199 protein-coding genes, 2 tRNA genes, 8 pseudogenes and 1 riboswitch are annotated in these 230193 nt (G+C 70.6%); of the genes and pseudogenes, 103 read left to right on the top strand and 106 right to left on the bottom strand.

The features are described 5' to 3' along the window. The first annotated feature begins 71 nt into the window (after positions 1-71). The 3 genes from OG878_RS18095 to OG878_RS18105 are packed head-to-tail and all read left to right on the top strand — an operon-like array spanning position 72 to position 3012. The gene (locus OG878_RS18095) at positions 72-1082 is read left to right on the top strand and encodes a FecCD family ABC transporter permease (RefSeq protein ID WP_328887747.1); all 1011 of its coding nucleotides are present in this window, start codon (positions 72-74) and stop codon (positions 1080-1082) included. Further along, complete coding sequence (locus tag OG878_RS18100) at positions 1079-2155, top strand: FecCD family ABC transporter permease (RefSeq protein ID WP_328887748.1); 1077 nt, start codon at positions 1079-1081, stop codon at positions 2153-2155. The genes OG878_RS18095 and OG878_RS18100 overlap by 4 nt, the downstream gene beginning before the upstream one ends. After that, complete coding sequence (locus OG878_RS18105) at positions 2152-3012, top strand: ABC transporter ATP-binding protein (RefSeq protein WP_328887749.1); 861 nt, start codon at positions 2152-2154, stop codon at positions 3010-3012. The genes OG878_RS18100 and OG878_RS18105 overlap by 4 nt, the downstream gene beginning before the upstream one ends. A 653-nt stretch (positions 3013-3665) precedes the next feature. Here OG878_RS18105 and OG878_RS18110 read toward each other — a convergent pair. Further along, complete coding sequence (locus OG878_RS18110) at positions 3666-4748, bottom strand: hypothetical protein (protein WP_328887750.1); 1083 nt, start codon at positions 4746-4748, stop codon at positions 3666-3668. Between the two features lie 76 nt (positions 4749-4824). On the opposite strand from OG878_RS18110, the gene OG878_RS18115 reads away from it, so the two are divergent. Further along, positions 4825-7284: a helicase C-terminal domain-containing protein gene (locus OG878_RS18115; RefSeq protein WP_328887751.1), complete on the top strand. Its 2460-nt coding sequence runs from the start codon at positions 4825-4827 to the stop codon at positions 7282-7284. Positions 7285-7419: 135 nt separating this feature from the next. Further along, positions 7420-9063, top strand: coding sequence for a DNA repair helicase XPB (locus OG878_RS18120; protein WP_328887752.1), 1644 nt, complete (start codon positions 7420-7422; stop codon positions 9061-9063). A 203-nt stretch (positions 9064-9266) separates the two neighbouring features. Here the strand turns inward: OG878_RS18120 and OG878_RS18125 are convergent, their stop codons facing one another. Next, positions 9267-9464, bottom strand: coding sequence for a hypothetical protein (locus tag OG878_RS18125; protein WP_328887753.1), 198 nt, complete (start codon positions 9462-9464; stop codon positions 9267-9269). A 352-nt stretch (positions 9465-9816) separates the two neighbouring features. Here OG878_RS18125 and OG878_RS18130 point away from each other — a divergent pair, with 352 nt between their 5' ends. Then, entirely contained in the window at positions 9817-11889 is a 2073-nt protein-coding gene (locus OG878_RS18130; RefSeq protein ID WP_328887754.1) for a HelD family protein, read from the top strand. Positions 11890-12121: 232 nt separating this feature from the next. Here the strand turns inward: OG878_RS18130 and OG878_RS18135 are convergent, their stop codons facing one another. After that, positions 12122-12886, bottom strand: a complete 765-nt coding sequence (locus tag OG878_RS18135; protein WP_328887755.1) for an SIS domain-containing protein — start codon at positions 12884-12886, stop codon at positions 12122-12124. Between the two features lie 71 nt (positions 12887-12957). Then, the gene (locus tag OG878_RS18140) at positions 12958-13920 is read right to left on the bottom strand and encodes an N-acetylglucosamine kinase (RefSeq protein WP_328887756.1); all 963 of its coding nucleotides are present in this window, start codon (positions 13918-13920) and stop codon (positions 12958-12960) included. A gap of 95 nt (positions 13921-14015) precedes the next feature. Between OG878_RS18140 and OG878_RS18145 the strand changes: the two genes are divergently transcribed. Continuing rightward, on the top strand, positions 14016-14876 hold the full coding sequence (locus tag OG878_RS18145; RefSeq protein WP_328887757.1) for a MurR/RpiR family transcriptional regulator: 861 nt from the start codon (positions 14016-14018) through the stop codon (positions 14874-14876). Between the two features lie 294 nt (positions 14877-15170). Here OG878_RS18145 and OG878_RS18150 read toward each other — a convergent pair whose 3' ends face one another. Continuing rightward, positions 15171-15860 (bottom strand): copper homeostasis protein CutC, encoded by a 690-nt coding sequence (locus tag OG878_RS18150; protein ID WP_328887758.1) that lies wholly within the window; start codon positions 15858-15860, stop codon positions 15171-15173. A gap of 331 nt (positions 15861-16191) precedes the next feature. Between OG878_RS18150 and OG878_RS18155 the strand changes: the two genes are divergently transcribed. Beyond that, positions 16192-18405 carry a heavy metal translocating P-type ATPase gene (locus tag OG878_RS18155; protein WP_443049258.1) on the top strand — a complete coding sequence of 738 codons (2214 nt, stop codon included), beginning with the start codon at positions 16192-16194 and terminating at the stop codon, positions 18403-18405. 30 nt (positions 18406-18435) lie between these two features. Here OG878_RS18155 and OG878_RS18160 read toward each other — a convergent pair whose 3' ends face one another. From OG878_RS18160 to OG878_RS18170, 3 genes are read right to left on the bottom strand one after another with little or no spacing between them, the layout of a single operon-like run. Then, a complete protein-coding gene (locus OG878_RS18160) occupies positions 18436-19296 on the bottom strand; it encodes a biotin-dependent carboxyltransferase family protein (protein WP_328887760.1) in 861 nt (286 codons plus the stop codon). Further along, a complete protein-coding gene (locus OG878_RS18165) occupies positions 19293-20069 on the bottom strand; it encodes a 5-oxoprolinase subunit B family protein (RefSeq protein ID WP_328887761.1) in 777 nt (258 codons plus the stop codon). The genes OG878_RS18160 and OG878_RS18165 overlap by 4 nt, the downstream gene beginning before the upstream one ends. Then, positions 20066-20815 carry a LamB/YcsF family protein gene (locus OG878_RS18170; RefSeq protein ID WP_328891287.1) on the bottom strand — a complete coding sequence of 250 codons (750 nt, stop codon included), beginning with the start codon at positions 20813-20815 and terminating at the stop codon, positions 20066-20068. Before OG878_RS18170 ends, OG878_RS18165 begins: the two co-directional genes overlap by 4 nt. A 174-nt stretch (positions 20816-20989) precedes the next feature. Here OG878_RS18170 and OG878_RS18175 point away from each other — a divergent pair, with 174 nt between their 5' ends. The 6 genes from OG878_RS18175 (at position 20990) to OG878_RS18200 (ending at position 27007) form a co-directional block, all read left to right on the top strand. Continuing rightward, a complete protein-coding gene (locus OG878_RS18175) occupies positions 20990-21706 on the top strand; it encodes a GntR family transcriptional regulator (protein WP_328887762.1) in 717 nt (238 codons plus the stop codon). Positions 21707-22065: 359 nt separating this feature from the next. Beyond that, positions 22066-22797, top strand: coding sequence for a DUF969 domain-containing protein (locus tag OG878_RS18180; protein ID WP_328887763.1), 732 nt, complete (start codon positions 22066-22068; stop codon positions 22795-22797). Then, on the top strand, positions 22794-23762 hold the full coding sequence (locus tag OG878_RS18185; RefSeq protein WP_328887764.1) for a DUF979 domain-containing protein: 969 nt from the start codon (positions 22794-22796) through the stop codon (positions 23760-23762). The genes OG878_RS18180 and OG878_RS18185 overlap by 4 nt, the downstream gene beginning before the upstream one ends. Before the next feature lie 85 nt (positions 23763-23847). Continuing rightward, a complete protein-coding gene (locus OG878_RS18190; RefSeq protein ID WP_328887765.1) occupies positions 23848-24876 on the top strand; it encodes a DUF2891 domain-containing protein in 1029 nt (342 codons plus the stop codon). A gap of 92 nt (positions 24877-24968) precedes the next feature. After that, positions 24969-25682 carry an HD domain-containing protein gene (locus OG878_RS18195; RefSeq protein WP_328887766.1) on the top strand — a complete coding sequence of 238 codons (714 nt, stop codon included), beginning with the start codon at positions 24969-24971 and terminating at the stop codon, positions 25680-25682. A 95-nt stretch (positions 25683-25777) separates the two neighbouring features. Then, positions 25778-27007, top strand: a complete 1230-nt coding sequence (locus OG878_RS18200; protein WP_328891288.1) for a Cmx/CmrA family chloramphenicol efflux MFS transporter — start codon at positions 25778-25780, stop codon at positions 27005-27007. Positions 27008-27055: 48 nt separating this feature from the next. On the opposite strand, the gene OG878_RS18205 is transcribed toward OG878_RS18200, so the two are convergent. Both OG878_RS18205 and OG878_RS18210 read right to left on the bottom strand, forming a co-directional pair. Continuing rightward, positions 27056-27337, bottom strand: coding sequence for a DUF4031 domain-containing protein (locus OG878_RS18205; protein WP_328887767.1), 282 nt, complete (start codon positions 27335-27337; stop codon positions 27056-27058). Next, positions 27334-27702 (bottom strand): hypothetical protein, encoded by a 369-nt coding sequence (locus OG878_RS18210; RefSeq protein ID WP_328887768.1) that lies wholly within the window; start codon positions 27700-27702, stop codon positions 27334-27336. The genes OG878_RS18205 and OG878_RS18210 overlap by 4 nt, the downstream gene beginning before the upstream one ends. 156 nt (positions 27703-27858) lie before the next feature. Here OG878_RS18210 and OG878_RS18215 point away from each other — a divergent pair, with 156 nt between their 5' ends. The 5 genes from OG878_RS18215 (at position 27859) to OG878_RS18235 (ending at position 34076) form a co-directional block, all read left to right on the top strand. Further along, complete coding sequence (locus OG878_RS18215) at positions 27859-28779, top strand: MurR/RpiR family transcriptional regulator (protein ID WP_328887769.1); 921 nt, start codon at positions 27859-27861, stop codon at positions 28777-28779. A 66-nt stretch (positions 28780-28845) separates the two neighbouring features. Continuing rightward, positions 28846-29823, top strand: a complete 978-nt coding sequence (murQ, locus tag OG878_RS18220; RefSeq protein ID WP_328887770.1) for an N-acetylmuramic acid 6-phosphate etherase — start codon at positions 28846-28848, stop codon at positions 29821-29823. A 55-nt stretch (positions 29824-29878) separates the two neighbouring features. Further along, the gene (locus tag OG878_RS18225) at positions 29879-31417 is read left to right on the top strand and encodes a PTS transporter subunit EIIC (RefSeq protein WP_328887771.1); all 1539 of its coding nucleotides are present in this window, start codon (positions 29879-29881) and stop codon (positions 31415-31417) included. Between the two features lie 194 nt (positions 31418-31611). Continuing rightward, positions 31612-32397, top strand: a complete 786-nt coding sequence (locus OG878_RS18230) for a gamma-glutamylcyclotransferase family protein (RefSeq protein WP_328887772.1) — start codon at positions 31612-31614, stop codon at positions 32395-32397. A 668-nt stretch (positions 32398-33065) separates the two neighbouring features. Then, positions 33066-34076, top strand: a complete 1011-nt coding sequence (locus OG878_RS18235) for a glycoside hydrolase family 11 protein (RefSeq protein WP_328887773.1) — start codon at positions 33066-33068, stop codon at positions 34074-34076. Positions 34077-34335: 259 nt separating this feature from the next. On the opposite strand, the pseudogene OG878_RS18240 reads toward OG878_RS18235, so the two are convergent. Further along, positions 34336-35395, bottom strand: a pseudogene (locus tag OG878_RS18240) (IS200/IS605 family accessory protein TnpB-related protein); the annotation flags it as partial. A 271-nt stretch (positions 35396-35666) separates the two neighbouring features. On the opposite strand from OG878_RS18240, the gene OG878_RS18245 reads away from it, so the two are divergent. Continuing rightward, positions 35667-36335, top strand: a complete 669-nt coding sequence (locus tag OG878_RS18245) for an HAD family acid phosphatase (RefSeq protein ID WP_328887774.1) — start codon at positions 35667-35669, stop codon at positions 36333-36335. 108 nt (positions 36336-36443) lie between these two features. Here the strand turns inward: OG878_RS18245 and groL are convergent, their stop codons facing one another. From groL to thrC, 4 genes are all read right to left on the bottom strand, one after another. Beyond that, positions 36444-38066 (bottom strand): chaperonin GroEL, encoded by a 1623-nt coding sequence (groL, locus tag OG878_RS18250; RefSeq protein ID WP_037692815.1) that lies wholly within the window; start codon positions 38064-38066, stop codon positions 36444-36446. Between the two features lie 366 nt (positions 38067-38432). Then, complete coding sequence (locus OG878_RS18255) at positions 38433-38639, bottom strand: cold-shock protein (RefSeq protein ID WP_003967346.1); 207 nt, start codon at positions 38637-38639, stop codon at positions 38433-38435. Between the two features lie 476 nt (positions 38640-39115). After that, the gene (locus OG878_RS18260) at positions 39116-39394 is read right to left on the bottom strand and encodes a ubiquitin-like small modifier protein 1 (RefSeq protein WP_277327627.1); all 279 of its coding nucleotides are present in this window, start codon (positions 39392-39394) and stop codon (positions 39116-39118) included. A 33-nt stretch (positions 39395-39427) separates the two neighbouring features. Next, positions 39428-40729, bottom strand: coding sequence for a threonine synthase (gene thrC, locus OG878_RS18265; protein ID WP_328887775.1), 1302 nt, complete (start codon positions 40727-40729; stop codon positions 39428-39430). Between the two features lie 17 nt (positions 40730-40746). Next, positions 40747-40873: riboswitch (SAM riboswitch) on the bottom strand. Positions 40874-41026: 153 nt separating this feature from the next. On the opposite strand from thrC, the gene OG878_RS18270 reads away from it, so the two are divergent. Both OG878_RS18270 and OG878_RS18275 read left to right on the top strand, forming a co-directional pair. Beyond that, positions 41027-41989: a glucosyl-3-phosphoglycerate synthase gene (locus tag OG878_RS18270; protein ID WP_328887776.1), complete on the top strand. Its 963-nt coding sequence runs from the start codon at positions 41027-41029 to the stop codon at positions 41987-41989. A 54-nt stretch (positions 41990-42043) separates the two neighbouring features. Continuing rightward, entirely contained in the window at positions 42044-43438 is a 1395-nt protein-coding gene (locus OG878_RS18275) for an alpha,alpha-trehalose-phosphate synthase (UDP-forming) (protein ID WP_328887777.1), read from the top strand. 40 nt (positions 43439-43478) lie between these two features. On the opposite strand, the gene otsB is transcribed toward OG878_RS18275, so the two are convergent. The 3 genes from otsB to OG878_RS18290 all read right to left on the bottom strand — a co-directional run bounded on the left by otsB (position 43479) and on the right by OG878_RS18290 (position 46095). Beyond that, positions 43479-44333: a trehalose-phosphatase gene (gene otsB, locus OG878_RS18280; RefSeq protein WP_328887778.1), complete on the bottom strand. Its 855-nt coding sequence runs from the start codon at positions 44331-44333 to the stop codon at positions 43479-43481. A 185-nt stretch (positions 44334-44518) separates the two neighbouring features. Further along, positions 44519-44797, bottom strand: a complete 279-nt coding sequence (locus OG878_RS18285; protein WP_328887779.1) for a DUF3263 domain-containing protein — start codon at positions 44795-44797, stop codon at positions 44519-44521. 32 nt (positions 44798-44829) lie between these two features. Continuing rightward, positions 44830-46095 carry an ABC transporter substrate-binding protein gene (locus tag OG878_RS18290; RefSeq protein WP_443049127.1) on the bottom strand — a complete coding sequence of 422 codons (1266 nt, stop codon included), beginning with the start codon at positions 46093-46095 and terminating at the stop codon, positions 44830-44832. 277 nt (positions 46096-46372) lie between these two features. Between OG878_RS18290 and OG878_RS18295 the strand changes: the two genes are divergently transcribed. The 5 genes from OG878_RS18295 to OG878_RS18315 all read left to right on the top strand — a co-directional run bounded on the left by OG878_RS18295 (position 46373) and on the right by OG878_RS18315 (position 51539). Continuing rightward, entirely contained in the window at positions 46373-47281 is a 909-nt protein-coding gene (locus tag OG878_RS18295) for an SIS domain-containing protein (RefSeq protein ID WP_328887780.1), read from the top strand. A gap of 102 nt (positions 47282-47383) precedes the next feature. After that, entirely contained in the window at positions 47384-48316 is a 933-nt protein-coding gene (locus tag OG878_RS18300) for an ROK family protein (RefSeq protein ID WP_328887781.1), read from the top strand. After that, on the top strand, positions 48316-49470 hold the full coding sequence (gene nagA / locus OG878_RS18305) for an N-acetylglucosamine-6-phosphate deacetylase (protein WP_328887782.1): 1155 nt from the start codon (positions 48316-48318) through the stop codon (positions 49468-49470). The genes OG878_RS18300 and nagA overlap by 1 nt, the downstream gene beginning before the upstream one ends. Positions 49471-49638: 168 nt before the next feature. Then, entirely contained in the window at positions 49639-50568 is a 930-nt protein-coding gene (locus tag OG878_RS18310; RefSeq protein WP_328891290.1) for a 1-phosphofructokinase family hexose kinase, read from the top strand. A gap of 122 nt (positions 50569-50690) precedes the next feature. Next, on the top strand, positions 50691-51539 hold the full coding sequence (locus tag OG878_RS18315) for a class II fructose-bisphosphate aldolase (RefSeq protein WP_328887783.1): 849 nt from the start codon (positions 50691-50693) through the stop codon (positions 51537-51539). 98 nt (positions 51540-51637) lie between these two features. Here OG878_RS18315 and OG878_RS18320 read toward each other — a convergent pair whose 3' ends face one another. Further along, entirely contained in the window at positions 51638-52636 is a 999-nt protein-coding gene (locus OG878_RS18320) for a CBM35 domain-containing protein (RefSeq protein ID WP_328887784.1), read from the bottom strand. 164 nt (positions 52637-52800) lie between these two features. Beyond that, positions 52801-54456 carry a diguanylate cyclase CdgB gene (cdgB, locus tag OG878_RS18325; RefSeq protein WP_328887785.1) on the bottom strand — a complete coding sequence of 552 codons (1656 nt, stop codon included), beginning with the start codon at positions 54454-54456 and terminating at the stop codon, positions 52801-52803. Between the two features lie 370 nt (positions 54457-54826). Between cdgB and OG878_RS18330 the strand changes: the two genes are divergently transcribed. Then, entirely contained in the window at positions 54827-55333 is a 507-nt protein-coding gene (locus tag OG878_RS18330) for a flavin reductase family protein (RefSeq protein WP_328887786.1), read from the top strand. Positions 55334-55401: 68 nt separating this feature from the next. Here OG878_RS18330 and arfB read toward each other — a convergent pair whose 3' ends face one another. Then, on the bottom strand, positions 55402-55827 hold the full coding sequence (gene arfB, locus OG878_RS18335; protein WP_328887787.1) for an alternative ribosome rescue aminoacyl-tRNA hydrolase ArfB: 426 nt from the start codon (positions 55825-55827) through the stop codon (positions 55402-55404). A 178-nt stretch (positions 55828-56005) separates the two neighbouring features. Here arfB and OG878_RS18340 point away from each other — a divergent pair, with 178 nt between their 5' ends. Both OG878_RS18340 and OG878_RS18345 read left to right on the top strand, forming a co-directional pair. Beyond that, positions 56006-56581 carry a TerD family protein gene (locus OG878_RS18340; RefSeq protein WP_277327613.1) on the top strand — a complete coding sequence of 192 codons (576 nt, stop codon included), beginning with the start codon at positions 56006-56008 and terminating at the stop codon, positions 56579-56581. 140 nt (positions 56582-56721) lie between these two features. Further along, positions 56722-57249, top strand: a complete 528-nt coding sequence (locus OG878_RS18345) for a GNAT family N-acetyltransferase (RefSeq protein ID WP_328887788.1) — start codon at positions 56722-56724, stop codon at positions 57247-57249. A 24-nt stretch (positions 57250-57273) separates the two neighbouring features. Here the strand turns inward: OG878_RS18345 and OG878_RS18350 are convergent, their stop codons facing one another. Further along, the gene (locus OG878_RS18350; protein ID WP_328891291.1) at positions 57274-58656 is read right to left on the bottom strand and encodes a M1 family metallopeptidase; all 1383 of its coding nucleotides are present in this window, start codon (positions 58654-58656) and stop codon (positions 57274-57276) included. A 168-nt stretch (positions 58657-58824) separates the two neighbouring features. Next, the gene (locus tag OG878_RS18355) at positions 58825-59337 is read right to left on the bottom strand and encodes a GlcG/HbpS family heme-binding protein (RefSeq protein WP_328891292.1); all 513 of its coding nucleotides are present in this window, start codon (positions 59335-59337) and stop codon (positions 58825-58827) included. On the opposite strand from OG878_RS18355, the gene OG878_RS18360 reads away from it, so the two are divergent. Continuing rightward, complete coding sequence (locus OG878_RS18360) at positions 59224-59784, top strand: LuxR C-terminal-related transcriptional regulator (protein ID WP_443049259.1); 561 nt, start codon at positions 59224-59226, stop codon at positions 59782-59784. The genes OG878_RS18355 and OG878_RS18360 overlap by 114 nt on opposite strands. A 102-nt stretch (positions 59785-59886) precedes the next feature. Continuing rightward, the gene (locus OG878_RS18365) at positions 59887-60384 is read left to right on the top strand and encodes a hypothetical protein (RefSeq protein WP_328887789.1); all 498 of its coding nucleotides are present in this window, start codon (positions 59887-59889) and stop codon (positions 60382-60384) included. A gap of 21 nt (positions 60385-60405) precedes the next feature. On the opposite strand, the gene OG878_RS18370 is transcribed toward OG878_RS18365, so the two are convergent. Continuing rightward, positions 60406-61092, bottom strand: coding sequence for a pentapeptide repeat-containing protein (locus tag OG878_RS18370; RefSeq protein ID WP_328887790.1), 687 nt, complete (start codon positions 61090-61092; stop codon positions 60406-60408). 126 nt (positions 61093-61218) lie between these two features. Here OG878_RS18370 and OG878_RS18375 point away from each other — a divergent pair, with 126 nt between their 5' ends. Beyond that, complete coding sequence (locus OG878_RS18375) at positions 61219-62418, top strand: NAD(P)-binding protein (RefSeq protein ID WP_328887791.1); 1200 nt, start codon at positions 61219-61221, stop codon at positions 62416-62418. A 32-nt stretch (positions 62419-62450) separates the two neighbouring features. Here the strand turns inward: OG878_RS18375 and OG878_RS18380 are convergent, their stop codons facing one another. Continuing rightward, positions 62451-62924 (bottom strand): GNAT family N-acetyltransferase, encoded by a 474-nt coding sequence (locus OG878_RS18380; RefSeq protein ID WP_328887792.1) that lies wholly within the window; start codon positions 62922-62924, stop codon positions 62451-62453. A 55-nt stretch (positions 62925-62979) separates the two neighbouring features. Further along, positions 62980-63915: an aminoglycoside phosphotransferase family protein gene (locus OG878_RS18385; RefSeq protein WP_443049128.1), complete on the bottom strand. Its 936-nt coding sequence runs from the start codon at positions 63913-63915 to the stop codon at positions 62980-62982. A 9-nt stretch (positions 63916-63924) separates the two neighbouring features. On the opposite strand from OG878_RS18385, the gene OG878_RS18390 reads away from it, so the two are divergent. The 13 genes from OG878_RS18390 (at position 63925) to OG878_RS18450 (ending at position 80737) form a co-directional block, all read left to right on the top strand. Beyond that, complete coding sequence (locus OG878_RS18390) at positions 63925-64587, top strand: rhomboid-like protein (RefSeq protein WP_328891293.1); 663 nt, start codon at positions 63925-63927, stop codon at positions 64585-64587. A gap of 50 nt (positions 64588-64637) precedes the next feature. Continuing rightward, complete coding sequence (locus tag OG878_RS18395; RefSeq protein ID WP_328887794.1) at positions 64638-66038, top strand: NAD(P)/FAD-dependent oxidoreductase; 1401 nt, start codon at positions 64638-64640, stop codon at positions 66036-66038. A gap of 270 nt (positions 66039-66308) precedes the next feature. Beyond that, positions 66309-66641, top strand: a complete 333-nt coding sequence (locus tag OG878_RS18400) for a hypothetical protein (RefSeq protein ID WP_277327600.1) — start codon at positions 66309-66311, stop codon at positions 66639-66641. A 28-nt stretch (positions 66642-66669) separates the two neighbouring features. Beyond that, a complete protein-coding gene (locus tag OG878_RS18405) occupies positions 66670-66981 on the top strand; it encodes a pore-forming ESAT-6 family protein (RefSeq protein ID WP_328887345.1) in 312 nt (103 codons plus the stop codon). Between the two features lie 86 nt (positions 66982-67067). Next, positions 67068-67460: a DUF6507 family protein gene (locus tag OG878_RS18410; RefSeq protein WP_277327598.1), complete on the top strand. Its 393-nt coding sequence runs from the start codon at positions 67068-67070 to the stop codon at positions 67458-67460. Then, positions 67457-70240, top strand: coding sequence for an ADP-ribosyltransferase (locus OG878_RS18415; RefSeq protein ID WP_328887795.1), 2784 nt, complete (start codon positions 67457-67459; stop codon positions 70238-70240). Before OG878_RS18410 ends, OG878_RS18415 begins: the two co-directional genes overlap by 4 nt. 15 nt (positions 70241-70255) lie before the next feature. Beyond that, on the top strand, positions 70256-70657 hold the full coding sequence (locus tag OG878_RS18420) for a hypothetical protein (protein ID WP_328887796.1): 402 nt from the start codon (positions 70256-70258) through the stop codon (positions 70655-70657). A 44-nt stretch (positions 70658-70701) separates the two neighbouring features. After that, positions 70702-71058 (top strand): hypothetical protein, encoded by a 357-nt coding sequence (locus tag OG878_RS18425; RefSeq protein ID WP_328887797.1) that lies wholly within the window; start codon positions 70702-70704, stop codon positions 71056-71058. An 842-nt stretch (positions 71059-71900) separates the two neighbouring features. Further along, a complete protein-coding gene (locus OG878_RS18430; protein ID WP_328887798.1) occupies positions 71901-72212 on the top strand; it encodes a hypothetical protein in 312 nt (103 codons plus the stop codon). Between the two features lie 108 nt (positions 72213-72320). After that, complete coding sequence (gene eccD, locus OG878_RS18435; protein WP_328887799.1) at positions 72321-73661, top strand: type VII secretion integral membrane protein EccD; 1341 nt, start codon at positions 72321-72323, stop codon at positions 73659-73661. 54 nt (positions 73662-73715) lie between these two features. Continuing rightward, a complete protein-coding gene (locus OG878_RS18440) occupies positions 73716-75224 on the top strand; it encodes a nucleotide-binding protein (protein ID WP_328887800.1) in 1509 nt (502 codons plus the stop codon). Positions 75225-75261: 37 nt separating this feature from the next. After that, on the top strand, positions 75262-79236 hold the full coding sequence (gene eccCa / locus OG878_RS18445; protein ID WP_328887801.1) for a type VII secretion protein EccCa: 3975 nt from the start codon (positions 75262-75264) through the stop codon (positions 79234-79236). An 82-nt stretch (positions 79237-79318) separates the two neighbouring features. Further along, positions 79319-80737: a DUF6177 family protein gene (locus OG878_RS18450; protein WP_328887802.1), complete on the top strand. Its 1419-nt coding sequence runs from the start codon at positions 79319-79321 to the stop codon at positions 80735-80737. Between the two features lie 117 nt (positions 80738-80854). On the opposite strand, the gene OG878_RS18455 is transcribed toward OG878_RS18450, so the two are convergent. The 3 genes from OG878_RS18455 to OG878_RS18465 form a co-directional block, all read right to left on the bottom strand. Beyond that, positions 80855-82438, bottom strand: a complete 1584-nt coding sequence (locus OG878_RS18455) for an ABC transporter substrate-binding protein (protein ID WP_328887803.1) — start codon at positions 82436-82438, stop codon at positions 80855-80857. A gap of 580 nt (positions 82439-83018) precedes the next feature. Beyond that, positions 83019-84527, bottom strand: coding sequence for a sensor histidine kinase (locus tag OG878_RS18460; RefSeq protein WP_328887804.1), 1509 nt, complete (start codon positions 84525-84527; stop codon positions 83019-83021). Positions 84528-84541: 14 nt separating this feature from the next. Then, entirely contained in the window at positions 84542-85294 is a 753-nt protein-coding gene (locus tag OG878_RS18465) for a response regulator transcription factor (RefSeq protein WP_328887805.1), read from the bottom strand. A 282-nt stretch (positions 85295-85576) separates the two neighbouring features. Here OG878_RS18465 and OG878_RS18470 point away from each other — a divergent pair, with 282 nt between their 5' ends. The 4 genes from OG878_RS18470 (at position 85577) to OG878_RS18485 (ending at position 90185) form a co-directional block, all read left to right on the top strand. Beyond that, the gene (locus OG878_RS18470; RefSeq protein WP_328887806.1) at positions 85577-86929 is read left to right on the top strand and encodes a ferredoxin reductase family protein; all 1353 of its coding nucleotides are present in this window, start codon (positions 85577-85579) and stop codon (positions 86927-86929) included. A 10-nt stretch (positions 86930-86939) separates the two neighbouring features. Beyond that, the gene (locus tag OG878_RS18475) at positions 86940-87419 is read left to right on the top strand and encodes an FMN-binding protein (RefSeq protein WP_328887807.1); all 480 of its coding nucleotides are present in this window, start codon (positions 86940-86942) and stop codon (positions 87417-87419) included. Beyond that, positions 87412-88176 (top strand): FAD:protein FMN transferase, encoded by a 765-nt coding sequence (locus OG878_RS18480; RefSeq protein WP_328887808.1) that lies wholly within the window; start codon positions 87412-87414, stop codon positions 88174-88176. The genes OG878_RS18475 and OG878_RS18480 overlap by 8 nt, the downstream gene beginning before the upstream one ends. A gap of 671 nt (positions 88177-88847) precedes the next feature. Further along, positions 88848-90185 (top strand): YncE family protein, encoded by a 1338-nt coding sequence (locus OG878_RS18485; protein WP_328887809.1) that lies wholly within the window; start codon positions 88848-88850, stop codon positions 90183-90185. Positions 90186-90289: 104 nt separating this feature from the next. Here the strand turns inward: OG878_RS18485 and OG878_RS18490 are convergent, their stop codons facing one another. Continuing rightward, positions 90290-90670, bottom strand: a complete 381-nt coding sequence (locus OG878_RS18490; RefSeq protein ID WP_328887810.1) for a hypothetical protein — start codon at positions 90668-90670, stop codon at positions 90290-90292. Between the two features lie 342 nt (positions 90671-91012). On the opposite strand from OG878_RS18490, the gene OG878_RS18495 reads away from it, so the two are divergent. Continuing rightward, positions 91013-91939, top strand: a complete 927-nt coding sequence (locus tag OG878_RS18495) for a YcxB family protein (RefSeq protein ID WP_328887811.1) — start codon at positions 91013-91015, stop codon at positions 91937-91939. A 145-nt stretch (positions 91940-92084) separates the two neighbouring features. Next, positions 92085-92363: pseudogene (locus tag OG878_RS18500) on the top strand (tyrosine-type recombinase/integrase); the annotation flags it as partial. Between the two features lie 45 nt (positions 92364-92408). Here the strand turns inward: OG878_RS18500 and OG878_RS18505 are convergent. After that, a tRNA-Thr gene (locus tag OG878_RS18505) sits at positions 92409-92482 on the bottom strand. A gap of 422 nt (positions 92483-92904) precedes the next feature. Here OG878_RS18505 and OG878_RS18510 point away from each other — a divergent pair. From OG878_RS18510 to OG878_RS18520, 3 genes are all read left to right on the top strand, one after another. Continuing rightward, positions 92905-94041: an ABC transporter ATP-binding protein gene (locus OG878_RS18510; RefSeq protein ID WP_328887812.1), complete on the top strand. Its 1137-nt coding sequence runs from the start codon at positions 92905-92907 to the stop codon at positions 94039-94041. A 236-nt stretch (positions 94042-94277) separates the two neighbouring features. After that, a complete protein-coding gene (locus tag OG878_RS18515) occupies positions 94278-94691 on the top strand; it encodes a hypothetical protein (RefSeq protein ID WP_328887813.1) in 414 nt (137 codons plus the stop codon). 35 nt (positions 94692-94726) lie between these two features. Then, positions 94727-95446 carry a nucleotidyltransferase family protein gene (locus OG878_RS18520; RefSeq protein ID WP_277327576.1) on the top strand — a complete coding sequence of 240 codons (720 nt, stop codon included), beginning with the start codon at positions 94727-94729 and terminating at the stop codon, positions 95444-95446. An 86-nt stretch (positions 95447-95532) separates the two neighbouring features. Here the strand turns inward: OG878_RS18520 and OG878_RS18525 are convergent, their stop codons facing one another. From OG878_RS18525 to OG878_RS18550, 6 genes are all read right to left on the bottom strand, one after another. Then, positions 95533-97158: a DoxX family membrane protein gene (locus OG878_RS18525; RefSeq protein ID WP_328887814.1), complete on the bottom strand. Its 1626-nt coding sequence runs from the start codon at positions 97156-97158 to the stop codon at positions 95533-95535. A 231-nt stretch (positions 97159-97389) separates the two neighbouring features. After that, positions 97390-98346, bottom strand: a complete 957-nt coding sequence (gene rlmB / locus OG878_RS18530) for a 23S rRNA (guanosine(2251)-2'-O)-methyltransferase RlmB (RefSeq protein ID WP_328887815.1) — start codon at positions 98344-98346, stop codon at positions 97390-97392. Positions 98347-98427: 81 nt separating this feature from the next. Next, positions 98428-99831, bottom strand: coding sequence for a cysteine--tRNA ligase (cysS, locus tag OG878_RS18535; RefSeq protein WP_328887816.1), 1404 nt, complete (start codon positions 99829-99831; stop codon positions 98428-98430). Positions 99832-100644: 813 nt separating this feature from the next. Continuing rightward, the gene (gene ispF / locus OG878_RS18540; protein ID WP_328887817.1) at positions 100645-101142 is read right to left on the bottom strand and encodes a 2-C-methyl-D-erythritol 2,4-cyclodiphosphate synthase; all 498 of its coding nucleotides are present in this window, start codon (positions 101140-101142) and stop codon (positions 100645-100647) included. Then, complete coding sequence (gene ispD, locus OG878_RS18545; protein WP_328887818.1) at positions 101132-101878, bottom strand: 2-C-methyl-D-erythritol 4-phosphate cytidylyltransferase; 747 nt, start codon at positions 101876-101878, stop codon at positions 101132-101134. The genes ispF and ispD overlap by 11 nt, the downstream gene beginning before the upstream one ends. A gap of 299 nt (positions 101879-102177) precedes the next feature. Continuing rightward, positions 102178-102660, bottom strand: coding sequence for a CarD family transcriptional regulator (locus OG878_RS18550; RefSeq protein WP_006380568.1), 483 nt, complete (start codon positions 102658-102660; stop codon positions 102178-102180). Between the two features lie 634 nt (positions 102661-103294). On the opposite strand from OG878_RS18550, the gene OG878_RS18555 reads away from it, so the two are divergent. Then, positions 103295-103975: a DUF461 domain-containing protein gene (locus OG878_RS18555; protein ID WP_328887819.1), complete on the top strand. Its 681-nt coding sequence runs from the start codon at positions 103295-103297 to the stop codon at positions 103973-103975. Between the two features lie 70 nt (positions 103976-104045). On the opposite strand, the gene OG878_RS18560 is transcribed toward OG878_RS18555, so the two are convergent. Further along, the gene (locus tag OG878_RS18560) at positions 104046-104726 is read right to left on the bottom strand and encodes a response regulator transcription factor (RefSeq protein WP_030929487.1); all 681 of its coding nucleotides are present in this window, start codon (positions 104724-104726) and stop codon (positions 104046-104048) included. Then, entirely contained in the window at positions 104723-105997 is a 1275-nt protein-coding gene (locus OG878_RS18565) for a sensor histidine kinase (RefSeq protein ID WP_328887820.1), read from the bottom strand. Before OG878_RS18565 ends, OG878_RS18560 begins: the two co-directional genes overlap by 4 nt. A gap of 196 nt (positions 105998-106193) precedes the next feature. Between OG878_RS18565 and phoU the strand changes: the two genes are divergently transcribed. Further along, on the top strand, positions 106194-106871 hold the full coding sequence (gene phoU, locus OG878_RS18570) for a phosphate signaling complex protein PhoU (protein ID WP_328887821.1): 678 nt from the start codon (positions 106194-106196) through the stop codon (positions 106869-106871). Between the two features lie 203 nt (positions 106872-107074). After that, a complete protein-coding gene (locus OG878_RS18575) occupies positions 107075-107215 on the top strand; it encodes a hypothetical protein (RefSeq protein ID WP_277327567.1) in 141 nt (46 codons plus the stop codon). Positions 107216-107331: 116 nt separating this feature from the next. On the opposite strand, the gene OG878_RS18580 is transcribed toward OG878_RS18575, so the two are convergent. Then, a complete protein-coding gene (locus OG878_RS18580; RefSeq protein WP_328887822.1) occupies positions 107332-108612 on the bottom strand; it encodes an MDR family MFS transporter in 1281 nt (426 codons plus the stop codon). 196 nt (positions 108613-108808) lie between these two features. Between OG878_RS18580 and OG878_RS18585 the strand changes: the two genes are divergently transcribed. Then, positions 108809-109570: a phosphoglyceromutase gene (locus OG878_RS18585; RefSeq protein ID WP_328887823.1), complete on the top strand. Its 762-nt coding sequence runs from the start codon at positions 108809-108811 to the stop codon at positions 109568-109570. Positions 109571-109772: 202 nt separating this feature from the next. On the opposite strand, the gene OG878_RS18590 is transcribed toward OG878_RS18585, so the two are convergent. Together OG878_RS18590 and OG878_RS18595 are read right to left on the bottom strand one after the other, a co-directional pair. Beyond that, positions 109773-110303, bottom strand: coding sequence for a malonic semialdehyde reductase (locus tag OG878_RS18590; RefSeq protein WP_328891294.1), 531 nt, complete (start codon positions 110301-110303; stop codon positions 109773-109775). Positions 110304-111077: 774 nt separating this feature from the next. Beyond that, a complete protein-coding gene (locus OG878_RS18595) occupies positions 111078-113930 on the bottom strand; it encodes a helix-turn-helix transcriptional regulator (RefSeq protein WP_328887824.1) in 2853 nt (950 codons plus the stop codon). Positions 113931-114085: 155 nt separating this feature from the next. Here OG878_RS18595 and OG878_RS18600 point away from each other — a divergent pair, with 155 nt between their 5' ends. Continuing rightward, positions 114086-115600 (top strand): 4-hydroxyphenylacetate 3-hydroxylase family protein, encoded by a 1515-nt coding sequence (locus OG878_RS18600; protein ID WP_328887825.1) that lies wholly within the window; start codon positions 114086-114088, stop codon positions 115598-115600. A 20-nt stretch (positions 115601-115620) separates the two neighbouring features. On the opposite strand, the gene OG878_RS18605 is transcribed toward OG878_RS18600, so the two are convergent. The 4 genes from OG878_RS18605 to OG878_RS18620 all read right to left on the bottom strand — a co-directional run bounded on the left by OG878_RS18605 (position 115621) and on the right by OG878_RS18620 (position 120835). Continuing rightward, a complete protein-coding gene (locus OG878_RS18605) occupies positions 115621-117837 on the bottom strand; it encodes a LuxR C-terminal-related transcriptional regulator (RefSeq protein WP_328887826.1) in 2217 nt (738 codons plus the stop codon). Positions 117838-117972: 135 nt separating this feature from the next. Next, positions 117973-118461 (bottom strand): flavin reductase family protein, encoded by a 489-nt coding sequence (locus OG878_RS18610; protein ID WP_328887827.1) that lies wholly within the window; start codon positions 118459-118461, stop codon positions 117973-117975. A 378-nt stretch (positions 118462-118839) separates the two neighbouring features. Continuing rightward, the gene (locus OG878_RS18615; protein WP_328887828.1) at positions 118840-119709 is read right to left on the bottom strand and encodes a dioxygenase family protein; all 870 of its coding nucleotides are present in this window, start codon (positions 119707-119709) and stop codon (positions 118840-118842) included. Next, positions 119702-120835 carry a maleylacetate reductase gene (locus OG878_RS18620; RefSeq protein ID WP_328887829.1) on the bottom strand — a complete coding sequence of 378 codons (1134 nt, stop codon included), beginning with the start codon at positions 120833-120835 and terminating at the stop codon, positions 119702-119704. The genes OG878_RS18615 and OG878_RS18620 overlap by 8 nt, the downstream gene beginning before the upstream one ends. A gap of 383 nt (positions 120836-121218) precedes the next feature. Between OG878_RS18620 and OG878_RS18625 the strand changes: the two genes are divergently transcribed. From OG878_RS18625 to OG878_RS18650, 5 genes are all read left to right on the top strand, one after another. Further along, complete coding sequence (locus tag OG878_RS18625; RefSeq protein WP_328887830.1) at positions 121219-121974, top strand: CoA transferase subunit A; 756 nt, start codon at positions 121219-121221, stop codon at positions 121972-121974. Next, the gene (locus OG878_RS18630; RefSeq protein WP_328887831.1) at positions 121974-122621 is read left to right on the top strand and encodes a CoA transferase subunit B; all 648 of its coding nucleotides are present in this window, start codon (positions 121974-121976) and stop codon (positions 122619-122621) included. Before OG878_RS18625 ends, OG878_RS18630 begins: the two co-directional genes overlap by 1 nt. A 419-nt stretch (positions 122622-123040) precedes the next feature. After that, positions 123041-123634: a malonic semialdehyde reductase gene (locus tag OG878_RS18640; protein ID WP_328887832.1), complete on the top strand. Its 594-nt coding sequence runs from the start codon at positions 123041-123043 to the stop codon at positions 123632-123634. Positions 123635-123784: 150 nt separating this feature from the next. Further along, a protein-coding gene (locus OG878_RS18645; RefSeq protein WP_443049260.1) for an IS5 family transposase occupies positions 123785-124560 on the top strand; the annotation gives its coding sequence in 2 pieces (ribosomal slippage) (positions 123785-124100 and positions 124100-124560; 777 coding nt in all). 215 nt (positions 124561-124775) lie between these two features. Next, positions 124776-124991, top strand: a complete 216-nt coding sequence (locus tag OG878_RS18650) for a hypothetical protein (RefSeq protein WP_267008500.1) — start codon at positions 124776-124778, stop codon at positions 124989-124991. 380 nt (positions 124992-125371) lie between these two features. Here the strand turns inward: OG878_RS18650 and OG878_RS18655 are convergent. Next, positions 125372-125521: pseudogene (locus tag OG878_RS18655) on the bottom strand (site-specific integrase); the annotation flags it as partial. An 85-nt stretch (positions 125522-125606) separates the two neighbouring features. On the opposite strand from OG878_RS18655, the gene OG878_RS18660 reads away from it, so the two are divergent. Together OG878_RS18660 and OG878_RS18665 are read left to right on the top strand one after the other, a co-directional pair. Then, the gene (locus OG878_RS18660) at positions 125607-126257 is read left to right on the top strand and encodes an HAD family hydrolase (protein ID WP_328887834.1); all 651 of its coding nucleotides are present in this window, start codon (positions 125607-125609) and stop codon (positions 126255-126257) included. Between the two features lie 199 nt (positions 126258-126456). Then, a pseudogene (locus OG878_RS18665) lies at positions 126457-126876 on the top strand (AraC family ligand binding domain-containing protein); the annotation flags it as partial. A 196-nt stretch (positions 126877-127072) separates the two neighbouring features. Here OG878_RS18665 and OG878_RS18670 read toward each other — a convergent pair. Next, positions 127073-127684 (bottom strand): annotated as a pseudogene (locus OG878_RS18670) (SUMF1/EgtB/PvdO family nonheme iron enzyme); the annotation flags it as partial. A 47-nt stretch (positions 127685-127731) separates the two neighbouring features. Beyond that, positions 127732-129177: an arylsulfatase gene (locus OG878_RS18675; RefSeq protein ID WP_328887836.1), complete on the bottom strand. Its 1446-nt coding sequence runs from the start codon at positions 129175-129177 to the stop codon at positions 127732-127734. A 321-nt stretch (positions 129178-129498) separates the two neighbouring features. Here OG878_RS18675 and OG878_RS18680 point away from each other — a divergent pair, with 321 nt between their 5' ends. Beyond that, a complete protein-coding gene (locus OG878_RS18680; protein ID WP_328887837.1) occupies positions 129499-129747 on the top strand; it encodes a hypothetical protein in 249 nt (82 codons plus the stop codon). After that, positions 129744-129986 carry a hypothetical protein gene (locus OG878_RS18685; RefSeq protein WP_328887838.1) on the top strand — a complete coding sequence of 81 codons (243 nt, stop codon included), beginning with the start codon at positions 129744-129746 and terminating at the stop codon, positions 129984-129986. The genes OG878_RS18680 and OG878_RS18685 overlap by 4 nt, the downstream gene beginning before the upstream one ends. Before the next feature lie 34 nt (positions 129987-130020). Here the strand turns inward: OG878_RS18685 and OG878_RS18690 are convergent, their stop codons facing one another. Then, positions 130021-130800 carry a hypothetical protein gene (locus OG878_RS18690; RefSeq protein ID WP_328887839.1) on the bottom strand — a complete coding sequence of 260 codons (780 nt, stop codon included), beginning with the start codon at positions 130798-130800 and terminating at the stop codon, positions 130021-130023. Between the two features lie 139 nt (positions 130801-130939). Here OG878_RS18690 and OG878_RS18695 point away from each other — a divergent pair, with 139 nt between their 5' ends. After that, positions 130940-131953: a phosphotransferase family protein gene (locus OG878_RS18695; protein WP_328887840.1), complete on the top strand. Its 1014-nt coding sequence runs from the start codon at positions 130940-130942 to the stop codon at positions 131951-131953. A gap of 63 nt (positions 131954-132016) precedes the next feature. Here the strand turns inward: OG878_RS18695 and OG878_RS18700 are convergent, their stop codons facing one another. The 3 genes from OG878_RS18700 to mshA all read right to left on the bottom strand — a co-directional run bounded on the left by OG878_RS18700 (position 132017) and on the right by mshA (position 135743). Then, complete coding sequence (locus tag OG878_RS18700) at positions 132017-133762, bottom strand: glycosyl hydrolase family 28-related protein (protein WP_328887841.1); 1746 nt, start codon at positions 133760-133762, stop codon at positions 132017-132019. A gap of 120 nt (positions 133763-133882) precedes the next feature. Beyond that, a complete protein-coding gene (locus OG878_RS18705; RefSeq protein ID WP_328887842.1) occupies positions 133883-134398 on the bottom strand; it encodes a YbjN domain-containing protein in 516 nt (171 codons plus the stop codon). Continuing rightward, on the bottom strand, positions 134391-135743 hold the full coding sequence (mshA, locus tag OG878_RS18710) for a D-inositol-3-phosphate glycosyltransferase (RefSeq protein ID WP_328887843.1): 1353 nt from the start codon (positions 135741-135743) through the stop codon (positions 134391-134393). Before mshA ends, OG878_RS18705 begins: the two co-directional genes overlap by 8 nt. 242 nt (positions 135744-135985) lie before the next feature. On the opposite strand from mshA, the gene OG878_RS18715 reads away from it, so the two are divergent. The 3 genes from OG878_RS18715 to OG878_RS18725 all read left to right on the top strand — a co-directional run bounded on the left by OG878_RS18715 (position 135986) and on the right by OG878_RS18725 (position 139830). After that, the gene (locus OG878_RS18715; RefSeq protein WP_328887844.1) at positions 135986-136762 is read left to right on the top strand and encodes a class I SAM-dependent methyltransferase; all 777 of its coding nucleotides are present in this window, start codon (positions 135986-135988) and stop codon (positions 136760-136762) included. Positions 136763-137006: 244 nt separating this feature from the next. Next, complete coding sequence (locus OG878_RS18720) at positions 137007-138074, top strand: C40 family peptidase (RefSeq protein WP_328887845.1); 1068 nt, start codon at positions 137007-137009, stop codon at positions 138072-138074. 436 nt (positions 138075-138510) lie between these two features. Further along, on the top strand, positions 138511-139830 hold the full coding sequence (locus tag OG878_RS18725; protein ID WP_328887846.1) for a PP2C family protein-serine/threonine phosphatase: 1320 nt from the start codon (positions 138511-138513) through the stop codon (positions 139828-139830). On the opposite strand, the gene OG878_RS18730 is transcribed toward OG878_RS18725, so the two are convergent. The 3 genes from OG878_RS18730 to OG878_RS18740 all read right to left on the bottom strand — a co-directional run bounded on the left by OG878_RS18730 (position 139812) and on the right by OG878_RS18740 (position 141357). Further along, complete coding sequence (locus tag OG878_RS18730) at positions 139812-140150, bottom strand: DUF2516 family protein (protein WP_277327549.1); 339 nt, start codon at positions 140148-140150, stop codon at positions 139812-139814. The two genes, OG878_RS18725 and OG878_RS18730, sit on opposite strands and share 19 nt — an antisense overlap. Positions 140151-140263: 113 nt before the next feature. Then, complete coding sequence (locus tag OG878_RS18735; protein WP_328887847.1) at positions 140264-140890, bottom strand: hypothetical protein; 627 nt, start codon at positions 140888-140890, stop codon at positions 140264-140266. A gap of 26 nt (positions 140891-140916) precedes the next feature. Next, positions 140917-141357 carry a helix-turn-helix domain-containing protein gene (locus tag OG878_RS18740; protein WP_328887848.1) on the bottom strand — a complete coding sequence of 147 codons (441 nt, stop codon included), beginning with the start codon at positions 141355-141357 and terminating at the stop codon, positions 140917-140919. A 412-nt stretch (positions 141358-141769) separates the two neighbouring features. On the opposite strand from OG878_RS18740, the gene OG878_RS18745 reads away from it, so the two are divergent. Both OG878_RS18745 and OG878_RS18750 read left to right on the top strand, forming a co-directional pair. Next, entirely contained in the window at positions 141770-142423 is a 654-nt protein-coding gene (locus tag OG878_RS18745; protein ID WP_328887849.1) for a class I SAM-dependent methyltransferase, read from the top strand. A gap of 455 nt (positions 142424-142878) precedes the next feature. Then, positions 142879-143760, top strand: coding sequence for a GNAT family N-acetyltransferase (locus OG878_RS18750; RefSeq protein WP_328887850.1), 882 nt, complete (start codon positions 142879-142881; stop codon positions 143758-143760). Between the two features lie 92 nt (positions 143761-143852). On the opposite strand, the gene OG878_RS18755 is transcribed toward OG878_RS18750, so the two are convergent. Continuing rightward, on the bottom strand, positions 143853-144845 hold the full coding sequence (locus OG878_RS18755; protein ID WP_328887851.1) for an NAD(P)/FAD-dependent oxidoreductase: 993 nt from the start codon (positions 144843-144845) through the stop codon (positions 143853-143855). 92 nt (positions 144846-144937) lie between these two features. Here OG878_RS18755 and OG878_RS18760 point away from each other — a divergent pair, with 92 nt between their 5' ends. Then, positions 144938-145534, top strand: coding sequence for a helix-turn-helix domain-containing protein (locus tag OG878_RS18760; protein ID WP_328887852.1), 597 nt, complete (start codon positions 144938-144940; stop codon positions 145532-145534). Between the two features lie 135 nt (positions 145535-145669). Next, complete coding sequence (locus OG878_RS18765; protein ID WP_328887853.1) at positions 145670-146542, top strand: class I SAM-dependent methyltransferase; 873 nt, start codon at positions 145670-145672, stop codon at positions 146540-146542. Between the two features lie 512 nt (positions 146543-147054). Here the strand turns inward: OG878_RS18765 and OG878_RS18770 are convergent. Continuing rightward, positions 147055-147999, bottom strand: coding sequence for an FG-GAP repeat domain-containing protein (locus OG878_RS18770; RefSeq protein ID WP_328887854.1), 945 nt, complete (start codon positions 147997-147999; stop codon positions 147055-147057). 409 nt (positions 148000-148408) lie between these two features. Here OG878_RS18770 and OG878_RS18775 point away from each other — a divergent pair, with 409 nt between their 5' ends. The 3 genes from OG878_RS18775 (at position 148409) to OG878_RS18785 (ending at position 149967) form a co-directional block, all read left to right on the top strand. After that, on the top strand, positions 148409-149002 hold the full coding sequence (locus OG878_RS18775; RefSeq protein ID WP_328887855.1) for a DinB family protein: 594 nt from the start codon (positions 148409-148411) through the stop codon (positions 149000-149002). 243 nt (positions 149003-149245) lie between these two features. Next, complete coding sequence (locus OG878_RS18780; RefSeq protein ID WP_328887856.1) at positions 149246-149671, top strand: hypothetical protein; 426 nt, start codon at positions 149246-149248, stop codon at positions 149669-149671. Further along, positions 149668-149967, top strand: coding sequence for a transcriptional regulator (locus OG878_RS18785; RefSeq protein ID WP_328887857.1), 300 nt, complete (start codon positions 149668-149670; stop codon positions 149965-149967). Before OG878_RS18780 ends, OG878_RS18785 begins: the two co-directional genes overlap by 4 nt. 487 nt (positions 149968-150454) lie before the next feature. Here OG878_RS18785 and OG878_RS18790 read toward each other — a convergent pair whose 3' ends face one another. From OG878_RS18790 to OG878_RS18800, 3 genes and pseudogenes are all read right to left on the bottom strand, one after another. Then, on the bottom strand, positions 150455-151195 hold the full coding sequence (locus OG878_RS18790) for a class I SAM-dependent methyltransferase (RefSeq protein WP_328887858.1): 741 nt from the start codon (positions 151193-151195) through the stop codon (positions 150455-150457). A 67-nt stretch (positions 151196-151262) separates the two neighbouring features. Then, positions 151263-152122, bottom strand: a pseudogene (locus OG878_RS18795) (class I SAM-dependent methyltransferase). 173 nt (positions 152123-152295) lie between these two features. Further along, a complete protein-coding gene (locus tag OG878_RS18800; protein ID WP_328887859.1) occupies positions 152296-153132 on the bottom strand; it encodes a carbon-nitrogen hydrolase family protein in 837 nt (278 codons plus the stop codon). Positions 153133-153829: 697 nt separating this feature from the next. On the opposite strand from OG878_RS18800, the gene OG878_RS18805 reads away from it, so the two are divergent. Both OG878_RS18805 and OG878_RS18810 read left to right on the top strand, forming a co-directional pair. Further along, positions 153830-155032, top strand: coding sequence for an IS110 family transposase (locus OG878_RS18805; RefSeq protein ID WP_328887860.1), 1203 nt, complete (start codon positions 153830-153832; stop codon positions 155030-155032). 45 nt (positions 155033-155077) lie between these two features. Continuing rightward, on the top strand, positions 155078-155884 hold the full coding sequence (locus OG878_RS18810; protein ID WP_328887861.1) for an SGNH/GDSL hydrolase family protein: 807 nt from the start codon (positions 155078-155080) through the stop codon (positions 155882-155884). A gap of 275 nt (positions 155885-156159) precedes the next feature. Here the strand turns inward: OG878_RS18810 and OG878_RS18815 are convergent, their stop codons facing one another. After that, positions 156160-156543: a nuclear transport factor 2 family protein gene (locus tag OG878_RS18815; protein ID WP_328887862.1), complete on the bottom strand. Its 384-nt coding sequence runs from the start codon at positions 156541-156543 to the stop codon at positions 156160-156162. A 74-nt stretch (positions 156544-156617) separates the two neighbouring features. Beyond that, positions 156618-157454: a class I SAM-dependent methyltransferase gene (locus OG878_RS18820; RefSeq protein ID WP_328887863.1), complete on the bottom strand. Its 837-nt coding sequence runs from the start codon at positions 157452-157454 to the stop codon at positions 156618-156620. A 70-nt stretch (positions 157455-157524) separates the two neighbouring features. Between OG878_RS18820 and OG878_RS18825 the strand changes: the two genes are divergently transcribed. Continuing rightward, entirely contained in the window at positions 157525-159381 is a 1857-nt protein-coding gene (locus OG878_RS18825; protein WP_328887864.1) for a S9 family peptidase, read from the top strand. 158 nt (positions 159382-159539) lie between these two features. Continuing rightward, positions 159540-160406 (top strand): SURF1 family protein, encoded by an 867-nt coding sequence (locus OG878_RS18830; protein WP_328887865.1) that lies wholly within the window; start codon positions 159540-159542, stop codon positions 160404-160406. Positions 160407-160467: 61 nt separating this feature from the next. Here OG878_RS18830 and OG878_RS18835 read toward each other — a convergent pair whose 3' ends face one another. The 7 genes from OG878_RS18835 to OG878_RS18865 form a co-directional block, all read right to left on the bottom strand. Further along, positions 160468-161847 (bottom strand): hypothetical protein, encoded by a 1380-nt coding sequence (locus tag OG878_RS18835; protein ID WP_328887866.1) that lies wholly within the window; start codon positions 161845-161847, stop codon positions 160468-160470. After that, on the bottom strand, positions 161844-162419 hold the full coding sequence (locus OG878_RS18840) for a SigE family RNA polymerase sigma factor (protein WP_328891295.1): 576 nt from the start codon (positions 162417-162419) through the stop codon (positions 161844-161846). Before OG878_RS18840 ends, OG878_RS18835 begins: the two co-directional genes overlap by 4 nt. A gap of 359 nt (positions 162420-162778) precedes the next feature. Continuing rightward, positions 162779-163837: an aspartate-semialdehyde dehydrogenase gene (locus OG878_RS18845; protein ID WP_328887867.1), complete on the bottom strand. Its 1059-nt coding sequence runs from the start codon at positions 163835-163837 to the stop codon at positions 162779-162781. Then, a complete protein-coding gene (locus tag OG878_RS18850) occupies positions 163834-165105 on the bottom strand; it encodes an aspartate kinase (RefSeq protein ID WP_277327527.1) in 1272 nt (423 codons plus the stop codon). Before OG878_RS18850 ends, OG878_RS18845 begins: the two co-directional genes overlap by 4 nt. Positions 165106-165230: 125 nt before the next feature. After that, positions 165231-165890 carry a DUF5063 domain-containing protein gene (locus OG878_RS18855; protein ID WP_328887868.1) on the bottom strand — a complete coding sequence of 220 codons (660 nt, stop codon included), beginning with the start codon at positions 165888-165890 and terminating at the stop codon, positions 165231-165233. A 92-nt stretch (positions 165891-165982) separates the two neighbouring features. Then, a complete protein-coding gene (gene recR / locus OG878_RS18860; protein WP_277327525.1) occupies positions 165983-166582 on the bottom strand; it encodes a recombination mediator RecR in 600 nt (199 codons plus the stop codon). Between the two features lie 82 nt (positions 166583-166664). Next, entirely contained in the window at positions 166665-167000 is a 336-nt protein-coding gene (locus OG878_RS18865) for a YbaB/EbfC family nucleoid-associated protein (RefSeq protein ID WP_328887869.1), read from the bottom strand. Positions 167001-167371: 371 nt separating this feature from the next. On the opposite strand from OG878_RS18865, the gene OG878_RS18870 reads away from it, so the two are divergent. Further along, positions 167372-168244, top strand: coding sequence for an SLATT domain-containing protein (locus OG878_RS18870; RefSeq protein WP_443049261.1), 873 nt, complete (start codon positions 167372-167374; stop codon positions 168242-168244). Positions 168245-168320: 76 nt separating this feature from the next. On the opposite strand, the gene OG878_RS18875 is transcribed toward OG878_RS18870, so the two are convergent. From OG878_RS18875 to OG878_RS18885, 3 genes are all read right to left on the bottom strand, one after another. Next, a complete protein-coding gene (locus tag OG878_RS18875; RefSeq protein ID WP_328887871.1) occupies positions 168321-168971 on the bottom strand; it encodes a hypothetical protein in 651 nt (216 codons plus the stop codon). A 155-nt stretch (positions 168972-169126) separates the two neighbouring features. Further along, positions 169127-169849, bottom strand: coding sequence for a GntR family transcriptional regulator (locus OG878_RS18880; protein ID WP_328887872.1), 723 nt, complete (start codon positions 169847-169849; stop codon positions 169127-169129). A 114-nt stretch (positions 169850-169963) separates the two neighbouring features. Continuing rightward, positions 169964-171346 (bottom strand): aspartate aminotransferase family protein, encoded by a 1383-nt coding sequence (locus tag OG878_RS18885; protein ID WP_328887873.1) that lies wholly within the window; start codon positions 171344-171346, stop codon positions 169964-169966. A gap of 281 nt (positions 171347-171627) precedes the next feature. On the opposite strand from OG878_RS18885, the gene OG878_RS18890 reads away from it, so the two are divergent. Continuing rightward, on the top strand, positions 171628-173718 hold the full coding sequence (locus OG878_RS18890; protein WP_328887874.1) for a serine/threonine-protein kinase: 2091 nt from the start codon (positions 171628-171630) through the stop codon (positions 173716-173718). Positions 173719-173750: 32 nt separating this feature from the next. Here OG878_RS18890 and OG878_RS18895 read toward each other — a convergent pair whose 3' ends face one another. Continuing rightward, a complete protein-coding gene (locus OG878_RS18895; protein ID WP_328891296.1) occupies positions 173751-175226 on the bottom strand; it encodes a helix-turn-helix domain-containing protein in 1476 nt (491 codons plus the stop codon). 374 nt (positions 175227-175600) lie between these two features. On the opposite strand from OG878_RS18895, the gene dnaN reads away from it, so the two are divergent. Beyond that, a complete protein-coding gene (gene dnaN, locus OG878_RS18900; protein WP_328887875.1) occupies positions 175601-176758 on the top strand; it encodes a DNA polymerase III subunit beta in 1158 nt (385 codons plus the stop codon). 82 nt (positions 176759-176840) lie between these two features. Here dnaN and OG878_RS18905 read toward each other — a convergent pair whose 3' ends face one another. Beyond that, positions 176841-177728, bottom strand: a complete 888-nt coding sequence (locus OG878_RS18905; protein WP_328887876.1) for a glycoside hydrolase family 19 protein — start codon at positions 177726-177728, stop codon at positions 176841-176843. A 407-nt stretch (positions 177729-178135) separates the two neighbouring features. On the opposite strand from OG878_RS18905, the gene OG878_RS18910 reads away from it, so the two are divergent. Continuing rightward, a complete protein-coding gene (locus tag OG878_RS18910; RefSeq protein WP_328887877.1) occupies positions 178136-179665 on the top strand; it encodes a substrate-binding domain-containing protein in 1530 nt (509 codons plus the stop codon). Between the two features lie 54 nt (positions 179666-179719). Here the strand turns inward: OG878_RS18910 and OG878_RS18915 are convergent, their stop codons facing one another. Then, positions 179720-181003, bottom strand: coding sequence for an adenylosuccinate synthase (locus OG878_RS18915; protein WP_328887878.1), 1284 nt, complete (start codon positions 181001-181003; stop codon positions 179720-179722). 186 nt (positions 181004-181189) lie between these two features. Between OG878_RS18915 and OG878_RS18920 the strand changes: the two genes are divergently transcribed. Beyond that, the gene (locus OG878_RS18920) at positions 181190-182047 is read left to right on the top strand and encodes a diacylglycerol kinase (protein ID WP_328887879.1); all 858 of its coding nucleotides are present in this window, start codon (positions 181190-181192) and stop codon (positions 182045-182047) included. 78 nt (positions 182048-182125) lie between these two features. Then, positions 182126-182398, top strand: coding sequence for a DUF1876 domain-containing protein (locus tag OG878_RS18925; RefSeq protein WP_277327513.1), 273 nt, complete (start codon positions 182126-182128; stop codon positions 182396-182398). A gap of 34 nt (positions 182399-182432) precedes the next feature. Here the strand turns inward: OG878_RS18925 and OG878_RS18930 are convergent, their stop codons facing one another. Then, a complete protein-coding gene (locus OG878_RS18930; protein WP_328887880.1) occupies positions 182433-182975 on the bottom strand; it encodes a GbsR/MarR family transcriptional regulator in 543 nt (180 codons plus the stop codon). A gap of 111 nt (positions 182976-183086) precedes the next feature. Between OG878_RS18930 and OG878_RS18935 the strand changes: the two genes are divergently transcribed. Together OG878_RS18935 and OG878_RS18940 are read left to right on the top strand one after the other, a co-directional pair. Continuing rightward, positions 183087-184007 carry an ABC transporter ATP-binding protein gene (locus OG878_RS18935; protein WP_328887881.1) on the top strand — a complete coding sequence of 307 codons (921 nt, stop codon included), beginning with the start codon at positions 183087-183089 and terminating at the stop codon, positions 184005-184007. Beyond that, a complete protein-coding gene (locus OG878_RS18940) occupies positions 184004-185608 on the top strand; it encodes an ABC transporter permease (RefSeq protein WP_328887882.1) in 1605 nt (534 codons plus the stop codon). Before OG878_RS18935 ends, OG878_RS18940 begins: the two co-directional genes overlap by 4 nt. A 249-nt stretch (positions 185609-185857) precedes the next feature. Here OG878_RS18940 and OG878_RS18945 read toward each other — a convergent pair whose 3' ends face one another. The 17 genes from OG878_RS18945 to OG878_RS19025 all read right to left on the bottom strand — a co-directional run bounded on the left by OG878_RS18945 (position 185858) and on the right by OG878_RS19025 (position 203140). Next, positions 185858-187084: a cytochrome P450 gene (locus tag OG878_RS18945; protein WP_328887883.1), complete on the bottom strand. Its 1227-nt coding sequence runs from the start codon at positions 187082-187084 to the stop codon at positions 185858-185860. Between the two features lie 45 nt (positions 187085-187129). Beyond that, positions 187130-187792, bottom strand: a complete 663-nt coding sequence (locus tag OG878_RS18950; RefSeq protein WP_328887884.1) for a response regulator transcription factor — start codon at positions 187790-187792, stop codon at positions 187130-187132. Continuing rightward, entirely contained in the window at positions 187789-189120 is a 1332-nt protein-coding gene (locus tag OG878_RS18955; protein ID WP_328887885.1) for a sensor histidine kinase, read from the bottom strand. The genes OG878_RS18950 and OG878_RS18955 overlap by 4 nt, the downstream gene beginning before the upstream one ends. Positions 189121-189252: 132 nt before the next feature. Beyond that, the gene (locus OG878_RS18960) at positions 189253-190128 is read right to left on the bottom strand and encodes an alpha/beta hydrolase family protein (RefSeq protein ID WP_328887886.1); all 876 of its coding nucleotides are present in this window, start codon (positions 190126-190128) and stop codon (positions 189253-189255) included. A gap of 289 nt (positions 190129-190417) precedes the next feature. After that, positions 190418-191617, bottom strand: a complete 1200-nt coding sequence (kynU, locus tag OG878_RS18965) for a kynureninase (RefSeq protein ID WP_328887887.1) — start codon at positions 191615-191617, stop codon at positions 190418-190420. Beyond that, positions 191610-192458 (bottom strand): tryptophan 2,3-dioxygenase family protein, encoded by an 849-nt coding sequence (locus OG878_RS18970; RefSeq protein ID WP_328887888.1) that lies wholly within the window; start codon positions 192456-192458, stop codon positions 191610-191612. The genes kynU and OG878_RS18970 overlap by 8 nt, the downstream gene beginning before the upstream one ends. Before the next feature lie 159 nt (positions 192459-192617). Next, positions 192618-193031: a DUF3151 domain-containing protein gene (locus OG878_RS18975; RefSeq protein WP_030977723.1), complete on the bottom strand. Its 414-nt coding sequence runs from the start codon at positions 193029-193031 to the stop codon at positions 192618-192620. 77 nt (positions 193032-193108) lie between these two features. Continuing rightward, positions 193109-194629 carry an MFS transporter gene (locus OG878_RS18980; RefSeq protein WP_328887889.1) on the bottom strand — a complete coding sequence of 507 codons (1521 nt, stop codon included), beginning with the start codon at positions 194627-194629 and terminating at the stop codon, positions 193109-193111. Between the two features lie 99 nt (positions 194630-194728). Continuing rightward, complete coding sequence (locus OG878_RS18985) at positions 194729-195337, bottom strand: hypothetical protein (protein WP_328887890.1); 609 nt, start codon at positions 195335-195337, stop codon at positions 194729-194731. Between the two features lie 118 nt (positions 195338-195455). Continuing rightward, on the bottom strand, positions 195456-196646 hold the full coding sequence (locus OG878_RS18990; protein ID WP_328887891.1) for a MalY/PatB family protein: 1191 nt from the start codon (positions 196644-196646) through the stop codon (positions 195456-195458). Positions 196647-196710: 64 nt separating this feature from the next. Further along, positions 196711-197733 (bottom strand): class II fructose-bisphosphate aldolase, encoded by a 1023-nt coding sequence (gene fbaA / locus OG878_RS18995; RefSeq protein WP_277327500.1) that lies wholly within the window; start codon positions 197731-197733, stop codon positions 196711-196713. A 224-nt stretch (positions 197734-197957) separates the two neighbouring features. After that, positions 197958-198497 (bottom strand): orotate phosphoribosyltransferase, encoded by a 540-nt coding sequence (pyrE, locus tag OG878_RS19000; protein ID WP_328887892.1) that lies wholly within the window; start codon positions 198495-198497, stop codon positions 197958-197960. 36 nt (positions 198498-198533) lie between these two features. Continuing rightward, positions 198534-199334, bottom strand: coding sequence for an aldose epimerase family protein (locus OG878_RS19005; RefSeq protein WP_328887893.1), 801 nt, complete (start codon positions 199332-199334; stop codon positions 198534-198536). 22 nt (positions 199335-199356) lie between these two features. Further along, positions 199357-200229 carry an SRPBCC domain-containing protein gene (locus tag OG878_RS19010; protein ID WP_328887894.1) on the bottom strand — a complete coding sequence of 291 codons (873 nt, stop codon included), beginning with the start codon at positions 200227-200229 and terminating at the stop codon, positions 199357-199359. A 97-nt stretch (positions 200230-200326) separates the two neighbouring features. Continuing rightward, positions 200327-201940 carry a polyamine aminopropyltransferase gene (locus OG878_RS19015; RefSeq protein WP_328887895.1) on the bottom strand — a complete coding sequence of 538 codons (1614 nt, stop codon included), beginning with the start codon at positions 201938-201940 and terminating at the stop codon, positions 200327-200329. An 84-nt stretch (positions 201941-202024) separates the two neighbouring features. Next, a complete protein-coding gene (locus OG878_RS19020; RefSeq protein WP_328887896.1) occupies positions 202025-202546 on the bottom strand; it encodes a DUF2617 family protein in 522 nt (173 codons plus the stop codon). Positions 202547-202840: 294 nt separating this feature from the next. Beyond that, positions 202841-203140: a hypothetical protein gene (locus OG878_RS19025; protein WP_328887897.1), complete on the bottom strand. Its 300-nt coding sequence runs from the start codon at positions 203138-203140 to the stop codon at positions 202841-202843. Between the two features lie 713 nt (positions 203141-203853). Here OG878_RS19025 and OG878_RS19030 point away from each other — a divergent pair. The 4 genes and pseudogenes from OG878_RS19030 to OG878_RS19045 form a co-directional block, all read left to right on the top strand. Beyond that, positions 203854-205401, top strand: coding sequence for an FG-GAP repeat domain-containing protein (locus tag OG878_RS19030; protein ID WP_328887898.1), 1548 nt, complete (start codon positions 203854-203856; stop codon positions 205399-205401). Between the two features lie 374 nt (positions 205402-205775). After that, positions 205776-206147 carry a VOC family protein gene (locus OG878_RS19035; RefSeq protein ID WP_328887899.1) on the top strand — a complete coding sequence of 124 codons (372 nt, stop codon included), beginning with the start codon at positions 205776-205778 and terminating at the stop codon, positions 206145-206147. A 219-nt stretch (positions 206148-206366) separates the two neighbouring features. After that, complete coding sequence (locus OG878_RS19040) at positions 206367-207557, top strand: pyridoxal phosphate-dependent aminotransferase (RefSeq protein ID WP_328887900.1); 1191 nt, start codon at positions 206367-206369, stop codon at positions 207555-207557. A 56-nt stretch (positions 207558-207613) separates the two neighbouring features. After that, positions 207614-207811, top strand: a pseudogene (locus OG878_RS19045) (3-oxoacyl-[acyl-carrier-protein] synthase III C-terminal domain-containing protein); the annotation flags it as partial. Positions 207812-208032: 221 nt separating this feature from the next. Here OG878_RS19045 and OG878_RS19050 read toward each other — a convergent pair. Together OG878_RS19050 and clpB are read right to left on the bottom strand one after the other, a co-directional pair. Then, on the bottom strand, positions 208033-208593 hold the full coding sequence (locus tag OG878_RS19050) for a YbjN domain-containing protein (protein ID WP_277327461.1): 561 nt from the start codon (positions 208591-208593) through the stop codon (positions 208033-208035). Positions 208594-208919: 326 nt separating this feature from the next. Further along, positions 208920-211517: an ATP-dependent chaperone ClpB gene (gene clpB / locus OG878_RS19055; protein WP_328887901.1), complete on the bottom strand. Its 2598-nt coding sequence runs from the start codon at positions 211515-211517 to the stop codon at positions 208920-208922. A 233-nt stretch (positions 211518-211750) separates the two neighbouring features. On the opposite strand from clpB, the gene OG878_RS19060 reads away from it, so the two are divergent. After that, the gene (locus OG878_RS19060; RefSeq protein WP_328887902.1) at positions 211751-212173 is read left to right on the top strand and encodes a pyridoxamine 5'-phosphate oxidase family protein; all 423 of its coding nucleotides are present in this window, start codon (positions 211751-211753) and stop codon (positions 212171-212173) included. A gap of 92 nt (positions 212174-212265) precedes the next feature. On the opposite strand, the gene OG878_RS19065 is transcribed toward OG878_RS19060, so the two are convergent. Together OG878_RS19065 and OG878_RS19070 are read right to left on the bottom strand one after the other, a co-directional pair. Next, complete coding sequence (locus OG878_RS19065; protein WP_277327458.1) at positions 212266-212586, bottom strand: (2Fe-2S)-binding protein; 321 nt, start codon at positions 212584-212586, stop codon at positions 212266-212268. Next, on the bottom strand, positions 212583-212849 hold the full coding sequence (locus OG878_RS19070) for a hypothetical protein (RefSeq protein WP_328887903.1): 267 nt from the start codon (positions 212847-212849) through the stop codon (positions 212583-212585). Before OG878_RS19070 ends, OG878_RS19065 begins: the two co-directional genes overlap by 4 nt. Before the next feature lie 101 nt (positions 212850-212950). Here OG878_RS19070 and OG878_RS19075 point away from each other — a divergent pair, with 101 nt between their 5' ends. Both OG878_RS19075 and OG878_RS19080 read left to right on the top strand, forming a co-directional pair. Beyond that, positions 212951-213961: a helix-turn-helix transcriptional regulator gene (locus tag OG878_RS19075; RefSeq protein WP_328887904.1), complete on the top strand. Its 1011-nt coding sequence runs from the start codon at positions 212951-212953 to the stop codon at positions 213959-213961. Between the two features lie 173 nt (positions 213962-214134). Next, entirely contained in the window at positions 214135-215145 is a 1011-nt protein-coding gene (locus OG878_RS19080) for a helix-turn-helix transcriptional regulator (protein ID WP_328887905.1), read from the top strand. Positions 215146-215373: 228 nt separating this feature from the next. Here the strand turns inward: OG878_RS19080 and OG878_RS19085 are convergent, their stop codons facing one another. The 4 genes from OG878_RS19085 to dnaK form a co-directional block, all read right to left on the bottom strand. Then, positions 215374-215820 (bottom strand): heat shock protein transcriptional repressor HspR, encoded by a 447-nt coding sequence (locus tag OG878_RS19085; RefSeq protein WP_328887906.1) that lies wholly within the window; start codon positions 215818-215820, stop codon positions 215374-215376. Position 215821: 1 nt separating this feature from the next. Continuing rightward, on the bottom strand, positions 215822-217006 hold the full coding sequence (gene dnaJ, locus OG878_RS19090; RefSeq protein ID WP_328887907.1) for a molecular chaperone DnaJ: 1185 nt from the start codon (positions 217004-217006) through the stop codon (positions 215822-215824). Positions 217007-217099: 93 nt separating this feature from the next. Next, on the bottom strand, positions 217100-217750 hold the full coding sequence (gene grpE / locus OG878_RS19095; protein WP_328887908.1) for a nucleotide exchange factor GrpE: 651 nt from the start codon (positions 217748-217750) through the stop codon (positions 217100-217102). Beyond that, positions 217747-219600: a molecular chaperone DnaK gene (gene dnaK, locus OG878_RS19100; RefSeq protein WP_328887909.1), complete on the bottom strand. Its 1854-nt coding sequence runs from the start codon at positions 219598-219600 to the stop codon at positions 217747-217749. Before dnaK ends, grpE begins: the two co-directional genes overlap by 4 nt. A 318-nt stretch (positions 219601-219918) precedes the next feature. On the opposite strand from dnaK, the gene OG878_RS19105 reads away from it, so the two are divergent. The 3 genes from OG878_RS19105 to OG878_RS19115 all read left to right on the top strand — a co-directional run bounded on the left by OG878_RS19105 (position 219919) and on the right by OG878_RS19115 (position 224119). After that, complete coding sequence (locus tag OG878_RS19105; protein ID WP_328887910.1) at positions 219919-220512, top strand: sugar transferase; 594 nt, start codon at positions 219919-219921, stop codon at positions 220510-220512. 125 nt (positions 220513-220637) lie between these two features. After that, the gene (locus OG878_RS19110) at positions 220638-222905 is read left to right on the top strand and encodes a (Fe-S)-binding protein (protein WP_328887911.1); all 2268 of its coding nucleotides are present in this window, start codon (positions 220638-220640) and stop codon (positions 222903-222905) included. Between the two features lie 284 nt (positions 222906-223189). Then, positions 223190-224119, top strand: coding sequence for a Yip1 family protein (locus OG878_RS19115; RefSeq protein ID WP_328887912.1), 930 nt, complete (start codon positions 223190-223192; stop codon positions 224117-224119). A 69-nt stretch (positions 224120-224188) separates the two neighbouring features. Here OG878_RS19115 and OG878_RS19120 read toward each other — a convergent pair whose 3' ends face one another. Both OG878_RS19120 and dcd read right to left on the bottom strand, forming a co-directional pair. Beyond that, positions 224189-224686: a phosphoribosyltransferase gene (locus tag OG878_RS19120; RefSeq protein WP_277327447.1), complete on the bottom strand. Its 498-nt coding sequence runs from the start codon at positions 224684-224686 to the stop codon at positions 224189-224191. Positions 224687-224695: 9 nt separating this feature from the next. Beyond that, positions 224696-225271, bottom strand: a complete 576-nt coding sequence (gene dcd / locus OG878_RS19125; protein ID WP_277327446.1) for a dCTP deaminase — start codon at positions 225269-225271, stop codon at positions 224696-224698. Positions 225272-225751: 480 nt separating this feature from the next. On the opposite strand from dcd, the gene OG878_RS19130 reads away from it, so the two are divergent. Beyond that, a tRNA-Gly gene (locus OG878_RS19130) sits at positions 225752-225825 on the top strand. Positions 225826-225876: 51 nt separating this feature from the next. Here the strand turns inward: OG878_RS19130 and OG878_RS19135 are convergent. Then, positions 225877-226248 (bottom strand): annotated as a pseudogene (locus OG878_RS19135) (tyrosine-type recombinase/integrase); the annotation flags it as partial. Positions 226249-226616: 368 nt separating this feature from the next. Further along, positions 226617-229694: an FG-GAP-like repeat-containing protein gene (locus tag OG878_RS19140; protein WP_328887913.1), complete on the bottom strand. Its 3078-nt coding sequence runs from the start codon at positions 229692-229694 to the stop codon at positions 226617-226619. Between the last annotated feature and the right edge of the window lie 499 nt (positions 229695-230193).

The raw sequence follows: 230193 nt of genomic DNA on the forward strand, positions 1-230193 counted from the left end.
AAGCCTTACCTGGCTGCGCCCGACCATGGGGGGCTGCACCGCCAGGCCGTCCAGCTCGCCGATTGGGTCCGATGCCAGCCGCCGCACCTCGCCGCCACAGACGCGCTCTCGCGACGGCGACGGCCGTCCTCGCGCTGCTGGTGGCCGTCCTGCTCAGCCTTGCCGTGGGCGCGCGCACCATCCCGCCGTCCGCGGTGCTCGACGCCCTGCTGCACGGCGGGCACTCCGACGCCGCCGAAGTGATCCGCCAACTGCGGGTGCCGCGCACCCTGATCGGGCTGATGGTCGGTGCGGCGCTCGCCCTCGCGGGCACGGTGCTCCAGGGCATCACCCGCAACCCCATCGCCGACCCCGGCATCCTCGGCATCAGCCAGGGCGCCTCGGTCGGCGTGGTGCTGGCCATCGCCTTCGCCGGTGTCCACACGCTCACCGGGTACGTCTGGTTCGCGTTCGTGGGCGCCGCCCTCGCGTCCGTCGCGGTGTACGCGATCGCCTCGCGCGGGCGCGGCGGTGCCACGCCGGTGAAGCTCGCGCTGGGCGGCGCCGCGATCAATGCGCTGCTGGTGTCGGTGACGATGGCGGTGCTGACGACGAAGGCGTCCGCGCTCGACGAGTTCCGCTTCTGGCAGGTCGGTTCGATCGGCGGGCGCGAGGCCGAGGTGGCACAGCAGATCTGGCCGTTCCTGCTGGTGGGCACGGTGCTCGTGCTGTCCGTGGCACGCGGTCTCGATGCGCTGGCACTGGGCGAGGACGTCGCGAAGGGCCTGGGGCAGAAGGTCGCGACGGTACGGATCGTCGGCGGCATCGGTGCCACCGTGCTGACCGGCGTCGGGGTGGCCGCGGCCGGACCGATCGCGTTCATCGGGCTGGCCGTCCCGCACATCGCCCGCGCGATCGTCGGCAGCGACCACCGGTGGCTGCTGCCGATGGCGGCGCTGATCGGCCCCGTGATGCTCCTCGTCTCGGATGTCATCGGCCGCATCGTCTTCCCGCCGAGCGAGGTCCCGGCGGGCGTGATGACGGCGCTGATCGGGGTGCCGTTCCTGGTCACGCTGGTACGTCGGAAGGCGGTCCCGGCATGAGCGGCACCCTCACCCGGACCCGGGTCCGGCCCGCCGGGTACAGCGTCGTACGGATCGGGACGCGCGGGCGGTTCCTGCTGCACAGGCGGGCGGCCGTCGCCGCGGCGGTCCTCGTCGTCCTGCTGGCGGCCGTCTGTGTCGCGTACCTCTGTGTCGGCGAGAGCTTCGTCGCGCCGTCCGAGGTCGTGAAGGTGATCCTCGGGCAGCCGTCGCAGAACGAACTGGTCGTCGGAACGCTGCGGCTGCCGCGCATGGTCGTCGGGCTGCTCGTCGGCACGGCGTTCGGCATCGCCGGTGCGCTGATCCAGACGGTGGCCCGCAATCCGCTGGCCAGCCCCGACATCATCGGCATCAGCCAGGGCGCGGGCGCGCTCACGGTCGGCGCGATGACGTTCGGCGTCACCTCGTACACCGTGCTGCCGTACCTGTCGGTCATCGGCGGGATCGCGGCGGCGGCGCTCGTGTACGTCTTCGCATGGCGCGGCGGACTGCACGCCACCCGGTTCGTCCTCATCGGCATCGGCTTCGCCATCGCGCTGCGGTCCGTCACCACCCTGTTCCTGACGAAGGGCGACTACCTGGTCGCCCAGCAGGCGCAGATCTGGATGACGGGCTCGCTGAACGGCCGCGGCTGGAGCGAGGTGGCCCCGATCGGCTGGACGCTGCTGGTGCTCGCACCGGCAGTCCTGTGGGCAGCGCGTGCGCAGCGGACCGTGACCATGGACGACGACACCGCGACCGCGCTCGGCGTCCGGCTGGGCCGGGTACGCCTGGGCCTCGTCGCGCTCGGCGTGATCCTGGCGTCCGTGGCGACGGGGACGGCCGGGCCGGTCGACTTCGTGGCCCTGCTCGCCCCGCAGATCGCCCGCCGTATGACGCGCACCTCGCAGATCCCGCTGCTGTGCTCGGCGCTGCTCGGCGCGGTGATCGTCGTCTTCGCCGATCTGCTGGCCCGCAAACTCTTCTCGCCCACCGAGCTGCCGGTGGGCGTCCTGACGGCGGCGGTCGGCGCCCCGTATCTGATCTGGCTGATCATCCGCGGTCACGGTGGCCGCAAGGGAGGCAAGGCATGAGCCCGACCCGTACGTCCGATGCCGTCGCCGTCACCGAGGAGACGGCCGGCCGGCTCACCGCACGCGGCCTGACTCTTGCCTACGAGGACCGCACGGTCGTGCACGAGCTGGACCTCACCGTTCCCGACGGCCGGGTGACGGTCATCGTCGGCCCGAACGCGTGCGGCAAGTCGACCACCCTGCGGGCGCTCGGCCGGTTGCTCAAGCCGCGCGGCGGAGCCGTGCTCCTCGACGGCACGGAGCTGTCCCGGATCCCCACCAGGAAGATCGCCCAGTCGATAGGGCTGCTGCCGCAGACCCCGGTCGCGCCCGAGGCGATCACCGTCTCCGACCTCGTCGCACGCGGCCGCCAGCCGCATCAGCACTGGTGGCAGCAGTGGTCGGAGGAGGACGAGCGGGCCGTCACCGACGCGATGGACCGTACGGACATCACGACGCTCGGCGACCGGTCCGTCGACGAACTGTCGGGCGGGCAGCGGCAGCGGGTCTGGATCGCGATGGCGCTGGCTCAGGAGACGGACCTGCTGCTCCTCGACGAGCCGACCACGTACCTCGACATCGCGCACCAGGTGGAGGTCCTCGACCTGGTGCGTCAGCTGGCTGCACCGGCGGCGGACGGCACCCGCGGCCGGACCGTCGTCACGGTGCTCCACGACCTGAACCAGGCCGCGCGGTACGCGGACCATCTGGTCGCGATGAGGGCGGGCCGGATCGTCGCGGAGGGCCGGCCGGGGGACGTCGTCACGGCCGAGCTCGTACGCGAGGTGTTCGGCCTGGACGCAGTGATCGTCCCGGACCCGGTGACGGGTTCCCCCCTGGTGGTACCGGGCGCCCCTTGGTCCCCCGGTCCGGGGTGACCGGCTCCTTCCTCGATCTCCCCCGTGGGCTCAAGGGCACAGGTCCCCCCTCGACGGGCTTGATGTGTGCGTCTGGTCCCTGAGGGTGCGGTCGCCTTGTCGGGTGGGTGGTGTCCGGGGCCCCTCCGGGGTGGGGGTTCCGTCCTCAATCGCCGGACGGGCTTGAGGTGTCCGCCCCCGGGTCGGGAGCTTGCCGTCGCCTTGGTCCGGTGGGTGGTGGTCCGGGGCCCCTCCGGGGTGTCTCCTCAAACGACGAACGTTCGGGTTCGTCGTCGGGGGAGCCCGGGTCCTTGTTCGTCGTCCTGCGGGGGACCCCCCTGCACGTCCCCGGACCGGCCGTCGCGCGCCTGCGGGCGGGTGGGCCTTCCAGTCACGACCACCGGGGTGCAGACGCGGGTGATGCGCGGGTGGGGCCGTGCAGGGGAGTCCCCGCAGGGGCCGGCGCACCTGCCGGGCTCGTCCGCGTTGCCGGCTTCCGCGCCAGTCCCGAGGAGACGCCCCGGAGGGGCACCACCCACCCCACCACCGGGCAGGGGCGGGCCCACCCCGTTGCCGGGCATCGCACCCAGCCCGTCGAGGTGCCCCAGGCCCTTGGGCCCATGGAATTGAGGACGGAACCCACCCCGGACGGGGACACGGCACCTCATCCGCGCCTACCCCACCCGCCTCCGCGCCCGCCACACCAGGAACACCGCCGACGCCACCGCCGCCCCGCGCACCACCACAGGCCACACGCCGCTCAGCGCCTCCGTCATCCCGTCCTCCGGGATCGGCTCGCCCCAGCGCCCGTCCATCCGCCCCCACAGCCAGACCAGTCCGCCCGCCGCGACCATGCCCGGCAGCCACATCGCGGCCAGTTTCGCCTCCGTGCGCGAGAGCGTGCGTGAGCCGTACGCCAGCAGCCAGCCGCCCGCCAGGGCCACCCAGGACCCGGTCAGCGCCCCCGTGACCAGCAGTGCGGCAGCGAGCAGCAGCAACGGGTGGGAGAAGCCGAGCCCCCTGCCCTCACGCGGCGTACGCCGACGCAGCCGCGGCCGCCACCGGCCGCGCTCCGCCTCGTCCGCCTCCTCGTCACCGCCCTCGTCACCGCCCTCGTCGGAGCCGTCGTCCTCCTCATCCGCATCCGCACTCTCATCCGCCTCGGTCTCATCCGCAGGCGGCCGCGGCTGCTTCAGCAGCTCGGCGATCTCCACCCCGCCCACGAACCCGGGCACCTCCACGCCCTCCCCGAACGGCCCCGGCTCGATACGCCACCAGTCGGGCTCGCTCCCGGAGGTGCCCAACTCGTCCGTCCCCGCCATGTGCGGCGGCGACGGCGCCCGCTGCGCCGGCACATTGCCCGCCGCCGCACCCGGGCCCCCGGAGTCCCCCGGCTCCTCCTCCGACGCGCCCTTGCGCGAACTCTCTTTCCGGAGCGTCCCCCTGCGCGGCCGCGGGATCCCCCGCGCCTCCGGACCGCCCTCCGCCGAGCCCCCGGACGCCCCCGGCAACGTCACCGTTCCGTCCGCCGACCCGGCCGCCGCGGCGACCAGTTCGTCGGGCGTGCCGAGCCGCCCGATGATGCGCCGCACCGCCGCCGGCGAGTCCGTGGCCTGGCTTCCGCGCTGCCGGTCGATCTCGGTGCGCAGGGCCGCCACGAGCCGCATCCGGGCGCCCGAGGACAGCTGGTGCTGCTGGGCCAGGTCCCCGACCCGGCTCAGATAGTCGTAGACGAGCTGGTCGCTCTCGATCCCCACGCGATGGTTCCCCTCTGACCGGCCTGCACCGACGGTAGCGCCCTCGGGCCTGTCCGGAGCGACTACCGTGGGACGGATGGGGATGACCACACCACCGCGGACGCTCGCCGAAGCTCTGCGCGCCCGGGACGACGAGTCGTTGGCCGGGCTGCTCCGTGCCCGCCCCGATCTGCTGTCCCCCGTGCCGAACGACATCACCCAGCTCGCGACACGGGCCGGTACCCGGGCCTCCGTCGTCCGCGCGCTGGAGCACCTCGACCGGTTCGCCCTGCAGACCGCGGAGGCGCTGGCCGTGGCGCCGGACCCGGCACCGTACGACACGCTGCTCGCCCTGCTCACCGGCGACGGCCAGGACGACGGCGCGGACCGCGACGACGCGGGTGCGGCGATCCGGGACGCGGCTCCCGGCGCCCTTGCGACGCTGCGCGAACAGGCCCTCGTCTGGGGCGAGGACGACCGGCTGCGCCTGGTGCGCACCGCGCGCGAGCTCCTCGCCCCGTCCCCGCAGCACCCTTCCCCCACCGGGCTCGGGCCGACGGTCGCCGAGGCCACGTCGGGCATGTCGCCGGGCCGGCTCCAGGAGATCCTGGTGGCGGCCGGACTGCCCGCCACGCACGACCCGGTCTCGGCAGTGGCCTCCCTGTCCGCGCTGTTCACCGACCGCACCAGGATGGGCGAGCTGCTCGACACCGCCCCCGTGGACGCCCTGTCCGTACTGGACCGGCTGGTGTGGGGCCCGCCCTACGGGGAAGTGACCCCGAACCCGACCCCGCCCGTGAAGTGGCTGCGCGACCGCGGCCTGCTGCTGCCGGTGTCGACGCGCACGGTCGTGCTGCCGCGCGAGGCGGCCCTGCATCTGCGGGCCGGGCGTGCCCACCGCGTACCGGAGCCGCTGCCGCCCGCCGTCGTGGCGCTCGCGACGCGTGATCCCCAGGCTGTGGACAGTGCGGCGGCAGGCCAGGCGTTCCTGGCGGTGTCCACCGTCGAGGAACTCCTGACGAGCTGGAACGGCGGCGGCCCCCCGATACTGCGGGCCGGCGGCCTCAGCGTCCGCGAGCTGAAGCGGATCGCGGCTGTCCTCGACGTGTCCGAGCCGATCGCCGTGTTCTGGCTCGAACTCGCCTACGCGGCCGGGCTGCTGGCCTCCGACGGCGAGGCCGACGAGCGGTACGCACCGACGCCCGCGTACGACGACTGGACCGAACTCCCCGTCCAGGACCGCTGGGTGGACCTCGCCACCGCCTGGCTCGCCGCGACCCGCACCGCCGGTCTGGTCGGCGGTCAGGACGCCAAGGGCCGGGCCCTGTCCGCGCTCGGCCCCGAACTCGACCGCTCCGCCGCCCCCGAGGTACGCCGCCGGGTCCTGGCCCTGCTCGCCTCGCTCGACCCCGGCACCGCACCGGACCCGGAGACACTGCTGGCCCGGCTCCGCTGGGAACGGCCGCTGCGCGGCGCCTCCGCGTCCGCCGGGGACACCACCGACCTGCGCTCCCGGATCGCCCTGTGGACGCTGAACGAGTCCGAACTCCTCGGCATCACCGGCCGTGGCGCGCTCTCCTCCCAGTCCCGCGCCCTGCTCGACTCCGGGCCCGCGAAGGCCGCCGCGCTGCTCGCCCCGCTCATCCCGGAACCCCTCGGCCACGTCCTGCTCCAGGCCGACCTGACGGCCGTCGCCCCCGGCCCGCTGGAACGCCCCCTCGCCGACACGCTGTCCGTCCTCGCGGAAATCGAGTCGAAGGGTGGCGCGACGGTCTACCGGTTCACGCCCGGGTCCGTGCGCCGCGCGCTGGACGCCGGACAGTCCGCGGCCGATCTGCACGCGTTCCTCGCCGCCCACAGCCGGACGCCCGTCCCGCAGCCCCTCAGCTACCTCATCGACGACGTCGCCCGCCGCCACGGCCATCTGCGGATCGGCGCCGCGTCCGCGTACGTGCGCTGCGACGACGAGGCCGTGCTCAACGAGATCCTCGCCGACCGGCGCTCGGCCACCCTGCGCCTGCGCCGCCTCGCGCCGACGGCACTGGCCGCCCAGATCGACCCGGCGTCCCTGCTCGAAGGACTGCGCGAGATGGGCTACGCCCCGGCCGCCGAATCCGCCGAGGGCGACGTCCTGATCACCCGCGCCGGCACCCGCCGCACCCCGCCCCGTACACCCCCCGTCCCCGTGCCCGAGGGCCCGCCGGTCCCGGACGGAACGCTGCTGGGCGCGGCGGTACGGGCGATCCGCGCCGGCGACACGGCCGCGACGGTCGTCCGCAAGGACGCGGACAGCACCCCCGCCGCCCCGGCCGGCTCCCTGCCCCGTACGACCTCCGCGGAGACCCTGGCCACGGTCCAGGCGGCGGCGATGACGGGCTCGGCCGTATGGATCGGCTACGTCAACGCGGACGGCGCGGCCAGCCAGCGGGTCATCGCCCCGGTCCGGGTGGAGGGCGGCTTCGTGACGGCGTACGACCACACGGCCGACGAGGTCCGCACGTACCCGCTGCACCGCATCACCGGTGTCGCCGAACTGGCCGACGCCGAAGACGCCTGACGTCCCGGGTGACCGGCCGACGGACCATGGCCGCAGCGGCTGCTCGCCGACATCTACGCGCCACCGACCCCACATGCGGCACACTGGACGTTTGGCCGCACAGGTGGCCGCACCCCGTAGAAAGGGCCGAGACGCGTGACCGGACCCCTCATCGTCCAAAGTGACAAGACGCTGCTCCTGGAGGTCGACCACGACCAGGCCGATGCCTGCCGTCGTGCGATCGCGCCCTTCGCGGAACTGGAGCGGGCGCCGGAGCACATCCACACCTACCGGCTGACCCCGCTCGGCCTGTGGAACGCACGCGCCGCCGGGCACGACGCCGAGCAGGTCGTCGACGCGCTCGTGCAGTACTCGCGCTATCCGGTGCCGCACGCGCTGCTCGTCGACATCGCCGAGACGATGGCCCGGTACGGCCGCCTCACGCTCTCCAAGCATCCGGTCCACGGGCTGGTGCTGACCTCCACCGACCGGCCCGTGCTGGAGGAGATCCTCCGGTCGAAGAAGGTCCAGCCGCTGGTCGGGGCACGGATCGACCCGGACACCGTGGCGGTGCACCCGTCCGAGCGCGGGCAGATCAAGCAGACGCTGCTGAAGCTGGGCTGGCCGGCGGAGGACCTTGCCGGGTACGTCGACGGCGAGGCGCACCCGATCGAGCTCGCCGAGGACGGCTGGGCGCTGCGGCCGTACCAGAGGCAGGCCGTCGAGGGGTTCTGGCACGGTGGCTCCGGCGTCGTCGTACTGCCCTGTGGTGCGGGCAAGACGCTGGTCGGGGCCGGTGCGATGGCGGAGGCCAAGGCGACCACGCTGATCCTGGTGACGAACACCGTCTCGGCCCGTCAGTGGAAGCACGAGCTGGTGAAGCGGACGTCGCTGACCGAGGACGAGATCGGTGAGTACAGCGGTACGCGCAAGGAGATCCGGCCGGTCACGATCGCCACGTACCAGGTGCTGACGACCCGCCGGAAGGGCATCTACCCGCACCTGGAGCTGTTCGACTCCCGCGACTGGGGGCTGGTGATCTACGACGAGGTGCATCTGCTGCCCGCCCCCGTCTTCAAGTTCACCGCCGATCTGCAGGCGCGGCGGCGGCTCGGTCTGACGGCGACGCTCGTCCGGGAGGACGGCCGCGAGTCGGACGTCTTCTCGCTGATCGGCCCCAAGCGGTTCGACGCACCGTGGAAGGAGATCGAGGCACAGGGCTACATCGCGCCTGCCGACTGTGTCGAGGTCCGGGTCAATCTGACGGACTCGGAGCGGCTGGCGTACGCGACCGCCGAGGCCGAGGAGAAGTACCGGTTCTGCGCGACGACCGCGACGAAGCGGAAGGTCACGGAGGCGCTGGTCCGCAAGCACCGGGGCGAGCAGACCCTCGTCATCGGGCAGTACATCGACCAGCTCGACGAGCTGGGCGAGCATCTCGACGCCCCGGTGATCAAGGGCGAGACGAGCAATGCGCAGCGGGAGAAGCTCTTCGACGCGTTCCGCGAGGGCGAGCTCAGTGTCCTCGTCGTGTCGAAGGTCGCGAACTTCTCGATCGACCTGCCGGAGGCGACCGTCGCCATTCAGGTGTCGGGGACGTTCGGCTCGCGGCAGGAGGAGGCGCAGCGGCTCGGCCGGGTGCTGCGGCCGAAGGCGGACGGGCACGAGGCCCGGTTCTACTCGGTGGTCGCCCGCGACACGATCGACCAGGACTTCGCGGCCCACCGCCAGCGGTTCCTGGCCGAGCAGGGGTACGCGTACCGGATCGTCGACGCGGACGAGCTGCTGACGGAGAACTAGGGTCTTTCGTTCGGATCAGGCTGGATCAGGGAGCGGGGTCGGGTGCGTGCAGCTGCAGGGCGGAGGAAGGAGCCGACGCGGAGCGTCGGGGACTGACGACAACGCGGCAGATGTGCGTGCCCGGCCCCGCGAGCCCAGCATGATCCAAACGAGAGGCCCTAAGCCGGTCCCTCGCAGGGCGACGCCCGGACCGGGGTCGCGGTTCAGTGGTCGCGGTGGTGGATGTTCGCCTCCGTCTCCTCCGCGTACTCGCCGAGGACGGCCACACCGACCGCGGTCCGTGCGAAGACCTTGACGGCGCGGACGGCGTCGCCGACGCGATGGGTGGGCGGGTGACCGGTGACCGCGGTCGCGCCGTGCGCGGGGCCGGCCGTTCGGGGGTTCGGACTGGGGGTGCTCATGTACTCCATGGTCCTGCGCCCGGCCGGGTGGAGGCACCGGTCCACGGCGGCGCAATCACCGGTGGCCGGCGTGTGTGCAGGTGGACCGGGGTGGACGCGGCCGCAGAATTCGTTCGCCCCCGGCGGGCGCGGTCGATACAATCGCCGGTCTGCCCGCCTCCCGCACCGTGGTACCGGCCCTTCGCCGGCAGCCGGGGGAGCGCCGCCGACCGGACGGAAACCGGCCGACAGCTGTACGCACACCTGCGTGCGTAACCGTGATCGATCCCCGAGCGGACCGCATCGCCTCCGGACAGTGAACGGGAGCGAGCTGCGGTCCGCCGTCCTGCGTTGAAAAGCCGGAGGCAACACCGTGCCCGCGCACGAACACGAAAGCGATACCACCACCGATCCGCTGGCTCGCGAGCGCGCCCATCTCGCCGCGTCCCGCGCCGCGCTGCGCGCCATGCGCGAGGACGCCCAGGCCCTCGACATCCGCGATGTCACCGCGAACTGGGTCAACGCCGCCGTCCTGCAGGCCCAGATCGACGAGCGCATCAAGTCCCTCGCCGATCTCTCCCACACCCCGCTCTTCTTCGGCCGGCTGGACTATCTCCACCCGGTCGGTGCCGAGCAGGCCGAGGGGGCGGAGGGGGAGCAGTTCTACATCGGGCGCCGCCACGTGCATGACGCCGACGGCGACCCGATGGTCATCGACTGGCGCGCACCCGTCTCGCAGCCGTTCTACCGGGCTTCGAAGAAGGACCCTCAGGACGTCGGACAGCGCCGTCGCTTCGGGTACACCGGCGGCGACCTGACCGCGTACGAGGACGAGCACCTCACCGACCCGACCGAGGCCACGCAGACCAGCAAGCTGCTCCAGGCGGAGATCGAGCGGCCTCGCGTCGGTCCGATGCGCGACATCGTGGCGACGATCCAGCCCGAGCAGGACGAGATCGTCCGCAGCGGGCTCGGCGGAACGGTCTGTGTGCAGGGAGGGCCGGGTACCGGCAAGACCGCCGTCGGCCTGCACCGGGTGGCGTATCTGCTGTACGCGCACCGCGAGCGGCTCGCCCGCACCGGCACGCTGGTCATCGGGCCGAACCGGTCGTTCCTCCACTACATCGAGCAGGTGCTGCCGGCCCTCGGTGAGCTGGAGGTGAAGCAGGCGACCGTCGACGATCTGGTGGCCGCGCAGGTCGAGGTGCGGGGCACGGACGCGGCGGAGGCGGCCGTCGTCAAGGGCGATGCCCGCATGGCCGAGGTGCTGCGGCGGGCGATCCGTTCGCATGTGACCCTGCCGACGGAGCCGGTGATGGTGGTGCGCGGTTCGCGCCGCTGGCGGGTGCCCGCGTACGAACTGGAGGAGATCGTCACCGAGCTGCTGGCCCGCGACATGCGGTACGGCGCGGCCCACGACGCGCTCCCGCAGCGCATCGCGCACGCCGTCCTGGTCCGGATGGAGGAGGCCGGCGAAGCCCCCGACGACCGGGTGCAGAACGCGGTGGCCCGCACTCCGGCGGTCAAGGCGGCCGTGAAGGCCATCTGGCCCGCCGTCGACCCGGCCAAGCTGGTGCTGCGACTGCTCTCCGACCCGGAGTTCCTGGCCGCGCACGCGGACGGGCTGCTCACCGAGGACGAGCAGAAGGCGATCCTGTGGACGAAGCCGGCCCGGAGCGTGAAGTCGGCGAAGTGGTCGGCGGCGGACGCGGTGCTGATCGACGAGGCGAGCGATCTGGTGGCACGCACGCACTCGCTCGGCCATGTCGTCCTCGACGAGGCGCAGGACCTCTCCCCCATGCAGTACCGGGCGGTGGGCCGTCGCTGCACGACCGGTTCGGCGACCGTGCTGGGCGACCTGGCGCAGGGGACGACGCCGTGGTCGACGGAGAGCTGGGCGCAGGCGCTGCACCACCTGGGCAAGGGGGACGCCGTGGTGGAGGAGCTGACGGCGGGCTTCCGTGTGCCTCGGGAGGTCATCGCGTACGCGTCGCGGCTGCTGCCGGTGATCTCGCCGGGCCTGGCGGAGGTGGAGTCGGTGCGTGAGTCACCGGGTTCGCTGGCGGTACGGGAGGTGGCCGGCCCGGCGGAGCTGGACGCGGCGGTGGTCGCGGCGTGCGAGGAGTCGCTGGCGCAGGAGGGTTCCATCGGCCTGATCGCGGCGGACGCGCGGATCCCGCTGCTTGCGCAGGCGCTGACGGCGGCGGGCCACGCCTATCTGTCCCCGGGCGAGGAGACGACGGCCGAGTCCCGGCTGACGCTGGTACCGGCGTCGCTGGCGAAGGGCCTGGAGTACGACTACGTGGTGCTGGACGAACCGGCGGCGGTGGTCGACGGCGAACCCGACGAACGGACCGGGCTGCGGCGGCTGTACGTGGCGCTGACCCGTGCGGTGTCGGGGCTGATGGTGCTTCATGCGGCGCCGCTGCCGGACGAGTTGACCTGAGCGGGGCCAGGGGCCGGCGCGGTGGCGGACGCTCCGTTTCCGGTCCCCGGCCCCACTGAGCGCGTGGCCCACACCCAGTGGACCGCGTCCGGGCGGGGTTGACGCGATGGGCGGCGCATACCGCTGTCTCGCGCACCACGACGAGGGCCCCACGACACCTCTGCGGGCCGGCCGCCGATCGGTGGCCGGCCTCCCGCCCGGTCCGGCGGCCGCTGTCGTGCGCGGGGACGTTTCAGTGGCCGCCGCGGTGCAGGCGCCCCTCGTACTCGGCTTCGAGCACAGCGTTCCGTTCGAAGCCGCCCGGCAGGTTGGCGGAGATGTACACGGGCGCTTCGTGCCCCTCGGCGAGCAGAAGGGCGACGCTCTCGGCCACCGCCATCTGAACGAGGAAAGTGGAGACGATCGTGGACACACCACACACGTTGCCGCCCCCGGGCATGGGCAGCAGTGCGTCGCCGGCGGGCGCGTGGTTGTCGAGCACGGTGTCGGCGAGGTCGGCGAGCCGCTGTCCACTGGGGTGCAGAGCAGGGACCGAACGGGTGTGCTCCATGGAAGTGATTGCCACCAGTGGATGACCCTTGCTCTTCACCAGATGAGCAAAGTCGACGATCGAGTTGTTGACACCCGAGTTGGAGATGATCACGAACATGTCCTGCGGCTGCGGGGTGCTCAATTCGTAGAGCCGTGCGGCAAGCCCCGGCCGTCGCTCCAGCAGCGGGTCGTCGAGTACGGCGCGGTCCTCGCCACCGCGCAGCACGAGGTCGGGGAGGCCGATCCGGTGGGTGGGGATGAAGCCGCCGGCGCGGCCGGCGATCTCCATCGCGGTGGCCTGGGAGTGACCGGTGCCGAAGGCGTGGATCACGCCGTTCGCGCTGACGCAGTCCGCGAACAGGCGGGCCGCGGCGGCCACCGCGTCCTTGTTGGCGTCGATGGCTCCGTCCAGGGACTCGCGCGCCCGGTCGGCGAACACGCTCGCACTGATGCGCGGCTGAGGCATGGGACCACCATTCTCACTCGGTTGACTGATTCAAAATTCTCCGAATGAACCGAAACACTGAACCAATTCGGTCACGTCGTCAAGAGACGGGCCAGCGCCACCGCGCCGATGGCGCCGTCCTGAACGGCCGCGATGCGCAGCCCCATCGACTCCACGCGATCGGCCAACCGCCCCGCCAGTGGCCCCTCGGGGCAGATCAGTCCTCCGGTGGTCACCAGGACCTCGCCGCCCCGCGGCGCCAACGCTCCGACCTTGCCGGCGAGTTCGTCGGCGGCGCGGTCGAGCAGGGAGAGCGCCGCCTGATCGCCCTCGGCCCCGGCCGCCACCACGAGAGGACTCAGCCGGGCCAGGGCCACGGGCGGTCCCGAGTAGGCCCAGTCGGCAACAGCGGCCCGCAGGCGATCGCACTCCGCCGGAGAGGGCGTGGAACCCGGCCGGCCAGGGGTGATCTCGTGCACCACCAGCCTGGCCAGCGGCCCCCACGGACCGCGCCCGTCCAGCGCCTGCACGACGATCCGCACCGCTTGGCGCCCGAGCCAGAACCCGCTGCCCTCGTCGCCGAGCAGCCAGCCGTGCCCGTCCACGGTCCGCACACAGCGCCGTTCCCTCACCCGCCCGGCGACCGCGCCGGTTCCGGCGATCAGGATCAGTCCGTCGGCAGGCATGCCCGGCCCCGAGGCGAAGGCGACTTCCGCGTCCCCGTACACCCCTGTCGCCACGTCGTCGATGCCCAGGGCCGCGAGGGCCTCGGCCAGGCAGGACACCGCGGCGTTCCGCCCGCGTCCCGGGCCCGCGCCCGCGAAGCCACCCGCCACCGCCACCACCGAGCCACGCAGCCCGGCGGGCACGGCGGACTCCATCGCCCGGGTCAGGTGCCGTACGAGATCGGCCCGCCGTACGCCCAGCGGGTTGCCCGGACCGTCGGCCCCCGTGCCGATCACGTTGCCGTTCGCATCGGCACAGTAGGCCCTCGTGCGAGAGCCACCCGCGTCGATTCCGATCACCAGGCGCTGTTCGATGGATTCAGAGATCACGCTTCATGGTGGTTGATAGAGTCATCGCAGGACAAGAGATCGTCCGAACCCGAAGGGCACCGAATCCCGACGCCTCGAATCGAGCCGAGCCCCCCGTGATCACAGATCTGATCCACTCCGAACTGCCCCGGCTGACCGTCTCGCTGCGCAAGGTCGGCGAACTGGTCCTGGCCGACCCGGGGGCACTGGCCCAGATGTCCGCTGCGGATCTCGGGCGGCGCACCGGCACCTCGCAGGCAACCGTGACCCGCTTCTGCCAGGCCGTCGGGCTCGACTCGTATCAGGGTCTGCTCCTCGAACTCGCCAAGGAGCAGGGGCAGGTCCCGCAGGAGCGGCCGCTGGGACCCGACATCGGCCCCGGCGACGACCTGGAGCACGTCATCGCCGTCATTGCACACGCCGACCTCCAGGCGCTGCGCGGCACCAGGGACCGGCTGGACCGCGCCGCACTCGAAAGAGCCGCGCAGTCCCTCGCCAAGGCACGCCGCATCGACGTCTACGGCGTGGGGACGTCCGGGGTTCTGGCCCGCGAGGCGGAGTCCCGCCTCTTCAACATCGGCTGCCCCGCCCGCGGCTGGACGGAGGTGCACGCGGCGGAGACCTCGGCATCGCTCCTCACGCCCGCCGACACGGTCATCGCGCTCTCCCACTCGGGCAGCACCCGCGAAGTGCTGAGCCCCCTCCAACTCGCGGCCGAACGTGGGGCCACGACCATCGCCATCACCGGGGACCCGCGCTCACCCGTCGCCCGTGCCGCGGAGATCCACCTCGCCTCGACCTCGGCGGAGACGAGCTTCCGGCACGGCGGCTTCGGGGCACGTCACTCCGTCGTGTTCATCATCGACTGCCTCTACGCGCGCGTGGCCCAGCTCTCCTACGAACGGGCCACCGCGTCGATCACCCTGACCGCGCACATCCGCGAGGAACACTCGGCCAGGGCGCGCCGACGGGCGTGACTCCGAGCGCCCCCGGCCAGGCGGCGAGGAGCAGCCCGCCGTCGCGCTCCCGCCGGAAGCCCATCCTCCATACGGGGAACCGGCCGGGCGGCGCCGGACCGACCCGGAACCCGGTCGTGAACCTCCACACGCCCGTTCGGCGTGCACCGGTCCCGACCGCCGGCTCGCGCGCGAGGCCGCGGGCGCGAGCCAGGCTCCGATCCGCAGCGCAAACGGCTGAGCGCGCCCGCGGGTACGGCTGTCGCCGACGCCCCGAACCCGCGGCGCCCCTGCCGGGCGCACAGCATTCCCCGCCTACGCGTCGAGGACCGTGCGCCACTCCCGCACCGCGGCCACATCCACCGGCCCCGACCACCCGGCCGGACGGGCCGCGCCGCCGATGTGCACCGCGTCGATGCCGGCGGCCAGCAGCTGCGGCAGATGCTCCAGCCGCAACCCGCCGCCCACCAGGATCTGCGGCTCGTACCCCGGCTCCCCCTTGCGTGCCGCCTCGGTCAGCAGTGTCGGGATGCCGCCGTCCACCCCCTGCGCGGAACCCGCGGTGAGATAGGTGTCCAGTCCCGGCAGACCTGCGAGCGCCTTGCGCAGGCCGTCCCGGTCCGCTGCGCGGTCGATGGCCCGGTGGAACGTCCAGCGGCAGCCGTCCAGCTCCGCGACGAGCCGTTCGACGGCGACCAGATCGGGGCGGCCGTCCGTGTCGAGGAAACCGAGGACGAATTCGTCCGCGCCCTCCGCCCGCAGCTCACGCGCCCTGCCCACGAGTACGTCGATGTCACCGGCCGCGAACCCGTCTGCCACCCTGAGCATCACCCGCAACGGGATGTCCACCGCAGCCCGGATCTTCGCGAAGGTCGCACAGGACGGGGTCAGGCCGTCCGCCGCCATGTCGGTGACCAGCTCGAGCCGGTCCGCACCACCCGACTGGGCAGCGACCGCGTCCTCCGCGTCGAGAGCGATCACCTCCAGGACTGCACGGTTGCTCATGGGACCCCAATCCTCCAGGAGACAGCTATAGGTCTAGTCCAATGCCAGCCTACGGCGCGAACGGCCGAGGGCGCAGCCTCGCCGTGACGTGAAAATACGCGAGGTCAGACGCCCTCCCGGCGACCGGACCCGCGCACCCCGCACCTCGCCCACGGATTCCACCCTTGCGCAATATAGGGGGAGGGGGTATATCCTGACCCTAGAAGGAGATACCCCCTGGGGGTATAAATCCCGGCAACAGCAGGAGGACCCCGTGTCCGCGCAGACCGCCGCCCCCGGAAAGCACACCGGCACCGGCACCGCCACAGAGGTCGAGCTCGCCATCGGCGGCATGACCTGTGCCTCGTGCGCGGCCCGCATCGAGAAGAAGCTCAACCGGATGGACGGCGTCGAGGCCACCGTCAACTACGCCACCGAGAAGGCCAGGGTCAGGTACCGGGGCGAGGACGTCTCCGTACAGGACCTGATCGCCACGGTCGAGAAGACCGGCTACACGGCGCAGCAGCCCCCTCCCCCCGTACGCGGCGACGCCGCGCCCACCGAGGAGGCGCCGGGCCCCGACGAGCTGACCCGGCTGCGGCAGCGGCTGGTCACCGCCGTGGTGCTGGCCGTGCCGGTGATCGCGATGTCGATGATCCCTGTGCTCCAGTTCGACAACTGGCAGTGGCTCTCCCTCACCCTCGCCGCCCCGGTCGTCACCTACGCCGGCTGGCCCTTCCACCGTGCCGCGTGGACGAACGCGCGGCACGGCGCGGCGACGATGGACACCCTGATCTCGGTCGGCACCTCGGCGGCGTTCCTGTGGTCGGTGTGGGCGCTGTTCTTCGGCACCGCCGGGATGACCGGGATGACGCACCCGTTCGAGCTGACGATCGGCCGCAGTGACGGCGCCGGGAACATCTATCTGGAGGCCGCCGCCGGAGTCACTGCGTTCATCCTGGCCGGCCGCTGGTTCGAGGCCCGCTCCAAGCGGAAGGCGGGCGCGGCACTGACCGCGCTCCTGGAGCTCGGCGCGAAGGAGGTCACCGTCCTGCGCGGGGGCCTGGAGCTCACCGTGCCGACGGCCGACCTGCGGGTCGGTGACCGGTTCCTGGTCCGCCCCGGCGAGAAGATCGCCACCGACGGCACGGTCGTCGAGGGCAGCTCCGCCGTGGACGCGTCGATGCTCACCGGCGAGTCGGTACCCCTGGAGGTCGCCGTCGGCGACGCGGTCACCGGTGCCACGCTCAACGCGGGCGGCCGCCTCGTCGTCGAAGCCACCCGGGTCGGCGCCGACACCCAGCTCGCCCGGATGGCGAAGCTCGTCGAGGACGCGCAGAACGGCAAGGCGGCGGCCCAGCGCCTCGCGGACCGGATCTCCGCGGTCTTCGTCCCGGTCGTCATCGCTCTGGCCCTCGGCACACTCGGCGTCTGGCTGGCCACCGGATCGGGTCTCACGGCCGCGTTCACCGCCGCCGTCTCCGTACTGATCATCGCCTGCCCGTGCGCCCTGGGCCTCGCCACACCCACGGCCCTCATGGTCGGTACGGGACGCGGCGCCCAGCTCGGCATCCTGATCAAGGGCCCCGAGGTGCTGGAAACCACGCGCCGGATCGACACGATCGTCCTGGACAAGACCGGCACCGTCACCACCGGCCGTATGACGCTCCAGGCCGTCCACACCACCCCCGGCACCGATGCGACAACCGCCCTCCGCCTGGCCGGCGCCCTGGAGCACGCCTCCGAACACCCCATCGCCCGCGCCATCGCCACCGGGGCCGCCGAACGCACCACCACCCCCCTCCCCACCGCCGAGGACTTCAGCGCACTCGCGGGCCTCGGCGTCCAGGGCGTCGTCGAGGGCCATGCGGTCCTGGTCGGCCGCGAGCAGCTGCTCGCCGAGTGGGAGATCCACCTGCCCGCCGAACTGGCCCGCCACAAGGCCGAGTCGGAGGCCGCGGGCCGCACGGCGATCGCGGTCGCCTGGGACGGCGAGGCCCGCGCGGTCCTCGAAGTCGCCGACGCGGTGAAGGACACCAGCGCGGAGGCGATCGCACGGCTGCGGGCCCTGGGCCTGACGCCCATCCTCCTCACCGGGGACAACCGGGCGGTGGCGGAGTCGGTCGCGGCAGAGGTCGGGATCGGCCGGGACGACGTGTACGCGGAGGTCATGCCCGAGGGCAAGGTCGAGGTCGTCGAGCGGCTGCAGGCACAGGGCCGTTCGGTCGCGATGGTCGGCGACGGGATCAACGACGCGGCCGCGCTGGCCCGGGCCGACCTGGGTCTGGCGATGGGCACGGGCACGGACGCGGCGATCGAGGCCGGTGACCTGACGCTGGTCCGCGGGGACCTGCGGGTGGCGGCGGACGCCATCAGGCTGGCGCGGAGGACGCTGGGGACGATCCGTACGAACCTGTTCTGGGCGTTCGCCTACAACGTGGCGGCGCTGCCGCTGGCGGCGGCGGGGCTGCTGAACCCGATGATCGCGGGGGCGGCGATGGCGTTGTCGTCGGTGTTCGTGGTAGGGAACTCACTGCGGCTGCGGGGGTTCGGAGCGGCCGCGTAGGACCACGCACCGGCCCGACGGGGCCGGTGCTCAGCCCGCGCCTACGAACCGCACCCGGGTCCCTGGCACCGCCTGTGCCGCCCCCGCGAGTGCGGTCTCGTGCACGACACCGACGACCGGGTAGCCCCCGGTCGTCGGATGGTCGTTGAGGAACACCACCGGGCGGCCGTCCGGCGGCACCTGAATGGCGCCGAGCACCATCCCCTCACTGGGCAGTTCGCCCTCGCGGGCGCGCGCGAGGGCCGGGCCCTCCGTGCGCAGGCCGATCCGGTTGCTGTGCGGCGAGACCCGGTACGTGGCCGTGGTGAGCGTGCGCAGCGCCTCATCCGTGAACCAGGTGTGGCGGGGGCCGAGGCGTACGGGAAGAACGAGTTCGCTTGGCGCGGCCGGCCAGGGCACGACGTCGGCGGCCACGGGCCTCGGCGCCTCGTGGCCCACCGGCAGTACGTCCCCGTCGCGCAGCGGAGCCGGGCCGAGCCCGGAGAGCAGGTCCGCGGACCTGCTGCCCAGCACCGGTTCCGGCAGCAGGCCGCCCCCGAAGGCCAGATAGCTGCGCAGCCCCTGCACCGCGGGGCCTGCGTCGAGCACCGCGCCCGCAGGTATGTGCACGGGTGCCCCCCAGGCCACGGGCCGCCCGTCGACCGTGACCCGGCAGGGCGCACCGCCGACGACGGCGACCACGGGCCGGTCCGGGCGGACCGCGCAACCGGTCACGGTCGTCTCCAGCAGTGCCGCGTCCGCAGGGTTTCCGGCCAGCCTGTTCGCGAGCCGGCGGGAGGGGGCGTCCAGGGCCCCGGCGCGCGGCACCCCGAGGTGCGCCCAGCCGACACGGCCCGCGTCCTGGACGGTGGTCAGGGCTCCGGCCCGGACCACCTCGATGGCACCGGTCACGGCCGCACCTCCGCCGCGACGAAGCGCACCCGGGCCCCGGGGCTCAGAAGGGCGGCCGGTTCGCGGGCCGGGTTCCACAGTTCGCCCGGTTCGGGCATCCGCCCGATGATCTGCCAGCCGCCGGGCGACGGGCGCGGGTACACCCCGGTGTACGCCCCGGCGAGGGCCAGCGCACCGGCCGGAACCCTGGTGCGCGGAGTGGCGCGGCGCGGTGTGTGCAGGTGGTCGGGGAGGCCGGTGAGGTAGCCGAAGCCGGGGGCGAACCCGCAGAAGGCCACGCGGAATTCGGTCCCGGCGTGGATGCGGGGCACATCGGCGACGGTGACGCCCCAGGCCGCCGCGACGTCGGCGAGGTCCGGGCCGTCGTAGACGACGGGGATCTCCACGGCTTCCCCGGTGTCGCGCCGCAGCGGCGGTATCCGCCAGGTGAGGAGTTCCCGGGCGAGCCGCGCGCTGCCGTCCGCAGTGCCGTCCGCGATGCCGTTGAGCAGGACGGTCCGGGCACCGGGAACGATCTCGCGTACGGCGGGCAGTTCGCCGCGCGCCCGGCGCCGCAGCAGCTCGGCGTGAAAGGCCTCGGCGTGCTCACCGCAGGACAGCTCGACGAGCAGCGCTCCGGACCCGGCGGGAAGAACGCTGATGCCGTCCGCGGTGCTCGCGTCGGCGGGCGGGCGGGCGCTCACCTCCCGCGACGCCGTCGCGTCGCACGACCGCCCCGCAAGGGCGCCCCGCTCGGCCGGGACCGCCCGCGCGGCACCCGTGCCCGTGCTCATGCGAATGCCCGCACGGCCACGCCCGCTGCTTCGAGCGCGGCTCTGATCCTGCGGGCCAGCGCGGCCGCGCCCGGGGTGTCGCCGTGGACGCACAGCGAGCGTGCCGCGACCGGTATCTGGCTGCCGTCCACGCCGGTGACGCCCCGGTCCACCGCCATCCCGACACTGCGGCGTACGACTTCGTCCTCGTCGTGCAGCACCGCGCCGGGCTCGCTCCGTGGCACCAGCGTGCCCTGCGGGGTGTACGCGCGGTCGGCGAAGGCCTCTTCGACCGCGACGAGACCCGCGGCCGCGGCGTGGGCGAGCAGGCGCGAACCGGGGAGTCCGAGGACCGCCAGGTCCCCGCCTGCCAGCCGGACGCCCTCGACCACGGCCGCGGCCTGGTCGTCGTCCCAGACGGCGCGGTTGTAGAGGGCGCCGTGCGGTTTGACGTACGCGACCGTGGAGCCGGCGGCTTCGGCGAAGACCCGCAGGGCGCCGATCTGGTAGGCGATCTCGGCGGTGAGTTCGGCCGGTGGCACATCCATGGAGCGACGCCCGAAGCCGGCCAGGTCGCGGTAGGCGACCTGGGCGCCGATCCGGACGCCCCTGGCGGCCGCGGTGTCGCAGACCCGCCGCATCACGGAGGCATCGCCCGCATGGAACCCGCAGGCCACATTGGCGCTGGTGACGCAGTCGAGCAGCGCTTCGTCATCGGTGAGGGTCCAGCGCCCGAACCCTTCGCCGAGATCCGCGTTGAGATCCATCGGGTTCGTCTGGTTCGTCGCGCTCGCCGGGTTCGTCAGATCCATCACGGGCGCACGCTAGCGATTGTTCAACAATCTGACAAGACCCGGCTTGGGGAGTGAGACGCCCGTACGGTTCACTGGGCACAGAGTGCGCACCGGACGACGCGCACGGCAACAGGCAGGGGACGGGGCATGGCGGGGACTGCGGGCGGCCGGACTTCTCCGGATCTCTCGGAACTGGCGGCGGACAGCGCCTCCCTGGCCCGGTCCGGTACCGCCGAGCGGGTCGCCGCCATCCTCCGGGACCGGATCACCGAAGGTTACTTCCCGCCGGGCAGCCGGCTCTCCGAGGAGAGCATCAGCGGCGCTCTCGCCGTCTCCCGGAACACCTTGCGCGAGGCGTTCCGCCTGCTCTCGCACGAACGCCTCCTGGAGCACCGGCTCAACAAGGGCGTCTTCGTCCGCATCCTCGCCGTCGACGACCTCGTGGACATCTACCGGGTCCGGCTGCTCGTCGAGTGCGCCGCTCTGCGGACGCTGGGCGAGCCGCCGTACGACCTGACGGCCGTCGAAGCCGCCGTGTCGACGGGCGAGCAGGCGGCACTGGCGAACGACTGGCCCGGCTGCTCGACCGCCAACATCCGTTTCCACCAGGCCCTGGCCGGTCTCGCGAGCAGTCCCCGCACGGACGAGCTGATGCGCAGCGTCCTCGCCGAACTGCGGCTGGCCTTCCATGTGATGGCCGACCCGCGCCGGTTCCACGAGCCCTACCTCACCCGGAACAGGGAGATCGCGAACAGACTCGCCGAGGGCGACGCGGCGGGCGCCGAGCGGATGCTGGCCTTCTACCTGGAGGACTCACGGCGCCAGCTGGCGGAGGCGTACGCGGAGCGCCTGACCACGCGATAGCCCCGACCCGGGGGCCCTCCGCGTGACCCCGCGCTTCACCGGCGCCGGCCCATGCGCCGCATCGGACGTTCCACAATCCGCACCATCCCCCGGACCCCGCCCCTCACGCCTCGCGCCGGACTCCTCTCCGGACGAAGCGGCAGATCAGGAACATGTGGCGCCATTTTTCACCTGAACCGACCGAGCCAGGCACCCCGCGCCCCGGCCACGCCACGGCCTGACCTCACGCTTTGCTATCCATGTAGCTCACACCCTTGTGGGTTTGTTGAACAATCGCCTAGTGTCTCGCGCACTACCCCCCGTCTGATCAGGACCGAGCAGGCCTGCCTGCACGTCCATGCGCGGAAGAAGGCCGACGCGTGATCGTTCTCCTCGGCGTGCTCGTGGTGATCCTCGGATTCGCCACCCGCCGCAATCCCCTCCTCGTGGTGGGTGTCGCAGGCATCGTCACAGGGCTGCTCGGCAAGCTCTCCCCGCAGGAGGTGCTCGCCTCGTTCGGCAACAGCTTCGCCTCCGCGCGCTCCGTGACCGTCTTCGTCATCACCCTGCCCGTCATCGGGCTTCTTGAGCGGTACGGACTCCAGGAGCAGGCCCGTACCCTCATCGGCAAGCTGAGCAGGCTGACCACCGGCCGCTTCCTGGCGCTATACCTGCTGATACGGCAGCTCACCGCCTCCGTCGGCCTCACCAGCATCGGCGGCCCGGCGCAGAGTGTGCGGCCGCTGATCGCCCCGATGGCCGAGGCCGCCGCCGAGGCGAAGGCGGGTCGTCCGCTGCCGGAGAAGCTGCGCGAGAAGGTCCGCTCGCACGCGTCCGGCGCCGACACCATCGGTGTGTTCTTCGGTGAGGACTGCTTCATCGCCATCGGATCGATCCTGCTGATCACCGGATTCGTGAACTCCACGTACGACCAGCACCTCGAGCCCTTGCACCTGGCCCTGTGGGCGATCCCCTCCGCGATCTGCGCCTTCCTGATCCACGGGGCCCGCCTGCTCAACCTGGACCGGCAGCTGGAGCGCGAACTCGCCGTCGCCGCCGCCGAGAACGACCTGACGACGCACGCCGGGCTCCGGACGGAGGACGCCAAGTGATCAAGTCCGAGTACTTCTTCTGGCTGGTCGGCGCGGTGTTCCTCGTCATGGCCGCGCAGATGGTCATGGACCGCACCAACCCCAAGCGCTTCGGCTCGGCCGGCTTCTGGGGTCTGCTGGGCGCCGCGTTCTTCTACTCCACCGGAGTCGTCGACAAGTCCCTCCCCGCCGAGCCGCTGGGCGTCGCCGTCCTGATCCTGATCGTCCTGGGCGGCTGCGGACTCACCGGCAAGGGCGCATCGCACACCCCGCCCCGCGAGAAGCGTGCGGCCTCGGCCGCCCGTTTCGGCAACAAGCTGTTCCTTCCGGCCCTCACCATCCCCGTTGTCGCGATGATCTGCGCGACGCTCGTGAAGAACTGGAAGATCGGTGGCGAACCGGTCCTGGAACCGGGGTACGAGACCATCCTCGGCCTCGGCGTCGGCGCCATCGCCGCGCTGGTCGTCGGCATGGTGCTGCTGCGCGAGCGGAGGATCTCCGTACCGCTGCACTCCGGTCGCAACATGCTCGAATCGATGGGCTGGGCGCTGATCCTGCCCCAGCTGCTCGCGGTCCTCGGCTCGATCTTCCAGTCCGCCGGCGTCGGCGAGCAGGTCGGCAGGATCACCGAGGCGGTGCTGCCGGACGGCCAGAAGTTCGTGGCCGTGGCCGTCTACTGCTGCGGCATGGCGCTGTTCACCATCGTCATGGGCAATGCCTTCGCCGCGTTCCCGGTGATGACCGCCGCGATCGGCTGGCCCGTCCTCATCCAGCAGATGAACGGCAACGCGCCCGCGATCCTCGCGATCGGCATGCTCTGCGGCTTCTGCGGCACCCTCGTCACCCCGATGGCCGCCAACTTCAACCTGGTTCCCGCCGCCCTGCTCGAACTCAAGGACCAGTACGGCCCGATCAAGGCCCAGCTCCCCACCGCAGCGGCGCTGCTGGTCTGCAACGTCGCGATCATGGCCCTCTTCGCCTTCTGACCCGGGCCGCCCCTGACCCGAATCACCCCTGATCCGAGCCGCCCCTTGACCCGAGCCGCTCGCCCACCCCTCTGGAGTGACCCCGATGTCCCCCGCGCTCCCTGCCGCGTACGCCGTCCCCTTCGCGGAACTGGCCCTCGCCAACGTCGTACGCGAGTACCCCAACGCCCCCGCCCACCTGTACGCCGGCCCCGAGGAACTGGTCGCGCCCCGCACCCTGCACCCCGCCTTCTACGGGGGGTACGACTGGCACTCCACCGTGCACATGCACTGGCTGCTCGTCCGCCTGCTGCGCCGCTTCTCCACCACCGGCGATCTGCCGGCCACGGTCACCACCCGTGTCCACGAGGTGCTGGACTCCCACCTCACCCCGGAGAACCTCGCCGTCGAGGCGGCGTATCTCCGCAAGCGCCCGCACTTCGAACGCCCCTACGGCTGGGCGTGGCTGGTGGCGCTGGCGGCGGAGTGCCGTGCGCTCGCCACCCCCGAGGGCGACCGCTGGGCCGACGCCCTCGCGCCCGCCGTGGAGACGGTCGGCGAACTCCTCACCGTCTGGCTGCCCAAGGCTACGTACCCGATCCGGCACGGCATCCACCCCAACAGCGCCTTCGGTCTGGGCATGGTCCTGGACGCCGGCGAGCGCGCCGGGCTGCCCCGCCCGGTCCTCGACGCGGTGGCCGACCGGCTGCGCACCTGGTTCGCCGAGGACCACGACGCCCCCGCCCACTGGGAGCCGTCCGGCCAGGACTTCCTCTCCCCCGCCCTGACCGAGGCGGACGCGATGCGCCGGGTGCTCCCCGCCGCCGAGTTCCGGACCTGGTTGGCCGGGTTCCTGCCGGGGCTGACGGACTCGCCGCTGCTCACCCCGCCCGTGGTCTCCGACCACTCGGACCCGCAGATCGGCCACCTCCTGGGCCTCACCCTGAGCCGGGCAGCGGCTCTCCGCACGATCGGCGACGCACTGGGCGACGGCCCCGCCCGCACCGCTCTGACCGCTTCGGCCGAGGCCCACCTCGCCGTCGGCCTGCCCACGGTCTCCTCCGGTGACTTCAGCACGGACCACTGGCTGGCCACCTTCGCCGCACTGGCCCTGGACACCCCGCCCGGCCACTGACCGGTCCGGCGCTCCGCCGGGATGCCCACGGGTGTCCCGGCGGATCCCCTGAGACCGTCCGGTCGCCACGGGACAGCCCTTAGGGTCGTCCCATGACGGACAGCTCGCGCGAAAGCAGTGCCCCCGGCGCCGCCCATGAGACGGGCAGCGTGCACGAAGCAGGAACTGCCGCCGACGTCCTCCGCGGCCGCTGGCAGGAGGCACTCGTCGGCGCCCGGGGCGGCGCCGACGGCCCCGATCCGCTGCCCTACGCCGACAACCTCCTTGCCCGCTGGGCCGAACCGCAGCGCCGCTACCACACCACCGCCCATCTGACGGCCGTCCTCGACCGCATCGACACCCTCGCCGGCCACGCCGCCGACCCGGACGCCGTCCGCCTCGCCGCGTGGTTCCACGACGCGGTGTACCGGCCCGACCGGTCCGAGAACGAGGAGCGAAGCGCCGCCCTCGCCGAGCGCGCGCTGCCCGAGGCGGGTGTCCCCGGCGACACCACTGCGGAGGTGGTCAGGCTGGTCCGGCTCACCGTCACCCACGATCCGGCGGACGGTGACACCAACGGCGAGGTGCTGTGCGACGCGGATCTGGCGATCCTCGCGGCCGCCCCCAAGGAGTACGCGGCGTACGCGGCCCAGGTACGGGACGAATACGGTTTCGTCCCCGACGACGCGTTCCGGGACGGGCGCGCGGCCGTGCTGCGCCAGCTGCTCGGGCTGCCGAGACTGTTCCGTACGCCGCACGGGATCGCGGAGTGGGAACCGCGCGCCCGGCAGAACCTGCTGACGGAGCTGGAGCTGCTCACCCGTTGAGACAAGCGGCACGATCCGCCGATACGGGAATGACACGACCGATACCGGTGTTGGCACCTGTCATGCCCGATACCGCCCTTCGCCGCCGCACCCGCATGCCTCTGGCCGTCTACATTCTGGGCCTCTCGGTCTTCGCCCTCGGCACGAGCGAGTTCATGCTCTCCGGGCTGCTGCCGCCGATCGCCGACGACATGAACGTGTCGATCCCACGGGCCGGGCTCCTCATATCCGCCTTCGCCATCGGCATGGTGATCGGTGCGCCCCTGCTCGCCGTGGCCACGCTCCGGCTGCCGCGCCGCACCACCCTGATCGCGCTGATCTCGGTCTTCGGCCTCGGGCAGGTCGCCGGTGCGCTGGCGCCGACGTACGAGGTGCTCTTCGCGTCCCGGGTGGTGAGCGCCTTCGCGTGCGCCGGGTTCTGGGCGGTGGGGGCGGCGGTCGCCATCGCGATGGTGCCGATGAACGCGCGGGCCAGAGCGATGGCCGTGATGATCGGCGGGCTGTCCATCGCGAACGTCCTCGGTGTACCGCTGGGGGCGTTCCTCGGTGAGAACCTCGGCTGGCGGTCGGCGTTCTGGGCGGTCGGTGCGGCGTCGGCCGTGGCACTCGTCGGTATCGCGACACTGATCCCCCGCATCCCCCTCCCGGAGAAGAAGCCGCAGCTCAAGCTGGAGATGTCCATCTACCGCGACCGTCAGGTGTGGCTGTCGATCGTGGTCACGGCGCTGGCGGCGGGCGGCGTCTTCTGCGCGTTCAGCTATCTGGCGCCGCTGCTGACGGACGTCGCCGGGCTGGACTCGGGATGGGTGCCGACGGTCCTCGCGCTGTTCGGGGTCGGTGCGCTGATCGGTACGACGATCGGCGGCCGGGTCGCGGATGCGCACCTCTTCGGGGTCCTGATGAGCGGCATCGCGGCCTCGACGGTCTTCCTGATCGCGCTGGCGCTGTTCGCCTCGAACCAGGTCGCCGCGGTCGGGCTCGCGTTCCTGCTGGGCCTGTCCGCCTTCTACACGGCCCCGGCGCTGAACGCCCGGATGTTCAACATCGCGGGCGCCGCCCCGACGCTGGCGGGGGCGACGACGACCGCCGCGTTCAACCTCGGCAACACGGGCGGCCCCTGGCTGGGTGGCACGGTGATCGACGCGGACTTCGGGTTCGCGGCGACGGCCTGGGCGGGCGCGGCGATGACGGTCCTGGCGCTGGCGGCGGTGGTGTGGTCGCTGCGGCTGCACCGCGGGCACCGTTCGCCGTCCCGGCTGGTGACGGGCGCGCAGGTCACGGCGGACCGGGCGGCGCACCGGGCCGAGCAGGCACTGAAGGCGTGACGCCCGGCGACGGGCCCGACGGCACGGCGCCCGTCCCCGCACCCACGTTCACGCAGACCCCGGCGGCGCCGGGCGTCCCTTCGGGCGGCGCAGTCCGGCGGCCGTGAGCCGGCGCACCAGTTCCTTTGAACCGATCTCGCGGGCCCCGGCCCGCACCGCGTCGGCGTACCGCGTCGCCGGTACGTCGTAGTGGTCACGGTCGAACGCCTTCGGCGGGCAGCCGATCGACGCGGCGAAGGCGTGCAGCTCCTCGAACGATGCATCACTGACCAGGTGGGACCAGAGACGTCCGTGACCCGGCCAGTCCGGCGGGTCGATGTAGACCGTCACCCGCCCAGCACTCCGTTCAGCGCGCCGACGCGCGCCACCATCACGGTCGCCTTGGTGCACACCCAGCGCGGGTCCGGGCCCAGTTCCGGCTCGACGTCGAGGGCGTGCGGGTCGCCCTCGGCACAGACCGGGCAGATCGGCCAGCGGCCGTACCGCTCCAGCAGCGCGTCCTGAACGTCCTGGGCGACCAGCCCGACCACGTACTCCACACCGTCCGGCCACTGTTCGACCCACCACCGCCGGTGAGCCACCGCATCCTCGACGAGCGAGACGATCTCGGCCTCGGCGACACCGCCGGCGGTGAGATCGGCCATGACCAGTGCGCGGGCGGTATGCAGCGCCTGCTCCAGGTGGTTCAGCTCCATGGGGCCATTGTCACCCGTTGCGGTGACGGCCCCCGGCGCGGGAGGACCCTTCGCACGCGCAGATCCTCGGCACCGACTCAGGCGGTGACCAACTACCGCCAGAGGTCGGGACCAAAGGGGGTTGACGGACCGCAATGTTGAAAATATCTTTCAAATGTGACCAATGACCTGAAGGAAAGTTTCAGCGGTGATTCCCCGCCCGCCCCGGCCGCCCTCGCGGCCAAGGTGCGGACCCTCGCGCCGTCCATGACGCGCTCGATGCAGCGGGTCGCCGAAGCCGTCGCCGGGGACCCGGCCGGCTGCGCTGCCCTGACGGTCACCGGTCTCGCCGAGCTCACCGGCACCAGCGAGGCGACCGTGGTCCGCACGGCCCGCCTCCTCGGCTACCCCGGTTACCGGGACCTGCGCCTCGCCCTCGCCGGGCTCGCCGCCCACCAGCAGTCCGGCCGCGCCCCCGCCGTCACGGCGGACATAGCCGTCGACGACCCGATCGCCGATGTGGTCGCCAAGCTCGCCTTCGACGAGCAGCAGACCCTCGCCGACACGGCCGCCGGACTCGACATGGTGCAGCTCGGTGCGGCCGTCGCCGCCGCGTCGGCCGCCCGCCGGATCGACATCTACGGCGTCGGCGCCTCCTCCCTCGTCGCCCAGGACCTGGGGCAGAAGCTGCTCCGTATCGGCCTGATCGCGCACGCCCACACGGACCCGCACCTGGCCGTGACCAACGCCGTGCAGCTCCGCTCCGGCGACCTGGCCATCGCGATCACCCACTCGGGATCCACGGTCGATGTGATCGAACCGCTGCGGGTGGCCTTCGACCAGGGGGCGACGACGATCGCGATCACCGGCCGCCCCGACGGTCCGGTGTCGCAGTACGCGGACCACGTGCTGACCACGTCCACCGCCCGCGAGAGCGAACTGCGTCCCGCCGCCATGTCGAGCCGCACGAGTCAGCTGCTCGTCGTGGACTGCCTGTTCATCGGGGTGGCCCAGCGGACGTACGAGACGGCCGCCCCGGCCCTGGCCGCTTCGTACGAGGCGCTCGCCCATCGCCACACGCCACGCAGCACCCGCTGACGGCCCGCACACCGCGCCGCCCGAACCCTCCTGAGACACGAGATCGAGAAAGCAGAGCCGCTCTCCATGACCTCCACCACCGACGCCAACGCCACGACGCCCGGCCGGCACTCCGAGTACGGGGAGCTGCGCGCCGAGCTCGCCACCCTCACCACCGAGGAGTTCCGGCCCGAGCTCGCCGAGATCGACCGGCTGGACACCCTGGAGATCGCCGGGATCATGAACGGCGAGGACCGGACCGTCCCCACCGCCGTCGCCGCCCGGCTGCCCGAGATCGCCGCCGCGATCGACGCCACGGCCGCGCGCATGGCCCGTGGCGGCCGGCTCATCTACGCGGGCGCGGGCACCCCGGGCCGGCTCGGCATCCTGGACGCCAGCGAGTGCCCGCCCACGTTCAACACCGACCCGTCCGAGGTCATCGGCCTGATCGCGGGCGGCCCGTCCGCGATCATCACGGCCGTCGAAGGCGCCGAGGACAGCAAGGAGCTGGCCGCCGCAGACCTCGACGCCCTGGATCTCACCCCCGACGACACCGTGGTCGGCATCTCCGCCTCCGGCCGTACGCCGTACGCGGTCGGAGCCGTCGAGCACGCCCGCCGCAAGGGCGCGCTGACCATCGGGCTGTCCTGCAACGCGGACTCGGCGCTCGGCGCCGCGTCCGAGCACCCCCTCGAGATCGTCGTCGGCCCCGAACTTCTCACCGGCTCCACCCGCCTCAAGGCCGGTACGGCGCAGAAGCTCGTCCTCAACATGCTGTCGACGATCACGATGATCCGGCTCGGCAAGACGTACGGAAACCTCATGGTCGACGTCCGCGCGTCCAACGAGAAGCTGCGCGCCCGGTCCCGCCGGATCGTCGCGCTCGCCACCGGCGCCTCCGACGAGGAGATCGAGGCCGCACTCGCCGCCACCGACGGCGAGGTGAAGAACGCGATCCTCACCATCCTCGGCCGGGTCGACGGCCCCACCGCCGCCACCCTTCTGTCCGCATCCGACGGCCACCTCCGTGCCGCCCTCGCGGCCGCACCGCGCACCACCCCCTGAAAATCCCCATCCGGGGAACCGCTCCACACCCCCGCACAGCAAGGCACCACGCACCATGGCTACAGAAGACAAGAACCGCGCCACTGCCGCCGCGATCCTTCCGCTCGTCGGTGGCGCCGCAAACGTAAGCTCCGTCGTCCACTGCATGACCCGGCTCCGGCTGGGCCTGAACGACCGCTCGCTCGTCGACGACGAGGCCCTGAAGGCGCTCCCCGCCGTCATGGGTGTGGTCGAGGACGAGACGTACCAGATCGTCCTCGGCCCGGGCACCGTCGCCCGGGTCACCCCGGAGTTCGAGAAGCTGGTGGAGGAGGGCCGGGCGGCAACCCCGGAACCCGCCGCCACCCCCGCGACTCCTGCCTCGGCCTCGGCCGCTGCGGACGAACTCGCCGCGCAGGGCGCCGCAATCAGGGCGGCCCGGAAGGCGAAGAACGCCACCCCGTTCAAGCTGTTCCTCCGGAAGATCGCCAACATCTTCGTCCCGCTGATCCCCGCCCTCATCGGCTGCGGCATCATCGCCGGCCTCAACGGCCTGCTGAAGAACCTGGGCTGGCTGACGTCGGTCACGCCCGCCCTGGGCGCCATGGCGTCCGGCTTCATGGCGCTGATCGCCGTCTTCGTCGGCTACAACACGGCGAAGGAGTTCGGCGGCACGCCGATCCTCGGCGGTGCGGTCGCCGCGATCATCGTCTTCCCGGGCGTCGCGGACATCGAGGCGTTCGGCCAGAAGCTCTCCCCCGGCCAGGGCGGTGTGCTGGGCGCCCTCGGCGCGGCGGTCCTCGCGGTGTACGTGGAGAAGTGGTGCCGGCGCTGGGTCCCGGAGGCGCTGGACGTCCTGGTCACCCCGACGCTGACGGTACTGGTCTCCGGCCTGGTGACGATCTTCGGTCTGATGTACGTGGCCGGTGAGGTCTCCACCGCGATCGGCGACTTCGCCAACTGGCTGCTGTCCAACGGCGGTGCGGGCGCGGGCCTGGTCCTCGGCGGGTTCTTCCTCCCGCTGGTCATGCTGGGCCTGCACCAGGCGCTGATCCCGATCCACACCACGCTGATCGAGCAGCAGGGTTACACGGTCCTCCTTCCGATCCTCGCCATGGCGGGCGCGGGCCAGGTCGGCGCGTCGATCGCGGTCTACCTCCGCCTCCCCCGCAACGAGTCGATCCGCAGGACGATCAAGTCGGCGCTCCCGGCAGGCCTGCTGGGCGTGGGCGAGCCCCTGATCTACGGTGTCTCGCTGCCCCTCGGCCGCCCGTTCATCACCGCGTGTGTGGGCGGTGCGTTCGGCGGCGCGTTCGTCGGCTTCTTCAACCAGCTCGGCAGCGCGGTCGGCTCCACGGCGATCGGCCCGTCCGGCTGGGCCCTGTTCCCGCTCCTGGACGGCAACCACGGCCTGGGCACGACGATCGCGATCTACGCGGGCGGCCTGCTGGTCGGCTACCTCGCGGGCTTCGTCGCCACGTACTTCTTCGGCTTCAGCAAGGACCTGCTGGCGGAGTTCAACGTGTCGCAGGAGCCGGCGGCTTCGACGGTCGCAGCAACGGGCACCCCGGCCGCCCCGGTCACCGACCCGGCACCGGAACCGGCACGCGCCTGATCCCGTAACGCAGCAGAGGGCGGCACCCCGGCCGGGGTGCCGCCCTCTGCTGCGTCGTGGGGCCGGCGGCCGTGGGCCGGACTCGACGCGTGTCGCATCGCATCCCCTCGGTGGCGAACGTGATGATGGCGTACGCAGGTCAAGGTGGGCTCCGACAGGACCCCTCTCCCATACCGTGCAGCCTGGAGACAGAGATGAACCCTGAGTGCACCATCGAACGGCGCAAAGCGATTCAGCTGGGTGGGGCCATTGCACTCGGGACGCGCAGCGCATTCGTGGGCACCTACAGGGATTCGGGCCCCCCGAAGACCGAACCGACGGGACATCCTGAACTCTTGCCGCCGATCACGGGACGCAACCATATCTTCGGGTACGGGTCCCTGATTCAGCGAGAATCACGGACCTCGACCTGGCCCGAGGCGGAAAAGGCTGCGCCCGCGGTGGTCCGGGGGATCAGTCGTGGCTGGTACGACCGCATGAACACGGCCAGTTGGGGCCCTACGTATCTGGGGGCCGTCCCCATGAAGGGCGCCACATGCAACGGCGTCGTCTTCTCTGTCACACCGGAGGAACTCAGGGCCTTCGCGCGACGTGAATCCGGGTACCGGCTCACACGGATCCCGTCACGTGACATCGCCATGCTGGATGGCAGCAAAAGCCCGCCCGCCGGTACCGTATGGTATTTCGCCAACGTCAACCGCCGTTATCCGAGCGACCGCTTCCCCATCGTCCAGTCATATGTGGACGTATGCCTGGACGGCTGCCTGGAGAACGAGGAATCCTATCCAGAAGCCCGAGAATCCCAATTCGCCAAGGAATTCATCAGAACCACGTCCGACTGGCAGACGCCGTGGTTCAACGACCGCATCTACCCCTGGCGGCCGTTCGTGTATATTCCCCGCGCCAACGCCATCGACACACTGCTTCGTGACGAACTCGGAGAGAAGCTCTTCGACGAGATCACGCTCCCCCGCCGCTGAACCCGGACAGCCCGAATCCACCGCGCGACGATCGGCCCCACGGCGGGCCGGTCCCGGTGGTACGACCGGCCGAGCGATGGTGCGGCCCGCCCACGCCGGTGCGGGAGAGGTCCGGCCGGCCGTTGCGACGCGCGGAGCCGGCACTGCGACGGACGCGAAAGCGACGCAGCCGGTGACCGCCCCCGTCGTCGTGACCACGAGGCCGCGCACGGGCCCGGCCGACTCCGCCACGGCGCCGTCGCGCCCCGTGCAACGCGTCCGGGAAAGTTTCGAAACTTTCGATGAGTCGACTCCGAATCATGGCCTTCGGATTGCGCCATCCAACGATCACCTCCTACTTGATCAACCGGAAATGGCAATGACCAGGCACATTGCCTCTTCCGGGAATTTCCTGGCACACGAATATTTCGCAACTCTTGCCGAAACTGTTGACAGCCGTTGGGGCCGGATCAACACTGTTCGCCGTTGACAGACCTCAACAACTGTTGAGCCGGGTCGCCACCGTGACCTCGTTCTCCGGTCGCCGAGCGCGCGACGACCGGGCCATGCCCCGCTGCGTTGCGCGACGCCGGCGCGCGGTCGACGTCACTTCCTGACCGGCGTCGGCCCTGCCAGGTCACATCGTGCCGCCCGCCCCTCGCCAGCTTTCACGAGGAGGAAACCCGCACATGAACAAACTCGTTCATCAGAAGAGACGCAGACGTGGTCGCCTCACGCTGCTCATCAGAAGCGCCTGGGCCATTGCGCTGGCCGCCGCGGCCGCGGCGATCCTTCCGGTCGCCGCCCATGCGGACACGACCATCACCACGAACCAGACCGGCACCAACAACGGCTACTACTACTCGTTCTGGTCCGACGGTGGCGGGTCGGTCTCCATGAACCTGGGCTCCGGGGGAAATTACAGCACCTCGTGGAGCAACGTCGGCAACTTCGTCGCCGGCAAGGGCTGGAGTACCGGCGGGCGCAAGAGTGTGAACTATTCGGGCAGTTTCAACCCGTCCGGCAACGCGTACCTGGCCCTCTACGGGTGGACGACCAACCCGCTCGTCGAGTACTACGTCGTCGACAACTGGGGCACCTACCGGCCCACGGGAACGTTCAAGGGAACGGTCACCAGCGACGGCGGTACGTACGACATCTACGAGACGACGCGCACCAATGCCCCCTCCATCGAAGGCACCAAGACCTTCAAGCAGTACTGGAGCGTCCGGCAGTCGAAGAAGACGGGCGGAACCATCACCACCGGCAACCACTTCGACGCCTGGGCCGGCAAGGGAATGAGCCTCGGCAGCTTCAACTACATGGTGCTCGCGACAGAGGGCTACCAGAGCAGCGGGAACTCCAACATCACGGTGAGCGACTCCGGCTCAGGCGGCGGCTCCGGCGGGGGCACCGGCGGGGGCACCGGCGGCGGCGGCTGCACCGCGACCCTGTCCGCGGGCGACAAGTGGAGTGACCGGTACAACCTCAACGTCTCGGTCAGCGGCTCCAGCAACTGGACCGTGACCATGAACGTTCCGTCCCCGGAGAAGATCATCGCAAGCTGGAACATCAGCGCCAGCTACCCCAGCGCCCAAGTGCTGACCGCCAAACCCAACGGCAGCGGCAACAACTGGGGCGTCACCCTCCAGACCAACGGCACCTGGACCTGGCCGACAGTCACCTGCAGCGCAGGCTGACACCCGAAACACCGCCCCCGTGGCGCGGCTCCCCACGGCCGCCACGCCACGGGGGCGGTTCGGATCGCATGGGCGCGAAATGAGGATGCGCGGCTCGAACGCCCCGGGGCTCAAGACCCGCGCCCCGAGCCCTCTTTCCATGGAATGGGTGGAGGGCTCTCTGCCCACCCACCCTCCTCAGCAGCCATGTTCACTTTTCGTGACCGGCTTGCCACACACGGTGCGGACGCTCTAGCGTTCCGGACAACAAGCGACCGTTCTAGCCAGTGTGCATAAGTGAGTCCTGGACCCACCTATGTGTTCTGGGCGCATCCCGAACGGTGTTGGATGCGCTGGGTTCCCGCTTTCGCGTCCCGTTCGGCTGCACGTCTCCGGGGGCGTGGTCCGTGGTGGGTGGGCGGGTTCCCTGACGCCCTCGTGCACCTGGTCCGGCCTGGGCAGTCCGATGCCCGACACGATCACTCCGGTCGTGTGGGGGCGGTGTCGTCCGTCGCCGGATCGGGTGTCCGAGGGCGCGTCGTCCGATCGCGATACCGGCGGCATCGTGACGGGACATTCCGCGGTGCGAGGTGGTCAGCGCTTTCTGCCAGTGCTGTCCACCCCACATACGTGTAGGCGGGGTCGACCGCGACGATCGCGAGGCCTTGTCCGGCGGCCATGGATACGAGCCGGGCCTTGAGTTTGCCGGTCGGGATGCCGGAGATCAGCTGCCGGAACTTTTTGCGGCGGCCGTGATTCTCCCTCGTCTTCTCGGCTTGGAAGTCGAGGTCTTCGATGCCGATCGCGGTGACGCCGGTCTGCTTGGCCCAGTTGATGAGGCGGGTGAGGGCGTGGCGGATCTGTGCGTCGCGGTGGGTGGTGGTGCCGGACAGGTCGTAGGCGAAGCGGCGCGGTGCCCCGACCGGGTTGCCGTGCGGGTCGAGGCGGTAGGCGGCGAAGTGGTCGGCATTGGTGTCGACGCCGATCATGCCGTGGGCCCGGGCGGTCTCCAGCCGGATGGTCTGCACGAGGGGGCGTTGCCAGGACGCGGTCAGATACCAGCGCCCACGGTCCACGTCGAGGTGGATGCGGTAGGCAACAGCCCGGTTCGCGGCGATGCGGTCGGCCCACTCCACACCCCGGTGCGCGAACGCCACGGTGGCGGTGAGGGTGTAGCGGCCGTGCGAGGTGTTGGCCAGGTGCGCGAGCGGGGCGGGCAGCTTGATGGACACCTGGCCGTCCGCAGTGACGCGGATCGTTTCGTTCCCGAACCGCTTCCCCGACTCACCGTCCGCCGCAAGAAACCAGCGTTCCGCCTCCCACCGCTCCCGCCACCGCTCCAGAACCGTTCCGACCTCTGCCGGCCCACCACCGGACTCATTCCCGGGCGCTACAACTCACTTCTGCACACCAAACCGTCAATGCGCCGAGTGCGCCCGCGAGGTCAAGGGGCTCCAGAAACCGCACCCCTCGACCGGCCTTCGGTCCGGGCCTCGAGCGGCCGGTTCATGGCGCGTCCACGAGAAGTTTCCTACCGACCAGTAGACATGAGGCCCGACCCCGTCGAGGGTTGAGCGCGTGCATGTCAAAGTCGACCCAGGAGACACCCTCATGAGCCGAACTCGAAGCCGTACCCGGTCCGTCCGTACGGCCGGTGCCGTCGCCGCCGCAGCAGCCGTTCTCGCCCTCGCCGTACCCGCAGGCGCCGCCCAGGCCACCCCCGCGTCCTCGCCCGCCGCCACCACGTCGTGGGCCCCCGGCGGCAACGCCGCCATCCTGGGCGTCGACTACGGCACCTGGCAGCGCGATGTCGCCGCGGTCATCGACGTGGCCCGCCCCTACATCCAGCAGCGCATCGCGCAGACACCCGCGGGCCAGAAACCGGCGATCGTCCTCGACATCGACAACTCGTCGCTGGAGACGGACTTCCACTACTTCTGGACGTTCCCCACCCCGGCGATCGCCCAGGTCCGCGATCTGGTGCGGTACGCCGACTCCCAGGGCGTCGCCATCTTCTTCGTCACCGCCCGCCCGGGCATCATCGCCTCACTGACGCAGTACAACCTCACCGCGGTGGGCTACCCGGTGACCGGGCTCTACGTCCGCGACCTGCCCGACCTCTTCGACGAGGTCAGCGCGTACAAGACCGCCAAGCGCGCCGAGATCGAGGCCCGGGGCTACACGATCATCGCCAACATCGGCAACAACGACAGCGACCTGGTGGGCGGTCATGCCGAGCGGACGTTCAAGCTCCCGGACTACGACGGCAAGCTCTCCTGACCGCTGACCGGCCGTCACCGCCGCAGCCGTCGCGAACACGGCATCGGCCCCCGGGACCAGTACAGGTCCCGGGGGCCGATGTGCGACCGAACTACTGATCCGTCAGGATCAGAAGTCCATGTCACCGCCCGGCATGCCGCCCGGAGCGGCCGCAGAGGCCTTCTCCGGCTTGTCGGCGATGACGGCCTCGGTGGTCAGGAACAGCGCGGCGATCGACGCGGCGTTCTGCAGAGCGGAGCGCGTGACCTTCGCCGGGTCGAGAATGCCCTCGGCGATCATGTCGACGTACTCGCCGGTCGCGGCGTTCAGGCCGTGACCGATCGGCAGGTTGCGCACCTTCTCGACGACGACGCCACCCTCGAGACCACCGTTGACGGCGATCTGCTTGAGCGGGGCCTCCAGCGCCAGCTTGACGGCGTTGGCGCCGGTCGCCTCGTCACCCGAGAGCTCCAGCTTCTCGAAGACGGCCGAAGCCTGCAGCAGCGCGACGCCACCACCGGCGACGATGCCCTCCTCGACGGCCGCCTTCGCGTTGCGAACGGCGTCCTCGATGCGGTGCTTGCGCTCCTTGAGCTCGACCTCGGTGGCGGCACCGGCCTTGATGACGGCCACGCCGCCGGCCAGCTTCGCCAGGCGCTCCTGCAGCTTCTCGCGGTCGTAGTCCGAGTCGGAGTTCTCGATCTCGGCACGGATCTGGTTGACGCGACCCTGAACCTGGTCGCTGTCACCGGCACCGTCGACGATCGTGGTCTCGTCCTTGGTGATGACGACCTTGCGGGCGCGGCCGAGCAGGTCCAGGCCGGCGTTCTCGAGCTTGAGACCGACCTCCTCGGAGATGACCGTGCCACCGGTGAGGATGGCGATGTCGCCGAGCATGGCCTTGCGGCGGTCACCGAAGCCCGGAGCCTTGACGGCGACGGACTTGAAGGTGCCACGGATCTTGTTGACGACCAGGGTCGACAGGGCCTCGCCCTCGACGTCCTCGGCGATGATCAGCAGCGGCTTGCCGGACTGCATGACCTTCTCCAGCAGCGGAAGGAGGTCCTTCACGTTGCTGACCTTGGAGTTGACGATGAGGATGTACGGGTCGTCGAGGGACGACTCCATGCGCTCCATGTCGGTGGCGAAGTACGCCGAGATGTAGCCCTTGTCGAAGCGCATACCCTCGGTGAGCTCCAGCTCCAGACCGAAGGTCTGGGACTCCTCGACGGTGATGACGCCTTCCTTGCCGACCTTGTCCATCGCCTCGGCGATGAGCTCGCCGATCTGGGTGTCGGCGGCGGAGATGGAGGCCGTCGAAGCGATCTGCTCCTTGGTCTCCACGTCCTTGGCCTGCTCCAGCAGAGCGGCGGAGACGGCCTCGACGGCCTTCTCGATGCCCCGCTTGAGGGCCATCGGGTTGGCACCCGCGGCGACGTTGCGCAGGCCCTCGCGGACGAGCGCCTGGGCGAGAACGGTGGCGGTGGTCGTACCGTCGCCGGCGACGTCGTCCGTCTTCTTGGCGACTTCCTTGACCAGCTCGGCGCCGATCTTCTCGTACGGGTCCTCGAGCTCGATCTCCTTGGCGATGGAAACACCATCGTTGGTGATCGTGGGCGCGCCCCACTTCTTCTCGAGGACGACGTTGCGGCCCTTGGGGCCAAGGGTGACCTTGACGGCGTCGGCGAGCTGGTTCATCCCGCGCTCGAGACCGCGCCGTGCCTCCTCGTCGAACGCGATGATCTTGGCCATGTGAAGTGGTCCTCCCGGACAGGGGTGGATTTCTCCGGACCGAGTGGCGCCCGCGACGGACGGCCTGCGCACCCGGCGGTTCCTTGCCCCACCAGGCCTGCGGGCCTCACCGGCCCGGTCCAAATTCTGTCACTCTCACCTGGAGAGTGCTAACGCCAATGATTAGCACTCGACCCTCACGAGTGCAAGCGCCCATGGCGGTTGTGGACAACCCGGAAGCCGGGTGCCGGTACATCGGGCGAGGGACGGCCCGACGGGCGGGGGCACCGAGGCGACGCGGTGCGCGGGGCACGCGTGAAGGGCCCGTCCCCTGGCGGGTACGGGCCCTTCATGCGTGAGTGGTGTCGTTGGCCGACTGCGCCGAGCTCAGCCGACGGCGAGCTTGACCATGTCCGCCTGCGGCCCCTTCTGGCCCTGCGAGATTTCGAATTCAACTCGCTGACCCTCTTCGAGGGTGCGGTACCCGTCCATCTGGATCGCGCTGTAGTGGACGAAAACATCCGCACCACCGTCGACCGCGATGAAGCCGTACCCCTTCTCCGCGTTGAACCACTTGACGGTGCCCTGAGCCATGCCTAACTCCCCTATTACTGGCCCTTGCACAGGACCGCACTTCGCGGACCCGGGTCAGAACTCACCCTCCGACAGGAGAGGGTGCGTGCGCCGGAACGCGTCGACCGCGGCTGAATGTATCTGCCCAACTGCCCTCTGCAACAGGTCAATCGGACGAGAATTCTGAGCGGCACCGAACGCCCGAATATGCGGAATTCATGCGATTCCAGGGCAACTCGGGCCGGGCAAAGGCCACTAATGGCGCAAGGAGTTCGAGCACTTTGGCTGCATCTTGTCGCGAGCGGGCGCATTCTCATATGCGGTCGGCACGGGCAGCGAAGGGGACTTCCCAACTCTACCGCGCTCAACCATGCAGAATTGCCCCCTCTGCTCAGCTCGCAGAGGGGGCAATTCCGGTGACACTGTGCAGCCGGCCGTCCGGGCCGGCGAGGACGACGCCGCGGGACGGACCCGGGATCCGCCGCGCCGACGGCGGGTCAGCAGCCGCCCGCGACCGCCGGAATGATCGAGATGCCCGCACCGTCCGGGGTGGCCGTCTCCAGGCCGCCCTCGAAGCGCACGTCGTCGTCGTTGACGTACACGTTCACGAACCGGCGCAGCTTGCCCTGGTCGTCCAGGACGCGCGCGGCGATGCCCGGGTGGTTCTGCTCCAGCGACTCGATGACCTGGGAGAGGGTCGTGCCCTCGGCCGCGACCTCGGCCTGACCGCCCGTGTAGGTGCGCAGGATGGTGGGGATACGGACCTTGACGCTCATGTGGGTGCCTTCCTTGTGCCTCGGGTGGTCGGGTCAACTGCGGGCGAGACCGGCGTCGCGGAACGCGTCCAGGCTGGGCCGGATCGTCGCGGTCGGGCCGGTGGTCGGGGCGACCGCGTCCAGCGTCTTCAGTCCGTCACCGGTGTTCAGGACGACGGTGGTGAGCGTCGGGTCCAGCAGACCGGCCTCGATCAGCTTCTTCGTCACGCCGACCGTCACCCCGCCCGCCGTCTCGGCGAAGATGCCCTCGGTGCGCGCCAGCAGCTTGATCGCGTCGACGACCTGCTCGTCGTCGACGTCCTCGACGGCGCCGCCGGTCCGGCGGGCGATGTCCAGGACGTACGGGCCGTCGGCCGGGTTGCCGATCGCCAGGGACTTGGCGATGGTGTCCGGCTTCTGCGGGCGCACGACGTCGTGACCGGCCTTGAAGGCCGTGGAGACCGGGGAGCAGCCTTCGGCCTGGGCGCCGAAGATCTTGTACGGCTTGTCCTCGACGAGACCGAGCTTGATCAGCTCCTGCAGACCCTTGTCGATCTTCGTGAGCTGCGAGCCGGAGGCGATCGGGATGACGAGCTGGTCGGGCAGCCGCCAGCCGAGCTGCTCGCAGATCTCGTACGCGAGGGTCTTGGAACCCTCGCCGTAGTACGGCCGCAGGTTCACGTTGACGAAGCCCCAGCCCTCGCCGAGCGGGTCGCCGATGAGCTCCGAGCAGAAGCGGTTGACGTCGTCGTAGTTGCCCTCGATGCCGACCAGTTCGCCGCCGTACACCGCGGCCATGACGACCTTGCCCTGCTCCAGGTCGTGCGGGATGAACACGCAGGACCGCAGTCCGGCCCGGGCGGCGGCGGCGCCGACGGCGCCTGCGAGGTTGCCGGTGGAGGAGCAGGAGAGAGTGGTGAAACCGAAGGCGCGGGCGGCCTCGACGGCGATCGCGACGACGCGGTCCTTGAAGGAGTGCGTCGGGTTGCCGGAGTCGTCCTTGACGTACAGGCCGCCGGTGACGCCCAGTTCACGGGCGAGGTTGTCGGCCTTGACCAGCTTGGTGAAGCCGGGGTTGATGTTGGGCTTGTCGGCCACATCGGCGGGGACCGGCAGCAGCGGCGCGTAACGCCAGATGTTGTTCGGCCCGGCTTCGATGCGCTTCTTCAGCTCGTCCGGGGAGCCGCTCGGCAGGTCGTACGCCACTTCGAGCGGCCCGAAACACGACGCGCAGGCGAAAATGGGGCCGAGATCGAAACGCTCTCCGCACTCGCGACAGGAGAGTGCCGCGGCGGGACCGAGGTCGACAGCGTCGGCGGAAAAATCGGTGCTTACTGCAACAGTCTGCGTAGCCATGATGGCGAGGCCCTTTCTCCTCATCTTCCTCGCGGCGCGTTTCGCCACGAGACGGAATTGGCACCTTCCCCACCTGACCTCGCGGTCGGCAGGAGGGTTGCCGGGACTTCAACGGGCCGTTCCCTCAGTCCCTCTGGATGAGCGCTGTGGCACTGGATCATGGACCCAGGCATTTGTTTGCGGACCGACCCCAACATGCGACGGCCATCCGCGTTGTTCAAGACTGTAACTGAAGCACCGGACGGTCGAGATAGCCGTCCGAACCGCGAGATGGATCACATACAGGGAGTATCGACCGTGCTGGAAGAGGTCGAACGCTGGCTGGCCAGGCGCTCCTGGTCGGTCGCCGACCGCCCACTGGACCGGCTCCTCGCCGCCAAGGCAAGTCTTGGCGTCAGGGATCCGCAGCGTGGGAGTGTCAGCGTCGTGCTGCCCGCTCTCAACGAGGAGGCCACGGTCGGCGCGATCGTGGAGACGATCCGGCGCGAGCTGATGGAGAAGGTGCCGCTGGTCGACGAGCTGGTGGTGATCGACTCCGGGTCGACGGACGCCACCGCGGATGTCGCCCGGACGGCGGGCGCCCGAGTGGTCCACCGCGACGCGATACTCCCCCGGATACCCGCGCTCCCCGGCAAGGGCGAGGTCCTGTGGCGGTCACTCCTGGTCACCACCGGCGACATCGTCTGCTTCATCGACGCCGACCTCAAGGACTTCTCCGCGGACTTCGTCTCCGGCATCGTCGGCCCGTTGCTGACCGATCCCGGGGTGCAGTTCGTGAAGGCGATGTACGACCGCCCGCTGGGGGAAGCGGCAGGCCAGGGGGGCCGCGTCACGGAACTGGTGGCCCGTCCGCTGCTCAATCTGCACTGGCCGCAGCTGGCCGGCTTCGTCCAGCCGCTGGGCGGCGAGTACGCGGTGCGGCGCTCGCTGCTGGAGCGGCTGCCGTTCCCGGTCGGCTACGGGGTGGAACTGGGCCTGCTGGTGGACGCGCTCCACACGGTCGGGCTGGACGCGCTGGCGCAGGTCGACGTCGGGGTCAGGAAACACCGCCACCAGGACGGGCAGGCGCTGGGCCGGATGGCGGCCGCGATCTACCGGACCGCGCAACTGCGTCTCTCCCGGGGGCATCTGGTGCGGCCTTCGCTCACCCAGTTCGTGCGGGGCGAGGACGGTTTCGTCCCGTTCACGCATCCGGTGGACACGGAGGAACGGCCGCCGATGTGCGAGATCGGCGAGTACGTTTCGCGCCGCGCCGCCTGACGTGGCCTGACTTCGCACGTTTGGGCGGTTCGCGATCGGGCTAGATTCCGCAACATGGTCTCCGAGCACGCGATCACGTCCGCCGCCCAGGTACTCGTCGCGTCCAACCGCGGCCCCGTCTCGTACGCGCTGCGCGCGGACGGTTCGATCGGCGCCAGACGGGGCGGCGGCGGGCTCGTCTCCGGGCTCAGCGCGGTCGAGGACAAGCTGTGGGTCTGCGCGGCGCTCGGCGACGGGGACAGGGCGGCGGTCCGGCGCGGAATCGCCGAGCCGGGTGTGCGGATGCTCGACATCGACGCCGACGTGCACGCCGACGCGTACAACGGCATCGCGAACTCGGTGCTCTGGTTCGTGCATCACATGCTGTACCAGACGCCGCTGGATCCGGTCTTCGACGCGGAGTTCCGCCGGCAGTGGGCGTCGTTCGAAACGTACAACCAGGCCTTCGCGCAGGCGCTCGCCGAGGAGGCGGGCGAGGGTGCGGCGGTGCTGGTGCAGGACTACCACCTGGCCCTGGTCCCGGGCATGCTCCGTGAGCTGCGGCCCGACCTGCGGATCGGTCACTTCTCGCACACCCCGTGGGCCCCGGTCGACTACTTCCGGCTGCTGCCCGACGACATCGCGGAGCAGCTGCTGCGCGGCATGCTCGGCGCGGACCGGGCGGGCTTCCTGACCCGGCGGTGGGCCGACACGTTCACCGCCTGCTGCACGGAGATCCTGGGCGGCACCGGCCGGACGAGGATCGGCGTGCACGGTCTGGGGGCGGACGCGGACTTCCTGCGCCGCCGCGCGCACGAGGCGGACGTGGACGAGCGGATGGCGGTGCTGCGGGAGCAGGTGGGCGGCACCGGCCGCAAGACGATCGTGCGGGTGGACCGTACGGAGCTGTCCAAGAACATCGTGCGCGGGCTGCTGGCGTACCGGGAGCTGCTGACCACCCGCCCGCAGTGGCGCGAGCGGGTGGTGCATGTGGCGTTCGCGTACCCGTCGCGGCAGGACCTGACGGTGTACCGGGAGTACACGGCCGAGGTCCAGCGGCTGGCGGACGACATCAACGCGGCTTACGGGACGCCCGATTGGACCCCGGTCCTGCTGCATGTGAACGACGACTTCGCGCGCTCGCTGGGGGCGTACCGGCTGGCGGACGTGGCGCTCGTCAACCCGATCCGCGACGGCATGAACCTCGTCGCGAAGGAGGTCCCGGTGGTCTCCGACCAGGGCTGCGCGCTGGTGCTGTCGCGGGAGGCGGGGGCATACGAGGAGCTGGGCGCGGACGCGATCGTGGTGAACCCGTACGACGTGTCGGCGACGGCCGCGGCCCTGCACGCGGCGCTGACGATGCCGGACGGGGAGCGGGCGGAGCGGTCGAAACGGCTGGCCGCCGCCGCGACCGCACTGCCCCCGCAGCAGTGGTTCATGGAGCAGTTGGAGGCGCTGCGGGGGCGGTGACCCGTCCGGGACGCGTGGCGCCGGTTCCGGGCGGTGCGTGTCAGAGGTGCTCGGCGAGGGCCGCGAGGAAACCGACCACTGCCGCCGGCCCCGGCAGCAACAGGTCGGCCCGCTCGGCGAGTTCGGGCACCTCGGCGCTTCCGCTGCACACCAGCAGGCCCGGAGTGCCGTCGGGGCCCTCCGTGCGGAGCTTCTCCACGGCGGCGTAGGCGGCGAGGTCGCCCAGATCGTCCCCGGCGTACAGGACGGACTCCGCGCCCGTCTCCCGTACGTACTCCGCCAGCGCCACACCCTTGTCCGTGCCGGGCGGGCGCAGTTCCAGGACGAGGCGCCCCGGCTCGACGATCAGCCCGTGCCGGGCGGCGAGGTCACCGAGCGGGCCGCGCAACGCGTCGAAGGCGGCCTGCGGGTCGGCGGCGCGGCGGGTGTGGACGGCGAGCGCCTGCCCCTTCTCCTCGATCCACGTGCCGTGCCACGACCCGAACCGGTCGAGCACGCCCGGGAGTTCGGCACGGACCGCGGCCACACCGGGGTGCGGGGCGGGGGCGTGGACGGTGCTGGAGACGGCGTCCCAGCGTTCGGCGCCGTAGTGGCCGAGGACGACGAGGTGTTCGAGACCCGGGACGCCCGCGAAGCCGCCGTGCCGGACCGCGACGCCCGCCGGGCGGCCGGTGATCACGGCGACGGAGGCGACCTTCGGGGCGAGCGCGGCGAGGGCCGGGACGGTGCCGGGGTGGGCGCGTGCCTGCTCCGGGTCCGGGACGATGTCGGCGAGGGTGCCGTCGAAATCGAGGGCGACCACGGCGCGATCGGGACGGGCGAGAAGGGCGGCGAGGCCTTCGCGGCCGGCCGGGGTGGTGGGAGTGGGAAGGGGATGTGCCGGGTTGCTGCCCATGGGGCGAGCCTATCGGGGGTGCGGGGGTCCGGCTACGGGTGGCGCCTGCGCCGGGACTGCCCGCTGTCCGGCCCGTCCTGTGACCGGCGGCTTCACCTCCGGACCCCTGCCCGCTCGATCGACTGCCCTCTCGATCGACGAAGCGGCCGAAAGGATCCCCTCGGACGCCGGGCGGGCCGGATGTGTCACCGGCGCCCGCGCCGGGCCTCCCGTACGCGCCGCAGCCGGTTCACCGTCACCGGGTCCTCCGCCAGCGCCCGCCGGTCGTCCAGCAGCGCGTTCAGCAACTGGTAGTAGCGCGTCGGCGATATCCCCAGCCCCTCGCGGATCTCGCGCTCCTTCGCGCCCGGTCCCGGCCACGACCGCCGTTCCAGCGCCAGCACCGCGCGCTCCCGTTCGGAGAGCCCCGGCTGTGCCGGCGCAGCCGGCTGTGTCGCGTCGGGGCCGTCCTCGGGGGTGGTCATATCAGCCAACATAATGCCCACCCCGAAGTCCGCTACTCCGCGTCCTCCGCCGCATTGGCCGCGCGCGCTATCTCGCCCAGCACGCCCGCCGGGTTCCCGCCCGGCTCCACGGCCTGGCCGATCTTCTCCTTGATCAGTTCGCTCGCCTTCGCCCAGGACGTCTTGCCGACGGGGTAGAACTCCGAGTTCGGCAGCGCGTCCAGGAACTGGCGCAGCGGCTTGTGCTTGGCGTCCGTCTCCATCACCTCGGACGCGCTGTCGGTGACCGGCAGCAGGTCGTACTCGTCGGCGAAGGCCACCACGTTCTTGTCCTCAAACATGTAGTCGAAGAACGTGCCGATGGCCTCGCGGTGGTTGTTCTGCTTGAAGCCCATGATCCAGTCGGCGACGCCCATCGACCCCTCGGTCGGACCGTCGACGCCGGGCAGCGGCACCATGCCGACCTTCACACCCCGCTTCTCGGCCTCCTGCATGAGCGTCGGATGGCCGTTCAGCATCCCCACATCGCCGCGCGTGAACGCGTCGAACGCCTTCGCGCGGTCCAGCTTCCCGGGCTCCACCGGGCCGACCAGCCCCTTGTCGACCAGGTTGGTCTTCAGCCAGTCGAACGTCTTGATGTTCTCGGGCGAGTCGATGGTGTACGAGCCCATGTCGTCCGTGTAGCCGCCGCCCCCGCTGAGCAGCCACATCATGGTCTCGGCCTGGGACTCCTCCTGACCGAGCGGCAGCGCGAACGGGTAGGTGACGCCCCGCTGCTTGAGCACCGCCGCGTCGTTGCGGATGTCGTCCCAGGTCTTCGGGGCGTCCAGGCCCGCCCGGCTGAAGGACGTCTTGTTGTAGAAGAGCAGCCGGGTGCTGGCGACGAACGGCAGCCCGTACTGGGTCTGGTTGTACTGGCCCGCGTCGGCCAGTCGCGGCAGGAAGTTGGCCTGGGTGCGGATGGCGAGCATCTCGTCCGCGCTGTAGAGCTTCCCGGCCTTGGCGTAGTCCGCGTAGGCGCCGATCTGCGCGATGTCCGGAGCCTTCCCGCTCTCCACCATCTCGGCGACCTTGCGGTCGACGTCCTTCCACGAGTAGACGTGGACGTCGACCTTGATGTTCTTGTGGGCCGCCTCGAAGTTCCGGGCGAGATCGTCCCAGTATTTCTCGGAACTGTTCGCCGCACCGGTGCCGTAGTCGGCCGCGACGAGCGTGAGGGTGACGTCCCCCGAGCCGGTGCCGGCGCCGCAGCCCGACAACGTTGCCGTCATGCCCAGTGCGGCTGCCACCGCTGTCAGTCCCAAGTAGCGCCGCTGCACAGCCAGTCCATCCTCATCGTTTCGGCGAACACCCGACCGTCCGGATGAGCTGCGATTTTGACCCATGCCTGCAACTGAGGTCTACACCAGAGAAGTATCGCTTCCGCATCGTAACCGGACCTGTGTCCGAATGATCCCGGGGTGCCGTTGCACCGGGACCGGACCGGCGGTTAAGTACATCCCGGCGCACGGCATTTCATGGTCTGGACCTTTGCGTGCTCCCATTCCGGCACACACCGTCGCCATCGTTCTCCCCCGCACCGAGGAGCCGTCCAGCATGTCCCGTACCGCATCCGAAATTGCCACCCAGCCCGGCTCCTGGCGACGTGCCGCAGCGGCGGGGGCCGCGTTCGACGGCCTGCCCCGGCCGGGCGAGCGGGTCGCCGTCACCGGGTGCGGCACCTCCTGGTTCATGGCGATCGCGTACGCGGCGCTGCGCGAGGCGGCCGGACAGGGCGAGACCGACGCGTTCGCCGCGTCGGAGTTCCCCGCGGGCCGCCCGTACGACCGGGTCGTGGCCGTCACCCGCTCCGGTACGACGACCGAAGTGCTCGCGCTCCTCGGCGAGCTGCGCGGAAAAGTCGCGACGGTGGCGCTGACCGGCGATCCGAAGACGCCCGTCATGGACGCCGCCGACACCGTGGCCGTACTGGACTGGGCCGACGAGGAGTCCGTCGTCCAGACCCGGTTCGCCACCACCGCACTGGCCTTCCTGCGGGCCGGCCTGGAGGCTGCGGGTCCGCTCCCGGCAGGGGTGAAGACGGTCGCCGAGGCCGCGGTCGACGCGGAGCTCGCGGTGACCGAGCCGCTTGCGGAGGCGGCCGTCGCGGCCGAGCAGTGGACGTTCCTGGGGCGCGGCTGGACGTACGGGCTCGCCCAGGAGGCCGGGCTGAAGATGCGCGAGGCGGCCGGCGCCTGGACCGAGTCGTACCCGGCGATGGAGTACCGGCACGGCCCGATCTCGATCACCGGGCCGAACCGGGTCACCTGGGTGTTCGGAGCGCTGCCCGAGGGGCTCGCGGGCGAGGTCGCGGGGGTCGGCGGCACGCTGGTCGCCCATGCCACGGCCGACCCGATGGCCGATCTGATCCGGGTGCAGCGGCTCGCGGTCGAGATCGCGGAGTCGAAGGGGTACGACCCCGACCACCCGCGCAATCTCTCGCGCAGCGTGATCCTGGCCCCCTGAGCCGACGGTCCGCACCGGCCGTCCACATCATTTTGTATGGGTGCGCAACAAACAGCACTAGTGGACTAGACCTATCGGGGTTCGACGGGCGAAACTGTCCCCGTGAAACACGTCATCGCCCTCGATGTGGGCGGCACCGGAATGAAGGCCGCACTGGTCGGGGCCGACGGCACTCTGCTGCACGAGGCCCGGCGCGCGACCGGCAGGGAGCGCGGACCCGACGCCGTCGTGGAGTCGATCCTCTCCTTCGCCGCGGACCTGCGCGCCCACGGCGAGGAGCACCTCGGCGAGAGCGCCGTCGCGGCGGGTGTCGCCGTCCCCGGCATCGTCGACGCGGAGAACGGGATCGCGGTCTACGCCGCGAACCTGGGCTGGCACGACGTACCTCTGCGGGACAAGCTCGGCGAGCGGCTCGGCAAGGTGCCCGTCGCGCTCGGCCACGACGTCCGGACCGGCGGCCTCGCCGAGGGCCGGATCGGCGCGGGCAAGGGCGCCGACCGCTTCCTGTTCGTACCGCTGGGCACCGGGATCGCCGGGGCCATCGGCATCGCGGGCACCATCGAGGCGGGCGCGCACGGGTACGCGGGCGAGATCGGACACATCGTGGTCCGGCCGGACGGGCCGGACTGCGGCTGCGGACAGCGCGGCTGCCTGGAGACCCTGGCCTCCGCCTCCGCCGTCAGCCGTGCCTGGGCCGCCGCCTCCGGTGACCCCGCCGCCGACGCCGCGGACTGCGCGAAGGCCGTGGAATCGGGCGATCCCGCGGCCGTACGGGTCTGGCAGGACGCGGTCGACGCGCTCGCCGCCGGGCTGGTCACCGCACTCACACTGCTGGACCCACGCATGCTCATCATCGGTGGCGGTCTCGCAGAGGCAGGGGAAACCTTGTTCGTACCACTCCGTGCGGCCGTCGAGGAACGCGTCACGTTCCAGAAGCTGCCCCACATCGTCCCGGCGGCCCTCGGGGACACCGCCGGATGCCTGGGCGCAGGGCTGCTCGCCTGGGATCTTCTCTCCACGGAGGTATCCGCCTGATGGCCGCACGCGCAGACAGCACGGTTCTCGCAGGGGCCAGGGTGGTGCTTCCCACCGGAACCGTCGAGAACGGCCGGGTGATCGTCGACGGCACCCGGATCTCCGGCAGCGCCCCGGAGAACGCCCGGACCGTCGAGCTGGCCGGCCACTGGGTCGTCCCCGGCTTCGTCGACATGCACAACCACGGCGGCGGCGGCGCCTCCTTCACCTCCGGCACCGTGGACGAGGTGCTCACCGGTGTCCGCACCCACCGCGAGCACGGCACCACCACCCTGGTCGCCTCCACCGTCACCGGCGAGATGGACTTCCTCGCCCAGCGGGCCGGCGTCCTCTCCGAGCTCGTCGAACAGGGCGACCTGGCCGGGATCCACTTCGAGGGCCCGTTCATCTCGCCGTGCCGCAAGGGCGCGCACAGCGAACAGCTGCTGCGCCACCCCGACCCGGCCGAGGTCCGCAAGCTGATGGACGCCGCGCGCGGTACCGCGAAGATGTTCACGCTCGCCACCGAACTGCCGGGCGGCCTCGAGTCGGTGCGCATGCTCGCCGAGCGCGGGGTGATCGCCGCGATCGGGCACACCGACGCGACGTACGAGCAGACCGTCGAGGCGATCGGCGCCGGCGCCACCGTCGCCACCCACCTCTTCAACGCGATGCCGCCGCTCGCCCACCGCGAGCCCGGCCCGATCGCCGCGCTCCTCGAGGACGAGCGGATCACCGTCGAGCTGATCAACGACGGTACGCATCTGCACCCGGCCGCCCTGGAACTGGCCTACCGTCACGCCGGGGCCTCCCGCGTCGCGCTGATCACGGACGCGATGGACGCGGCCGGTTTCGGCGACGGCCGGTACCAGCTGGGCCCGCTCGCCGTCGACGTCACCGACGGCGTCGCCAGGCTCGTCGAAGGCGGTTCGATCGCGGGCTCCACGCTCACCCTGGACACCGCGTTCCGCCGGTCCGTCACCCTCGACAGGATCCCGGTCGAGGACGTCGTGGAGTCCATCTCCGCCAACCCGGCGCGGCTCCTCGGCCTGTACGACAGGGTCGGTTCGCTGGAGCCGGGCAAGGACGCGGACCTGGTGGTCCTGGACGACGACTTCGTGCTCAAGGGCGTCATGCGCAAGGGCGAATGGGTCATCGATCCCCAGCTCGGCTGATTCCGCCCCCGGTTGACGGTGGGTCGCATGCGTAACGAAGAGGAGGCGGTTGGTCCCGAGGTCTGGGCCGACCGCCGTCTCTTTGACATGATCGCTTCGTCAACAGCAGGGAAAGCGCGTTCTGGCAAGGGGATCCGCGCTCCGGCACGGATCGAAGGGGTGGCCGAGGTGATCCTCACGGTCACGCTGAACACGGCGCTCGACCTGACCTACGGCGTACCGGCACTGGTCCCGCACACCAGCCACCGCGTCCGCGACCTCTCCGAACGCCCCGGAGGCAAGGGCCTCAACGTGGCCCGGGTGCTCTCCGCGCTCGGCCACGACACCGTGGTCACCGGCTTCGCCGGAGGCACCACCGGAGGAGTGCTCCGCGAGCTGCTGGCCGGTCTCCCGCCGCGCGACGCCCTCGTCGCCGTCGCCGGGAACACCCGCCGCACGATCGCCGTCGTCGACGCGTCCACCGGCGACACCACCCAGTTCAACGAACCGGGCCCGCACGTCACCGCCGACGAATGGGCCGCCTTCCTGACGACGTACGAGAAGCTCCTCGGCGAGGCGGACGCGGTCGCCCTCTGCGGCAGCCTGCCCCCCGGCATCCACGTCGGCGCGTACGCCGAACTGGTCCGCCTGGCCCGCGCCGCCGGGGTCCCGGTCCTCCTCGACACCAGCGGCGAACCGCTGCGGCGGGGCATCGCCGCCCGCCCCGACCTGATCAAGCCGAACGGCGACGAGCTCGCCCAGCTCACCGGCTCCCGCGAACCGCTGCGCGCCACCCGCGACGCCCGCCGGCGCGGTGCGCACGGCGTCATCGCCTCGCTCGGCGCGGACGGCATGCTCGCCGCCACACCCGAGGGCAGCTGGCGGGCCGCACCGCCCGCCAGGGTGGCGGGCAACCCGACCGGAGCGGGCGACTCCGCGGTGGCCGGGCTGCTGTCCGGCCTCGTCGAGGGTCTGAGCTGGCCGGACCGGCTGCGCAGGGCGGTGGCACTGTCGACGGCGACCGTGCTGGCCCCGGCGGCCGGGGAGTTCGACCGGGCGGCGTACGAGGAGCTGCTGCCGCGCGTCGACGTCGAGGAGTACGCCCCGACGACGACCTGAGCCGGGGCGGACCGCGGGGTGACCCGCGCACCCGTCCCGCACCGGCAGCACCACCCGTACCAACCGCACGGCCCAGCACCACCCCGTACATCCCGCGCCAACAGAACGTCCCAGGGGGCAGCATGCCGCTCGTCAGCACCGGTGAACTCGTCTCGGCCGCGCAGGCCGACCGTCGCGGGATCGCCGCCTTCAACGTCATCACGCTGGAGCACGCGGAGGCCATCGCCGCGGGCGCGGAACGCGCCGGGGCGCCCGCCATCCTGCAGATCTCCGAGAACGCCGTGAAGTTCCACGGCGGCCGGCTCTCCGCCGTCGCCGCCGCGGCCGCCGCCGTCGCCCGCGCCTCCAGCGCGCCGCTCGCCCTCCACCTCGACCATGTCGAGTCCGTCGAGCTGCTGCACCAGGCGCACGCGGAGGGCTTCGGCTCGGTCATGTTCGACGCATCGAAGCTCCCCTACGAGGAGAACGTGCGGGCCACGGCCGACGCGGTGGCCTGGGGTCACGAGCGCGGTGTGTGGATCGAGGCGGAGCTCGGCAAGGTCGGCGGCAAGGAGGGCGAGCCGCCGCTCGACGCGCACGCCCCCGGTGTCCGCACCGACCCGGCCGAGGCCGCCGCCTATGTCGCGGCGACCGGGGTGGACGCGCTGGCCGTCGCGGTCGGCTCCTCGCACGCGATGACGGAGCGCACCGCCGCCCTGGACCACGACCTGATCGGCCGGCTGCGTGATGCGGTCACGGTCCCGCTGGTGCTGCACGGCTCCAGCGGCGTCCCGGACGGCGAGATCCGCCAGGCGGTCGCCTCCGGCATGCGCAAGATCAACGTGGGCACGGCCCTGAACACGGCCTTCACCGGTGCCGTACGTGCGTACCTGGCCGAGAACCCGACGGGCGTCGACCCCCGCAAGTACCTCGTCCCGGGCCGCGAGGCGATGGCCGCGACGGTGGCGGGGTTCCTGGCGCTGATGGGCTGAGGACCACGAGGTGGCCGGAACGCAAGAACTGCCCTACGTCCTCGTCCGAACCGTCGTGGTCCGGAGGAAGGCGTAGGGCAGACCGGTTCCGCGAGGGCTCAGCCCGTCGCCGGCGTGACCTCGAGCCAGTCAAGAATCACGTCGCACTGATTGCCGGACTCGCACGAGATCTTGATCTCGTTGTCGCCCTCGTGCAACGTGACCGGCGCCCAGGTGGTCTGCCAGTTCTTCTCCCAGTTCGGGTCCGAGGAGTGCACGAAATTCTTCAGACCGATGGGCTGACTGTTCGCCTTGCCGTTGACCGTCAGCGTGGCGTCGGCGTCCTTGGCGGGGATGGCGTACCGCACCGTCAGCCGGTACTCCCCCTCGGTCTTCATGGGTGCCTTCCAGGTCACCGAGGACCCGACCTGGTTGAAGCCGGTGACGTACACGCCGTCCGCGCCCTCGGCCCCCTTGATGGCCTTCTCGACCTTGGCCGTGCCGCCGAGCTGCAGCGTCGCCGCGTCCTGCTTCGGCAGCTCCACGGGCTCCTCGGAGGAGGACGCGGAGTCGTTCGGCTTCGGGGAGTCGTCGGTCCGGCCGTTGGCGCCGGCCGAGGTGGTGGCCTCGTCCTTCTTCTTGCCGTCGTTGTCGTCGCCCGTGATCAGTGCGGCGCTGATACCGATGACCACGACGGCGACGACCGCGATCGCGCCGATCAGCAGGCCCCTGTTGTTCGGGCCGCCCTTGCCCGGGCCACCGGTCCGGCCGTGGCCGCCCGGCGGCGGGACCTGGGAGGCGGGTGCGCCACCGGGGTAGGTCTCGGGGGCGGCGTACTGCGCGTTCGGGCGGCCGTAGGGCGCCTGCGGCTGGCCGTACGGGGCCTGCGGCTGGCCGTACGGCTGCTGCGGCGGCACCTGCTGCCCGTACTGGCGCTCGCCGACGGTCCGCACCTGGTTGTACGAGGTCCTCGGCACGCCGGGCTGTGCGGCCGGACCCGGGTAGCCGTACCCGCCCTGCCGCGGCGCCTGCGCGCCGGAAGCCTGTCCGTCCTCGTACAGGTAGCCGAACGGATCGTCGTCCTCGGGCGTGCTTGCGCCGTTGTTCCCGGCCGTCATCCCTGGGTCACTCCTCACCATGTCGCCAGCCGTCGCCGAATATCGCCAGCCGTGGCCGACCGGCCGAGCCTACCTCGAACGGTGCACACCAAGAGTTGCCCATGACCATCGGGGGCGGATACGGGAGGCAGCTCGGGGCGCCCGGAACAGCCCTGCCGTGAACGTCAGCCGGCCCTGCGGTGAACCTTCGACCGGGATCGCTTCTCCACGTACATCCGCTGGTCGGCGGAGCGCAGCACCTCTTCGCCGGTCATGCCGCAGGCGGCCCAGCCGATCCCGAAGCTCGCCCCGACCCGCACCGCGCGACCATCCACCCGAATGGGCGGAATGATGGCGTTACGGAGGCGTACCGCGAGGTCTGCGGCGTCCGCGGCGCCGAGCCCGTCCGCGAGAACGACGAATTCGTCACCCCCGAGCCGAGCGACCGTGTCGCCGTCGCGCACACAGGTGGTGAGCCGGCGGGCGACCTCGATCAGGACGGCGTCCCCGGTGTGGTGCCCGAAGCGGTCGTTGATGGACTTGAAGCCGTCGAGGTCGCAGAAGAGGACCGCGAGCCCCTTCGCCCCGTCGTTCGCGCCGTCGGGCGCCACGGCGTGCACATGGTGGTCGAACGGACCGCCGGCCACCGCGTCGGCCTCGAAGCCGTCGGCGCGGAAGCCGTGCATCCGGCCGTCCGGGTCCTCGACGTCGCCGTACGCCGCGTCCAGCGCCTCCACGGCGGTGGTGGCCGCCGCGTACGGGCGCTCGCAGAGCCGGGCGGCGAGCCGGGCGCGCAGCTCGGCGCTGTTGGGCAGGCCGGTGAGCGCGTCGTGCGAGGCGCGGTGCGCCAGGTTCAGCTCATGCCGCTTGCGCTCCTCTATGTCCTCGACATGGGTGAGGAGGAAGCGCGGGCCGTCGGCGGTGTCCGCGACGACGGAGTTGCGCAGCGAGACCCAGAGGTACGACCCGTCCCGGCGCCCGAGCCGCAGCTCGGCGCGGCCGCCCTCGGCGGAGGTGCGCAGCAGGGTGCCGACGTCCTCGGGGTGGACCAGGTCGGCGAAGGAGTAGCGGCGCAGCACCGAGGCCGGGCGGCCGAGCAGCCGGCACAGCGCGTCGTTGGTGCGCAGCAGCCTGCCGTGCTGGTCGCCGCCCATCTCGGCGATGGCCATGCCGCTGGGTGCGTACTCGAAGGCCTGGCGGAACGACTCCTCGCTGGCGCGCAGCGCCTGCTGCTCGCGTTCGAGCCGGACCAGGGCGCGCTGCATGTTTGCTCGGAGCCGGGCGTTGCTGATCGCAATGGCCGCCTGTGACGCGTACATCTGGAGGGCCTCACGGCCCCAGGCGCCGGGACGGCGGCCGTTGCGCGGCCGGTCCACGGAAAGGACGCCGAGGAGGTCGAGGCCGCCGCCGGACGCGTACATGGGGGCGTAGAGCCGGTCCTGCGGGTGCCACTCGTCGTCGAAGCGGGGCTCGGGGCCTTCGGTGTGCCACTGCGGCACGTCGTCGTCGAGGAGGACCCAGCCGTCGGTGTGCGGTATGAAGCGCAGCTCGTCCCAGGCCTCGCCCATGGACAGCCGGCGCTCCCACGAAGCCCGGGAGCCGACGCGGCCGGTGATCAGGGATTCGGCGGCGGAGTTGCCGGCGAACGCGGCGACGACGAGATCACCGTCGGGGCGGACGAGGTTGACGCAGGCCAGCTCGTATCCGAGACCGGCGACGATCCCGTCGGCCACGGTCTGCAGCGTGTCGGCCAGACTCCGCGCCGTGTTGAGATCGGCGACGGCCTGATGCAGCTGCCGCATCGTCGCCAGACGGACGTACGGCTCCGACTCGGCCTCCATCGCTCGCACTCCCCGAGACCTCGACAGCACTCCATGTTTCATATCGACGTACTTGTTCGCAGTGTCACCGCCACTGAATCACAGTGAGCTGTACACCCGGTACACAGGGTCAGCAAATATTGCACTCTGTGACTCAAGTCACAACAGATGGTGAAGGGTTGAGTGGGGCCCGCACAAGCGGCCCTTCCGTTTCTTGAACGCAAATCCGGACGTTGCAGTACGTTGCAGCCCGCTCCTCGGCCCGGAGTCCTAGGACCCGGCTGGTCCCCTGGCCCGATGCGTCGGCGCGCGGCCCGCGGCTAGCGTGCCCGTTGTGTTGCAGACGAAGCCCCCCACCCCGCGGTCCGAGCCCATCCCCCATGCTGAGGGAGTGAGCAACGACGAGTTCCGCGGCGCCCTCGCCCGGCTGGCGGCCGGAGTGGTCCTGATCACCGCCCAGGAGCCGCCGCTCGACGAGCACGGACGCGGCGAGGACGTCGGAATGACGGCCACCGCCTTCATGTCCGTGTCGATGGACCCGCCGCTCGTCCTGGTGAGCCTGCGCAACGGCTCCCGGATGGACGACCTGCTCGACGAACAGCCGCTGTGGGCGGTCTCCGTTCTTGCCGAGAGCCAGCGGCACATCGCGGGGCGGTTCGCGATGAAGGGCCGGATCAGCGACCGGCTGCTGTTCGAGGACATCCCCTATGTGCGGGGAGAGGTGACGAGCGCACCACTGGTCGGCGGGTCCCTCGCCACCCTGGAGTGCCGTACGGAGCAACGGGTGCTCGCGGGCGACCACACGCTGGTGATCGGACGGGTGCTGAGCGCGACGCTGCCGAGCGCGGACGGCGGGCCGCTGACGTACTTCCGGGGGCGCTACCGCCAGCTCGGCTGACGGCCTGCCGGACGGCCCATGGACCGGGGGCGGCCGGCCGGGTGCCGCGGGCCGGCCCCCGCCTGCGTCTACCAGTCGCGGCCGGAGCGGCCGCGCTTCGTGTCACCCCGCTGCTTCTTCTCGCGCAGCCGGCGTTCGTTGATCCCGCGGGGGATCCTGGTCTTGCGGCGCGGCTTCGGCGGCGGCGCCGTGGCTTCGGCGAGCAGCGCGGCAAGACGGACGAGGGCGGTCTCGCGGTTGCGCCACTGGGAGCGGTGCTCCGACGCCCGTACCGTGACCACGCCGCCCACCAGCCTGCTCTCCAGGCGCTGGAGCGCCCGCTCCTTCCACACCTCGGGGAGCGCATCGGTCGCCTCGAGGTCGAAGCGGAGCTCCACCTGGGAGTCGCTGGTGTTGACGTGCTGGCCGCCGGGCCCGGAGGACCGCGAGAAACGCCACATGAGTTCGGCCTCCGGCAGGGAGACCGAACCGCGGATGACATAGGGCCCGGACATGACACCCATGTTCCCTGGCCGGGACCCCGTTCGTCACCTTCTTTTGACGTCTCGGTCGACAGTTCGGTAAAGAAAGTAAAGGGAGCAGGAACCTCTCGGTCCCTCGGGTGCGTTATGACGTGTGACGGTAGCTTCGTGATGGCACGAAGCCCTCACTCGACGATGAAAGGGACTTCCCATGGCAGTAAGCCTGTCCAAGGGCGGCAACGTCTCGCTCACCAAGGAGGCCCCGGGCCTGACCGCCGTCACGGTCGGCCTCGGCTGGGACGTCCGCACCACCACCGGCACCGACTTCGACCTCGACGCCTCGGCGATCGCGGTGAACCCCACGGGGAAGGTCGTCTCCGACGGCCACTTCGTCTTCTTCAACAACAAGTCGACCCCGGACCAGACCATCGTCCACACCGGTGACAACGTCACGGGCCAGGGCGAGGGCGACGACGAGCAGATCAACGTCAACCTGGCAGGCCTGCCGGCCGACGTCGACAAGATCGTCTTCCCCGTCTCGATCTACGACGCCGAGACCCGCAGCCAGAACTTCGGCCAGGTGCGCAACGCGTTCATCCGCATCATCAACCAGGCCGGCGGCACCGAGATCGCCCGCTACGACCTGAGCGAGGACGCCGCCACCGAGACCGCCATGGTCTTCGGCGAGCTGTACCGCAACGGGGCGGAGTGGAAGTTCCGTGCGGTCGGCCAGGGTTACGCATCCGGCCTGCGCGGCATCGCCCAGGACTTCGGCGTCAACATCTGACGCGACACCCATGCGGCAACACGGTTCGGGTCCTGACCTGAACCGTGGGGGCGCCCCCGTCCGATTCACCTTCGGCCGGGGGCGCCCGCGCGTCCGCACGACGACCCGAACACGCAGAGAGCACGGAGAGAGTGCGCGACATGATCATCGAACCACTGCTGCCGGTGGCCGGTGCCCTTCGCGGCCCGCTGCTCGCCGAACTCACCGCGCTCTACGCCTCCAACCTGACGTTCCAGCAGCTCAGCGGTGACTTCCCGGACCCGGACGACATCCGGCCCGAGCAGGTCGCCGCCTCGCTCGCCGAGGAGCTGGCGAACCCGGACACCGAGGTGCTGCTCGCCCGGTCGCAGGGGCGGTTGGCCGGCGTGGCCATCACCCTCGCGCACCACCCGGACCCGGCCGACCCCGACCCATGGATCGGGCTGCTCATGGTCGACGCACGGCAGCACCGCTCCGGTTACGGGCGCCGGCTGGCCGGCCTCGTCGAGGAGCGGTTCCGGGCAGCCGGGCGGGACGGCATCCGGCTGGCCGTCCTGGAGAACAACCCCGCGGCGCTCGCCTTCTGGACCGCGCTCGGCTACGACGTCATCGACCACCGCCGCGACCACTCACTGGGTCGCCCCTGCTCGGTGTTGCGCAAGGCGCTGAAGGCCACCGGAGCGGAGTAGGTCCCGGCGGGTTCCCGCGGCCGGTCACCTCGTCTCCGCGGCGGGCCTGCCTTCGCCGTACAGCCAGGCCTTCCACAGATCCGTCAGATCCTGCCCCGTGGCCTTCTCCACATAGGCGGTGAAGTCGGCCGTCGATGCGTTGCCGTGGCGATGGGCCTTCGTCCAGCCCGCGACGAGGGCGAAGAACCGGCGGTCGTCGTCGACGGCCTGCCGGATCTTGTGGATCACCATCGCCCCGCGCCCGTACACCGGGGCCTGGGAGATGTCCGCGGCCGTCGGCGGATCGGCGGGCGGGAAGGCCCAGTTGTCGTCGTCGGCGAAGGCCTCGTCGAAACTGTCCCCCACCGGAACCCCCTCCTTGTCCGCCTTCCACAGCCACTCCGCGTACGTGGCGAACCCCTCGTTGAGCCACATGTCGCGCCAGCTCGCAGGCGTGACGGAGTCGCCGAACCACTGGTGGGACATCTCGTGGACCAGAAGTCCGGCGGTCGGCGGCCCGGGGAAGTACGGCCGGTCCTGGGCCTCCAGCGCATAGCCGGAGTCGCGCGGACGGCCGACGATCGCACCGGTCGAGGAGAACGGGTACGGCCCGAAGCGCGCGGCCTCCCACTGCACGATCTCGGGGATCCGGGCGAGGGTCCGGGCACTCGCCGCGGCCTCCTTCGGGTCCACGGCCGTGAACACCTCCATGCCGTCGGGGGTCGTCGACGCCTTCGTGTCGAAACGGCCGATCGCGAGCGTCGCGAGATAGGTCGCCATGGGCTCGGCGGTGTGCCAGTGGTACGTGGTGGTGGGACCGGACGTCCTGCCCGACGCCCTGCGGGACGTCAGTTCCCCGTTGGAGACAGCGGTCAGGCCCTGGGGCACGGTGACCGTGAGGTCGTACGTCGCCTTGTCGCTCGGGTGGTTGTTGCCGGGGAACCAGGTCATCGAACCGACCGGCTCGCCGAGCGCGACCGACCCGTCCGCGGTCCTCAGCCAGCCCTCCTTCGACCCGTCCGGATCGGTGAGGGTCAGCGGGGAACCGGAGTAACGGACGACCGTGCGGAAGGTCCTGCCCCGGCGGAGGCGGCTCTCCACCTCGGCGTCGGGCCGCAGCGTCAGCTCGCGGGCCGCCCGGTTGAAGGCGGCCGGACGCCCCTCGACCCGGGCGGACTCGACGGTCAGGCCGGCCAGGTCGAGGTTGAAGGCGCTGAGGTCCTGGGTGGCGCGCGCCGTGATCACGGCGGTACCGCGGATCCGGTGTGCGGCCGGGTCGACGTCGAGGGTGAGGTCGTAGTGCGTGACGTCGTACCCGCCGTTGCCGGCCTTCGGGAAGTACGGGTCGCGCAGGCCTGCGGCGCCGGGGGTCCCCTCCACGCCACCGCTGCAGGCGGTGGCGAGGCAGACGACGGTGGCGAGGACCATGAGCGGGACGGTGGGGCGCACACCGACGACCCTATGTGTGGCATGCCGGGTCGGGGATGCTCACCTCGGGTCCCGGTCCCGCAGCAGCGCCGCGATCTCCCCGAACCCGCGCCGCTCCGCGTGTTCCAGCGCATGCGCGGTCTCTCCTGGGTCCTGTGGTCGGCTTTCCTACCGGGCGAGTGCGGCGACGCCTGCCCGGGCGAACTTCTCGTCGAGGTCGCCGCTGGGGGCACCGGCCACTCCGACGCCGGCCACCGGTGCACCCTTGACCTGCACCGGGGCGCCGCCCGCGAGGAACAGAGTGCCAGGGATGTCCTTCAGGTTCGGGGCCTGCGCCAGACGGCCGGCGAGCACGGAGGTGGGGGCGTTCCAGGAGACGGCGGTGTACGCCTTCTTCTCGGCGGACTCGTACGCCTGCGGGCCGGAGCCGTCGCCGCGCAGCGTCACGACGGTGTTGCCGTTCCGGTCGACGACGGCGACCGCCACACGCTGGTTCTCCTTCTCGGCGGCGTCGAGGGCGGCGCGCGCGGCCTCGGTGGCGGCGGCGACGGTCAGATGAGTGGTCTGCTGGAGGTTCCGGTTCGCCGTGTCGGACGTGACGGCGGCGGCAGGGGCAGCGGCGAGGAGGCCGTCGCCGTGGCCGCCCGGCTCACCCCCGACGTCGTTCTGATGGACCTCCAGCTGGGCGAAGGAATCGACGGCGTCGAAGCCACCCGTCGCATCGCGGCCACCGGCGTCCACGTCCTCGTCCTCACGACGTACGACACGGACGCGGACATCACCCGCGCCATCGAGGCGGGCGCCACCGGCTACCTGCTGAAGGCGGAACGCCCGGAGGAACTGTTCGCCGCGATCCGCTCGGCGGCCCAGGGCCGCACCACGCTCTCCGCACCGGTGGCCGGCCGTGTCATGGCCCGCATGCGCAGTCCCCTGCCGACGCTCACCGACCGCGAACGCGACATCCTGGGCCAGCTGTCCCAGGGTCTGGGCAACCGGGACATCGCCCGGGCCCTGTTCATCAGCGAGGCCACGGTCAAGACGCACCTGGGCCGCATCTACCACAAACTCGGCGTCGACACCCGTGCGGGCGCCGTCGCCGTGGCGAAGGAGCAGCGGCTGCTGCCGTGAGCCAGGCCGCCCACTGCCCCCACGGCCCCGGCGGATACGGGACGGACGGGTCACCCCAGCGCTCCGGCGTCGACGCACCCCCGGGCATGACACCATCGAACCGTGCTCGACATCGGCTACTCCCTCTCCCGACGCTTCCCCGATCCCCCGCAGACCGACTACCGCCGCGCGGACGTCCACGCCCTGCGGCACGACCTGTTCTCCGGGGACGTCTACCTCGCGGACACCAAGGCGGACCGCGAAGTATCCACAGCCTGGGGATGGGTGCCCGTGCTCGACTTCGCCTGGGCTCTCTGCGACATCGTCGAGCAGATCGACCAGGACCCCCGCGGCAGCCGCTCGCACCGGCGGCAGTTCGCCGAGCTGGACTTCACCGAGTCGTCCGACCGGATGCTCTTCGAGCGCCGCTTCGGCTGGGTCGATGTCGAAGCCGACTGGATGCCCGGCGACGAGCCCCCGCTCACCTTCAGCCACTCCCTGCTGCGCCGCGAGGCCCGCGACTTCCTGCACGACCTGATCGCGGACCTCGCCGACATGCACGAGGGGCTCGCCAACAACCCCGCGATCTGGGACCTCCAGGCCCGCTTTCCCCGCATCTGACGGGCGGACCGCGGAAACCGGCTACGCCTCCACCCGCACCCCGATCTGTGCCGCGAACGCCGGGGCCAGTTCCATCAGCTGCACCGGACTGATCACCGCTCCCGCCAGCCGCTCCACCCCCCGCGCGATGTCCAGCTCGGAAGCCGTCCGCAGGTCCACCGACTCCATCCGTGCGGACGTGAAGTCGGCCCGCTTCAGCACACAGTCCCGGAACTCCACCCGCACCAGCTGCGCGTCCCCGAAGTCCGGCTCGGACAGCACGCAGCCTTCGAAGACCACATCCGTCAGCCGCGCCGTGCGCAGGTTCAGATAGTCGATCTTCCCCCCACGCACATGCACCCTCTCCAGCACCGCGCCGTGCAGCTGCACCCCTCCCAGTCGCGCGTCCACCACCTCCACATCGCGCAGCGACGCCCCCGCGAGATCGGTGCCCACCCCTCGCACCCCCGTCAGGACCGAGTCGATGAAGCGGGCCCTGACCAGCTCCGTACGGTCGAGCGCGCACCCCTCCAGGGCACAGTCCATGAACCGGGCGCCCGGACCCGACTCGTCCGTGAGGTCCGTCCCCTCGAACCGCACACCGTCGTAGTCCCCGTCCGGCTCCAGCCCTTCCCCTTCGTACGGAACGAGCGGCGGCAGCCGCACCTCCGGCCGCCGCGCCGTCGCCACGGCGTCCTTCCCGCCACCACTCCTGCTGTTACGTGCCATGACCCCATCGTGACCCACGCCACTGACAACGCCCCCGCGCCGATGTCACACCCGGCCCCCTTCACACCGTCGTGTCTGTGACGCCTTCTTCGACGACGCCTTCTTCGACCGAGGAGACCGGTACACATGCAGCGCATCCACATCATCGGCGGCGGCCTCGCCGGTTTCACCGCAGCGATCACCGCCGCCGAGTCCGGCGCCCCGGTGACCGTCCACGAGGCCCATCACACCCTCGGCGGCCGCGCCAGGACCGCCGAGGATCCGTACCGCACCAACGACGGGCCCCACGCCCTCTACCGCCGCGGACCGCACTGGACCTGGCTCGCGCAGCGCGGCCTCCTCGGCCCGACCGCCACCGTGCCGCTGCTCGCGGCCGCCCGGCTCCGGTTCCGGCTGGGCGGCGCGCTGCGCTGCACCCCGCCCCTCGACCTCCTCCGGCTCACCCGATACAGCGCCGGACAGGCCCCCGTCGACACCGACTTCCGCACCTGGGCAACCGGCCGGGTCGGCGAAGAAGGAGCCCGTGCGGCCGCGCACTTCGCCGCCGTCGCGCTCTACCACCACGATCCCGGTTCGCTCTCCGCCGCATTCGTCCAGGAGCGGCTGCGCCGCGCCGCCGCCCTGCCGCCCGAGGCCCGCTACCCGGTCGGCGGCTGGGCGCAGGTCGTCGACCGGATGGCCGCACGTGCCTGGAATCTGAGCGTCCGGATCGAGACGGTGAGCCGGATCGATCCGAGCGCCCTCGACGACGTGGCCCGCCGCGGCCCCGTCATCGTCGCCACCTCCCTCGACGCCGCCCGCGGACTGCTCCGCGACCCCACACTGACCTGGGACAGCGGCAGAACCGCCCTGATCGACCTGGCCCTGCGCACCCGGCGCGGCGACGCCTTCGCCGTCTCCGACCTGGACGCCCCCGGCTGGATCGAACGCTTCAGTGCCCAGGACCGCACTCTTGCCCCGGCCGGCCGGCAGCTCGTCCAGGGCCAGTTCCCCGTCGCCCCCGGCGAGTCGAAGGCGGTGGGCATCGCCCGTGCCGAGGATGTCCTCGACCTCGGCTTCCCGGGCTGGCGCGACCGCGTCGAATGGCGGCGCGAGGCTCTCGCCGCTGGCCGTACGGGCGCGGTCGACCGCCCCGGCACCACCTGGCGGGACCGGCCGGCCATCGACCGCGGCAACGGTGTCTACCTCGCGGGCGACCAGGTGGCGGCGCCCGGACTGCTCAGCGAGGTGTCGTTCAACAGCGGGATGGAGGCGGCCCTGCTCGCTCTCGGAAGGGGCGAGCAGCGCAGCCCGAACCGCCGGACGCCCGACCTCGAGCGGAGTTGAGGCCGCAGGGCGCCCCGGATGTCCGGCAGAGGTCAGCCGCCGAGCTCCGCCAGCGCCCCGTCCGTCAGCCGGTACACCGTCCACTCGTCCTGCGGCCGCGCGCCCAGCGACTCGTAGAAGGCGATGGACGGGGCGTTCCAGTTCAGCACCGACCACTCCAGGCGCTCGTAACCCCGCTCCACACAGATCCGCGCCAGCTCCGTCAGCAGCGCCTTCCCGTGCCCGCCGCCGCGCCGGTCCGGGCGCACGTACAGGTCCTCCAGGTAGATGCCGTGCACCCCGCGCCATGTCGAGAAGTTCAGGAACCACAGCGCGAAACCGACGGCCTCGCCGTCCTCGTCCGACTCGGCGATGTGTGCGTACGCGGCGGGCCGCTCACCGAACAGCGCCTCGCACAGCTGCTCCTCGGTGGCGTTCGCCTCGTGGAGCGCCTTCTCGTAGTCGGCGAGCTCGCGGATCATCGCGTGAATGACAGGGACATCGGCAGGGGTAGCGGTACGAATCATGAGGGCAGCGTATGCACGCGCCGGTACCGCTCCTCTCCCCTGCCCCTCCCGGCCGCTACTCCCGCTCCAGCAGCTGCCGGGCGATCTCCGCCTGCTCCGGCGGCAGCCGGTGTGCCCCGTCCGCCACGGCCCAGACCCCGTTCTGCAGCACCCGGCCCAGCGTCCAGGCCCGCGCCCGCTCCCGGTCCAGCCCCAGCACCTCCGTCATCAGATCGAACCTCCACCGGACCCCCGACGTGTCGAACCGGTTGAACAGGGCGGGCATCAGATCGAAGCCGGGATCCCCGGCCAGCGGCTTCGGATCCAGTGCGACCCACTCCTGCGCCCGGCCCTCGTCGGCCCGGCCGGCCAGGACGTTGTCGTAGTGCAGGTCCCAGTGGAGCAGCCGGTCCCCCGGTTCGCCCGCCACCTCCCGCACCGCCGCCGCGCAGTCCATCAGCATCCGCCGTTCGCCCGTGTCCGCCAGCCTCGCGGCCGCCCGCCCCGCCTCGGCCAGCATCCGCTCCGCGGCGTCCCCGAGCCGTCGCATCCCCTCCGGCGCGCGTACGGACGTGAGCCGGGCGAGCAGGCCGGCGAGCACCTCGACGGCCGCCCGTGCGTCGGCCGTCCCCGACAGCGGCCGCCGCTCGTCCAGCCGTTCCAGCAGCATCGTGCCGGTCCCGGGGTCGTGACCGAGCAGCTCCACCGCTCCCGCGCCCGCCTCGCCCCACACCCGCAGCGCGACCGGCTCCCCCACCGTCTCCTCGTCCTGCGCCTGGAGCTTCAGCGCCGCCCGCCGGCCGTCCGACTCGCGCACCACCGGCAGCACCAGCGCGCACATCCCGTACAACGCGGCCCCGTCCCGCCGCAGCCCCCACTCCTCCAGGAACCGGTCCGCGAGACCCGGCAGTGCGGCCAGAAACGCCCGCCCGGCCTCGCCGTTGTACTTGGACTGGGTGGCGATCAGCGCGTCCGGAATGTCAATCACGCACCCGATCGTAGGACCGTGCATCAATCGACTATGGCCCCGAGCAGCCCCTCCCCACCCGCACACCCGGTCTCCGCGCGAGCCCTCCGCGCCCTCGGCTCCTGGATCCGCAGCGCCCCCGGCACCTACGTCTGGCTGACGATCCTCTTCGTCACCACCGTCGTCGTGCACCAGATGTCACCCGACTTCGAGGACGACTTCCTGCGCCGACGCTCGACCAACATCCACGAGCTGCTGCGCGACCCAGTACGCGTCCTCATCTCCAGCGCCTTCTGGATCGAGGGCGGCCGCTGGCTGCCGTACGCCTTCCTCTTCACGGTCTTCCACGCCCGCGCAGAACGCTGGCTCGGGACACTGCGCTGGTTCGTGGTCGCCGCGCTCGCGCACGTCGTGGCCACCCTCGTCAGCGAGGGCGCCCTCGCCTGGGCCGTCCGCCACGGACAGGCTCCCGTGTCCGTGGTCAACGCCCTGGACATCGGGGTCAGTTACGCACTCGCGGGCGTGGTCGCCGTCCTCACGTACCACGTCCCCCGACCCTGGCGGCCGGTGTACCTCTTCGCCGTCCTCGTCGTCTACGGCGTTCCGCTGATCACCGGCCGCACCTTCACCGACCTCGGCCACCTCACCGGCGCGCTCGTCGGTCTCGCCTGCTACCCGCTCACCCGGGGGACGACGAAACCACCCCTTGCGCAGTAACGTCCCGCCACACAGAGACTCGGGCTTCACACCGGACAAGCAGGGGCAACATGAGCACCGTCAGCACGGCCAACGGCGGAATATCGTTCTGGTACGCGGATCAGGGCACCCCCACCGCCCGCGAACCCCTGCCCGGCGACACCACGGCCGACGTCTGCATCGTCGGCGGCGGATACACCGGCCTGTGGACCGCCTACTACCTCAAGAAGGCCGTCCCCTTCCTCAACATCACCGTCCTCGAAGCGAAGTTCTGCGGCTACGGCGCCTCCGGGCGCAACGGCGGCTGGCTCTACAACGGCATCGCCGGCCGCGACCGCTACGCGAAGCTCCACGGCCACGACGCCGCGGTCCGCCTCCAGAAGGCGATGAACGGCACCGTCGACGAAGTCGTGCGCGTCGCCGCCGAGGAGAACATCGACGCCGACATCCACCGAGGTGGCGTCCTCGAAGTCGCATACACCCCCGCCCAGCTGGCCCGCCTCAAGGACTTCCACTCCGTGGAGATCGCCTTCGGCGAGACCGACCGCGTCCTGCGCGGCGCCCGCGAGACCGCCGAACGCATCCGTGTCACCGGGGCGGTCGGCTCCACCTGGACCCCGCACGGCGCCCGCCTGCACCCGGTCAAACTCGTCAAGGGTCTCGCCGACGCCGTCGAGGCACTCGGCGTCACCATCCACGAGGCGACGCCCGTCACCGAGATCAAGCCCAAGCACGCGCACACTCCGTACGGCACCGTCCGCGCCCCGTACATCCTGCGCTGCACCGAGGGATTCACCGCCGGCCTCCAGGGCCAGCGACGCACCTGGCTCCCGATGAACTCCTCGATGATCGCCACCGAGCCGCTCCCCAAGGAGATCTGGGACACCATCGGCTGGGACGGCCGCGAGACCCTCGGCGACATGGCCCACGCCTACATGTACGCCCAGCGCACCGCCGACGACCGCATCGCACTGGGTGGCCGCGGCGTCCCCTACCGCTACGGCTCCGCCACCGACAACGACGGCCGCACCCAGCCCGCCACCATCGAGGCGCTGCGCGACATCCTCGTCCGGTTCTTCCCCACCACGGCGGGCGTCCGCATCGACCACGCCTGGTCGGGCGTCCTCGGCGTCCCCCGCGACTGGTGCGCCACCGTCACCCTCGACCGGTCCACCGGACTGGGCTGGGCCGGCGGCTACGTCGGCTCCGGCGTCGCCACCACCAACCTGGCAGCCCGCACCCTGCGCGACCTGATCCAGCAGGACTCCGGCCAGTCCGGACCGACGGATCTGACCACCCTCCCCTGGGTGAACCACAAGGTCCGGCGCTGGGAACCGGAACCCTTCCGCTGGATCGGCGTCCACGGCATGTACGCCGCCTATCGCGCCGCGGACCGCCGCGAACTCGCCTCCCCCCGGCCCGGCACCGACCGACTCGCCAAGGTCGCGGACCGGTTGGCCGGACGGCACTGAACCGAGGCCGAGCCGGCGCCGGTGCCGCCCATGCACCGGCGCCGAGCAGGGAAGGAACCGGAACGAGCCCGGCGAAGATCCTGCGGAGATCTCCTGGAGATCCCGCGAACCGGCGCACATGCGACGGCCCGAATATCCCCTTCCACCACTTTTGATCTTGCATGACTTCGTCATGCCTTGGTCACAGCGGGGACCTCCGGTTGAAACCGGCGGGCCGGGTTCGCGAGGATGGCGCTCTATGGGATCACTCGGTCTGGCAGGGGGATGCACATGAAGTTCGACATGGGGGCGCAGGTTCTGTCGACGCTGACGTCGAAGTCGCGTGGTTCGAGTGATGACTTGGGCACGTTGATCCGTCAGCTGGTGCAGGCGGCGGCGCCGTTGGAGGGGAAGTTCCACGGTGCGGGGCGGGTCGCGTTCGACTCGTTCAAGAACCGGTCGGACGAGATCACGGCGGCGTTGAACGGTTCGCTGGCGTCGCTGCTGGGCGGCCAGTCGGGCATGGACTCGGCGTTCGGTTCCGGTGACCAGGAGCAGGGCGACAACGCGCGGCAGCAGATGGGCGCCGCCAACTTCGACGCGGCCCGCTTCGGCGGACGCTGAGCTGCAGGGGTAGGGGTAGGGGTTCGTGATGGCTGGTGGCAGTGATCGTCGTGCGTACGACACGGGTGCGTCGGCGGATGTGCAGGGCAATATCCAGGTCGTGATCGGGCGTCTGGAGGAAGTGATCGCGGCGCGTGACGCGCAGGTGAAGGCCGCGATGGCGGACTTCACGGCGGACGGTGTCGCGGACGAGTACCACGGCAAGGAATTGCGGTGGAACCGGGCCTCGCAGGAGGTCAGGAACATCATCCAGCTGCTGAAGACGACGCTGGAGAAGAACGACGGCACCGCGCAGCACACGATCACGCGCGCGAAGGCCGCAGTCGACAACATCGGCTGATACGCGGACGCAGGCCGCGGCGGACAACATCGGCTGACCTGGGTGCGGATGGGCGCCGGTCGGTATCGGGGAGCATGAGGTAGCGCATGACCGGCTGGGATCTGAAGCCGCAGGGTATTCAGGGTGTGCTGAAGACGACGGGTGAGACGGCGGGGAAGATCGAGACGTATGCGAAGGCGTACGGGGAGCATCTGACGTCGGCGGCGACGAGTGCGGGCACGATCACTGCGGAGGGCGGTGGTGAGGGCGGTGAGAAGGCCGGTGGTGGTCTCGTCGCGCTCGCGCTGTCGCAGTACGCCGAACATGCCACGTCGGACCTGAAGTTCATCGCGGCGCGGGCGGGGAAGTCGCTGACCGGTGCGGTGGATGCGACGACCGCGTACCTGAACGGTGACCTGGAGATGGCTGCGGAGTCGCAGCGCAAGGCTCTTGGTGTCCCGGATCTGGATCTGACGAAGCCCGGGGTGCAGACCAAGTGATCAAGCCGGAAGCGATACCGCAGTTCACCGGTGATCTGGGCCAGTTGGAGAAGGATTACGGCAGTCTGAAGACGGATGCCGGGCACATCCGGGGCACCGGATCGGATGTGCACACCCAGTTCCAGGGGTTGTCCGCGTATTACCGGGCGCCGGAGGCGGAGCGGCTCTTCGCGTCGACGAAGCCGGTCCAGGACCGGTCCGACGGTTTCGCCGACGACCTGGAGAAGGTCTCCACCGCTCTGTCGGACTACGCCACCGAAGTGCGTCCGCTGGTCACGAAGCTCGCGCAGCTCAAGGCGGACGCGACGACGTTCGTGAACAAGGTCAAGGACGACGAAGACTGGGAGTACGACGAGGACAAGATCGAGGAGCACAATCAGCTCCGCGACGATGTCACGACGACGGTTGCCGCGTTCTGGGCCGCCGAGCGCACCTGCCACAACAAGATCACCGCGTTGTTCGGCGGGACGCAGATGGTCGCGGGCGATGGCTCGGAGCGTAAGGACCAGTACGGGTTCAACGCCGAGGACCTCAAGAACGCGAAACTCCCCTGGGGTGACCCCATGGAGGAGAAGCACCATGTCTGGGAAGTCGGGCACTGGGTCAAGTCGTTCGTCTGGGACGGGCTGATCGTCGACGGGATCTGGGGCACGATCAAGGGTCTGGGCACCCTGGTCGGGTTCGGCGGCTGGGATGCGATGGGCCAGGCCTGGAAGGGTCTCGCGCAGCTCGCGACCGGTCTGGTGATCACGTCGATTCCCGGTGCGGGAGCGTTGTTCTGGACGCTGCCGGACGACAAGCTGCCGTCCTGGCTGCGGGACTCGCGCACCGCGATGAAGGAGACCGGCAAGGCGCTGGTCGCGTGGGACGAGTGGGGCAAGAACCCGGGACGGGCCGCGGGAGCGGTCACGTTCAACGTCCTGACCACCGTGTTCACCGGCGGCGCCGGTGCCGGCGTATCCGGTGCGGGCAAGGCCGGCGCGGTCGCGAAGGTCCTGTCCGTGGCCGGGAAGGCGGGCAAGGTCATCGACCCGATGACCTACATAGCCAAGGGCGCAGGCGCCGGCCTCTCCAAGATCGGCGACATCACCAAGGGCCTCAAGGGCATCGGCAACGTCGAGATCCCCACGCTGCCCGACGGCTCGTTCCAGTTGCCCGACGGTCATCTCCTGGACCCCAACGGCAACCTGATCCCCCCGAACACCCCGATCGACACACCCACGATCCCCCACGCCACGGTCCCCGGAACGTCGCTGCCCACCTCCTGGCAGATCCCGTCGGCGTCGGTGCCCGGAGTCCATGCCGGAAGCGGCATCCCCGGTGTGCCGCACACGGGCGGCTTCGACAACGTGCCGGCCGACGGGGGCAGCCATGTGCCCGGCGCTCCGGCGCAGCACGTACCGAACGGCTCGTTCGGACCGGCCCCCTCGACGTTCGACCCGGCAGGCCACGTACCAGGAAGCCCGGCAGCGCACGTACCCGGCGGCTCGTTCGGACCCGCCCCCTCGACGTTCGACCCGGCAGGCCACGTACCAGGAAGCCCGGCAGCGCACGTACCCGGCGGCTCGTTCGGACCCGCCCCCTCGACGTTCGACCCGGCAGGCCACGTACCAGGAAGCCCGGCAGCGCACGTACCCGGCGGCTCGTTCGGACCCGCCCCCTCGACGTTCGACCCGGCAGGCCACGTACCAGGAAGCCCGGCAGCGCACGTACCCGGCGGCTCGTTCGGACCCGCCCCCTCGACGTTCGACCCGGCAGGCCACGCACCCGGCGGACCGGCAGCGCATGTACCGGGAGAGCACCTCCCGACGGGCGCCGGGCACGACGTCCCGCCCGCGGGCCCGCACGGCCCCGGGCACGACGTGCCGACCACGCACGGGCACGACACACCGGGTACGCACGGGCACGACGCCCCGCACCACGGCGGCCACGCCGACGACGCGGCCTCGCACGCCGACGACACGGGCTCACACGCGGACGACGCGGCGCACGCCGGTGACACCGGCGGGCATGTAGACCCGCACGGCGCCGCCGGTGACGCCCTGCACGGTGCGGACGACGCGGCGACGGCCGGCCATCCCGGTGCGGACGGGACGGATGTCGCCGGCGCGGCGGACGACTTCAAGTACACCCCGCACATGTCTGCGGAGGACTTCAAGGCCCTCTCGCATGCCGAGAAGCACAGGGTCGCCGCAGCCGAACTGACCGACGGCACCGTTCCGTTCACCGACGATCTCGCAGCGATCGATTACGGCCGGGACTACTGGAATGACTACGTCGACAACCTGGACCCGTCGGCGAAGCAGGCGCTCTGGGACTACACCGGCGAGACGTTCCCCTCGTATCACGACATGAACGGCCATCTGCGGGGCACGCCCGGCTTCGGCCCCAGGCCCGAGGTGCTGCACGACATCGGCGAGATGGACAGGGTCATGTCGACCCGGCCTGTGCCCGACGACATCATGGTCGTCCGGGGTACTGGTCTGGGCCACCTCAACCTGGAGTCTCCGCTCGACATGCTGGGCAATACATACCCCGACAAGGGGTACACCTCCACGTCGCTCGGCAATCACCCGGTTCCCAGCTTCGCCGGCAAGGAGGCGATCCTGCATCTCCGCGTGCCGAAGGGGACGCCCGCACTCTGGCTGGAGAAGGTCAGCAAGTTCGACGTGGAGGAACGGGAACTGCTCCTGGCCCGTGGCTCCGAGTTCAGGGTGACCCGTGTCTTCATGGAAAATGGTCAGGCCCAGGTCTACGGGGAAGTCCTACCTGCAAAGTAAGGGAGCATTGCACGCATGAGCAGGGAACAGCGACCCAATCCGCGCTTGAACGAGGATCTGTTGTTCAACGTGGCGCCCGGCGGGCCACCGCGCTACAGCCATGTATCCAACAAGCCCGTTCAGTACCTGACAGTGGCGGACAGGGACGGCCAGGTGATCGGCTACGCCTGGGCGAACGACGAGGACGACGCGGCCGGGTGGGTGGTCCGCAAGGCGGGCGGCGACGAGGCGTTCAACGAGGGCTCCGTGTGGGCCATCAAGCTCCACGACGCAAAGGCCCGGGGCATCGCACCGACCGCCGCCCTGGCAGAGATGATCCAGGAGTCGGACCCCACGAAGACCAGCCACGTCGTACCCGACTCGCTGAGCGAAGCCCCGAACCCCGACGTGGTCAGGAAACTGGCCAACCCGGAGTGAGAACGACCGGCGAACACCACTCCAATCCGCGCTTCGAAGAAGACATGCGGTTCAAGCGCATCGCCGGACCACCCCGCTACAGCCGTGTCGCACAGGGACCTGTGCGGTATGTGCGGGTGGCCGCCGGCACCGGCGTGGTGATCGGGTATGTCTGGGCGAACGACGAAGGTGAAGCCGCCGGCTGGGTGGTACCGCCGGGGCTCGGCGCTGCCGAGATCAACGCCGGTGCCGCATGGCTTGGGAAGCTGCGGGACGCGAAGGCGCGTGGCATCGCCCCCAGTGCCCTGCTCGCCGAGCTGATCCTGGACACGAGCGACATCCAGGGAAGCCACGTCATGCCCGGTTCGCCGGCCGAATGCACGACCCTCGACGAACTCAGGGAACTGGCGAGCAAGGGCTGACCTCTCCACGATGAGCGAGGCACACCGACCGCCCAACCCACGCCTGAACGAGGACCTGTTGTTCGACGCGGCGCCCGGAGGGCCACCGCGCTACCACCACTCTTGCCGCTCTCAGAGAGTTGATCCAGTGAGAGAGTGAGAGGGGGGCCACGTGGTCGCGCACATTCCCCGCCACGCATCCCCCACGAAGGACACCGCAGAGGCCATGGCGGCGCGGGGCCTGTGCACGAATCGGGTGCCCGCTCCCTCAACCGCAACGGTCCGGTCGCCCCTGCCCCAGGGCAACGAGATTCGTCCACGACGGCGCGGTGTCGTCCGTGGAATCTGCGGCATTCGGGCAGGCGCCCCAGCACGCCCGAGCCGGTGCGCGAACAACTGAGCCGCTCGGCCCGGCGCGTGCGGGCCCACTGAGCCGCACAGCACCGGCCGTGCACCGGCATCGTCGCGGACGGAGCCGCATCCGCGCCGCGCTGTTGCCCGCCCCGCCCCACCCGTCACCGGTCCCCCGTCTGCATCGCCCTGATTCCTCTGCTTTGGAACTGCTTCATGATTGTCCGGGGTCTGTCCCACTCCCGACTCCGGGTTGTACTGCTGACTTGTCCATGCCTTATGTTGCGGAGGCAAAGCAAGGGGGATTCCGTATGCCGCAACACACGCAACCGACTGCAGCACCGCGGACGAAGTCGGCCGACGCCGGCGTCGGCGCCGTGGCGCGCGTCGGGCGTGCCCACCGATCGGCGGCCGGGCACGGCAACGTTGATGCGGTGGACGCAGGACGCGGTACGCGCGACGGTTCGCCGACCATGACCGAGGCAACGGACGACTGAGGCAGCGGACGACTGATGGCACGGGATTACGACAGCCAGCTTCTGGAATCGGTGGCGGTACGCCGCCGCAGGATGCGGGACGCGCTGCTGTTCGGTGTGCAGCGGTCCCGGCGCACGGCGGACGAGCGGCTCGGGAAGGTGTTCGCCGGGATCGCCATCGCGGCCGTCCTGTGCGCAGGATGCGTCGGGTGGTCCTTCCTCCAGCACACGCTGGCGAAGCAGAAGGCCGAGCAGGAGAAGCAGCAGCGCCAGGAGCAGCAGTACGAGCAGCCGGCCGCCACAGCGAAACCGGACAAGTCCGGTGAATCCAGCCCCGGTTCTCCGTAGTTCCGGCCGCCCGATGACGACTTCCGTGAACAGCACCCCGGGCGCGTCCAGCCGGCCCCCGTCCTCAACGTCGCGACGATAGGTTCCCGTAAAGTGGTGAGCACAGCAATGACTTCCCGGGCTCAGCTGAGCCGGGTGACCCTGGTCGGCGAGCGACGCCGGGCCGACATCGTCCTGCCCTCCGACACACCGATCGGGCAACTGCTCCCGGACATCCTGCAGTTGCTGGACGACCGGGCCGCGGCACGCCCCATGACACGGCAGTTGATCACGTCGGACGGCTCCGCGCTGCCGCACGACAGCACCCTGTCCTCCGCCGAGATCGCGGACGGCGCCGTGCTCCGGCTGGTCCGGGCCCACTCCGCGCCGCCCGCCCCCGTCGTCCACGACGTCACCGATCTGGTGGCCGACGACCTCGACCTCCAGGCGTGGCGCTGGCGTCCCGCCGCGCGCCGGGCCAGCGCGGGCGTGGCGACCGTGGCGTTCGCGGTGATCGCCGCGCTGCTCGCCCGTCGTGAGTTCGCGCTCGACACCCTGGCGGGCGCACTCGTCGCGGTCACCCTCCTTCTTCTGGTGGCGGGCGCGCTCGTCGCCAGGATCGGTCAGGGCAACCGCGGTCTCGCGACCGCCCTGCTGCTGGCCTCCGGCGGGCTCGGCATCGTCACCGCCTGGACCGCCTCCGACGCGTACGACTGGCCGGGGACCGCGCGGCTCGCCGCCGTCGCGGGCGCACTCGTCCTCGTCCTGCTGCTGCTCGGCTACTTCTCGCCGCTCGGCCGCGGCGGGCTCATCGGAGCCGTGGCGACCGCCGCGATCACCGTGGTGTGGGAAGCCGTCGCCGCCGTCCAGGACGATCTGTCCCGGCTGGGCGCCGTCATGGCCGTCTTCTCGGTGGTGCTGCTCGGGCTGCTGCCCCGGCTGGCCCTGATGGCCTCCGGTCTCACCGCACTCGACGACCGCCGCTCCGGAGGCATCTCCGTCAGCCGCCACCAGGTGGGCAACGCGCTCGCGGCCACCCACCGCGGCCTCGCTCTCGCGACGACCGTCACCGCCCTCTCCGCAGCGGCCGGCGGCTGGCTGCTGACACAGGCACACACGCCGACCGTGTGGACCACGGCGCTGCCCGCACTCGTGGCCCTCGTGCTGCTCTCCCGGGCGCGGGCCTTCCCTCTGGTCGCCGAGGTCGTGGCACTCATCGCCGCCGCCGCGGTCCTCGTCGTACGGCTCGTCATGGTGTGGATGCAGCACTCCGGAGGCGCCGGACCGCTCGCCGTGCTGTGCGCGGCCGGGGTCCTGCCGCTGCTCGTCCTGGCGGTGCAGCCGCCCGAACATGTGCAGGTCCGGCTGCGGCGCATGGGCGACCTGGTCGAATCCATCGGTGTCGTGGGGCTCTTCCCGCTCGCCGTCGGGGCGTTCGGCGTGTACGGACAGCTGCTCAACAAGTTCTGAGTCGACGCTCAGGCGCTCCGAGCGGGGCAGCAGGGCGGAAAGAGGAAGGCTGACATGCCGAACGGAGACAACTGGCAGGGCGATGTGCTGCGCGACCTGCGCGGCGCCGCCGGCCGGCCGAGCACCCCGCAGCAGGGCGGCCCGGAGCAGGGTCCGGCCCAGCAGGGCCCGCAGGGACCCGGTACGCAGGGACCTGCCGGACACGCACAGGGCGCCCCCGCACCGGACCCCGCCGCCGGGTACGCGGCACCCCCGCAGGCCGCCGCCGCACCGCAGTCCGGCTACGGGTACCCGCCCCAGCAGGGCGCGTACCAGGGCGCCCCCGCGGCCCACCCCGGACACCCCGGGCCCGCGCCCGACGCCGCATACGGCTACGCGTCCCCGCAGCAGGCCACCCCCGCGCCGGCCGCCGGCTACGGCTACCCGCCCCAGCAGCCCTCCCCCGCGGGCCACCCCGGTCACGCCCAGCCCGCCCCCGCGCCGGACCCCGCCTACGGCTACCCGCCGCAGCAGGGCGCGTACCAGGGCGCCCCCGCCGCGTACCAGCAGGCCGCCCACCAGCAGGCCCCCGCCCCGCAGCAGCCCCGGGCCACCGCCACGGCGCAGGCATCCGCCTACACCCCCACCACCCGCCCCCACCACACCCCCGACTCCCGGCCCGTGGTCGACAAGGCCCTGGTCACCACCGGGCGCAAGCCGCGGCACGGGCAGTCCTTCGCCTCGCGGGCCACACGCGCCGTGCGCCGCACCGTCTCCTCGTCGGCGGCGAAGGAAGTCGCCGAGATCACCCGGATCGCCGAGGTGCTCCAGCAGCCCGTGACGACCGGGCGGCAGATAGCCGTCACCTCCATCCGGGGCGGCGCCGGCAAGACGACCGTCGCCGCGCTGCTCGGCACCACGTACGCGCACTACCGGCAGGACCCGGTCCTCGTCGTCGAAGCCGACCCGGCGCTCGGCTCGCTGCCGCTGCGGCTCGGCGCGGAGACGCTGCGCTGGACCATCGGTGACTTCGCCGACATCGTCGAACCGCAGATGTCGCTCCTCGACATCACGGGCTATCTCGTCCAGCTCCCGGGCAACGCCTGGCTGCTGCCCGGCAGCCAGGGACAGATCGGCGCCATGCTGGGCAGCAAGGCGTACGAAGGCGTCATGGTCTCCCTGCGCCGCTACTTCGGCGTCACGGTCGTCGACTGCGAGACGCTGCCCGCCGAGGTCGCCCGGGTCGCGCTCTCCGCCTCCCAGGCCCGCATCCTGACCGCCCCCGCCACGCTGGAGGGCGTCACCAGCACCTACTCGGTGCTCCAGTGGATGCAGGGACTGCCGAAGCATGTGATCGCCGGCACCGTCGTCGTACTCACCGAACTGGTGCCGCACACGGGACTCGACCTCACCGAGGCCGCCGAGAAGCTCAGGTCCACCGGGGCGAGCGTCCAGGTCCTGCCGTACGACCGGCACCTGGCCGCCGGCGGCCTGATCCGCACCGAGCTGCTCGCCCACTCGACCCGGGAGGCCGTCACCCGTCTCGCCGCGGACGTCTTCCAGCTCTCCCAGAAGCGCCACTGAACCCGATGCCGAGCCCGACCGTGAGTGACGGACGCCGATGAGTACCCGACTGATCCACCGCCCGGCCAGGACCACCCGGCCCGCGGCCCCCTCCGAGGCACGCACCATCGAGGCCCCGCCCAACCTCCCCGAGGGGAAGTCGGGCAACATCGCCATGTCGCTGCTGCCCGTGGCCGGCGTCATGTCGTCCGTCGTGATGATGACCGTCGTGCGCAACAGTCAGTTCGCCGGACTCGGCGCGATCATCCTCGTCGTCACCGTCATCGGCTCCGTCGCCCTCGTCTTCTCCCAGCGCGGCAAGGCCCAGCGCACCCGCCGCACCCAGCGCGAGGCCTACCTCGCCTATCTGGAGGACCTGCGCGAGGAACTCTCCGGCGAGGAACGCGAACGGCGCGAACGCACCGAGATCCTCACACCGCCGCCGGACGCCCTGTACGACATAGTGCGCGACCCGGCCCGGCTCTGGGAGCGCCGCCGCTTCGACGGCGACTTCCTGCGGGTCCGCGTCGGCACCGGCGAAATGCCCGTACGCGATCTGAAGGTCGCCCAGCAGGGCTCCTCCGTCCTCTCCCCGCCCGACCGCTTCATGCTCAACGAGGCGTCGGCCCTCATGGCCCGGTTCCGTACCGGCACCGAACTGCCGCTCACCGTCCCGCTCGACCGCGTCGGAAACGTCAGCGTCATCGGCCCCCGCGAGGACTGCCTGCGCGTCGCCCGCGCCCTGCTCGTGCAGACCGCCGCCACCCACGCCCCCGACGACGTGGCGATGGCCCTCGCCGTGCCCGGCGACCGGCTCGCCGACTGGGACTGGGCGAAGTGGATGCCGCATCTGCTCGACACGGAGCAGCTCGACGGCCCCGTCGCCGCCCGCCGCATCGCCCCGTCCGCACCCCAGCTCGCCCGGCAGATCGGGGCAGAACTGCGCCGGCGCGCCTCGTACGCGGCCGAGGTGCGCCGCGGCCTGTCCGGCAAGGACGCGCTGTCCATGACGTCGCGGCTGCTCGTCGTCGCCGACGGACACGGCGAGGACGCCGTGGACCTGCCGTGCCCGGACGACGCGGTGGGCCTGCGCGAGATGAGCGTCACCATGCTCCACCTGCTCGAACACCGGGTCCAGGAGCCCGGACACGTCGGCGTGCGCATCACCGTCGACGGCAACGAGGTGCTCATCGAGGACCTGCGCGAGAAGGAACCGATCAGCGCCCACGGCACCGTCGACGAGGTCACCATCCCGTTCGCCGAAGGCCTCGCCCGGATGCTCGCCCCCCTGCGGCTCGCCGCCGAATCGCTCGTCGACGCCCCGTTGTCCGGCCCCGTCGACTTCGCCGACCTCCTCGGCATCGACGACGTCGCACAGCTCGATCTCGAACGCCTGTGGGCACCGCGCGGCGAACGCTCCTTCCTGCGCGTGCCGATCGGTGTCAGCGACGCCCGCGAACCGGTGCTCCTCGACCTCAAGGAGTCCTCCGAGCTCGGCATGGGCCCGCACGGCCTGTGCGTCGGTGCCACCGGGTCCGGTAAGTCGGAACTGCTGCGCACCCTCGTCCTCGCCCTGGTCGCCACCCACCCGCCGGAGGACCTGGCGCTCGTCCTCGTCGACTACAAGGGCGGTGCGACATTCGCACCGTTCGCGGATCTCCCGCACGTCGCCGGTGTCATCACCAACCTGGAGAACCAGGCCGGCCTCGTCGAACGCGTCCACGCCTCGCTCGCCGGCGAGGTCAAGCGCCGCCAGCAGGTCCTCAAGGACGCGGGCAACGTCGCCGACATCGGCGACTACGCCGCCCTGCGCGCCGAGAAGCGACCCGACCTGGACCCGCTGCCGCACCTGTTCGTCGTCATCGACGAGTTCGGTGAACTCCTCACCGCCAAGCCGGACTTCATCGACCTGTTCCTGTCCATCGGACGCATCGGGCGCTCCATCGGCGTACACCTCCTGCTGTCCAGCCAGCGCATCGAGGGCGGCAAGCTCAAGGGCCTGGACACCTACCTCTCGTACCGGCTCGGCCTGCGCACCTTCTCCGCCGACGAGTCCCGCACGGTCCTGGACACCACCGACGCCTTCCACCTGCCGCCGCTGCCCGGCTTCGGCTACCTCAAGGTCGACACCAGCCACTACGAACGCTTCAAGGCGAGTTACGTGTCCGGCGCCTACCGCGGCCCCGTACAGCGCGCCGAGGAAGCGGACTCCGGACCGCTCGCCCTCGAGTACGAGGCGTTCAACACCCTTGCGAAGAAGGAGGGTTCCGGCGACCAGGAGCCGACCTCAAGGCGTCGCGAGACCGGGCCGACCGAGATGGGCGTCATCGTCGGACAGCTGGAGAAGGCCGCCGGTCCGGTACGCCGCATCTGGCTGCCCCCGCTGCCCGCGGCCGTCGCCCTCGACAAGGTCGCAGGCCCGCTCGACGTCGGCCCGCGCGGCATGCAGCTCGCCAAGCGCAGCAGCCCGCTCCGGGTTCCGCTCGGCCTGCTCGACGACCCCACCAAGCAGTGGCAGGGCGAGTGGTACCTCGACCTCACCGTGGCAGGCGGTCACGCCGCCGTCATCGGCGGCCCGCAGTCCGGCAAGACCACCCTGCTGCGCACCCTCGCCCTGTCCATCGCACTGACCCACACCCCGCAGGAGGTCGGCGTCTACGGCCTCGACCTCGTCGGCGGCGGCCTCCAGGCACTGTCGGACCTGCCGCACGTCGGCGGCGTCGCAGGACGTGCCGACCGCGAACGCGCCGGACGCACCGTCGAAGAGGTACGCGGCGCCCTCGCCACGCGCGAGGAACTCTTCCGCGAGCACAACATCGACTCCGTCGAGCAGCTGCGCACCCTCCACGCGGCGGGCCGGCTGCCCCAGCTGGCCTCCGCCGAGATCGTGCTGATCATCGACGGCTTCGGCGCGCTGCGCGACGACTTCGAGGAGCTCGACGATGCCGTCGTCGACATCCTCAAGCGTGGCGGCGGCTACGGCATCCACGTCGTCGCCGGCATGCTCCGCTGGAACGACGTCCGCATCGCCACCCAGTCGAACTTCGGCACCCGCATCGAACTGCGCCTCAACGACCCCAGCGAGTCCAGCATCGACCGCAAGCTCGCGCAGACCCTGTCGCCCGACGAGCCCGGCCGCGTCCTCACCGACGGCAAGCTCTTCGCGCAGGTCGCCCTCCCCCGCACCGACGGGCTCCCCGACACCTCGGACCTGGGCGCCGTCCTGGAACGGACGGCCCGCACCGTCCGCGCCACCTGGAGCGGCGAAGTCGCCCAGCCGGTGCGGGTCCTGCCGCACATCCTGGAACCGCACCTGCTGCCCGGCCCGGTCGCCGAACCGCAGCGCGTACCGATCGGCCTGGACCAGACCGCCCTGGCGCCCGTCCTCCTCGACCTGTTCCACCACGACCAGCACCTGCTGATCATGGGCGACAGCGAATGCGGCAAGACGAACCTCCTCAAGACCATCGCCGGCGGACTCATCGAGCGCTACAGCGAGGACGAACTCGTCTTCGCCGTCATGGACCCGCGACGCGGCCTGCGCGGCGCGATCCCCGAGGAGTTCCGCGGCGGCTACGCGTACAACGCCAAGATGTGCGCCGGCCTCGCCGCCGGTATCGCCACCGAGCTGGAGAAGCGGCTGCCCGACGACAGCGCGGGCACCGAGGACCTGGAGCCCGGCAGCTGGGGCAGCGGTCCGCGGATCGTGGTCCTCGTCGACGACTACGACGTACTGACCACCGCGGGACTGGCCCCGCTCGCACCCTTCCTGCCGTACATCCCGTCCGCGGTCGACATCGGACTCCACTTCGTCCTGACCCGCCGGGTCGCAGGCGCCTCGCGCGGCATGTACGAACCGCTGATGCAAGGCCTGCGCGAGTCGGGTGCCTCGGCGGTCGTCATGGCCGGCGACCGCAGCGAGGGCCAGCTGTTCCCCGGGGTGTACGCCACCCAGCAGCCGGCCGGGCGCGGCGTACTCGTCCGCAGGGGCCAGTCGAACCGGCTGATCCAGACCGTGTACACCGCCGGATGAGCCACCACGCGACCGGCCCGCGCACGCGGATCACGCGACGCACGACAACCACGCCACGCACCACGAAGGACCGGACGACCACATGACCAAGGACGTCATCGCCCTCACCCCGAAAATGCCCGACCCGCTCAGCGTGATCGCGGGCCTGCTCTCCGGAGGCCCCGACAAGCTGGTGGAGACGGTCGGCGAGGGTGCCGTCGTACAGCTGTGCGACCCCGAGGGCCGGCCCCTCGTCTCCGTCGAGGCACCCCTGCTCGTGCAGGTCGCGGGCGAGGCCGAGCGGCTGCTCGGGGCAACGGCACCCGCCGTTCCGTTCTGGTGGACCGAAGCACGCGCCACCACCGGCGTCGAGGAGGCCGAGCGGATCGCCGGCACGTTCGCGGCCCGCCTCATCACCCTCTCGGGCGGCTCCGCCTGGCCGCCGGAGGCCGCACGCTCCGTCGCCGTGGTGAAGAGCGAGGGCGTCGCCGTCGCACCCACACCCGCCGCCGCACAGCCCGCGATCGACGCGCTCACCGACAAGGTCGCCGTCGTCATCCAGGACCGGCCCGTGGTGGCCATGACGGCCTGGCTCTCCGACGCGTTCCGGGCCACCGCCAACGCCGAGATCGGCCTCCAGATCGTCACCTCACCCGGAACCACACTCTCCCCCGCCGTACGGGGCAGCCTGCCCGGCTGGCCGTCGCGCTGGGTCGTGCAGGACGAGCAGGACGGCTACTACGACGGTCTGTCCGGCGCCGTCCTGCGCTGGCAGGACGGCATGTTCGCCACCGTCGAGGCGGCCGACGCGACCCCCGACGACCCGCGCACCCCGGTCGCCGCCGCCTTCAAGGAATTCACCGACACCGGCGAACGCCAGCTCGCCCTCTCGTTCCGCACCGTCCACCCCGCCGACGACCGGCTCGTCCTCGGCGGCGCACTGGAATCGGTATGGCGCGAACTCACCGGGAACCCACCGGCCGGCTGGGGCACCGCCGAACCCGCCAACCTGCCCTGGTCGCTGCGCCAGCTGACCGATGTCGCCCACGACAGGTCGCCGGCGCCGACCTGGGTCGTCGTGGTCGGCAGCCCGGACCGGCCCGGCCTCGCCACGGTCCGCATCAGCCGCACGACGGCGGGCGTGGAGGAGGACGTCACCCTGGCGTTCGGCTACGGGCCCGGCGAGCAGCCGCCGGTGGACGCGCTGCCCCGGGTCGCGGAGATCCTCGCCACCCGCCACCACCTGCAGTCGATGCTGGTCCAGATCCGCAAGGCCCGCCGCGACCTGGCGGTACCGCCCCGTTTCGAAGGCCCCGGCGTCCCGGTGGCGTTCGTGCTCGGCGCGGAGGAGGTCCGTGAGATGCCCGGCGACCGCGCCCGCCGCACCCCGCTGTCCGAGCCCCCGGTACAGCTCGGTCCGAAGACCCGCCCCGCGCTGTACTACCCGCTGCCGGGCGACCCGTCGGACCTGTCGGGCTGGCAGGACTTCGAACGCCTGATGCGCCACCTGAAGGGCGCCTGACCGGCATCACGGTGAGGCGGGAGGGCCTTCCGGCCCGGTGCGAATTCGTCGACTGCACCGGGCCGGAAGGCCCTCACCGTTCCAGGACGTACGGAACAGCTAGTTCCGGTCACAGCACTAGTACTTGCTGATCTCCCAGAAGCGGAAGACGGTCGAGGTGTCCAGGGTCCACTCCAGGCCGGAGATGTTGTCGTCCGCCACCGCATACTGCTTGCCCTGCCACAGCGGCAGGATCGGCAGGTCCTCGGCCACGTCGTCCTGAAGCTCGTTGAAGGCCTTCTCGGTGGTGCCCCGTTCGGCCCGGGAGGCGGCGTCGGGAATGATGCGGTCGGTGATGTCGTCGTTCTCGTAGCCGTTCTGCAGGACGTTGTCCTTGCCGAAGAACGGCTGGGTGAAGTTGTCCGGGTCGGGGTAGTCCGGGACCCAGCCCTTCACGTAGACGCCGAGCTCACCGGCCGCTATCCGCTTCTCGTACTGGTCGAAGGGGAGGGACTTGACCTGCGCTTCGAACAGTCCGCTCGCGTTGAGCTGCTGGGCGATCGCCCGGAACTCGGCGTCGGTGGCGGGGCCGTAGCGGCTCGGCGTGGACCACAGCGTGAGCTTCACCTTGTCGGTGATGCCCGCGCCACGCAGCGCCTCTTCCGCCTTGTCCGGCTGCGGGCTCCCGCCGTACTTGTCGAAGAACGCGGTGTTGTGGGCCGTGATGCCGGCCGGGACGATCGAGTACAGCGGGGTGGCCGTCGAGTGGTAGACCTGGCTGACGAGGGCGTCACGATTGACCAGGTACGCGATGGCCTTGCGCACGGGGAGCTGCCGGACCACCGGGTCCTTCATGTTGAAGACCAGGTGCTGCACCTCGGCGCTGGTGCCTTCGACGACGTCGATGCCCTTGTCGGCCGAGGCGCTGGATTCCTCCAGCCGGGAGGTGTCCTGCGCGGTCAGACCACGGTAGGCGACATCGATGTCACCCTTCTGCAGCGCCGACGCCAGCTTCTTCTGGTCGCCCCGGAAGAATTCGAGGGTGATGCCCGAGTTCTTCACTCGCGCTGTGCCCTCGTAGCCGGAGTTGACCGAGAAGACGGCCTTCGACTTGTCGAGGGACTTCAGCTTGTAGGGACCCGACCCGACGGCCTTGCCGTCCTTGCGCAGGCTGTTCGCCGGGTACTCGCGGTGGTTCACGATGGAGCCGGCGCCCGAGGCGATCTTGCTGGGGAAGGTGGCGTCCGGAACCTTGAGCTGGAAGACGACCGTTCGCTCGTCCGGAGTGTTGATCTTCGCGATCGTGGAGAGCAGCGGCGCGGGGCCGCCGGGGTCGTCGATCCTGATCGCCCGCTCGAAGGAGTACTTGACGTCCTCGGAGGTGAGGCTGTCGCCATTGCTGAACTTCAGGCCGTCGCGGAGCGTGCACCGGTAGGTCCTGCTGCCGTCCGCGAACGAGCAGGACTTCGCCGCTTCCGGCTGAGGGGTCGATTCCCCTCGGGGAAAGCTGAGCAGGGACTGGAAGACATTGTTGAACAGCAGCCAGGACCCCGGGTCGTAGCCCGAAGCCGGATCCGCGGCCAGGACGTCGTCCGACATGCCCACGACGATCGAGTCGCCGGACTCGGCATCGCCTCCATCGGACTGGAAGGCGCAGCCGCCCAGCAGGGCCACCGCGAGTCCGGCCCCGAGGGGAGCCGTCCACCGTTTGCGTATGTTCACAGAACTGCCTCGTGCTCTCTGTCGGCTGCGCTGGGGCGCCTGCGCCGCCGTGATTGATCAGGAACCGCCGGTTGCGGATCTGGTCGGCCCGTTCGGGGATGGTGTCGCCGCTGCCCCGCCGCCTGATCCAGGTCCGGACGGGCGGGAGCTGTAGCCCTTGCCGCCCAGGACACGGTCAGGCCGGACCCGTCGCTGTACCGGGCCGGTGCCGAGGCATCCGGATCTTCTCCATCACGGCAGTGAACCGGGTGCAGTCGTTGCTGTGCCCAGCCTCCGTCCGCGGTCCCCCCTCCAGACGCGGGGATGCTCCGCGCATCCGGACCAGGGAGGCGAGCATCTTGCCGTCTGAATCATAAGGGCGGAGTGGCAGACCCTCCTTACGCCCCCGGCAGTTGGTGAACAGCAGGCAGAAACGAGGGAAATTCGTAGGTCACGGCGAGTGGGTCCCGGCGGTTACAAGCTGTCGTGACCCGCCGGCCGTGATCCACGGCTGACGCAGTGACCGACCGGACCCCCGGGGCGAATGCGCCCCGGGGGTCCTCAATCGCAACAGGGCAAAGCTTGCCGGGAGGGGCACTGGCTAGGAGGACTCGCTGCTTGCGGGCAGCCGAACCGTGAACGTCGTCGATCCCGGACTGCTGTCGAGCGTGACCCCTCCGCCGTGGGCTTCGGCGACCGCCGCCACGATCGACAGTCCGAGGCCGGCGCCGCCGCCCGGGCCCTCGGTGCGGCGGCGGTCCGCCCGCGTGAAGCGCTCGAAGACTCCGGGCTGGACCTCCGGGGGAACGCCGGGGCCGTCGTCGTGGACCTTCAGTGCGGCCGTCGCCTTGTCCGGCCCCTCGGACTCCTCGTATTCCAGGGAGACAGTCACCGTGGTACCGGCGGGTGTGTGCAGCCGTGCGTTGGCCAGCAGGTTGGCCAGCACTTGCTGGAGCCGGTGGCCGTCGCCCGTCACCCTCACCGGCTCCTCGGAGAGCTCCAGCGTCCAGCGGTGGCCGGGGCCTGCGGCCTGCGCGTCCGTGACCGCGTCCAGGACCAGGCGGGTGAGGTCGACGGGGCGGCGTTCCAGCGGGCGCCCCGCGTCGAGGCGGGCAAGGAGGAGCAGGTCGTCGACCATCTCGCCCATACGGGCCGACTCCGCCGCGATGCGCTCCAGGGCCCGCACCACCTTCGGGGGCACGTCGCCGGGGTGCAGCAGCGCCAGTTCGGCGTGGCCGCGGACCGACGCCACCGGAGTGCGCAGCTCATGGCTGGCGTCGGCGGCGAAGCTGCGCAGCCGTTCCTCGCTCGCGTGCCGTTTGGTCAGCGCGTCCTCGACATGGCCGAGCATCCGGTTGAAGGCGTCGGCGACGCGGCCCACCTCGCTGCGCGGGTCGGTCTCGGGTGCGCGCGGCGGAAGGGCCACCTCGCCGCTGGCGAGTGGCAGTTCGCTGACGCGGGCAGCGGTCGCGGCCACCCTGCTGAGTGGCCGTAGCGACCAGCGCACCCACAGGGCCCCCGCGACGCCGGTGATGGCGAGTGCCGCGCCGAAGACGATCGCGGCGACCAGTTCCAGCCGGTGGAGGGTGGCCTCCACGGGCTCCATCGGCAGTCCGGTGATCAGGACGTCGCCGTCCTTGCCCCCGACCGCCATCAGGCGGTACGCGCCGAGCGACGACAGGTCGACAGTGTGCCCTCGGCCGTCGGCCGGCACCGCGGCGAGCTCCCTCCTGTCCCCGGTGCTCAGCGGAGCGGACAGATCGCCCGTGCCGCTGGTGGAGCCCACCACCGCGGCGTTGGTGACCGTGTCACCGAGCAGCCGGGCGCCGAAGGTGCCGGTGGCCTGCCGGCGGGTGTCGGCGTACTCGTCGCCGTCGTGGTCCGACGGCAGCCGCCCGTCGTGCTCCAGGCTCGCAGGGAACCGTTCGCCGACACCGCGCAGCTGCTGGTCGAGGCGGCCGGTGAGGAAGCCGTCCAGCTCGACCACCGCTGCGACGCCGACGGCGGCACAGCTGACCGCGAGCAGCACGACGAGGCCGGCGGTGAGCCGCGCCCGGAGCGTGTGGGGCCAGGACAGGCGCGACAGCCGGTGCCGCGGGCCCGTGGTCACAGGGCTACGGGTTCTCACTGGACCACCGGCTTGAGCACGTAGCCGGCGCCCCGCACCGTGTGGATCATGGATGCGCGGCCCGCGTCCACCTTCTTGCGCAGGTAGGAGATGTACAGCTCGACGACGTGGGCCTGGCCACCGAAGTCGTACGACCACACTCGGTCGAGTATCTGCGCCTTGCTGAGCACGCGCCGCGGGTTGCGCATGAGGAGGCGCAGCAGCTCGAACTCGGTCGGGGACAGCTCGATGAGCTCGCCGCCGCGGGTGACCTCGCGGGCCTCCTCGTCCATGACCAGGTCGCCGACGGTCAGCCGCGGCCCGTCCTCCTCCTGCTGCCGGGCCATGCCGGCGCGGCGCAACAGTCCGCGCAGCCGGGCGACGACCTCCTCCAGGCTGAACGGTTTCGTCACGTAGTCGTCGCCGCCCGCCGTGATGCCCGCGATGCGGTCCTCGACGGCGTCCCGTGCGGTCAGGAAGAGCACGCACACGTCGGGACGTACGGCGTGCAGCGAGCGCAGCACGGCGAAGCCGTCGGTGTCCGGGAGCATCACGTCGAGGACGACGGCGTCGGGGAGCAGCTCGCGCGCCTCGGTGACGGCACAGGCGCCGTCACCGGCCGTCCGCACCTCCCAGCCCTCGTACCGCAGCGCGCCGGACAGGACCTCGGCCAGGTCGGGGTCGTCGTCGACGACGAGAACCCGGAGGGGAGTGCCGTCGGGTCGGGTGAGGGCGGGGAGGCCGGAGCCTCGGGAGCGGGGAGTGTTCATCGCACGTACCAGGATGCGGCGTCTCCGGGCCGGGGTCTGCCGCCCTCGGGCTCTGAGTTTCCTCTGAGTCCCGTACCGCCGGTCCGGCCTTCCGGGCCGCGCCACCCCGTACCACCTGCGCCGAAGGCTGTGCCGCTCGCCGTGCGCTCAGAGCCGGCTCAAAGGTTCCAGCGGCACAGTTGCGTCCCGGGCACGCGCAGGACCCGTCTCGGTCCCGTGCACGGCGGCAGCGCTTCGCCGACAGCCGCAGGTTGCCTCGCAGACGGCCGAAAGGACGAGTGGATGACGACGGTGTACGAGCAGGGGGCGGTGGCCCTTGCGCCTCCCGAGCCCCGGCGCTCCCCCGCCGGCCCGGTGCTCACCTTCCTGTGGGGCGGTGCCGCGGCGGTGGTCGCCCTGTGGTGGCAGGACACGGGGTCGGTCGTGGGCACGGCGGGCTGGCTGACCGGGGCCGGGCGGATCGCGGGGCTGCTGTGCGGCTACGCCTGCGCCGTACTCGTCGGGCTGATGGCCCGTGTCCCGCTCCTCGAGCGGCGGATCGGCTCGGACCGGGTGGCACGCTGGCACGCGATGGCGGGCCGCTACACGATCTGCCTGCTGGTCGCCCACGTCGTGCTGATCCTCTTCGGGTACGCCGCCCAGGACGGTTCCTCGATCGTGCACGAGACGCTCACGGTGGTCCTGGACTACCCGGAGATGCTCAAGGGCACCGCCGGCACAGTCGTCCTGTTCGCCGTCGGGATCACCTCGGCCCGCGCCGTGCGCCGCCGGGTCAGCCACGAGTTCTGGTACTACGTGCACCTGCTCACGTACGCCGCGGTCTTCCTCGCCTTCGGCCACCAGCTCGCCCTCGGGTCCGACTTCACCGGCGACGGCCCGGCGCAGGCGGCCTGGTACGTGCTGTACCTGGGCGCCGCCGCCCTGGTGGTGTGGTTCCGGATCCTCGCCCCGGTGCGGCTGAACCTGCGTCACCGGCTGCGCATCGAGTCCGTGCACCGGGAGGCGCCGGGCGTGTACTCGGTCGTCATGCGCGGGCGGCAGCTGCGCAAGTTGGGTGCGCGACCGGGGCAGTTCTTCCGCTGGCGGTTCCTCACGGAGGGCATGCGCTGGACCTCCACGCCGTACTCCCTGTCGGCGCCGCCCCGCCAGGACCTGCTACGGATCACGATCAAGGCGCTCGGAGACCACAGCGCCGCCGTCCCGATGCTGCGGCCGGGCACGCGGGTGTGGGCGGAGGGCCCTTACGGGTCGCTGACCGCCGACCGGAGCACCGCGCACAAGTCCCTGCTGATCGCGGGCGGTGTCGGCATCACCCCGCTGCGGGCCCTGTTCGAGACGCTGCCCGGCGACGTCACCCTCCTCTACCGGGCGCGCACGACCGAGGACCTCGCCCTGGGTGGGGAGCTCGAGGCCATCGCGCGGTGGCGCGGGGCGAAGGTGCTGTACGCGCTCAACGGTCCGCACGGACAGCGCCCCAGCTTCACGGCCGAGTCCCTGCGCGCGGCCGTGCAAGACCTCGCCGGGCACGACGTGTACCTGTGCGGGCCGCACGGATTCGCCCAGGACCTGTACGAGGCACTGCGCACCGCCGGGGTTCCGGACCGCCGTATCCAGCACGAGTCGTTCGAACTGTGAGGCCGTAGAAATGCACGGGTTGAAGAAGAACCGTCCGCTGCGCCGCATCGTGCTGGCGAGCGCCGCCACCGTCTCCGGGATGGTGCTGCTGCTGTCGCTGAAGCCGCACACGACCCCGCGGGCCGCCGTAGCCGCCCCGTCGGTCGGCTCGAGCGCGTCGGCCGGCTCCGGAGGATCGAGCGGGTCCACCGGATCGAGCGGGTCGGCCACGGGCACGAAGACCGTCACCGGGGACTCGGTCCAGACCCGCTACGGCCCCGTACAGGTCCGTGTCACCGTGAAGAACGGCAAGCTCACCGACGTCACCGCAGTCACGTACCCCCAGGAGAACCCGAGGGACCAGCAGATCAACAGCTACGCGATACCCCGGCTGACGCGTGAGGCGCTGGCCGCGCAGAGCGCCGACATCGACACCGTCACGGGAGCCACGTACACCAGCGACGGGTACCGCACGTCCCTGCAGTCCGCTCTGGACCAGGCCGATGGCTGAGCCGTGGCGGCATGTCGAGGAGGTCATGGGCACGGTCTTCTCCTTCGACATCCGCGGCGGCCGGCCGAGCGGTGTCCGGCAGGCGCTGGACGCGGCGGTGGCCGAGCTCCACCGCGTGGACGAGGTGTTCAGCACCTGTCGCGAAGGCAGCCAGGTCTCCCGGCTGGCGCGCGGCGAGCTCACCACCGCGGACTGCGACCCGGAGGTGTGCGCGGTACTGGCGCTGTGCGGGGAGGCGGAGCGGCTCAGCGGGGGCTGGTTCAGCGCGACGTACGCGGGGTCGGTCGACCCGACGGGCCTGGTGAAGGGGTGGGCGACCGAGCGCGCGGCACGGCGGATCGCTGGGGCGGGTGTGGACGGCGTGAGCGTGAACGGTGGCGGCGACGCGCAGTTGTACGGGGCTCCGGGGCCGGACCGGCCGTGGCGGATCGGGGTGGCCGACCCGCTTCGGCCGGGCGCTCTGGCGGCGATCGTCTCGGGGGCGGGTGAAGTGGCAGTGGCGTCGTCCGGCACGGCCGAGCGCGGCCGGCACATCGTGGATCCGCACACAGGTCTGGCCGCCGAAGCGGACCTGGCCGCCGTCACCGTGGTGGCCCCGAGCCTGACCTGGGCGGACGCCTGGGCGACTGCGGCCTTCGCGATGGGGTCCGAACGGGCCCTGCCGTGGCTGGAGTCGCTGGACGGCACGGAGGCGCTGCTGATCCTCGAGGACGGGGCGGTGCGGTGCACGAAGGGGCTCGGGGTGTACCTCCGGTAGGAGGAAAGGCACCTGCAGCAAGTCCTGTGGCTGCTTGACAGAGCTGCTGTCGGTGAAGCGCCCCATCCCGCCTTGTCGATGAGCTTCGCGACCACGCCTAGCTCCCGCCCGCCGCGTGCTTCTGGGCCGACTCGGACCCAGCGTGCCCGACGGGTCCGCACAGTCCCTGCGACTCTCCTGGCTACGCTCGCGCGGGAGCGCCCCGCGGCGCGTGGCTGCGGGGCGCCTTGTGGGGTTTAGTCGACCTGCTCCCCGTTGTGCGTAACGCCCTTGCGTCGTGCCGGACGGGTCGTAGCAGCCCTGATCCAGTTGCGGTGAAGCGCGAGCGGCCGCCGTTGCACCTTTCGGGTGCCCTGAGCGTGAACATCGACTGAAATAGCGAAAGTTCTACCGCGCTCGCACGGTGACGGCTTTCAATACCGTTCCGTGACGCGTCCCTTCAATGCCGCGACCTGGTCGTACGAGGCCGGCGGGCCTCCATGCTGGCGTCCTGGCCGCAGGTTGACCGAACGCACCTATCGACGACCCCTCCGTCACACCGCCACCCGGTCGGCAAGAAACAGCGCACGTGGACATACCTCGACGCGGCCGTGTGACACATGTCCACCTCCCAGCGCTCTTCCACTGGGAGGTCGAAAACGGCCGCCCCAACTCAAGGAGGCTTTCTCCACTTGCGCATCTACAAACGCACCGCCGTCGCGGTAGCAGCGACACTGATCGGCTCGCTAACCCTGATCGGGGCGGGGGCAGTGACGGCCACGGCCGAGGAGACGAGCGTGGCGCTGCCCAGCTCCTCGTTCCGGGACATCGTCGTCGACGGAGTGCACGACCGGGTGTTCGTCAGCGACCCGACTGGCGGCAGCATCGTCGTCACCGACTACACGGGCGCGGTTGTCCAGCAGATCACCGCCGAGGAGGGGGCCGCAGGCCTCGTACTCTCGGCGGATTCCAGCAAGTTGTACGTGGCCCTGTCGACGGTCGGCGCGATCGCCGAGATCGACACCGCCACCCTCACCGAGACCCACCGCTACCCGACCGGCGCGGACACCTCGCCCCAGAGCCTGGCGATGGCGGGCGGCAAGCTGTGGTTCGGCTACACGGTCGACAGCAACGGCGGCATCGGCTCGCTCGACGTGGCCTCTCCGGCCCCGGCGGCGACGCTCGTCCCGAGCGGTCGGTACTGGTACTACGCCCCGGCCCTGGCATCGTCCCCCGCCGACCCGAACGTCCTGGTGGCGGGCGAGGAGGGCGTCAGCCCGGCCACCCTGGCGGTCTACGACACGGCGGCCGGCGGCCTGCAAAAGCGCACCGAGCGCTCCTTCTCCTCGTCGCCGTCGATCTCGTACCTCAACGACTTCGCGGTGACGGCGGACGGCCAGAACATCGTCGTCGCGGCGAACAACCCGTCCGACCACCAGATCGTCCGCCTGTCGGACCTGTCGTCGAACGGCTACCACTCGAGCTGGCAATTCCCGAACGCGGTGGCCGTGGCTGCCGACGGAACAGTGGCGACGGGCGCGGACGGCGACTTCGTAAAAACCTACCGCCCGGGCTCCACCTGGCCGGCGTTCCGCGAGTACGCCGTGAACGACCTCCAGCGCGACGGCCTCGCCTGGGCCCCGGACGAGAACCGCCTCTTCGCAATCACCGGCTTCTCCTACGGCAGCGCCCCCACGCTCCACGTCCTCCCGGACGCCGGCAAGCTGGACACCACGCTCCGCCTCCAGGCCCCCGCAACCTCCCACAAGGGCAAGGACCTGACCGTCACCGGACAGCTGTGGGCAGCGGAGCCCTTCCCGGCCGGCACGACGGTGGAAGTGACGCGCACGGACGCGGAACACCCGACCGGCACTCCGGTCGGCACCCTCCCCGTCTCCACGGCGGCGGGCGAGTTCACGTTCACGGAACGCCCACGCGAGACGGGTGACATCACCTACACCGCCACCTACAAGGGCGACGGCCAGCACCTGCCCGCAACGACCCAGACTGCGGTGACGATCACCAAGTAGCACCCTGAGCACCCCACCAGGCCCCGGACCATGATCGGTCCGGGGCCTTTGACCTCAGTAGCTGTGCCATGCGACGCCCGGGGCCTGGCCGGGCGGCACCCGGGTCAGCACAGGTGCGCGCGCGCAGCCTCCTGGCGGAGGAACGTGAAAGCCCCTTTGTCGCGTCCCATTTGTGCGGTGAAGGAGTTCTGATCACGTCGGGGGGCGCCTTTGCAGAAGTCAATCCGCTCGCCGTCGAAGAGCATGTCAAGGTCGGCTTTCTGCGCTGAGATGACATGCGTCCTCCATTCCGCACCTGACTTGGTACCCGGGGCCTTCTCCAGGACGTCGTCCAGGTAGAGGCGTTCCCCCTCACTCAGGGAGTCGCTGTCGATACCGGCGACCACGTGGGGGCGCGGAGTCGAAGTTGACCCGCTTTCACGGGGAACACACGCTGCGAGCGGCACAAGAGCAGCTATGAGGACGGCGGTGACGGGGTGTCTCATGCACGGACGCTAGCAGCGGCACGCACATCGGTCACCGCCCCGGAATCAGACGCTCTTCGAGAGAAGGGAGGGCGCCTCCGGCGCCCGTGATCGCCGAAGTAGCGCCGGCCGCGGTCTGGCGACAGGTGGTCACGTTCCGCGACTCTCGCAAATGACCATCCGTGACAGTCCTGCGCGAGGTCAGGAGGCCGACCCGGTGCGACAACGGCCGTTCCGCTGTTCTCCGAGGCCGAACGGGGTGCCGTCGGCGAACTGGCCCTCCGCTCCCGCCTCCTGGCCTCGAGCGGGTCCCGTCCCTCCCCGGCGCTACGATCCGGTTGATCACCGAACCGGGGAGGGGACATGGCCGAAGGCCGGGAAGCGACGGACGCCGTCGCGGAGAGACCGGTGGAGCTGGCCTACCGGCCCACCGTTGACGACCTCGCGGCAGCGATCCGCACCCGGGCGAAGAGCACCAGAGCGGGCCTTTACCGGCGCCGGCTGCTGATCTACACGCTGGTGGTCACGGCCGTCGGAGTCCTGCTCTCGACGCTCGGCGACGGCCACCGTGACACACCGTGGCACCTGTACCTGGCGCTGGCGTTCGTTGCCTTCATGACCGCCGTGCCGCGGCTGCAGGCCCGCCAGCTCCACCGGCTCAGCGAGCGGCAGGGCGACTTCCGCGCCGTCGTCGACGAGACGGGGATCCGCCTCACCACCGCCCACAGCTCGGCCACTCTCGACTGGCACCTGTACCCGCGCTATGCGGAGACCCCGGAGCTGTTCGTGCTGCTCAGCGCCGACAAGTCCGCCGTCGGCGTCGTCGTCCTGCCCAAGCGCGGCCTGAGCAACCCGGAGGACGCGGGCCGGCTGCGGGCGATCCTCGATCAGCACCTCGTACGCGCGGATGCCGCTGCGGCGCCGAGCCGGGGCCGGGCCGTCGGGCGCGGAGCGGGCGTCGTCGGGCTGCTGCTCCTCGGGCTGGTGCTGTTCTTCTTCGCCTATGCCGCCGTCCAGAAGGCCGCGGACCCAGATGCCCTCCCCGGGCTCCAGCACAACAACGCGCCGGTCTCGGCCGTTGCCCTGATCCTGGGCTTGCCTGCCGTCGCCGGCGCATGGTGGGCCGTACGGCGGATGAAGGTGATGCGGATCGTGACCGCCGTGCTCGCCGCAGCCGTGCTGCTGGTCGGCGGCGCCGCCCTCTACCGCATCGGGCCGATGCTGCACTGCTGGGGCTCGGACCGGATCACCCGGGGCCCCGACGGCGACTACGCCTGCTACGACTTCTGAGCGGGCCCCGAGCTCACTCTTCGGCGACACCTGCGGCGCAGCCGCCGCAGGTGCCGAAGATCTCGATGAAGTAGAGAAAGTTCTACCGCGGTCGCTGACACCGATGGTGAGCCGCTGTGGGCGAGTGGACCCCCAGTCTTGATGCCGTCGTCTCTACGACGGAAGCCGTCACACGGCGGGCACGATCCTGAATGAACTGGGGATGGACATGCCGACGATCATGGAGATCCTTCGGCACACCCGGATCAGTCAGACGCGCCGCTACGTCAAGGGCCGCTCGCATCTCTCGAAGGACGCGATGCGCCGCATGGGAGACGCCTTCCTGCCTGCCCCGGAACCGGCGTCTAGGCCCGCGACTGAGACCAGAACTGAGACTGGGGCCCGCCGCGCGGCCCGCTCCCGCGCCCGCCGCCGCATCCGCTGACGACAAAAGCCCAGGTCAGAGCAGATCTGACCTGGGCTTCATCTGAGCCCCCTATCGGATTCGAACCGATGACCTACGCATTACAAGTGCGTTGCTCTGGCCAGCTGAGCTAAGGAGGCAACGCGGACGGCAAAGCCGCGCGCGCAAGTTCCCTCACTCTACACAGCAGCCCGACTCCTGATCCACGAAGTTCTTCCGCACCGTGACCACTCGGTCATCGGCCGTCGGCCGACCTGCCCGTGGAGCCCCTGCGGGACCGGCCGGGTGCGGCCCTCAGGATGGCGCCGGGCCGGCGGCGGGCGGCGAAGGAGGCGGCGCCGGGTGCACGGCGGCCGAGAGTCCCTGGTTCTGCCCGCATGTACGGGAGCGGAGGTACGTCGTTCCGGCCGCCAGGTCCCGATGCGAGATTTCAGTCGCCCGAGAACTACTGACAGATTCGAAATGGCCAGGTAGCGTCGCTGGAGGTTCACTCAAGTGGACCAGACCACTCCCTTACTCGGATCGTCCGGCACGTTCCTGCCGGTGGAGGAGAAGATTCAGCATGGCCAGTGTCACGTTCGACAAGGCGTCCCGCATCTACCCCGGCTCCACCAAGCCCGCGGTGGACCAGCTCGAGATCGACATCGCGGACGGTGAGTTCCTCGTCCTCGTCGGTCCTTCCGGCTGTGGCAAGTCGACCTCCCTGCGCATGCTCGCGGGTCTCGAGGACGTCAACGGCGGTGCGATCCGCATCGGTGACCGCGACGTCACGCACCTGCCGCCGAAGGACCGGGACATCGCCATGGTGTTCCAGAACTACGCGCTCTACCCGCACATGTCCGTCGCGGACAACATGGGCTTCGCGCTCAAGATCGCCGGTGTCAACAAGACCGAGATCCGGGCGAAGGTCGAAGAGGCCGCCAAGATGCTGGACCTCACCGAGTACCTGGACCGCAAGCCGAAGGCGCTCTCCGGTGGTCAGCGCCAGCGTGTCGCGATGGGCCGCGCCATCGTGCGTGAGCCCCAGGTCTTCCTCATGGACGAGCCGCTGTCGAACCTCGACGCCAAGCTCCGTGTCTCCACCCGTACGCAGATCGCGTCGCTGCAGCGCCGTCTCGGCATCACGACCGTGTACGTCACGCACGACCAGGTCGAGGCCCTGACCATGGGTGACCGTGTCGCGGTCCTCAAGGACGGTCTGCTGCAGCAGGTCGACTCGCCGCGCAACATGTACGACCGCCCGGCCAACCTCTTCGTCGCCGGCTTCATCGGCTCCCCGGCCATGAACCTGGTCGAGGTCCCGATCACCGACGGTGGCGTGAAGTTCGGCAACAGCGTCGTCCCGGTCTCCCGCGAGGCGCTCACCGCCGCCGCCGACCGCGGCGACACCACGGTCACGGTCGGCATCCGCCCGGAGCACTTCGACATCGTCGAGCACGGTGGCGCCGCCGCCAAGACGCTCTCGAAGGACAGCGCCGACGCCCCGGCCGGTCTGGCCGTCTCGGTCAACGTCGTCGAGGAGCTCGGCGCCGACGGCTTCGTCTACGGCTCCGCGCAGGTCGGCGGCCAGGACAAGGACCTCGTGGTCCGCGTCGGCGGCCGCGCCGTGCCGGAGAAGGGCACCAAGCTGCACGTCGTGCCGCGCCCGGACGAGCTGCACGTCTTCTCGACGTCGACGGGCGAGCGTCTCACCGACTGACGTCGCACACACGCCGTACGCGAACGGCCCCGCACCCCTGTGGTGCGGGGCCGTTCGCGTGCCGATATGCGTGTCCGGGTTTCGATCCGGGGCGGCCGGCATCTGCCCCAAATACCCTGACACTTCGGTTATTTCACCAACTGTCGTCAACCAGTGATGCGAAAAGCACCCGTGAGCCGTCCCCCGCAAGGGTGACGAAATGTCGCCAAATCATCACTCCCCGCTACGCTCGCTGCGTGACCCACACCGCGCGCCGCATCGGCCGAACTCTCGCTCTTGTCCTGCCCGTCGTCATGGTCCTGTCCGGGACCCTCGCGGTCACCCGTGTGCCGTGGGCAGCGCACAACTCCGAGTCGCAGGTACTCACCGCGTCGGCACAGCCCGTCTCGAAGCGTGCCGCAGCGCGCGCCCCGCAGGACGTGCTGCGCGACCGGCTGCTCCTGGAGCTCCAGCAGAAGGACCCGGGTGTCGCGCTGACGGACCTCCAGCGGTCCGTCGAAGGCCGCCCGACGCTCGCCCGGCACTGCATGGCGATCGCCAAGGCGCTGGGCCGGGCCGCGGTCGAGCAGTACGGGCCGGTGCGGGCGCACCGGTTCTCCCGGCCGGTCTGCGACACGTCGTTCGCCTCGGGTGTCGCGCAGTTCAGCTGACCGGCACGGCCCGGGCACGGCATATCGTGCCTGCCATGCATACGTATCCGACGCAGGCCGTGATCCTGGCGGGTGGCCAGGGGTCACGGCTGCGCCCGTACACCGATGACCGCCCCAAGCCGATGGTCGAGATCCCGGGAACCGGGACTCCGATCATCGGCCATCAGCTTTCCTGGCTGGCCGCCGAGGGCGTGACCGATGCCGTCGTGTCGTGCGGTCATCTGGCCGAGGTGCTTCAGGAGTGGCTCGCCGAAGCGGTGCTGCCGCTGCGGGTGACGACCGTCGTGGAGTCGGAGCCGCTGGGCCGCGGGGGTGGCCTCAAGCACGCTGCAGCCCGGCTCCCGGACCCTTCGGAGCCCTGGTACGCCACGAACGGCGATATCTGGACCCGTTTCTCGTTGCGTGAGATGGCCGCCTTCCACGCGGAGCGTGATGCGACAGCCACGCTGGCGCTGGCCCGTCCCCGTATCCCGTGGGGTGCCGTGGAGACGGACGCGTTCGGGCACATCACCGACTTCATCGAGTCGCCGCCGTCGCCGTATCTGATCAACGCGGGTGTGTACGTCTTCTCGCCGCTGTTCACGACGCTGCTGCCGGAGCGCGGCGACCACGAGCGGACGACGTTCCCGCGACTGGCCCGCGAGCGCCGGCTGGCCGGGTATCCGCTGCCGCTGGGGGCGTACTGGCGGGCCATCGACACGGCGAAGGACCTGACCGAGGCGGCGAGGGAGCTGGACGGCCCGCAGGCCCGCTGAGGCGGGGCGGTTGCCGGGTACGGAGAAGGAGAGGGGCGGTCGCCGGAGACCCGGCGACCGCCCCTCTCTGCCGTGCTCCTTGCTCCTCAGCCGAGCAGCCCGCCGATCGGGTTGCGGCCGCCGCCCGACGTGCCGCCGGACGTCGAGCCCGTGGAGTCGCCGCCGGTCGACCCGCCGCCGGTGGAGCCACCGCCCGTGCCGGTGGAACCGGACGAGGTAGGTCCGGCGCTGGTGGCCGGGGGCTGCGGGGGCGTCTGCTGCGGAGTCCGGCGGCCGGTGCCCTGTGTCTGGCTGGGCTGTCCGGCGCCGGCGGCCTGGCCGGATTCGCGGACCGTGCCCGTACCGGGTGTGGATGCCGGGGCCGACGGGATGGTGGCGGCGCTGGAGCGCGACGGTGCGGGCTTCCGGCCTGCGGGAGTGTGGGAGGGGCTGCCGGTGGACTCCCGCGGGAGCGGGGAACCGGGAAGCTGGTTGGTCGGTTCGTCGTTCGGGCCGGGCACCGTGACAACCTCGGAGGAGCGCACGGCGCCGCCGAGCATCGAGCCGACCAGCAGGGTGAGCCCGACGACGACGGTGGCGACGACTGCGCCGCGGCGCAGTACCCGGCGGCGCAGGTCCCAGATCGCGGAGCGCGGGCCGAGCCTGCGCCAGGCCTCGCCGGCCAGCCGTCCGTCGACGGAGTAGACGGGGGCGCCCGCGATGACCAGCGGGCTCCAGGCGGCGAGGTAGATGATGTCCGGCGCGTCGTAGACGGCGACGGTGCGCCAGCTGACGGTGACCAGCAGGGCGGCGGAGAGCAGGGCGCCGACGGAGGCGGCGACGCGCTGCCACAGGCCGAGGACGGTGAGGACACCGACGACGACCTGGAGGAAGGCAACGCTGAGTCCGGCGCCGACCGGGTGCGTGAGCGCGAAGTCGCGCAGCGGTTCGGCGAGCGCCCAAGGGTGCAGTGAGGCCAGCCACTTGACCATGGAGCCCCGGTCGCCGCCGTCGAAGTAGACGGGGTCGCAGAGCTTGCCCATGCCGGCGTAGATGGAGATGAAGCCGAGGAAGACCCGCATCGGGAGGAGCACGACCCCGAGGTTCATCCGGCGGCCGGGGTAGTAGGCGTGCCGGACGGCGTCGACACCGTGGCGCTGCGGCCTGGCCCTGAGGGCTTCCTCGAACTCGTCGTCCTCGTAAGGCTCTTCCTCGTACGGTCCGGTGTCCACGGGGTCGTAGGCGCCGACCGCCTGCCGCATGGGCGGCAGCAGCGGTCCGTTGCCGGGGAAGCCGGGCTGGTGCGGTGCCGTGATGACGGGGGTCGGCTGGGTGTCGTCCAGGGGCGGGGCGACCTGTGTGACAGCGCCGCCGCGTCCGTCGTCGAACCCGGAGCCGTACGAGTCGTACGCGCCGTACGTGTCGCCCACACGGCCCGCGGTGGAGTTCCGTACGGCTTGGAGAAGTCCGGTGGCGCCGGGGTCGCCGGGGGCGGACCTGCCGCTCCACACGACGGGTGCGCGCCTGCCGCGCCCGGCGCCGGAGCCGCTCATCGCGGGAATCCTGACCGGCCCCACGGGGGCTGCACCGCGCAGCCGTACCCGCTGGCCGGGCGCGAGCCGCACCCGGAAGCTGGCGTGGCTGACGATGACCTGCGCAGGGTCGCAGTCCACCTTGGTCATGCTCAGGGCGGGCAGTTCGTCGAACCGCGGCGTTCTGGTGTCCACACTCATCTAACCGAGTGATCTGTGTTTAGGACACTGCCTTGACGGGCCTGAAGTGTCCGAGGCCCGTCAACAGGTGGTGGCGGATGTCACCGCTCCGTCGGCGGACGCCCGACCGGGTGCTTTTCCGGGGGGCGGGAGCCGCGAGATCCCGGCCACCGGCGCACCCGTGCGCCGGCGGCACCCGCACCCCTTCGCTTCCGCTCCGCTCCCGGCCGGTCCGGCGGAGCCGACGGTGCCTCAGGCGCGGCGGCGGGCCGTCTCGTACAGCACGATGCCCGCCGCCACACCGGCGTTCAGCGATTCCGCGCCACCCGGCATCGGGATCCTCACCAGGTAGTCGCAGGTCTCGCCGACCAGCCGGCCCAGACCCTTGCCCTCGCTGCCGATCACGATGACGACGGGGCCGCCGAGGGCCTCGAGGTCCTGCACGGTGTGCTCGCCGTCCGCGGCGAGGCCGACGACCGTGATGCCGGCCTTCTGGTAGCCCTCCAGGGCGCGGGTCAGGTTCGTCACCCGGGAGACCGGCGTACGGGCCGCGGTGCCCGCCGACGACTTCCAGGCGCCGGCCGTCATCCCGGCCGCGCGGCGCTCCGGCACGACCACGCCGTGGCCGCCGAACGCGGAGACGGAGCGGACGATCGCACCCAGGTTGCGCGGGTCGGTGACCCCGTCGAGCGCGACGATCAGCGGGTCCTCGCCGTTGTCGTACGCGGCGGCGGTGAGGTCCTCCGGGTGCGCGTACTCGTACGGCGGGACCTGGAGGACGAGACCCTGGTGGTTCAGGCCGTTCGTCATCCGGTCGAGCTCGGGGCGCGGCGCCTCCATCAGGTTGATGTTGCCGCGCTCACCGGCGAGCTGGAGCGCGTCGCGGACCCGCTCGTCGTTGTCGATGTACTGCTGGACATAGAGGGTGGTCGCGGGGACGCCGTCGCGCAGCGCCTCGTAGACCGGGTTGCGCCCCACGACCATCTCGGACGTGCCCTTGACGCCACCGCGCCGGGGCGCGGGACGGCGGGCCGCGGCCTGCTTGGCCTGGGCGTTCGCGATCCGGTTCTTCTTGTGTCCCTTGCGGGCGGAGGCAGGCGGCGTCGGTCCCTTGCCTTCGAGACCACGGCGTCGCTGGCCACCGCTGCCGACCTGCATGCCCTTCTTGTTGGACGTGCGGCGGTTCCTGCGCTGGCTGTTCCCGGCCATGACCTACCTGTTTCGTTGCTTCAGACGTGCGTACGTAATGAAAGTGTGCCGCCCGGATCGCCGGGCGGCACACGGTGAGGACTACTGGCGCGGGCCGAGAGTCCATCGTGGGCCGGTCGGGCTGTCCTCGATGACGAGGCCCGACTGGTTGAGCTGGTCGCGGATCGCGTCGGCGGCGGGCCAGTCCTTGCGGTCGCGGGCCGACTGACGCTGGTCCAGGACGAGGCGCACGAGCGTGTCGACGACCCCGTGCAGATCCGCGCCGCGGTCGCCCTCGCCCGCCCAGTGCGGGTCGAGCGGGTCGAGGCCGAGGACGCCGAGCATGGCCCGTACCTCCGCAAGCCGTGCGACGGCCGCTTCCTTGTCGTCGGCAGCGAGAGCGGCGTTGCCCTGCCGGACCGTGGTGTGGATGATCGCGAGCGCCTGCGGGACGCCCAGGTCGTCGTCCATCGCCTCGGCGAACGCGAGCGGCACCTCGGAGGCGGGCTCGACCTCGCCGCCCGCCTTCTCGATGACGCGCTGGATGAAGCCCTCGATCCGGGCGAACGCGGACTCGGCCTCGCGCAGGGCCTCCTCGCTGTACTCGATCATCGACCGGTAGTGCGGGGTGCCGAGGTAGTAGCGCAGCACGATGGGCCGCCAGGTCTTGACCATCTCGCTGACCAGCACGGAGTTGCCGAGCGATTTCGACATCTTCTCGCCGGACATGGTGACCCAGCCGTTGTGCACCCAGTACTTCGCGAACTCGTCGCCGTACGCCTTGGCCTGGGCGATCTCGTTCTCGTGGTGCGGGAAGATCAGGTCGATGCCGCCGCCGTGGATGTCGAAGGCGGTACCGAGGTACTTGTGCGCCATGGCGGAGCACTCCAGGTGCCAGCCGGGCCGACCGCGCCCCCAGGGCGTCTCCCAGCTCGGCTCGCCCGGCTTGGTCGCCTTCCACATCGCGAAGTCGCGCTGGTCGCGCTTGCCGGTCTCGCCCTCGCCGGACGGCTGGCGGAGGTCGTCCAGGTCCTGGTTGGACAGCTCGAGGTAGCCGGGGAAGGACCGCACGTCGAAGTAGACGTTGCCGTCGGCCTCGTAGGCGTGGCCGCGCTCGATGAGACCGCGCATCATCTCGATCATCTCGGTGATGTGGCCGGTCGCGCGCGGTTCGTAGGTGGGCGGGAGGCAGCCGAGCGCGTCGTAGCCGTCGTTGAACGCGCGCTCGTTCTCGTACCCGATCGACCACCAGGGGCGGCCCTGTTCGGCCGACTTGTTGATGATCTTGTCGTCGATGTCGGTGACGTTCCGGATGAACGTGACGTCGTAACCGCGGTAGGCGAACCAGCGGCGCATGATGTCGAAGTTCAGCCCCGACCGGATGTGCCCGATGTGCGGGGCGGCCTGGACGGTCGCGCCACAGAGGTAGATCGAGACACAGCCCGCTGTGAGCGGTACGAAGTCACGGATCTGCCGGGCGCTGGTGTCGTACAGGCGAATAGTCACCCCTCAAGGGTAGTGGGCCCACACCAGTGCCCCGCGACCCCTTTGGGGATCGTGGCGGACAACTTTGTGCCAGTGCCCCTCGAACGGGTCGTCGTCCGTCGTGGAGTGCCCCTGTCCCGGGGCGGGGGTTCCGTCCTCAATCGCCGGACGGGCTTGGGGTGTCTGCCCCCGGGTCGGGAGCTTGCCGTCGCCTTTCTCCGGTGGGTGGTGGTCCGGGGCCCCTCCGGGGCGGGGGGTTCCGTCCTCAATCGCCGGACGGGCTTGATGGCCGGCGCCGTTCTCCGGGGGTGCGGTCGCCTTGGTTCGGTGGGTGGTGGTCCGGGGCCCCTCCGGGGTGTCTCCTCAAACGACGAACGTTCGGGTTCATTGTCGGGGGAGCCCGGGTCTTTGTTCGTCGTCCTGCGGGGACCCCCCTGCACGTCCCCGGACCGGCCGGTGCGCGCCTGCGGGCGGGTGGGCCTTCCTGTCACGACCACCGGGGGGCCTTCTTGTTACGACCTCCGCGGCGTCTTCTTGTTACGACATCCGGGGGCGGGGGCCTGTCACGACCACCGGGGTGCAGACGCGGGTGATACATGGGTGGGGCCGTGCAGGGGAGTCCCCGCAGGGGCTGGCGTTACGTGCCGGGCTCGTCCGCGTCGCCGGCTTCCGCGCCAGTCCCGAGGAGACGCCCCGGAGGGGCACCACCCACCCCACCACCGGGCAGAGGCGACGGCGCCCGTCCGTTGCCGGGCAACCACATCAAGCCCGTCCGGCGATTGAGGACGGAACCCCGAACCCCGGACCGGGGCAGCAAAAACGCTGGGGCGCGGGTCAGGTCACCCGGTAGACCAGGGCCGTCGCGACCCCCGCCAGGCCCTCCGCCCGCCCCGTGAACCCCAGCCCGTCCGACGTCGCGGCCGACAGCGAGACCGGCGCACCGACCGCCGCCGACAACACCTTCTGCGCCTCGTCGCGCCGCTTGCCGATCTTCGGCCGGACGCCGATGACCTGGACGGCGACGTTCCCGATCTCGAACCCCTCGGCCCGTACGATCCGCGCCGCCTCGGTCAGCAGCGTCACGCCCGCGGCACCGGACCACTCGGGGCGCCCTGTCCCGAAGTGCCGGCCCAGGTCGCCCAGCCCGGCCGCCGAGAAGAGCGCGTTGCAGGCCGCGTGCGCGACGACGTCGGCGTCGGAGTGGCCGGCCAGCCCCGGCCCCTCGCCCTCCCAGAGCAGCCCCGCGCACCACAGCTCGCGGCCCTCCTCGAAGGCGTGGATGTCGGTCCCGATCCCGACCTGCGGAATGACGGGAGCGTGCTCAGAAGCCATCGTTCGCCCTCCTGCGTGCGAGAACCGCCTCGGCCAGCACCAGGTCCAGCGGCCGGGTCACCTTGAATGCCTCTTCGTGCCCGGGTACGACCACGACGGGCGCCCCGAGCTGTTCGACCATGCCTGCGTCGTCGGTCGCGCCGTCGCCGTCGACGGCGACCGTCGCATGGGCGCGGACCAGCGTGTCCCGGTCGAAGCCCTGCGGGGTCTGCACGGCGCGCAGCCGGGCGCGTACGGGGGTGCCGAGCACCGGCTCGGGTGTTCCGGGCGCGCCGGGCTCGACCTCCTTGACGGTGTCGGCGAGCGGCAGTGCGGGGACGACGGCGGGTGCCCCGTCCCGTACGGCCTCGATCACCGCGTCCACGGTGTCGACGGGCACCAGCGGGCGGGCCGCGTCGTGGACGAGGACGACGGAGATGTCCTCGGGCAGCGCGTCGATGCCGCGCCCGACGGATTCCTGGCGGGTGTCGCCGCCCGGCACGACGACGTAGTCGGTGCGTTCGGGCAGGGCGTGCTCGTCCAGCAGGTGCTTGACCTCGGGCGCGCCGTCCGGCGGTGCGACCACGACCACCAGGGACACGTACCGGGACGCCGCCATGGCCCGTACCGCGTGGATGAGCATGGGCGTCCCGCTCAGCGCGCGGAGCGCCTTGGGGGCGCCCGGGCCGAGCCGTACGCCGCGGCCGGCGGCGGGAATCACCGCGGCGGTGCGGTACGGACGCGATTGATCAGACATCGGTTGCACTCCGAAGCATCAGCATGTTTGTTTCCACAGCCGACATGGGTATGGCCACAAGCGAGCCGGACGCGACGCTTGACCTGACCGGGACCCTTTCCGTGACACCCGGTCGGGGTCGGGGAAGTCGCATCGGCCGCTCGGGGTCGGCTCTGCAAGATCGCGAGCAAGATATCGCTACGTGTCGTAGGGATGGTCCGCACCGCATCCGGACATGCCGCAGCGCCCGACGACACACCGTGAATACGGCTGGTCAGCGGGCACCGCGGCACATTTATTTACGACCGGTGCGATCCGGGTCAGGACGCGAGGACCTCGTCGAGCAGAGCCTCGGCCTTGTCTTCGTTCGTGTTCTCCGCGAGAGCGAGCTCGCTCACCAGGATCTGGCGAGCCTTGGCGAGCATGCGCTTCTCACCTGCGGAGAGACCACGCTCGCGCTCACGACGCCACAGGTCGCGAACCACTTCGGCGACCTTGATGACATCGCCGGAGGCGAGCTTCTCGAGATTTGCCTTGTAGCGCCGGGACCAGTTCGTCGGCTCTTCGGCGTACGGTGCGCGCAGCACCTCGAAGACCCGGTCCAGCCCCTCCTGCCCGACTACGTCGCGCACACCCACGAACTCCGCATTGTCCGCCGGCACACGAACCGTCAAGTCGCCCTGGGCGACCTTGAGCACCAAGTAGGTCTTGTCCACGCCTTTGATCTGGCGAGTTTCGATAGCCTCGATCAGCGCGGCCCCGTGATGGGGATAGACCACGGTGTCGCCAACCTTGAACGTCATGTGACAGGTACCCCTTCCGTGGCTATCCAGAGTAACACGAGAACAGCTTCTCCTGAATGGCGTTTTCGCAGGTCAGGGCATATCTCAGGGCTTGACAACAGCGTCACGAACGTGCTGCGGAAGGCTTCCCGGAGACGGTATTCGCAGGTCGGAGCGGCTGTGCGGGCGAGGCGAAACGCCTACGTCACATGCCCTCGAACCCTCCACGAAGTGGCCGAACGTCCCGTTTTGCCGGGTTCCAGATGGTGGACTTTCCGTACTCCGTTCGGAGATCGATCACCCGCACGGGCGTAAGTGCCGGTGGTCAATGAAATTGATCAACGACCGGCCGTTGCGGAGATTATGTGCAAGGAATGCGTCAAGGCCCCAGGAATTGATCAAGCCGGTTATGTGAACAGCATGCGAATCACCGGAGGCGGGGGCCTGAGCAGGTACGCAGACCGCGACCCGGGGACCGGCGAGCGGCAGGCCGGCGGAGCGACGCCCCTGATGCCCGCGGGCATCAGGGGCGGGTCGGGTGCGGAGCGGGGACGACGGCTCGGTAACCTAAGGCCGCTGACACACCCTTAGGGCGGCTTTACGCCGCTCGCCCCTCCCGTCCGTGAAGTCGTACGTTCAAGGAGTTGCCGCCGCCGTGAGCCGCAGCCTTCGACGCGGCGCCCTTGCCGCCACTGCCATCGTGATCTCGATCGGTGCGCTTTCCGCGTGTGGTGCCGGCAATGACGCGCAGACGCTCGAGATCAAGCCGGACAACGCTGCCACCACCCTCGGTGACATCAGGATCCAGAACGCGAACGTCATCACCCAGCCGGAGCACGACGCCGAGGGTCCGGCCGTCGTCGCCGCGACGCTGTTCAACAACGGCACCAAGGGCCAGACGCTCGACGCGATCACTCTGCCGGGCACCGGCGCGACGGTGCAGCTGCACGCCGCCGGCGGTGCGGGACCGGTCGTCCTCCCGGCCGGCGGCCGGGTCGTCCTCGGCGGCAAGGGCAACGCGTCCGCCGTGATCGAGAACGGCCGCGAGGCCGCGCAGAACGGCAACGTGCAGGCGGTCGTCTTCAAGTTCAGCGAGACCGGCGACGTCCCGCTCGGCGCCTTCGTCGTCCCGGCCACCAGCTTCTTCACGGGCTTCGGCCCGAGCTCTATCCCGGCGGCACCGGCGGCCACGCCGTCCGCGTCCGTGGGCGCGCCGTCGGCCTCCCCCTCCGAGGAGGCGGGCGCTGCGGGCAGCGAGAACACCCCGGGTGACGCGGGCGGCGAGAGCACCCCGACCGACGCGGCCTCCGCGTCGGCGGACACGTCGACCGACTGACCCGGCACATGACGGAAGGCGCCTCCGGGCCGGGAGGCGCCTTCCGTCATGTCTGCGGGTCCGGGCCGGTTTACGGCTCGAACTTGTATCCCAGGCCACGCACCGTCACCAGGAAGCGCGGCGCCCCCGGGTCCGGCTCGATCTTGGCGCGCAGGCGCTTGACGTGGACGTCGAGGGTCTTGGTGTCGCCCACGTAGTCCGCACCCCAGACGCGGTCGATCAGCTGCATCCGGGTCAGTACCCGGCCCGCGTTGCGCAGCAGCATCTCCAGCAGGTCGAACTCCTTGAGCGGGAGGTCGACCTTGCCGCCGGAGACCGTGACGACGTGCCGGTCCACGTCCATCCGGACCGGGCCTGCCTCCAGGGCGGCCGGCGTGACCTCCTCCGGTTCGCCGCGGCGGCGCAGCACCGCGCGGATGCGGGCGACGAGCTCCCGCGAGGAGAACGGCTTGGTCACATAGTCGTCGGCTCCTATTTCCAGGCCGACGACCTTGTCGATCTCGCTGTCCTTGGCCGTGACCATGATCACGGGGACGTTGGACCTGTTGCGCAGCTGGCGGCAGACCTCGGTGCCGGGCAGACCCGGCAGCATCAGGTCGAGGAGGACGAGGTCGGCGCCGTTGCGCTCGAACTCGTCCAGCCCGTCCGGACCCGTGGCCGCGATGGCGACCTCGAAGCCTTCTTTGCGGAGCATGTAGGACAGGGCGTCGCTGAAGGATTCCTCATCCTCGACGACAAGCACTCGGGTCACGGAAGGACCTCCGGGGCAGGGAATGGTTCAAGAGTGGCGGGGTCGGCGGCGCCGTAGGTCCCGTCGTCGGCGTTGACGATGAGCGGTCCGCCCGATGAGCGGTCTCGGTCCCGTACGGAACCCGCTTCGGGCAGCCGCAGGGTGAAGGTGGAGCCCTGTCCCTCCGAGCTCCACACGGTGACCTCCCCGCCGTGCGAGGCGGCCACGTGTTTGACGATGGCGAGGCCGAGACCGGTGCCACCGGTGGCACGAGATCGGGCCGGGTCGACGCGGTAGAAGCGTTCGAAGACCCGCTCCCGGTCCTTCTCCGAGATGCCGATGCCCTGGTCGGTCACGGCGATCTCGATCTGGTCCCCGCCCGGTGCGACCAGGCGCCTTGCGGCGATGCCGACGCGGGTGCGGGCGGGGCTGTAGTTGACGGCGTTCTCGACGAGGTTGCCGAGTGCCGCGGCGAGCTGGCCGCGGTTGCCCCAGATGCGGAGCTCCGCGGTGCCGCCGGCGGCCATGGTGATCTGTTTGGTGCTGGCCTGCTGGCGGCAGCGGTCGATGGCCTCGGCGACCAGTTCGTCCACCCGGACCGGCTCGGCGTCCTCCAGCGGGTCGTCGTTCTGCACCCGGGAGAGGTCGATCAGTTCCTGTACGAGGTTGGTCAGCCGGGTCGCCTCGATCTGCATGCGGCCCGCGAACCGTTCCACCGCCTCGGGGTCGTCGGAGGCGTCCATGACGGCCTCGGAGAGCAGGGAGAGCGCGCCGACCGGGGTCTTGAGCTCATGGCTGACGTTGGCGACGAAGTCGCGCCGTACCGCTTCGATACGGCGGGCCTCGGTGAGGTCCTCGACCAGCAGGAGCACCAGCCGGGAACCCAGCGGGGCGACCCGGGCGGAGACCGCGAGGGCCTCGCCGCGGCCGGTGCCGCGGCGGGGGAGGTCCAGTTCGACCTGTCGTATCTCACCGTCCCTGCGGGTGTCCCTGGCCATGTGCAGCATCGGTTCGACGGCGAGCCGGCCGCCCCTGACCAGTCCGAGCGCATACGCGGCGGAGCTGGCCTTGACCACGCTGTCGCTCTCGTCGAGCACGACCGCGGAGGAGGAGAGCACGGACAGGACCGTGTCGACCCCGGGGGGCAGTGCCCCGTTGCTGTCGGGCCGCAGGGAGGTACGCGTCGGTTTCTTCAGGTCGCGCTCGCTCCAGCGGAACGCCAGCATGGCGATCACGCCGGTGCACAACCCGGCGATCGCTGCAGCTGCGGCGACCGCCGCGTTCACGTCCATACCTCAAGGTTAAGCGGGTACGAGGGTGGTCTCCCAGCCATCCGAGGGCGTACTCGAACACTCGTCGCCCAGAGTTCACCGAGGGGCAAGGGTTGGTTCACTTGGTCGGCCGAATCCGGACGCGTACGCCCCGCAGGGTGAGAGCGTGGGGTTCAGGCCTGGCCCCGGCCTTAATGAGGACTGGAGAGGGACTTCCATGCGCGACGCTTACCACGAGGAACTCGACTCGATCGGCGAGGGCCTCGTCGAAATGGCCCGGCTCGTCGGGTCGGCGATCGGGCGGGCGACGGCGTCCATGCTCGATGCCGATCTCAAGCTCGCCGAGAGCGTGATCGCCGCGGACCAGAAGGTCGACGACCTCCAGCACGACCTGGAGGCGCGGGCGATCGCCCTGCTCGCGCGCCAGCAGCCGGTCGCGACCGACCTGCGGATCGTGGTCACGTCACTGCGGATGAGCGCCGACCTGGAGCGCGCGGGCGATCTCGCCCAGCACGTCGCCAAGCTGACCCGGCTGCGCTTCCCGGAGTCGGCGGTGCCGCACGACCTGCACGCCACCATTCTGGAGATGGGGCAGCTCGCCCAGCGGCTGATGGCCAAGGCGGCCGAGGTGATCATCACGAAGGATGTCGATCTGGCGCTCCAGCTGGAGCAGGACGACGACGAGATGGACCTGCTGCACCGCACGCTGTTCCAGCACCTGATGGACGACCGCTGGAAGCACGGCATCGAGACGGCCGTCGATGTGACGCTGCTCGGCCGCTACTACGAGCGGTTCGCCGACCACGCGGTGTCGGTGGCCAAGAGGGTCGTCTATCTGGTGACGGGCGAGCACGCGGACGAGATCCAGACCCCGACGTCGGTGGAGGGCGCGTAGCCGCTGCGGGGCGGCGCATTCTGCGCCGTCTGCGCATGTGCGCCGTCGATGCGCCGTTCCCGGGGCGGCGGAACTGGGCATGCAATGGGATGGGGCGGCAGGCGGTATGCGGCATGCCTGGTGGTCCGTGCCCCGGTCGTACGTCGCTGTCTGGCGTACGGCCCTGTCGTACGCCTGGACGTATGTCCTAGAGGAGGAACACCATGGCCGACTCCCCCACGACCGAACCCGAGCAGGAGACGCCCGCTGAAGTGGTCCATCTGACGGTGCTCGGCGCCTGTGGCTGCGGCTCCGGCTGCGGCTGCGGCTGCCAGTCCGGTGCCCCGTGCCAGTGCGGCGGCTGATCCGGGCGACCGGATGCGTGAGTGAGAACGGCGCCCGGCGCGGAGGGTTTCCGCGCCGGGCGCCGTTCTGTCCGTACGTACCGAAGGGGTCCGGCCGCGTGACCCGTCCCGGGTGATCAGACCGCCTGGTCCGCTGTTTCCCTTCGCGCGCCCGCCTCCACCACCGGGGTCGCGGCCTTCTCCGCCGCCGGAAGCCCGCGCATGAGCCCCCAGTACCCGAGTGCCGCCACCGTCCCCAGCGCCCCGCACATCCCCCACAGCCACTTCGCCCCGTAGTGGTCGATCACCAGACCGGACATCAGCGGAGCGATCAGCGCGGCCGCCGACCACGACATCGTGTACATGCCCTGGTAGCGCCCCCGGCCGTGGGCCGGGGAGAGGCGGACGACCAGGTTGCTCTGGACCGGTGCGTTGATGATCTCGCCGATCGTCCAGACACCGATCGTCAGCGCGTACACGGCGACCGACCCGGCGAACGCGGTCAGTCCGAACCCGTACCCCGCCATCAGCGACGACACGACCAGCAGACTGCGCGGGTCGCGCTGCTGGATGAAACGGGAGACCGGAATCTGGAGAACCACGATCATCACGCCGTTGACGGCGATCGCGGTGCCGAAGTCGGAGCTGGAGAGCCCGTCCGTGCCCATGGCGACCGGCAGTCCCACATAGCCCTGCTGGAAGATCAGCGCGACCACGAACGACAGCCCGACGACGCTCATGAACCGCCCGTCGCGCAGCACGGTGGAGAGCCGGACAGCCGGCTCGTCCGGCGCCGCTCCCGGGAGCTTTGCATGCGCCGTCTGCGGCCGCGACTCCGGAACCTTCAGGAAGACGACGACCGCGCAGAACAGCGTCATCGCGGCCTCGACCATGAACCCGGCGAGATAGCTGTACTCGGCGATGAACCCGGCGCCGGCGGAGGAGACCGCGAAGCCCAGGTTGACCGCCCAGTAGTTCAGGGAGAACGCCCGCACCCGGTCCTCGGGGCGGACGATGTCGGCCATCATCGCCTGCACGGCGGGCCGCGACGCGTTGCTGGCCATACCGACGACGAAGGCGACGGCGGCGATCGCGGCCGGATGGACCATGAAGCCCAGCACGGCCACCGACGCGGCGGTCGAGGTCTGCGCGATGAGCATCGTGGGCCGACGGCCCAGCCGGTCGGTCATCACCCCCGCACCGAGCGAGGAGATCACTCCACCGAGCCCGTGCAGCGCGGCGACCAGACCGGCGTACGAGGCCGAGTAGCCCCGGTCGAGGGTCAGGTAGAGCGCCATGAACGTGGCGACGAACGCCCCGAGCCTGTTGACCAGGGTGCTGGTCCACAGCCACCAGAACTCTCTGGGGAGACCGGAGACGGTCTCATGTGCGGCGCGTCTGAGACCGGCGACAGACATACGGGTTTCCCCCCGGGACATGCGGAACGGATGGGGCCGGTAAGTGGCCCGGCAGCTATCCGAACATTACGGAGGGGCGGCTCGGAACCGCCACTCGATTGACGCCGGGCGTCAATCGTCCCGGCGCTTCCCCGCGCGCTGTCCGCCCTGTGACCGGGCGCGCGGCGGCTGCGAGGGTTCGATTACGCTCGGACCCATGGCCGACGCACCGTACAAGCTGATCCTCCTCCGCCACGGCGAGAGCGAATGGAACGCGAAGAACCTGTTCACCGGTTGGGTGGACGTCAACCTCACCGAGAAGGGCGAGAAGGAGGCAGTCCGCGGCGGTGAGCTGCTCAAGGACGCCGGTCTGCTCCCCGATGTCCTGCACACCTCCCTCCAGAAGCGCGCCATCCGCACCGCCCAGCTCGCGTTGGAGGCCGCGGACCGTCACTGGATTCCGGTCCACCGCTCCTGGCGCCTGAACGAGCGCCACTACGGCGCCCTCCAGGGCAAGGACAAGGCACAGACGCTCGCCGAGTTCGGCCAGGAGCAGTTCATGCTCTGGCGCCGCTCGTACGACACCCCGCCGCCGGCCCTCGCGGACGGCAGCGAGTTCTCTCAGAGCGACGACCCGCGCTACGCGACGATCCCGAGCGAGCTGCGCCCGCGCACCGAGTGTCTCAAGGACGTCGTCGAGCGCATGCTGCCGTACTGGTACGACGACATCGTCCCGGATCTGCTGACCGGCCGCACGGTCCTGGTCGCCGCCCACGGCAACAGCCTGCGCGGCCTGGTCAAGCACCTCGACGGCATCTCCGACGCCGACATCACGGGCCTGAACATCCCGACCGGCATCCCGCTCGCCTACGAACTGGACGCCGACTTCCGCCCGTTGAAGCCGGGCGGCACGTACCTCGACCCGGACGCGGCAGCGGCCGCCATCGAGGCCGTGAAGAACCAGGGCAAGAAGAAGTAGCTTTTTTGATCATGCCCCTGAGCTGCGCAGACGGCGCGACTCAGGGGCATTTTCACGGCCTGGGCCCTCTTTGGGCCCTCAGGCTGACGCGGTCACGCATGGGCATTGACGCGGGTGCAGTCGGCCGACCGTTGCCCTTCGATCAGACTCTGGTGACCACTTGCGCGTATGTCAGACGTGGGGAGCGTGTGAACCACGCGTTCTAGCCCGGCCTGCCGATGTTGACGACGGCGAGGACCGAGTGCTTGCCGTCGCTGAAGAACTCCTTGTCGATGCCTTCGGCGTCGAAGCCGGTCATCGGTCCTGCGGCCAGGCCGGCAGCGCGGACTCCGAAGATGAAGTAGCCGACCTGAAGGAGCGCGTTGAGATTCGCGGACCGCTCGCGCGCGGCACGCTCGCCGAAGAGATCCTTGGCCTGTGGGAAATGCGGGAACTGGCTGGGCAGTTCCTCGTGGAACTCGTTGTCCGCCACGAGGATGGCGACGAGCGGGGCGGCCGCGGTCTTGTTGTGGTTGCTCTCGGACAGGTACTTGGCCAGGCGCTCGCGCGCCTGGGCGGATCGGACCAGCACGATACGCAGAGGCTGCTGGTTCATCGAGGTGGGGGCGTACTTGACGAGGTCGTAGATGGCCTCGATCTGGTCGTCCGTTACTGGCTCTTCGGCGAAAGTGTTGACGGTCCGTGCCTGCCAGGACAGAAGGTCCTGGGCGGCGGGGTCGAGCGCGAGGGGCATGGTGAACCTCTTGCGGGTGAATGTCTGTGTCTTCTGGGTGACATGGCGAACTGCAAAGCAGAGGAACTGGGCGCTGACGCCCAGTAGGTACACGGCAGTCGTGGTCGTGCCGACGAGCCCCCACAGGAGGGGCCCTGAGCAGCACCGTGCCAGCAACAGGCTGACCAGCGCGGCGCAAGCCGCCATGGGCAGATGGAAGGCCGCCCAGATCCGCGTGCCGGCGTGGGCGGACCAGTCCGGGGTCATGGGGGCAGCACCGTGGGCGGCAGCGGCCAACGCGACGAAGGCGAGCGTCGCGCCAGCAAGGAGGGCCAGGACTTCAACTGCCCCCGGGGCGCCCTGCTCGGACGACGTCACCGCGGTGGCGGTCCACAGTGCCAGTGTGTATCCGTGCGGGGCCGCGCTCGCGGTCACAGCAGCCCGGATTTGGCCGCGGTATCCGCGCTCGGTGCTGGTAGGAGCGCTGGGCCCCACTGCTTTGGGCTGCGGTTGACCATCCGTCGGCGACATGGGTGACGGCCTTGCCACACCAGTGCTCCTTTCGAGCGCGCCTCGTACGCGGCGCGGGTCTGCGCGAGCGGCACGACTCGGTCGCTGAAGCGTCCGATTGTGATCAACTCACTGATGGAGTCGAATGCGTCGCGGTCCGGCGGGGCGAATGACGGTGCCGTGCCCGAGGCCACGCCGTTGCGTCCAGCGTCACAGGCGGTGTCAGAACCGGGCGTCACCCATTCAAGGGATTCTCGCCGCCGTGTCCTGCGGTGGGTGCACCGCTCAGTCGGCCCCGTCGGCGCTGGTGCCCCGCTCGATCGCCAGCCGGGTCAGCTCGACCCGCGAGTTGATGCCGAGCTTGGTGAAGATGTGCTTCATGTGGGTGTTGACGGTGTGCACGGACACGTAGAGCCGGTCGGCGATGGCCCGGTTGGTGAGGCCCTGAACGACGAGCGGGATCAGTTTCTGCTCGGATTCGGTCAGGTTTCCCAACCCCTGGGGGCTGGCCGTGTGGTTCCGCACGGGGGCGGTGCGCACGCCAAGCTGGCGCAGGCGCCGCCTGATCCGTTCTTGATCGCGCCTGGCTCCTGAGGCCGACGCCAGCTGACCCGCTTCTTCGAAGTACGGGATCGCCGGCGTCGTATCGGCCGACGCCGCCATGAGCTCGCCAAGGTCCTCACAGGCCGCCGCCAGGGCCAACGGCCTGCCGGTCTTCCGGTAGCCGGTGATGGCGGACACCAGCGCACGCGGGTCGCGGTCGAGCAGGCCGTCCACGTGGGCGCGGACCGCCCCGATGATCTGCCGGCTCTCGTCCTGTGCAGTCAGGCTGCGCAGTGCGCCGGACACGGCCTGTGCGACCGACGGATCCTCGTCCCCGAGCGCGATGCGCACGATCCCGGGCCAGTGGGACAGAGGTACCGCAAGCAGCCGCGTCGGCTCACGGCTTGCGAAGCTTCCCGTGAGTGCCGCCGCCGCCTCGCCGTCTTCGCCCTCCGCGTCCGCCAGACCGGCGCGCGCCAGAGACACCCAAGGACCGTACCGCTGCGTTTTCGTGCCGGAACCGGTTTCCGCGGCGCGGAGGTGGTCCCTGGCCTTGGCGAGGTCACCGCGTCTGATCTCCACCAATGCCAGCACGGAGCGGGCCTGCGGATTCGGCAGAGTGATCTCGAGCTCATCCGCCACCATCAGACTGGCCTCGGCCTCCACGGCCGCGTCGTCCAGCGCTCCCTGTTCGAGTAGTGCGCACGCACGGGCGGCATGCCAGTGGGGAAGTGACCAGCCGAGGCCCAGCGCCTCCGCTTCGCGCTGTCCCTCCCGCAGAATCCGCTCGGTGTCCGCAAGCCGGTCGGTGCTGGTCAGCACGGTGGCCAGCCACAGCGCCGGAATCCGCGGGGGCCGCAGGTAGAGCGCGGCGGACTGAGTGCCGGCGCGTCGGGTGGCCTCCTCGGCAAGCTCGAGGGCGCGGGCCAGGTGCCCGCGGTAGAAGAATGTCTGCGACTGGAACACCATGGCGCTGACGACGACGGCCGGATCGTGGCTCTGGTAGGCGGCCTCGACCAGGCCGGTGTCGGTCTGCTCGGCAGCGGTGATGTCCCCGAGGTACACGTGGCCCGTCGCCTTGGTTTTCAGCAGCCGGACGCGCACGTGGGGCGGCAGCGCGGGAAGGTCCAGGGCCTGCTGGAGGTGTGTCATCGCGGCGGCGTCGTCGCCCGCGGCCTGGTGGATCTCGGCGGCCACCAGGCGCAGGTATGCCTCCTGCAGTGGCTCAAGACCTTCCGGCAGAGTGGCGTCGACCAGGTCGAGCGCCTCGTGAACCCGGCGGGTCCGGCCGAGGTACTTGGCGGCGTCGGTCAGCAGGGAGATGCGACGCCGGTCCTGTGGGGGCAGCAGTCCGGCGACCCGCTGAGCCAAGTCCGCAGCCGCGTCGGGGGCCGACGAGGACAGTTCCCGTACGGCGGTGGACAGCGTGGTCACGGCGTCGTCGTCGACCGGGCCGCCCGACATGACGACGTGCCAGGCCACCTCGGCCGATCGTGCACCGATGACACGCAGACTGTCGGCTGCCTCCCGGTGCAGAGCGGTCCGTACGGCCAGAGGCAGGTTCTCGTGGACGGCCTGCCGTATGAGGTCGTGACGGAAGGCGAGTCGCGGGCCGTCGGCCGAGAGCAGACCGGCGCCCAGGGCGGCCTCGACGCCGGACAGCAGGCTGCCGACATGCCTGCCGAGCATTCGGGCGGCCGTGCCGAGGTCGAATTCGCGACCGAGGACCGACCCGATCTGGAGCAGGCGCACGGCGTCTTCCGGGAGCCGGTCCAGACGCCCGGCGATACTCCGCCGGAAAGTGATGGGGATGCCGTCGTGCAGGAGGCTCGCCTCGCCCGCCTCCATTTTGACGGCATCCGTGTCGGCGAAAGCGCGCACCAGTTCAATCGCCAGGAAGGGATTACCCCCGACGCCTCGCAGGAGCCTGGCCAGACCAGGTGACGGGCTCGCCCCGAGGACATCGGCCGCGATGTACTGCAGCTCCTGCTGTGGCAGGGGGCCGAGGGTCAGCCATCGGGCTCCGAGGCGTTCGAGGTCCTCCCGCACCCTGGCCACGGTCGGTCGCTCGGTGTCCGACCGGACCGCCAGGACCCACAGGACCCGCGAGGCGGCCAGTCGTCCAGGCAGGGTGCGGAGCACGAAGAGCGTGGCCGGATCCGCCCACTGCGCGTCGTCCACAAGCACGGCCACCGGGGCGCGCTGAGCCCGGTCCTCCAGAGCGTCCGTGATGCTGTCCAGCAGCCAGAGCCGCTGGTCGTCGGTGGCTGCGGCGGCTCGGTTGGAACCGTCGGAGGACTGCAACGCGGACAGCAGTGCGGCTCCTGCCGCGTACTGGTCGAGCTCATCGGCCCGTATCGACACCACATCGAACCCGAACCGCCGCGCCATCCCGTCCAGCTCCGCGAGCAACCGGCTCTTGCCGACTCCAGACGCGCCTTCCACGACGACACAGGCGCTCCGTCCGCCACGAATCGCGTCCAGGGCCTCACGGACAACCACGATCTCGCGGTCCCGTCCCCGCAGGCGCAGCCCGGTCATGGCCTGGTTCCCACGCCCACCGGCCTGGTCGTCGGCGGGGTCTGTGCTGCTCATGGGGGAAGCATGGCGCAAGGCCGCATCCGCCCTCAACGTCGCTCCCCCGGAGATCGCCGCTTTCACCCGGGTGATTGCCGGTTGTGCGCCGTCGTCTCACCCTGCCGCGACGCATGCTCCGTGCCATCCGGATTGCCCCTGGAGAGGAGCACAACATGCGTACAGGCAAGGAATACCTGGCAGCACTGAACGACGGCCGCACGGTCTGGGTGGGCGACGAACTCGTCGACAACGTGGCCACGCACCCCAAGACCCGGGCGTACGCCCGGAGCCTCGCGGACTTCTACGACCTGCACCACCGCCCGGACCTCCAGGACGTCATGACGTTCGTGGACGAGGACGGCGTCCGGCGGTCCATGACGTGGTTCCAGCACCGCTCCAAGGAGGACCTGAAGCGCAAGCGGCGCTACATGGAGACGGTCCTGCGGGAGACGGGTGGCGGGGCGACCCCGCGCACCCCGGATGTCAACAACTACGTCCTGCTGACCTACGTCGACGACCCGGAGCCCTGGAGCAGCCAGGCCGTCGGCACCGACGGGAGGGACCTGACCAAGGGGATCCTCGACTTCTGGAACCTGGTGCGGGAGGGCGACCTCAACACGACGCCCGCGTTCGTCGACCCGCAGACGGACCGCTCACGCGATTCCGCCCAGGCCGAGTCCCCTGCCCTGCAGGTGGTCGGCACCTCGGACGAGGGCATCACCGTGCGGGGCGTGAAGGCGATCGGCACAGGTGCGGCCTTCGGCGACTGGATCCACATCGGCGTCTTCTACCGCCCCGGCATTCTGCCGGAGCAGATCATCTTCGGGGCGGTGAAGCCCAACACCCCCGGCGTCACCATCATCTGCCGCGAGAGCAACGTCCGGGACGGCGAGGAGGTCGAACACCCGCTCGCCTCCCAGGGTGACGAGCTGGACAGCGTCATCGTGTTCGAGGACGTGTTCATCCCCTGGAACCAGGTGTTCCACATCGGTAACCCCAAGCACGCGTCGCTGTACCCGCAACGCGTCTTCGACTGGCTGCACTACCAGGCCCTGGTCCGGCAGATGGTGCGCGCCGAGCTGATGCTCGGTCTGGCCCTGCTGGTCACCGAGCACATCGGCACCTACCAGCTGCCGCCGGTCCAGACCCGGATCTCCCGGTTCGCCGGCTTCCACCAGACACTCAAGGCACATGTGATTGCTTCCGAAGAGGAAGGGTTCCACACTCCCGGCGGCCTCTATAAGCCGAACGTCCTGATGTTCGATTTCGGGCGGGCGTACTACCTCGAGAACGTCGCCGAGATGGCCCACGAGATCGTCGACCTGGCCGGTCGTGCCTCGCTCATCTTCCCGACCGAGGGGCAGTGGCAGCGGCCCGAACTGCGGCCGTGGCTGGAGGCGCTGCAGACCGGACCGGTCGGCAGGCCGCATGACCGGCTGAAGATCAGCCGCGTGATCCGCGACCTGTTCCTGTCCGACTGGGGCGACCGCATCAGCACCTTCGAGAACTTCAACGGAACGCCCCTGCTGGCCATCCGCACACTCACCATGAAGCGCGCCGAGATGTCCCCGAGCGGCATCATGGCAGACCTCGCGCGCAAGGTCTGCGGCATCGAGAAGGTGGAGGAGGAGAAGGAGACCGCGTACACGGCTCAGGCGGACTACGCCCGACGCCAGGACGCCAAGTAAGCAGAATTCGAGGGCCCGGGTCAGAGCACACCGCACTCCCGGGCCCTTGCGACCGCTGCGCTCCTGTCGTGCGCGTCGAGTTTGCGGAAGATGGCCCGTACCTGTGTCTTGACCGTGTTGTGGGACACATAGAGCTCGGAGGCGATCTCCCGCAGCGTCAGCGGTCCGCACAGGGCGCGGAGCACTCGGCGCTCCCCCAGCGACAGGTCCTGGGGGCCGGGGGCGGCAGGCGTCACGGCCGTGTCCTCGCCACCTCGGCCGAGCAGATCCGTCAGTGCCCCTAGCGACTCGCACCGGGCCGCCGCCCGCTCGGCCGCCTCGCGGGCCTCCCGGGCCGCGTCCGGGTTGTGCCGCGCATTCTCCAGCCGCGCCCGCGTGACGTGGCACAGGGCGCGTACGTGGGGTTCGCTTCCGGTCCGGGGCGAGCCCGCCAGCACCGCTTCCGCGTCGGCCAGAACCCGTCCGGCCTCATCGATGTCTCCCTCTTCGAGGAGTAGGCCGGCACGGCCGATATAGGCGGACACAGCGACGAAATGCCCGCCCAGACCGGCCGTCGCGGCCGCCTGGAGGGCCTCGTCACTCAGAATGCGCGCCTGCTCGTGCCGTCCGGCCAGCAGCGCACACACCGCCCGCAAACCCAGCGCGCGGACGAGCACCAAACCGTGCCCGGCGGCGAGTGCATCACGGGTCGCCTCGCCGAGCAGCGCCTCCGCCTCCTCGTACCGGCGGGTCCATAGCAGAGCGGTACCCCGGGCCGTACAGGCCAGGGCACGCCAGGAAGTCAACGGCATGGTGCCGGCAACGGCGGATTCGCCGAGACGGTCGGCGGTCAGCACCTCGCCCTTCAGATAGCAGGCCACGGCCTGAGCGACGGCCGCCGCATCGGACACGGTGCTGCCTTCGCCGACCGTCTCCGATCCCGTGTGCCTGAGCTGGGCCACATCCAGCCAGCGCCGGGCCGTTTCCGGGGCGCCCCCCGACAGAGCCGCCATGGCCGCCACGACACACAATCTCCCGTCGGCGGCGACCATGCGGGGCGGCAAGAGGTCCAGCCAATGCGTGACCTCCGCACTACGGCCTGCCGCGACCGCCTCCTCCCAGCCGTCGAGGACCGATGCGACGGCCGCGGGCTCATCGCCGCCCAGCACCCAGTGCCGTACGGCCGCGGTCGTCTCCCTCCGCCGGGCGTACCACTGAGCCGCCGACCGGTGCAGGGACACGACAGTGTCCGGCCCTTGAAACATCAGAACGTCGGACAGCAGCGGAGACAATGCTCGGTGATGCCGGTACGCCGACGGATCGGCGGCGGGCACGAGCAGTTGCACGGTCCGCGCGAGTTCACGCAGCACCACGCCCGCCTGCTCCCCGGCGAGGGCCTGGCACGGCCCGGCACTCAGCTCGTCGAGGACACTGGTGCGCAGCAGGAACTCGCGCTGCTCGGTGGTCAGCCGGTAGAGGACCTCGCCGGCCAGGTACTCGGAGACCGCTTGCCTGCCGCGGGCCAACTCCCTGTCCATATCGGCCTCGTTCTCGGACCGGGCGAGAGCGCGCCCCATGATGCACAGCCCCGCTGCCCATCCCTCGGTGGCCTCATACAGCGCGCTCGACGCGTCCGCGCTCAGAGCGGATCCGAGCAGACCGGTGAGCACGGCCTGTGCTTCCTCAGGGGTGAAGGCCAGGTCGTGCTGGTCGAGTTCGGCGACCAGGCCCCGGGCGCGCAGAGCCGGCAGCGGACTTCCGAAGAGGTGCCGGGTCGACACGATGATGCGGAATCCGTGGGGAAGCCTTGTCAGGAAGTCCCCCAGGCTGCGGACCGCGTCGACGTCCGTGATGGATTCCAGTCCGTCGAGGATCAGCGTGAGCGGCCTCTGTGCGCCCAGTCCGCTCACCAGACTCGGCAGGATCTCCTCGAGCCACGCATCGACCGTCCACCCGTCGCCGTCGAGGCGGGCGGGCAGGTCCGGCAGCACCTGGTGCAGCGCCCGCAGGATGCAGGACCAGAGCCGGCCCGGGGCGTTGTCGTAGGCGTCCAGGCTGAGCCAGGCGCACTCTCCGCGAGCCACTAGGCGGCGCGACCACTCGGTCAGGAGCACCGTCTTGCCGGCGCCGACCGGCGCGGAGAGCACCACGACGGGCTCGGTCGCCGCGTCAAGCCGGCGCAGCAGACGCGGGCGGGTCAGAAGATGCGGGGGCTGGGCCGCAGGATGCAGCTTGAATGCCGCAACGGAGCTGGTCATCACACTCTCCGTGGGGTCGTCGAAACGAGCGGAGCCCCCGACGTCCACAGCTCGCCTCGCAGGAGCCGGACATCGGGGGCGGTGGCCGGCCCGGTCACGGGCCAGGCGGCCTGGTTCGAACCGCTGCCGCCAGGACTAGTGCGCAGCCCTGAGCGTGCCGAAGCCGCCCGCGAAGTGGACCAGCGGTCGGCAGTTTGCCTTGTATGCCCACTGACGGACGTCACCCACGAAGATGGTGTGATCGCCACCGGGGAGCGCCTCGGCGACGTCGCACACGACAGCCGCGATGGCGTCCTTCAACACCGGCACGCCGTGGTCGTCGAAGGTCTCGACACCCGCGAACTTGTCCGCTTTGGAAACGGCGAAGTTCCGCGCCAGGTGCTCGCTGTCCTCGCCGAGGACATTGACGGCGAAGCGGCCGTGTTCCGCGATCGCGGTCCGCGTGTACAGGTGGTTGCCGATGCAGACGAGCAACTGGAGCGGGTCCAGGGAGAGGGCGGACACGGCACTCGCCGTCATGCCGATGGGCGTGCTTCCAGAGCATGTGGTGATCACGCTGACACCCGTGGCGAGCCGGCTCATCGTGGCTCGGAAATCGACGGTCATGTCAAGGGTTTCAGTCATCGCAGGACCTCCTGGGTGTGTTGGCGGGCTTGATCGTTCGAGGGGGCGGGTAGGCGGGCCGCTGCCCCGTGACGTACGCGAGGTCAGCGCGGAGCGATCGCGCTTCGCCGAGTTCCGGGCGAAGTCGCGCGCCGGCCCGGTACGGGGCGCTCGACGACACCGGTGGCGCGCTGGGCCCTGGTGCCAGTGGCAAGGCGTCCAACGCTGGCTGTCAGTGCCGGAGAAAACACGTCCATGCCAGATGCCACCGCGTGTGCACACGGTCTGTCGGCTCATCGACGCAGTCGATCGACCAGGCGTCTCAAGTCCGCGGACGGCTGCATCCGAGCTCGTTCATGGTGTGCAGACAGCCGACTGCGTATGCGGCGGGGTGACGCTTCAGTCGGCGGGGAGGGGTTCGAGGACGAAGGTGTGGCGCAGCACGGTGTACGGCTGGTCGGTCGGCCCGCGCCTGGGCCCGGAGTCGGCCGCGTACGTGTCATAGGACGCGACCAGCGACTCCTTGACCCCGAACACCGGATCCGCATCCAGGTACGGGTCGTCCGAAGGGAACAGCATGGTGGTCACGCGCTGGAATCCCGGAGCCTCGATCAGCAAGTGCACATGGGCGGGACGCATGAGCGACCGGCCGGTCGCGCCCATGATTTCGCCGACCGGGCCGTCACCGGGTATCGGGTAGCTGGACGGGCGGATGGAACGGAAGCTGAAGAGTCCCGTCTCCTCGGTCCGGAACAGCGCACGCATGGCCGGGTCGACCCGGCCGGGCACATCCACGTCGTAGTGGCCCTCCGCATCGCTGTGCCACACGTCCACCGCCGCGCCGGCCACCGGCGCTCCCTCACGGTCGACGACTCGTCCCTCGAAGAACAGCGGGGTACCGGGCAATCCTCCGGAGATGTCGGCGGCGTCGGGGGGCTGCGGCCTGTCGTCCCTGAAGAAGGGGCCGAGGACGCTGTTCTGTGTGGCTTCGGCAGGGCGTCGATTGCTCAGGGCGTCGACCAGCATGGTGACGCCCAGCACGTCGGACAGCAGGATGAACTCCTGGCGCGTCGGGGTGCACATCTGCCCGGTGCGAGTCAGGAAGTCCACTCCCCGGGCCCACTCCTCCTCCGTCAGTTCCACGTCACGGACGAAGGCGTGGACGTGCCGCACCAGCGATTCCATGATCTCCGCGAGGCGGGAGTCCTTGGTGTCCTGCATGGTCGAGATCACGGCCTCGGTGATGGTGTCGCTGGTCAGATCACGCATGGTGCGCTCCCGTGGTGGTCGAGGCTTCGATGACGGAGCCGGACTGAGGATCTTCGTTGCCGGGTGAGCTCGACGGCGCCTCCCCGGCCCAGGCGCGGGTCAGCAGGGCGCGGACAGCGTTCCGGTCCACTGGTCGCGGATTCCAGTAGCCGTCCCGCACGACGAGTTCGGCCGCCTGCTCGATCCCCGATTCCGGCAAGCCGAGGTCCCGCAGCGCCCGGGGGGCGCCGAGCCGCCCGGCGAAGTCGAAGAGGCCGCTCGCGGCGTCGTCCCCCCGCAGCGCCTGCGCGATGCGCGCCATGGCCTCCGGGGCCGCCGGCCCGTTGTGGGCGACCACGTGTGGAAGGACGACGGCGTGCGTTTCGGCGTGCGGAAGCCCGAACGTGCCGCCCAGCACATGGCACACCTTGTGATGCAGGGCCATGCCCACCGTGCCGAGGCACGTGCCCGCCAGCCACGCCCCGTACAACGCGTCCGCCCGCGCCGCTGCGTCGTCCGGACGCCGCGCGACGACCGGAAGGGATCGGATAAGGGAGTCGAGTGCTTCACCGGCCATCAGAAAGGCGACCGGGTCCCGGTCCTGTGCGTAGAGGGCCTCCACCGCGTGCGCCATTGCGTTGATGCCGCTGACCACTGATGTCGCCACGGGAAGTGTGAGCGTCAGATCGACGTCGTACACCACCGTGTTGAGCAGCACTTCCGGCAGGCGCCGGGTCGTCTTCCTGCGGCCTTCGGTCTCTCCGAGGATCGGCGTCATCTCCGAGCCGGCGTAGGTAGTCGGCAGCGCCAGCTGCGGAACACCGGTACGCGCGGCGATGGCCTTGCCGAGGCCGATGGTCGATCCACCGCCGAGGGCGAGCACGGAGTCCGCTCCCACGGTCCTGGCGTACCCGACCGCCTTCTCCGTGACGTCGACAGGGGTGTGCGCAGCCGCTTCGGCGAAAGTTCCCGCTGCTGCAGCACCCAGCAGGTCGCGCATCTGCGCCGCCTGGTCCACTTGACCAGGTGTGCACAGGATGAGCACCCGACGGCATCCGAGAGCATCGGCCTCTTCCGGGATGCGGCTGCGCGTACCGCTGCCGAAGACCACCTTGGTGATCTGTCCCCGGTGCACGAATGTCTTCATGAGAATTTCCTCGGTCCTACCGCTCCTGTGTTCATGGAGGAAAGCGTCGACACTCGGATGATGTGCGTCAATAAAATCTGTGAGTGATAACGCGGATCGGCGCGGGAATACCTTTTTCGCGCGACGCACTCCGACCCAGCGGCCTGGGGATCGGGCGCGATATCCCCCATCTGCGGGATGCCGACGGACGCCCAGGCGTTGCACCGTGCAGCACGTGTCTGTCAGGTGGGACACGAGGAGGCGGCGGGTCTGCGGCAAAGCCGCTCCCGCTATTCCCACGACGCCCGCAAACGATATTGGAGAGCCTGGCCTAATTCTTGATGTTGCGTTACCGAAAACAGCGTCCGATGGGTCCACATTGGCGAGAGGCAGAGTAAAAGAAGATGGATAAAGTGGTCGCCACGGCTTTGGAGGCTGTTTCGGATGTGCCGGAGGGTGCGTCGTTGGCGGTGGGCGGGTTCGGGTTGAGCGGTGTGCCGAATGTGCTGATCCAGGCTCTGTTGGAGCGGGGGGTGTCAGGGCTCGGCGTGGTCTCGAACAACTGCGGGGCGATGGAGTCGGGCCTGGCCGTGCTGCTCAGGGCCGGGCGGATCGCCCGGGTGACGGGCTCATACATCGGCGCGAACAAGGAGTTCGCCCGGCAGTATCTGGCCGGTGAGCTGGAGGTCGAGATGATCCCGCAGGGCACCCTCGCCGAAAGGCTGCGCGCCGGCGGCGCCGGGATCCCCGCCTTCTACACCCCTGCCGGGGTGGGTACGCAGATCGCCGACGGCGGGCTGCCCTGGCGCTACGACGGCTCGGGCGAGGTGGCGCTGGCCTCTCCGCCGAAGGAGATCCGCGAGTTCGACGGCACCCGATACGTGTTGGAGCGTGGCATCCGCACCGACTTCGCGCTGGTGCGGGCCGCGACGGGCGACCGGCACGGCAACCTCGTCTTCAGCAAGTCCACCCGCAACTTCAACCCGCTGGCCGCCATGGCGGGCAAGGTCACGATCGCCGAGGTGGAGGAGCTGGTCGAGCCGGGCGACATCGAACCGGACGCGGTGCACCTTCCGGGCATCTTCATACAGCGGGTGGTAGCCCTCACCCCCGAGCAGGCGACGGACAAGAAGATCGAGCAGCGGACGGTGAGCAGCTGATGGCGTGGACGCGGGAAGAGATGGCCGCGCGGGCGGCACGCGAGCTGGGGGACGGCCAGTACGTCAATCTCGGCATCGGGCTGCCCACCATGATTCCCAACCACCTTCCCCCGGGCGTCGAAGTGGTCCTCGAATCGGAGAACGGCATCCTGGGCACCGGCCCGTATCCAACCGAGGCCGAAGTCGACCCGGACCTGATCAACGCGGGCAAGGAGACGGTGACTGTCCTGCCCGGCGCTTCCTTCTTCGACTCCTCGCTCTCCTTCGGCATGATCCGCGGCGGGCACATCGACGTCGCCGTGCTCGGCGCGATGCAGGTCTCCGCGAGCGGGGACCTGGCCAACTGGGCCGTTCCCGGCAAGATGATCACCGGGATCGGCGGCGCCATGGACCTCGTCCACGGCGCGCGCACCGTCATCGTCGTGATGACGCACACCGCCAAGGACGGCTCACCGAAGATCCTCACCGAGTGCGCACTGCCGCTCACCGGCAAGGCCTGCGTCAACCGGATCATCACCGACCTCGGCGTCCTCGACGTCACCGGGGACGGCCTCGTCCTCGTCGAGACCGCGCCCGGCGTGAGCGCCGACGACATCGTGGACAGGACCGACGCGAAGGTTCACGTCACCGAGGAGCTCTCGCCATGACACTGCGGGACGTCTACATCGTCGCGCGGTCCGCACGCCGTTCGGCAAATACAGCGGTTCCCTGGCCATGGTCCGCCCGGACGACCTCGGCGCGCATGCCAAGGCCGTCGACCTGGGGCTCGCGGGGTTCATCCAGACCGCGTTCTCTGTGGCACGCTCCGGCCGACCATGCAGCAGCAAGGATCCCTCGAATAGGCGATGCCCCCGGCCGGTGCCTGCCCGAAGCTGGTGGCGATGCCAGCGGACCACAGGGCGCGGCCGCGTCGCCGCCCGGCTTCTTCGAAGCCGTCGGTCCAGGCGGCGTCCCCGGCGACCGCGCCCGAGTCGCAGGCGCATCATCACCGCCGTGAATTTGCCGGGCGTCAGCGCCCGACTCTCTTGCGCACACCATCCACCACTGCCGAAATAGGGATAACGTCATGTCTCTCGCACTCCACCCCGCCGCCCAGGACCTTCTGTTCCGAGAGGCCCGGACGGCCAATACCTTCACCGATGAGCCCGTGACGGACGAACAGATGAGGGCCATCTACGACCTCGTCAAGTACGGCCCCACCTCGATGAACCAGCAGCCGCTGCGGATCGTCCTGGTCCGCTCCGACGACGCGCGGCAGCGGCTGGTGCCGCATCTCGCCGAGGGCAACCAGAAGAAGACCGCCACCGCCCCGCTGGTCGCGATCCTCGCCGCGGACAACGAGTTCCATGAGGAGTTGCCGACCCAGTTCCCGCACTTCCCGCAGGCCAAGGAGCTGTTCTTCTCCGAACGCGTGGTGCGGGAGAGGTCCGCTGCGCTCAATGCGGCGTTGCAGGTCGGCTACTTCATCGTCGGCGTCCGCGCCGCTGGTCTGGCGGCCGGCCCGATGACGGGGTTCGACGCCGACGGGATCGACAAGGAATTCTTCGGTGACGGCGAGCACTCCGTGCTGGTCGTGGTCAACATCGGCACGCCCGGAGATGCCGCCTGGTTCTCACGCAGCCCGCGCCTGGCCTACGACGAGGTCGTCACCACTGTGTGATACCGAGGCGCGCGTCTGTGGCCTGTGTGAGCGGCGCTAGAAGAGGATTCGCCCTACGAGCTCGTAACAGGATCTTGCTGAAGTGGCCTGGTCGGCCGTGACCGGTGTGACGATTCGACCGTTCGGGAGTGTGTGAGTACTCGCCGGTGGATCGTGGACGACGACTTGTGGTTGCTGATCGAGCCGTTGCTGCCGCCTCGGCCGGAGCGGTCACCGGGGCCGCGGCCGGTGCCGGACCGGCTGTGCCTGCAGGGGATCCTGTACGTGCTCTGCAACGACCTCGCCTGGCAACTGCTCCCGCTGGAGCTGGGGTTCGGCTCCGGACAGACGTGCTGGAGGCGACTGGAGCGGTGGCAGAAGGCCGGCGTCTTCGACCAGCTCCACCGCATCCTGCTCGCCGAGCTCAATGCAGCCGGCCAGCTCGACTGGTCCCGGGCCTGCGTGGATGGCTCCCACATCCGCGCGAAAAAGGGGACGCCGACACCGGTCCGTCGCCGGTCGACCGGCGGAAGACGGGCAGCAAACACCACCTGATCTGCGACGGACGCGGCACTCCACTCAAGGTCATCACCACTGCAGCGAACGTCGACGACGTCACCCAGACCCTCGCCCTGGTCGACGGCATCCCGCCCGTCGCGGGCAGGCCCGGCCGGCCCCGCCGACGCCCAGAAGCCCTGCTCGGCGACAAGGGCTACGACTCGAACCCGAACCGCGATGAGCTGCGCAAACGCCGGATCCTGCCCGTCATCTCCCGCAAGGGCTGCCCGAACATCAAAGACATGGGCAAGCTCCGCTACGTCGTCGGGCAGACCTTCGCCCTGCTCCACCAGTTCAAACGACTCGCCGTCCGCTGGGAACGCCGCACCGAACTCCACGACGCCTTCGTCTCCCTCGCCTGCAGCCTCATCTGCTGGCGCCGGCTCTAAGGATTGTCGTACTGGTGATACCTGCGTACGTGAATGCGAGCACGGCCCTCAAGGCCTCTCCGGCGGGTTGCGGCACCGGCCATCCGTCCCTGCGTCGCCGGTGACCCACTCCCGGCAGGTGTCACTCGAATGGAGTAACCAAACGCGCCACCCACATGGGTGAAGATCAAGCTGAGTAGTGCCCCAACCGAGGCAATCCGTGAAAGGGAAACCACATGCGCATTCGACGAACTCTCGCCGCCGTCATCGCCACGGCAGCCCTCGCCGGACTCGGCCTCACAGGTGCCGCCACCGCCACGGCCGCCACCCACAACGCCACCGCCACCGCCCACACCGAAAGCCTCACCCCGGGTGAGTGCGTGGACGGCGGCGGAAAGGTGGTCGGGATGAAGTGCGTCGGCGGTACGGGCGACGGGCAGATGGTCGACTAACGCCCACCGGGCGCCCCGCAGCCACGCGCCGCGGGGCGCTCCCGCGTCCGTCGCAGATCAGGTGGTGTTTGGCCACGGCCCTGGAGGCACAGATCAGGCAGGTGCTGGCGAGTGGCACGCCGCTCATCGCTCGCCAGACCCAGGGCAAGAAGAAGTAGTACGCCGAAAGCAAGCCCCCTGCCTGCGGTTTCTCCGCGAGTAGGGGGCTTGTTGCTGCCCTGGGGCCGTCGCTGGGCCGTCAGGTGATTCATCGGGCCGTATGAAGACAGCGGCCACAGCCGTGCGCGTACGTTCCTGGCTGGAGGGCATCAGGTGCGCATACACACGGAGCGTCAGCCAGGGGTCCGGGTGGCCGAGGTACCCCGGCGAGAGCCTCGGCACGGGACGACACGTTCGGCGTCCACAGTCGGCGGACGGACCGAGCGAGCCGCACACGGATTGCGCGGGAGATGACCGTCATCGGCGGCCGCGCTCAGGGCGGCTCGCACGTCGAAGCAGATCGTCAGGGCGTACGAGCCGCGGACGCCATTCCGCGCCGGTGCGAGGATGGCGTCCTGGTCGGACGCACCGGGAACACCACAGCCGCGTGACCACGGCAAGCCCTATGCTGCCGAGATGATCAAGCCGATTGAACTCGTCATATTCGACTGCGACGGCGTGCTGGTCGACAGCGAGCGCATCGCCGCACGTGTCCAGGTCGCACTTGGCGCAGAGCTGGGCTGGCCGCTCACCGAGGGCGAGGTCGTGGACCGGTTCATCGGGCGCTCGCACGCCGCCATCCGCGAGCAGGTCGCCGCCCGGCTCGGCGAGGACATGGCCACGATCTGGTCGGAGAGGTTCGAGCAACTCCACCGTGAGGCCGTGGATGCCGGGCTCGCCCCGGTCGATGGCCTGCCGGAAGCACTCGACGCGCTCACTCTGCCGACCTGTGTCGCCTCCAGCGGCTCCCACGAGAAAATGCGGCACACCCTGGGCCGCACCGGACTCTACGAACGCTTCGCGGGCCGCATCTACAGTGCCACTGAAGTCTCCCGCGGCAAGCCCGCCCCCGACCTGTTCCTGCACGCCGCCCGGCAGATGGGCGTCGATCCCGCAGCCTGCGTGGTGGTCGAGGACAGCCGGCCCGGCGTCCACGCCGCCCGCGCCGCCGGCATGCGGGCCTTCGGCTACGCCGGCGGACTGACCCCGGCCGAACGCCTCGAAGGCCACGACACCGTCGTCTTCCACGATATGCGCAAGCTGCCGGCCCTCGTCGCCGAGGGTTAACCACCCCCACACCCTGCACCGCGCCGACAGCCCGGCCTCCTGTAGGGCGCGTCCCGTGCACCACCGCTCTCAGACACTGCCGCCCGGTGGGGCGACCCCGGCGACCTTCGACTCGCCCCGGCTCCCGAATCGGGCCGGAGCCTGGCGCTTCCGGGCAGGGGGCGCCAGGATTGTGGCGGTCATGACTCACTACAGCTGGATGCGATTCTTCGCTCCCGACGCCGCCCACCGGAGCCTTGGACTGACCTGTCTCGGCGTCGGGGTGCAGCACGGTGCGCTGCCGGTCGTGGGACCTCGCACAGTGGACCGCCATGTCGCCGTCATGGTCTCCGGGGGCGGTGGCTGGTTCCGTCGCGGCACCGGCCCCGTCCATCCCGTCACCGCGCCCGCCCTGCTCTGGCTGACGCCGGGCGTCCCCCATGCCTACGGGCCCGACGCCGCGACGGGCTGGGAGGAGACGTTCGTCGCGTTCACCGGTCCCGCCACGGGCACGTACACCCGGCTCGGATACATCACCCCGGACCGGCCCGTCGTGCCGCTGAGCCGCACCGAAGGGGTCAGTGCCGTCGTCGACCGGGTCGTCCGAGCGGCCCGGCCCGGCAATCCGCTCGCCGATGTCGAGGCGTCGGTCGCGGTGCACGAGCTGATGCTCACCCTGCGCGCCGCCGCCGCACACGACGGGACCGCAGCCGACGGGTCCGTGGTGGAAGCGCTCGCCCGTAACGCCTTCCTGCCGCTGTCCGTCGACGGGCACGCAGCCCGGCTCGGGATGACCCCGGCCGGGCTGCGTGCGGCGGTGCGCCGCGCAGGCGGGCGTCGTCACCCCAGGGGTAGCGCCGCTGCTCGAGCCCGCCGCGGGCCGCGTACTCCCACTCGCTCTCGGTCGGCAGCCGCCCGCCGGCCCAGGCGCAGTACGCGGCAGCGTCCCGCCACGACACATGGACGACCGGATGGTCCCACCGGTCCTCCACCGAGGACCCCGGTCCTTCCGGGCATCTCCAGTACGCGCCCCGCACCCCGCACCACCACGGTGTCTGCGGCGGACGTGCGGAGACACGGCGCAGTTCACCCGGCAGGAAGCTCGCGAAGACGTACGACCAGCCGAACGCCTCTGCGTCCGTGCGGTGCCCGGTCTCCTCGACGAACTCGGCGAACAGCGCGTTCGACACCGTGTGGGCGCCGATGGTGAACGGCTCCACCACCACGGGCCGCACGGGGCCCTCGCCGTCCTGTGGGTATCCCCCGGGGTCGTCGGTGCCCATGAGGAAGGTGCCGCCGGGCAGCCGGATGCCGGTGCGGTTCCGATGGAGGTCCGTGGGAGCCCCGCCGGACGGTGAGGCGGGAGCGGCGGGAGGGCCGGTGAACGGACGAGGCTCTTCGACCCCGGCTCGTCCGGCGGCGCAGCATCCCTGGGTACGTTCGGTCACGACGAGCCTCTCCGGTCCTTCGGTGCCTGCCGGCCGGGCCGGCCGGGTCACAGACATGCCCTCAGCGCGGGCAGCACCGGATCCACCGGCTGCCCCGCCGTCAGCTCCCCGGCGGACACGAATCCTTCCGGACGGTCCGCGAGTTCGGCGACGAGCCGCGTCCGCCACCGGACCAGCCGATCGGTCGCCGCCGGGTCGCCGGACAGGTCGTGCAGTTCCTGGGGGTCGGCGTCGAGATCGAAGAGCTGCTCGGTGCCGGATCCCGACAGCCACACATACTTCTCGTGCCCGTCGGTCAGCCATTGGAGCGACTGACCCAGGATGACGTGTTCGCCGTGCAGCCACTCCCGCAGCGGCGCATGCCCGCCCCGCGCGGCCGGCAGCGCGCTGCGACCGTCGATGCCCTCGGGCGCCTCGAGTCCCGCCGCGTCCAGCAACGTGGGCATCACGTCGCGCAACTCGACCACCTCGTCGCACACCGCGCCCCGCGGCACACCGGGCCCGGCCAGCAGGAACGGGACACGCGCGGAGCCCTCGTACGGGAAGCCCTTGCGCCACATACCGTGATCACCGAGCATCTCGCCGTGGTCGGAGACGAACGCCACCACGGAGTCCTCCAGCAACCGGAACTCGTGCAGGGTCTGCAGAAACCGGTTGATCTGCTGATCGATATGCGCCATATGCCCGAAGTACCCGGCACGAGCCCGATGCCGGACATCCGGGGTCATCCGCCCCACCGGCGTGTCATGCACCCCGTCCCTGCGCCACGGGTCGTACACATCCGCCCAGTCACCGAGCGGCGGCTCCTGGGGCGGGGCCGCCAGGTACTGCTCGAACGCCCAGGCCGGTGGATCGTACGGAGGATGCGGGCGGTGGTAGGAGAGGAAGTGGAAGAAGGGCACAGTGGGGTCGCGCCGGTAGAGGAAGTCGATGGCGCGCGAGGTCGCCCAGTTGGTGGGGTGAAGCCGCTCGGCCTTGTCCCAGGGGCGGGCCACGTTCGAGTTGCAGTTCAGCCCGTGGTCGGCGTAGTCCTCGGCCGCGCTCACCCCGGCCTGCTCGCCCAGCCATGCCAGGTAGTCGTCGTAGCCGCGCGGATCTCGGTCACGACGGCGTGAGAAGTGCAGGTAACCGTCGTGCAGTTCGACGTCGTCGAAGCCGAGCCTGGCCCGCTCCGGGTAGACATGCATCTTGCCGACGCACTTCGTCTGGAACCCGGCGTCCCGGAAGGACCCGGCGAGCGTGGTCGTGTACGGGGTCCAGTCCACCCCGTCCTCGTACCCCACCCGCCCGTGCCGGGTCTGGGAGAGCCCGGTGTGCAGCGCGGCACGCGCCGGGACACAGGTCGGAGTGGCCGAGTAGACACGGCTGAACCGCGTTCCGCGGGCGGCGAGTTCGTCCAGATACGGCGTGCGCACCACGGGGTGCCCCTCGGCGGACAGACAGTCGCCGCGCCACTGGTCGACGCAGATCAGCACAACTCCGGTGCGGGTCATCACGGCCACTTCCCCACGGGCATGAAAGGTCGGGAGGGCAGGGCCGACGGCCATGCCCTCTGCGAACGGATCCGGGTTTCAGGCCCATTGATCTCGCTCCGTGACATGAACTGTCAAGGTTTGTTCAGACAAGTCCACCTGCGGTGCGGCTCAGTCCAAGTCGCCTTGCCTGCACGGCCGCCCGGCATGACGGGTGCCGCCGGCTCGACTGCCGATCCGCCTGGTCACCTCCGTTCTCCGGGCCGGGGCCGCCGCTAACCTGACCCCACACTGCGGAGCGAGTGGACAGAGCAGGAAAGCAAGGAGATCGGGAGAGCGGTCATGGGCGAGCCTCTGAAGACCTTCGTCGGCGGCACCGAAGTCGACGTGCCCAACAGCATCCCGGACATCCGCGCCGCGCTCCCCGACGAGAGACGCGAGGAGTTCGAACGCGCCATCAACGAGGCGGGGTTGCACGAGATCCAGGCGGTCATGCGGCACTGGATGCTGGAGGCGGTACCCGATCCCGAGGCGGAACGGATCCTGGACCGGCTGGCGCAGGACGAGGCCGAGAGGCGGAACGTCTCTTGAGGTTCCGCATCTCCTACGCTCCGCCCACCGACGACACCCTGGCCAAGATGCGGGACGGCGAGACGTTCCGGGACGAGATGGCGCGCACCCTGGGGCACGACCCGTACGGGCACGGGTCGTCGGCCGTCAAGAGCGAACACGACCGGCGCGAGGCGACGGTCCTCGGGGCCATCGTGCTCTATTACGTCTCCGGGTCCGTGCTCACCGTCACCGTCGTGAGGCTCGTCCCGCTGCCCTGAGTCCCGTCGCCGCTCCGCATCACGTCCAGCTGGTTCAGGCGAGCTTCGCGAGCTGCGCGTCGACCACCGCGGTCGGCAGTCCGAAGTCCTCCCCGGCGCCGGACGCCGCAAGGTTGAGCGAGGTGAACGAGGCGACCGTGGCGCCCTGGCGCGCGACCACGAGCTTGAGCGGGCCCTTCTCACCGTCCTGTTCCAGCACCACGGTCCAGGCCACGGCCTCCTCGCCGCCCGAGACCTTCTCCTCCTCGATCTTGACGATCTTCTGCTTCTCGCCCGCCACGGTGAAGTCGAAGCCGCCGGAGCACTGGGTGGCGGCGGTGCGCAGGGCGGCGACCGTGTCCTGGGCGCCCTTGCCGTCGTACGAGGAGAGGGAGGTCATCGTGGTCGTGATGTCGAAGGCCGCCTTGAACGCCTCCTCCGCGTTCGCGCCGTCCTTCTTCTCCTTCTTGGGCTCGCTGACGACCTTGCGCTGGTTGGCCGCCGAAGGCTTGCCGACCTGGGCGCCCATCAGCGCATCGGCGAAGCTGTCGCATGCCTTGTCGGCCGCCGTGACGTCGGCGGCGGCGACGGTGTCGGCCTTGCCCGCCTTGCTGATCTTGTGGCCCTTGACGTCGCCCTGGACCAGCGCGGCCTTCTCCAACTCGGCGGCGGTCAGTGCCTTGACCGCCGCAGGCTGCGCCGGGGCGCTCTCCTCGGCCTTGGCCCCGTCCGCGCCTGCGCCACCGGAATCCGTGCCTCCGCAGGCGGTGGCGACCAGAGCGAGGGAGGCCGCGCAGGCGGCAAGAGCGGTGCGGCGTATGACGGTGGGCCTCATGGCGCGACCCTATGAGTCTGCTGTGGTTTGACGATCAACCATTTCGGGCACGGGAGTTGATCGTGATTGCGTTGTGATCATCCCGTGAAAATGCCCGGCCGGCGCAGAACGGTCCGGCCCGCAATCGATGCAGAGGGACATGCGCATGCAGAGCCCAGCAACCGTTTCGACCGTTCTCGACGCCGTCGGCGTCGGGGCGGACGACATCGCCGCGTGCGTGCCGCTCACCGGTGGCACGTACAACACCGTCACCCGCGTCACGCTCACCGACGGCCGGGACTGGGTGGTGAAGATACCGCCGCCGTCCACCGCCCCGGGCATGCGTTACGAACGCGACCTCCTCGTCAACGAGGTGACCTTCTACGCGGAGGCGGCCGCGCGGAACGTCGCGGTCCCCCACGTCGTGCACAGCGTGCTCGATCCCGGCGCGGCGACCGGACCGTATCTGGTCATGTCGACCTGTTCGGGACAGCCCTGGTCCGGGGCCGCCGCGACCATGACGGACGGTGAGGAGCGGCGGCTCAGGCATGAGCTGGGCCGGCAGGTCGGTCACCTGCACGCCGTCACCGGGCCCGAGGGATTCGGCTACCCGGCCCAGGCGCTGGGCCCGTTGGCCCCTGCCTGGCGGCAGGCGTTCACCGCGATGACCGACGCCGTGCTCGCCGACGCGGAAACCTACCGCGTCCGCCTGCCGCGTCCGGCGGACCGTATCCGTGCGCTGCTCGCCGCCGCGGCGCCCGTCCTCGACGACGTCACCCGGCCCGTCCTCGTCCATTTCGACTTGTGGCAGGGCAATCTGCTCGTCGACGGGGACCCGGGTGCCCGGAGCGCCGGCGCGATCGTCGACGGGGAGCGGATGTTCTGGGGCGACCCGGTCGCCGACTTCGTCTCGCTGGCCCTCCTCGGGAACGTGGAGAAGGACGAGGAGTTCCTCGCCGGGTACGCGACGGGGCCGGGCGGGGCCGTGGAGTTCGACGCGTCCGTGCGGCTGCGGCTGGCGCTCTACCGCTGCTACCTCTACCTGATCATGCTCGTGGAGACCGTGCCCCGCCGCACCCCTGCCGAGCAGCGGGAGTGGGTCCGGCGCGAGGTGGAGCCGCAGCTCGAATCGGCCCTGACGGACGTGGAGTCGGCGCTGCGGACGTTTGGCTGACACGGCACCGGGCGACGCCGCGCCGGCGCTGCGGACCGGGAGCGGCCGCAGCGCCGGTGCCGGTCAGCGCACCAGCGCGCGCTGCGCGTCGTGCAGGTTCGGCGGCCACACCGCTTCCGGTGTGCCGTAGGCCTCCAGCCGGGTGTGCAGATCGCCGGCGAAGTCGGGAACGTCGATCTGGTCGAACTCCGTCACCTCGCTGACGCCGACCGTCGCGCTGTACGGGGCGAGCCCGTCGATCCGCATCAGGCCGGCCCGGCCGTTGGTGACCCGGATGTTCCAGTGCGTGAAGCGGGCGCCGAAGAGCGGTCCGGCGCTCGCGTCGCCGCCGTGCCGGCCGTTGTTGTTGACCGTGATGTCGGTCCGGACGTTGGCGAACGGCATCCCGCGGTGCGAGTCGAACGTCCCCATCTCCATCTCACCGCGCGACCAGACGTTGTGGCTGGACAGCCCCTCGACGTTGATGCCGTGCAGCTGCGTCCCCGCGGGTGCCGGGACGGTGCGCTGAGCGATGGTGAAGTCCTCGATCAGGTTGTCGTGCGAGCCCTCGCGGCAGTAGTACGGGTGGTGCGAGCCGCGGCCCTCGACCCGCGTACGGCGCAGGGTGCAGGCGGACGCGCCGATCAGTCCGAAGCCGTTGTCGACGTGGCGGACGGTGATGTCGTCCGCCCAGCAGTCGTACGCACACTGGAACGCGACGCCGTTGTACCCCTTGTCGAGCAGGTGCAGCGACTGCGGGGTCTCGATCGCTTCGAGGGTGAGGCCCTCGACGCCCGAGCCGGTCAGCGGAGTGGCGAGGGTGGTCAGACGCGGGTCCCACTCGGGACGGACATCCAGCGGGAGCGGGCGTTCCAGGGTGACTTCGCGCCCGTGCACGGCGGTGATGCGGACCGGCCACTCGTGGGGAACGTACGAGGTCAGCTTGGTCTTGTCGTCCCAGTAGTAGGCCTCCGGGCCGGGGCCTTCGCCCGCCATGTGCTCCAGGAGGGTGTGGTCGGCGTCGTCGGCGAGGCGGAGCAGGACGAGCCGGCCGCGCTTCAGCTCCTTCGTGGACTCGACGGTGATCGTCCGGTCGCCGCGGCGCGCGGGTGCGACCGTCGTCAGCGTCCGCCACTCGTCGCGCTTGTTGCCGGTCCATCCCTCGAAGGGCCAGGCCTTGGCCTTGATGGCGTCGGTGAGCGAGGTCCAACGGTCCTGCGGGCAGAGCCAGATGAGGCCGCCGGCCCAGGACCAGCTGGACTTGTCGCCGCCGTAGCGGCTGCCGTACACGCCGATCAGCTCGGTGAGGTTCTTGGTCGCGTACAGCTTCGTACGTCCGCTGCCCGCACCGCGGACCACCACGTTGCTGTGGCCGATCCTGATGATGTCGTCGATGCGGTACGTGCCTTCGGGGATGAGTACCGTGCCACCGCCACGCTCTCCGGCAGCGGCGATGGCACGGTTGATCGCGGGGGCGGCGTCGGCAGAGCCGTCCGGTTCGGCGCCGTAGTGCAGGACGTTCGCGACGACCTTGCGGTGCCGGGGGAGGGCGGAACCGCCCTTGTAGCCGGCCCGGCCGATGAACGGGACCTGGGCGTGGGTGAAGGGGGCAGCGGCGAACTCCCGCCAGAGCGGGGACGTGGTGTGCGGCGCACCGCCCGCGGCGCTCGCGGCGTGCGCTGTCCGGGTTCCCGGCGCCGACGCCGCCCGGGCCGTTCCGGCACCGTACCCGCCCGTGGCCACGGCGGCGGCGACGGCCACCGCGCTGCCGAGCAGCCCACGTCTGCTGATGCCGCTGGTGTTGCTGCTGATGTTCCCCGCCGGAGCCATCGAACCGACCGCCTTTCATGCATGTGAACGACGTTCATATCTGCGTCGGCGGTGAGCATGCCACGGTGCGGCAGTGCAGCGAAAGAGTCATGCACTGCCGAATCGACGGGACGGTAAAGGTCAGTTGGCGGGGCGCTGAGTCAGATGCGTGAACGCATCCAGGTTCCGCGTGGATTCACCGCGCGACACCCGCCACGCGTACTCCTTGCGGATCGCGCTCGCGAAGCCCAGCTCCAGCAGCGTGTTGAACGAGCCGTCGGCCGCCTCGAGGACCGTACCGAGCAGCCGGTCCAGCTCCTCGGGGGTGACGACGGAGAGCGGCAGCCGGCCGGCCAGATAGATGTCACCGAGCCGGTCGATCGCGTAACTCACGCCGAAGAGCCGGAGGTTGCGCTCCAGCAGCCAGCGGTGGACCGCCGCGTCGTTCTCGTCCGGGTGGCGGATGACGAAGGCGTTGAGGGAGAGCGAGTGCCTGCCGACGAGCAGCGAGCAGGTGGTGGAGAGCTTGCGGGTACCGGGCAGCTTCACCACGTAACTGCCGGGCTCGGGGCTCTCCCATTCCAGCCCGGCGTCCTTCAGCGTCGCCTCGATGACCTGCTCTGCCTGCTTGACCTGCGGCGCATCAACGTCAGCCATGGTGCGAGCGTACGCGACGGCGGTGCTCGTGCATCGCGGCCGTATAGACGTCGGCGGTCGCGGACGCGGCGGTGTCCCAGCCGAAGCCCTGCGCATGTGCGGCGGCCGCCGCACCCATCCGGGCGACGAGCTCCGGCGACTCGGCGAACCGGGCCAGCTGCTGCGCATACGCCTGCGGCTCGTGCCCGGGGACCAGGAAGCCGCTCACCCCGTCCCGTACGGCCACCGGCAGCCCGCCCACGGCCGCCGCGACGACCGGGGTGCCGGCCGCCTGCGCCTCGATGGCGACCAGGCCGAACGACTCACTGTACGAGGGCATGACCAGCACGGACGCCGCCCGGAACCAGTCGGCGAGCCGGTCCTGCCCGACCGGCGGGTGGAACCGTACGACATCGGTGATGCCGAGCCGCGCCGCGAGCTTCTGCAGCCCCTCCGGCTTGGCGAGACCGCTGCCGCTGGGGCCGCCGACCACCGGTACGACCATGCGGGACCGCAGTGACGGATCGCAGTCCAGCAGCACGGCCACCGCGCGCAGCAGTACATCGGGGGCCTTCAGCGGCTGAATGCGGCCCGCGAAGAGCGGAATGAGGGCGTCCTGGGGCAGCCCGAGGCGGGCCCGGGCGGCGGCCCGGCCGTCGGCGGGGCAGAAGCGGTCCAGGTTGACCCCGGGGTGGACGACGGCGACGGCCGCCGGATCGGCCTCGTAGAAGCGGACGAGCTCGTCCGCCTCCTCCGCGGTGTTGGCGATCAGCCGGTCGGCGGCGCTGACGATCTGGGTCTCGCCGATAACCCGGGCAGCCGGTTCGGGGGTGTCGCCGTCGGCGAGCGCCGCGTTCTTCACCTTCGCCATGGTGTGCATGGCATGGACGAGGGGAACGCCCCAGCGCTGCGCGGCGAGCCAGCCGACGTGGCCGGAGAGCCAGTAGTGGGAGTGGACCAGGTCGTAGTAGCCGGGGCGCTGACCGGCCCATGCCTGCATCACACCGTGCGTGAAGGCACAGAGCTGGGCGGGCAGATCCTCCTTGGCCAGACCCTCGTACGGCCCCGCGTCGACGTGCCGGACCAGCACGCCGGGCGCCAGCTCGACCGACGGGGGCAGGGCGCCGGTGGTGGCCCGGGTGAAGATCTCCACCTCGATGTTGAGCGCGGCGAGCCGCTTGGCGAGCTCCACGATGTAGACGTTCATGCCGCCCGCGTCACCCGTGCCCGGCTGGTGCAGCGGGGAGGTGTGCACGGAGAGCATCGCTATGCGACGGGGCTTGCGGTGACTGCCGGGGAAGGCGGTCGGGAACCTCAGGCGCGGCGCCATACGGTTGCTGCCGAGCCGAGAGACGTACTGGCTCACGTCGTCCGGTCCTCCTCGCTCGGGGCATGACACCGAGGGGGCATGGCGCTCCCTCGAAAGCCTTGAACAGCGGAACGCAGCCATTTCATTTCCGCCCCGCCTGCCACTTTGCCAAATCATTACGCTCGCGCACAGCGCGTCACCACGACCGCACCCCGCCCGGGTCCGGCGGTACAGCCCGGCCACGGACCGCCCCGGCCCGCGGGGCCGCGGGGTGCGTCGGGCTCGTTAGGCTCGCTGTCATGCGCCCCATCGGCACCGCGACCCGCGGGACCACCAACCCGAACCGGCTCCGCCGCATGGACCGCTGGATCGCCGCCACCCACGGCCCCGCCCTGCGCCGCTCCGACACCCCCGTCGCGGTCGACCTCGGGTACGGCGCCGCCCCCTGGACCGCCGTCGAGCTGCTGCAACGCCTGCGCACGGCCGAACCGCGCACCGCGGTCGTCGGCATCGAGATCGACCCCGAGCGGGTCGCGGCGGCGAAGCCGTACGAGCGCGAGGGGCTCACCTTCGTCCACGGCGGCTTCGAGATCCCGCTGGCCGGCCGCCCCACCCTCATCCGGGCGGCGAACGTGCTGCGTCAGTACGACGAGGCCGAGGTCGCCGCGGTCTGGCAGCGGCTGTGCGCCCGGCTCGCCCCCGACGGACTGCTGGTGGAGGGCACCTGCGACGAGATCGGGCGACGGCATGTGTGGGTGGCACTCGGCCCGGAGGGGCCGCGCACGGTCACGTTCGCGACCCGCCTCGGCTCCCTGGAGCGCCCCTCCGATCTCGCGGAGCGCCTGCCCAAGGCGCTGATCCACCGCAATGTGCCGGGCGAACCGGTCCACGCGTTCCTTCGCGACTTCGACCGGGCGTGGGCGGCGGCGGCCCCGTACGCCTCACTGGGGGCGCGGCAACGCTGGATCACGGCGGTGCGCGCGCTGTCGGCCGACTGGCCGCTGACGGACGGGGTGCGGCGGTGGCGGCAGGGCGAGGTCACCGTGGCGTGGGCGGCGCTGCGGCCCGAGGCGTAGCCCGACAGGCACCGAGCGGTGACCGATCGGCCGTCCGGTGCCGGGTGGCGTGTGACCGTCCGGCCGACACGCCCTGAACAGGGTGAGGTTCACGCCCGGAACGGTGCGCCCGGGAACACGGGAGCGGCATCGTTCGTCCCAGATGGCGGGGAATGCCTCTGTTGCTTTTCGGTACGGCGTGGCACGATCGCGCCGTCGCCAAAAGTTACTGACGGTAAATCAGATTCACTCGGAGGGGGAGCCCATGAACCGACGCCACTGTGCCGCTGCCGCGATCACTCTGGTCTGCGCTCTGGCCGTGCTGACCGCGCCGGCCCAGGCCTTCGCCGCACCTGCCCCGCCCTCCCCCGCGCCCGGCTCCCCCGCAACTCCGCAGAAGAAGAGCCTCGAAGAGGTGCGCGAGGAGATCGACACCCTCTACCGGAAGGCCGGGGCGGCCACCGACGCGTACAACCTCGCCGAGGAACGGGCCCGGAAGCAGTCCAGCGAGATCGTCGGACTGGCGCGGGCGATCGTGGCGGGGCAGGCGAAGATCGCCGACCTCAAGAGCAGGGCGGGCGCCCAGGCCCGCGAGCAGTACCGCACCGGCGGACTGCCGCCGGGCACACAACTGATGCTCAGCAACGACCCGCAGCTGTTCCTGGACGGGCTGAACCGGGCCTGGCAGGGTCAGCAGGCCGCCAAGGGGGTCCTCGGCGAACTGACCAGGAGCCAGGCGGACTTGGAGATGTACACCAAGGACGCGAGCGCCAACTGGAAGAAGCTCGAGTCCAACCGGCTCAAGCAGGCCAAGGCCAAGAAGCAGATCAACGCGCAGATCGCCGCCGCGAAGAAGCTCGAGTCGAAGCTGGAGAAGGAGGAGCGGGCCCGCCTCCTCGAGCTGGAGCAGGAGGCGGAGTACAAGGCGCAGACCGCCTGGCTCGGCTCCGGCGCCCTCAAGGAGATCAACCGCGCGGCGAGCGCGAGCGGCAAGAAGGCGGTGGCCTTCGCGACGTCGCAGATCGGCAAGCCGTACGTATGGGGAGCCGAGGGCCCGGGATCGTACGACTGCTCGGGCCTGACGTCCCAGGCGTGGGCGGCGGCGGGACGGCCGATTCCCCGCACCTCGCAGGAGCAGTGGCGGCAGTTGCCGCACATCGCCGTCGAGGACATGCGCCCCGGTGACCTGATCATCTATCACGGTGACGCCAGCCATGTGGGGATGTACATCGGCGACGGCGCCATCGTGCACGCGCCGCGCCCGGGACGGAATGTGACGCTCGCGGGAGCGGGTTCGATGGAGATCCTCGGGGTGGTCCGCCCGGACAGGTGAGCGGACGGGTACGTCCTGTCCGCACGAACCGGGCCACGCAACCCCGGTCACGGCGGTCACGGCAGGTTCGCCCAGCGGCCCCTCCCGCACGTGTCCGGGGTCACGCCCGGTCGACCGCCGCGCGTGACCGGGACCACGCCCCGCCCGTCCGGTCCGCCCGCGTGACCGGGGCCACGCCGCCGGCCGGTCGCCCCGTGAGCCACGCCACCCGAACCCCCGCCGCCGGGGTGATGTTTGTCATGGCCGTCATCCCGCCCGTGGGCGGGCACATCTCGCCGGATCCGTGGTGGGACGCGGCTTATGGCTCTGCATATGCCGGTGGTCGAATGCCATTCGCCATTCCGTTCGCACGTCAGGTACCGCTATGGTCCCGGTCTGGCGGATCGTCGATCGTCGTTCCGCCGCGCCCTCGGGGGGAGGGAAGGAAACCGAACCGATGCCCGTACCCGTACCGCAGCAGCGCACCGCCCCCGCTGCGGAGGCCACCCGCGTCGCCCATCTCACCCTCCTGGTGATCGAGGACGACCCGGCGGGCACCTTCACCGTCCCCGAACTCCCGGCGGCGGCCGGCACCCGGGTCCGTATCCGTACCGCCCGCAATCTGACCGAGGCGGCACGGCTCCTCACGGACGACGTCGACTGCATCCTGCTGGACCTGGCCCTGCCGCCGGGCAGCGAGACGCGCGCCGGCGAGGGGGCCGAAGGGCCCGCCGAGCTCACCACGCTCACGCACGTCCTTCGCATGGCACCGCGCCACGCCGTCCTCGCACTCACCGCGGAGGACGACGCCGATCTGGCCGCTGAGGCGGTGCGCGTCGGCGCCCAGGACTATCTCTTCCGCGGCGAGCTCGACGGACGGCTGCTCACCCGCGCCATCCGCTACGCCGTCGAACGCAAACGCGCCGACGTCGCGCAGCACCAGCTGACCGAGTCGAAGCTGCGCGCCCAGGAGAACGCCCGGCTGGAACGCGGGCTGCTGCCCACGCCGCTGCTCCAGGGCTCGGAGCTGCGGTTCGCCGCGCGCTATCGCCCGGGCCGCAGCCGTGCGCTGCTCGGCGGGGACTTCTACGACACGGTCCGTACGCCCGACGGCACCGTCCACGCGATGATCGGCGACGTCTGCGGCCACGGCCCGGACGAGGCGGCGCTCGGCGTCGAACTGCGCATAGCGTGGCGGGCACTGACGCTGGCCGGACTCTGCGGCGACGAACTGCTCTCCACACTCCAGCAGGTCCTGGAGCACGAGCGGGAGAGCGAGGAGATCTTCGCGACGCTCTGCACCGTCGACATCACCCCCGACGGCCGGCGCGCCGGACTCTGCCTGGCAGGCCATCCCGCCCCGCTGATCACCCGGCAGGGTCGGGCGGCGCAGCTGCTCCCGTACGAGGACGGCGGCCCGGCCCTGGGCCTTCTGCCGCACGCGCGCTGGCCGCGCCGCCAGGTCGAACTCGGCGGCTCGTGGAGCCTGATGATGTACACGGACGGGCTGATCGAGGGCCGCGTCGGACCGGACGGAACCCAGCGGCTCGGCCAGGACGGCATGGTCGCGATGATCAACCGTCAGCTGGCGGAGGGGCTCAGCGGCGAGGCGCTGCTGGAGGCCGCGGTCACCGAGGTGCGCGAGCTGAACGGCGGCGAGCTGACGGACGACGTCGCGGTCCTGCTGCTCGACCGCGACCGGGGCCGGAGCTCATCGCTTCCGCGCCCCCGCCCCGGATCGGCGTCGGCCGCGAGCGCTCAGCGCCCGCCGTTGTAGGGACCGTACGGCCCGTCGCTGCTGGAACCACCGCGCCGGCCACCGCCGCCGCCCGAGACCGCCTTCAGCGCGGGCCGTACGTCCACCATGAAGACGATCGACGCAACCGCGCCGGCGAGCTGCAGGAACAGCATCGGCACGAAGAGGTTCACCGCAACGGTGATGCCGAGAATGATCAGCCAGAAGGACTTCTTCTGCTTGTCCGCGGCACGGTACGCGTCCTCGCGCGCCGTCGCGGCCAGGAACAGTGCCACCACGGCCAGGACCAGCATGACCAGGTAGAGCAACCAGATGAGTGTGCTGAACCCCGTGAGCAACATGGTGTGCACCGCCTAACAAGTGGATGAGCGCCTCGCCGCCAAGGTACCGGGACAACGAGCCGGCCACCCCGAAAGGTGCCCGCCCCGCGCCCCGGTACACACCGGCTGCGGCGCTACTTGGCGGTCGGCGGGGTGGTCTTCTTCGCCACGGGCTTGCGCACCGGCGCCTTCTTGGGCGTCGCCGCCGCGGAGCGGGGCTCCGCCTTGACCGTGTTCTTCGGCTCGCTCTTGGCGGCCGGCTCGGCCTTGGCGGCGGGCTGCGTCTTCGGCTTGGGCTGGGACTCCCGCCTCGGCTCGACGACGACGGCGATCTCGACGAGCTCGTCGGCGGACTCGCCGCGCCACGTCTTCACGGTCTGCTCGCCGCGCTCGGCGACCTTCTCGTACGTCTCCCGGGCCCGGACCGCGTACTCCGCGGCCACACCCAGGCTCCGCAGCGCCAGGTCCTGGGCGGACTCGCCGAGCTTCTTCAGATCGGTGTCCAGCGAACCGAGCACCTCGGTGACCTTCGCCTGCACGGTGGCCTGCGCCTCCTTGGCGTGCGTGGTCACCTTCTCCTGCACGGCACGCGGGTCGGCGTTGCGCACCGCCTCGAACCGCTCGGGCGCCTCGGCCCGCAACTGCTCGATCAGCGCCGGGACCTTCCGGGCCTGCTCGACGGCGAGATCGGCCGTACCGGCCGCGAAGTAGAGGGGGGTCGGGTCGGTGAGGGTCTTGCGCAGGTCATCGGTGATGGCCATGACTGTGGTCCTCCCGGATCATCAGCTCAGTTTGAGGGTGGTGAAGGCTTTGAAGCTGTATCGGCATCTGTGCCGTCGGCGCTGAGGCCGGATTCGTCACCGGCGTCCGCCGGGCCGGATTCGAACCCGTTCTCCTTGCGGAAGGAGTCGTAGATCTGCAGCAGCACGTTCTTCTGCCGCTCGTTTATGGACGGATCAGCCAGAATGACCGCCCGGGTCTCCAGCTCCTCCCGCTCCCGCTCATCCAGAATCCCGGCCCGCACATAGAGGGTCTCCGCGGAGATCCGCAGCGCCTTGGCCACCTGCTGCAGCACCTCGGCGCTCGGCTTGCGCAGCCCGCGTTCGATCTGGCTGAGATACGGGTTGGACACCCCGGCGGCATCGGCGAGCTGCCGCAGCGAGAGCTGCGCATTGCGGCGCTGCTCGCGCAGGTACTCACCGAGATTGCCGACGTTGAGTGATGCCATGACTCGATAGTGCGCCATCCGCGCTAACTATTGCAAGCACATGCTTGCAATAGTGTTCTAAATCACGGAGGGTGATCGATCGCGACCTTCTGTGTCCTGTCTCTGCGATGTGCAGGCAGTCCCGCTCTTCTGTAGGCACGTGCGGCTGGGCCCCGGTCGTGTGTGGGCAAGTTCTGGAGAGTTCCGGTCTTGTGCAGGTGCGGCGGTCGCGGCATTTCTACGGTCGAAGTGGCTGGACCGCTTCGCGCATCGAGCTGTCCATCGAATCCGCCGGACTCGAGGCACTCACGTGGCAGCTCAGTGAGGCCCGGGCACACTTGGCCGGATTTGAGTGAGACACGGCAGGACGGGTCACGGGATCCGAGATCATGCAGCGCGACCGCTGTTTCAGAGCGCGATGGAGGTATCCGCCATGTCCGACCTCGACAGCCAGACCGCCTACTGGGACGCCGCAGCGACGACCAAGACGTTCACGCATCCACTGCACCTGCCGTGGCTGGACGACGTCGACGGGCATGCCGTGATCCTGGACTACGGCTGCGGCTACGGCCGGACCATGCAAGCCCTCGCACAGCAGGGTTTCACCAACCTCTCCGGCGTCGACACCTCACCGGGGATGATCTCCCGGGCACGCGCCCTGCATCCCACGATGCACTTCGACGTACTGGACGCACCGCCGACGCTCGCCCATCCGGACGCAAGCCTCGACGTGGTCCTCCTCTTCGCGGTGCTGACCTGCATACCCGGCAACGACGCACAGCGACGGCTGCTCGGCGAGCTGAGCCGCGTTCTCAAACCGGACGGAATGCTCTACCTCAGCGACCTGCTGCTCCAGGACGACGAGCGCAATCGTGACCGCTATGCCGGCTTCGCGGAACGCTACGGCACCTACGGAGTGTTCGAGACCAGCGACGGCACAGTCTGCCGCCACCACCCGAGCGACCGGTTCACCTCCCTGCTTGCAGACTTCGAGATCGCCGACACCCGCCGAATCACCGTCGCCACCATGAACGGACACGAGTCGAAGGGAATCCAGATCCTGGCCCGTCGAGGACATCTCCGCTGAACTCCGGCTCCCCCGCCGGCACATGCCGAACCTCGCCCCCGCGGGACAGTCCCGGCCGGTCTGTGCAGGGACATGCTCCACACCAGGTCACCTGTCCGCACCGTTCGGCCGCGACCGACGGTGCCCTGTCCGACTCGGCCTGCGCTCGCACCCGGCGGCCATCCGATGACGGCCGGCCACGTGGGAGACGAGGTGCGTCCACGTCCGACGCAGGCGTACGGCGGTCATCCGGTGCCCTTCGAGTCCCGCCCGCTGCGCGCGGATGGGATCGACGCGCTGCTGGACCGGGCTGGACTCGCCCTCGCCGCGCGCCTGTCGGAAGAGCCGGCCGAAGGAGCGAAAAGGACGATCACCACCTTCCCGGCACAGAAGCCCGGGCAACGGCGGGGAAGCCCTGCGGTCTCGCCCTGGCGGAAAAACACGGGGCACACCCGCAGCATGGAGAATCCTGAAGCATGCGACCGGATGACTGGCACCTGACCGAAGACGTCGACGGCTTCCTCGCCCGAGCCGGAGACTTCCTGCGCGCGCGGCCCGGCCCGCACGTCATGCAGCTGACGTGGGCCGAGAGAGTGCGAACGCGTGGGGCGGACGCGTTCGGCACCAGAGCCCCCGTCTTCGGCGTGCTGGAGCACGCGGGCGAGGTCCGCGCCACCTTCTACCGCCTCTCGCCCCGTGGCTTCGGCCTCTCTCCACTCACGCCCGAGCAGGCCGACTCCCTCGCCGCCCGCCTGGCCGCCCTCGGGCACTCCCCTCTCTCCGTCAGCGCGGACCACGGCACCGCCACCGCTTTCGCGGAGGCCTGGCAGCGGCACACCGGGGCGACGCCGAAACTCCGCGACACACGGCTCCGTCTGTACCGTCTCGGCACGCTCACCCCACCGGAGCCGCTGCCGGCGGGCCGGGGCCGCGTCCTGGGCGAGCAGGACCTTGAGCAAGTCATGTTCTGGTGCGGCGAGTTCGCCAAGGCCGTCGGGGAAGCCGTCCCCATGGGCGCCGCCTCCTGGGCAAGCACGCGCTTCGCCGACAAGCGCTACACGCTCTGGGAGACCCCGGACGGTACTCCCGTCTCCATCGCGGGCATGAACCCGATGATCGGCGGCCAGATCCAGGTGGACATCGTCTACACCCCGGCCCACCTGCGCGGCCACGGCTACGCGGGCGCCGTTACGGCGGAGGTGAGCCGGGCCGCGCTGGCCGCGGGCGCGAGGGACGTCATCCTGTTCGCGGACCTGTCCAACCCCACCAGCAACGCCCTCTACCAGCGCCTCGGCTATCGCACACTCACCGACTGGGCGGTGTACGACTTCTCGTGCGCCGCACCGGAAGCCGGTTGACCCCGCACGACAGCACGACTCCTCGACGAAACACCCGGGCCGGGTCCGCGCCGCCCAGGAGCACCCCTGGAGGTGCGCCCGGCACCCACGCGTCAGCTGCCGTGCCGCGCGGCGGCGAGGGCCGCATCGGTGTCGACGGTGGCCAGGTCGGCATTGATGTGTGCGCCGGCCAGGGCGCCCGCAGCGGCGGAGGCGCCGACCTGGGCCATCGGGTCGGTGGCGTTGCCGGCCACCCATACGCCCCGGACCTGCGTGGTGCCGCCCGGGCCGGTGGCGAAGTGACGGCCCATGCCGCCCGGCAGGTCCTGCATCGGCAGGTTCAGACCGGCCAGGCCTTCGGTGCGGGCCTGCAGGCCGGTCGCCACCGCGAGAACGCGACGGGCCACGATCTGCCCGTCGGTCAGGCGCACACCCGCGATGTGGCCGTCCCCGGTGGACTCGACCGCTGCCACCGGGGTGTCGACGATGCGGATGTCGCGGGCGGCGAAGCGCGCACGGGTCTCCTCGTCCAGACCGGTGCCGCGGGTGAAGTAGACCAGGTCGTCGGTCAACTGCCGGAACAGCAGCGCGTGGTGGACGGAGGCCGGGCCCACGGCCAGGACCCCGATGGGTTCGTCGCGCACCTCCCAGCCGTGGCAGTACGGGCAGTGCACCACGGCGTGTCCCCAGTGCCGAGCCAGTCCGGGAACCTCAGGCAGTACGTCGCGAAGGCCGGTGGCGACCAGCAGCCGGCGCGCCTGCACGGCGCTGCCGTCGGCCAGCGTGACCGTGAAGCGCGGATCGCCCTCGGTGGAGGGGCCGGCCGGGACGGCGGAGATCACTTCGCCGACCACCACCTCGCCCCCGTAGCCCCGCACCTCCTCCCGCCCCCGGCGCAGCAGGTCCGTCGGCGCGACGCCCTCCAGGCCGAGCAGGCCGTGCACGCCCTCCGCGGGCGCGTTGCGGGGGGTGCCGCCATCGACCACGACGACGGAGCGGCGGGAGCGGGCGAGCATCAGCGCGCCGTTCAGACCCGCAGCTCCACCGCCGATCACCACAGCGTCGACGGTCTCGTCGGCCGTGTACGCAAAAGTCGTCACAGGCATGGCCGTACCTCTTCTCGCGGTGAGCAGGCCCGGGCGGGCCCTGGTCCGGCCACACTAAGCATCGCTTGCGCATAAGGCATAAGGTGTTGCTTATGACGCAAGACGATGGGGATCTCGACAGCCTGGTACGCAAAAGGGTCCGCGCGCTGCGCGTGGCGCAGGGCTGGTCCCTGGACGAACTGGCCACCCGCGCCCGGCTCAGCCCCTCCACGCTCAGCCGGATCGAGAACGGTCAGCGCCGCCTCGCTCTGGACCAGCTCGTCACCCTCGCGCGCGCCCTGGACACCACGCTCGACCAACTGGTCGAGACGGCCACGGACGATGTCATCTCCAGCCCGATGATCGACGCCGCCCACCAGCTGATGCGCTGGCCCATCAGGGCGGACCCGGGCATGACCGTCATGCGCCAGCGCATGACGAACCCACCGCCCGACAGCCCCGCACGCATGCGCGCCCACCCGGGCCGCGAATGGCTCGTCGTCCTCTCCGGCACCGCCGTCCTGCTCCTGGGCAACCGGCGCTTCCGCGTGGAGACCAACCAGGCCGCCGAGTTCCCCACGATGCTCCCGCACGCCATCGGCGCCGAAGGCGGGCCATGCGAAATCCTGGGCATCTTCGACCGCGACGCCCGCCGCGGCCACCAACGCAACGACGACAGCACCCGGGACGCGAGCAGCCCGCCGCGTTGATCCCAGCCCCACCGGATGGCTCTTCGCCGCCAAGGCCGCCGGCTCCTTGCGCGGACGGCAGGCCGAGCGGCCACCCTCTTGCTCTTCCGGGAAGCGACCGGGCCGCACGCTCGTGCTCCTCTTAGCGTGGGCGCCATGACACACACCTCCCCACACGCAGCGCACGACCACGGCGCCCACCCTGCCCACGAACCGGAGCACGACGCCGACGGCCAGGCGGAGATCCTCGACCTGGACGCCGAGGTGCTCGCCGAGCACATCGCCTCCATCACCGCATGGCTGCCCGTCAAGGCCGACCCCCGCCACATCGTGGATCTGGGCTGCGGAACCGGGGCCGGCACCCTCGCCCTGCTCAAGCGCTTCCCCAGGGCCGAGGTGACCGCCGTCGACACCTCGACCAGCCACCTGAACCGCCTGCGGCACAAGGCCGAGGCCGACGGTCTCGCCGATCGGGTGCGCACCGTTCAGGCCGACCTGGACGGGGCCTGGCCAGAGCTCGGCACGCCCGAGCTGGTGTGGGCATCAGCCTCCATGCACCACATGGCCGACCCCGACCGCACCCTGCGCCAAGTCCACGACACACTCGCCCCCTGCGGGTTGTTCGCCGTCGTCGAACTGGCGGGCTTCCCGCGCTTCCTGCCCGAGGACGCCCCGGCAAACCGTCCCGGACTCGAAGAGCGCTGCCACGCCGCACTCGACCGCCACCATGCCGAGCACATGCCCCACCGCGGCGCCGACTGGGGACCCAAGCTGACCGCTGCCGGCTTCACCGTCGAGGGCGAACGCCTCATCACCGTCAACCTGGGGCCGCCCCACACCGAGGCCGTCGGCCGCTACGCACTCAGCAGCCTGACCCGCGTGCGCGGCGGCGTCGCCCAGGCGCTGACAACCGAAGACCTCACCGCTCTCGACCAACTCCTCGACACCGACAGCCCCCACAGCATCCTGCGCCGCGACGACCTGACGGTACGCACCGAGCGCTCGGTGTGGGCCGCGCGCCGCACCTGAACACCGCAGTGCTGCGCGGCACATGACCGCCCGGACGGGGCCGTCGCCCTCGCGGTTCGCCGGCTCGGGTGAGTATCCAGGCGTGACCGACGAGACGGCGGAGCACTCCTCGGCCGGCGGGGGTCGAGCGGGCCGTCAAGACGATGCCGGCATCCGGGCCTTCGGCCGCCAGGCGATGAACCGGCGCTCCCGCAGTCGGACCGCCGCCCACCGGCGTCAGCCGGCCGAGGGTCCGGGCCCGGACCGATCACCGGGCTGTTCGCGTGCAGTCGTGCACTGCCGACAGCACGCAACGAGGTCCCGGGCCTTCGCCGCCGTTCTTCACAACAACTCTTGCCCCGAGGAGGTGTTGTCCGCGTGTCGCGGACGGCCCTGCCGCGGACCCGGCGGACACAAGCGTCCGCGTCCCGTCCGGGCGCACGACGCCTCACGCCCCGAGCGCCGGGGGCGGACGGAACGGGCCGTCCTCGAACCGGAGGAAGCGGCCCGTCCCGTCCTGTCGATACGTACTGCTACAGCAGGTTGTAGGCCTGGAACCCGTGGCCGATCTTGACGGGCTTCTGGTACACGGCCTGGGCGTCGCCCGTGCCCGAGTACCGGTACAGGTCACCGTTCGACCGGCGCGCGATCAGGTCCGTCTTGCCGTCGGAGTCGAGGTCACCGACCGACAGCAACCGGTCGTACACGTTCCAGCCGCCGCCGATCTTCGTGCGGGACTCGAAGGGGGCCTTGTAGTTGCCCGTGCCCTTGTAGAGCCACAGGACGCCGGACTTGTCCCGGGCAACGATGTCAGCCTTGCCGTCACCGGTCAGATCACCCTGGCCGGCAAGCTGGTCGTACTGGCCCCAGCCTCCGCCGATACGTATGCGCGAGGTGAGTGTGCCGTCCGGGTACGCGAGATACCCCCACAGAACACCGGCCTTGTCGAGGCCTATGAGGTCGGCCTCCTGGGCTCCGCCGAGGTTGCCGGGGGAGAGGAGGGTGGGGTAGATGTTCCAGCCCTTGCCGACCTGCGCACTGTGGTACCCGAGGTCGTCGTCGATCCAGCTGTACTGCAGGGTCCCGTTCTTGTAGGCGAACCAGGTGCCGTCGCTCCACCCGTCCTTGTCGTTGTCGACATCGATCACGTCGGCGAAGGCTTCGAAGGTGACCCCCACGTCCTCCTGGGGCTTGAAGCCGCCCTGGCCGTCCGTGAAGTACATGTACAGCTCGTTGGTCTGCTTGCGAACGGCGTTCATGGCGAAGCTGGGTGTTTCCACCGGAGCGGCAGCCGCGCGGGCGCTCGGCCTCGGGCTCTGCGCGTCTCGGGCCTGCTGCTCGACCCCGGAACGCGCCTGGCCGGCCCCGGCCGGGCCGCCGGAGGCGAAGGCCGTACCGGCCGTGGCCGCCATCGCGACGGTGACGGCGGTGGCGGCGAGCGCGCCCCGAAGCGCACGCCGACGTCGGGTGATGATCACTGGGATTCCCCCTACGATTTGCTCAACGGCACTGTGCCGTATGCGATGAGAAGCCTCTCATGGGGTCTCACAAGACTCATCAGAGTTCATCGTCTCTTCCATCACAATGACACTCGGCGAGACAAGGGCACTCGGCGAGCCCACGCCCGTCCGGACCCTGAGGAGCAGCGACCTCGGCCACGGGCGTTCAGCCCAGGGCCCGGGTCTGCGCGCCCGTACCGACGTCGCGGCCACCGGCGAGCACGCGCAGACCGTTCAGCTCAACATGGACCGGACCTTCCCCGTACCTGCCGATCTTGCCCTGTTCTCCAGCGATTTGGGCCGGCTCACTCACCACGCCGGTCGATCCGGTCCGCCGCGAACGGCGAAAAGGCGTGGGCAAGGATCGCCCGAGCGGCAGACTGCCCCCATGACCGCATCGGATGCCAAGGCCGACCTTCACTTCTACCTGCAGTCCGCCCGCGACGCCCTCCTGTGGAAGCTCGAAGGACTCTCCGAGTACGACATCCGCCGCCCGCTGACACCCACCGGCACCAACCTTCTGGGCCTGGTGAAGCACGTGGCCGGCGTGGAACTGGGTTACCTCGGCGACACCTTCGGACGGCCGTCCGGCGAGCCGCTGCCCTGGCTCGAGAACGATGCCGAGCCCAACGCGGACATGTGGGCCACCGCCGACGAGTCACGCGAGTACGTCGTGGAGCTCTACCGCCGGGCCTGGGCGTACGCAGACGCAACGATCGACGCGCTGGCGCTGGACACGATCGGCAAGGTGCCGTGGTGGCCGAGCGGCAAGAACGAGGTGACGCTGCATCATGCCGTGGTGCGGGTGATCGCCGACACGCACCGGCACGCCGGGCACGCCGATATCCTCCGTGAACTCATGGACGGTGCCGTGGGGATGAACAAGGGGAACGACAGCATGCCGACGGACGACCCGGCGTGGTGGGAGAACCATCGAAGCCGGCTGGAGCGTACGGCGCGGGAAGCCGACCGAGACGTATGACTTCGGGCCGGACCGCGTGGGACCACACCCTGCATCCACTCTCACGGGGCCGTATCGACTGAGGAGCGGTCCGACCTGGACTCTTCGTTCCTGACCGAAGCGGGTGGCTGGAGCGCCGCGGTGACCACCCAGCCGCGGCCGCTGATGGGGCTGCCGGGGCAGTCGGTACGGGGCTGCCGGAGACGCAACGGACAGTACTTTCCTGGAAGTGAGCTGTTGAAAATCAGGAAAGTGCATGCCAGGATGGCAACTGTGGACGCCGAAGAAGCACGACACGATCTCGAGCAGGCCCGCCTGTCCTACCGGTCCTCCGTCGAACCCCAGTTGCCGGCATGGGCGCCGCCCACCTGCGGTTTCCTCCTGGGCGCCGCCATAGCGCTGGGCGGATTCAGCCCCTCACCCCACTGGTTGAAGGCACTGACCATCGGCGGGGCCGTCCTCCTCGCTCTGGCGGCCGACCAGATCCTGACCCGTATCCGGGCCCGGCAGGGCATCACCGGCCTGCGCGGTCCCGCACGTGAGACACGCCGCCGCACCATCAACTCCTGTGTACTCATCCTGATCTGCGCGCTGGCCGTCAGCCCGGACCTTCGGTGGATCTGGGGCGGGCTGGGCCTGGCCGTATTCCTCTACACCTGGTTCATGCTGCACAAGCAGGTCCGCGCATGACGGCCGAGCTGAACGATGCGTTTCGAACCGTCACCCGCATCCGGATTGCAGCCTTCCTCTCCGGCTGCGACGAGGCGGAATTCCGCGCCGTCCAGGAGTACTGCGACCTCTCGCCCTCGAACCTCTCCAAGAACGTCTCCGCCTTCGCGGACCTGGGCTACGTCTCGGTGCGCAGAGGGTACGTCGGCAAGACGCCCCGGACATGGCTCGCACTCACCGATGACGGGCGAAGCGCCCTGATCGGTCACATGGCCGCCCTGCAGGAAATCGCCGACAGTGCGGCCCGTCACGCCTGAGCGGTGAGGGCGAAGCATCGCCACCACCACTGCCGCCCAGCGGTGCGGTCTCCGGAAGAGACAGCACCCCGCCGAGACGAGGTCGACTGATCAGCACCTGATGTCGTAGGTCGTGGCCGACGCCACGAACGACCCGATGATCACGGAGATCTCGACCGGACCGGGCACCTCGCCCAGCGCGTCGGAGCTGAACTCGTCGGCGTCGGCGCAAAGCGGCGTAACCGGCGATGAGCTTCTCGGATGCTGTGGCGCGCCGAACCCCGGCCACCCAGGTCCGCTCGCCGGCCGGACGGCAACGACCGTCCGGGTCTCGCACTGGTACGGCTCGAACGGGCGGTGGTGTCGGCATGTCCGCCGACCGGGCCACGCACTCACTGGGCGAAGGAGCTCGCATCCCATCCGGGCACACGACAGCTCACGCCCGGTGACCCGGCGGCGCGATGCACGGCCATGACCGGTGACGCGCTCGCCGGCACCCCGCCGGACCTCAGACGTGGCCGGTCTCCGGACGTCGCGCGAGGAAGACGAACTCCCTGCCCGGCCGGTCGGGCGCGTCACGGACGTCCTCCACCTCGTACCCCTGCGCGACCAGCTCCGCCTCGACCTCCTGCCGCTCGCGGAATCGCAACGTCGAATCCGACGTCAGCACCTGCCCATCCGCGGCGAACACGTAGGTCGAGCGGAATGTCACCAGCGGCCCGGTCACCTCGATCAACTGGTACCAGCTCTCGACGGAACCGACACCGGGGATCTCCGTCACGCCATACGAGGCCTCGCGGTTCCACTCCTCCCAGGCACGCCTGGCCGGATCCCGGGTCTCGAACACCAGACGTCCGCCGGGCCGCAGCGCTTCGTACGCACCCCTCAGGGTCTTCCGCCATGCCTGCGGATCGACGATTTGCTGGGCGACGTTCGCGGTCATGGTCGCGAGGTCGACCCGCAGTGGCGGGAGCGCTGTCGCATCACCGCAGATCCATCGCACCCGGTCGCTGCCCGGTTTGGCCCGGGCCACGTCGATGGACGCCCCGGCGGGGTCGACGCCGACGACCTCGATCCCGCGATCCGCCAGCAGGAGCGCGAACACACCTGTCCCGCAACCGATGTCCAGTACCCGGCGCGCCCCGAACTCCTTCGCCATCAGGGCGTACACGTCGAGGTCGCTGCGATCGGAGTCGAGCGGGTCGTAGATCGCGGCGAGCCGCGGATGCCCGAAACACTCGTCAGTCATGTGGTCGAACCTATGGTGAGGGGGACTCATCGACCACTCGATTTCGCTGCTCGCCCCGGACAGGACTTCAGCGAACCTGCCCGGTCCCTGCAGGAGCCCGGCGCCAGACGAAGACCTCGGTGCTCGGGACGCGTTCGGAGAACCGGCCCGACGGGGAGGCCTCCCGCAGGAGACCACGCAGCTCCGCCTCGAAGGCGTCACGGCGCGCGCCGAAAAGGTGCGGAGCCGAGATGGACATCGAGAACACCACGCGACGACGTCGTCACACGTGCGTTCCAGCGGCTGCCCGCCGGGAACCACACGGCGCTCAGGACCGGAGAATCCCGCCCGGACGAGCACCTCCGCCTCACCGTCGGGTGCGCCGTGCCGAAGCACTCCCCGGCCGGCCCGGCGGACCGGTCCCAGGTAGTGCCTGACCAGCTCCGCCATCACCTCATAGGGCACCGCCGGATACGGAAGACCGTCGACGGCTCGGGGCTCCGACTTCACGTCCGAGATGTGCACCAGCGCCCCGCTGGGCGCGAGCATGTCCCGGACGGTTGCCGCCACCAGCTCTCGATCCATCCAGTGGAACGACTGGCCGAAGGTCGCGACGGTGAACTCCCCAAGCCCTGCGGGCAGATCCTCGGCCCGGGCCTGCACCCAGTGCGCCTTCCCGGCCACTCCTGCCTCGGCGGCCCCGCGGCCGGCTTCCGCAATCATGCCGCTGTCCGGGTCGACGCCGACGATCTCGCTGAACAAGTACGCCAGGCCGAGGGCCAGGACGCCGGGTCCACAGCCCACATCGATCAGACGTCCCCGGCCGTCGAGCGCCAGAGCCTCGGCGAGCGTGTCCGCGAGCCCGGGTGCATACGGGAGCCGCCCGCGCTCGTAATACGGGGCCGCACCCGAGAACAGTGTGTCGTCCCACTCCCAGCCCGAAGGCATATCCACCCGCCGCCCTTCTCACGCGGTTTTCTGCCGTCCGCGGTGCCGGACCCTTCACCCTGGTGCACTGCCTTCCGCCTTCAGGGGTTCTGCACCGCATCGAAGGTCGCGACACCGGGATGCCGGGTACGCAGAGCCGGTGAAGACCGGCTCCCTGCCGACCTGGGCGCGAGTCAGCTCAGCCGGTGCAGGGCACGCGGGTATGTGCCGGTGTCGATCAGGTCGCGCAGCATGGGTTCACTGTCGCGAGCGGCGATCAGTGTCTGCGGGTCGAGATCGGCGGTGATCAGCTCGCGCCGGTCCGGGCCCGCCTCGGCGTGGGGCCGTCCGTCCGGGCCCCAGATGGCGCTGGCCCCGCAGGTGTTCCAGCCGCCGGTGGTGCCGATGTGGTTGGCCAGGACCGCATAGCAGGTGTTGTCCAGGGCCCGCGCCGGGAACCAGGTGCGTGACTCGTGGTAGCCGTTGCCGACACTGAACAGCGCGCCGACGACGTAGGCGTGGCAGCCGTCCAGCGCCGCTGCCCGGGCGTGTTCGGGGAAGCCGGAGTCGTAGCAGATCCCCAGACCCAGGCGCCAGCCGTCGAGTTCGAGGGTGCACCCGGCCGCGCCTTCGCGGTAGACCTCCCGTTCCGCCTTGAACAGGTTCTGCTTGTCGTAACGGGTGACGAGTCCCCCGCTCGCCCCGACCACCAGCGCCGAGACATACAGATCGCCCCGGTCGTGGAAGGCCGCTCCGACGACGGCGACCGTGCCGGTCTCCCGGCAGACGTCGGCGATCGGGGCCAGGCGCGGGTCGTCGGGTTGCACGGCGCACCGCTCGGGCTCGGCCCGGATGAGATCGGGCTCGTAACCACTGAGGAACTTCTCCGGGAAGACCACCAGCCGGGCCCCGGCCCGAGCGGACTCCTGGACCATGGCGGCCACGGTGGCCACGTTGGCCTCGATGTCGCCGGCCACCGCCTGGGCCTGGGCGGCGGCGATCCGGATCGGGTGCGAGGGAAGCGGGTACACGTGGCGCCGATCTGCACGTTCTGTCGTGGATCTCCAGACTACCGCTGCCCGTCCCGGGCGCTCCCGTGTGGTCCCGGGTGATCGAGCGCTGTCAGGTCGGGTCGCCTCCATGCAGCCGCCCGGGTTCCGGACAGTACGCCGATGGCGTCCGCCCCTCCCTGACCACGGACCCATGACGGACAGCGGCCGCCCCACGGGCGACGTAGGGGGGCGAACCGCTCGGCCGTACCGGCGGGGGCGCACCCGACCCCTTGCCGACGGGACCATCGCGATCGTCATTTCCCTTGATTTCAGGGGCAGTTGAAGGTTTATCTACGCGCGGAGCTCTACCTACCGAACGATCATTCGGGCATACCGGGCGAGTTCCTGCACGGCTATTACCGGCCGGTACCCATGGCTGCTAGAAACGTGCTCGCTCACTCAGCCCCCCACCCCCGTTATGTTCTTCGCGGTCCTGCAAGAGGGCCACTGGCCTCCGGGCCCGGCATGACTGTGTCCCCCTGTCGAGCGATGACCTGGGGGGTGGTGTCACCGGGCCCGAGAGGCGCCGTTGGAGACGCTGATGAGAGGTCCGACTACCGCCTGGCCGGGTGCAATGCCCGGCCGTTTGCGGGCGGCAGGTCTGCATAACGTGGATGCGCGCGTACGGCGCCAACGCCTTGGCCAGCACCGCACGAACCCCGCTCGGGAGGATGGGTTGTACGACATCGGTGACGTGGGCGTTTTCCTCGGCCTGGACGTCGGCAAGAGTGCCCACCACGGCCACGGGCTGACCCCGGCCGGCAAGAAGGTCTTCGATAAGCAACTGCCCAACAGCGAGCCGAAACTGCGGGCCGTGTTTGACAAGCTGGCCGCAAAGTTCGGCACCGTGCTGGTGATCGTGGACCAGCCCGCCTCGATCGGAGCCTTGCCCCTGACCGTGGCCCGGGACGCCGGCTGCAAGGTCGCCTATCTGCCCGGCCTGGCGATGCGGCGCATCGCCGACCTCTACCCGGGCGAGGCCAAGACCGACGCCAAGGATGCGGCGGTGATCGCGGACGCCGCCCGCACCATGCCACACACCCTGCGCTCGCTGGAGCTGACCGACGAGATCACCGCCGAGCTCACGGTCCTCGTCGGCTTCGACCAGGACCTCGCGGCCGAGGCCACCCGCACCAGCAATCGCATACGCGGCCTGCTCACCCAGTTCCACCCCAGCCTCGAACGTGTCCTTGGCCCCCGCCTCGACCACCAGGCGGTCACCTGGCTCCTCGAGCGATACGGCTCTCCGGCCGCACTGCGGAAAGCCGGTCGCCACAGGCTCGTTGAAGTGATCCGACCCAAGGCCCCGCGCATGGCCGCCCGGTTAATCGACGAGGTCTTCGACGCGCTCGACGAGCAGACCGTCGTGGTGCCCGGGACCGGCACCCTGGATGTCGTGGTGCCGTCCCTGGCCCGCTCGCTCGCGGCCGTCCACGACCAGCGCCGGGCTCTGGAAGCCCAGATCCGGGCCCTGCTGGAGGCACACCCTCTTTCCACGGTCCTGACCTCGATGCCAGGGGTCGCTGTCAGGACCGCCGCCGTCCTGCTGGTCACCGTCGGCGACGGCACCAGCTTCCCCAGCGCCGCCCACCTCGCCTCCTACGCCGGACTCGCCCCCACGACGAAGTCGTCGGGGACCTCGATCCACGGCGAACACGCACCCAGAGGCGGAAACCGGCAGCTCAAACGGGCCATGTTCCTCTCAGCCTTCGCCGCCCTGCACGATCCCGCCTCCCGCACCTACTACGACCGATGCCGGGCCCGCGGCAAGACCCATACCCAGGCCCTCCTCCGCCTCGCCCGGCATCGCATCAGCGTGCTGTTCGCGATGCTCCGCGATGGCACCTTCTACGAACCCCGAACCCCACGCCTCGCTTGACGAAAGACATAGAGGCACCCCCCACAATTCGGAGGGCTGACAGCCATGTCAGTACGAAGACTCTGGGCGTCCGCATCCACTCTGGTCCTCGCGGCCGTGGCCGCGCTGGGCATGGCCCAGCCGGCCTCGGCCGCCTCCACGGCCGCCGCCGGCGGGTACGTCGCTCTCGGCGACTCCTACTCGTCCGGCGTCGGTTCCGGAAGCTACCTCTCCGACAGCGGCGACTGCCATCGGAGCACCAAGGCCTACCCGTACCTGTGGGCCGCCCAGAACTCACCGTCCTCCTTCGCCTTCGTCGCCTGCTCGGGTGCCACGACGAGTTCGGTGGCGAGCGGTCAGCTGGGTGCGCTGAGTTCGTCCACCACCCTGGTCAGCGTCACCGCGGGCGGCAATGACGTCGGCTTCGCCGATGTCATGGAGGACTGCGTCCTCTACAGCGAGGCAACCTGCGTGAGCAGCGTGAACGCGGCCGTCTCCCAAATGCAGAACGCGCTGCCGTCCCGGCTCGGTTCGCTCTACGGCTCCATCCGCTCACGCGCCCCGCAGGCGCGTGTGGTGGTGCTCGGATACCCGCGCTTCTACCGGCTGGACGGGAACTGCATCGCCGGGCTCTCCGAGACCGAGCGCTCTGCCATCAACAACGCGTCGAACGTGCTGAACGGCGTCATCTCCCAGCAGGCGGCCGGCGCCGGGTTCACATTCTCCAGCGTGGTCGACGAGTTCACCGGGCACGAGCTGTGCTCCGGTGACGCGTGGCTCAACAGCGTGACCCTCCCCGTCTACGAGTCGTACCACCCCAAGGCCGCAGGGCAGTCGGGCGGCTACCTGCCCGCTTTCCGCTCGGTCGCGTAACCGGGTCGGGCAGCTCGCCGGCAGGGCACGCACAACGGCACACACCGTTGTGCGGCGGTACGTGAATGCGGCGGGCACCGGGAAGTCTCCGGTGGCTCGCCGCATCTCCGTCACCCGGTCGGTGCGCACGGGCATGCCCTGAGGGCTGTCCCACGGGTCCGCCGCACCTGTGGCGAGGCCGTGATGAGCACCCTCCCCGCCGCCGTCCGCGCCCCGGCCGGGACCGTCCCCGTACCGAGCCCCCGGCAGCCCCTCGGCACCACTCGGCCCAGTACTCAGTAGCGCTCGACGAGATGCTCCCGGCCTGCCGGGGGTTCGTACGGCTCCGGCCAGAAGTCCGTGATCTCCACGATCCGGCCCTGTTCGTCGCCGGTGAAGAAGTGGATCGCGGGCAACTCCTCCGGGCCGACGGCGAACAGCGTCCGGACGGCCACCTGCCGGCCGTCCCGGTCGGCCACGATCCGCTCGACACGGACCCGCCAGTCCCCCGGATACTCCCGGTTGAACTGGAGATACCGCTCTCTTCCGCGGATCCGCTCGCGGGTCTGCGGAAGGTCGTACAGCACGTCCTCGACGAGCGTCGTCGCGAAAGTGGCCCAGTCACGTTTGTCGGCCGCGGTCCAGTACGTCTCCACCGTGGCGCGCAGATCGGCAGTCATGCTCCGAGTCTGGACCCGGCCACTGACAATCGGCCCACGCCGGCCGGAGGGCCGGGGAACGGCCGGCCCACCGGTCAGCCTGTGAGCGGCCTCGACGCCTTGATCGAGTACATCAGCGGAGTCCTGGGCCGGTCGGCGGGGAAGCGGTAGAAACCGTCCCCATGCCGCTCCAGCACCGTGAACCGCGCGAAGAGCGAGACGTCGTGCTCGTGCAGGAACTCGATCCGCAGTCCGGTGGCGGCCAGCGCCGACACCACGTCGCCGACCGGGTGCTGCCACTCGACGCTGCGGTTGTGGACGGTCGGCGCGTCGAAGTCCGCATACGTTCCCGGCGTCTCGTCCACCCACGCGTCACGGCTGAAGTAGTCGTGCTCGACCGTCGAGCCGGTCGAGTCGTCGAGGCAGTCGGTGAGCGGATGGAACTCCGCAAGGTAGAGGAAGCCGCCGGGCGCGACGAGCGAGGCGGCGGTCTCGGCCCAGCGGCGGGTGTCCGGCAGCCAGTTCAGGGCGCCGACTCCCGTGTAGACGACGTCGTACGAGGAGTCCGGGACGGCCCCCGGCGCGTCGTACACATCGGCGGCGACGAACGCCGCCCGGTCCGGGGTGAACCCGAGATCGCGGGCCAGCGACCGGGCGGTCTCGACGGCCGGCTCGGAGAAGTCGAGACCGACGACGTTCGCCGCGCCGTGTCGCGCCCAGGAAAGGGTGTCGAGCCCTATGTGGCACTGCAGATGCAGCAGCGACTTTCCTGTGACGTCGCCGACCTCCGCGAGCTCGAAGGGGCGCAGGGCGTCCTTGCCCGCACGGAAGGAGTCGAGGTCGTAGAAGTCGCTCGCCGTGTGGATGGGCACGCGCTCGTCCCAGCGCGCGCGGTTGGCCTCGCGCCAGTCGTCAGGGGTCGGGGAGTGCATCCGGGAAGGTTATCCACAGGCTGCGGACGACGCGATCGAATTGTCGTGCCTCCGGCGCAGAATGGGGGGCATGACTGAGATCACTGGCTCGACGACCGATTCCGTACCGGCGCGGACGACCGGCTCCGTGCCGGAGTGGGAGCAGCGCTTCCGGGCGCCCCGGGTGTCGCTTCCCGACTGGGCGGAGGACGCACCGGACCGCGCGCTGTTCGTCTCCAACGCGACGGGGACGTACGAGTTGTACGCGTGGGACCGGGCGACCGGGGAGCAGCGGCAGGTCACCGACCGGCCGAACGGGACGACGGACGGGGTGCTGACACCGGACGGCGAGGCGATCTGGTGGTTCAACGACACCGACGGCGACGAGTTCGGGGTGTGGATGCGCCAGCCGTTCCACGGCCGTGGAAGCGGTGAGGGGAGCACAGGGACGGAGGACGAGCCGGCGGCTCCCGGGCTCGAGGCCTCGTATCCGGCGGGACTCGCGATCGGCCGGGACGGGACGGCGGTGGTCGGCCGGTCGACCGACGAGGACGGGACGACGATCCACGTCGTACGGCCCGGGGCCCCGCCCGTCGAGATCTACCGGCACCGCGAGTCCGCGGGCGTCGGCGATCTGTCGTACGACGGGACGCTGATCGCCCTGGAGCACACCGAGCACGGCGACGCGATGCATTCGGCACTGCGCGTGGTGCGGCCGGACGGGTCGACGGTCGCCGAGCTCGACGACACGAAGGGCGGTACGCAGGAGCTCGGTCTGACGGTGCTGGGCTTCGCACCGGTCGCCGGGGACACGCGGCTGCTGGTCGGGCATCAGCGGCGGGGCCGCTGGGAGCCGATGATCTGGGACCCGGTGGCGGGGACGGAGACGGACCTCGCGATCGATCTGCCCGGTGATGTGGGCGCCGAGTGGTATCCGGACGGCTCCGCGCTGCTGATCGTGCACGGCTTCGAGGCCCGCAGTGACATGTGGCGGTACGAGCCGGGGGCCGGCAGCGCCCCGGTCCGGGTGGAGACACCGGCCGGATCGGTGTCGGGTGCCACGGCCCGGCCGGACGGCGCGGTGGAGTACCTGTGGTCGTCGGCCGCCCAGCCGCCGGTCGTGCGGTCCACGACGGGTGCGGTGGTGCTGGATCCGCCGGGTGCGAAGGCTCCGGCGTCGGTGCCGGTGGAGGACGTGTGGGTGGACGGGCCCGGCGGCCGGATCCATGCGCTCGTGCAGCGGCCCGCCGCCCCGGCCGACGGCCCGTTCCCGACCGTGTTCGAGATCCATGGCGGCCCGACCTGGCACGACAGTGATGCGTTCGCGTCCGGGCCGGCCGCCTGGGTGGACCACGGCTATGCGGTCGTCCGCGTCAACTACCGCGGCTCGACGGGGTACGGGCGGGCCTGGACGGACGCACTCAAGCACCGGGTCGGCCTGATCGAGCTGGAGGACATCGCGGCGGTCCGGGAGTGGGCGGTGAAGTCCGGGCTCGCCGACCCGGAGAAGCTGATCCTGGCCGGGGGCTCGTGGGGCGGCTATCTGACGCTGCTCGGTCTCGGTACGCAGCCGGACGACTGGGCGCTGGGCCTGGCCGCGGTGCCGGTCGCGGACTACGTCACGGCCTACCACGACGAGATGGAGGCCCTGAAGGCCATGGACCGGACGCTGCTGGGCGGTACGCCGGAGGAGGTGCCGGAGCGGTTCGAGGCCTCGTCGCCCCTGACGTACGTCGACGCCGTGCGGGCGCCGGTCTACATTTCGGCGGGCGTCAACGACCCGCGCTGCCCGATCCGCCAGGTCGAGAACTATGTGGACCGGCTGAAGGACCGGCAGGCCGTCCACGAGGTGTACCGGTACGACGCGGGGCACGGCTCGCTCGTCGTCGAGGAGCGGATCAAGCAGGTGCGGCTGGAGCTGGACTTCGCCCGGCGGCACCTCGGGTAACGGCCGTCCCGGTGGCCGGGGTGCGTGGCACCGGGTCGGCCTGCGCAGGCCTGATACGCGGGAAGGCAGGTCCGGGGAAGGTGGCGCCGGCCGCCGGGAATCCCGGCTCCGGCGGCCCCCGCTCCGGGTTTGCGGAGCAGGGACCGTACCGTGGAGGGGTGTACCGGTTCCTGCTGACCCCGCGATGGTGGGGGATCAACCTCTTCGCCGTACTGGCCATCCCGCTCTGTGTCTTCATGGGCACCTGGCAGCTCGGCCGCTTCGAGGACCGCGTGCAGACGCACGAGCAGGCCACGAAGCAGCCGGACCCGGGGACGAGGGCGGCAAAGCCCCTCGACGACCTGCTGCCGGTCGACACGGTGACGTCGGGTCGCCCGGCCACCGCGACCGGCCGGTACGCCGACCAGTTCCTGGTGCCCGGCCGGGAATTGGACGACAGGACCGGCTTCTACGTGCTGAACATGCTGCGCACCGACAGCGGCAAGGCCCTGCCGGTGGTGCGCGGCTGGCTGCCCGGCAAGGCCGGGCACACCCCGGTGCCCGCCGCGCCGGCCGGCGAGGTCACGGTGACCGGCGACCTCCAGGCGTCCGAGAACACGGGCACGGACGGCGTCGACACGGCGGGCGGCCTCCCCGACGGCCAGCTCGGCATGATCAGCGCCGCGACGCTGGTCAACCTCGTGCCGTACGACGTGTACGACGCCTGGGTGACGCTCCAGGACACGGGCGCCGGAAGCAGCGCGGCCGAGGACGGTGCCCTGCGTCCCGTGCCGGCCGTCGCGCCGCAGGGCAGCGGGCTCGACCTGAAGGCGTTCCAGAACCTCGGCTACACCGGTGAGTGGTTCATTTTCGCCGCATTCGTACTCTTCATGTGGTTCCGGCTGGTCCGGCGGGAGGCGGAAGCCGCGCGGGACGTGCAGCTGGGCCTCGTCCCCGACGCGGACGCGAGCGCGGAGACGGACGCAGACGCGGACATGCGCGCCGACGCGAGCACGAGCACAGCTGAGCCGTCCCGGCCTGCATAGGTGAGGGGGCCCGCCCGTTCGACGTCGAACGGGCGGGCCCCCTCACGTATGCGCCGTCGCTCTAGGCCGGCGGTTCGAGCACACCCGTCCGGTAGATCGTGCCCGCGCAGGCGTTGGGGATCGTCGCCTCCGCGACCGGTGCCCCCGGCTCCGCCGTGTGCGTCACGGCGACGCTGCCGCCCAGCGGCCCACCGCCGTCGTCGCTGCCGAGCTGCAGTTCCGTCTGCGACGTGCCGTCACCGGTGCCGTCGGACGTACCCGTGACGCCGTCCGTCGGGCTCGGGGTCGGTGTTCCGCCGGAGGTCGGACAGGAGTCCTCCGGGACCCAGGCGAACTGCACCTCGTACGCCATCGCCGGCTTCAGCAGCACCGTGCCCGCTTCCTGCGACGGGTCGGGCAGACCGGCTGCCGCGTCGCCCGCGGTGTGCTGCACCACATCGATCTTGGCCGCGTCGGCCGCGCCCTTCGCCTGGAAGCCCACGGTGCCGCTGCTGGTCACCGAGCATTCCGTGCCCGAGATGTTGGAGATGCGGAAGCTGCCGTACACCGTGCCGTCCGCCCCGGCCGCACCCGTCTGGGCGGAGGCGACGCCCAGCTGTCCCGGGTCACAGACCGGCATGTCGGCCGCCGCGCTGCTGGCGGCACCCGCGCCGGTACCGGCCGTGTCACCGTCGCTGATCCGGCCGTCGGGGTCCGAGGGGCTCCTGGTGCTGTTCACCCGGCCCCTGTCGCCCGAGCCCCGGCCGTCCGCGGCGTCGCCGCCGGTCATCGCTCCGGCTTCCGAGCCGGTATCGGCGCCGCTGCCGCCCTGCGCCTGCTCACGGTGCCCGGCGATGGCCGGGCTGGCGGTGTTCGAGCCTTCGGAGTTGGCGACATGGACGAACGCGGGGACCGCGGTGCCGAAAAGCAGCGCCGCCGCCGCCATTCCGACGACCGCCTGCCGCTTCCGTGCGCGTCGGGCAGGGACGGCACGCTTCAGATGGTCGAGGGTGCCGTCGCCGGGTTCGAGGTCCTGGACCGCGCTGCGCAGCATGCGCCGCAGGGCGGCCTCGTCCATGTCCGCACCGAGGCCCCCGGCACGGCCACCCGCACCGGACCCGGCACCTGCAGACGCACCCGGGCCGGCACCCGCTCCCGGCCCGGAACTCACACCGGCGCCCTCGCCCGGACCCGTGCCCGGGCCCCCTCCCGGACCGAAGAGGGCCGTCGGACCGGCGAGCCGGTCCGCCTCGACAGGGTCGTCCCCACCGCTCCCGCGCGTCTCCGGCGCGCTCGCCGCGGACACCATGTCCGCGGCCGAGTCGTCGTCCGAGTTCACGTTCGGCGTGTTCTCCGGCCCGTGCTTCACAATTCCGTTTCCAGTCCGGTCGATCTCACGCTCACGCGTGCGTTCGTGCGCGGGTTCCTGCTCGTGCCCAGGCGTCCGTTCGTGCCCACTCATGACTGGGCCTCCATGACGACGCGCAGCGCCGCGATGCCGCGGGAGCCGTACGCCTTGACCGAGCCCAGGGATATGCCCAGTGTCTCGGCCACCTGGGCCTCGGTCATGTCTGCGAAGTACCGCAGCACCAGCACCTCCCGCTGGCGCCGTTGCAGCCCCCGCATTGCTTTGATCAGCGCGTCCCGCTCCAGCTGGTCGTACGCGCCCTCCTCGGCGCTCGCCATGTCGGGCATCGGCTTGGAGAGCAGCTTCAGCCCGAGGATGCGGCGGCGCAGCGCGGAGCGCGACAGGTTGACGACCGTCTGGCGCAGGTACGCGAGTGTCTTCTCAGGCTCCCGTACCCGGTTCCGCGCCGAGTGCACGCGGATGAAGGCCTCCTGCACCACGTCCTCACATGACGCGGTGTCGTCCAGCAGCAGCGCCGCCAGGCCGAGCAGCGAACGGTAGTGGGCGCGGTAGGTCTCGGTGAGATGGTCGACTGTGGTCCCGGCTGCCACGCTCTTCTCAGCGCCCTCGCGCTGCGACGGCAGCTGGGCGGTGCGCGCAGCAGGCATGGGCGCAATCACCGGCATACCGCCGGGCGCGCGGGGCCGCCGGAGCGGGCGCACCGAAGCGCCGCGCAACGGGCCCACCACTGTGATGTCGAGAACCTCTGCCACGCCTGTTGGACACCCGTCCCCCCGTCAGGGTTGTACGCGTACGGCACCGCGTATGACGCTGTGCGATATGCCCTCATGCGTGCCTGCTCTTCCACAAATGCCCCATTTTCGCGTCCCACCACGCGAGAAGTGACGGCATAGACGCGCGTTGTCCGACCGCCGGTTCCAACAGGCAGCAAGGTCATCGTCGAACACCGCAACGTCCCAGCTCAAGGGGTTCCGACCAGCAAGTTCCCCACAGGAGTTTCACAGACCGTACAAATCAGGTTCGATCACACACGGGGAAATTCGGCAGCCACCGATTCGGCGATCTGCGCCACGTTCAGCGCCGCTCCCTTGCGCAGATTGTCGCCGCACAGGAACAGTTCCAGGGCGCGTGTATCGTCCAACGACCGCCGCACCCGCCCCACCCAGGTCGGGTCGGTGCCCACTACATCGGACGGGGTCGGGAAGTCACCGGAGGCCGGGCTGTCGAACAGGACCACGCCCGGTGCGGTCGCGAGGATCTCGTGCGCCCGGTCGACCCCGACCTCGTTCTCGAAGCGGGCGTGCACGGACAACGAGTGCGTGGCGACGACGGGTACGTACACACAGGTCGCCGTCACCCGCAGATCCGGCAGGCCCAGGATCTTGCGGGACTCCTCGCGGATCGCCAGCTCCTCGGACGACCAGCCGTTCCCGGCCTCCTTGCCGGCCCACGGCACGACGTTGAGGGCCACCGGAGCGGCGAAGGGCGACTCCTCGCCGACGGCCCGGCGGACGTCTCCGGGCTTGGTGCCCAGTTCCGTACCGGCGACCGTCGACAGCTGCTCGCGCAGCGCCGCGACCCCGTCGCGGCCGGCCCCGCTCACCGCCTGGTACGAGGAGACGACGAGCTCCCGCAGCCCGAACTCCGCATGCAGCGCACCGACGGCGACGATCAGCGAAGCCGTGGTGCAGCTGGGACTGGCGACCAGGCCCCGCGGCCTCATCCGAACGGCATGCGGGTTGATCTCGGGCACGACCAGCGGGACGTCCGCATCCAGCCGGAACGCCGCCGAGTCGTCGATGACGACCACGCCCTTGGACGCCGCGATCGGGGCCCAGTACCCGGACACGTCCTCGGGCACCAGGAAGACGGCGACGTCCACACCGTCGAACACGTCCTCGGTGAGTGCGAGGACCTCGGTCTCCTCACCGCGTACGACCAGCTTGCGGCCGGCCGAACGCGGCGAGGCGACCAGTGACACGTCGCCCCAGACGTCCGCGTGCTGCGAAAGGATCTGGAGCATGATGCCGCCGATCGCCCCCGTCGCTCCGACGACCGCGAGCGAAGGGCGGCGGGATGTCATCGGCCGGTGCCCCCGTAGACGACGGCCTCGTCGGAGTCGCTGTCGAGACCGAAGGCGGTGTGCACGGCGCGCACGGCCTCGACGACGTCGTCGGCGCGCGTGACCACCGAGATGCGGATCTCGGAGGTCGAGATCAGCTCGATGTTCACCCCGGCGTCGGACAGCGCCTCGAAGAAGCCCGCGGTGACCCCGGGGTTCGTCTTCATACCCGCGCCGACCAGGGAGATCTTCGCGATCTGGTCGTCGTAGCGCAGCGACTCGAAGCCGATCGTGCCGCGGTTGCGCTCCAGGGCGTCGATGGCCTTGCGTCCCTCGGCCTTCGGCAGCGTGAACGAGATGTCGGTCAGGCCGGTCGACGCGGCGGAGACGTTCTGCACCACCATGTCGATGTTGATTTCCGCGTTCGCGATGGTGCGGAAGATCGCGGCGGCCTCGCCCGGCTTGTCGGGAACGCCGACGACCGTGATCTTGGCCTCGGAGACGTCATGGGCGACTCCGGAGATGATCGCGTGCTCCACCTGCTGGTCCCCTTGCGGCTCGTTGCTGACCCAGGTGCCGCGCAGTCCGGAGAAGGACGAGCGGACGTGGATCGGGATGTTGTAGCGGCGTGCGTACTCCACGCACCGGTGCAGCAGCACCTTGGAGCCGGACGCGGCCAGCTCCAGCATGTCCTCGAAGGAGATCCAGTCGATCTTCCGGGCCTTCTTCACGACCCGCGGGTCGGCGGTGAAGACACCGTCCACGTCGGTGTAGATCTCGCAGACCTCGGCGTCCAGCGCGGCCGCGAGTGCGACGGCGGTGGTGTCGGACCCGCCTCGGCCGAGGGTGGTGATGTTCTTGCCTTCCTGGCTCACCCCCTGGAACCCGGCGACGATGGCGATGTTGCCCTCGTCGATCGAGGTCCGGATACGGCCCGGCGTGACATCGATGATGCGCGCTTTGTTGTGGACCGAGTCGGTGATGACGCCGGCCTGGCTGCCCGTGAACGACTGGGCCTCGTGACCCAGGTTTTTGATCGCCATCGCCAGCAGGGCCATGGAGATCCGCTCTCCGGCGGTCAGCAGCATGTCGAACTCACGCCCGGCAGGCATCGGCGATACCTGCTCGGCGAGATCGATCAACTCGTCCGTCGTGTCGCCCATCGCTGACACCACGACAACCACCTGGTTGCCGTTCTTCTTGGCATCGACGACTCGCTTGGCGACGCGCTTGATGCCTTCGGCATCGGCTACGGAGGAGCCTCCGTACTTCTGCACGACAAGGCCCACGTGCGCTCCTCGCTCAATCCATTACTGCGGTCGCCTCAGTTTAACGAGCAGCCCGGAAACGCCCCGGCTCTACCACATCGTGAGATGTCCCGCTCACCACGTGATCACCCGCAGAGGCGGAGCGCTCACTTCACCGGGCGCAGGCCCAGCGGTCCCGCGATCTCTTCCGCCATCACCCGGCCCGCCTCCTCCGCCAGGTCGTCCTCGCCCGCGTCCTGGTCCGTGTCCAGGCCGTCCAGTTCCTGGAGGGGCTGGTTCAGGCGGATGTGGGCGACCAGGGACTGGATGGCGCGCAGGGTCGCGGAGGCGGTGGAGCCCCAGTTGGAGAAGTACGAGAACTGCCACCACCACAGCGCCTCGGTCGTGCGGCCCGCCTCGTAGTGGGCCAGGCCGTGGCGCAGGTCCGTGACCAGGTCCGCCAGGCCGTCGGAGATGCGGCAGGGGACCGGTGCCTTGCGGGGCTCGTACGGGTCGAAGACCTCGGAGTAGATGTCGATCGGCTCCAGCAGCGTCGCGTAACGCTCGCGCAGGCCGTCCGCGTCCGGTTCGGCGCCCAGGTCCGGCTCGTAGCGCTCGTCCGGGAGGACGTCCTCGTAGGCACCGAGCCTGCCGCCCGCCAGCAGCAGCTGGGAGACCTGGAGGAGCAGGATCGGGACGGCCTGTTCCGGCTCGTCGACCTTGGACACCTCGGTCACGGCGACAATGAACGTCTTGATCTGGTCCGCGATCTGGACGGCGAAGTCGTCCGGGTCCTGCGTGACGGAGTTCAGCGTGGCGTCAGACATCGAGGGGACCTCCCGTGGGCACGGTCGCGAACGGTGGGTAGAACATAGCGTCGCCGAACGTAAAGCGGCCGTGAGACGTGGCCTTGCGGGTGCTACACATCGAGCAGTCGCCTCCCCTCGAACGCGCGGCCGAGGGTGACCTCGTCCGCGTACTCCAGGTCGCCGCCGACCGGCAGCCCGCTGGCCAGCCGGGTCACCCGCAGGCCCATCGGCTTGATCATCCGCGCCAGGTACGTCGCGGTGGCCTCGCCCTCCAGGTTGGGGTCGGTGGCCAGGATGAGCTCCGTGACGGAACCGTCGGCGAGCCGCGCCAGCAGCTCACGGATCCGCAGATCGTCCGGGCCGACGCCCTCGATCGGGCTGATCGCCCCGCCGAGCACGTGGTAGCGGCCACGGAACTCGCGGGTCCGCTCGATCGCCACGACGTCCTTCGGCTCCTCGACCACGCAGATCACCGTCCGGTCGCGGCGCGCGTCACGGCAGATCCCGCACTGCTCCTCCTGCGCGACGTTGCCGCACACCGCGCAGAACCGGACCTTGTCCTTGACCTCCAGGAGGGCATGGGCGAGGCGGCGCACGTCGGTGGGCTCGGCCTGCAGGATGTGGAAGGCGATCCGCTGCGCGCTCTTGGGACCGACGCCGGGCAGCCTGCCCAGTTCGTCGATGAGGTCCTGAACCACGCCTTCGTACAACGGAACGCCTTCCTGGGCCGGGGCCCGCGGCTGCTGCTGCCGCCGGGGTCGTGGTAGGTACGGTAGTTGGTGTGCCGACGGATCAGAAGGGCAGACCGGGCATGCCGCCCAGCCCCTGGGCCAGCGGGCCCAGCTTCTGCTGCTGAAGCTGCTGCGCGTTCTCGTTCGCCGCCTGGACTGCGGCGACGACGAGGTCGGCGAGCGTCTCGGTGTCCTCCGGATCGACGGCCTTCGGGTCGATCACCAGGGCGCGGAGCTCGCCGGAGCCGGTCACGGTGGCCTTCACCAGACCGCCACCCGCCTGCCCCTCGATCTCGGTCCTCGCCAGCTCCTCCTGGGCCTGGGCGAGGTCCTGCTGCATCTTCTGGGCCTGCTGCAGCAGCTGCTGCATATTGGGCTGGCCACCACCGGGAATCACGGTCACTCCTGGCATTTCGACGACAAATGTTTCGGTATGCCGAGCCTACGTGGTCACCGGTCACCTCGCCCCACCCACTGGCAAGCAACCCTTTCGGGTGAGATCCGGTCAACAGGGGCACGAGTCCTATACCTGATCACAGGGCATGCACACCCAGGAATACCGCGATTTCGCCCCCACGCCCCACCATTCGGCGGTAGGAAGGGCATGCGCATCAGTACGCACATGTGCACCGTCCGTCACGCATGGTGACGAAAGCGCGACGGCCGGCCACGTCGAAATTCCGCCCGCAATCGAACGCACGCGTCGGAGCACGCGTTGGCGCGTCGATATGCAGAGTGCAGAGGAGTGCCCCGGTGAGTCAGCCGGAGATGCAGCCCGAGGGGGCGCCCCGCAACGAGCCCGGTACGCCAGGTTCGGCCGTTCCGCCGGGCTCGGGCCCGGGCTCCGGCCAGGGACCGGGTCCGGGGACCGGCCTGGGGTCGGGTGCGGGTCAGGGGTCGGATCCCGGCCAGGGACCGGAGTCCGGGTCGGGCCAGGGGCCCGGGTCCGCTGCGCAGGGCCGGGACCTGACCGGCCAGCCGTTCCCGCTCGGCGACTGGGGCGAACCCGCCGAGCGCCTCGACGAGCTCTACCGCTGGGTCGAGGCCGACGCGCTGCGCACCGCCCGCTGGTACCTGGCCGACCGGGTGTGGAAGCGGCGCGGTGCACGGGCGCTGCGGATCGGCACGGCGTTCGGGGTCGTCGCGGGCGCCGCGCTGCCGCTGCTCGATCTGACGGAGGCGCTGGACGGCGCGGCCGGCTGGGGCTATCTGTCGCTGCTGCTGGGCGCCGCATGCATGGCCTGCGACCGGTTCTTCGGCCTGACCTCCGGCTGGATAAGGAACCTCGCCACGGCCCAGGCGGTACAGCGGCGCCTTCAGGTGCTGCAGTTCGACTGGGCGGCGGAGTGCATCCGGGAGGTGCTCGGGCCGACCGAGGGGACGGCGAGCGAGGCGGCGGAGCGGTGCCTGGGGGTGCTGAGGCGGTTCTCGGAGGACATCACGGAGCTGGTGCGGTCCGAGACCGCCGACTGGATGGTGGAGTTCCGGGCGGGGCCGGCGCCGATGGGGATGCAGGCGCTGGTGTCGGGCAGCGGGGCCGGGGGGCGTACGGAGCAGTGGGCGCCCCCGGGACGGTTCCCGATCCAGTCCATGGCCCGGCCGAACATGCCGCGGCAGCGGCCCCCGGAGCCACCCCGTTGACCACCGACCGGTGATCTTCGACCGGCGATCGGCGGGTTGCGGTCGGTGGCTCCGGGGACGGGGGACGGTCGTCGGGTCAGCTGAAGATGATCATTGAGCCTTGGGCGAGACTGCGGGTCACCGCCGCATGCAGGCCCAGCCAGACGTGCCGTTCCCGGGCGAACGGACTGTCGTCGTACGGAATCGGGCCCGCCGGCTCCTCCAGGGAGGTCGGTGCGGCGGGCGGGGCCGGGGCGGCCGGCGGGTTCGCCGGGTCGATGCCGATGGAAGGGGCGACGAACTCCAGCTCCCGCAGCAGACCGTGCGACGAACCCAGCGGACCGCCGCCCTCCAGCAGCTGATCGTTGGAGAGCGGGGAGGGGAAGTCCACGGGGACGTAGGCCCCCGCATGGTCGTAGTGCCAGACCAGATGGGACTGCTGCGCCGTCGGCTCGAACATCTCCAGCAACTGCTCGTAGTCTCCGCCCAGTTCGTCGACGGGTGTGACGGCGAGTCCGCTCAGCTGGAGCAGATAGGCCCGGCGCAGGAAGTGCAGTGCGTCGTAGTCGAAGCCCGCGACCGGGGCCACGTCGCCGGTCAGTCCCGGCATATAGGCGTAGACGGGCACGGCCGGCAGTCCGGCGTCGCTCAGCGCCTTGTCGTAGATGGCTATCTCTTCGGCGAAGGGATTGTCGGGGCTGTGGCACAGCACATCGACGAGGGGGACCAGCCACAGGTCACAGGCCACGAAGTCTCGCTCTCCGACGGGTGCGCAACGGTTCTCGCAAGGGGCTCTCACAAGGATGCGCGCGATGGTCGGGACAGCGTAATGCGATCGGGACGTTGCGCACAGTGGTCCCTCCGTGGACGGATCGCGACGCCTCGCCGCCGGGCGGGCGTGTCCTACTGCGCCTTCGGCTTCCCGTGGTGCTCCGGATCACCCGCCGCGAGCCGGTCCGCCCACTTCAGCGCGTGGGAGTTGAAGTCGTCGATCGCCGCGCGCACCGCGTCGTGCTCGCCGAGCGTGATCGCCGCGACCAGGGCAGGGTGGCCGTCCCAGAGGCGGTCCCGTGCGTCCGCGTCCCTGCGCAGATACGGCACGGCGAAAACCCAGGACTGGACACGCAGCCGGTGCAGGAAGTCCGTGATGTACGTGTTGCCGACGAGCGCGCCGAGTTCGCGCCAGAAACGCAGGTCGTAACCGATGAGGATGTCGAGGTCGCCGCAGCGCGCCGCCCGTGCGGCCTCATCGGCCCTGCGGCGCACGGAAACCAGCGACTCGCGGTACTTCGCCGCCCGGACACGCGAGTCGGCGGTTCCGGAGAAGATCCCGCGGATGACTCCGTCCATGACCAGGGTGCGGGCCTCGACCATCGCCCGGTAGTCGTCCACGGTGAACTCGTGCACCCGGAAACCGCGGTGCTGGTCGGATTCCAGCAGGCCCTGCGCGGAGAGGTCGAAGAGCGCCTCCCGGACGGGCGTCGCGGAGACCCCGTACTGCTCGGCGATCTGCTTGACGGTGAACTCCCGCCCCTGCTGGAGACGCCCCGCAAGCACCTCGTCACGCAGCGCGTCCGCGATCTGCTGCCGCAGCGTACTGCGGGTCACAGTTCCGCTCGCGCGCATGGCGCCCCTCCCTTGCCGGCTCCGGTTCACCATAAGCCAGGACCGGTGTGCCCGGTTCCGGGCACGGGGAGGGGCGCCGTACGGAATGCGTACGGATCGCGCCGGACGGGCGCGTCAGACGGTGTGCTCGTCCGCCACCGACAGGGCCGCGTCCAGTGCCGCCAGCCCCTCCTTGGCCTCGGCCTCCGTGACGTTGCAGGCCGGGACGGCGTGGGTGCGGTTCATGTTGATGAAGGGCCACAGGCCGTTCTTCTTGCACGCCGCGCCGAAGGCCGCCATCGGCGCGTTGGCCTCGCCCGCCGCGTTGTACGGGACGAGCGGCTCGCGGGTCTCCTTGTTGCGGACCAGGTCCAGCGCCCAGAAAGCACCGACGCCGCGCACCTCGCCGACCGACGGATGGCGTTCCGCGAGGTCGCGCAGGCCGGGGCCGAGGACGGTCTCGCCGATGTGGGCCGCGTGCTCGACGACCTTCTCGTCCTCCATCACACCGATCGTGGCGACGGCGGCGGCGCAGGCCAGCGGATGACCGGAGTAGGTGAGTCCGCCCGGGTAGGGGCGGGTCTCGAAGGTGGCGGCGATCTCCGCGGAGATCGCGACGCCGCCGAGCGGTACGTAGCCCGAGTTGACGCCCTTGGCGAAGGTCATCAGGTCGGGCGTGACGTCGAAGTGTTCGGCGGCGAACCACTTGCCGGTGCGCCCGAACCCGGCCATCACCTCGTCGAGGACGAAGACGATGCCGTACCGGTCGCAGATCTCCCGGACGCCCGCGAGGTAGCCGGGCGGCGGCGTCATGATGCCCGCCGTGCCGGGGATCGTCTCCAGGATGATCGCTGCGATGGTGGCGGGACCCTCGAAGGCGAGGGTGTCCTCCAGGTGCTGGAGGGCGCGGGCGCACTCCTCGGCCTCGGTCTCGGCGTGGAACGGCGAGCGGTACAGGAACGGGGCCCAGAACCGGACGACACCCGCCGACCCCTGGTCGGACGGCCAGCGTCGCGGGTCGCCGGTCAGGTTGATGGCCGTCGAGGTGGCGCCGTGGTACGAGCGGTAGGCGGAGAGCACCTTCGTACGGCCGGTGTGCAGCCGGGCCATCCGGACGGCGTTCTCGACGGCCTCGGCGCCGCCGTTGGTGAAGAAGATCTTGTCCAGGTCGCCGGGGGTCCGCTCGGCGATGAGGCGTGCGGCCTCGGAGCGGGCCTCGATCGCGAACGCGGGGGCGAAGGTGGCGAGCTTGCCCGCCTGCTCCTGGATCGCGGCGACGACGGTGGGGTGCTGATAGCCGATGTTGGTGAAGACGAGACCGCTGGTGAAGTCGAGGTAGCGGTTGCCGTCGTAGTCCCAGAAGTACGCCCCCTCGGCGCCGGCGACGGCGAGCGGGTCGATCAGGCCCTGGGCGGACCAGGAGTGGAACACGTGCGCACGGTCGGCGGCCTTCACGGCCGCACCGGCCGCGGAGTCGACCTGCGGAGCGTGGGATCCATGGGAGGCATGAGGGGTCATGCCGCGAGCGTAGGTCGTGCGACGAGCGCCTCGACATGGCCACGTTGTATGGCGTGGGGCGCTTTGGTGGGCAGGGTGTCGGGTCGGCGGCGGGAGTGCGGGATTTTCGGAGTGGTGAAGTACGGGGCACGGGTGCGGGAAACGCCTGCCGGGGCGGTGGGGACGGTCGCCGGCCCGGGCGGTGGCCGGTCCCGACCGCCGGACCTGCCGCAATGGCCGCCGGGCGCTATTCTCATGCCGCATCGGCGGTGGGTCGCCGGGCGGGGGGAGGACTGCACACCATGGACAAGCTCGGGTCCGGCGATCCGCAGCGCATCGGCGCGTACCGCCTGCTGGGACGGCTGGGCGCGGGCGGCATGGGGCAGGTGTATCTGGCCCGTTCCGACCGTGGCCGTACGGTCGCGATCAAGCTGGTACGCGCGGAGCTCGCCGAACAGCAGGAGTTCCGCGAGCGCTTCCGCCAGGAGGTGCAGGCCGCCCGCCAGGTGGGCTCGGACTGGACGGCCCCCGTGCTCGACGCCGACACCGAGGCAGCCGTGCCATGGGTCGCGACCGGGTACGTCGCCGGGCCCTCACTCCAGGCCACCGTCTCCGGGCGCGGGGCCGGACCGGGGGCGTACGGTCCGCTGCCCGGGCGTTCGGTCCACATCCTGGGGGCCGGGCTGGCCCGCGCACTGCAGGGCATCCACTCCGCCGGGCTCATCCACCGCGACCTCAAGCCGTCCAACATCCTGCTGACGATCGACGGCCCACGGGTGATCGACTTCGGTATAGCCCGGGCACTCGACACCGTCACCGACGGAGGTCTCACCCGCACCGGATCGCTGGTCGGTTCGCCCGGTTTCATGGCGCCGGAGCAGGTGCGGGGCGAGCGGGTGACCCCGGCGTGCGACGTGTTCTGCCTCGGCTCGGTGCTGGCGTACGCGTCGACGGGCCGGCTTCCGTTCAGCGCGGCGGACAACGAGGTCCATGCCGTGCTGTTCCGGATCGCGCAGGAGGACCCCGATCTGACCGGTGTCCCGGCGGATCTGGCCGACCTCGTCCGCGACTGTCTCCTCAAGGACCCTGCGGCCCGGCCGACCACGGACGCGATCCTGGAGCGGCTGGTGGAGGGTGAGGTGGCCGAGCCGTGGCTGCCGGGCGCACTGATAGCCCAACTGGGACGCCATGCAGTGGAGTTGCTGGACTCCGAGGACCCGGAGGAGGAGCGCGAGCGGCCCACGGGCCAGCAGGATGCGCAGGCCCTGGAGAAGGTGGACGGGGCCGACGGGCCCCAGGACGCGGTACCGCCCGCGGGCGACCCGCAACCACCCATGGCTGGAACCGACGGGCCCCAGGACGCGACACCACCCGCGGGCGACCCGCAACCACCCATGGCTGGAACCGACGGGCCCCAGGACGCGGTACCGCCCGCGGGCGACCCGCAACCGCCCGTGGCCGGAGCCGACCGGCCCCAGGACGCGGTACTGCCCGCGGGCGACCCGCAACCGCCCGTGGACCGTGCTCCCGGCGAGGTCCACACGCTCCCCACGATGATCGGCGTCCCGGTCCCCGCTCCGGCTCAGGCCCAGCTCCAGGCCCCCGCTCCGGCTCCGCCCCAGGCCCCGGTCCCCGGGTTCGGGCCGCCGCTGCCCGTCCCCGGGTACGGCTATCCGCAGCTGCCCGCCCAGCCACACCCCGGTCAGGGATACGGGCACCCACCGCGCCTCCCCGGTTTCGGGCCCATGCCCCCGTACGGCCCGGTCCACCCCACCGTCGTCGCACCCCCGCAGCCCGCGCCCACGCCGAAGCGCAGTGCGGGCTCGACCGTCGCCCTCGTCGCGGTCGCGGTGCTCGTCGCGATCGGTGCGGGCGGCTCGGTGTACGCGCTCATGAGCGACGACGGGACGAAGCACGGCCCGGCCGCCACCGCCTCCCCCTCCGGCTCATCCGGTCCGTCGGCCTCCCCCTCCCCCGAGGGTTCGCCGTCCTCCGCCGACCCGTCACCCGGCGACGAGCCGAAGAACGGCGACGGACCGATCCCCGAGGCCTACCTGGGCACCTGGTCCGCCGGCATCGACAACGCCTCCGGCCACTCCACCCGCGAACTCGTGATCCAGCAGGGCGAGGTCGGCCAGACCGTCCTCACCCTCACGGCGAAGGGACCGATGGACACCGGCGGCACCTACCGCTGCGTCTTCCAGGCGGACCTGACAGCGGAGCCGTCCCCCGGCGGACCGATCGGCATCGGCCCCTCCACCGTGACGCTCGGCGAACCCATGTCGTCCTGCACCCCGGGCAAGGCCACCACCCTGACCCTGCTCCCGGACGGCACGCTGCGCCGCGAGATCACGGAGACCGGCGAGCACCTCACGTACACGAAGTCCGGCTGAACGGGCCTGCGCCGCCACTCGTGATCCGGGGCCTACTCATGCCCCGGGCCGGGACCGGTCTCCAGCGCACGGAAGGCCAGCCACAGGTCGTACCGCGCACTCGGGGTACGCAGCAGTGAGCGCTGGAGCACGGCTTCGAGCCGTGTGAGGCGCTTGCGGGCGCCCGGCACGGAGATGCCCAACGCGGCAGCGGTCGGGCCGAGTTGCGTCTCGCACCGCAGCCAGGCGCGCAGGGTGGTCTCGGCCGTGGCGCCCGCCGCACCGAGCGGCTGCAGCTCCTGGGCCGCCCACTCCCGTACGGCGGGGCGGCGCAGGATCCCGTCCAGGGAGCCGGGCGCCGCCGGGTGCGGGGTGGCCTCAGCGGGCCCCGGGGCGCTCCGGTGAGCGAGGGCGGGGGTGGCACGGATGCGCAGGGCCAGGTCGAGCGCGGCCTGGTCGGCGACCCTGCCGAGGTCCAGACCGAGCAGCTCCCCGATCAACCGCAGCCGTGCGGCAAGGGTGTTGCGGTGGATCTTCAGGTGCTGCGTCGCATGCGTCGAGAACGCGAGCCACGAGGCGAGGGTCGCCGCCAGTTCCTGGCTGCCGGGGTCCTGGCTGCGGCGCGGCAGATGGGTGAGCAGTGGTGCCAGCAGGGCGTCGGCCCACCGTGCGCCCGCGGCACCGACGACCAGGGCCGGTTCCGGTGCGGACCCGAACCGCGCATGCCGGACGGGCAGTCCGCGCGCCACGGCCAGGGCGTGGAACGCCTGCCGGTATCCGGTCGCCGTGTCGCACAGCGGCACGTCCTCGCTCACGCCCACGACGCACTCGCCCACCGCGGCGGCGATGTCCGGGCCGAGCTGCGGTTCGGTGCCGTCCGGGCCGGCGGGCACGACAAGGATCAGATGGCGCGCGTACACCGGGCACCGCACGATCCAGGACCGGCCGCCCGAGACACCCGCGCACACCCGCGCCACCTCGTCCCGCCGGCCGGCCGGGCACTCCACCACGTACACCCGGACGGGGTCCGGCAGAGTGGGCTTCAGGGCGCCCGCCACCTGGTGGGCGATGGAGAGCTGACCGGTCATCAGCAGATGCAGCACCGCTTCGCGGCTGCGGGACTCCGCGAGGTCGACGCGGCGGCGCTTGCGTTCGACCGTTTCGGCCGCCCAGCACATGGACAGGGGCATCGCCACGTCGGCGAGGAGCGCGGCGAGTCCGTCCGGCAGCGGCCGGCGTGCGACGACGGCGAGGATCGGGGCGGGGGCGTCCGACGGTCCGTCGAGAGGGAAGAGCAGCGCGGTGTCCGGCCCTTTGTCGAGGGCGAACGAGCGGGCGCCGAGGGCCGTCAGCTCCCGCGCGCCCTCGACGGCCAGCGCGAGGGCCGCGGCGCAGGTGGGGTCCGGGGTCCGGGCGGCGCCGCGCAGGACGGTACCGTCGCCGTCGAGCAGTCCTGCCCAACCGCCGGCCCGTCCCGACACCCACCGCAGCAGCTCCTGCGCCCCGCCGACGCGGGCCAGGCTGTGCATCCGCAGTACGTCGTCGGCACGTTCTTCCGCTCGCACCGGTCCCCCCGCTCCGTACCCGTCCGTCACCCGCAGAGAAAGCGGAGTGAAGGGTACCCGGTGTGACTGTGCGGACTGATACCTCCGTGGCGCCCACACGGTGCGGATTGAATCTCCCTGCCGTGCACCCGCCGTCCTAGAGTCCCAGACGTATTCCGGGCGCATCGGGGGAACACGTCCGCCCGGAACTCGGGGGACGAGGGGGCGACGGGGAGGCACGGCGGCAGCGGCCCACGGGGGTGGTCGCTGTCGTCGGCCGCACCGGTCCGGGGCCGGTTGTCAGTGGCGCCGCCTAACGTCGGGTCATCACCAGACCCGACGGAGAAGGGCCACCCGCCATGGAGTTCCGGATCGAGCGCAGCGCACTGACCGATGCCGTGGCCTGGGCGGCGCGGGTGCTGCCCACACGGTCGCCCGTACCCGTGCTCGGCGGGCTGCGGCTGGAGGCGGACAGCGGCGGGCGGTTGCGGATCTCGGGCCTCGACTACGAGGCGTCCGCGTGCATCGAGGTGGAGGCGGAGACCGTACGGGCCGGCACGGCCCTGGTCATGGGGAAGCGTCTGCTCGACGTGTGCAGGGTGCTGCCCGAGGGTGCTGTGGAGTGCGCGGTCGAGGGTTCGCGGTTCTCGGTGGCCGCGCGGGATGCCAGGTTCGGCCTGTCGGTCCTGCCGCTCGACGACCATCCTGCGCTGCCGCCACTGCCCGAGGTGTGCGGGGCCGTCGACTCGGAGGAGTTCGCCGCGGCCGTCGCCCATGTGACGGTGGCCGCGGGCCGGGACGACACGCTGCCGACCCTCACCGGGATCCGCCTCGTCCTCGACGGCGACACGATGACGCTCGCCGCCACCGACCGGTACCGCTTCGCCGTGCGCACGCTCGCGTGGAAGCCGGAGACCGCGGACGTCTCGGCCGATGTCGTGGTGTCGGCCCGCCGTCTGTCGGAGATCGCCCGCTCCTTCGGCCGCTCCGGCATGGTCCGCGTGGCCCTGGACGCCGGCTCGGTGGGCTTCGAGCTCTCCGGCATGCGCACCACGGTCCGGCTCCTGGACGGCCGGCTCCCGCGCCACGACAAGCTGTTCACGATGGCGGATCCGATGACCGCGGTGACGGACCGGGCACCTCTGGTCGAGGCGGTCAGGCGCGTGGCCGTCGTCGCCGACGGCGGCAGCCCGCTCCATCTGACCTTCTCCGGCGGCTCGGTGCTGCTCCAGGCCGGTTACGAGGACGATGTCGCGTCCCAGAGACTGCCGGCCGTCCTGGAGGGCACCGATGACCTGACGGTCGCGTTCAACCCGTCCTACCTGATGGATGCTTTGGCCTCGTTCGACACACCGGCCGTCCAGTTCCGCCTGATGGGCCCCGGTCAGCGCGCGATGATCACCGGCAGGACGGCCGGGGAGGACCCTGCGGAAGTGACGGCGGCGGATCCGGCGGGAAGCGCCGCGGTCCGCCCGACGCACCGGCATCTCCTGATGTCCGTGAAGCCGCTGCTCTGAGACGGCCGTCCACGGCGCGCCCGGCGGGGGAACGCCCCCGCCGGGCGGCTGTCCACATGCTGTGGATCAATGACTCGGCGGCTCAGCAGCTCAGGTTCGAACCGGGCGTGGTGCCGAGGATCTGGACGAAGGCCAGGTACTTGTCGACACGGCTCTGCACCTGGGCCGGGTTGCCGCCGTTGCACTCCAGGGACCCGTTGATCGAGCGGATGGTCTCGCCGAAGCCGGCGCTGTTGACCATGGCGTTGTGCGGGGTCATGGTGCCCGGACCGCTCTGGGTGTTCCAGTACCAGAGCCCGGTCTTCCAGGCCACGGACGCGTTCTGCTCGACCAGGTAGGGGTTGCCCAGCAGGTCGATGCCGAGCGCGTCGCCCGCGGCCTTGTAGTTGAAGTTCCAGCTGAGCTGGATCGGGCCACGGCCGTAGTACGCGGCCGTGCCGGCCGGGCAGCCGTAGGACTGGCTGGTGTCGCAGTAGTGCGGATAGTTGGCCGTGTTCTGCTCGACGATGTACACCAGGCCGCCCGTCTCATGGCTGACGTTGGCGAGGAACGCCGCCGCCTCCTGGCGCTTGACCGTGTCGCTGCCGGTGTTCGCGAAGCCCGGGTAGGCGCTCAGAGCCGCCGTCAGCCCGCTGTACGTGTAGAAGGGGTTCCGGTTCGGGAACATCTGGTTGAACTGCGCCTCGCTGACGACGAAGCCCGACGGCGTACCCGGATCCGTGCCGCCGCCGCTGCCGCAACTGCCCTGGTCCGCCCAGACATCGGCAGTGCCCGGCCGCTCGTTCTGGGTCCACCACTTCGCGGTCCAGTTGTGCCCGTTGTACGAGGCGGCTCCGCCGCCCCAGTAGACGGACGAGGCGTTCCAGGGTGTCGCGCACTCCGCTGCCGAGGCCGTGGAGGCGGGGAGGAAGACAGCCATCGCGACGACCGCGCCCAGCGCGGCCAGAAGGCCCATGATGCGTTTGATCATGTGATCACTCCTTAGGCGCGGCGCACCAGACTCGCCGGTGCGCCGCCATGGGGGGTGAACCTCACTCAAGCGGCGCTGGTATGTACCTGTCAAGGTCTAGACCAACGCAAGAAACCACTCCCGCCGGGGCGTTCGGGCACACACCCGCAGCACCTCACACCCCCGCACGCGGCTTCAACAGGGGGAATTCCGGAGGGAAAGCATCCGGATCATCGCTCAATTCTCTTGATCTACCCGGGATTTGCTTCGTACTCCGTCCAGCATGCGAAACAGGGCCCGGACCGGCCCCCGCCCCCTCGCCCGGCGAACAGCGGGCGAACGTCAGCCGAAGGGACCCACCTGTCACCCCCGAATCCCCTCCTGCGTACATACGGTGAACCGAACTGCAGACCGAGGGCGAGGAAGCCGTGGAGTGGTTCAGCGCCGAGAACATCGTGGCCGTGTTCACCGCCGTGCTGGGTGTCCTGGCCTCCGCAGGGGTGCTCTGGTACGAACGCCGCGTACCCCGCCGCAAGCGCATCGGCTACCGGGTCCAGATGGACACCCCGATCGGCAGCGACGTCAGCCAGGGCCGCGCCAATGTGCGGCTCGGGCTCTTCAGCGAGACACCGGGCATGGCCGATGCCACGCTCGTCCTGCTGCGTATCGAGAACGACGGCTCCCAGTCCATCGCCGACAACGACTACACCGGACGTGAACTGCACGGGCTGACCGTCGAGTTCACCGGCCGCACCGTCCGCGGCATCGCGGTCACCCAGTCGCCCGGCGCCGACCACCTGATGGAGCACTTCACCCCGGCGGGCGGGATGCGCCACAGCGGCCCCCTCATCCGGCTGCCGCGCGTCCCCCTCAACCGCCATGAGCACTTCAAGCTGCTCGTGCTGCTCACCGGCGCGAACGTGGGCGGCCCCATCCGGATCACCGGCGGCATCCGGGACGGCGAGGTGACGCCGAACAGCGCCGCCCGCCCCGACGAGAAGCCGCCGCTGTTCGGCCGCGCCGCCCGCCTCATCACCGTGGCACTGACCGTCTGCGTCGTCACCCTCGCCTCGATCATCCTGGTCCGCGACGGGACCCCGCCCCCGATGGGCTGTGCCCGGGGCGCCCTGACGGTGACCGGCTCCACCGCGTTCGAACCGGTCGTGCGGGAGCTGGCGGAGAAGTACCAGAAGGAGTGCGAGGGCTCCACCGTCACCGTGGACGCGCACGGCAGCAACGCCGGGATACGGGAACTCGCCGACCGGGGCGCCGCGTCCGGGACGTCCGGCTCCCCCGCACTGATCGCCCTCTCCGACGGTCCCAAACCGGACGGCTACCCGCAGCTGCGGGAGAACCGGGTCGCGGTCTCGCTCTTCCACCTCGTCGTCAACGACCGGGTGCCCGTCAAGAACCTCTCCCTGGCCACCGTCCGGAAGATCTACCGGGGCGACATCCGCAACTGGAAGACGCTCGGCGGACCCGACCTGCCCGTGCTCCTGGTCAGCCGCGACGCCAACTCCGGTACCCGAGAGGTATTCCAGCGACGCGTCCTCGGCCACAACGAACCCGCCCAGTCCTCCCGCGACTGCGCCACCAAGGACGACCCCGAGGCCCGGGTCGTGCGCTGCGAACTCGACTCCACCGACCAGGTCCTGGCCACCGTCGGCCGGCTCCCCGGCGCGATCGGCTACAGCGAACTGCGCGCCGGGACCGCGCTGAAGGGGGCGCACCAGCTCGCCATCGACTCCACCGTTCCGTCCGTCGACACGATCGGCTCCAGCAGCTACCCGTACCGGGAGATCGAGTACGCCTACACCTACGGCCAGCCGCCCGCCGACTCGCTGGCCTCCAGCTTCCTGGGCTACCTGAGCCGCGGCAACGGCCAGGACGTCATCCGCACGCACGGACATCTGCCGTGCGCGACGCCGAAGGGGCTGCGGATCTGCGGGGAGGAGTGAACGCGCGGAGGGGGCCGGGGCTGCGCAGCCCCGGCCCCCTCCGCTTGTCCCGCCCTACAGGAAGGAGTTGATCTCGATGGTCTCGGTGCGGCCGGGGCCGACACCGATCGCGGAGATCGGGGCGCCGGACATCTCCTCCAGGGCCTTCACGTACGCCTGCGCGTTCTTCGGCAGATCGCTGAACGTCTTGGCCTTCGTGATGTCCTCGGACCATCCCGGCAGCATCTCGTAGATCGGCTTCGCGTGATGGAAGTCGGTCTGGCTGTACGGGAGTTCCTCGACCCGCTTGCCGTCGATCTCGTACGCGACACACACCGGGATCTGCTCCCAGCCGGTCAGCACGTCCAGCTTGGTGAGGAAGAAGTCGGTGAGACCGTTGACCCGGGTCGCATACCGCGCGATCACCGCGTCGAACCAGCCGCAGCGACGGTCACGGCCGGTGGTGACACCGCGCTCGCCACCGATCCGGCGCAGCGCCTCGCCGTCCTCGTCGAGCAGCTCCGTCGGGAACGGGCCGGCGCCGACACGCGTGGTGTACGCCTTGAGGATGCCGATCACCCGGCTGATCTTCGTCGGGCCCACGCCGGCACCGGTGCAGGCGCCGCCCGCGGTCGGGTTCGACGAGGTGACGAAGGGGTACGTGCCGTGGTCGACGTCGAGCAGCGTGCCCTGTCCGCCCTCGAAGAGGACGACCTTGCCCGCGTCGATGGCGTCGTTCAGGAGCAGCGTCGTGTCCGCGACGTACGGCTTGATCTGATCGGCGTACTGGAGCATCTCCTCGACGATCTTGCCGGCCTCGATGGCGCGCCGGTTGAAGACCTTGGCGAGGAGCTGGTTCTTCTGCTCCAGGGCCGCTTCGACCTTCTGCTCCAGGATCGACTCGTCGTAGAGGTCCTGGACACGGATGCCGACCCGGTTGATCTTGTCGGCGTACGTCGGGCCGATACCGCGGCCGGTCGTGCCGATCTTGCGCTTCCCGAGGAACCGCTCCGTCACCTTGTCGATCGTGACGTTGTACGGAGTGATCAAATGGGCATTACCGCTGATCAGCAGCTTGGACGTGTCCACGCCGCGATCGTTCAGCCCACTCAGCTCGGAGAGCAGGACCGCCGGGTCGATGACGACACCGTTACCGATGACCGGGGTACACCCCGGTGAAAGGATTCCGGAGGGGAGGAGATGAAGTGCGTACTTCTGGTCGCCGACGACCACCGTGTGGCCGGCATTGTTGCCGCCCTGGTAACGCACCACATAGTCCACGGATCCACCGAGGAGGTCGGTGGCCTTTCCCTTGCCCTCGTCACCCCACTGAGCACCGAGCAGCACAAGTGCGGGCACAGGCGTACACCCCTTCCGGGCGGGGCATGTCCAAGGTCAGGGGGCGTACGAACGCGTCGTACACGCCGTACGACGATGTACGACGAAGCCTGAACCGTCGAACCGGGTGCCCCGGAATAGACGAAGCCCCTGGCGCAATAGCGCAAGGGGCTCTTGCACCAAGATGCTACCCGAGGAAGGACCGAGGTGTCGGCTGCCCAGCCCCCCGGCAACGGTGCGCACCAACTGCTGGTGGTGATCGACCCGGTCGCCCGCCGGACCGACGGCGAGTCCGTCCGGATCGCGAAGGACGTGCTGAGCGCCGGTTCGCACGCCAAGATCTGCCTCCCGGACGGGCCGGAGGAGTTCGCCCGGGCCCTGTCCCGACGGGGTGGTCGGCGGCCGGTGGTCATCGGTGACGACCGGGCGCTGCTGCGCGCCGTAACGCTGCTGCACCGGGAGCGGGAGCTGTCCGGCGTGGCGCTGGCGCTGGTCCCGGTGGGCACGGCGGCGGCGCTGGAACTCGCGCATTCGCTCGGCGTGCCCATGGGTGCGGTGGCCGCGGCACGCGCCGCGCTGGACGGGGTCGTACGCCGGCTCGATCTGCTGGTCGACGACAGCGACGGTGTCGTCCTGGGGGCCCTGCGCATCCCCGCACTGCCCACGGTGCCGGGTGCCGCGGCCGCGCACACAGGTGTCACGGCGGTCTGGGACACCTGTCGCTCGCTGGTCCGCACGCTGGTCCGCCCCGCGCCGCCCGCCCCGTCCACCGCGCTGCGCGCCCATCGGTTGCGGGTCGAGGCGGACGGCGTGATGCTGAACGATCTGGACAGCCCCGTCGAATCGGTGACGGTGACCTCGCAGGGCGGCGACGGCGGCCTCGCGGACGTGGTCGTCCGGACCGCGACGGGCGATCCGGTGACGGCGGAGGCGAAGGCGGTCACGGTGTCCGGCGCGGACTTCCGCTACCGGGCGGACACCGAGGTCGGCGGACCGGTCCGGACGAGGACGTGGACGGTGCGGGCGGGGGCATGGGGACTGGTCCTGCCGGTGGCCGCCGGGTAGCCGGGACACCGGCCCCGCACACCGAGCGCCGGCGCGGGAACGGGCGCACCCTGGGAGAAGGTCCTGGAGGTGAATCCCATGATGAAGACCGCAGTCGGATGGCACATCGAGCTGGAATTCGAGGAAGACAACCACCGCACCCGCGCCGCCGCCCTCGTACGGCTTCCCGACGGGAACGAGGTCCGTGCGCACGGATACGCCAGCCGTCACCCCTCCGACTCCCAGCAGCCGAGGGTCGGCGAGGAGATCGCAGGAGCCAGAGCGCTCAACGAACTCGCGATGAGCCTGCTGACCAAGGCGCACGACGAGATCGACGACGCGTCGGGCCGGACTTCGCATCCGCTGTCCTGAGTCGGCGCGGGGCGCCGGTCCCGGTGCCCCGGGTCTATCCAGCCGTTCCGTTCGGGAGGTCGAACTTCTTGCGGTAGTCACGCCAGCGCTCCACCATGCCGACCAGTTCCGACTGCAGGAACTCGAAGAACTCCGCGGTCTCCGTCAGGCGCGCACCGGCAGGCGTGTCCGGGCCGAGGGTGCGTGCGCCCTCCCTGAGCGTGTGTTCCCAGCGGGTCAGCACGCGGTCGCGGCCGGCGAACGTGGCGTACCAGATCTCGTTGTGCAGGCGGTAGCGGTCGCGGCGTGAGCCGGGGTCGCGCTCGCGGCCGACCATGCTCACCTGCGTGAGGTAGTTGATCGCCCCGGACACCGCGGCCGGGCTGATCTGCAGCTGCTCGCCGAGCTCCGCCGATGTCATGGAGGCGTCGTCGTCCGCGAGCAGCGCCGCGAAGACACGGGATGCCATCCGCTGCATGCCCGCCTCGGTCATGTCGGCTGCGAAGCGCTCCACGAAGCGCGACACGGCCTCCTCGTCACGCCCCTGCTCGCGCCCGGGTTCGCCCCCACGCCCGTCTGCGCCGGCTCCGCTGCTCATCGCCCCATCCTCTCCCCTGATCTCCCGGAGGGTTCTCCGGATCCGGCCACAGCCCAACTTTATACGGTTCCTTAACTTCACAACTTTGTGAAAATAGCGTACGTTCAAATCATGACGAAGGCAATCACCGTGGCCGGACTGCACAAGTCGTTCGGGCGGACACACGCACTGGACGGCCTCGACCTCGAGGTCGAGACCGGTGAGGTTCACGGCTTCCTCGGCCCCAACGGCTCCGGGAAGTCGACCACCATCCGGGTCCTGCTGGGCCTGCTGCGGGCCGACTCGGGCGCCGCCCAGCTGCTCGGCCGGGATCCATGGAAGGACGCGGTCGAGCTGCACCGGCGGGTGGCGTACGTCCCCGGTGACGTCACCCTGTGGCGCAATCTCTCCGGCGGCGAGGTGATCGACCTGTACGGGAGGCTGCGCGGCGGCCTCGACAAGCAGCGGCGCGCCGACCTCATCGAGCGGTTCGAGCTGGACCCCACCAAGAAGGGGCGGACGTACTCCAAGGGCAACCGCCAGAAGGTCGCCCTGGTTGCCGCGCTCGCATCCGACGTCGACCTGCTGATCCTGGACGAGCCGACCTCCGGGCTCGACCCGCTGATGGAGGAGGTCTTCACGGAGCATGTGCGGGAGGCCGCCCGCGAACGCGGCCAGACCGTACTGCTCTCCTCGCACATCCTGAGCGAGGTCGAGACACTCTGCGACCGCGTCAGCATCATCCGTAAGGGCGTCACGGTCGAGACCGGGTCCCTCGCGGACCTGCGCCACCTGACCCGTACGAGCGTCACCGCCGAACTGGCCGCCGCGCCGAACGGGCTCGCCCAGTTGCCCGGCGTCCATGACCTCGACGTCCAGGGCAGGCGGGTACGGCTCCAGGTGGACACCGACAAGCTCGACGCCGTGCTGCGTTCGCTCACCACCTCGGGAGTACGGTCGCTGACCAGCACCCCGCCCACCCTGGAGGAGCTGTTCCTCCGGCACTACCAGGACGATGCGGCCACGGTCCCGGAAGAGGCGATGTCGCGATGACTGCAGGAATCGCGGTACGCGGCGGCGGCTCCGGCCAACTCACGGGGATCAACCCGCTGTTCAGGCTCGCTCTGCGCCGGGACCGCATCATGCTTCCGGTGTGGGTCCTCGTGCTCACCCTGATGGTCGTCAGCGGCGGCTCGTCGATCGAGCAGCTCTACGACACTCCGGCCGCCCGCGCCGAGGCCGCCACGTCCATGAGCGCGAACAGCTCCTTGCGCTCCATGTACGGACCGGTCTTCGGTGACTCGATCGGAGGTCTGGTGGCCTGGCGGTTCGGCGTCTTCGCCGCCACACTGGCCGCCGTGATGAGCCTGATCATCGTCATCCGGCACACCCGCGAGGAGGAGGAGACAGGGCGTCAGGAACTGCTCTCCTCGGCAGTGGTGGGGCGGCGCGCCCCGCTGACATCGGCGCTGTTGACCGCCCTGGCCGCCAATGCGCTGGTCACGCTGTTCATCACGGGCGGCCTCGCCGCACAGGGCGGAACAGGAGCGCTGGCGCTCGGGCTCGCCGTCGGCGCGACCGGAATGCTCTTCGCCACCATGGCGGCGATCGTCGCGCAGCTCACCGAGAGCGCGCGGCTCGCCAAGGGGATGACGGGCGGCGTGCTCGGCCTCGCCTTCCTGCTGCGGGCGGCCGGAGACTCCGGTGCGAACGACGGGTCGTCCCTCCTGACCTGGCTGTCACCGATCGGCTGGGCCGAGAACATGCGGCCGTACGCCGGCGAGCGCTGGTGGGTGCTGCTGCTCTTCGTGGCGGCCATTGCGGCTCAGGCCGCGGCCGCGTACACACTGGCCGGGCGTCGCGACATCGGCATGGGCTTCCTCCCGGCCCGTCCGGGCCCGGCCGAGGGCCGACTCGCCACCGCAGGTGGCCTGGCCTGGCGGCTGCAGCGCGGCACACTCCTCGGCTGGACCGTGGGCTACGCCGTCGCGGGCGTCGTCTTCGGCGGCATGGCCCAGGGTGCGGCCGACCTGGTGGGTGACAACGAGCAGGCCAAGGAGATCTTCGCGCGTATGGGCGGACAGGAGGGCATGACGCAGGCCTTCCTGGCCGCGATGGTCGGGATGCTGGGGATGATGGCCGCGTTGTATGCGGTGGCAGCGATCCTCCGCATGCACGGCGAGGAAACCTCGCAGCGCGCCGAACCGCTGCTCGCGAACAGCCTGGGGCGGTTGCGGTGGGCAGCCGGGCACCTGGTGATCGCGTTCGGCGGCGCGGTCGCGATCATGCTGGTCGGCGGGCTCGGTCTGGCCGTCGGATACGGCGACGAGTTCGGTGCGGTGCTCGGGGCGTCGCTGGTCCAGGTGCCCGCGATCTGGCTCCTCGGCGGTCTGGCGGTCCTGCTGTACGGAGCGCTTCCCAAAGCGGCTCCGGCGGCATGGGGTGTGGTGGGGGCGTGCCTGCTGATCGGGTGGATCGGCCCGGCGCTCGACCTGCCCCAGTCGGTGATGGATCTGTCGCCCTTCGGACATCTGCCGAAGCTGCCGGGCACCGAGATGCAGTGGACTCCGGTGCTGCTGCTCACCGCGATGGCGGTGGCGCTGACGGGCGCGGGACTGGCGGCGCTGCGGCGACGCGACCTCGTGACCTCGTGACCTGAGCAACGGTCCGGCGGGACCCGATCCGGCTGAACCGCATGCACGGCCGGAGTCCATGCGGCCCGCCCCGGAGGGACAGAACTCTTCCGGGGGCGGGCCGCTGCCTTCTGGAGGAAAGCGGGGCCGGGCCCCTCTCCTGTGCCGTGGCCCGGCTCGCAGCGCTCACCGCCTCCGGTCCCGCCTTCGACGTCCTGGAGAGACCGCGCCTCGCGTGCGGCCCGCCGAGCAGCGCTCGGCGGCTTCCTGTCACAACTCCACGCGAAGCTCCCGCAGGCCCCTGATCACATACCCCGGGTTCCACTCCGGTTCGGCCACCAGCCGCATCCCGGGGGCTCGCCTCAGCAACTCGCCGAACGAAGCCGCGAGTTCGATCCGTGCCAGGGGTGCGCCCAGGCAGTAGTGGATACCCGCGCCGAACGTGATGTGCGGGTTGTCCGGCCGCGCCAGATCCAGGGTGTCCGGTTCCGCGAACCGCTCCGGGTCCCGGTTCGCCGACCCGAAGAGCAGCGCCACCTCCGAACCCCGCGGAATCACCGTGCCGTCGATCTCGATGTCGTCGAGGACCCAGCGCTCGAACATCTGCAGCGGAGTGTCGTACCGCAGCAGCTCCTCCACCGCCGTGGGCAGCAGCCCGTGGTCGGCCCGGAGTGCCGCCAGCTGCTCGGGGTGGCGCAGCAGCGTCCACCAGCCGTTGACAGTGGTGTTGACCGTCGCCTCGTGGCCCGCGTTCAGCAGCAGCACACAGGTGGAGACCATCTCCTGCTCGCTCAGCCGCTCCCCCTCGTCGTGCGCGGCGATGAGAGCGGAGATCAGATCCGTCCCGGGGTTCTTGCGGCGCTCCGCGATCAGCTCCCGCAGATACGCGGAGAAGTCCGCGCTGGCGCGGACGGCGGCACGCGCGGTCTCCTCGGACGGGTTCAGTTCGAACATGCCGCAGATCGCCGCCGACCACGGCCGCAGCGGGCCGCGGTCGGACGCGGGGATGCCGAGCATCTCGGCGATGACGGCGACGGGCAGCGGTTCGGCGACCGCGGTGAGCAGATCGCCGCCGCCCGCCTCGACGAAGCGGTCGACCAGTTCGGCGGCCAGCCGCCGTACGGTCGGGACGAGCTGCTCGACCGTACGCGGGGTGAACGCCTTGGAGACCAGACGCCGGATCCGGGTGTGGTCGGGGGCCTCCAGATCGAGGAGCCCCTGCCCGTTGAGCGTGGTGAAGGGTTCGTACGCGGCCGGCGGGGGCGTGCGGCCGAACTCCTCGTGGGTGAAGCGGTGCAGATACGTGCGCCCCAGACGCCGGTCCCGTAGCAGCGCGGACACATCGGCGTGGTGCGGGACGAGCCACTGGCCGGTCGGCTCGAACCGGTGCACGCGGCCGGCGGCCCGCAGCGCGGCGTAGGCGGGGTACGGGTCGGCGACGAACGCCGGCGACCAGGGATCGAACGAAGCGGCGGCGGACTGCGAGGACGGGTGCATGAACCGACGCTAACCGGACCGGCGGGTCCTGGTCACGGCCGCGCCTCAGCCGGGCGTGACCAGCCGCGCCTCGTACGCGAACACCGCCGCCTGGGTGCGGTCCCGCAGCCCCAGCTTCACCAGGATGCGGCTCACATGCGTCTTGATGGTGGATTCGGCGACCACCAGATGCGAGGCGATCTCCGCGTTGGACAGGCCCTGCGCGATGAGCACGAGCACCTCCGTCTCGCGCTCCGTCAGATCGCCGATCCGGGCGAGCGCGGGCGGCCGCGGGGCCCCGGCGAGCCGGGAGAACTCGGTGATCAGCCGCTTGGTGACCGTGGGTGCCAGCAACGCCTCCCCGGACGCCACGACCCGTACCCCGTCGGCGAGCTGGCGGGCAGAGGCGTCCTTCAGCAGGAATCCGGACGCCCCGGCGCGCAGCGCCTGGTACACGTACTCGTCGAGGTCGAACGTGGTCAGCACGAGCACCTTGGCGGCCGCGTCGGCGGCGACGATCTCGCGGGTCGCCTCGATGCCGTTGAGCTCCGGCATCCGGATGTCCATCAGCACCACGTCGGGCCGCAGGGCGGCGGCCTGGGCGATGGCCTGCCGGCCGTCGACGGCCTCGCCGACGACCTCGATGCCCGGCATCGCCCCCAGGAGCACCGAGAAACCCTCGCGGACCATCATCTGGTCGTCGACGATCAGGACCCGGATGTCGTTCATGAGGTCTCGCTCTGCGTCGGTTCCTGCATCGGTTCCTGCGCCAGCGGGACGGGGATGAACACGGCGACCTCGTACCCGCCGTCCGCGGCCGTCTCGGCGGTCATCTCGCCGTTCAGCATGGCGACCCGCTCCCGCATCCCCGTTATGCCGTGCCCGGCGCCCGGCGAGGGCTTCACCGGGCCGGTCGGCGGCCCGTTGACGACCCGCAGCCCGAGCCCGCCCAGCACATAGCCGATCTCGACCTTGGCGGTGGAGCCGGGCGCGTGCCGCAGGGTGTTGCTGAGGGCTTCCTGAATGATCCGGTACGCCGACAGCTCGACGCCCTGCGGCAGTTCGCGCACCGCGCCGGTGACGGTCTTCTCGGCCACCAGGCCCGCGTCCGCCACATTGGCGAGCAGCCTGTCGAGCTCGGCGAGGGTGGGCTGCGGGGCGTCCGGGGCCTGGTAGTCCTCCGCCCGTACGACGCCGAGGACGCGGCGCAGCTCGGTGAGGGCGGCGACGGCGTTCTCCCGGATGGTGACGAAGGCCTGCTCCAGCTCGGGCGGCGGGTTCTCCACCCGGTACGGGGCGGCCTCGGCCTGGATCGCGACGACGGACATGTGGTGGGCGACCACGTCGTGCAGCTCACGGGCGATGGTGGTGCGCTCCTCCAGCAGCGTGCGCCGGTCGCGTTCCACAGCGGTGACGGTGCGCTGCACGGTCACCTCACGCTCGGCCTCCCGGCGGGTCTGCACCACGGTGACCACGAGCAGCGCGAACGCGGAGGTCACGGCCATGGGTCCGGTGGTCGACGAGTAGTGCCAGCCGAAGTTCTCCAGGAAGGTGCCGAGCACCACGGTCAGGACCCACATCCAGGCGGCGGTACGCGGCCGGGTCCGGGCCGCGACCACGACGAGCACCACCAGGTGCGAGAGGAACATGCTCGGCACCCACGGCCATTCGCCGCCGGAGATCACGGCCGTCACCGGAGTGAGTGCCATCGACATCCAGAAAGCGCCGACCGGCCGGAACAGCGTCATCGCGACGGTCAGCGCCGGGAGTAGCCCGGTCACGACGATCTCGATCCCGGACACGGGCCCCACGCCGTCCGCCGCACCGATGCCTATCAGGGCCGTGATCAGCGCGGCCAGCCCGACCAGCGCGTGCGGCGTCCGGGCCGCCCGCGCGCGCATCCGCTCGGACAGCCGCCGGGTCAGCGCCCCGTCGGTCCGCATGGGCGGCAGCGGACGGTAGGCGAACGCGTCGTGGAAGAGGTCCTGCCGCAGGCCGCCCAGCGCCCCTGCGGCCAGCCGGAACTCGGGGCTTCTGGTCTTGGTGGTCTCGGTCACGCTCCCACGGTAGGCGGCCCCGCGCACGACGTCGTCAGCAGTGATGCGGATCCTGCGGCATCCGTCGCAGGGACTACCGGAACCGGGAGATAGCCGACAAATACGAACACCGGCCGCTCCCGGAACCCCCGGTCACCACGCCAACTGGGCAATCTCCTCCGCCACCACCGCACACGCGTCCGCCGCCGGATCGATCAGCGGAAAGTGCCCGACGTCCTCCAGCAGCGTGAGCCCCACCGTCTCCCCCGCCTTCGCCGCCGCGTCCACGAACGCCTCCGCGACCGCCTGCGGCACGGTGAGATCGGTACGCCCCTGCACGATCGCGGTGGCGATACCGGTCGGCAGCAGCGCGGCCGGATCCGCGTACGGACGCCGTGCATCGAAGTCCTCGTCGGAACCGAGGAGTTGGCCCACCGCACCGGAGCAGACATCCAGCTCCACCGCCGTGCCGAAGTCGGCGATCGGCGCCAGCGCGACCACCCCGCGCAACGGCGGCGCCGCGGCCAGCCGCCACGGTGACCCTTCCGGCAGTACATGCCGGGCCGCGGCCCACAGCGCCAGCTGCCCGCCCGCGGAGTGCCCGGTGACGACGATCCGCCGCGCATCCGCCTGCGGGAGCACGGCGGCCAGCAGTCCGGGCAGCGCGTCCATCGCCGCGGCGACGTCGTCGAACGTCTCCGGCCAGCGGCCCGCGACCGGACCGGAACCCCGCTGCTGCGGAATCTCGCTGCCGCGCCGGTACTCGACGTTGGCGACGGCGAACCCGCGCCGGGCCAGGAAGTCGGCGAACGGCGTCACATGGAGCCGGTCGTACGGCGCCCGCCACGCCCCGCCGTGCAGCACGACCACGACGGGCGCTCCGGCCCGCCCGTCCCGCGGGGCGTAGAAGTCGATCACCTGGTCGGGGTGGTCGCCGTAGGCGGCGGTGGCGTCGGGGGCGACGGCCGGATGCGAGAACGCCGATTCGGTCTCGACTGCGTCCCGATCACGCGCGGCGGAATCCGACATGCTGCTCCAACCATCCGACTGAGGCACCCAACTGGCCCGACCAGCGGGGACGGTACCAGCCCGGCACGCGCCGTCCCCACGGGGATTCCCGTGGGGACGGAACGGCACCCGGACGGCCGGGCCGCTGGGGCCTCCTAGTGCTGTGACCGGAAAGGTTCACCGGCTCGCGCCGCCCGGCACAGCACCTCGCCGCGTTGTCGCATCACCCGAGTGCATCGCAAGGCGGGCGATGCTCCGCCTTGCGATGCACCGCACCGGACGCCGCGAGCAAACCCTTCCGGTCACAGCGCTAGCTGCCCAGCACCTCGCCCAGCACCCGCGCGGCCCGCTCCACATCCGCGAACCCCACGTACAACGGCGTGAAACCGAACCGCAGCACATCCGGCCGACGCAGGTCCCCGACGACGCCGCGCTCGATGAGCGCACGCATGGCCGGCTCGGCGACCGCCGCGTCCACGCACCGCAGCGACACCTGGCTCCCCCGCTCCGCATGCGCCGACGGCGTGACCGGAACGACCACGCCCTCCGGCACGTACGCCTCCACGCACTCCAGGAAGAAGTCCGTCAGGGCCAGCGACTTGGCCCGTACCGCCTCGACCGACACCCCGTCCCACACGTCCAGCGACGCCTCCAGCGCCAGCATGGACAGGATGTCGGGGGTACCGACCCGGCCCCGTACGGAACCGTCCGCGGGCGCGTACCCGGGATCCATCGCGAACGGGTCGGCGTGCGACGTCCACCCGGGCAGCGGCGAGTCGAAGGCGCCCTGATGCCGCTGGGCGACGTACAGGTACGCGGGCGAACCGGGCCCGCCGTTCAGGTACTTGTACGTACAGCCGACCGCCAGGTCCACCCCGTGCGCGTCCAGGCCCACCGGCAGCGCGCCCGCGCTGTGGCACAGGTCCCAGACGGCGAGGCCGCCCGCCGCGTGCACGGTGGCGGTGAGGCCGGGCAGGTCGTGCAGCCGGCCGGTCCGGAAGTCGACGTGGTTGAGCAGGACCACGGCGGTACGGGGACCGACCGCGTCCCGCACATCCGCGGGCGCGACGGGGACGAGCCGGTGCCCGGTCATCCGGGCGGCGGACTCGGCGATGTACCCGTCCGTGGGAAACGTCGTCGCGTCGACGAGGATCTCGTCGCGCCCCTCCGGCGCCAGCCGGCTCGCGGCGACGACGGCCTTGAAGACGTTCACGCTGGTGGAGTCGCCGACGACGATCTGCCCGGCGGCGGCTCCGACGAGCGGTGCTATCCGGTCGCCGATCCGCTCGGGCGCGGTCCACCAGCCGCTCTCGTCCCAGGACCGGATCCGCAGCTCGCCCCACTCGCGGGTGAGGACCTCCTGCATCCGGGCGGGTACGTGCCGCGGCAGCGCACCCAGCGAGTTGCCGTCGAGGTACACACCCTCGTCGAGGGTGAACAGCTTGCGCAGATCGGCGAGTTCGTCTGCGTCGTCGAGTGCCGCGGCCCGCGCGGCGAAGGTGTCAGACATGGCTGCGCGCCGTCCACAGTTCGGGGAACACGTTCTTCGTGGCCCGCTTCTCCAGCCACGCGACCCCGGCGGAGCCGCCGGTGCCGGTCTTCGAGCCCATCGCGCGCCGGGTGGCGACGAGGTGGTCGTTGCGCCAGCGCCACACCAGTTCGCCGACGTCGGTGAGCGCTTCGCCGAGCCGGACGAGGTCGTCGTACCGCTCGGGGTCGGCGTAGATCTCCGCCCAGACGGCCTCGACCTCGGGGGACGGCTCGTACTTCTGCGTCAGGTCCCGGCCGAGCACGGACTGCGGTACGGCGTGGCCACGGCTCGCGAGCAGGGCGAGCACCTCGTCGTACAGGCTCGGCTCGGCGAGCGCCTTCTCCAGTTCGGCGTACACGCGGGGCGCGCCCCGGTGCGGCACGAGCATCGACGCGGACTTGTCGCCGAGCAGGAACTCCATACGCCGGTACATCGCCGACTGGAAGCCGGAGCCCTCGCCGAGTGCGCCACGGTAGGAGTTGAACTGGGCGGGGGTGAGCTGGGCGAGCGGCGTCCAGGACGCGTTGAGCGCCTCCAGTTCCCGTACCGACCGCTTCAGCGCGTCACGCGCGACCGTCAGCCGGTCCTGGCGCAGGGCATGCGCGGCGGTCTCCCACTCATGGACGATGACCGTGAACCACAGCTCCATGACCTGGGTGGTGACCAGGAAGACCATCTCGCCCGGGTCGTCGGAGCGAAGGTGCTGGAGGTGGGTCAGGACATCCGCCTGGACATAGTCCTCGTACGGAGTCGTTCCCGCGAAGTCCAGGTGCGGGGTGTCCGCACCGGTGGCTTCGGGGTCGGGGTGGATCGTCGACATTTCTGTCTCCTCGACACGAGCTTCCGGGTAGCGGTCCGCCCCTTCCATGAGGTGATGGGCTCCGGTCCCCTGCCCGCATCCTAAGCGGACGCCGGGCAAACGCGCAGGCCCCGCGGACGGCGGTACGTCTGCGGGGCCCGGAGCATGATTCCGGAGGCCTCAGCCCAGGATCTCGGCGGCGGTCGGCGACGAGTCGCGGAGGAACGTCGAGCAGCGCTCGTACTCCTCCTGCTCACCGATCGACTGCGCGGCGCGCGCAAGGGCGTGCAGGGCGCGCAGGAAACCGCGGTTCGGCTCGTGCTCGAACGGTACGGGCCCGTGGCCCTTCCAGCCGGCCCTGCGCAGCGCATCGAGGCCGCGGTGGTAGCCGGTGCGGGCGTAGGCGTACGACTCGATGACTCGGCCGCCCTCGAACGCCTCGTCGGCGAGCTGCGCCCAGGCCAGCGAAGAGGTCGGGTACTTCGCGGCGACATCGGCGGGGGCCGTGCCGTTCGCGAGGAGCTCGCGCGGCTCGGGGTCGTCGGGCAGGTGGGTCGGGGGAGGCCCCCCGAGCAGGTTCTCGTGGATGGACATGGGTTCAAGTGTGCCTGGCACATGCGCGCCGGGGTAGCCGGGCCGCCGGAGAGGCGGACGAGGGCGGCCGGGCTCGGTCAGTCCCGGCCGCCCTGGTCCGCCTGCTCGTCCCGCACGGGCTCCAGGGGAGGTGCCACCACACAGCAGTGGACGGCGCACTCGGGGCGCGCCTCGTCCTTCCGGGCCTTCGGCGGATTCCGTACGGTCGCAAAGGCGATCAGCGAACCCAGCACCATCAGGCCGGCGCACATCGGCATGGCCCGCCGGAAGGTCGAGGCGAACTCACCGGCGTCCCGGTACGCCTCCGGCCCCATCCCGGAGAGCAGCGGCAGCGCGGCCACGGCGATCAGCCCGGCGGCGCGGGCGGCGGCGTTGTTGATCCCGCTGGCCAGTCCGGCGCGAGCGGTGTCGACGGAGGCGAGGACGGTCGCGGTCAGGGGCGCCACGAGGGTGACCAGGCCCAGACCGAGCACGACGACGGCGGGCAGCACATGCTGCACGTACCCGGAGACAGTGGCGTCGCCGGGTCCCACCCGCAGCATGAGCAGCATCCCGGTGGCGGCCAGCAGCGGCCCCACGGTGAGCGGGATCCGGGGCCCGATCCGCTGCCCCAGCTCACCCGAGGAGGCCGAGAACAGCAGCATCAGCACCGTGGTCGGCAGGAGGGCGGTCCCGGCGCCGAGAGCGGAGTACCCCGCCACCACCTGGAGCTGTATGGCGGAGAGGAAGAAGTAGCCACCGAGGCCCGCGTAGACACAGAGGGTGACGACATTGACCATGGTGAACTGACGGGACGCGAACACGGACGGCGGCAGCATGGGTTCCGCCCGCTTCCGCTCCACCTGCACGAACGCGACCGCGAGCAGCACGCCGCCCACGGCCGACCCGATCACCGCACCGGACGCGCCCTGCCCCGGTGCCTCGATCAGCGCGTACGTCACCAGCGCAAGGGCCAGCGCACCGAGCACCGCCCCCAGCACATCGAAGCGCCCGTGCGCGTCCGGGTCCCGCGACTCCGGCACGTGGCGCAGCGCCACCGGCACACAGATCAAGGCGACCGGCGCATTGATCAGAAACACCCACCGCCAGCCGGGCCCGTCGACGAGCCACCCCCCGACGAACGGCCCGACGGCTGCCCCGATCCCACCGAACCCGGACCACAGCCCGACCGCGCGGGCCCGGTCGTCCGGGTGGAAACTGGCCTGGATCAACGCCAGCGACCCGGGTGTGAGCAACGCCCCGCCCACGCCCTGGAGCGCACGGGCCCCGATGAGGACGGCGGCATTCGGCGCGATGCCGCACAGCAACGAGGCGCCGGCGAACCACAACACCCCCACGACGAACACCCGCCGCCGCCCGTACCGGTCCCCGAGCGCCCCGCCGAGAAGGATCAGCCCGGCGAGGGTCAGCATGTACGCGTTGACGGTCCACTGAAGAGCGGCGAGGTCGGTGCCGAGGTCCTTGCCGATACGGGGCAGGGCGACGTTGATGACGGTCGAGTCGAGCATGGCCATGGACGACCCGAGGACGGTGGTCAGGATGACCCAGCGCCCGGGTGCGGAGGCAGCACGGATCTCACCGGCCTGTGTCTCACCCATGCGAGCAGCATCGCCGCTACGGGGTGCCGCGGCCAGTCGGACTCCGCCGCCGGCGAGGACCGGGCGGCGGGCGCACACCCGCCAGTGTCCGGAGCCGTGTCAGCCGAGCGGCGAGGCGCGTCCCGGCCGGCATCCGTGCGGGACGCTGTTTCCGCTGATGTCGAAATCGCCGCACGTGAGAAACACATCGTTCAACTGGCCCAGCCCGTACGCGAGCCCGCCGACGATCACGACGACACCGATGACGGTCCTTCGCTGGTGCGAGGAGAGTTCCGACTCCCCGAACAGCAGGAGATGCAGGAGCAGCCACACCAGCAGCGGGGCGCCGATGATGCTGATGATGCCGCCCGCCAGGAAGAGCGCCTCGCCCTGCCAGTTGCCGCTGCGCGGCACGACGGCGGCGAGGACGAGCCACGCGCTGGGCAGGGCCAGACAGGCCCAGTACACCCAGCTGTGCCGCGGCCTGCGTTCACGCATCAGCACGGCGGTCAGCAGCACGGCGGTCGACACGGCCCAGAGGGTGAGCATCTGGTAGTAGAAGATGACGTTGTAGGCCCCGAGCGTGAACGCGGGTTCCCAGATCGCCAGCGCTCCGCCGCCGGCGATCACGGCCGTCTTCGGCACCACCTGCCCGATGACGACGCCACGGCCGTGGCGGGGTGCGGGACCCGTGCCTGCGCCCGCGGAGCGGGTCTCGTCGTCATCCATGGAAATCCATCTCCGAAATCGGACCATTTCCGCACAGATTACTCAGATCAATGCAGCCCGGTTCGTGTCAGGGGACGGCGACTTCTCCGCGTCCGGGGCGGAGGCCGGCGCGATCGTGTCACCGCACCGCCTGCACCGCCCGGATCAGCGCCTCGACCCCTGCCTCCACCTTGCTGCGCGGGCACCCCACGTTCAGCCGCAGGAACCCCTCGGCCCCGTACACCGCACCCGGCATGATCGCGACCTTCTCGCGCTCGATCAGCACCCGCTGCAGCGCCTCGTCGTCCACACCCAGCGGTCGCAGGTCGATCCATGCCAGGTAGCCGGCCTGCGGGGGCTGCCAGGACAGTTCGGGGAACGCCCCGTTCAGGCGTTCCGCGAGCAGGTCCAGATTCCCGGCCACATACTCCCGTACCGCGTCCAGCCACGGCGCGCCCTCCCGGTACGCGGCTATGTGGGCGGTCAGCGACAGCACGGCCGGGGAGGCCAGTCCCTCGGCCGTCTCCATGCGGCGCAGGAACTCCGTCCGGTCCGCCGGGTCACCGATGATGCCGTACGAGCCGGTCAGCGCCGGGAAGTTGAAGGCCTTCGACGCGGACGAGATCACCGCCCAGCGAGCATCGCCGGCCACCCTTGTCCAGGGCACGTGCCGGTGGCCGTCGTGCACGAAGTCCGCGTGGATCTCGTCGCTGACGACCGCGACCCCGTGGCGCGCGGCCAGAGCGGCCATGCCGGCGAGTTCCGGCTCCGTCCACACCAGGCCCGTCGGGTTGTGCGGCGAGCACAGCACCAGCACCTTCGCGTCGGGGCGGGCCAGTTCTCGTTCCAGCGCCCCGGCGTCCCCCAGCGGCACGCCCCGCAGCTCGCGGCCGAGTCCGGTGATCGCCTTGCGGAAGCCGTCGTACACGGGGGTGTGCACGACCACGCCCTCGCCCTCGGCCGTCCACATCTGGAGGAGCTGCGAGAACTGGCTGAGCACGGACGGGCCGTAGACCAGCCTCCCGGCGTCCAGCTCGGTGCCGTAGCGCGTCCTGTACCAGTGCGCGATCGCCGACCGGAAGTCGTCGTGCTGCCAGCTGGTGTAGCCCAGTACGCCGTGGTCGAGGCGGGCGCGCAGTGCGGTCAGGACCTCGGGGGCCGTCTCGAAGTCCATGTCGGAGATGGTGAACGGGAGCAGCCCGTCGACCCCGAACCGGTCGGCGACCCCGTCCCACTGGACACTCCAGGTGCCCCTGCGGTCGATGACGGTGTCGAAGTCATAGCGTGCGTTCGCCTGCACAGTCGGCTCCTCGTGCTCGTTCACGGACATGCCATGGGCCCGGCACCCCTCGAGGAGTGCCGGGCCCACGTCCGGCTCTGTTGCGTACCTACTGCTACTTCAGCTTCGTGCCGGTGGACCGCAGGTTGGCGCAGGCCTCCGTGACGCGCTTGGCCATGCCCGCCTCGGCGGACTTGCCCCAGCTGCGCGGGTCGTAGACCTTCTTGTTGCCGACCTCGCCGTCGACCTTCAGCACGCCGTCGTAGTTGCGGAACATGTGGTCCACGATCGGGCGGGTGAAGGCGTACTGGGTGTCGGTGTCGAGGTTCATCTTCACGACGCCGTTCTCCAGCGCGGTGGCGATCTCCTGCTCGGTGGAGCCGGAGCCGCCGTGGAAGACGAAGTCGAACGGCGACGCCTTGCCGTACTTCGCGGCGACGCCCTCCTGGAGGTCCTTCAGCAGCTCGGGACGGAGCACGACGTTGCCCGGCTTGTAGACGCCGTGCACGTTGCCGAAGGAGGCGGCCAGCAGGTAGCGGCCCTTCTCGCCCAGGCCGAGCGCCTCGGCGGTGCGCAGCGCGTCGTCGACGGTCGTGTACAGCTCGTCGTTGATCTCGTGCGTGACGCCGTCCTCCTCGCCACCGGTCGGGGTAATCTCGACCTCGAGGATGATCTTGGCGGCGGCGGCCTTGGCCAGCAGCTCCTGCCCGATGGCCAGGTTGTCGGCGAGGGTCTCGGCCGAACCGTCCCACATGTGCGACTGGAACAGCGGGTTCAGACCCTTGGCGACGCGCTCGGCGGAGATGTCGAGCAGCGGACGTACGTAACCGTCCAGCTTGTCCTTGGGGCAGTGGTCGGTGTGCAGCGCGACCGTGATGTCGTACTTGGCGGCGACGATGTGCGCGAACTCGGCGAGGGCAACGGCGCCCGTGACCATGTCCTTGTTGTACTGGCCGCCCAGGAACTCCGCCCCACCGGTGGAGATCTGGACGATGCCGTCGCTCTCCGCCTCCGCGAAGCCGCGCAGTGCAGCGTGCAGGGTCTGGGTCGACGTCACATTGATGGCCGGGTAGGCGAACTTGCCTGCCTTCGCCCGGTCGAGCATCTCGGCGTAGACCTCGGGGGTTGCGATGGGCATCTGTCCGCTCCTTGGGATGTGCGGTGTGCGTTGCTGGTTCCCTGACCTGGGGGCGACGTCATCGTCGCCCCCATCTTCCCAGACTCTCGCTCCGGCTCCACCCGGCGTACTCCCCCAATGCGCGGGCCGGTCCGCGCAGGACATACGACAAGGGCGGACGGTTTCACGTGAAACCGTCCGCCCTCGAAGAACATCGCAGGTCAGACCCGTGACCTGGCCGATGATCAGGCCAGGTCGAGGTCCGCCACCGTGTAGGCGTGGACGTACGGGAGGCCTGCCTCGGCGATGGCGGGAGCGGCGCCCCGCTCCACGATCGTTGCGACGGCGACGACCTCGCCACCGGCCTCGCGCACCGCCTCGACGGCCGTCAGGGGCGAACCGCCGGTCGTCGAGGTGTCCTCGACGACCAGGCAGCGGCGGCCCTTCACGTCCGTGCCCTCGATCCGGCGCTGCATGCCGTGCGCCTTCTGCGCCTTGCGGACGACGAACGCGTCCAGGGTCCGGCCACGCGCGGCGGAGGCGTGCAGCATCGACGTGGCCACCGGGTCGGCGCCCAGCGTCAGCCCGCCCACGCAGTCGTAGTCCAGCTCGGCGGTCGCATCGAGCATGACCTGACCGACCAGCGGAGCGGCCGTGCCGTCCAGGGTGATGCGGCGCAGGTCGATGTACCAGTCGGCTTCCAGCCCCGAGGAGAGGGTCACCTTGCCGTGCACCACGGCCTTGTCCTTGATCTGCTGGAGCAGCTCAGCGTGTACGTCAGTCATGGCAACGAGCTTAGGGGGTGTCCGCCCCGCCCCTGCTCAGAGCCTGTGCCAGCTCCAGGTCGTCGTGATCTCCAGCGGGTCGATCGGCGTCACGTACCGCGGCATGGTGTTCAGTCCGTTCGGCGGGCCCGACTGCGGCTCCACGCAGACCGCCTCGGCCTGCTCGTCGTAGACGACGACCCACTCGTCCCGGCTCTTCACCTTCAGCTCCAGCTGCTCCGGCCAGGTGAGCGTCACATCGACCCCGTCCGGCATCCCGAAGCAGTCGTCCCACGGGCCGGGCATGGCCGGGATCCGGCGGCCGGTCGGCAGATGGTTCTCGCCCCGTTCCTCCTGCCAGGCGGCATCGAAGGCGATCTGTACGTCGTCGCCGCCGGTTCCCAGGTTCCGCAGGAACCACGGGTGCCAGCCGGCCTGCGCCGGGAACGAGTCCCCGTACGTCTCGATGCCGAACGCGAGCGTCAGCGCATCCTCGGTCAGTTCGAAGGTCTGGGTCACCCGGCCCGGATACGGCCACGGCTCGACGAGGTCGTAGTAGAACGCCGCATCCGTCCCGCCGGCCTTGGCGGTGCGCCACGCCGTGTTGCGGCCGGTGCCGTGGATGGCGTGCGGCGGGGAGTCCACGGGCAGCTGATGCGGCACATCGCCGTTGCGGAACAGGCCGTTCCCGGTCCGTCCGCACCACGGCACCATCGGGAAGCAGCCGTACCTCTCCCCTTGCCGCAGCAGCTCGATGCCATCGATCCGAAGGCTGCTGATCCGGCAGCCGTTGGCGGGGTTCACGGTCAACTCGGCGTCGCCGGCGGACAGCCGGACGCTCTTCTCACTCCTGCTCACATGACGACACTACTGGCCGCCCCTACCTCCGGCGCCGCAGCGCCCGGCTCACCACGACCGCGGAGGCGAGGGCGAGGGCGGCCGCGGGGGCCACCCAGCGCAGGGTGGCGCCCGTGGTGGTCGAGTCGGGCGACGGCACGGGGGCGTACCGCCCACGCGGCGGCGCGTGGTCGACCTCCTCGGCGCTGCGCCCGATCATGGTCCGCCGGGCGTGCGCGGCCTCGGCGGGCGGTCCGTCGGGAACGGTGAACTCCATGTCCGCGGCCGCGTCGAGCGACGGCGGGGGGACAGGAGCGTCGAAGACCGAACCGGTGCCGGGGGGTGTGCCGGAGTCGTCGTCACCGGTGGGCTCGGCCACCGGTGACGCTCCCGCACCCGTCTCGTCCGCCTGTTCCGCGGCTTCCTCGATCGCCTGCTCCACGGCAGCCTCGGTGGCCTCGTCCACGGCCGCTCCGTGCGTCGCCAGTGATTCAGTCACCAGTTGCTGCGCAAAGCGGTCCAGCAGCCGGTGGGCCGCCGCCAGCATCGCCTCGGGTTCCAGCTCCACGATGCGGCCCTCGCCGCCCGCCGTGCCGGTGAACCCGATCGTCGTACCCCCGTCCGTCTCCGTCAGGCGGATCGTCAGGGCGAGCTTCGCCGAGCCGCTGCCGCGCGCCTCCACGCCGTCGCCCTCGACGGAGATCCCGGCCCCGTCCGGCAGCGGGGCCGGTGTCAGCGTGCCGCGGTACGTGATGGTGTGGCCGCCGATCCGGACCTTGAGCCGGCCGGACAGGGGTCCTGCGGACGCGTCTGCGTCCCGTTGGAGGCCCGGCACACAGCGCGCGACCCTGGCGGAATCGCCCAGCGTCCGCTGAAGGGACGGGACCGGAACCGGAACGAACACCTCATGCTCCATGGAAACCGAGCCTACTCAGGCCCGGCCGCCCCGTCAGCGCTTCCGCGCCGGGAAGCGGTACGGCGTGCCTGCCGCGCCCAGGACCTTCCCCGTCCCCTCACGGCTCCTCCCAGTACCGCGGATGCACCAGCGTCGACGGCGCCTGCCCCGGCAGCCGCCCGCGCTCCGCGTCCCGGGCCGCGACCGCCAGTACCGCTTCCGTGAGGGAGCGCAGCTCCGGTGCCCGTGCGGGCAGGCCGAGCGCCGGTGCTCGCGGACCCGGGCGGGCGAGGACGAAACCCCAGCCGTCCGGGGCCTTCGCGCGGTCGTTCGCCCGGTCCTTCGCGCGGTCCGGCCCCGCCGCGGAACCGGTGGGGCGGCCGCCGATGCAGTACGGGCGGGTGCTCAGGCCCGCCGCCCGCATGGAGGCCTCGACCGTCCAGAACGTACGCGGCCGGGCGCCCGGCGGACCCCCGTGCACCACCAGACGGCCCCCCGGCGCAAGCACCTCGGCGATCAGCCCGTAGAACTCCGCGGAGTACAGCTTCGTGCTCGCGGTGCTGCCGGGGTCGGGCAGGTCGGAGATCACCACGTCGAAGCCGCCGTGCCCCGACCGCAGCCAGGCGAACGCGTCCGCCGTCACGGCCGTCAGCCGGGGGTCGCGGTACGCGTGCGCGTTCAGCGCGGAGAGCGCGGGGTCCGTGCGGGCCAGTCGGGTGACACCGGGGTCGATCTCGACGACCGTGACGCTCCGTACGTCCGGGTAGCGCAGCACCTCGCGGGCGGCCAGGCCGTCGCCGCCGCCCAGGATCAGCACCCGTGCGTGGCGCCCGTACATCGCGGGGTGCACCAGCGCCTCGTGGTACCGGTACTCGTCATGGGCGCTGACCCGCAGCCGCCCGTCCAGATAGAGGTCGAGCGAGCCGCGGCCCGCCCCGGTGAGGACGACCTCCTGCACCTCGGTCCGCAGGGCGACCCGCACCCCGTCCCCGTACACCGCCCGCCGCGCCGCCCGTTCGAAGTCGTCGACCAGGAACGTGGCGGTGGCCAGCAGGACGATCACCGACACGTTGACGAGGATCAGCAGCCGCCGCGAACGAGGGGTGAGGTCCCTGCGGAAGACCCACAGGACCAGCGCCCCGCCCGCCGCCGCGTTGCCCAAGCCGGTGAGCAGCGCCCCGGTGAGCTCGCCGAGGAACGGCAGCAGCAGGAACGGGAACGCCAGTCCGCCGACCAGCGCCCCCACGTAGTCGGCGGCGAACAGATCGGCGACCGCCCCGCCCGCGTCCTGCCGGTCGACGCGCTGGATCAGTGTCATCAGCAGCGGGATCTCCGCCCCGATGAGAGTGCCTATCGCGAGCGAGAACCCGACCAGCGCACACCGGGACTCGCCGATCCAGGCGAACGACGCGTACAGCGCGAGCGCGGAGGAACCGCCGATCAGCGCGAGCCCCGCCTCGATCAGCCCGAATCCCACCGCGGCACGACGGCGCAGACGTTTCGCAAGCAGCGAGCCGATGCCCATCGCGAAGACCATCACGGACAGCACGACGGAGGCCTGGGTGACCGAATCACCGATCAAGTAGGAGGCGAGCGCGACCATTTCGAGCTCGTACACGAGTCCGCAGGCGGCACAGACGAAAACGGCGGCCAGCACGAGGAACCGACCGGTCCGCGGTCGCACGGGGATTCGCGCCGCGCCCCCTCGCAGCGACACCTGCTGGTCGATCATGGTGGGAACGCTACGTCACGAATACATCGCCGTTTGTCACCCGCAAGGGTGTAAGTGCCGCGTACACAAGGGAGTTGGGGCGTGTCAGTGAGCCACCGCCGGCATCCGCACCCCCACCCGGGTGCGGGTCACCACCAGCTGCCCCTCCTGCGGATACGCATGCCAGGTGCGCCACCGCACCTGGTCCTCCGTCCGCTGCGCGAGCATGGCGGTGAATGCGTGCGGGCTGCCGGGGAACGTCCCGGCGAGACCCTGCGGATGGTCTGTCACCAGCGCGAGGAGCTCCTGCGCACGCCCCGCGAAGGAGCCCTCGGAGAGCGTTTCGACGCGTGCCGCGAATTCGTAGTCCCACTCCCCGAGCCGTTTGGCGACTCCGAGCGGCAGCGGTGTGCTGCTGCCGGGCATGCAGGCCACCGTCTCGGAACAGCTGCCGCCGTCCTCTTCGAGAAGTACCTGATGGGAGGCACCGAGCAGACGCAGTTGCAGTTGGGCACCACCGAGCCGGAGGTCGAGCACGGCGAGGGCGGGGAGCGGTTCGCGCCCCAGCGCCCAGGCCAGGTCGGCAGCACGGGTGTCGGAATAGGCCGTCTGGAGGGTCCTGAGCATGGGTCGGCTCCGCAAAACACACATGGACGCATGGACAGGGGACGCCCCGGGCCATGCACGTGGGAGGTGGGGGCGCCCGATCAGGTCCAACTGGGGTCCGAGGGCTGAATGTTCTCTCCAACGAGGGAATCACGAAGTGCGCCGGTCCGCCGCGGTTTTACCCAACTTGACGTAGTTTCCATCCCCCCGGGGGCCCTACGGTTCACCTGTTCAACGGCGACGCGCTGTGCGGCCCAACAAAAAGGTGCCCGGCGGGAGTTCACCCGCCGGGCACCGCGGACCAGCTGCCCCGTGTCAGCTGCCTCCGCCGCATCCGCCCCCGCCGCCGCACGACGAACCGCCGCCGCACGAGGATCCGCCACCGCACGAGTGGCCACCGGAGTGACCGCCGGAGTGACTGCTGCCACCGCAGGACGAGCCGCTGTCGCCGCCCCCGCCCGCCCACCAGCTGCCACCGGCGGCCGCGCCGCTGCCCGCGCCGCGCCGCCCGGCCCGCCGCCGGGAAGCCGGCCTGCTGCCGTTCGCCGTCCGCACCAGCACGACGACGAAGGCGACCACCATGATCGCGACCACTGCCCCGAAGAGAACCCCCACCGACCTCACGTCCTTCCGTCCCCCGAAGCGGACCCCCGCTCCATGTTCCTGACGCCAGCCGCCGATCCCGGCGTGAAGGGGGGATGCCCCGGGGCCCGCGGAGCCAAAGCAGACTTGAGCAACTTCAGAGGGTTCTATCGGGGAAACGGCCCCTGACCTGCACGTAAGCGCAGGTCAGGGGTAGCCCGGGGCTCACTGAGTCGGGTTCCCGCGAAAAGTCCTTCAGTTTCCGTGAACTCGCGGGGCTCTAGGGGGTTGAGGAAAATCCATGTCAGATCGTGCGCTAAGGGTCTGTCGGCCCTGGTAGGCGGCCAACAGAGCGTCGGCCGCCGGAGGAGTCCGAAGTCATCCCGCAGATAACACCCCATATCTGGACCCGTCCCACACGGAGGAGCTGGCCCGGGACCGCTGGTTCGACTAGCGGTCTTTCTTCCCCTTGGCCGGGGCCTGGACGGGCGCCTTCTGGGCGAGAGTTGGGGTGTGTGCGTTCCGGGACGCACACACCCCTAGCATGTGCCTCCTTGTTATTCATTGGGGGGAGCATGTCCATTTCTTCACGCAGGCGTCCGTACGCCACGCGCGGCCGTCTCATCGCGGCCTGCACGGGCCTGGCAGCCATGGCCGGCATGCTGTTGTCGCAACCGGCAGTTGCCGAAACGGTTCCGCCGAATCCGCCCAAGGCCTTGCCCCGGGCGGATTTCACGGGAGACGGCTTGGGCGAGGTCATGTATCGCCCGTTCACCGGCCCGCTCCAGGTGACAAATCCGGCGATCAGTTCGATGGCGTTCGAGTTCCACCTCTGGGAGGACCGTCCGGGAGAGGTCCCCTCCTTCAAGGACTATGTCCCGGTCGGCGACCAGGACGGCAATGGTGCTCCAGAGCTCCTCATGCTTTCGGCCGACGGGACGCTCAGCATGGTGCGAACCCAGCCGGACGAGAACTCGGCCTACCTGGCGAGCATGACCCGTGTGGGGTCCGGCTGGCAGATCTACAACAAGGTGCTGTCGCCGGGCGACCTCACCGGTGACTCCCGGGCGGATGTTCTGGCCCGGACTCCGGGCGGCGATGTGTACTTCTACGCCTCCACCGGAGACAAGGCCGCACCGTTCGGGCGACGCATCAAGATCGCCAGTGGCTGGCAGATCTACGACCAGCTGGTCGGTGTCATCGACAACGACGGCGACGGTGTCGGCGATGTCGTCACCCGTACGCCCTCGGGGCAGCTCTTTTTCCACTCCGGAATCGCGGGTGTGACCCCAGCGTTCAAGCCGCCCGTCGAGCTCGGTTCCGGTTGGGGTGTGTACAACCAGATCGCCGGTGGCGACGACATGGACGGTGACGGCAACGGCGACCTCGCGGCCAGGACGGTCGACGGGGCGCTCTACATCTACAAGGGGCTCGGCCAGGGCCGTTTTGCGCAGCGGACGCGGGCCGTGTGGCACAGCGGTTGGCAGGAGGGAGATGTGGTCGTCGGTGCCGGCGGGATTCCCGCCTACGGCAAGTCCCGCATTCAGGCTCTCGGCACCGACGGCAGGCTCTACACATACCAGTCTCTCGGCAACGGCTTGCTGGCTCCGCGCCGTCAGGCGCCTTCGCCCCACGATTGCAACGTCTCTTATGGCGTCGGCACGAGGATGATCACCCTCGCCTCGGCCACCGCCCTCGACAACCGCCCCCAGATGCTCGCGGTGTGCAACAACGGCTGGCTGACCGGCGGATCCGATGGCCAGTGGAGCATCGGCGGGGGGTGGGGTATCTACAACACACTGGTCGGCCCCGGAGACCTCACCGGCGATGGTAAGGGCGACCTGCTCGCACGGGACACGTCCGGCTATCTCTACCTCTACCGAAGCATCAGCGACCAGCTCCCCTCGTCCGTACCGTCCTTCGCCTCCCGGGTCAAGGTCGGCGGGGGCTGGGGCGTCTACGACCGGATCGTCGGCGCGGGGGACTACACCGGTGACGGGCGGGCCGACATCGTCGCCCGCACTCCGGCGGGAGATTTGTACCTGTACGCCGGGACGGGCAGCACCTCCGCTCCGTTCAGGTCCCGCCTCAAGGTGGGCCACGGCTGGCAGATCTACAGCAAGCTCGCAGCGATCGGGGACGTGGACGGTGACGGCAGAGGCGACCTCCTCGCAGCCGACCGCAGCGGCCACCTCTACCGTTACTCCTCGACCGGTGCCGCCACGGGGTCAGGGGCCTTCCGCGCCCGAGCCCTGATCGGCGGCGGCTGGAACATTTACCGCGAACTCAACTGAGGCTGCGGGCACCTGCGTTGAGTGGAGGCTGGTCCGGGAAATCCGGTCCACCCACCGCCAGGGGCGCGGCCATCCCCACCAGCCCCAGCGCGAAGAAGTCCTGCAGAGGGTTGCGTATCTGACGGCAACGACGGCGCACGTGCACCCGCGTTCGACAACGTCAGCGATCAACCAGAACGAGTGGAACGTTCCCACCCGGCTGCCTGCCCGATCCTACGGATCACAAGGTTGCAGGTTCGAATCCTGCCGAGTGCACACCAGACCAGAGGCCCCGTGGAGGAATCCACGGGGCCTCTGGCTTTTGCCTTGACGGCAGTGTTTGACGACAACCGCCTCCGGTCTGTCCACGCCCTCGAAGGGGAACACTGTCCGACATGCCTATCTCGCTGCATCACATCGTCATCGACGCCCACGACCTGCCCGCCCTGGCCCGGTTCTGGGCTGAGGTGCTGCGCTGGCGGATCCTGTCCGAGCGGGAGCGGGAGGTCGTGATCGGGCCGGACGACACGGCACCGGTGGGAATCTGCTTCATGCCGGTGACCGACCGCAAGGTCGTCAAGAACCGCCTGCACCTCGATCTGACATCCGCGGCGGAAGACCGGGAGGCCGAGATCGAGCGAATCCTCGCACTCGGCGCTCGCAGAGCGGACGTCGGACAGACCGGCGACGAGTCGTGGACCGTGCTGGCCGATCCGGAGGGGAACGAATTCTGCGTAGTCCGCCCGAAGGAGACCCTCATCGGTTAGTCCTGGGAGTCGACGGCACGCCTGAGAGGCTGCACATCGTCCACTCCACCCGCGGGCCGGGCCGTCTGTGGGCCGTCCGAGGGCGGTCAACGCCGACAGACAACGACAGCTACCGACCCCTCTCGCCCTGCTCAGCGACGGTCCTGTGGGTACCGCCACAGGTGCAAATCCCCGAAGGTAAGTTGAGCAACTCCACAGCTTCGGCACAGGATGGCGGGCATGACACAGGGACGACCGCTGCTCAACCGCCGCCTCGCCGAGTTCGGCACGACGATCTTCGCGGAGATGTCGGCGCTGGCCGTACGGACCGGCTCCATCAACCTCGGCCAGGGCTTCCCCGACACCGACGGGCCGGAGGAGGTCCGGGAGGCCGCGGTCCGCGCGCTGCGCGCCGGGCACGGCAACCAGTACCCGCCCGGCCCGGGCGTACCCGAACTGCGCACCGCGATCGCCGCGCATCAGCAGCGGCGGTACGCGCTCACGTACGACCCCGACTCCGAGGTGCTCGTCACGGCGGGCGCCACCGAGGCCATCGCCGCCACCCTCCTCGCCCTCGTGGAGCCCGGCGACGAGGTCATCGCCCTCGAGCCGTACTACGACTCGTACGCCGCCTGCATCGCCATGGCGGGCGGCGCCCGCGTCCCGGTCACCCTGCGCCCCGACACGGACAGCGGTACGTACCGGCTCGACCTCGACGAGCTGCGCGCCGCCGTCACGCCCCGCACCCGGCTGATCCTGCTCAACACCCCGCACAACCCCACCGGCACCGTCCTGACCCGCGAGGAGCTGGCGGCGATCGCCGAACTCGCCTGCGAGCGGGACCTGCTCGTCGTCACCGACGAGGTGTACGAGCATCTGGTCTTCGAGGGCGACCACCTGCCGATCGCCGGCTTCCCCGGGATGCGCGAGCGGACAGTGACCATCGGCTCGGCCGGCAAGACGTTCTCGTTCACCGGGTGGAAGGTCGGCTGGGTGACGGCGAGCGCCGAGCTGGTGACGGCGGTCCGCTCGGCCAAGCAGTTCCTGACGTACGTCTCCGCGGGCCCGTTCCAGTACGCGGTCGCCGAGGCGCTCGCTCTGCCCGACAGCTACTTCGAGGGGCTGCGCGCGGATCTGCGGACCAAGCGGGATCTGCTGAGCGCCGGGCTGGCCGAGGCCGGCTTCGAGGTCTACCGGCCGGCCGGAACGTACTTCGTCACCACCGACATCCGCCCGCTCGGCGGCGAGACCGACGGCTTCGCCTTCTGCCGCGCACTACCCGAGCGGTGCGGGGTCGTGGCCATCCCCAACGCGGTCTTCTACGACGACCGGGAGGCCGGCCGCAGCAAGGTCCGATTCGCCTTCTGCAAACGCGAGAGCGTTCTGCAGGAAGCCGTGTCGCGCCTGAAGGAGCTCAAAGCCCGCCGATGACCACGGTGTTCGCGCCCGTGCGGGCGCGAACACCGTGTGCACGGCCCGCACCGGCGCTCGCGCGCAAGATCGGCGCCGTGAACGCCGTCGTGGCCCGCGATGGGGTGGAGTCGGGCAACACGTCCGCCGCAAGCATCCCGCTCGCGCTGTCCAAGCTGATCGAGCGAGGCGAGGTCAAGAGCGGCTCACCCGTCCTGCTCTTCGGATTCGGCGGCGGTCTGTCCTACGCCGGACTGGTCATCCGCTGCCCGTAGCCGGCGCCGCGTCACTTCCGGGTCCTGCGACCTCGAACTTTCATGGCGGCTCGCCGGTTCGCCCGGCGGGCCGTCCCCCGTGTACCGGAAGGCCGGCCGCACGCCAAAAAGCCCGGCCCGACGGCGGTCGTGGTGACCACCGTCCCGGCCGGGCTTTCGCCCGCCTGATCGGCGCATCCGCGGACGCTCTCGCCGCAGTCGCGCCGGTCAGACGCCCTGCATCAGGCGCTCGGCGCCGCGTCGCCCTCGCCGTCCGACTTCCGTTCGGCCGGCTCCAGGCCCAGACGCTCCAGCAGCCACCTGTCGAACTCGATCGAGGCCCGCACCCAGCTGACCGTCGACGAGACGAAGTGCTCCAGGCTGACGCCCGTACCGATGAGCATCTGCGCCTCACCGATCAGACGGACCGAGGCCTCGGTCTCCCCGCTGCCCTCCTCGGCCTCGTGGGTGTGCGTGTAGACCTTGGGCCACAGGGTGCGGCGGTTCCAGTCGTCGATCGCGTCGAGGAGGACCGGGCGCTGGTCCATGGCGTGGGGGCGGTCGTAGAACGTACGGACCGAGAAGACCTGCTGCTCGTCCTCGCCACGGAACATGAAGTACGTGCGGAACTCTTCCCACGGCGCCGCGAGGTCGCCCTCGTCGTCGACGACGTACTTCAGCTCCATCTGCTCGAGGAGCTGCTTGACGAGGTCCTGGTCAGGGACGACGGGGCCCTCCGGTCCTGCCGCCTGCGGTTCGGGCTGGCCCCCGAAATTCGGAATCGAGGACGGGTCGATGCTCACCGTGAATTTCCCTTCGTACGGTTGCCGCCATCCTCTCCCATGGCAGGCAGGGGATGGCAACCCCCAACCGGGCAGATCAGCTACCGGCTGACATGATTCGGCCCGTCGGCGGGTATCCGGGGAGCCGGCCGGAAGCGCGTGCCGGGGACGGAACACCCGACCGGGGCACCATCCGTCCGCCGGCAGCCGTCCCGGCGCCGCCCGCGCTCCACGTCACCCGGCGCCCGGGTGGGCACGTGGACGCGGACTCCGCCCTCGTGCCCGTCGGCCCCGCGCGGGGCCGAGGCGGCGGCCGGGACCCACCCGGGCCTCGGCCGCCCGGCCCGTCACCTGACGGCCCCCACGATCAGACCGGCGTCCTCGCCGTCCCCGAACGTGTCCACCCGCACGGTGTCCCCGTCCGCGACCTCGCCCGCGAGGATCTCCTTCGCGAGCCGGTCGCCGATCGCCGTCTGGATCAGGCGGCGCAGCGGCCGCGCCCCGTACGCCGGGTCGTTGCCTTCCTTCGCCAGCCAGGCCAGCGCGGCCGGGGTGACGTCGAGGATGAGCTGCCGGTCGGCCAGCCGCTTGGCGAGCCGGTCGATCTGGAGCGCCGCGATGTGCGCGAGCTCGTCGCCGGAGAGTGCGGAGAAGACCACCAGGTCGTCGAGCCGGTTGAGGAACTCCGGCTTGAAGGAGGCGCGTACGACCTCCAGCACCTGCTGCTTCTTCTCCTCCGGCTTGGTCAGCGGGTCCATCAGGAACTGACTGCCGAGGTTCGACGTCAGGATCAGGATGGTGTTGCGGAAGTCCACCGTCCGGCCCTGGCCGTCGGTCAGCCGCCCGTCGTCGAGCACCTGGAGCAGGATGTCGAAGACCTCCGGGTGGGCCTTCTCCACCTCGTCGAGCAGGACGACGCTGTACGGGCGGCGGCGGACCGCCTCCGTGAGCTGGCCGCCCTCCTCGTACCCCACATAGCCGGGGGGCGCGCCGACCAGCCGGGCGACGCTGTGCTTCTCGCTGTACTCGCTCATGTCGATGCGGACCATGGCCCGTTCGTCGTCGAACAGGAAGTCGGCGAGTGCCTTCGCCAGCTCGGTCTTGCCGACACCGGTCGGACCGAGGAAGAGGAACGATCCGGTGGGCCGGTCCGGGTCGGCGATACCGGCCCTGGTGCGGCGCACCGCGTCCGACACCGCGCGGACGGCCTCGGTCTGGCCGATCAGCCGCCGGCCCAGCTCCTCCTCCATGCGCAGCAGCTTCTGGGTCTCGCCCTCCAGCAGCCGTCCGGCCGGGATGCCGGTCCAGGCACCGACGACGTCGGCGATGTCGTCCGGGCCGACCTCGTCCTTGACCATGGTGTCCTTGGCGGCCTCCTGCTCGGCCTCGTCCGCCTCCGCCAGCTCCCGCTCCAGGCCGGGAATCTCTCCGTACAGCAGCTTGGACGCGGTGTCGAAGTCGCCGTCGCGCTGGGCGCGTTCGGCCTGCCCGCGCAGGTCGTCGAGGCGTTCCTTCAGCTCACCGACGCGGTTGAGGCCCTGCTTCTCCTTCTCCCAGCGGGCGGTGAGACCTCGCAGCTCCTCCTCCTTGTCGGCGAGGTCGCGGCGGAGCTTCTCCAGACGCTGGACGGAACCGGCGTCGGTCTCGTTCTTCAGCGCCAGCTCCTCCATGCGGAGGCGGTCGACGGCGCGCTGCAGTTCGTCGATCTCGACGGGCGAGGAGTCGATCTCCATGCGCAGCCGGGACGCCGCCTCGTCGACCAGGTCGATCGCCTTGTCGGGGAGGAAGCGGGAGGTGATGTAGCGGTCGGACAGGGTCGCGGCGGCGACCAGTGCGGAGTCCGCGATCTGCACCTTGTGGTGCGCCTCGTACCGTCCCTTGAGCCCGCGGAGGATCGCGATGGTGTCCTCGACGGACGGTTCGGCGACCAGGACCTGCTGGAAGCGGCGCTCCAGGGCGGGGTCCTTCTCGATCCGCTCGCGGTACTCGTCGAGCGTGGTCGCGCCGACCATCCGCAGCTCTCCACGGGCCAGCATGGGCTTGAGCATGTTGCCGGCGTCCATGGCGGAGTCGCCGCCGGCGCCGGCGCCCACGACGGTGTGCAGCTCGTCGATGAACGTGATGATCTGCCCGTCGCTCTCCTTGATCTCGGAGAGGACGCTCTTCAGCCGTTCCTCGAACTCGCCGCGGTACTTGGCCCCCGCGACCATCGCTCCGAGGTCCAGCGAGACCAGCCGCTTGTTGCGCAGGCTCTCCGGCACGTCGCCCTTGACGATGCGCTGGGCGAGACCTTCGACGACGGCGGTCTTGCCGACGCCGGGCTCACCGATGAGCACGGGGTTGTTCTTCGTCCGCCGCGACAGGACCTGCACGACGCGCCGGATCTCCTGGTCACGTCCGATGACGGGGTCGAGCTTGCCGTCCCTGGCGGCAGCCGTGAAGTCGGTGCCGAACTTCTCCAGGGCCTTGTACTGACCCTCCGGGTCGGGTGTGGTCACCCGGCGCCCTCCCCTGCTCTTCTCGAATGCGTCCAGCAGCTTCTTGGCGTTGGCCCCCTGCCGGGTCAGGATCTCACCGGCGCGGCCGCCCACGGCGGCGATGGCGATCAGCAGGTGCTCGGTGGAGAGGTAGTCGTCGCCGAGTTCCTTCGCGCGCTGAGCGGCGTCGGAGATGACCGCGAGCAGCTCACGGTTGGGCTGCGGCGGGGCGACGGTCGCGCCGGTGACGCTGGGCAGCGACGCGAGCAGCCGGTCGGTCTCGGCCCGCACGGCGACCTGGTCGGCGTCGACGGCGGCCAGCAGGTCGGTGATGTTCTCGTTGTCCTCGCCCTCCAGGAGAGCGAGCAGAAGATGCCCCGGGGTCAGATCGGCGTGCCCGTCCTTCACGGCCTTGTTGGTGGCCGCGTTGATGGCGTCCCGGCTCTTGTTGGTCAGCTCGGCGTCCACGTCTGCGCTCTCCTCCTTGCGGTGGCTGGTCCGTCCACGGTGTTCACGGCAATGACTCAGTCAACTTCCACAAAGTTGAGTCTATTCCACTCAAGTCGAGACTCCCACGGAATTCTCCGGCAGAAACCGCCGACGGACGGCAGCCGACACGGAATCCCGCCCATGTTCCGAGTGAACCGGCCGCAGAACCCCTCCGCCACCGCAGAGCGGGCGGGGCTGCCTACCCTTTGCCCATGGCCGTAGACGTACGCAACCCCAGCCCCGAGTACCTCGCCTTCTGGCGCGAGTACCACGTGTGCACCCTGACCACCCTGCGCCCCGACGGCACCCCGCACGTGGTGCCGGTCGGCGTGACGTACGACCCCGAGGCGGGGCTCGCGCGCATCATCACCAACAAGAGCAGCAGAAAGGTCGCCCACGTCCTGGCCGCCGGCCCGGGCGGGGCACGGGTGGCGGTCTGCCAGGTGGACCGGGGCCGCTGGGCGACGCTGGAGGGCCTCGCGACGGTCCGCACGGAGCCGGACGTGGTCGCCGACGCGGTACGCCGCTACGCGGAACGCTACGAACGCACCCCGGCGCCCAATCCGGACCGGGTCGTCATCGAGATCGCCCTCGACCGGGCGCTGGGCCGGGGCGCACCGGTCCGCACGGCCTGACCCGGGCAGCACAGCGGCGCCACCGCGTTCAGGTCACGGTGGCGCCGCTGTGTGGGGGAGTGTCTGAGCGACATGGAACGACGGGGGATCGCTCAGGCACTGCGGGGGGTGGCGGTGATGGTTTCGGGTTCGATCAGCTGGTGGTCCCGCTGATCGAGATTGACGAAGATCATTCCGTACCGGATGGCACACCGGACGGGGCGCGGCGCCCCCCGTGGACGACGGAGACACCGGTAGGCGCGGACCTCGTCGTCGTCCTCGAGGACGACGACGATGGGCTCTCCGAGCAGGGTGACCATCAACGAATCGCCATGGCGGGGGAGGGCCGTGAGCAGATCGATGAAGTGCCACCCTGAGCGGTAGGCCGAGGCCATTTCGCGTCGGAAGACCCGGTCGTCCGGCGGGATGGTCATGCGCCGGCGTCGGCCGGCGCGGACCAGCTGATCTCACCGGGCGCGTCGGCCGGCGCGGACCAGCTGATCTCACCGGGAGTGTCAGCCGGCGCGGACCAGCTGATCTCACCGGGTGCGCCATCGGCCTCAACGCTCCAGCTGATCTCACCGGGCGGGCCTGCCGCCTCAGCGCTCCAACTGATCTCATCGCTGGCCAGCGCGCCATAGCCCAGGGCCACGACGAATGTGGCGGCAAGCGCCGAGCGAAGCATTCGCTTGTACATAGTCGGCTTCGTCCTCACTTGTGGATTCCTCTCCCCCGCACCAAAGACGATGTCTCACCTGGGCACACAAACACCACCGGGTAGATGCATCATGTTCCTGCATGTTCAGGAACCTGGGGGGTGGAGATATGGCGACAATCGATACAAAGCAGGCACATCCTCACGGGATCACCGAACTATGCGAAGTGGGAAGGCACCTCTACGCCAGTGCGCTGCGCTCCGGGCGCATATTGCGCTCCGAGGTCGCCCCGGCGCCCTGCCTGATGGACTTCGCTCTCCTCCACCCCGACCCCGACGACCCCGCCTGGCTCCGCCCGGTTCCCCCGTCCGCCGCGCTGGCACAACGCCTGCATCCCCTGGAACGTGAAATCCAGGAACGCAGACGGCGCTCCGTCGAGCTGACCGATTCGTTCGAGCCGTTCATGGACATCAGCGCCCAGGATTCGCCGATCACCCATGCCATCACGGTGCTCGAGGGAAGCAATCGGATCAACGCAGCGCTCGATCTCGCCACCGCGGAGTGCCGCGTCGAGGTCCTCACCGTCCAGCCGGGGGGCGACCGGGGCGAGGACCGCCTCAGAGAAGGGCTGGAACGAGGCCTGTCGGTGGTCGACCGCGGCGTCGGCATGCGCACCCTCTATCAGCACACCGTCCGGCACAGCCAGGGCACACTCGCCTACGCGGAGCGCATGGCCGAGGGCAAGGTGGAGATCCGCACACTCGAGGAACTCATCGAGCGCCTGATCGTGTTCGACCGGACCGTCGCGTTCATTCCGGCCCAGAACGACGACCAGATCGCGCTGGAACTGCGCCATCCCGGGCTGGTCGACTACCTGGTCAAGGTCTTCGAGCAACTCTGGAACCGCGCCTCCCCGCTCCTCGAGGAGCTTCACTACAACCCGGCCCCCAAAGGCATCAGTGGTGTTCAGCGCTCCATCGCCCAACTCCTCGTCGAGGGCCATGTCGACGAGGCGATCGCCCGTCGCCTCGGCATGAACGTCCGTACCTGCCGTGCGCACGTCGCCAAGCTGTCCGCCATCCTCGGCAGCAACAGCCGCGCCCAGCTCGGCTACCTGATAGCCCGGTCAGGACTCCTGGAACAGGACCACTGACGCTCTCCGCCCTCCTCCCAGGCCGGTGCGACGGTGGCCGCGACAAGGGGGAAAGCGGCCACGCCCCCTTTGCGCGGGGGGAGTTCGCCACCCAGCGGGGACAACACTCCCCCTGTGGTTAGGCTTCCCACCACCGTCATCTTGCTGCAGTGCACAAAAGTAGGGGATCCCGAATGGGTCGAGACGAGGAGCAACCCGGGCATTCGCACGGCGCACTTGAACTGTGCGACTCCGGGATCCGGCTCTACACCGAGGCGCTCCGCAAGGGCAGGATCGCCCGCGCCGACCTCGCGCCCGCCCCGTGCCTCATCGACATGGCGCTGGTCCACCCCGACCCCCGGGACGGCGCCTGGATGCGCCCCGTGCCCCCGTCCGCGGCCCTGGCGCATCTGCTGCAGCCCGTCACCCGCGAGATCCACGAACGGATACGGCTCACCACGGCCCTTGCGGACTCACTGGCCCCCCTGACGTCGGTCGCCAGCGAGGACCCCAACCTCGCCATCACCGTCATCGAGGGAAAGCCGCTGATCAACACGGCCGTCATGGATGCCACCCACCTGGCGAGGGACGAGATCCTGACGGCACAGCCAGGTGGCACCCGTCCCCTCAAAACGATGCAACAGGCCCTGCGCACCGTGCAGCCGGCCATCAGCAGCGGAGCCCGGCTGCGCCATCTCTACCAGCACCCGGCCCGCTACAGCCCCCACCTCAAGCACTATCTGGCCCAGGTCCCCGCGGACCGCCTCCAGGTCCGGACCATCGAGCAGACCATCGAACGGCTGCTCATCTTCGACCGAGCGGTCGCCTTCATCCCCGCCACCCCCGAGCGCGACGTCGCCCTGGAGATCCGCCACCCGGCCCTGGTCCGCTATCTGGTCCAGGTGTACGAGGCGCTGTGGGCCCAGGCCATCCCCATCGAGGAGAACCTGCACCAGGCCTCCCCCGGCGCCCCCGCCACCGCCGTGCAGCTCAGCATCGCGCGGCTCCTCGTCGAGGGTCACGTCGACGACACCGTCGCCCGCAAGCTCGGCATCAGCATCCGCACCTGCCGGTCCCACATCGCCAAGCTCATGCAGACGCTCCACGCGTCCAGCCGGACCCACCTCGGTGCGCTCATCATCCAGTCGGGCCTCGTCGACCAGGACGAATCGACACCACGCGGGCGCACACCCGTCGGCTCCTGAGCCGGCCCGGGAGTGAGGGACGAGATCCCGTCGACCACGCCGGCCGGGCGGGATCCCGTGGCTCCGGACGTCGGCGGAGTATCGCCGCGGTGATCTCGTGCCCTGCGCCGGCGCTCTCGTTCCCGCGGCCCGCGGCCCGCGAGAGAAGGAACCTCCCGCACAACGGAGGCCCGCCACCCGTTTCCGGGTGACGGGCCTCAGCCGTTCATCCAAGCGCCGCAAACGCGCTTATTCCCTGGGCTTCTTCGGCCGCCAGACCACCAACGCGCTGGTCTGCTGCACGTCCTGATACGGCACCAGATCGCGCCGGTACGACGCATGCACCTGCGCCTCGCGCTGCTGCATCGCCGCCGCCGCGCCGTCCAGCGCCGAGGAGAGCTCGGCGACGCGCTGCTGGAGCGCGGCCACCTGGTTCTCCAGTTCGATGATGCGCTTGATGCCCGCCAGGTTGATGCCCTCGTCCTGCGACAGCTGCTGCACGGTGCGCAGCAGCTCGATGTCGCGGGCCGAGTAGCGGCGGCCGCGGCCGGCCGTGCGGTCCGGGGAGACCAGGCCGAGGCGGTCGTACTGGCGCAGTGTCTGCGGATGCAGGCCCGAGAGCTGGGCCGCGATCGAGATCACGTACACCGGCGAGTCATCGGTCAGTTCGTACGGATTGCGTCGACGGCCGTCCACCTCAAGCTCCCTTCGCAGCCTGGAACAGCTCCGCCCGCGGGTCCTCCCCCGCGGTCGCCTTCCGGTAGGCCTCCAGCGCGTCCTGCGCCTCGGGTCCCAGGTCCTTCGGCACCGCCACCTCGACGGTGACCAGCAGGTCGCCCCGGGTGCCGTCCTTGCGCACCGCGCCCTTGCCCCGGGCGCGCATCGTGCGCCCGTTCGGGGTGCCGGCCGGTAGCTTCAGGGTGACCGGGGGTCCGCCGAGCGTGGGGACCTTCACCTCGCCGCCGAGTGCCGCCTCCACGAAGGTGACGGGCACGGTGACCGTGAGGTTGTCGTCCCTGCGTCCGAAGACCGGGTGGGCGTCGACGTGGACGACGACGTACAGATCGCCGGCCGGGCCGCCTCGCTCGCCCGGGGCACCCTTGCCGCGCAGCCGGATCCGCTGACCGTTGGAGACGCCCGCCGGAATCCTGACCTGCATGGTGCGCGAGGAACGCGCCCGCCCGCTGCCCTTGCAGACATCGCACGGGTCCTGGGCGATGAGGCCCCGGCCCTTGCAGTCCACGCAGGGATCGGTGAGAGAGAACCCGCCGCCGCTGCCGCGCGACACCTGTCCGGTGCCGACGCAGGTCGGGCAGACCCTCGGGGTGCCGTTCTTGTCGCCGGTGCCCGAACACGCCTTGCAGGGCGCCTGGCTGGACATCCGCAGCGGGACCGTGGCCCCGTCGACCGCCTCGGTGAAGCTGAGCGTCACCTCGGACTCGATGTCCTGGCCGCGGCGCGGCTGCACGCGGGTGCCCGCGCCGCCGCCCCGGTTGAACAGGCCGCCGAAGACGTCGCCGAGACCGCCGCCGCCGAAACCACCGGGACCGCCGGCGCCGCCGCCCTGGGTGCCGCCGAAGAGGTCGCCCAGGTCGAAGTTGAAGTTGCCTCCCGCGCCACCGGGACCGGCCCTGAAGCCGCCGTTGCCGAAGAGGGCGCGCGCCTCGTCGTACTCCTTGCGCTTCTTGGAGTCGCCGAGGATGTCATTGGCCTCGGAGATCTCCTTGAAGCGCTCCTCCGCCTTGTCGTCGCCCTTGTTGGCGTCCGGGTGGAACTCCCGGGCGAGCTTGCGGTACGCCTTCTTGATCTCGGCGTCGGTGGCGTCCTTGGGGACGCCGAGGACCTTGTAGTAGTCCTTCTCGACGAAGTCCTTCGTGCTCATCGACGTCCCTCCTTCCGGACGATCTGCCGGGCGACCGGCCCGAGGGCCGGTCGCCGGGGCAGGCGGTGGGCCCCGCGGTGGTCGGACGAAATGTCAGACCTCCTCGGTGCCACCGCTCTCCTCGTCGTCGGTCTTCTCTTCCTTCGCCGCCGCGGGGGCCGCGCCCGGCTGGGGCTCGGCCACCGCCACCCGCGCGGGGCGGATGGTGCGGTCGCCGATGCGATACCCCGGCTGGAGGATCGCCACGCAGGTCGTCTCGGTGACGTCCGGCGCGTACGAGTGCATCAGGGCCTCGTGGACCGTCGGGTCGAAGGGCTCGCCCTCCTTGCCGAACTGCTGCAGGCCCAGCTTGGCGACGATCGTCTCGAGCGACTCGGCCACCGACTTGAACCCGCCCACGAGCTCGCCGTGCTCCCTGGCGCGACCGACGTCGTCGAGCACGGGCAGGAGCTCGGACAGGAGCCCCGCGACAGCGATCTCCTTGACCGTGACCCGGTCCCGCTCGACGCGGCGGCGGTAGTTCTGGTACTCGGCCTGCAGCCGCTGGAGGTCACCGGTGCGCTCGGCGAGCGCGGTGCGGACCTGGTCCAGCTGGGCGGTGAGACCGACCGTCTGTACTGCGTCCCCGGCCGGGGACGCCCCCTCCTCCGAAGAGGGGGCGGCGTCCTTCGGCTCAGCTCCGTCAGGGGTGGCGCCGGAGGGGACGTCAGGCTTCTCCTCGAAGCCCGGAGTCTCCTCGGTCACATCGCACCGCCCTTGGCGTCCCGCTCGTCGTCCACGATCTCGGCGTCGACGACGTCGTCGGCGGCGTCGGCCTGCGCCTGGCCGGGCTGCGGGTCACCCTGCGGGCCGCCCTCGGCCTGCGCGTTGGCGTACATCGCCTGGCCCAGCTTCTGGGAGACGGCCGCAACCTTCTCGGTGGCGGTGCGGATCTCGGCGGTGTCCTCGCCCTTGAGCTTCTCCTTCAGCTCGGTGAGCGCGGCCTCCACCTCCGTCTTCACGTCGCCGGGGACCTTGTCCTCGTTGTCCTTGAGGAACTTCTCCGTCTGGTAGACGAGCTGCTCGCCCTGGTTGCGCGACTCGGCGGCCTCGCGGCGGCGGTGGTCCTCCTCCGCGTACTGCTCGGCCTCCTCACGCATCCGGTTGACCTCGTCCTTCGGCAGCGAGGAGCCGCCGGTGACGGTCATCTTCTGCTCCTTGCCGGTGCCGAGGTCCTTGGCAGCGACGTGCATGATGCCGTTGGCGTCGATGTCGAACGCGACCTCGATCTGCGGGACGCCACGCGGGGCCGGCGGCAGACCGGTCAGCTCGAACATGCCGAGCTTCTTGTTGTACGCCGCGATCTCGCGCTCGCCCTGGTAGACCTGGATCTGCACCGACGGCTGGTTGTCCTCGGCCGTCGTGAAGATCTCGGATCGCTTGGTCGGGATCGTCGTGTTGCGCTCGATGAGCTTCGTCATGATGCCGCCCTTGGTCTCGATACCGAGGGACAGCGGGGTGACGTCGAGGAGCAGAACGTCCTTGACCTCGCCCTTGAGGACACCGGCCTGGAGCGAGGCGCCGATGGCGACGACCTCGTCCGGGTTCACACCCTTGTTGGCCTCCTGGCCACCGGTCAGCTCCTTGACGAGCTCGGCGACGGCCGGCATACGGGTCGAGCCACCGACGAGAACGACGTGGTCGATCTCGGAGAGCTGGATGCCCGCGTCCTTGATGACGTTGTGGAACGGGTTCTTGCAGCGGTCCAGGAGGTCCGCGGTGAGCTGCTGGAACTGGGCGCGCGTGAGCTTCTCGTCCAGGTGCAGCGGGCCCTCGGCGGACGCCGTGATGTACGGCAGGTTGATCGTGGTCTCCGTCGAGGAGGACAGCTCGATCTTCGCCTTCTCCGCGGCTTCGCGCAGACGCTGAAGAGCCATCTTGTCCTTGGACAGGTCCACGCCGTGACCGTTGGCGAACTGCTTCACCAGGTAGTCGACGACGCGCTGGTCCCAGTCGTCACCACCGAGGTGGTTGTCACCGTTGGTGGCCTTCACCTCGACGACACCGTCGCCGATCTCCAGGAGCGACACGTCGAAGGTGCCGCCACCCAGGTCGAAGACGAGGATCGTCTGGTCGTCCTTGTCGAGCCCGTACGCCAGCGCGGCGGCCGTCGGCTCGTTGACGATACGCAGGACGTTCAGGCCCGCGATCTCGCCGGCCTCCTTCGTCGCCTGACGCTCGGAGTCGTTGAAGTACGCCGGGACGGTGATCACCGCGTCGGTGACCTTCTCGCCCAGGTACGCCTCCGCGTCGCGCTTCAGCTTCTGCAGGATGAAGGCGCTCATCTGCTGCGGGTTGAAGCTCTTGCCGTCGAGGTCGATCTTCCAGTCGGTGCCCATGTGGCGCTTGACCGACCGGATGGTCCTGTCGACGTTGGTAACAGCCTGGCGCTTGGCGACCTCGCCCACCAGCACCTCGCCGTTCTTCGCGAAGGCGACGACGGACGGCGTGGTCCTGGCGCCTTCGGCGTTGGTGATGACGGTGGGCTCGCCGCCTTCGAGAACGCTGACGACGGAGTTAGTCGTGCCCAGGTCGATGCCGACCGCACGTGCCATTTCAATTCCTCCAACATGACTACTTGAGTGGATCTGACTCAAGGATGCATGATCGCCCTCTCGGAGTCAACAGACCTGAGCGGAGTCGACTCAACTATCGTGCACGCACCCCACGCCACCTGCGGTTTTGTCCGAGATGAAGGGGGTGCATATCTGACAAACAGGGATGACGTCTATTGACGATCACGGGTGACACCCGTCGACCCGACCGGCCCGCACACCCCGCTTCATCATCTCCGCATGGGATCGTTCTGTCACAAAATGCCGTGAGACGTACAAAACCGGCACTCGTTTCGTCCAACCCGGCAGGTGTGAACGATGCAGACGAAGATGACGGCCAAGCGCGCGTTGGATCTGGCCCTCGGCTCGGCCCTGCTCACCCTGGCCGCCCCTCTGCTCGCCGCAGGGGCCGTCGCGCTCGCCCTGCAGCAGCCCTCCGGCGGTGCACTGAACCGCTCGGTGCGGATCGGCCTGGGCGGCCGCCCCTTCGTCATGCGTAGCCTGCGGACCCGCCGGCTCCGGCTGGACCTGCTCTCCCGGCTGCCCCATGTCGTACGCGGAGAGCTCTCCCTGGTGGGGCCGGAACCGCTCACCCCGGAGGACGACGACGAGCGGACCGGCGCGGCGGACCGCACGCGGGCCGGGATCACCGCGCCACACTGGCGGCAGGAACTGAGACCCGGCCTGACCGGCCTGGCCCAGGTCCGCTCCCGTTCCGGAATGCCGTGGGACGAACCGGCCCTGCTCGACCAGCACTACGCCGAGCACCACTGGCTGGGACTCGACCTGGTCATCCTGATGGAAGCCGTACGCCTGCCCCTGCGCGCCGCGCTCCGCGGGCTCACCCGCCGCAGCAAGGCACACCTGAGCGACACAGATCACCGGCTGCGCGGCTACAGCGCGGCGGAATAAGTGGATAGTGTCAGCACAGACTGATTAAGTTACTGCTTAGTAATCGCTTGTAGTCCGGCACGCACCGTCCGTGCCGGATCCCATAAGTGCTGGATCCCACCCTCGCAGGCCCGAGGAGCCCCCAAATGCAACTCGCCGCGATCATCGTGTCGCTGGTGCTGACTGTGGTCGGCGTTGCGCTCATCGCCCGAGCCGTCGCGCAGATCTACCGGTTCGTCACACTCGGACAGCCGGTCCCGGCAGGCAGCCGCACCGACAACCCGAAGCAGCGCACGATCACCCTGGTCAAGGAATTCCTCGGCCACACCCGGATGAACCGGTGGGGGATCGTCGGCTTCGCGCACTGGTTCGTCGCCATCGGCTTCCTGACGCTGCCGCCGACGCTGCTCCAGGCGTACGGACAGCTCTTCAAGGCCGACTGGGTGCTGCCGATCATCGGCGAATGGCTGCCGTTCGAGCTCTACATCGAGTTCATCGGCCTGATGACGACGGTCGGCATCCTCGTGCTGATCGCCATCCGGCTGCTGAACCTGCCCTCGCGGGCCGGCCGCAAGTCCCGTTTCGCGGGCTCGAAGGCCTGGCAGGCGTACTTCGTCGAGTACGTCATCCTCGTCATCGGCCTGGCGATCCTGACCCTGCGCGGTCTCGAGGGCGCGATCCACCACGTCGAGGGCTACGAGGCCGCGTACTTCGTCTCGTACCCCCTGGTCCTCGCCTTCAAGGGGCTCAGCCTCGGCGCGCTCCAGAACCTCATCTACTTCACCGCGATGATCAAGATCGGCACCTCGCTGATCTGGATGATCACGGTCTCGCTCAACACCAACATGGGTGTCGCCTGGCACCGCTTCCTCGGCTTCCCGAACATCTGGTTCAAGCGGAACGCGGACGGCGCGGTCGCGCTCGGCGCGCTGCAGCCGATGACGTCCGGCGGCAAGGAGATCGACTTCGAGGACCCGGGCGAGGACGACGTCTTCGGCGTCTCCCAGGTCGAGCAGTTCTCCTGGAAGGGCATCCTCGACTTCTCCACGTGTACCGAGTGCGGTCGCTGCCAGTCGCAGTGCCCCGCCTGGAACACCGGCAAGCCGCTCTCCCCGAAGCTCCTGATCATGTCGCTGCGCGACCACGCGCACGCCAAGGCCCCGTACCTGCTCGCCGGCGGCGGCAAGGACATGGAGGGCAACGAGAAGGCGACCGAGGAGCAGCTGAAGGACGTCCCCGCCGCCGCGCTCGCCGAGGCCGAGCGCCCGCTGATCGGCACGGTCGAGGAGAACGGCGTCATCGATCCGGACGTGCTCTGGTCCTGCACCACATGTGGTGCGTGCGTGGAGCAGTGCCCGGTCGACATCGAGCACATCGACCACATCGTCGACATGCGCCGTTACCAGGTGATGATCGAGTCCGCGTTCCCGTCCGAGGCGGGCACGATGCTCAAGAACCTGGAGAAGAAGGGCAACCCCTGGGGACTCGCCAAGAAGCAGCGCGTCGAGTGGACCAAGGAGGTCGACTTCGAGGTCCCGATCGTCGGCAAGGACGTCGAGGACCTCTCGGAGATCGACTACCTGTACTGGGTCGGCTGCGCCGGCGCCCTGGAGGACCGGGCGAAGAAGACCACGAAGGCCTTCGCGGAGCTCCTCCACATCGCGGGCGTCAAGTTCGCGATCATGGGCGGCGACGAGAAGTGCACGGGTGACTCCGCCCGCCGCCTGGGCAACGAGCCGCTGTTCCAGCAGCTCGGCCAGGAGAACGTCGCGATGCTGAACATGGCGTTCGGCGAGGACGACGAGGACGAGACGACGAAGAAGCCGAAGTCGTCGAAGAAGATCGTCGCGACCTGCCCGCACTGCTTCAACACCATCGCGAACGAGTACCCGCAGCTCGGCGGCGAGTACGAGGTCATCCACCACACGCAGCTGCTCCAGCACCTGGTGGACGAGGGCAAGCTGATCCCGGTGACCCCGGTCGAGGGCCTGATCACGTACCACGACCCGTGCTACCTGGGCCGGCACAACAAGATCTACACGCCGCCGCGCGAGATCATCGCGAAGGTGCCGGGGCTGCGGAACGAGGAGATGCACCGCCACAAGGAGCGCGGCTTCTGCTGCGGCGCCGGTGGTGCCCGGATGTGGATGGAGGAGCGGATCGGCAAGCGCATCAACAACGAGCGCGTCGACGAAGCCCTCTCCCTCAACCCGGACATCGTCTCCACCGCGTGCCCGTTCTGCCTCGTCATGCTGACCGACTCGGTCAACGGCAAGAAGAACGACGGCAAGGCGAAGGAGTCGGTCCAGGTGGTCGACGTATCGCAGCTGCTGCTCGACTCGGTGAAGACCCCGGCGGACCCGGCGGGCGAACCGGAGCCGGCGGACGCACCGGAGCCCGAGCCGGTCAAGTAACCCGGGCCGTCGTGCGACGGAAGCGGCCGGACCTGCCTCGGGGGCAGGACCGGCCGCTTCTGCCGTACGGGACGCCGTACGCGGGACGGCCCCGGAGCCCGCACCGTTCGGCGTCGTTCGAAGACCACCCCGTGCGCCCCCGAGGGCTCCCCCGACAGCCTCCGGGACTTCCCCGGGGCCGCCCCCCCAACTCCCCCTAAGGGATGTCACAGCTCGGCCGCAAAGGCGCCCCGGTTCCCCCGGCTCCCCCACCGCACACACTCGGACCAGGTACGTTCGATTACGTGGCTGGATTCAGGATCGGACGCGGCCGGGACAACCGCACCCCGCAGCAAGGGCAACAGCAACCGCGGCAGCAGCCGTACGGCACGCAGGCACCACCGCCGCCGTACGGTCAGGAGCCATGGCCGCCGACGGGAGGCAACGGCGCCCCGTACGCATCGGGCCGGCCCGGCACACATCAGGGCAACGGCGGCTACGGCGGCGCACACGGCGAGCCGGAATACTTCGGCGACCCGCACCCGTACAACCAGCCGCAGCACCCCCCGTACCCCCACCAGGGCGACCCGTACGCCAACAACCCGGGTCACACACAGGCGTTCAGCATCGACGAGGACCCGTACGGCAACGGCAACACCTACCGCGCCGGCCAGGTGCCCGCCCAGCCCGCAGGCCCCCGCCTGCACTGGAAGCAGCTGCTGAGCGGCATAGTGCTGCGTCCCGGTCCGACGTTCTGGCAGATGCGCGACCACCCCGTCTGGGGTCCGGCGCTCATCATCACGTTCCTCTACGGACTGCTGGCGCTCTTCGGCTTCGACCAGGCCCGCGACGACGCGATCCACGCGACGATCTCCACCGCCGTCCCGTACGTCGTCTTCACGGGCATCGGCTTCGTCATCGGCGGCCTGGTCCTCGGCGCGGTCACCCACACCCTCGCCCGCCAGCTCGGCGGCGACGGCGCCTGGCAGCCGACCGTGGGCCTTTCCATGCTGATCATGTCGATCACGGATGCCCCCCGGCTGGTCTTCGCGCTGTTCCTGGGCGGCGAGAACACCCTGGTCCAGCTCCTCGGCTGGGTGACCTGGCTGGCCTCGGCCGCGCTCTTCACCTCCATGGTGAGCAAGTCGCACGACCTGCCGTGGCCGAAGGCGCTGGGCGCGTCCGCGATCCAGCTGATCGCACTGCTGTCGATCATCAAGCTCGGCACGATCTGACACCCGCACGCACGAAAGAACCCCCGGCGCCACGGCACCGGGGGTTCTTCACATCCACGCTCTCGGCCCTCAGGCGTCGAGAACCTGCCCGCTGCGCCGCACGACGGGCTTCTCCACACTCCACGGGAAGTTGATCCAGCGATCGGTCTTCTTCCACACGTACTCGCACTTCACGAGCGAGTGCGACTTCTCGTAGATGACCGCGCTGCGCACCTCGGCGACGTGATCGATGCAGAAATCGCGGACCAGCTTCAGCGTCTTCCCGGTGTCGGCGACGTCGTCGGCGATCAGAACCTTCTTGTCCGAGAAATCGATCGCATTCGGAACGGGTGCCAGCATGACCGGCATCTCCAGCGTCGTCCCCACCCCGGTATAGAACTCCACATTCACGAGGTGGATGTTCTTGCAGTCCAGCGCGTACGCCAGCCCGCCCGCGACGAAAACGCCACCGCGCGCGATGCTCAGCACCACATCCGGCTCGTACCCGTCATCGGCCACGGCCTGCGCGAGTTCGCGCACCGCGTGGCCGAACCCCTCGTACGTCAGGTTCTCCCGTACGTCATTCATGGTCCGGCATCACACCTGAGTCCGATGGAAGTTCATGAAGGAGCGCGAGGCCGTCGGCCCACGCTGCCCCTGGTAGCGCGACCCGTACCGCTCGGAGCCGTACGGGAACTCCGACGGCGAACTCAGCCGGAACATGCACAGCTGGCCGATCTTCATACCCGGCCACAGCTTGATCGGAAGCGTCGCGAGATTCGACAGCTCGAGGGTCACATGCCCGGAAAACCCGGGATCGATGAACCCGGCCGTCGAATGCGTCACCAGCCCGAGCCTGCCGAGCGAACTCTTGCCCTCCAGCCGCGACGCAAGATCGTCGGGCAGCGAGATGACCTCGTACGTCGAGGCGAGCACGAATTCGCCGGGGTGCAGGATGAACGCCTCGTCGCCGTCCGGCTCGACCATGCGGGTCAGGTCCGCCTGCTCGACGGCTGGGTCGATGTGTGGATAGCGGTGGTTCTCGAACACCCGGAAGTAGCGGTCGAGCCGCACGTCGATGCTCGAGGGCTGCACCATCGACGGTTCGAACGGATCAATGCGGACCCGCCCGGCGTCGATCTCGGCCCGGATGTCCTTGTCTGAGAGAAGCACGCCCCGAGGATACGCAGAACGCGCGGGCCCGCCCCAATCCGGACCGCACCCGCGCGCCTGCCACGACCGTCTGCCGCCGCCTCTACCGCTGCTCGAACACCACGGGAACGGCATGCCGCAACCGGGCGCAGCGCGGACAGCGGATAAGCCGCCCGGGACCGATCCGATCGGTCCCGAGCTGCTGCATCGGGAACGAAGCGGTAGTGAAAACGTGCCCTTCGGCACAGCGGACGACGGTGCGCTGCATGGAGTCCATCAAGTCCCTTCCCCAACAAACCGTGGACGAGAAAGCCACATTAGGGGATGAACAGGACGCCGCTCCAGGCGGCACTCCGACTCCGTACGCTACGCCCCCAACTACCGCCCACGGCACCCGTGTCCACCCTCCGGGCACAACGACCGGGCCCCCGGCTCGTACGCCGGGGGCCTGCGATGAGGTAGAGTGTGCGACGCCGAGCCGCTGATCAACCAGCGCTCCGTGCGGGTGTAGTTTAATGGTAGAACATGAGCTTCCCAAGCTCAGAGCGCGAGTTCGATTCTCGTCACCCGCTCCATGCAAAAGCCCCAGGCCAACGGCCCGGGGCTTCTTTGTTGTCTGGACCAGTTCAGGCGTCGCGCACCAGATCCGCACCAGAAGGCTTCTCCACGGCCTTCTCGCGGGCGGACCGCACGAGGTCATCCAGCCCGCTCGCGACCTCCTGCTGTCGCTCAAGATCCGAATGCTGATAGATCAGCGCGGCCTTCTCCGACGACTGGCCGGCGCGGACCATCGTGTCCTTGAGCGTGGCCCCGGACCGGGTGGCCAGGGTGTGACCGGTGTGACGAAGATCGTAGAAGCGGAAGCCGTCAGGCATGCCCACGAGCACACGGGCCCGGCGCCACTTCCGGCCGAAGGTGGAGCGCCGGAACGGCTTGCCCTTCTCCCCCACGAACAGGAGTCCGTCCAAGCCCTTCTCGGCATACCAGTCAAGGCTCCTCGCTCCGCTCGTCGCGCGCTCCCCGACTCACCGCCGGGGCCCTGCGCTCCTGTCTCCGCCCCGCTCTGGGCGGCTACGCCGGTCGCGCGTGCTGATTCTGCCGCATCGACTAATAGGCGCAGGTCAGAGGCGGCGCCGGTAGCTATACCGCGACGCTCTTGGAAACCGTCGTGGCAGCGATGTCACCACGAGTACGAATCCCACAATCTCCGCACATTCCAGCGAACGCACCCGCCAGGGGGTGCCCTGGACACGGGGGCACCCCTCTGACATTCACCGCACCCTGTGTCGCGCAGCATTGCGGTCGCCCTCATCAGGCCTGCAGCTCCCGGTGGAGGCGCAGGCCTGGAGGCTGTTGTTCCCGACCGTCAGTACAGCGCCTTGTAGACGCCCCAGCCGCTGCCGATCTGGGTACGGGCCCCGAAGGAACCCTTGCCGTTGCCGTCGTTGCGGAAGAGCTTTCCGGCCGAGTCGCGCACGACGATGTCGTTCTTGCCGTCGCCGCTCAGGTCACCGATGCCCACGACCGAGTTGTAGGTACGCCCCCAGTCCGAGAACACCTTCACCCGCGGCGCGAAGGTGCCGTTGCCCAATCCGTTGTAACGCCACAGGCCGCCGTCGCGGTCGTGGCCGAGCAGGTCGGGGCGGCCGTCACCGGTGATGTCGCCGACGCCCGTGATCTGCCCGTACGTCTTCCAGTTGGCGAAGATCCTGACCCTGGCCGCGAACTTCCCACCGGCCGCTCCTGCGTAGAAATACATGTCGCCGGTGGCCGTCTGGCGGGCGACGAGGTCGGCCCGGCCGTCCCCGTTCAGGTCGCCGGGGGAGGTCAGCACGTCGTACTGCTGCCAGCCCTTGCCGATGGCGGTGGACTTGTTGGTGTCCCGGGCGAAGTACACCTGCCCGAAGCCCCAGTACGCCCGCAGCTCGCCGGCGGAGTTGCGGACCAGCATGTCCGCGTACCCGTCGCCGTTGATGTCGCCGACCGGAACCAGGGTGGAGGAGGTTGGCCAGTCCGCGGTGTAGCTGCGGTTGTAGAAGTGCCCCTGGGGGTGCCCCTCCCACGAGTCGGTCTGGCCGTCCTTGCGGACCGCCACCATGTCGGGGAAGCCGTCGCAGTCGTAGACGTGGGTCGGCAGGGCGCCGCACATCACCTGGAGGGTGCCGCTTCCCACCCGCACCGGCACGGTCCCGCCGCCGACGCGGGCGGTCAGCTGCCAGGTGTAGGTACCACTCGGGGGGAGAGCGCCGTTCGACTCCCTGCCGTTCCACGAGGCCCCGACGGCGTCGCGACCGCGTACGGCTCCACCCCGCAGCGTGGCCACCCTGCGCCCGGTCGCCTTCTGGGCGATGTCCACTTCCCAGGAGTCCACGGGGCGGCTCAGCTGGAACGAAGCCGTCCAGGTCGAGTAGTACGACGAGGTCGTCCTCGGCGCGACGCTCCCGGAGGTGTACTCCTCCCCCATGACCGGGGCGGAGTCCGGCACGCCGTCCGCCGACACGTGCACGCGGCGGTCGGCGTCCACGTAGGCGACATGACCGCTGTACTTGTCCACGGTCCACGTGATCCTGCGGTCGTCCGCGAGCGTGCCGGCGGGGAGGACGGCGAAGGAGCGCTCCGCGAGCGGGCTCCCGGTGTGGAAGTCGGTCAGCTTGAGCTCGCCCGCCGCACGGTCGTGCCGGATCACGTAGCCGTCGCCGAGCATGGCGGGGCCCGACGGCACGGCGAAACCACGGTTGTTCGCCAGGTCGTACACCCCGGCCTGCTGATCGGCACCGCAGGACCAGTAGAGCCATCGCGCGGTCGCCTGCAGCTCGGTGGGCACGCAGGCGGCGCCGGTCCGCACGGTGCGCACAGGCTTGCCGGGCGTGGTGGCGTCCGAGGTCAGCCGCTCCGCGGTCAGCGTGCCGGGGCTGGCGGGGGTCGCGCTCCACAGGGTGGAGTACCAGAGCGCCGCGGCCTGCACCGGGCGGCTGCGGATCACCTTGTCGTAGCCCGGGAAGATCAGGTACTGGGTCTTCGGGGAACCGCCGTCCACCACCACGTACGAGGGGGACGCGTCCCGGACCTCGCCGCCGCTGCCGGGCAGCGGCATCTGCACGTGCGAGGTGTGGGGGTCCACCCGGGTCTCCAGGTACGTCCGCCCGCCCGTCTCGGAGAGGAAGGACGCCCCGTACCCGTTGCCCTCCACGATCCGTACGCAGTCTTCACCCGTCGCGCAGCGCACGGTGGACGAGGGCATGCCCACGGGCAAGGGCTCGGCCGCTCCCGCGACGGGGACCGGCCCGGTGCCGATGTCCTGCTGGTGGATGGAGATCTTGCCCTCGGTGCTATCCACCCGGTCGAGGGTGCCCCGGTACAGGCTCAGTCCCAGGAGCTTGGCGGTCACCGGGGGCAGCGGCTGGGCCACCTCGTGTGCCGGTGTCTCGTCGGGACGCGCGGTGAAACGGTGCACCGCCCAGTCGCCGCTTCCGGTACCGCCGACGAACAGAGCGCTTCCGTCCGCCGCCTGCGGCGGGGAGTCCGATACGAGCGCGAGATGGTCGAGTACGGTGCTCGGCTCCGCGCCGTCGAGCGGCCGGGCGGTCAGCCGCCGGCCGAGCGTGGTGCCCGAGGTGGTGTCCGGGGCCGAGGTCAGGAGGGTGTCGCCGAGCAGGACCAGGGGGTACGCGTCGTCGGGGAGCGGGAACTCCTGCGCCCCGGAGGAGAAGTCCCCTCGCGGCAGCCAGCGCAGGCCGGCGTAGCCGTGCCCCCACCAGGCGATGCGATCGGCGCTCAGCAGGATGTTCAGGCCCTCGCCGCTCATCGCCTCGGGGAGCGGGGTGATCACGGCGGTCGTGGGGTCCAGTAGGCCGTAGCGGTACACACCGTCCTGCCGGAAGGAGATCACCGCGCCGCGGCCGTCCGCGGCCTGCTGCTGCAGGGAGAGGCTGTTCAGCTGGGCACCCGCGGGCAGGCCGGTGATGTGCAGCGGCTGCGCGGGGTCGGCTCCCGGGTCCAGGAGCACTCCGTCGGAGCTGGTGGTACTGGTCGCGGACTCCAGTGCCAGCACCTTGCCCGCGACGGTCCCCCGGAAGGTATAGCTCGCCCCCGGGAGCTGCACGTCCCGGCGCTCACCGGTGTGCGGATCGAGCACGCTGTACCAGCGGGCGCCCCAGGCCGGGCTCGGTGAGATGGCGAGCAGGTCGCCTCCGGCCCCGACGGGGCGTACGAGCGCATTGGCCGGCAAGGTCTGCAGGCCGGGCACCTGCGTCGAGGTGCCGCTCGCGAAGTCAGTCCAGGTGTAGCCGTCCCGGCCCTCCTGCTGGTGCAGAAAACCGGTGCTGCCCACCGCCAGCGGGGTGTCCACACGGGGTGTGGCCCGGTCGGCGGGCGGGATCACGACCTCCTGGGACGAGTCCGCCGCAGTCGCCACCTGGGCGGCCTGCGCGGGCGGCGCGGCCACGGCGAGCGGGATGACTGTTCCCGCGACCGCCAGAATCGTGGCGGCTGCACCGGCCGCGAGGCCCGCGCCACCTCTCCGGCGGCGGCCTCCATGCAGTGGTTCAGTCGACGTCCGGGTCAGTGCCCCCACGCCCCCCTCATTGATGTAATTATCTGCCGCCGCGCGGCGCCCCGTTCGTGGCCGCACGCGCTGCCGCGTCAGTCCCCGGTGGCTGCGATGGATCTCGTCAGCCACTTGCGCGGTAAACGCTAGTCGATCAACGAGGTCCCAGTCTGCCTTGACGGGATTACGATCTGACAATCCGACGATGCCTCGGCGGGGGCGGCCAGGGAGCAGCCATCCGGGGGCCGGTGGTCACCGACCCTCGCATCACCGGCGCCCGATTGCGTACCCCAGTGAAGGCCCTCGTTGTCCTGGTCTTTGTCCAGTGCGCGGATGGCCGTTGGCGTTCGTAGCTGTACGTGCACTCCTTCTGAGCTGCGGCGCGTACACCGGCGAA

It is taken from the genome of Streptomyces sp. NBC_00316 (genome assembly GCF_036158715.1).
Classification (GTDB): Bacteria; Actinomycetota; Actinomycetes; order Streptomycetales; family Streptomycetaceae; genus Streptomyces.

Coding starts and splice junctions, on each gene's coding strand:
- OG878_RS18095 (WP_328887747.1), top strand. CDS start 72: ATGCCAGCCGCCGCACCTCGCCGCCACAGACGCGCTCTCGCGACGGCG.
- OG878_RS18100 (WP_328887748.1), top strand. CDS start 1,079: ATGAGCGGCACCCTCACCCGGACCCGGGTCCGGCCCGCCGGGTACAGC.
- OG878_RS18105 (WP_328887749.1), top strand. CDS start 2,152: ATGAGCCCGACCCGTACGTCCGATGCCGTCGCCGTCACCGAGGAGACG.
- OG878_RS18115 (WP_328887751.1), top strand. CDS start 4,825: ATGGGGATGACCACACCACCGCGGACGCTCGCCGAAGCTCTGCGCGCC.
- OG878_RS18125 (WP_328887753.1), bottom strand. CDS start 9,464: ATGAGCACCCCCAGTCCGAACCCCCGAACGGCCGGCCCCGCGCACGGC.
- OG878_RS18135 (WP_328887755.1), bottom strand. CDS start 12,886: ATGCCTCAGCCGCGCATCAGTGCGAGCGTGTTCGCCGACCGGGCGCGC.
- OG878_RS18150 (WP_328887758.1), bottom strand. CDS start 15,860: ATGAGCAACCGTGCAGTCCTGGAGGTGATCGCTCTCGACGCGGAGGAC.
- OG878_RS18155 (WP_443049258.1), top strand. CDS start 16,192: ATGACCTGTGCCTCGTGCGCGGCCCGCATCGAGAAGAAGCTCAACCGG.
- OG878_RS18165 (WP_328887761.1), bottom strand. CDS start 20,069: ATGAGCACGGGCACGGGTGCCGCGCGGGCGGTCCCGGCCGAGCGGGGC.
- OG878_RS18170 (WP_328891287.1), bottom strand. CDS start 20,815: ATGGATCTCAACGCGGATCTCGGCGAAGGGTTCGGGCGCTGGACCCTC.
- OG878_RS18175 (WP_328887762.1), top strand. CDS start 20,990: ATGGCGGGGACTGCGGGCGGCCGGACTTCTCCGGATCTCTCGGAACTG.
- OG878_RS18190 (WP_328887765.1), top strand. CDS start 23,848: ATGTCCCCCGCGCTCCCTGCCGCGTACGCCGTCCCCTTCGCGGAACTG.
- OG878_RS18195 (WP_328887766.1), top strand. CDS start 24,969: ATGACGGACAGCTCGCGCGAAAGCAGTGCCCCCGGCGCCGCCCATGAG.
- OG878_RS18200 (WP_328891288.1), top strand. CDS start 25,778: ATGCCTCTGGCCGTCTACATTCTGGGCCTCTCGGTCTTCGCCCTCGGC.
- OG878_RS18210 (WP_328887768.1), bottom strand. CDS start 27,702: ATGGAGCTGAACCACCTGGAGCAGGCGCTGCATACCGCCCGCGCACTG.
- murQ (WP_328887770.1), top strand. CDS start 28,846: ATGACCTCCACCACCGACGCCAACGCCACGACGCCCGGCCGGCACTCC.
- OG878_RS18225 (WP_328887771.1), top strand. CDS start 29,879: ATGGCTACAGAAGACAAGAACCGCGCCACTGCCGCCGCGATCCTTCCG.
- OG878_RS18230 (WP_328887772.1), top strand. CDS start 31,612: ATGAACCCTGAGTGCACCATCGAACGGCGCAAAGCGATTCAGCTGGGT.
- OG878_RS18235 (WP_328887773.1), top strand. CDS start 33,066: ATGAACAAACTCGTTCATCAGAAGAGACGCAGACGTGGTCGCCTCACG.
- OG878_RS18245 (WP_328887774.1), top strand. CDS start 35,667: ATGAGCCGAACTCGAAGCCGTACCCGGTCCGTCCGTACGGCCGGTGCC.
- groL (WP_037692815.1), bottom strand. CDS start 38,066: ATGGCCAAGATCATCGCGTTCGACGAGGAGGCACGGCGCGGTCTCGAG.
- OG878_RS18255 (WP_003967346.1), bottom strand. CDS start 38,639: ATGGCTCAGGGCACCGTCAAGTGGTTCAACGCGGAGAAGGGGTACGGC.
- OG878_RS18260 (WP_277327627.1), bottom strand. CDS start 39,394: ATGAGCGTCAAGGTCCGTATCCCCACCATCCTGCGCACCTACACGGGC.
- thrC (WP_328887775.1), bottom strand. CDS start 40,729: ATGGCTACGCAGACTGTTGCAGTAAGCACCGATTTTTCCGCCGACGCT.
- OG878_RS18275 (WP_328887777.1), top strand. CDS start 42,044: ATGGTCTCCGAGCACGCGATCACGTCCGCCGCCCAGGTACTCGTCGCG.
- otsB (WP_328887778.1), bottom strand. CDS start 44,333: ATGGGCAGCAACCCGGCACATCCCCTTCCCACTCCCACCACCCCGGCC.
- OG878_RS18285 (WP_328887779.1), bottom strand. CDS start 44,797: ATGACCACCCCCGAGGACGGCCCCGACGCGACACAGCCGGCTGCGCCG.
- OG878_RS18295 (WP_328887780.1), top strand. CDS start 46,373: ATGTCCCGTACCGCATCCGAAATTGCCACCCAGCCCGGCTCCTGGCGA.
- nagA (WP_328887782.1), top strand. CDS start 48,316: ATGGCCGCACGCGCAGACAGCACGGTTCTCGCAGGGGCCAGGGTGGTG.
- OG878_RS18315 (WP_328887783.1), top strand. CDS start 50,691: ATGCCGCTCGTCAGCACCGGTGAACTCGTCTCGGCCGCGCAGGCCGAC.
- OG878_RS18320 (WP_328887784.1), bottom strand. CDS start 52,636: ATGACGGCCGGGAACAACGGCGCAAGCACGCCCGAGGACGACGATCCG.
- cdgB (WP_328887785.1), bottom strand. CDS start 54,456: ATGGAGGCCGAGTCGGAGCCGTACGTCCGTCTGGCGACGATGCGGCAG.
- arfB (WP_328887787.1), bottom strand. CDS start 55,827: ATGTCCGGGCCCTATGTCATCCGCGGTTCGGTCTCCCTGCCGGAGGCC.
- OG878_RS18340 (WP_277327613.1), top strand. CDS start 56,006: ATGGCAGTAAGCCTGTCCAAGGGCGGCAACGTCTCGCTCACCAAGGAG.
- OG878_RS18345 (WP_328887788.1), top strand. CDS start 56,722: ATGATCATCGAACCACTGCTGCCGGTGGCCGGTGCCCTTCGCGGCCCG.
- OG878_RS18350 (WP_328891291.1), bottom strand. CDS start 58,656: ATGGTCCTCGCCACCGTCGTCTGCCTCGCCACCGCCTGCAGCGGTGGC.
- OG878_RS18370 (WP_328887790.1), bottom strand. CDS start 61,092: ATGGCACGTAACAGCAGGAGTGGTGGCGGGAAGGACGCCGTGGCGACG.
- OG878_RS18375 (WP_328887791.1), top strand. CDS start 61,219: ATGCAGCGCATCCACATCATCGGCGGCGGCCTCGCCGGTTTCACCGCA.
- OG878_RS18380 (WP_328887792.1), bottom strand. CDS start 62,924: ATGATTCGTACCGCTACCCCTGCCGATGTCCCTGTCATTCACGCGATG.
- OG878_RS18385 (WP_443049128.1), bottom strand. CDS start 63,915: ATGCACGGTCCTACGATCGGGTGCGTGATTGACATTCCGGACGCGCTG.
- OG878_RS18390 (WP_328891293.1), top strand. CDS start 63,925: ATGGCCCCGAGCAGCCCCTCCCCACCCGCACACCCGGTCTCCGCGCGA.
- OG878_RS18395 (WP_328887794.1), top strand. CDS start 64,638: ATGAGCACCGTCAGCACGGCCAACGGCGGAATATCGTTCTGGTACGCG.
- OG878_RS18400 (WP_277327600.1), top strand. CDS start 66,309: ATGAAGTTCGACATGGGGGCGCAGGTTCTGTCGACGCTGACGTCGAAG.
- OG878_RS18405 (WP_328887345.1), top strand. CDS start 66,670: ATGGCTGGTGGCAGTGATCGTCGTGCGTACGACACGGGTGCGTCGGCG.
- OG878_RS18410 (WP_277327598.1), top strand. CDS start 67,068: ATGACCGGCTGGGATCTGAAGCCGCAGGGTATTCAGGGTGTGCTGAAG.
- OG878_RS18420 (WP_328887796.1), top strand. CDS start 70,256: ATGAGCAGGGAACAGCGACCCAATCCGCGCTTGAACGAGGATCTGTTG.
- OG878_RS18425 (WP_328887797.1), top strand. CDS start 70,702: ATGCGGTTCAAGCGCATCGCCGGACCACCCCGCTACAGCCGTGTCGCA.
- OG878_RS18430 (WP_328887798.1), top strand. CDS start 71,901: ATGGCACGGGATTACGACAGCCAGCTTCTGGAATCGGTGGCGGTACGC.
- eccD (WP_328887799.1), top strand. CDS start 72,321: ATGACTTCCCGGGCTCAGCTGAGCCGGGTGACCCTGGTCGGCGAGCGA.
- OG878_RS18440 (WP_328887800.1), top strand. CDS start 73,716: ATGCCGAACGGAGACAACTGGCAGGGCGATGTGCTGCGCGACCTGCGC.
- eccCa (WP_328887801.1), top strand. CDS start 75,262: ATGAGTACCCGACTGATCCACCGCCCGGCCAGGACCACCCGGCCCGCG.
- OG878_RS18450 (WP_328887802.1), top strand. CDS start 79,319: ATGACCAAGGACGTCATCGCCCTCACCCCGAAAATGCCCGACCCGCTC.
- OG878_RS18465 (WP_328887805.1), bottom strand. CDS start 85,294: ATGAACACTCCCCGCTCCCGAGGCTCCGGCCTCCCCGCCCTCACCCGA.
- OG878_RS18470 (WP_328887806.1), top strand. CDS start 85,577: ATGACGACGGTGTACGAGCAGGGGGCGGTGGCCCTTGCGCCTCCCGAG.
- OG878_RS18475 (WP_328887807.1), top strand. CDS start 86,940: ATGCACGGGTTGAAGAAGAACCGTCCGCTGCGCCGCATCGTGCTGGCG.
- OG878_RS18480 (WP_328887808.1), top strand. CDS start 87,412: ATGGCTGAGCCGTGGCGGCATGTCGAGGAGGTCATGGGCACGGTCTTC.
- OG878_RS18490 (WP_328887810.1), bottom strand. CDS start 90,670: ATGAGACACCCCGTCACCGCCGTCCTCATAGCTGCTCTTGTGCCGCTC.
- OG878_RS18495 (WP_328887811.1), top strand. CDS start 91,013: ATGGCCGAAGGCCGGGAAGCGACGGACGCCGTCGCGGAGAGACCGGTG.
- OG878_RS18510 (WP_328887812.1), top strand. CDS start 92,905: ATGGCCAGTGTCACGTTCGACAAGGCGTCCCGCATCTACCCCGGCTCC.
- OG878_RS18520 (WP_277327576.1), top strand. CDS start 94,727: ATGCATACGTATCCGACGCAGGCCGTGATCCTGGCGGGTGGCCAGGGG.
- OG878_RS18525 (WP_328887814.1), bottom strand. CDS start 97,158: ATGAGTGTGGACACCAGAACGCCGCGGTTCGACGAACTGCCCGCCCTG.
- rlmB (WP_328887815.1), bottom strand. CDS start 98,346: ATGGCCGGGAACAGCCAGCGCAGGAACCGCCGCACGTCCAACAAGAAG.
- ispF (WP_328887817.1), bottom strand. CDS start 101,142: ATGGCTTCTGAGCACGCTCCCGTCATTCCGCAGGTCGGGATCGGGACC.
- ispD (WP_328887818.1), bottom strand. CDS start 101,878: ATGTCTGATCAATCGCGTCCGTACCGCACCGCCGCGGTGATTCCCGCC.
- OG878_RS18550 (WP_006380568.1), bottom strand. CDS start 102,660: ATGACGTTCAAGGTTGGCGACACCGTGGTCTATCCCCATCACGGGGCC.
- OG878_RS18565 (WP_328887820.1), bottom strand. CDS start 105,997: ATGGACGTGAACGCGGCGGTCGCCGCAGCTGCAGCGATCGCCGGGTTG.
- phoU (WP_328887821.1), top strand. CDS start 106,194: ATGCGCGACGCTTACCACGAGGAACTCGACTCGATCGGCGAGGGCCTC.
- OG878_RS18575 (WP_277327567.1), top strand. CDS start 107,075: ATGGCCGACTCCCCCACGACCGAACCCGAGCAGGAGACGCCCGCTGAA.
- OG878_RS18580 (WP_328887822.1), bottom strand. CDS start 108,612: ATGTCTGTCGCCGGTCTCAGACGCGCCGCACATGAGACCGTCTCCGGT.
- OG878_RS18585 (WP_328887823.1), top strand. CDS start 108,809: ATGGCCGACGCACCGTACAAGCTGATCCTCCTCCGCCACGGCGAGAGC.
- OG878_RS18590 (WP_328891294.1), bottom strand. CDS start 110,303: ATGCCCCTCGCGCTCGACCCCGCCGCCCAGGACCTTCTGTCCTGGCAG.
- OG878_RS18595 (WP_328887824.1), bottom strand. CDS start 113,930: ATGAGCAGCACAGACCCCGCCGACGACCAGGCCGGTGGGCGTGGGAAC.
- OG878_RS18600 (WP_328887825.1), top strand. CDS start 114,086: ATGCGTACAGGCAAGGAATACCTGGCAGCACTGAACGACGGCCGCACG.
- OG878_RS18605 (WP_328887826.1), bottom strand. CDS start 117,837: ATGACCAGCTCCGTTGCGGCATTCAAGCTGCATCCTGCGGCCCAGCCC.
- OG878_RS18610 (WP_328887827.1), bottom strand. CDS start 118,461: ATGACTGAAACCCTTGACATGACCGTCGATTTCCGAGCCACGATGAGC.
- OG878_RS18615 (WP_328887828.1), bottom strand. CDS start 119,709: ATGCGTGATCTGACCAGCGACACCATCACCGAGGCCGTGATCTCGACC.
- OG878_RS18620 (WP_328887829.1), bottom strand. CDS start 120,835: ATGAAGACATTCGTGCACCGGGGACAGATCACCAAGGTGGTCTTCGGC.
- OG878_RS18625 (WP_328887830.1), top strand. CDS start 121,219: ATGGATAAAGTGGTCGCCACGGCTTTGGAGGCTGTTTCGGATGTGCCG.
- OG878_RS18630 (WP_328887831.1), top strand. CDS start 121,974: ATGGCGTGGACGCGGGAAGAGATGGCCGCGCGGGCGGCACGCGAGCTG.
- OG878_RS18640 (WP_328887832.1), top strand. CDS start 123,041: ATGTCTCTCGCACTCCACCCCGCCGCCCAGGACCTTCTGTTCCGAGAG.
- OG878_RS18650 (WP_267008500.1), top strand. CDS start 124,776: ATGCGCATTCGACGAACTCTCGCCGCCGTCATCGCCACGGCAGCCCTC.
- OG878_RS18660 (WP_328887834.1), top strand. CDS start 125,607: ATGATCAAGCCGATTGAACTCGTCATATTCGACTGCGACGGCGTGCTG.
- OG878_RS18675 (WP_328887836.1), bottom strand. CDS start 129,177: ATGACCCGCACCGGAGTTGTGCTGATCTGCGTCGACCAGTGGCGCGGC.
- OG878_RS18680 (WP_328887837.1), top strand. CDS start 129,499: ATGGGCGAGCCTCTGAAGACCTTCGTCGGCGGCACCGAAGTCGACGTG.
- OG878_RS18690 (WP_328887839.1), bottom strand. CDS start 130,800: ATGAGGCCCACCGTCATACGCCGCACCGCTCTTGCCGCCTGCGCGGCC.
- OG878_RS18695 (WP_328887840.1), top strand. CDS start 130,940: ATGCGCATGCAGAGCCCAGCAACCGTTTCGACCGTTCTCGACGCCGTC.
- OG878_RS18700 (WP_328887841.1), bottom strand. CDS start 133,762: ATGGCTCCGGCGGGGAACATCAGCAGCAACACCAGCGGCATCAGCAGA.
- OG878_RS18705 (WP_328887842.1), bottom strand. CDS start 134,398: ATGGCTGACGTTGATGCGCCGCAGGTCAAGCAGGCAGAGCAGGTCATC.
- OG878_RS18715 (WP_328887844.1), top strand. CDS start 135,986: ATGCGCCCCATCGGCACCGCGACCCGCGGGACCACCAACCCGAACCGG.
- OG878_RS18720 (WP_328887845.1), top strand. CDS start 137,007: ATGAACCGACGCCACTGTGCCGCTGCCGCGATCACTCTGGTCTGCGCT.
- OG878_RS18725 (WP_328887846.1), top strand. CDS start 138,511: ATGCCCGTACCCGTACCGCAGCAGCGCACCGCCCCCGCTGCGGAGGCC.
- OG878_RS18730 (WP_277327549.1), bottom strand. CDS start 140,150: ATGTTGCTCACGGGGTTCAGCACACTCATCTGGTTGCTCTACCTGGTC.
- OG878_RS18735 (WP_328887847.1), bottom strand. CDS start 140,890: ATGGCCATCACCGATGACCTGCGCAAGACCCTCACCGACCCGACCCCC.
- OG878_RS18740 (WP_328887848.1), bottom strand. CDS start 141,357: ATGGCATCACTCAACGTCGGCAATCTCGGTGAGTACCTGCGCGAGCAG.
- OG878_RS18745 (WP_328887849.1), top strand. CDS start 141,770: ATGTCCGACCTCGACAGCCAGACCGCCTACTGGGACGCCGCAGCGACG.
- OG878_RS18750 (WP_328887850.1), top strand. CDS start 142,879: ATGCGACCGGATGACTGGCACCTGACCGAAGACGTCGACGGCTTCCTC.
- OG878_RS18755 (WP_328887851.1), bottom strand. CDS start 144,845: ATGCCTGTGACGACTTTTGCGTACACGGCCGACGAGACCGTCGACGCT.
- OG878_RS18760 (WP_328887852.1), top strand. CDS start 144,938: ATGACGCAAGACGATGGGGATCTCGACAGCCTGGTACGCAAAAGGGTC.
- OG878_RS18765 (WP_328887853.1), top strand. CDS start 145,670: ATGACACACACCTCCCCACACGCAGCGCACGACCACGGCGCCCACCCT.
- OG878_RS18775 (WP_328887855.1), top strand. CDS start 148,409: ATGACCGCATCGGATGCCAAGGCCGACCTTCACTTCTACCTGCAGTCC.
- OG878_RS18780 (WP_328887856.1), top strand. CDS start 149,246: ATGGCAACTGTGGACGCCGAAGAAGCACGACACGATCTCGAGCAGGCC.
- OG878_RS18785 (WP_328887857.1), top strand. CDS start 149,668: ATGACGGCCGAGCTGAACGATGCGTTTCGAACCGTCACCCGCATCCGG.
- OG878_RS18790 (WP_328887858.1), bottom strand. CDS start 151,195: ATGACTGACGAGTGTTTCGGGCATCCGCGGCTCGCCGCGATCTACGAC.
- OG878_RS18810 (WP_328887861.1), top strand. CDS start 155,078: ATGTCAGTACGAAGACTCTGGGCGTCCGCATCCACTCTGGTCCTCGCG.
- OG878_RS18815 (WP_328887862.1), bottom strand. CDS start 156,543: ATGACTGCCGATCTGCGCGCCACGGTGGAGACGTACTGGACCGCGGCC.
- OG878_RS18820 (WP_328887863.1), bottom strand. CDS start 157,454: ATGCACTCCCCGACCCCTGACGACTGGCGCGAGGCCAACCGCGCGCGC.
- OG878_RS18825 (WP_328887864.1), top strand. CDS start 157,525: ATGACTGAGATCACTGGCTCGACGACCGATTCCGTACCGGCGCGGACG.
- OG878_RS18835 (WP_328887866.1), bottom strand. CDS start 161,847: ATGAGTGGGCACGAACGGACGCCTGGGCACGAGCAGGAACCCGCGCAC.
- OG878_RS18840 (WP_328891295.1), bottom strand. CDS start 162,419: ATGCCGGTGATTGCGCCCATGCCTGCTGCGCGCACCGCCCAGCTGCCG.
- OG878_RS18845 (WP_328887867.1), bottom strand. CDS start 163,837: ATGACATCCCGCCGCCCTTCGCTCGCGGTCGTCGGAGCGACGGGGGCG.
- OG878_RS18855 (WP_328887868.1), bottom strand. CDS start 165,890: ATGTCTGACGCCACGCTGAACTCCGTCACGCAGGACCCGGACGACTTC.
- OG878_RS18870 (WP_443049261.1), top strand. CDS start 167,372: ATGCAGCCCGAGGGGGCGCCCCGCAACGAGCCCGGTACGCCAGGTTCG.
- OG878_RS18880 (WP_328887872.1), bottom strand. CDS start 169,849: ATGCGCGCGAGCGGAACTGTGACCCGCAGTACGCTGCGGCAGCAGATC.
- OG878_RS18885 (WP_328887873.1), bottom strand. CDS start 171,346: ATGACCCCTCATGCCTCCCATGGATCCCACGCTCCGCAGGTCGACTCC.
- OG878_RS18890 (WP_328887874.1), top strand. CDS start 171,628: ATGGACAAGCTCGGGTCCGGCGATCCGCAGCGCATCGGCGCGTACCGC.
- OG878_RS18895 (WP_328891296.1), bottom strand. CDS start 175,226: ATGCACAGCCTGGCCCGCGTCGGCGGGGCGCAGGAGCTGCTGCGGTGG.
- dnaN (WP_328887875.1), top strand. CDS start 175,601: ATGGAGTTCCGGATCGAGCGCAGCGCACTGACCGATGCCGTGGCCTGG.
- OG878_RS18905 (WP_328887876.1), bottom strand. CDS start 177,728: ATGATCAAACGCATCATGGGCCTTCTGGCCGCGCTGGGCGCGGTCGTC.
- OG878_RS18925 (WP_277327513.1), top strand. CDS start 182,126: ATGATGAAGACCGCAGTCGGATGGCACATCGAGCTGGAATTCGAGGAA.
- OG878_RS18930 (WP_328887880.1), bottom strand. CDS start 182,975: ATGAGCAGCGGAGCCGGCGCAGACGGGCGTGGGGGCGAACCCGGGCGC.
- OG878_RS18935 (WP_328887881.1), top strand. CDS start 183,087: ATGACGAAGGCAATCACCGTGGCCGGACTGCACAAGTCGTTCGGGCGG.
- OG878_RS18940 (WP_328887882.1), top strand. CDS start 184,004: ATGACTGCAGGAATCGCGGTACGCGGCGGCGGCTCCGGCCAACTCACG.
- OG878_RS18945 (WP_328887883.1), bottom strand. CDS start 187,084: ATGCACCCGTCCTCGCAGTCCGCCGCCGCTTCGTTCGATCCCTGGTCG.
- OG878_RS18950 (WP_328887884.1), bottom strand. CDS start 187,792: ATGAACGACATCCGGGTCCTGATCGTCGACGACCAGATGATGGTCCGC.
- OG878_RS18960 (WP_328887886.1), bottom strand. CDS start 190,128: ATGTCGGATTCCGCCGCGCGTGATCGGGACGCAGTCGAGACCGAATCG.
- kynU (WP_328887887.1), bottom strand. CDS start 191,617: ATGTCTGACACCTTCGCCGCGCGGGCCGCGGCACTCGACGACGCAGAC.
- OG878_RS18970 (WP_328887888.1), bottom strand. CDS start 192,458: ATGTCGACGATCCACCCCGACCCCGAAGCCACCGGTGCGGACACCCCG.
- OG878_RS18975 (WP_030977723.1), bottom strand. CDS start 193,031: ATGTCCATCCACGAGAACCTGCTCGGGGGGCCTCCCCCGACCCACCTG.
- OG878_RS18980 (WP_328887889.1), bottom strand. CDS start 194,629: ATGGGTGAGACACAGGCCGGTGAGATCCGTGCTGCCTCCGCACCCGGG.
- OG878_RS18985 (WP_328887890.1), bottom strand. CDS start 195,337: ATGGATGACGACGAGACCCGCTCCGCGGGCGCAGGCACGGGTCCCGCA.
- OG878_RS18990 (WP_328887891.1), bottom strand. CDS start 196,646: ATGTCCGTGAACGAGCACGAGGAGCCGACTGTGCAGGCGAACGCACGC.
- fbaA (WP_277327500.1), bottom strand. CDS start 197,733: ATGCCCATCGCAACCCCCGAGGTCTACGCCGAGATGCTCGACCGGGCG.
- pyrE (WP_328887892.1), bottom strand. CDS start 198,497: ATGACTGACGTACACGCTGAGCTGCTCCAGCAGATCAAGGACAAGGCC.
- OG878_RS19010 (WP_328887894.1), bottom strand. CDS start 200,229: ATGGAGCATGAGGTGTTCGTTCCGGTTCCGGTCCCGTCCCTTCAGCGG.
- OG878_RS19015 (WP_328887895.1), bottom strand. CDS start 201,940: ATGATCGACCAGCAGGTGTCGCTGCGAGGGGGCGCGGCGCGAATCCCC.
- OG878_RS19020 (WP_328887896.1), bottom strand. CDS start 202,546: ATGCTCAGGACCCTCCAGACGGCCTATTCCGACACCCGTGCTGCCGAC.
- OG878_RS19035 (WP_328887899.1), top strand. CDS start 205,776: ATGCCTATCTCGCTGCATCACATCGTCATCGACGCCCACGACCTGCCC.
- OG878_RS19040 (WP_328887900.1), top strand. CDS start 206,367: ATGACACAGGGACGACCGCTGCTCAACCGCCGCCTCGCCGAGTTCGGC.
- OG878_RS19060 (WP_328887902.1), top strand. CDS start 211,751: ATGGCCGTAGACGTACGCAACCCCAGCCCCGAGTACCTCGCCTTCTGG.
- OG878_RS19065 (WP_277327458.1), bottom strand. CDS start 212,586: ATGACCATCCCGCCGGACGACCGGGTCTTCCGACGCGAAATGGCCTCG.
- OG878_RS19070 (WP_328887903.1), bottom strand. CDS start 212,849: ATGTACAAGCGAATGCTTCGCTCGGCGCTTGCCGCCACATTCGTCGTG.
- OG878_RS19075 (WP_328887904.1), top strand. CDS start 212,951: ATGTTCAGGAACCTGGGGGGTGGAGATATGGCGACAATCGATACAAAG.
- OG878_RS19080 (WP_328887905.1), top strand. CDS start 214,135: ATGGGTCGAGACGAGGAGCAACCCGGGCATTCGCACGGCGCACTTGAA.
- dnaJ (WP_328887907.1), bottom strand. CDS start 217,006: ATGAGCACGAAGGACTTCGTCGAGAAGGACTACTACAAGGTCCTCGGC.
- dnaK (WP_328887909.1), bottom strand. CDS start 219,600: ATGGCACGTGCGGTCGGCATCGACCTGGGCACGACTAACTCCGTCGTC.
- OG878_RS19105 (WP_328887910.1), top strand. CDS start 219,919: ATGCAGACGAAGATGACGGCCAAGCGCGCGTTGGATCTGGCCCTCGGC.
- OG878_RS19110 (WP_328887911.1), top strand. CDS start 220,638: ATGCAACTCGCCGCGATCATCGTGTCGCTGGTGCTGACTGTGGTCGGC.
- OG878_RS19120 (WP_277327447.1), bottom strand. CDS start 224,686: ATGAATGACGTACGGGAGAACCTGACGTACGAGGGGTTCGGCCACGCG.